Origin of the sequence: Streptomyces sp. NPDC006624 (genome assembly GCF_040611555.1) — a bacterium.
GTDB lineage: Bacteria > Actinomycetota > Actinomycetes > Streptomycetales > Streptomycetaceae > Streptomyces.
Window position 1 is genome coordinate 43818 of the sequence record NZ_JBEXOM010000006.1, and the last position, 226904, is coordinate 270721.

Genomic DNA, 226904 nt, shown 5'->3' on the forward strand with positions numbered 1-226904 from the left:
CATCGCCCCGACGGGCATCAGCCCACTCCCCGCCCGCCGCCGACCATCGCCCCCGGACGGGCGTCCGGCGCGGCCCGCCCCCGCGGGGGCGCGCCGTCAGGCTCCGGCGATCGTCGCCCCCGGGGCCGGGCCCGAGGCCGTGCGCACGGTCCGGCAGGTGCCCGACGCCACCAGGGACTGCGCCACCGCGGCCGCCGACTCCGGGTCGCGTACGAGGAAGGCGGTCGTCGGGCCGGAGCCGGAGACCAGGGCGGCGAGGGCGCCCGCGGCGCGGCCCGTGGCCAGGGTGCCGGCGAGTTCCGGGAAGAGGGACAGGGCGGCGGGCTGCAGGTCGTTGGAGACGGCGTCGGCGAGCGCGTCCGGGTCACCCTTGGCGAGGGCGGCGAGGAGGTCCTGGGAGGCGACGGGCTCGGGGATGTCCGTGCCCTCGCCGAGCCGGTCGAACTCGCGGAACACCGCCGGGGTGGACAGGCCCCGCCCGGCCATCGCGAACACCCAGTGGAAGACGCCGCCGACCTCCAGGGGGGTCAGCCGCTCGCCCCGTCCGACGCCGAGGGCCGCCCCGCCGACCAGGCTGAACGGCACGTCACTGCCCAACTCCGCGCAGATCTCCAGCAGTTCCTCGCGGGAGGCGCCGGTCTGCCACAGCGCGTCGCACGCGACCAGCGCGCCCGCGCCGTCCGCGCTGCCGCCCGCCATGCCGCCGGCGACCGGGATGTCCTTGGCGATGTGGACGTGGACGTCGGGGCTGCGTCCGTACCGCTCGGCCAGCGCGACGGCCGCGCGGGCCGCGAGGTTGGTGCGGTCAAGGGGGACCTGGTCGGCGTCCGGGCCCTCGCAGGTGACGCGGAGGCCGTCGGCCGGGGTGACGGTGATCTCGTCGTAGAGGCCGACCGCGAGGAAGACGTTGGCCAGGTCGTGGAAGCCGTCGGGGCGGGCGGCGCCGACCGCCAGCTGGACGTTGACCTTGGCGGGGACGCGGACCGTGACGCTCACGCGGGCTCCTTCTGCTGGTGCTGCCGCGCCTTGTGCTCGGCGATACGCGCGAACTCCTCCACGGTCAGGGACTCCCCCCGGGCCTGCGGGGAGACACCGGCGGCGACAAGGGCCTCCTCGGCCGCAGCGGCGGATCCGGCCCAGCCGGCGAGGGCGGCCCGGAGGGTCTTGCGGCGCTGGGCGAAGGCGGCGTCGACGACGGCGAACACCTCGCGCTTCGAGGCCGTCGTCCGCAGCGGCTCGCTGCGGCGGACGAGGGAGACCAGTCCGCTGTCGACGTTGGGCGCCGGCCAGAACACGTTCCGGCCGATGGCTCCGGCGCGCTTGACCTCGGCGTACCAGTTGGCCTTGACCGAGGGGACGCCGTACACCTTGGAGCCCGGGTCGGCGGCGAGCCGGTCGGCGACCTCCGCCTGGACCATGACCAGGGTGCGTTCGATGCTCGGGAAGGTGTCGAGCATGTGCAGCAGCACCGGGACGGCCACGTTGTAGGGGAGGTTGGCGACCAGCGCGGTCGGGGCGGGGCCCGGCAGCTCGGTGACGTGCATCGCGTCGGAGTGGACGAGGGCGAACCGGTCGGCGCGCCCGGGCATCCGGGCCGCGACGGTCGCGGGCAGCGCGGCGGCGAGCACGTCGTCGATCTCCACGGCCGTGACCCGGTCGGCGACCTCCAGCAGCGCGAGGGTGAGGGACCCGAGCCCCGGGCCGACCTCGACGACCACGTCGTCGGGGCGGACCTGCGCGGTGCGGACGATACGGCGGACGGTGTTCGCGTCGATGACGAAGTTCTGTCCGCGCTGCTTGGTGGGGCGCACGCCGAGCGCTGCCGCGAGCTCGCGGATGTCGGCGGGGCCCAGGAGGGCGTCGGGGGTGGGGCTGCTGGTCACGGGGACAAGGGTACGGGGCCGGTTCCGCCGTCTATCCGTGCAGCCGCCCTCCGCAGTGCGGCCACGGGCCGGCGCCCCGCCGCACGTACAGCTTCTTCGCCCGGTACGTCTGCTCCGCCGCCGGGGCGTCCTGCGGGCGGCCCCGGCCGCCGAGGGACTGCCAGGTGCGGGTGTCGAACTGGTAGAGGCCGCCGTAGGTGCCGGACGGGTCGACCGCGTCGGGGCGGCCGCCGGACTCGCAGGTCGCGAGCCCCTGCCAGTCGAGGTGGTCGGCGCCCCGGACGGACACGGGGCGCGGCCTGGTGCCGACCTTCACGACCTGCGGGCGCGGTGCGCGCACCACCTCGCTCCGGATCAGGCGCGGCTGCTGGCGGACGCCGTTGACGGTGCGCACGGTGTAGGTGATCCGGCGCAGGCCCGGCTCACCCGCCCGTTCCACGACCTCCGTGCCGCGGAACAGCGCCGGATCCTGCGTCCGCCGCACCGGGAAGGGAATCGGTTCCTCACGGACCTCCCGGCCGCCGGTGATCCGCAGCACGGTGACGGTCTGCCCGTCGCGCGGGAAACTCCCCTGCGGCACCGAGGTGGTGTCCTGTCCGCGCAGCGTGATCCCGGCCTCCTCGACGGCCTCGCGCACGGTCGCCGCGTTGGTGCGGACGGTACGGGCCCGGCCGTCCGCCATGACGGTGACCGTGCGCTCGGTCCGCACGTCCAGCGCGAGGCCCTCGCGCCCGATGCGCCGGGAGCGCGAGGTGGACACGTACGCGCCCTCCTGCCGCACCCCGAGCTGCCGGAGCGCGCCGTCCACCGTGCGGGCCGTCGTCCACACCTCGCGCCGCTGCCCGTCGAGGGTGAGCCGCACGGGACGGGCGTAGTGCACGGCGACCTCGTCGCCGCTGGTGATCTCCGCGCCGGGCCCGGGCGCGACCACGTCGTGGGCGCCGATCTGGACGCCCTCCTGCGCGAGCAGTTCGGTGACGTCGTCGGCGAAGGTGTGCAGGGTGCGCGTCTCGCCATCGACGTTCAGCTCGATCGCCTTGTCGTCGGCGACGAACGCCGTGGTGCCGCCCGCCAGGAAGGCGACGACCAGGGCCTGCGGGAGCAGCCGCCGCAGGGGGCCGTGGTCCAGGCGCTCGGCGTACCGGGCCTTGCGCCGGCGCGCGGATCTGCGGTGCGAGCCGGTGCGCGACGCGGCGGGCGCGCCCGCGCTCCCGCCCGCCCCGGCCTCGGGCCACTCCCGGGGCCATTCACCGGGCCACCCCCCGGGCCACTCCCCGGGGACGCCGACCGTCCCTCCGTCCGCAGCGCCCTGCCGGGGCAGCCCGGCCAGGGTCGGCGCCTCGTGGGCGGCAGGGCTGCAGGTGTTCTCGTAGGCGGGCCGGTACGTGTCCTCGTAAGCGGGCCGGTACGTGTCCTCGTACGAGATCGGATAGGGGTCCGCGGGGGCGGGCGGCGCGTCGAGGGCGCCGTGGACCGGGTCGGTGTACGGCGGGCCGTAGGTCTCGTGGGTCTCGTGGGTCTCGTACGTCTCGTACGTCTCGTACGCCTTGTACTGCGAGTTGCTCACGCCGACACGCTCCAGGGGCCGGAGGGGGTCCAGAGGGGTCCGGATCGGGCCCCCAGAACCTAGCGGAGCGTTCGTCACTCTCCAAAGCGACGCGGCTACGCACAGTCGTGCGGTGAGGTCGGGGAAAAGTCGGGGAAGGTCGGGGAGGGCGGCTCGTCCGGGTCAGTATCCGAAGGCGCGTGCCGTGTTCGCGCCGAGCGCCGCGGCCAGCGTGTCCTCGTCGACGCCGCGCACCTCTGCCATCGCCCGCACCGTGATCGGCACGAGGTAGGGGGCGTTGGGCCGCCCCCGGTAGGGCGCGGGCGTGAGGAACGGGGCGTCCGTCTCGACCAGCAGCAGTTCCAGCGGGGCCACCGCCACCGCGTCCCGCAGGTTGCGGGCGTTCTTGAAGGTGACGTTGCCGGCGAAGGACATGTAGTAGCCCGCGCTCGCGCAGATCTCGGCCATCTCGGCGTCGCCCGAGTAGCAGTGGAAGACGGTTCGCTCGGGGGCGCCCTCCTCCTTCAGCACGCGCAGCACGTCGGCGTGGGCCTCGCGGTCGTGGATGACCAGGGCCTTGCCGTGCCGCTTGGCGATCTCGATGTGGGCGCGGAAGGACCGCTCCTGCGCGTCCTTGCCCTCGGGCCCGGTGCGGAAGTAGTCGAGGCCGGTCTCGCCGACGCCCTTGACCTGCTCCAGCGCGGCCAGCCGGTCGATCTCGGCGAGGGCGTCGTCCAGGGCGGTCTGTCCGCCGGGCGCGCGGGCGCCCTGCCGCGACCAGCCGTCGGGGTCGCCGTGGACGATGCGGGGCGCCTCGTTCGGGTGCAGGGCGACCGTGGCGTGGACGGCGTCATGCGCCGCCGCCGTCTCGGCCGCCCACCGGGAGCCCTTGAGGTCGCAGCCGACCTGCACGACCGTCGTCACCCCGACCGACGCCGCCTTGGCCAGCGCCTCCCCGACCGTGCCGGACTGCATGTCCAGGTGGGTGTGGGAGTCGGCGACCGGCACCCGGAGGGGTTCCGGCAGCGGGGGCGCGGCCTGCTTGTCGGAGTCGTTCGAAGGCATGCCCCGATCCTACGGAAGGGCGGCGCCCCGCCCGCCAGGGGCGGGCCCGCGGGTCAGCTCGCCCTGCGCTGGAAGGGGTGCAAGAGGTCGGACAGATGCCAGTGGTGCCGCTCACGGCTCTCGCCGGTCTCCGCCGGGGCGGTGTTCCCGGTCCCGGCCGGGGCGGTGTTCCCGGTCTCCGCCGGGGCGGTGGGCGCCTCTGCGGGCCCGGCGGGCGGCGGCACGCGGTGGGGCCGGTGGGCGGCGTCTCGCGCCGAGGCGACCCGCCCGGGCCGCATGATCCGTACGACGTGCCCGCCGCAGTTGTGGCATGTGGGCCTGCTCAGAGGGGACGGCACGATCGTGCCGTCGGCGACGTAGAGGACGAACTCGTGGCCCGCGGCGTCCGTGTGGTGCTCTATCTCGAACGACTGCTCCCACCCGTGCCCGCACCGCATGCAGGCGAAGGAGTAGGACTCGTTGACGACGGCGTTCGCACCGGCGCGAAGCCCGGTCCGCCCTGCGATCTCACTCATGCCGGCTCCTCGGTCCGCTGAGGCGTGAGGGCGGTTCGGCCCCCGCTCCTCAGTGGACTCCTCAGCCGGCCCGAAGGCAGCAGACCTGTCGAGTGTTGGCCCGGTCTTGGGCCTGTCTTGCCCCGGACCCCCGGCGCATTTACCCACCCATGGGGCGCGCGCTCAAACGACAAGCGCCCTGCTCAGGGAGCGTGCCGGCTCAGGGAGCGTGCGGCTCAGAGAGCGTGCGGCGCAGGGAGTGTGCGGCTCAGCCGGACTTCTTCGCGGCCACCACGGCGTCGAAAACGACCCGCTTCGGCACCCCGGCCTCCACGGCGACCGCGGCGATCGCCTCCTTGCGCCGCTCCCCCGCCTCCTCGCGCACCCGCACGCGCCGCACCAGTTCCTCGGGCCCGACCTCCTCCGGCCCCTTCTCCGGTGCCCCCTCCACCACGACGGTGATCTCCCCGCGCACGCCCTCGGCGGCCCAGGCCGCCAGTTCGCCGAGCCCGCCCCGCCGGACCTCCTCGTACGTCTTGGTCAGCTCCCGGCACACCGCGGCCCGCCGCCCCTGCCCGAACACCTCGGCCATGGCGGCCAGCGTGTCGTCCAGCCGGTGCGGGGCCTCGAAGTACACGAGCGTGCGCCGCTCCTCCGCCACCTCCCGCAGCCGGCCCAGCCGCTCCCCCGCCTTGCGCGGCAGGAACCCCTCGAAGCAGAACCGGTCCACGGGCAGCCCGGACAGCGCGAGCGCGGTGAGCACCGCCGACGGCCCGGGCACGGCGGTGACCCGTACGTCCCTCTCGACGGCGGCCGCGACCAGCCGGTACCCCGGGTCGGACACGGACGGCATGCCCGCGTCCGTGACGAGCAGCACCCGCGCCCCGCCCACCAGTTCCTCGACCAGCTCCGGAGTCCGCGCGGACTCGTTGCCCTCGAAGTACGACACCACCCGCCCCTTGGGCGTGACGCCGAGCGCCTGGGTCAGCCGGCGCAGCCGCCGCGTGTCCTCGGCGGCGACGACGTCGGCTCCGGCGAGTTCCTCGGCGAGCCGGGGCGGGGCGTCCGCGATGTCGCCGATGGGGGTGCCTGCGAGTACGAGGGTTCCGGTCACGCCCCCATCCTCCCAGGGGCCTGGTGCGCGCACTCCTCCCAGGGGCGGAGGATGCGGACGCATACCGGCCATGCACGGGACTCACACAGCACGGTTCCCTACGATGGCGCGGTGACCAGTACCGCGTCCTCCACGGACACCCGGCAGGGCCAGGCGCCGCACGAGCAGCGGCCGTCCTGGCAGCAGCGGCTGCGCCGCTTCGGCTACCAGGGGCAGCCGAGAAGCGACACCCGCGACGTCCGTGACCGCCTGGTGCCGCCGTACACCGAGCCCTCCCCGCGTCTGTGGGCGGCACTCGGCGTCCCGCACACCCTCGCGGGCCGGCTGGTGCGCTGGTCGGGCTGGATCGGCCCGTTGCTCGTGACGCTGCTGGCGGGGGTGCTGCGGTTCTGGAACCTGGGCAGCCCCAAGGCGGTGATATTCGACGAGACGTACTACGCCAAGGACGCGTGGGCGCTCGTCCACCGCGGTTTCGAGGTCAACTGGGACAAGAACGCCAACGACCTGGTCCTGTCGTCCGGCGGAAACGTCACGCTGCCGACGGACGCGGCGTACGTCGTGCATCCGCCGGTCGGCAAGTACGTCATCGGGCTGGGCGAGCTGATGTTCGGCTTCGACCCGTTCGGCTGGCGCTTCATGACGGCCCTGCTCGGCACGCTGTCGGTGCTGCTGCTGTGCCGGATCGGCCGCCGGCTGTTCCGCTCCACGTTCCTCGGCTGCCTCGCGGGTGCGCTGATGGCGCTGGACGGCCTGCACTTCGTGATGAGCCGTACGGCGCTGCTGGACGGCGTGCTGATGTTCTTCGTGCTGGCCGCGTTCGGCTGTCTGCTGGTCGACCGGGACAAGGCCCGGGAGCGGCTGGCCGCCGCGCTGCCGGTGGACGCCGACGGCCGGGTCCGCCCCGACCGGCACACGGCCGAGTCGGCCCGCCTCGGCCTGCGCCCCTGGCGCTGGGCGGCGGGCCTGATGCTGGGCCTGGCCATCGGCACCAAGTGGAACGGCCTGTACATCCTGGCCGCGTTCTGCCTGATGGCGGTGTTGTGGGACGTCGGTTCGCGCCGGGTCGCCGGTGCCCGTCACCCCTACTCGGCGGTGCTGCGCCGCGACACGGGCCTGGCCTTCGTCGCCACGGTCCCGGTCGCCCTGGTCACCTACCTCGCCTCCTGGACCGGCTGGATCCTGTCCCCGGCGAACGGCTCCGGCGGCTACTTCCGCAACTGGGCCGCGACCAGCGGCAAGGGCGGCAGCTGGACGTTCCTGCCCGACTGGCTGCGCAGCCTGTGGCACTACGAGCACCAGGTGTACGAGTTCCACGTCGGGCTGTCCTCGCCGCACACCTACCAGTCCAACCCGTGGAGCTGGCTCGTCCTCGGCCGCCCGGTGTCGTACTTCTACGAGTCCCCGGCGCCCGGCAAGGACGGCTGCCCGGCCGACGCGGGCGAGAAGTGCGCCCGCGAGGTCCTCGCCCTCGGCACGCCTCTGCTGTGGTGGGTCGCCTGCTTCGCGGTCCTGTACGTGCTGTGGCGCTGGCTGTTCCGCCGCGACTGGCGGGCGGGCGCCATCGCCTGCGGCATCGCGGCCGGCTACCTGCCCTGGTTCATGTACCAGGAGCGCACGATCTTCTTCTTCTACGCCGTCGTCTTCCTCCCCTTCCTCTGCCTGGCGGTGGCGATGCTCCTGGGCGCGATCACCGGACCACCCCGCTCCACCGACACCCGCCGCGTCGCGGGCGCGACGACGGCGGGCGTACTGGTCCTGCTGATCGCCTGGAACTTCATCTATTTCTGGCCGCTGTACACCGGCCAGGCCATCCCCATCGACGACTGGCGTTCACGCATGTGGCTGGACACCTGGGTCTGACCGTCGTTCGGCCAAAGTTGAAAAGCTGTGTTCCTGCCGTGACTCCCTGCGCATAGAGTGCTGCGGACCGAGCTTTCTGAACGCGTTCAATCGGGCGTGTGGGGCTCGAACGGGGAGGGGACGGCCCGATGGGCAAGGGGGTCAAGGCCGCCGTCATAGGCGGCGTGTTCGCGGTGATGGTGGGGGGCGCCGGGTACGGCGCCTACAACATCGTGAACGCGCTGGACGGTGACGGGGGCGGTACGGGCGGCGTCGCCGCGCGGAAGTCGGGGCCGCCCGGCGAGGACGAGGTCAAGGAGACGACCGCGGCGTTCTTCGCGGCGTGGGAGCAGGGCGAGCCCGCGACGGCGGCGTCGTACACCGACAACGACGCGGCCGCCGAGCGGCTGCTGACCGCCTTCGGGGACGACGCGCACATCACCGACGTGAAGATCACGCCGGCCGCGGCGCGGGGCACCACCGTGCCGTACCGGGTGCGGGCCAAGGTGTCCTACGGCGGGAAGTCCGCGCCGCTGGACTACCGCAGCGAGCTGAGGGTCGTGCGGGGCCTGACCACCGGCCGGGCGCTGGTCGACTGGCAGCCGTCCGTGGTGCACCCGGAGCTGGAACGGGACGACACCCTCGTGACCGAGGAGTCGGCCAGCCCGCCGATCCGGGCCGTCGGCCGGGACGGCAGCGAGCTGACGAAGGGCAAGTACCCGTCCCTCGGCCCGATCCTGGACGGTCTGCGCGAGAAGTACGGCGAGAAGGCCGGCGGCACCCCCGGTGTCGAACTGGTCGTGCGGCACGCCGGGGACTCGGCGGCCGACACCCCGCTGCTGACCCTCGCCAAGGGCAAGGCCGGCGAGCTGCGCACCACCATCAGCCCGCGCGCGCAGGCCGCGGCCGAGAAGGCGGTCAAGCGGTTCCCCCAGTCGTCGGTGGTCGCCGTCAAGCCCAGCACCGGCGAGGTCCTGGCCGTCGCCAACCACCGCACGGACGGTTTCAACGCGGCCTTCGAGGGCGAGGTCGCCCCCGGCTCCACGATGAAGATCATCACCGCCGCCATGCTCATCGACAACGGCGTGACCTCCATGAACGGCCCCGCGCCCTGCCCCGACACCGCCGTGTGGCAGAGCCAGACCTTCAAGAACCTGACGGGCATGCGGCCCGACGAGAACGCCACGCTCGCCGACAGCTTCCTGCGGTCCTGCAACACCGCCTTCATCAAGCTCATCGACGAGAAGCCGCTCACGGACGCCTCGCTGTCCCAGGAGGCCGAGCGGCGCTTCGGGCTCGGGCGGGACGACTGGAAGACCGGCGTCAGGTCCTTCGACGGCAGCGTCCCCGCGGCCGGCGGTCCGGACCGGGCGGCCGGCGCCATCGGGCAGGGCCAGGTGCAGATGAGCCCGTTGAACATGGCCTCGGTGACCGCGACCGCGATCACCGGCACCTTCCGCCAGCCCTACCTGGTCCCGCCGGAGCTGGACGGCCGCCGGCTGGCCCGGGCCGAGGGCCTGCGGGCGGGCACCGCCGCCCAGCTCAAGCAGATGATGCGGCTCACCGCCACGCGCGGCACCGCCATGGCGGCCATGCGCGGACTGGGCGGCGACATCGGCGCCAAGACCGGCTCCGCCGAGGTCGACGGCAACGCGAAGTCCGACAGCTGGTTCACGGGCTTCCGCGACGACGTCGCGGCCGCGGCCATGACGGAGCAGGGCGGCCGCGGGGGCGACGCGGCCGGCCCGATTGTCGCAGCCGTGCTACGAACAGGAGGCTGATCCCGGCTGTGCGGGACGGGACTCTAGGGTGGTGGCCGTCGTTGGTGCAGCTGAGGGCAGCGGGGACCCTGGGGATTCGCGGAGGAACGGGACAGCAGTGGGCAACAGAAGGCGCGTCGCCGAGCGACGGAAGACGAACCCCGCCGTGGTCGGCGGGGTGATCGCCGTGGTCGTCGGCGGCGCGGGTCTCGGTGCCTACGCGCTGTACGGGGGTGGCGCCGAGGACTCCGGGCGCTCGGTCACCGACCAGAAGGTCGAGGTGAAGACCGGCCCGCTGTCGGCGGCCGAGGTCACCGGTGCCGCCCGGGCCTTCCTCACCGCCTGGCAGTCCGGGGACGTCGCGCGGGCCGCCGCCGCCACCGACGACCCCTCCGCCGCCCGGACCCTGCTCACCGGCTACGCCAAGGACGCCCGCGTCAAGGACGTCACCCTCACCCCGGGCAGGCGCGCGGGCGACAAGGTGCCGTTCACCGTCAAGGGCACGGTCGCCCACCAGGACACCGAGAAGCCGCTGACGTACGGCAGCGCCCTGACCGTCGTCCGCCGCGCCGACGACGGGAAGCCGCTGGTCGACTGGCACTCCGCGGTCGTCCACCCGGACCTGAGGGACGGCGACACGCTGGTCACCGGCGAGGCGGGCACGCCTCCGGTCAAGGCCCTCGACCGTGACGGCGGCGAGCTGACGAAGGAGAAGTACGCCTCCCTCGGCCCGGTCCTGGACGGGCTGCGCGAGAAGTACGGCAAGACGGCGGGCGGCAAGGCCGGCATCGAGCTGCGGGTCGTGCGCGGGAAGGCCGCCAAGGCCGCGGACCTGTCCGACAAGACCCTGCTGGAGCTGAGCGAGGGCACACCGGGCACGGTGAAGACCACGCTGGACCCGGCGCTGCAGGCCGCCGCCGAGAAGCAGGTCGCCAAGAAGGCCAGGTCGTCGGTGGCCGTGGTGCGGGTGTCGACCGGCGAGATCCTGGCCGCCGCCAACGCCTCCGCAAGCTTCAACACGGCCTTCCAGGGCTCCCTGGCCCCCGGCTCCACGATGAAGGTCGTCACCGCCTCGCTGCTGCTCGACAAGGGCCTGGCCGCGGTGGACAAGAAGCACCCGTGCCCGAAGTACTTCACGTACGGGCACTGGAAGTTCCAGAACCTCGACAAGTTCGAGATCAAGGACGGCACGTTCAAGGCGAGCTTCGCCCGCTCCTGCAACACGGCCTTCATCAGCCAGGCGCCGAAACTGAAGGACGACGACCTGACCAAGCAGGCCCAGCAGGTGTTCGGCCTGGGGCTGAACAACTGGACGGTCGGGGTGCCGTCCTTCGACGGCTCGGTGCCCGTGCAGTCGGCGGCCCAGATGGGCGCCTCGCTGATCGGGCAGGGCGGGGTGCGGATGAACCCGCTGAACATGGCGTCCGTGGCGGCGACCGTGAAGGGCGGTACCTTCCGCCAGCCCTATCTGGTCTCCCCGGACGTGGACGGGCGCAAGCTCGCGACGGCCTCGCGCACCATGTCGGCGAGCACGCTGTCCCAGCTGCGCGAGCTGATGGCGTACACGGCGGCGGCGGGCACGGCGGCCGAGGCGATGGCCGGGGTCGGCGGTGACGCCGGCGCCAAGACCGGTTCCGCCGAGGTCGACGGGCAGAAGAAGCCGAACGGCTGGTTCACGGCCTACCGGGGCGACCTGGCGGCCGCGGGCGTGGTCCAGAAGGGCGGGCACGGCGGCTCCACGGCCGGGCCGATCGTCGCGGCCCTGCTGAAGGCGGGCGGCTGACCGGGGGCTCAGTGACCGAGGGGCGGCTCAGCGAGTGACCGACGGACTCCGGGACCGACGGACGCGGGGACGGACGGACGCCGGGACTGACGGGCTCCGTGACTGACGGGCTCCGTGACTGACGGGCTCCGTGACTGACGGACTCCGTGACTGACGGACTCCCGGACTGACCGGCGGACTGTGACCGACGGACGCCGCGACCGACGGGCTCATCGGCGGACGGACTCGCCGGCGGACGGTCAGTGACTGACCGGTTCCGCGGTGGCCATGTACGTCCGCCGCAGGAACCGCAGCAGCGCCTGCCGCTCGAACTGCACCACCGACACGCCCTGCGCGGAGTGCAACTCCACGATGGCCTGCACCCGTCCGCACGGCCACACCCGCACCTCGCCGCTGCCCGCGGGGGCGCGCAGCCCCTCCTCCAGCAGCCGGCGGTCGAAGGTCCACTCGCGCCCCCCGGTGCCGGGCAGCCCGATGCGCACGCAGTTCGGGTCGCGGCCGGGGTCGTACCGCAGGGTGACGGGGATCGCCTCCAGCTCGTCGACCAGCGGGACGGCCGCGTCCGTGACGATGTGGGCTCGCGCGTACTGCTCGACTACGGACATGGACGGCCCCTTCACCCTGTGCCATCTCACCGGAAGTTGTGCGCCCGCCCCTTCTCCAATGTCGCACATTGTGGCGATTTCGCCCGTTGAGTCCGCCGAGGTGCGCAATGCCGCGGGTGAGATAAAACAAGCAGCACGCTCTTGCATATCGTTCGCATCTAGCCACATCATCGAACCGTGCATGTACCTGACGGATTCATCGACGCCCCCACCTCCGCCGCGACCGGTGTCGTCGCCGCGGGCGCCATCGCCGTGAGCCTGCGTGGCGCGCGGCGCGAGCTGGACGAGCGCACCGCGCCGCTGGCCGGCCTGGTGGCGGCGTTCATCTTCGCGGTGCAGATGCTGAACTTCCCCGTGGCCGCCGGGACCAGCGGCCATCTGCTCGGCGGTGCGCTGGCCGCGATACTCGTCGGCCCTTATACCGGGGTGCTCTGCGTCTCCGTCGTCCTGCTCATGCAGGGCATCCTCTTCGCGGACGGCGGCCTGACCGCGCTCGGCGTGAACATCACCAACATGGCGATCGTCACCGTCGTGGTGGCCTACGCCCTCTTCCGCGGCCTGGTGAAGGTGCTGCCCCGCACCCGCCGCTCGGTCACCGTGTCCTCCTTCGTCGCCGCGCTGGTCTCCGTCCCGGCCGCCGCGCTGGCCTTCACGCTGATGTACTCCGTCGGCGGCACCACCGACGTCTCGATCGGCAAGGTCGCCACCGCCATGGTCGGCGTGCACTTGCTGATCGGCATCGGCGAGGCCGTGATCACCGCGCTCACCGTCGGCGCGGTCATCGCCGTACGCCCCGACCTGGTGTACGGGGCGCGCGGACTGACGCGGAAGCTCAAGCTGCGGGTGAACGGCGAACTGGTCGACGCCCCGGGCGCCGAGCCCGAGCCCGCCCCCGCGGCGGCCCGGACCTCGCCGCGCAAGGTGTGGGCCGCGGGTCTGGTCACCTCGCTCGTCCTGGCCGGGTTCGTCAGCTTCTACGCCTCCGCGAACCCCGACGGCCTGGAGAAGGTCGCCGCCGACCACGGCATCGACAAGACGGCCGAGGAGCACACCGCGGCCGGCTCCCCGCTCGCCGACTACGGCGTCGAGGACGTCGACGACGCCCGCCTGTCCGGGGGGCTGGCGGGCGTCATCGGCGTGGGTGTCACCGTCGCCGCGGGCAGCGCGGTCTTCTGGGCGGTGCGCCGCCGCCGCTCGGCCGGCGCCTCCCCGTCGCACACCGAGGACGTGCCGGACGCGTCACGCACCACGGGCGTCTGACATGGGAGCCGGGCACGCGCACAGGCTGTACCGGCACGGGCACTCGCCCGTGCACGCGCTGCCGCCGCACACCAAGCTCGCCGCCGTGTTCGCCTTCGTGGTCGTCGTGGTGTCGACGCCGCGCGAGGCGATGTGGGCGTTCGGGCTGTACGCGGTGCTGCTGGCGGCGGTGGCGTACGTCGCGCGGGTGCCCGCCGGCTTCCTGCTGAAGCGGCTGCTGATCGAGGTGCCGTTCGTCGCGTTCGCGGTGCTGATGCCGTTCGTCGCGGAGGGCGAGCGGGTGGAGGTCCTCGGTGTGTCCCTGAGCGTCAACGGTCTGTGGGGCGCCTGGAACGTGCTCGCCAAGGGCACCCTGGGCGTCGCCGCCTCGGTGCTGCTCGCCGCCACGACCGAGCTGCGCGAACTTCTGCTCGGCCTGCAGCGCCTGAAGCTCCCGCCGCTGCTGGTGCAGATCGCGTCCTTCATGATCCGCTACGGCGACGTCATCGCCGACGAGATGCGCCGCATGCGGATCGCCCGGGAATCGCGCGGCTTCGAGGCCAGGGGCGTGCGGCACTGGGGCGTGCTGGCCAAGTCCGCCGGCGCGCTGTTCATCCGCTCCTACGAGCGCGGTGAGCGCGTGCACCTGGCCATGGTCAGCCGCGGCTACGCCGGGTCCATGCCGGTCATCGACGAGGTGACCGCGTCCCGGGCGCAGTGGTCGTACGCCCTCGCCCTCCCGGGCGCGGCCCTCGCCGTCTGTCTGCTGGGATGGACCCTGTGACACCTTCTCTCGAAGTGGCCGGACTGGCCTTCGCCTACCCCGACGGGCACCAGGCCCTCTTCGGCGTCGACTTCGGCATCGCGCGCGGCGAGCGGGTCGCGCTGCTCGGGCCGAACGGCGCCGGCAAGACGACCCTGGTCCTGCACCTCAACGGCATCCTGACCGGCGGCACCGGCACCGTGCGGGTGGCCGGGCTGCCCGTCGACCGCCGGCACATGGCGGAGATCCGGCGCCGGGTCGGCATCGTCTTCCAGGACCCCGACGACCAGCTCTTCATGCCGACGGTCCGCGAGGACGTGGCGTTCGGGCCGGCCGCGGCCGGGCTGAAGGGGCCGGAGCTGGAGGAACGCGTCGACCGGGCGCTGGAGCGGGTCGGCATGGCCGAGTTCAAGGACCGGCCGCCGCACCACCTGTCCTTCGGGCAGCGCCGCCGGGTGGCCGTGGCGACCGTGCTGGCGATGGAGCCGGAGATCCTCGTCCTGGACGAGCCCTCCTCCAACCTCGACCCCGCCTCCCGGCGCGAGCTGGCCGACATCCTGCGCTCGCTCGACGTGACCGTGCTGATGGTCACGCACGACCTGCCCTACGCCCTGGAACTGTGCCCGCGCTCTTTGGTGCTCAGCGAGGGCGTGATCGCGGCGGACGGCCCGACGGGCGAGCTGCTGGGCGACGAGGAGCTGATGCGGGCGCACCGGCTGGAGCTGCCGTTCGGCTTCGATCCGCGTTCCGTCCCGGCCGCCGGGGCCCGTCCGTGACAATGGGCGGGTGACGAACGAGGAGAACGGCGGTACGCCGCTGCTGGACGAGCAGCTGTGCTTCGCGCTGTACGCCGCACAGCGCGCGGTCACGGCCGCGTACCGTCCGCTCCTCGACGAACTCGGCCTCACCTATCCCCAGTACCTGGTGCTGCTGGTCCTGTGGGAGCGCGGCGAGACCCCGGTCAAGGACCTGGCCGCCGCCCTGCGCCTCGACTACGGCACGGTCTCGCCACTGCTGAAGCGGCTGGAGTCGGCGGGGCTGGTACGGCGTGAGCGGTCGGCGCGGGACGAGCGGTCGGTGCTCGTGGCGGTGACGGGGCGCGGCGAGGAGCTGCGGGAGCGCGCGGCGCGTGTGCCGGGCGCGCTGCTCGCGGCGACCCGGCTCGGCGAGGCGGAGGTCACGCGGCTGCGCGAGGAGCTGTGGCACCTGGCCGAACGGGCGGAGTCGGCGGCGGACCGCCCCCGCTGATCTTGTTACCCCCGGTTGCACCCCCTGGCGGGGACCGGTCGATTACCGGCCAGTACCTTGTGCGCGATGTGTTTGTGCGCACTTGTTTTTGGGGGAGGACAGCATGACTGACGGCCCGGCCGTCGACACCCGCCCGACGAAGATCATGTACGTCGCCGAGGCCACCGCCCACGGCGGCCGCGAAGGCTATGTGACCAGCCAGGACGGGCACCTCGACCTCAAGGTCGCGATGCCCCCGCAGCTCGGCGGCGACGGCAACGGCACCAACCCCGAGCAGCTCTTCGCCGCCGGCTACAGCTCCTGCTTCCACAACGCCCTGATCCTGGTCGGCAACCGCGAGGGCTACGACCTGACCGGCTCCGCGGTCTCCGCGAAGGTCGGCATCGGCCCCAACCGGCAGCACGGCTACGGTCTCGCGGTCGCCCTCAGCGTCTCCCTCCCGGTCGTCGACCCCGACCTCGCGACCCGGCTGGTGGACGCGGCGCACGAGGTCTGCCCGTACTCGAACGCGACCCGCGGGAACATCGACGTGACCATCCTGCTTGGCTAGAGGGGACCAGCGCGGCGAGACGAGGAGTACGGGCGTGGACGTGCACGGCACAGTGGCCGAGGGCTTCGAGCCGGTGAGGGAAGCGTTCGTACGCAACTTCGAGTCGCTCGGGGAGCGGGGCGCCGCGGTCTGTGTCCACCGGCACGGGCGGCGGGTCGTCGACCTGTGGGCCGGTACGAAGGACGTCGACGGCACCGCCCCCTGGGAGCGCGGCACCGCCCAGGTCGTGCGCTCGGCGACGAAGGGCGTGGCCGCCGCCGTGCTCCTGCTGCTGCACCAGCGCGGGCAGCTGGACCTGGACGCGCCGGTGGGGCACTACTGGCCCGAGTTCAAGGCGCACGGCAAGGAGCGGGTGCTGGTCCGGCACGTGCTGAACCACCGGGCCGGACTGCCGGTCCTGGACCGGCCCCTCACCCCGCGGGAGGCCCTCGACCCGCGGCGGGGCCCGGAGGCGCTCGCCGCGCAGGCCCCCGTCTGGGAGCCGGGCACCGACCACGGCTACCACGCGCTGACCTACGGCTGGCTGGTGGACGAACTGGTGCGGCGCGTGACCGGGCAGGGCACGGGCGCATGGCTCGCCGGCCACATATCCGGCCCGCTGGGCCTGGACCTCTGGCTCGGCCTGCCCGAGTCGGAGGCCGGACGGGTCGGGCGCGTCGGCCGCGTCGAGGGCCCGGAACCGGCCGGAGCGCTGCGTGCCCGCCCCAAGCGCTCGGTCACCGAGGCCTACCGCGACCCCGACTCCCTCACCCGCCGCGCCTTCGCCGCGATCACCCCGTTCCCCGAGCAGAACGACCCCGCCTACCGCGCGGCGGCCCTCCCCGCGACCAACGCCGTCGCGACGGCGGACGGGCTGGCCGGCTTCTACGCGGCGCTGATCGGCGACACCGCCGGGACCGCGCGCCTGTTCACGCCGGAGACGGTGGAGCGGGCCCGGGCCGAGGAGTCGGCGGGCCCCGACCGGGTCCTGATGGTCGGCACCCGCTTCGGCCTCGGCTACATGCTGCACGGCACCGCCTCCCCGCTGCTCGCCCCGGGCTCCTTCGGCCACCCGGGCCGCGGCGGCGCCCTCGGCTTCGCCGACCCGGAGAGCGGCATCGCCTTCGGCTACGTCACCAACGGCTTCCGCAAGACGGTGACGGCGGACCCGCGGGCGCAGGGGCTGGTACGCGCGGTACGTGGAGTACTCGGCCTGTAGACGCCGGACGCTAGACGTGGATCGGGTGGGAGGTCCGCCCGGACGCCTGGTCGATCTCCTCGTGCGCCTTGGTGAGCAGCTGCATGGCGAGTTCGTTGAGCGCCCGGGCGCCGGCGATCTCCTCGCCGACCCGCGGCTGGTTCGCGTCGGACCGGTGCCGGCTCGCGTGCCCGTGCGCCCGTACCTCGCTGCCGTCGGGCAGGCGGACCAGCGCGGCCGCCCGCGTGTGCTGGTCGTCCTCCATGAACTCCAGCTCGACGTGCCAACCCGTTGTGGTGTGCATCATGGATCACCTCCGGAAGACCTAGTTCCAGGGTGCTCCTCGCACGGGCCGGGCGCACCCGCCTCGCACCGGCCTATCCGGCGTGCAGCATCAGCCCGATGCCGACGACGAGCAGCCCGGCCGCCGCGAGACGGGGCGCCCCGAACCGCTCCTTGAAGAACACGGCGCCGATCGCCGCGCCCACCAGGATCGACGACTCGCGCAGGGCGGCGATGGGCGCGAGTTCGGCCCTGGTCTGGGCCCACAGGACGAGGGCGTAGGCGGCGACGGACAGCGCGGCGCCGAGCAGGCCGAGGGCCGCGAAGGGCCGCAGCGTCGCCGCGGTCCGGCCGCGCCGGCGCCACAGCACGTACGCCGGGATGACCGCTCCCTGCACCGCCATCAGCCAGGCGATGTACCCGAGGGAGGAGCCGGAGGCGCGCACGCCGAGGCCGTCGACGACGGTGTACGCGGCGATCGTCAGCCCGGTCGCGAGGGCGGCCGAGACGGCGGCCCACTGCGGCCGGTGCCCCCGCAGGCCCCACAGCGCGACGCCGGTCAGCCCGGCGCAGGACAGGGCGATGCCGGCGGCGGCCGGTCCGTCGGGCACCTCGTGCGCGAAGAGGGCGGCGAACGCGGTCACGACCAGCGGCGCGGTGCCGCGGGCGATCGGGTAGGCCTGCCCGAAGTCGCCCAGCCGGAAGGACCTCATCAGCAGGGCGTAGTAGGCGATGTGGACGGCGGCGGAGCCCAGCAGGTACGGCCAGGCGCCGGCCGCGGGGAAGGGCACGAACGGGGCCATGGCGAGCCCGATGACGAGTCCACCGCCCGAGATCAGCGCGAAGCCCGCGAGCTTGTCGGTGATCCGGTGGGCGATGGCGTTCCAGCTGGCGTGGGTGACGGCGGCGAGCAGGACGGCGGAGGTGACCAGGGGGGTCACGAGGTGTGCTCGCGCACGTCCACGAGCGTGCCGCCGGCGTGGACGACGAGGGCGGCGGGCGCCATCGGGAACACGGTGTACGGCGTCCCGGCGGCGGCCCAGACGACGTCGTGCTCCAGCAGGGACCGGTCGGCGAGGACGCGGGTCCTCGTCCGGTGCCCGAAGGGGGGCACGCCGCCGATGGCGTACCCGGTGGTCTCCCGCACGACGTCCGCCCCGGCCCGGGTGACCTTCCGCGCGCCGAGTTCCTCGCGCACGAGCTCGACGTCGACCCGCGAGGCGCCGTCCATGAGCACCAGCACGGGCACCTGGTCGGCCGCGAAGATCAGCGACTTGCAGATCTGGCTCAGCTCGCAGCCGAGGGCGGCGGCGGCCTCGGCCGCGGTGCGGGTGGCCTCCGGGAACCGGCGGACCCGGCTCACGAGCTCGTCGAGCCCGGCCTCGCGCAGCGCCCGGACGAATCGGGGGTGCGCTCCGGAGTTCTCGGCGTCAGGGCCGGCTGTGGTCGTCATGCGGGCACGCTAGCGGTGCGTGTAGAGCACACGCGAGCCGGTTTCAGAGGGCGCCGTCCTCCACCGGGACGTCCGCGAACTCCCACCACGCCAGGGGCAGCCAGTCACCGTCGACGAAGCCGTCGACGGACCCTCCGGTGCCGCGGATGGCCACGCGGGTCCCCACGGGATAGGTCTGGCCGGACAGGCCGGAGACCGATACGAGCAGTGTGCCGATACGTCGTGACAAGGTCCTAGATCCTTTCTCTTCTGAGTGCAAATCGTCTCATCATGCACCAGCCTGGTATATGAGCTACGGCACAAATGGAGGTGCGTGACGATGAGGGCTGTCGTATACAAGGGCCCCTTCGAGGTAGCGATCGAGCAAGTGGAGGATCCTCGAATCCAGCATCCGAACGATGTGATCGTCCGGGTCACGTCGACCGCCATCTGCGGCTCGGACCTGCACATGTACGAGGGCCGTACCGCCGCGGAGCCGGGGATCGTGTTCGGCCACGAGAACCTCGGTGTCATCGAGGAGACGGGAGAGGGAGTCACCTCGCTCAGCCGCGGCGACCGGGTGGTCATGCCGTTCAACGTGGCCTGCGGCTTCTGCAAGAACTGTACGGCGGGGTTCACGGGCTTCTGCCTGACGGTGAACCCGGGATTCGCCGGCGGCGCCTACGGCTACGTCGCGATGGGGCCCTACACGGGAGGGCAGGCGGAGTACGTACGCGTTCCGTACGCCGACTTCAACTGCCTGAAGCTCCCGGAGGGCACCGAGAAGGAGACCGACTTCGTCCTGCTCGCCGACATCTTCCCCACCGGCTACCACGGCAACGAACTGGCCGATGTGCGCCCGGGCGAGAGCGTCGCGGTGTACGGCGGCGGTCCGGTCGGGCTGATGGCGGCCTACTCCGCGATGCTGCGCGGCGCGAGCAAGGTGTTCGTGGTCGACCGCGTGGCGGAGCGCCTGCAGAAGGCGCAGGAGATCGGCGCCGTGCCGATCGACTTCACCCAGGGCAATCCGGCGGAGCAGATCAAGGAGCACACCGACGGCCAGGGCACCGACAAGGGCGTCGACGCCGTCGGCTACCAGGCCCAGGCGCAGGGCGAGGACCGCGAGGAACCGGCGATCGTGCTGAACTCGCTGGTCGACACGGTCCGGCCGACCGGTGCTCTCGGGGTGCCCGGCCTGTACGTCCCGCGCGATCCGGGCGGGCCGGACGACCAGGCCAAGCAGGGCATGCTGATGGTCTCCATCGGGCGCCTCTTCGAGAAGGGGCTGCGCATGGGCACCGGCCAGTGCAACGTCAAGCGGTACAACCGCCAGCTGCGGGACATGATCATCGAGGACCGCGCGAAGCCGAGCTTCGTCGTCTCGCACGAGCTGCCTCTCGACCAGGCCCCGTCGGCGTACGAGAAGTTCGACAAGCGGGTCGAGGGCTACACCAAGGTCGTTCTCCATCCGCACGGCTGAGGAGGGCAGCCGGAGGAAGGCAGGAGGAGGCCGGTGAGGGCGCCGCGTCGCCGCGGAGCCCTCACCGGCCGGTTCCTCCCCCGGGCGCGGCGCGTCAGGCGCGCACCGGCTCCCGGTCGGTGTCGTCGTCGCCGCTCGCCGCGCGCAGTCCCTCGCCCTCGACGTCGACGTCGGGCAGGGCCCGGTCCAGCCACCCGGGCAGCCACCAGGCCTTGCGGCCGAGGAGCGCCAGGACCGCCGGGACGACGGCCATGCGGACGACGAACGCGTCGAAGAGGACGGCGATCGCCAGGCCGAAGCCGATCATCTTGACCATCGACTCGGAGGAGCCGATGAAGCCGGCGAAGACGGCCATCATGATGACCGCCGCGGCCGTCACCACCCTCGCCCCGTGCCGGAAGCCCGTGACGACCGCCTGGGCGGGCTTCTCGCCGTGGACGTAGGCCTCCCGCATCCGGGTCACGAGGAACACCTCGTAGTCCATGGCCAGGCCGAAGACCACGCCGACCATGAAGATCGGCATCATCGACATGACGGGGCCCGTCTGCTCCACGCCCATGAGGTCCGACAGCCAGCCCCACTGGAAGACCGCGACGACCGCGCCGAGGGCCGCCGTCACCGACAGCAGGAAGCCGAGGGCCGCCTTCAGCGGGACCAGGATCGAGCGGAAGACCACGATCAGCAGCAGGAAGGCCAGGCCGACCACCAGCACCAGGTACGGGACGAGCGCGTCGTTGAGCTTCTCGCTGACGTCGATGTTCATGGCCGTGCTGCCGGTGACCAGGACGCTCGCGCCGGTGTCGGCCTCGATGCCGGTGCCCGCGTCGCGGATGCCGTGCACCAGGTCCTCCGTCGTCACGGAGGACGGCTTGGAGCCGGGGATCACGGTGACGGTGGCGGTGTCACCGGCCTTGTTGGGCTGGGCCGGGGTGACCGTGACGACGTCCGGCAGGCCCTTGATCTCGTCGCCGACCCGGGCGAAGGCCGCCTTCGGGTCGGTGCTGTCCTGCGCGTCGACCACGACCATCAGCGGGCCGTTGAAGCCCGGCCCGAAGCCCTCGGAGAGCAGGTCGTAGGCGCGGCGCTGGGTGGTGGAGGTGGGCTGGGAGCCGTCGTCGGGCAGGCCCAGCTCCAGGCTCGCCGCCGGGACGGCTGCCGCGCCGAGGCCGAGGACGCCGAGCAGCAGGACCGCGACCGGGCGGCGCACGACGAAGCTCGCCCAGCGGGTGCCGAGGTTGGGCTTGGCCGGGGCGTCCTGCCGTGTGCCGGCGCGGCCGGGCCGCTCGCCCTTCTCACCCGCGGGCCTGACGCGGCGTCCGGCGTAGCCGAGCAGCGCGGGGATCATGGTGAGGGCGATCAGCACGGCGACGGCCACCGTGCCGGCCGCCGCGATGCCCATCTTGGTCAGCATCGGGATGTTCACGACGGACAGTCCGACCAGGGCGATCACGACCGTCAGGCCCGCGAAGACCACCGCCGAGCCCGCCGTGCCGGCGGCGCGGCCCGCCGCCTCCTCGCGCTCGCGGCCCTCGGCCAGTTCGGCGCGGTAGCGGGAGACGATGAACAGCGCGTAGTCGATGCCGACCGCGAGGCCGATCATCATCGCCAGGGTGGAGGTGGTCGTGCCGAGGTCGAGGGTGCTCGCCAGGGCAGCGATCGCGGACACGCCGATGCCCACGCCGACGAGCGCGGTCAGCAGCGGCAGCCCCGCCGCGACCAGGGAGCCGAAGGTGATGACGAGGACGACCGCGGCGACCGCGATGCCGATGATCTCGCTGGAGCCGGTGTGCGGCACCGCCTGGAGCGCGTCACCGCCGATCTCCACGGTCAGCCCGGCTTCCCGGGCGTCCTGCGCGGAGTCCTCCAGGGCGTCCTTGGAGGCGTCGTCGAGCTCCATGCCGGAGACCTTGTACGACACCTGCGCGTAGGCGATCGTGCCGTCCCGGCTGACGGCCTTCGCCTGGTACGGGTCGGTGACGCGGACGACCTCGGAGCCGTCGGCCAGTTCCTTGACGGTCTCCTTCACCGTCGCCTTGTTGCCCGGGTCGGTCATCTTCCCGCCGTCCGGCGCCTTGAAGACCACGCGTGCGGTGGCCCCGTCGGCGCTGGTGCCGGGGAAGCGCTCCTCCAGCAGGTCGAAGGCCTTCTGGGCTTCCGTGCCGGGGATCGAGAACGAGCTGTTGCCGGCGGCGGGGGCAGTGGCCGCGCCGACCCCGGCGAGGGTCAGCAGGGCCACCCAGATCAGGGCGACGAGGTGCCGCCGCCGGAATGAGAGCCGGCCGAGTTTGTAGAGGAATGTGGCCACGAGGGCGTACTCCCGGTCAGGTCGTGGGTCTTCGGGGCAGGGGTGATCAGCCCGACGACGTGAGCGGAGACGTCAGGTAGGGGCTAGCCGAGGGGGACTACTCGGTGGTGGGGACGCCGAGGGCGGGGAGGACCACGGCGTCGATGTACGAGGTGAGGAAGGCCGCCGTCGGGGGCTTGTCCTCCAGGACCGCGCAGGTGACGAAGGCGCCGAGCAGCATGTGCACCACGAACTCCAGCGCGGGGCAGTCCGCCGCGATCTCGCCGCGGTCGACGGCGCGCTGCAGGAGGCGGCGCGAGTCCGCGATCTCCGGCTCGATGATCTGGCTCTTGAACTCGCTGTGCAGGTCCGGGTTGGCGTGCATCGCCACGGCCAGGCCGCGCATCAGCGCGCCGTTCTGCTCCATCTGGGCGTCGTCCGCGCGCCCCAGGAGGGCGTGGAAGTCGCCGCGCAGGGTGCCGGTGTCGATCTCGTCGAAGTTCTGCACCGGCTTGTTGTGGCGGAGCGCCTTCACGACCAGCTGGGCCTTGCCGCCCCACTGGCGGTAGAGCGTGGCCTTGCTGGACCGGGTGCGGGCGGCCACGGCGTCCATGGTGAGGGCGTCGTAGCCGACCTCGCGGAGCAGGTCGAGGACGGCGTCGTACAGCTCGGCCTCGCGCTCGGGGGTGATCCGACTGCGACGCGCCGCGGCGACCTCGGCCATCCCTCTCACCTTCCTGCTCCGAACGACACGGTTTCGTACGTCACGAAGGTAGCGCAGGTCTCATAGAAACGAAACGGTTTCGTACGTGTGCTGGGTCACGTTCGCCGGTTTGTCCTGACTTGCTGCGCCCCGTCCCCCGGCAAAGCATGAGGACGTGACCTATCTGCGTCTGCCGCACCTCCATGACGACCTGCTCTGCTTCGTGGCCGAGGACGACCTCTGGCTGGCCCCGCTCGACGGCCCCGGACGCGCCTGGCGGCTCACCGCCGACCGCACCAAGGTGGGTCACCCGCGTTTCTCGCCCGACGGCCGCCACCTCGCCTTCACCAGCTGGCGCAGCCTGGCGCCCGAGGTCCATCTCGCCCCCGTGGACGGCGGCCCGGCCCGGCAGGTGAGCCACTGGGGCAGCGCCGACACCCGGGTCTGCGGCTGGACCCCGGACGGCGAGATCCTGGCCGTGGCCTCGCACGGCGAGCCCTTCTCGTACTTCACCTGGGCCTACAAGGTCTCCCCCGACGGCGACCCGGGCCGCAAACTGCCCTGGGGCCCGGTCTCCGACATCCAGGTCGCCGACCTGGCGGGGGAGCGCAGGTCCCTGCTGCTCACCGGCACCCCGCCGCACGAACCGGCCGCCTGGAAGCGCTACCGGGGCGGCGCCACGGGCCGCCTCTGGCTGCACGGCGAACGGCTCCTCGAGGGCCTCGGCGGCCATCTGCACTCCCCCATGTTCGTGGGCGGCCGGATCGCGTTCCTCTCCGACCACGAGGGCGTCGGCAACCTCTACTCCTGCGCCCACGACGGCTCCGGCCTGCGCCGCCACACCGACCACGACGCCTTCTACGCCCGGCACGCCGCCAGCGACGGCACCCGGGTGGTGTACCAGTGCGCGGGCGACCTGTGGCTGGTGGACGACCTGTCCCCGGACTCCGTGCCGCGCCGGCTGGACGTCCGGCTGAACGGCCCGCGCGCCGGGCGCCGCCCCTACCAGGTGGCGGCCACACAGCACCTCGACGGCGTCTCGGTCGACGAGACCGGCCGGGCCGGAGCGGTCGTCGTGCGCGGCAGCCTGTACTGGCTCACCCACCGGGACGGCCCGGCCCGCGCCCTCGCCGACACCCCGGGCGTCCGGGTGCGGCTGCCGGAGATGCTCGGCGCGAGCGGGCGGGTGGCGTACGTGACGGACGCGGAGGGCGAGGACGCGATCGAGATCGCCTTCCTGCCCCGGGCGAGCGGCGCCCGCGCGCCCCGCCGGCTGGCCGCGGGGGCGCTGGGCCGGGTGCGCGAGCTGGTGTCGGACCCCGAGGGCGAACGCCTGGCGGTCGCCGCGCACGACGGGCGGCTGCTGCTGGTCGACGTGGGCGAGGAGGCCTCAGGGGAGGTCACCGAGCTGATCAGGTCGGCCAACGGCCCGGTCCGGGACCTCGCGTTCTCCCCGGACGGGGCGTGGCTGACCTGGTCGCACCCGGGCATCGGGCGCACGCTGCGGCAGATCAAGATGGCCCGGCTCGCGGCGGCGGACGGCGACCGGCTGGTCGTCGACGTCACCGACGGCCGCTTCGAGGACGAGAACCCCGTCTTCACCCGCGACGGCCGCTACCTCGCCTTCCTGTCCTGGCGCGGCTTCGACCCCGTCTACGACGTGCACACCGGCGACCTGTCCTTCCCGCTGGGCTGCCGCCCGTACCTCGTGCCGCTGTCCTCCGCGACCCCCTCCCCGTTCGCGGTGAACCCCGAGGGCCGTCCGGCCGCCGGGGGCCTGGATCCGGTGGAGGACGAGGAGAACGGGGAGAACGGCGCCGTCACCGTCGAGGTCGAGGGCCTGGGGAGCCGGGTCACGCCCTTCCCGGTGGCCGCCTCCAAGTACTCGGCGCTGCACCCGGTGGCGGGCGGCGGACTGGTATGGCTGCGCTGGCCGATCTCGGGCGCGCTGGGCGAGACGTTCGCCAGCCCGGACGACACCAGCGGCCGCCCGACCCTGGAGCACTTCGCCGTCACCAAGGCGAGGAGGACCGAACTCGCCCAGCACATCGACTGGTTCGCGGTCAGCGGCGACGGCAGCCGCCTGGTGCTCGTCGACGAGGGCGAACTGCGCGCGGTGCCGGCGACCGAGCCGGGCGACGCCGACTCGACGGTGTGGATCGACGCCCGCCGCATCCTGCACACGGTCGACCCGGCGGCCCAGTGGCGGCAGGCCTACGACGAGGCCGGGCGGCTGATCCGGGCCTACTTCTGGGACCCGGGCATGTGCGGCATCGACTGGGACGCGGTGCTGGACCAGTACCGTCCGCTCGTCGAACGGGTGGCGTCCCCGGACGAGTTCGCGGACCTGCTGCGCGAGGTGCTGGGCGAGCTGGGCACGTCCCACGCCTACGTCACCGCCGCCCGGCGCAACGAGGGCCCGCCGCACTACCAGCGCCGGCAGGGGCTGTTGGGCGCCAACTTCACGCGCCGGGACGGCGGCTGGACGGTCCGGCGGATCCTGCCCGGCGACTCCTCCGACTCCAAGGCCCGCTCCCCGCTGGCCGGTACGGGCATCCGGGAGGGCGCGGTCCTCACCCACGTCGACGGCCGCCCGGTCGATCCGGACGCGGGCCCGTACCCGCTGCTGGCCGGTGCGGGCGGGACGACGGTGGAGCTGACCTTCTCCCCCGCCGGCGGTGAGGGGCCGCCCCGGCGGGTCGCGGTCGTCCCGCTGGTCGACGAACGGCCGCTGCGCTACCAGGACTGGGTGGCCAAACGCCGTGCGGTGGTGCGGGAGCTGAGCGGCGGACGCTGCGGCTATCTGCACATCCCGGACATGGGCGGCTCCGGCTGGGCGCAGTTCAACCGCGACCTGCGCATGGAGGTGTCCCGCCCGGCGCTGATCGTGGACGTGCGCGGCAACGCCGGCGGCCACATCAGCGAGCTGGTCATCGAGACACTGAGCCGCACCGTACTGGGCTGGGACCTGACCCGCGACGCCCAGCCGGTGTCGTACACCTCGAACGCGCCGCGGGGCCCGGTGGTGGCCCTGGCCGACGAGGCGACCTCCTCCGACGGCGACATGATCACCGCCGCGTTCAAGCTGCTGAAGCTGGGACCGGTGGTCGGGCAGCGCACCTGGGGCGGGGTGGTCGGCATGACGGGCCGTCACGAACTGGGCGACGGCACGGTGATCACGGTGCCGATGAACGCCGCCTGGTTCGACGCCTACGGCTGGTCCGTGGAGAACCACGGCGTCGCCCCGGACATCGACGTGCTGCGCACCCCGCTGGACTGGGCGGAGGGGCGGCACGCCCAGCTGGCCGACGCGGTGGAACTGGCCCTCGGGCTGCTGGAGACCGACCCGCCGGCGACGCCCCCGGCCCGCGGCGACGTGCCCGACCGCTCCCGCCCGAAGCTCCCGCCGCGGCCCTGACCGGGCGCGGGAGCTCAGGGCGGGAGAACGCGGGGGAAGGGGTGTCCCCGCGCGGGACACCCCTTCCCTTCAGCACGCAACGTCAGGCGTCGAAGTCCTGGTCGAAGCGGTCCTCCTGCTCGCGCTCACGCTCACGCTCGCGCTCGCGGTCCCGCTGCGGCTGCGAGGGGTCCATGTCCTCGTCACGCCGGCGGCTGCGGCCCGGCATCTGGTCGCGAGCCTGGTCCGCCTTCTGACGGGCCTGGTTCTGCCACTGCTCGGACTTCTCCTGGAACTGGTCCTTCATACCCATGTGGGTTCACTCCCGTTGGGGGTGAGGGGATCTGGCTCGTTCAGATTCACACGGGCCGTGACGCTGCGCATGTCGATCACTCACGGAGCGTAGTGCGCTGCTGCTCGTCGGCCGCTCCCCCGGCCCCGACCAGGCCCGTGCGGACGCCCGTCAGCCGGTCCGCGAACCGCCGCATCTCGCGCTGCCCGACCGTCCCGATGACCGCGGGCAGGTAACCCCGCACGCCCTGCATGCCGCGCAGCCACCACTGCCCGTACACATGGCTCGACCGCCGCTCGATCCCGGCCACGAGCCGGTCCACGGCCGGTCCCAGCGGATAGGTCTTGTTGGACGGCCAGGGCAGCCGCTGCCGCAACTCCCGCATGACGTCGTCCTGGTCGGCCCCGCGCACCATGTCGGTGTCGGTCCACGACAGATAGCCGACGCCGACCTTCACGCCCCGGTACCCGACCTCGGCGCGCAGGCTGTGCGCGTACGCCTCCACGCCCGACTTGGACGCGCAGTACGCGGACATCATGGGCGCCGGGGTGATCGCCGCGAGGGAAGCGATCTGCAGCAGGTATCCGCGGCTGTCCAGCAGCATGGGCAGGAAGGCGCGGGCGGTCACCGCCGAGCCGACCAGGTTGACCTCGATCACCCGCCGCCAGGACTCCGGGTCGGACTCGGTGAACGGACCGCCGGTCGCCACACCGGCGTTGGCGACGACGATGTCGACCCGGCCGAAGCGCTCCTTGACCTCCTCGGCGACCCGGGCCATCGCCACGTGGTCGGTGACGTCGGCGTGCCAGTGGTCGCTGTCGCTGTGCAGCCGCGCCGACACCTCCTTGAGGGCGTCCGGCTCCAGCCCGACCAGCGCGACCCTCACGCCGCGTGCGGAGAGCTTGCGGGCGAGCAACTCCCCGACGCCGCGCGCCGCCCCGGTCACCACGGCGACCCTGCCTTCGAGGCTGACCCTGCTCATGCGCTCTCCTCGGTGACGACCCGGATGTGTGCGTGGACGAGTTCCCGTATCTTCCCGGTGACCAGCTCGGGCGCCTCCACCGGTGTCATGTGGCCGATGCCGGGCAGCTCGACGAGCCCGGCGCACTGCGGCAGCGCCGCGGCCAGGGCCCGGGCGTGCACCGGCGGCGTCAGCCGGTCCGCCGTACCGGCGATCACGACCGTGGGCACCCGCAACTCCCGTACGGCGTGGTCGAGATCGAGCAGGTCCAGCACGTTCGACCAGGTGTGGCGGACCGCGCGCGGGCAGGCGTGCACGATGCGGGCGCAGGCCTCGACCATGTGCGGGGCGGAACCGGGGCCCATGGTGGCGTACTTGAGGATCCGGCGGGCCAGCGGCGTCACCGGTCCGAGGGGGGCGCGCGAGCCGAGGACCCGCCGGGTCAGCCAGGTGCGCAGCCGCCCGGGCCGCATCGGCAGGACGGTGGAGGCCGCGACGAGCTGCGAACTGCCCGTGCTGCACAGCAGGACGGCGGCGGCGTGCGCCCGGAAACCGGCCCGGGCGGAGGCCGCCATGACGGTCATGCCGCCCATGGAGTGCCCGGCGATCACGGCCTGTTCGCCGGGGGCGAGGGCGGCGCCGAGGACGGCTTCCAGGTCGTCGGCGAGGGCGTCGGTGCTGCACGCCGGGTGCGCGGGACTGCGCCCGTGGCCGCGCTGGTCGTAGGCGATGACGCGGTGGTCGGTGGCCAGTGCGCGGATCTGGGCCGCCCAGAAGGCCGTGGAGCAGGTCCAGCCGTGGGCGAGCACCACGGCGGGGGCGCCCTCGGGGCCGTGGATCTCGACGTGCAGCCGGGCGCCGTCGGCGGAGACGGCGGTCAGTTCCCGGGCCGGGGCGGGCGGGGCGTAGGGGCCGGAGCCGACGTGCAGGAGGCGGCTCACGCGTCCACCTCCGCCTTCGTCGCGCTCCTTTTCCCGGACGACGGCGCGGCGGGGGGCCGCAGCACGTCGTACTCCGCGAGGTCGACCCGCCGCGTGGCCCGCCGGAACTCGGCCGTCGTGCCGGGCCAGATGGTGGTGTTGCGGCCGCTGGCGTCGAGGTACCAGCTCGTGCAGCCGCCGGTGTTCCACACCGTGCGCTTCATGCGCTCCTGCACCCGGTGGTTCCAGGCCCGCACCGCGCTCGGCAGGGCGTCGAGGGCGACGCGGCCGCCGAGGACGTCGAGCTGGCGGACGTAGTCGGCGAGGTAGTTCAGCTGGGACTCGATCATGAGGATCATCGAGGAGTTCCCGAGGCCGGTGTTCGGCCCGATGATCGTCATCCAGTTGGGGAAGCCGGCCGCGGAGGCGCCGCGCAGGGCCTCCATGCCGCCCTTCCAGGTCTCCGCGAGGGTCCGTCCGTCGGCGCCCACGACCCGGTCGGCGATGGGCATGTCGGTGACGTGGAAGCCGGTGCCGAAGACGATCGCGTCCACCTCGGCCTCGCTGCCGTCGGCGGCGACGAGGGTCGAGCCGCGCACCTCGGCCAGGCCGCTGGCGACGACGTCCACATTGGGCTGCGCGAGCGCCGGGTAGTAGGTGCTGGACAGCAGGATCCGCTTGCAGCCGATGCGGTAGTCCGGGGTGAGCCTGGCCCGCAGCGCCGGGTCCTTGATGGCGCGGGCCATGTTGCGCTTGGCCAGCTGCTCGACGAAGCCGAGCTCGTTCGGCCGCTTGGTGAACGCCTGGACCTGCAACTCCCTGATGCCCCACAGCAGTCCGCGCCGCATCTGCGAGGTGACCGGCAGCTGCCGGTGCAGCCACCGCTCGGCGCCGCTGATGGCCCGGTCGACACGGGGCATGACCCACGGCGGGGTGCGCTGGAAGAGGGTGAGCCGGGAGACGTCCGGCTGGATCGACGGCACGATCTGGATGGCCGAGGCGCCGGTGCCCACCATGGCGACGCGCTTGCCGCGCAGGTCGTAGTCGTGGTCCCAGCGGGCCGAGTGGAAGACCTTCCCGGGGAAGGTGTCCAGGCCGGGGATGTCCGGCACCTTGGGATCGGACAGCGGCCCGGTGGCCGACACGACGAGGTCGGCGGAGAGGTCCCCGCTGCTGGTCTCGATGTCCCAGCACAGCCGCTCGGCGTTCCAGCTCATCCGCTTCACCTCCGAGTCGAAGCGGATGTGCGGGCGCAGCCGGAACGTGTCCGTCACGTGCTCCAGGTAGGCGCGGATGTGCTCCTGCCCGGAGAAGGTGCGCGGCCAGTCGGGGTTGGGCGCGAAGGAGAACGAGTACAGATGCGACGGCACGTCACACGCGCAGCCCGGGTAGCTGTTGTCCCGCCAGGTACCGCCGACGCTGCTCGCCCGCTCCAGGACGACGAAGTCGGTGACCCCCTCCCGGCGGAGCCGCACGGCGGCCCCCAGCCCGCCGAACCCGGACCCGACCACCGCGACCCGTACGTGCTCGCGTTCGCGCTCGCCCATGCCGACACCTCCACACACCACGAGAACCGCGCCAGTGAACACTGGCGCAATGGGAGAGTAGGGCAGAGCCCATACCGATGGGTAGGGGGCGGGACGAGGAAGTTACCCGCGGTACGCCTTAAGGTGCCCAAGTGGCCGAGAAGCGTGAATACCGCATGGAAGAGCTGGCCCGCCTCGCCGGGATCACAGTGCGCACCCTGCGTTTCTACCGGGAGCGCAAACTGATCCCGCCACCCCGCCGCGAGGGCCGCATCGCCTGGTACGACGACGACCACCTGGCCCGGCTGCGCACCATCACGGCCCTGCTGGAGCGCGGCCACACCCTCAGCGGCATCGCGGAACTGGCGGAGGCCTTCGACCACGGCCGCGACGTCGGCGACCTCCTCGGCGTCGGCGCCCCCACCGAGGAGGAGCCGGTCCACCTCACCCCCGAGGAACTCGCCGACCACTTCGCCGGCGAGGCCACCCCCGAGAACCTCGCCGCGGCCATGGACCTCGGCTACCTCGGCACCGACGGCGGCGAGATCGTCCACATCAGCCGCCGCCTCCTGGACGTCTCCTCGGCCCTGGTCCGCGAGGGCATCCCGCTCGCCGAGGTCCTCGGCGCGGCCAAACAGGTCCGCTCCCACGCGGACGCCCTCGCCGACCTCTTCACCGACCTGGTCCTCCGCCACGCCTCCGCCACCGACCTGCCCCGCCTGCGCCCCCTGGCCCGCAGCGTGGTGGAGGCGGAGCTGTCGCTGGCGCTGGACCGCAGGATGCGCAGGCCCTGACGGCCGGCGCCCTAGCGCTCGTAGACGACGGTCACCGGCGCGTGGTCCGACCAGCGCTCGGCATGCGTGGCGGCCCGCTCCACGAACCCCTTCACCGCCCGCCCGGCCAGTCCGGGAGTGGCCATGTGGTAGTCGATGCGCCAGCCTGTGTCGTTGTCGAACGCCCGCCCCCGGTACGACCACCACGAGTACGGTCCCTCGACGTCCGGGTGCAGCGCCCGCATGACGTCGACGTAGCCGCCGTCGGCCGGGGCGAGTACGCGGGTCAGCCACTCCCGCTCCTCGGGCAGGAAGCCGGAGCTCTTGGCGTTGCCGCGCCAGTTCTTCAGGTCCGCCTGCCGGTGGGCGATGTTCCAGTCGCCGCAGACGAGCACCTCGCGCCCCTCGGCGGCGGACCGTTCGCGCAGCTCCTTCAGGTAGGCGAGGAACTCGCCCATGAAGCGCTCCTTCTCGTCCTGCCGCTCGGTGCCGACCTCGCCGGAGGGCAGGTAGAGGGAGGCGACGGTGACGCCCGGGAGGTCCGCCTCCACGTACCGTCCGGCGGTGTCGAACTCGGCGGAGCCGAATCCGATCCGCACCCGCTCGGGCTCACGCCGGCTGTACAGCGAGACCCCGGCCCGCCCCTTGGCGGCGGCGGGGGCGTGCACCACATGCCACCCCTCGGGCGCGCGGACGTGCTCGGGCAGCTGCTCCGGCTCGGCGCGCACCTCCTGCAGGCACAGCACGTCGGCGTCGGTCCCGGCCAGCCACTCCACGAAGCCCTTCTTCGCGGCGGCCCGCAGCCCGTTCACATTCACAGAGGTCACAGTGAGCACCCCGGCACGATACCGGCACACTGGACAAGGTCCCGCTCCCTCACTGAATCGATATACGGTAGCCAGCATGTACATACGCCGGGTCCCCTTCGACCACCCCGACGCCGTGAAGCTCAACGACCAGGTCCAGGCCGAGTACGCCGTCCGCTACGGCGACGACGGCGACGCCACGCCCATGGCCGCCTCGGACTTCCGGCCGCCGAACGGCACCTACCTGATCGCGTACGACGAGCACGGCTCCCCGGTCGCCTCGGGCGGCTGGCGCGCGCAGGACGCCAACGAGGAGGGGAACCTGGACGGCGACGCCGAGGTGAAGCGCATGTACGTGGTGGACCAGATGCGCGGCCGGGGCCTGGCCCGCCGCATCCTGGCCGCCCTGGAGGAGGACGCCCGGCAGGCGGGCCGCGCCCGGATGGTCCTGGAGACCGGCACCAAGCAGCCGGAGGCCATCGCCCTGTACACGTCCAGCGGCTACGAGCCGTGCGCCAAGTTCGGGTACTACCGCTTCTACGAGACCAGCCGCTGCTACGCCAAGCGCCTCTGACGGGCCGAAGGGCCGGGCGGGGGCCCTGCGAACAGAGCAGAGCCCCTGTCGGCTTTCGCCGACAGGGGCTCGAAGCTGCGTGGACCTGAGGGGATTTGAACCCCTGGCCCCCTCGATGCGAACGAGGTGCGCTACCGGACTGCGCCACAGGCCCTTGCAACGAGTGAAACTCTAGCACCCCGATCGGCCTGCTTGGAAATCCGTTCCCGAGGGGCGGTCACCTGCGGCTTCGTGGCTCTACTCGTTCGCGGCCCGGGGCCGGTCCCCGTCCTCGTACTGGTCGAACAGCGGCGTGCGGCCGCGCTCGCGGGCCCGCCGCGCGGAGGCCGCGCGGCGGGCGTCACAGCGCCCGTCGTCGTCGGCCCTCTCCTGCCCGTCGGACCCCGGCTCGGCCGGGTCCGCCGGGCCGGGTTCGGCGTCGGCGTCGGCGTCGGCGTCCGGGGTGACGGTGCTCGACCGGGCCGAGCTCCAGGTGTCGGGGGCGCCGAGGTCGATGTCGCCGGCGGCCCGCGGAGCGACCGGGGCGGTCACGTACGTCGGCAGGGGCACCGGCACCGGGTCCCAGCTGTCGCCCTGGCCGGGCCGGCGCTGCCGCTCGCGCTGCTGGTCGACCCACTCGGCGTGGTCGGTCTGCTCGACGAGCGCGCGCCGGTCCGCCGCGAGGGCCGACAGGCCGGGGTCGGTCACCGGCTCGGTCCCCTCCTCCACCTCGTCGGCCTCCTCCTCGGCCTGCGGACGCCGACGGGGCTGGCGCTGCCGCTCCCGCAGCCGCTGGGCGGCGACCTCGGCCCGGCGGCGGTCCATCTGGTAGGCGAAGCGGCGGCGCTCCTGCGCGCGCAGGTACCCGATGTACACGCTGAGCATCACGGCGGGCACGCCGGGCGCCCACAGGAACGTCAGACCGCCGACCGCGGCGACGATCGCGCCGAGGGTGAAGGCGAGGAAGAGCATGGTGGTGGTGCGCCGGCGGCGCGCGAGCACCTTCGAGCGCCGGGCCCGCGCTGCGGCCGCCTGGGCTTGCGGCGACGTGCGCCGGGCCGCGGGCACACGGCCCGGGCCCTGTTCGGCACGCGCCGGGTCCGGGGCGGGTGCCGGACGGGCCGGCTGCTCGGGCCCGGGCGACGGGACGGGCACCTGGGTCTGCGGACGGGTCTTGGACACGGCGAAGGCCCGGACGTCCACCGATTCGGTGGCGTCCGGGTCGTCGGCGTCCCGCTCCCCCTCTTCGGCGGAGCGCGCCTGCAGGTCCTTGGCGTACCGGCGCTCCATGCCCGCCCTTCCGGACAGCAGCCGGATGGCGGTGCTGAAGCGTTCCGTCGGACGGGCCTCGTTCAGCTCGTCCTGCCTACGGAGCCACATCGGCACCAAGTAGGCGGCCCAGGCCCCGACGATGACTGCGTAGATGAGGCCGCTGCTGCTCACGTCTCACACCGTAGAGGGGTTTGCCGGAGGCCATCCGCCAATTGAGCCGGTGTGTCGCACGATCTGGCTGATATTTCGAACTTTTTTTGTGATGGATGCGATCAGCACACCGTCGAGGCCGGGAATTCATCGCCTCAAGACGGTCACCCGCCGATCAATTTCGAACATATATTCAATTTCCGGGGCGGTTCCGCATTCCCGGATTACTCTGCGACCGCGACCGGTGCCAGCGCCGGAGCAAGCCGTCCGGCACCTCCTCCGCCGTGAGCGCGAACACGAGATGGTCCCGCCAGGCCCCGTCGATGTGGAGATAACGCGGCCGCAGTCCCTCCTCGCGGAATCCGAGTTTCTCCACGACCCGCCGGCTCGGCGCGTTCTCGGGGCGAATGCAGACCTCGACGCGGTGCAGCCCGACCGTGCGGAAACAGTGGTCCACGACCAGCGCCACCGCCGTGGGCATCACCCCCCGCCCGGCCACCTCCTCGTCCACCCAGTAACCGACGTGCCCCGAGCACATCGAGCCCCAGGTGATCCCGGCGACCGTCAACTGGCCGACCAGCCGCCCCTGGTACTCGATGACGAAGGGCAGCATCCGGCCGGCGTTCGCCTCCGACCTCAGATGGCGCACCATCTGGCGGAAGGTCGGGCGGTGGGCGATCGGCCCGCCGGGCGTGGGCGGCGGGATGGTCGCCTCCCAGGGGCGCAGCCAGTCGCGGTTGCGCCGGTTGACCTCGCGCCACGCCCGCTGGTCGCGCAGCTTTATCGGCCTCAGGACGACGTCGCCGTCCACGAGCTCGACGGGCCACGATGGGCTGTTCAGCTCGCACCCCCACTGCCGGGCCGGGGGTGGTCGCCGCCGCGCAGCTGCTCGACGGCGTGCACGAGCAGCGGCTCCAGGACGGCCAGGCCGTCCTTCACGCCCCCGGTGGAGCCGGGCAGGTTGACGATCAGTGTCCGGCCCGCGACGCCGGCCAGGCCCCGGGAGAGCGCCGCCGTCGGCACCTTCTCCCGGCCGAACGCCCGGATGGCCTCGGCGATGCCCGGCACCTCGTGGTCGATCACCCGGCGGGTCGCCTCGGGGGTGCGGTCGGTGGGCGAGATGCCCGTGCCGCCCGTGGTGACGATGACGTCGTAGCCGGCCTCGGCACCGGCGCGCAGGGCAGCCTCCACGGGGTCGCCGTCGGGCACGACCTGCGGGCCGTCGACCTCGAAGCCGAGGCTTGTCAGGCCGTGGGCGATCAGCGGGCCGCCCTTGTCCTCGTAGATCCCGGCGGCGGCCCGGTTGGAGGCGGTGACGACGAGAGCGCGATGGGTCATGCCCGGCTCCAGTCGCCCGACTTGCCGCCCGTCTTCTCCTCGACCCGCACGTCCGTGATGACCGCTCCCTTGTCGACCGCCTTGACCATGTCGATCACGGTGAGCGCGGCGACGGAGACCGCGGTGAGCGCCTCCATCTCGACACCCGTGCGGTCCGTCGTCTTCACGGTGGCCCGGATCTCCACGGCGTCGTCCGCGACCGACAGGTCCAGTTTCACACCGGAGACCGCCAGGGGGTGACAGAGCGGGATCAGGTCGGGAGTGCGTTTGGCGCCCATGATCCCGGCGATGCGCGCGGTCGCGAGGGCGTCGCCCTTGGGGACGCCCTCGCCGCGCAGCAGCTCGATCACGCGGGGTGAGACGAGGACGCGGCCGCTGGCGCGGGCGGTGCGCGCGGTCACGTCCTTGTCCGACACGTCGACCATGCGGGCGGCGCCCGCCTCGTCGAGGTGCGTCAGCCGGTCCTGCGGGGGTGGGTGCTGCGTGCTCATGCTGTGTGGCGCTCCCGGTCCGGGCCCGTCGCGGTGCGGCGCACGGGCCTGCTGTGCGCGACACGGTACCCGCAACCAGCGGCTATCGGCCGAGCAGGACCACCTCTACCTCGGTGCCCGGCGCGACGGACTCGGTGTCCTCGGGGACGACGATCAGCGCGTCGGCGTGGGCGAGGGCCGCGACCAGGTGGGAGCCGGCGCCGCCGACCGGTGTGACCCTGCCGCCGGCGTATCTGCCGCGCAGGAACTGGCGGCGGCCCTTCGGGGAGGTCAGCGCCCGCTCCGCGGCCAGGGTCGCCCGGGTCGTCGGGCGGTGCACGTCCTCCAGGCCCATGAGCCTGCGGATCGCCGGGCGGGCGAACAGCTCGAAGGAGACGTACGACGACACCGGGTTGCCGGGCAGGGCCAGCAGCGGGGTGTGGTCGGGGCCGATGGAGCCGAAGCCCTGGGGCTTGCCGGGCTGCATGGCCAGCTTGCGGAACTCCACGCCGCTGCCGGGCTCGTCCTCGTCGCCGACGTGGGACAGCGCCTCCTTGACCACGTCGTAGGCGCCGACGCTCACGCCGCCGGTGGTGACCATCAGGTCGGCGCGGACCAGCTGGTCCTCGATGGTGGAGCGCAGGGTGTCGGCGTCGTCGGCGACGGCGCCCACGCGGTAGGCGAGGGCGCCGGCGTCGCGGGCGGCGGCGGTCAGGGCGAAGCTGTTGGAGTCGTAGATCTGACCCGTGCCCAGTTCCGTGTCGGGCTGGACGAGTTCGCTGCCGGTGGAGAGCACCACCACGCGCGGGCGCGGGCGCACGCGTACGGTGCCGCGGCCGATCGCGGCGAGCAGGGCGATCTGCGGCGGGCCGAGGACCGTGCCCGCCTCCAGGGCGCGGTCGCCGGCCTTCACGTCGCTGCCCTTGGCGCGGACGTGCGCCCGGGCCTCGGCCGGGCGGTACACGTGCACATGGCCGGTGGCGCCCTCGGGGGCGAGGCTGCGGGCGCGCATGCCGCGCACCGGGCCCTCGCCGAGTCCGCCGTCGGTCCACTCGACGGGCACGACCGTCTCGGCGCCGGGCGGCAGCGGGGCGCCGGTCATGATGCGGGCGGCCTGGCCGGGCCCGACGTGGAGCGGCTCGGCCTGGCCCGCGGCGACGTCCCCGACGACCTCCAGGGCCGCCGGGTACTGCTCGCTCGCGCCCGCCACGTCCGCGACCCGTACCGCGTAGCCGTCCATGGAGCTGTTGTCGAACGGCGGCAGGGACACCGGCACGGTGACGTCGTCGACCAGGACGCAGCCCTGGGCGTCGAGGAGGTGCAGTTCGATCGGTTCCAGGGGGCGGACGGTGGCGAGGATGTCCTCCAGGTGCTCGTCCACCGACCACAGGTGGTCGGGGCCGGAGTGGTCCTGGCCGGTGACGCGGGTCGCGGCGCTGCTCAACGTGCTACATCTCCTCGGCTACGTAACTGCGAAGCCAGGTCCGGAAGTCCGGGCCCAGGTCTTCACGTTCGCACGCGAGTCGGACAATGGCACGCAGGTAGTCGCCGCGGTCGCCGGTGTCATAGCGGCGGCCCTTGAAGACGACGCCGTGCACCGGGCCGCCGATCTTCTCGTCCTCGGCGAGCTGCTGGAGGGCGTCGGTGAGCTGGATCTCGCCGCCGCGGCCCGGCTCGGTCCGGCGCAGTATGTCGAAGATGTGCGGGTCGAGGACGTAGCGGCCGATGACGGCGTAGTGGGACGGGGCGTCGGCCGGGTCGGGCTTCTCGACCAGGCCGCCGACCTTGACGACGTCGCTGTCCTCGGTGTTCTCCACGGCGGCGCAGCCGTAGAGGTGGATCTGTTCCGGGGCGACCTCCATCAGCGCGACGACGCTGCCGCCGTGCTGCTCCTGGACCTCGACCATGCGCCGCAGCAGCGGGTCACGGGGGTCGATCAGGTCGTCGCCGAGGAGGACCGCGAAGGGCTCGTCGCCGACGTGCGGGGCGGCGCACAGGACGGCGTGGCCGAGGCCCTTGGGGTCGCCCTGGCGGACGTAGTGGATGGTCGCGAGGTCGCTGGATTCCTGCACCTTGGCGAGGCGGCTCTCGTCGCCCTTCTTCATCAGGGCGGATTCCAGCTCGTAGTTGCGGTCGAAGTGGTCCTCGAGGGGGCGCTTGTTGCGGCCCGTCACCATGAGGACGTCGTCCAGACCCGCGGCGACGGCCTCCTCGACCACGTACTGGATAGCCGGCTTGTCGACGACCGGCAGCATCTCCTTGGGAGTGGCCTTGGTGGCCGGCAGGAACCGGGTGCCGAGGCCTGCTGCGGGGATGACAGCCTTGCTGATCCGAGGGTGGGACTGTGTCATGGCCGCCACCTTATCCGGTGCCTTTGGATGGAATCTGCGGCTCCGGTTCATAGGGACTCATATGAGCGTATTAGGACGGTACGGGAGCAACCATTGAGGCATATCGCACGTCCGGGCGAGCCTGACAAGCGCACGTTGCGACAGGGACTCCTCGCGGTGAGAAGCAGGTTGACGGCGGATGACCTGCGGGAAACATCCACCGCACTGGCCGCGCGGGCGCTGGAGCTGCCCGAGTTGGGACGGGCCGGCACGGTCGCCGCATATGTCTCGGTGGGGAGTGAACCCGGGACGCTCGCGCTCCTCGACGCGCTGCGCGCCCGGGGCGTGCGCGTGCTGCTTCCGGTGCTGCTGCCCGACAACGACCTGGACTGGGGCCTGTACGAGGGCGAGGGCTCGCTGGCGCGGGTCCGGCACGGCGGCAGGATGGCGCTCCTGGAGCCCGCGGGCGAGCGCCTCGGGCCGGACGCGGTGACGGCGGCGGACGCCGTGCTGCTGCCCGGTCTCGCGGTCGACGCGCGCGGGATGCGGCTGGGGCGCGGCGGCGGCTCCTACGACCGGGTGCTGGCGCGGCTGGAGCGGGCGGGGGCGGATCCGGCGCTGGTGGTGCTGCTGTACGACTCCGAGGTCGTCGGGCACGTCCCGGAGGAGGCGCACGACCGGCCGGTGCACGCCGTGGTGACCCCGTCGGGTGTACGGCGGTTCCGCCAGGACTCCTGACGCGGAAACGGCCCTCCACGCGCGCGTGGAGGGCCGTCTTTCAGGTGCGGGGCTCAGCGGCTCACGGCCTGAGCACCAGCTTGTCGGAGGTGCCGTTCTCGACCGCCCGGTCCGAGAAGGACCACGGCAGCAGTTCGCCGTCGGCCCACTTGTCCGTCTGGTCGACGTAGTGGGCGCTGTAGGCGTGCCCGGAGGCGCCGCTGAGGTTGATCCAGCGGGACTTGTCCAGGTCGCCGAGGTTCACCACCATCCGCATGGACGGCACCCACACCACCCCGAAGCCGCCGGCGGCGTTCCAGCCGGTCGCGTTGACCGTCGCCTCGCCGCCGCTGAGCTCCCAGGGGCCGCGGTTGAGGGCGTACTGCAGGAAGCCGGGGCCCGCGGTGCCGAGGGTCTGGTTCTTCAGGAACAGGCGGTGCAGCCGGCCCCAGCTCCAGGAGTCGATGTCCTTGCCGAGCTTGGCGGTCAGCTCCCAGCGGGCGTCGATCAGGGCGCGCCGGAACAACTGGTCGCGGTCGGCGGCCGCGGGACGGGTGCCCGCCTCGGGTGTCTTCCACCAGTCGCTGTCCGGCTGGTCCATGAGCGCCCGGACCACCTCGAACCAGCGGTCGCCGCCGTCCGGCTGCGCCTGGTCGGGTTCGCGCTGGCCGCACTCGCGCACCTTCTCCGCCTCGTCGGCGGGACCGGTGGTGTTGACCGGCTCGACCATGAGGCACTGGCCCTTGGGCCGCACCTCCTTGGGCAGCTTGTTGCCGAAGGCGAGCTTGAGGACGTTGCGCCAGACGGCGTTGAAGTACGCGGCGGCCGCGGAGTCGGCGTCCTGGGTGTAGTCCCAGCCCTCCAGCAGCTTCTGCGCCTCGCGCACGTCCTGGTCGCCGGTGTCGATCTTCAGCAGCGTGGGCACCAGCAGCCGTGCGACCTCGCTGCTGTTGTCCAGCTGCATCTGGCGCATGTCGTCCGTGGAGATCTTGCCGCCGTCCTTGATCTTCGACTGGATCAGGTCGGTGATCCGCTGGCTGCGCGTGCCGTAGCCCCAGTCCGCGGTGAGCGTGTACGGGTAGCGGTCCGGGTCGATCACGGCCTGGTTGGCGGTGACGATGTAGCCGCGCTCCGGGTTGTACTCGTAGGGCAGCGCCCCCTGCGGGAGGTATCCCGTCCACCGGTAGTCGGAGTCCCAGCCGGGTGCCGGGACGGACCCGTCGTGGGCCTTCGCGCGGGTGGGGATCCTGCCGGGCAGCGAGTAGCCGATGTTGTTCTCGGTGTCGGCGTAGATCAGGTTCTGCGAGGGCACCTCGAACAGGGCGGCGGCCTTGCGGAAGTCGCTCCAGCCCTTCGCGCGGTTCATGGCGAAGACGGCGTCCATGGTGGTGCCCGGGTCGAGGGCGGTCCAGCGCAGGGCGACGCCGTAGCCGTCGCCGCGGTCGGGGGCGGCCGTGTCGACGGTGGCCTTCTTGCCGACCTTCACGAGGTCCTCGGCGCGGTCGGAGAGCAGCGGCCCGTTGTTGGTCGTGCGGACCACGATCTTCTTGGACGGCCCGCCGGCGACCTTGATGGTCTCCTCGCGGGTCTCGAAGGGCCTGACCTTGCCGTCGTAGAGGTAGCCCTCGCCGGTGATCTTCTCCAGGTAGAGGTCCGTGACGTCGACGCCGGAGTTGGTCATGCCCCAGGAGATGTCCTGGTTGTGACCGATTATCACCCCGGGCATGCCGGCGAAGGTGTAGCCCGTGACGTCGTACTGGCAGGCGCTGGAGACGCTGCGGCAGTGCAGGCCCATCTGGTACCAGACGGACGGCAGCGAGGGGCCCAGGTGCGGGTCGTTGGCCAGCAGCGGCTTGCCGGTGATGGTGTGCCGCCCGCCGACGACCCACGAGTTGGAGCCGATGCCGTCGCCGTTCACGCCCACGGCCGGCGGGAGGTCTTCGAGGACCTTGGTGAGGCCGGTGAGCTGGCTGTTCAGACCCGAGGCGCCGGACGTGCCCGCGGCGGTCCCGCCGGCTCCCGCCGTGCCCGGGGTGCCGGTGGACGCACCTGCGGTGCCGTTCGCGCCGGAGGCGCCGGATGCCCCCTCGGTGCCACTGGTACCGCCGGTGCCGTCGGCTCCCGCGGCGCCGGTCGTGCCGCCCTGCTCGTACGCCTCAGCGATCTGGCTGTAGGCGCCCTCCTGCACTATCGCCTTGTTCCGGCCGTACGGGTAGCGCGGGTACAGGTCGGCGATCTGCTTCGGGCCGAGGCGGCTGGTCAGCAGGGCGCGGTCGATCTCGTCCTGCATGTTGCCGCGCAGGTCCCAGGCCATCGCCTTCAGCCAGGAGACCGAGTCGACCGGGGTCCACCGCTGCGGCTTGTAGTCGTTGGTGAAGCCCAGCGCCGCGTACTCCAGGGAGATGTCCTCGCCCTCCTTGCCCTGGAGGTAGGCGTTGACTCCCGCGGAGTAGGCCTGGAGGTGCTTCTTCGCGGCGGCCGACAGCTTGGTGTCGTACTCCTCCTTGGCGACCCGGTCCCAGCCGAGCGTGCGCAGGAACTCGTCGTTGTCGAGCTGGCTCTTGCCGAACATCTCGGACAGGCGCCCGGCGGCCATGTGGCGGCGGACGTCCATCTCGTAGAAGCGGTCCTGGGCCTGGACGAAGCCCTGCGCCATGAACAGGTCGGCGTCCGAGGAGGCGTAGATCTGCGGGATGCCGTAGGCGTCGCGCTTGACCTCGACGGGTCCCGACAGGCCCTTCAGCGTGAGGCTGCCCTTGGTCTGCGGGAAGGACGCCCGGACGGTACTGACGGTCCAGTACCCGGCGAAGGCGACGCCCCCGATGAGGGCCAGCACCAGGACGAGCACGATGAGACGGGCTTTGCGCCCTTTTCTCCTGCCGGACTTGCCGGGCTGCTGACCCGTGGAGGCGGTGGTGTTGGGGGGCATCGCTGTCCTTGCTGTCCTAACGCGAGCGGCAGGTTCGGCTGTGCTTTTAACTGAGCGCTGGAGCAACGATAGGCGCAGGGCCTTGCGCCCCTTGACGCGGAGTCGGGAACCAGCGCGCACGGACGTTCGATCTTGCCCTCGCGAGTGTCAAGAAATCGTCAAGAGTTAGGTAAGGTAACGAAGTAGTTGGCGCGTTGCGCCCCAGTTTCATGTGCGATGTACGTGAGCCCGCGCGCGGGTGCGCGTCGGGCCAGGAAAGGATTCGGCCGCTGACTGTTCACCACCTCAACCAGCTCCTGCTCGTCTGCTCTCTCGTCCTGCTCGTCGCCGTCGCAGCGGTACGGATCTCCTCGCGCAGCGGGCTCCCCAGCCTGCTCGTGTACCTGGGGATCGGCGTCGCCATGGGCCAGGACGGCGTGGGCGACATCCACTTCGACAACGCCGAGCTGACCCAGGTCATCGGCTACGCGGCCCTGGTCGTGATCCTGGCCGAGGGCGGCCTGGGCACGAAGTGGAAGGAGATCAAGCCGGCCCTGCCGGCCGCCAGCGCGCTGGCGCTGGCGGGTGTCGCGGTGAGCGTCGGGATCACGGCCTCGGCCGCGCACTACCTCATCGGGCTGGAGTGGCGGCAGGCACTGATCATCGGGGCGGTCGTCTCCTCGACCGACGCGGCGGCCGTGTTCTCCGTGCTGCGCAAGATCCCGCTGCCCGCGCGCGTGACCGGCACCCTGGAGGCGGAGTCCGGCTTCAACGACGCCCCGGTGGTCATCCTGGTGGTGTCCCTGTCGACGGCGGGCCCGGTCGAGCACTGGTACGTGCTGCTGGGCGTGATCCTGCTGGAGCTGGCCATCGGCGCCGCCATCGGGCTCGCGGTGGGCTGGCTGGGATCCTTGGGGCTGCGGCACGTGGCCCTGCCGGCCTCCGGCCTCTACCCCATCGCCGTGATGGCGATCGCCGTGGTGGCGTACGCGGCCGGCGCGCTGGCCCACGGCAGCGGCTTCCTCGCGGTGTACCTGGCCTCGATGGTGATGGGCAACGCCCGGCTGCCGCACTGGCCGGCCACCCGCGGGTTCGCCGACGGGCTGGGCTGGATGGCGCAGATCGGCATGTTCGTCCTGCTCGGCCTGCTGGTCACACCGCACGAGCTGGGCGACGACTTCGTACCCGCGCTGGTCATCGGGCTGGTGCTGACCATGGTGGCGCGCCCGCTGAGCGTGCTGGTCTGCCTGACGCCGTTCCGGGTGCCGTGGCGGGAGCAGGCCCTGATGTCCTGGGCGGGACTGCGCGGCGCCGTGCCCATCATCCTGGCGACCATCCCCATGGTGGAGGGCGTGGAGGCCAGCCGCCGGATCTTCAACATCGTCTTCATCCTGGTCGTCGTCTACACCCTCGTCCAGGGCCCGACGCTGCCCTGGCTGGGCCGCAAGCTGCACCTCGGCGACAGTTCGGAGGCGGCCGACCTCGGCATCGAGTCGGCCCCGCTGGAACGGCTGCGCGGGCATCTGCTGTCCGTGGCGATCCCGGACGGGTCGAGGATGCACGGCGTGGAGGTGGCCGAGCTGCGGCTGCCGCACGGCGCGGCCGTGACGCTCGTCGTCCGCGGGGGCGAGTCCTTCGTGCCGCTGCCGACGACGATCCTGCAGCGCGGGGACGAACTCCTGGTGATCGCCACGGACCCCGTCCGGGACGCGGCGGAGAAGCGGCTGCGCGCGGTCGGGCACGGCGGCAAGCTGGCCGGGTGGCTGGGGACGGACGGCACGGACCGCTGACGCGCGGCCACCATGCCCCCTCACCCCCCTTGCTCCCTTACCCCCTTCACTATGTCCCCTTTGCGGGGATTTGCATTTGGAAGGCGGTCGGGCCCGTGGTGCTCTCTTTCACAGGTCTGCCACCCCTTGATCCCTGTAGGATGAAGGCGTACCCAGATCGAACCAACTCTGCCTGACGCAGAGCTGGCGCGACCGTATGGCGGTCGGGACACCCCTCCTCACCGGGCCCCGGCATCTACCGCAGTTCCGCGCAAGAGGACAGCTCTCGGCGCCGCCCACGACGGGGCCGCGCTACCAGGCGGCAGAAAGGCACGGGCCGTGGCATCCACGGTCACCTCGAAGACGTCGGAGAACGCGACGGCTTCCGCCCGCCCGGGATACGGCCGGCTGCTGCGCACCCGCGGCGCCTGGACGTTCCTGCTCCCCGGTTTCGCGGCTCGCCAGCCGTTCGCGATGCTGACGATCTCCATCGTCCTGCTGGTGCAGCACACCACCGGCTCCTACGGCGCGGCGGGCGCCGCCGCCGCCGTCACCGGTGTCTCCATGGCCCTGTTCGCGCCCTACAGCGGCCGCCTCGCCGACCGCTACGGGCAGCGGACCGTGCTGATCCCCGGCGTGCTGCTGCACGCGCTGTCCGGGCTCACGCTGACCGCGCTGGCCCTCATGGACGCGCCCCTGTGGGCGGTCTTCGCGGCCGCCGTCCCCACCGGCGCCTCGGTGCCGCAGGTCGGCCCCATGGTGCGGGCCCGCTGGGGCGTCACCCTCAAGGACTCGCCCCTGATGACCACCGCGGCGGCCTTCGAGTCCGTCACGGACGAACTGACCTTCGTCGTCGGACCGCTGCTGGCCACCGCCCTGTGCACCGCCGTCGACCCGGCCGCCGGCCTGGTCACGGAGGCCTCGCTGACCCTGGTCGGCGGTCTGCTGTTCGCCGCACAGAAGAGCACCCAGCCCACGGTCTCCGGCGGCGGGCACGCGCGCGTGCGGCACGCCTCCGCGCTGAGCATCCCCGGCGTGCGGGTGCTGATCGTGACCTTCCTGGGCATCGGCTCCGTCTTCGGCGGCATGCAGGTCTCCCTGGCCGCGTTCACCGAGTCGATCGGCGAACCGGGCCTGAACGGCGTCCTGTACGGCGTCTTCGCCGCGGGCAACATGCTCTCCGGCCTCGCCTGCGGCGCCATCGTCTGGAAGGTCGCCCCGCAGCGGCGCCTGGTCGTCGGCTACACCGCGCTGGCGCTCACCGCGTCCGGCCTGTGGGCCGCGCACTCCGTCCTGGTCCTGGCCGGGCTCGGACTGCTCGTGGGCATGTGCATCGCGCCCGCCCTCATCACCGGCTACACGCTCGTCGAGGACCTGGTCCCGGCCGGCGCCCGCACCGAGGCCTTCACCTGGCTGACCGGCGCGGTGGCCCTGGGCCAGGCGGCCGCCGTCACGGTCGCCGGGCAGCTGGAGGACCGCTTCCGGGACGGCGCCGGTTTCCTGGTCCCGATGGGCGGCACACTGCTGGCCCTGGTGACCCTCCTGGCTCTGCGTTCCCGGCTGGCGGCACGCGCCCACGGCCGGACCGTGGCACGTGGCGTGGGTCACCGCGTGCCGGTGGCAGTGGACTGAGCGGCCGGAATACGTCACTATGGAGCGTCGTTAGCACTCATCGAGTGAGAGTGCCAGGAGGAAGACAGTGCCCACCTATCAGTACCAGTGCACCGAGTGCGGCGAGGGCCTCGAGGCGGTGCAGAAGTTCACCGACGACGCCCTCACCGAGTGCCCCAGCTGCAAGGGTCGCCTGAAGAAGGTGTTCTCGGCGGTCGGCATCGTCTTCAAGGGCTCCGGCTTCTACCGGAACGACAGCCGCGGCTCCTCGTCGAGCAGCTCCCCGGCGTCGAAGTCGTCGAGCTCCTCCTCGTCGAGCTCGTCCTCCGACTCCGGCTCGTCGAGCTCCTCCTCGAGCTCGTCGTCGGCCGGCAGCTCCTCCAGCAGCAGCACCGCCGCGTAAGGCCGGATTCTTACGGGACCCTGTCGCCCTCGGGCGACGGGGTCCTCGGCGTTTCCGCGCGGGGTTAGGGTGCGGATATGGCGGATGCGGCGGAGACGGCGGACATGGCGGAGACGGCGGATACGGGCATGGCGGGCAGGGCGGACGAGGCCGCTGCGGGTGGCGTCGACACGGGTCGCGTCGGCGCGGGTGGCGTCGGCGCGGGTGGCGTCGGCGCGGGTGGCGTCGGCGCGGGTGGCGTCGGCGCGGGTGGCGTCGGTGGGGGCACGGCCGGCGACGGGGGTGGCGCGGTGCGCGCCGGCGGGGGCGGTATCGGGGGCGGTTTCGAGAACGGGGGCGGTGTCGAGGGTGCCGGGATCGGTGTCATCGGTGGTTCGGGGTTCTACTCGTTCCTCGACGACGTGACCGAGGTCCAGGTCGACACCCCTTACGGCGCGCCCAGCGACTCCCTCTTCCTCGGCGAGGTCGCCGGCCGGCGGGTCGCCTTCCTGCCCCGGCACGGACGCGGTCACCACCTGCCGCCGCACCGGATCAACTACCGGGCCAACCTGTGGGCCCTGCGCTCGGTCGGCGTGCGCCAGGTGCTCGCCCCGTGTGCCGTGGGCGGACTGCGCCCCGAGTACGGGCCGGGCACCCTGCTCGTGCCGGACCAGCTGGTCGACCGTACGAAGACCCGCGCGAACTCCTACTTCGACGGACTGCCGCTGCCCGACGGCACGGTCCCGAACGTGGTGCACGTGTCGCTGGCCGACCCCTACTGCCCGACCGGGCGGACCGTCGCGCTGAAGGCGGCGCGCGGCCGGGACTGGGAGCCGGTGGACGGCGGCACGCTGGTCGTGGTCGAGGGGCCGCGCTTCTCGACCCGTGCCGAATCGTTGTGGCACCAGGCCCAGGGCTGGTCCGTGGTGGGCATGACCGGCCATCCCGAGGCGGCTCTCGCCCGCGAGCTGGAGCTCTGCTACACGTCTCTGACCCTGGTCACCGACCTCGACGCGGGTGCCGAGACCGGTGAGGGCGTCTCGCACGACGAGGTGCTGCGGGTGTTCTCCGCGAACGTGGACCGGCTGCGGGGGGTGCTGTTCGACGCGGTGGCGGGGTTGCCCGCCGAGATCGAGCGGGACTGCCTGTGTGTGAGTGCGCTGGGTGGGATGGATCCGGGGTTCGCGCTGCCGTAGTCGGCGTCGGGGAGGCGGCCGTCCAGGCCGGAGGTCCGGCAGGCGTCGAGGGCGGCGGAGGCCGTCCGGCAGGCGTCGAGGGCGGCGGAGGCCCGGGGGCGGAGACCCAGGGCGGAGACCGAGGGCGGGGACCGTCTGGGGCGAGGGCGTTTGCGGAACTCGTCGTTCGGGTGAGGGAGTTGTCCACAGGGTCGGGGTGCGTCCACAGGCCCGAGCGGGCGGCTGCGCGACACCTCATCGTGGGGAGCGCAAGCCGGTCCCTCGACGCAGGTGGTGGTCTCCATGTCCCATGCGCGTTCTTCGTTCGTGTCGTCGTCTCCCTCCCGGCCCGTGCCGTCCTCCCCCTCCTGGTCCGCCGCCGCGTGCCCGCCCGGACCCGAGGTGCCCGCGACCCGTGAGGTGCCGCGCTTCGAGCCCGTGCGGGTGCGCGGTGGTCGGTGCCGGCCGGGCCCCCTAGGGCGCCACAGACGGCGGGCCGTGGCGGTCGGGCTCGCGGTCACCGCGACCGCGCTGCTCGCGGCCGGCCCACGGGACACCGACGGGGCGCGCGGTCACCCCCCGGGCCGCCCTCCCGCACACGCGGCCCCGGCGTCCGGGGAGCAGCCCGGGAAACAGGCCGGGGAGCAGGCCGGGGAGGCGGGGAAACAGGCCGGGGAGGCCGGGAAGCAGGTCATGGGGCCGCGGGTCGGTCCGCGGCCGGTGACCGCCCCGGTCCGGATCGCCGACGCGGAGACCGTACGGCTGCTGCGGCCCGGCGACCGGGTCGACGTCATCGCCGCCGAGGAGACCGCGAGGGGCGGGGACGCCCGGGTCGTCGCGCGCGGCGCCCGGGTGACGAAGGTGCCGGAGCCCCTGGAGGGCGTCTCCGAGGGCGGGGCGCTGGTCGTGCTCTCCGTGCCGCGCGCCACCGCCGCCCGGCTGGCCGGCGCCAGTGCCACGGCGCGTTTGGCGGTGACGTTGTGGTGAGCTCGGTCAGGTGTGCGGAGGTCACGTGCACACTCCGGTCGAGTCGCTCGTTCGAGGGACCCAGTTCCCCGGTTCGGCCCATCGGTGACGTAGGTTGCGGAGCGTTTTGTTCCACAAGCTGCTCGTACGAGGAGAGGCCCCGAGGTGAGTGAGAACAAGGAACCGAGCGTCTGGGAAGGCTTCAAGGCCTTCCTGATGCGCGGGAACGTGGTCGATCTGGCGGTGGCGGTGGTGATCGGCGCCGCCTTCACCAACATCGTCAACGCCGTGGTGAAGGGGATCATCAACCCGGTCGTCGGCGCCATCGGGACCAAGAACCTCGAGCACTACAGCTCGTGCCTGAGCTCCACCTGCGAGGGCGAGCAGGGCATCCAGATCCTGTGGGGCTCCGTCCTCGGCGCGGCCCTGAGCTTCGTGATCACGGCGGCGGTCGTCTACTTCCTGATGGTCCTGCCGATGGCGAAGTACCTGGCCCGGCTGGAGGCCCGCCGCAAGGCGAAGGAGGGCACGCACGAGATCATCCAGGTGACCGAGCTGGAGGTCCTGAAGGAGATCCGCGACGAGCTGGTCGCGCAGCGCGGCTCGGGGCACGACCGCCTGTAGCGCCGCGGACGCCGGACCGGCCGGCCTCGAAGCCGCCGAGGCCGCCGGGGGTGGTCCGCCGGCTGCTTCAGAGGTGGTGGGGAGGCTTCTCGTCGAGGAAGCGCTTGAGGTCGGCCGCCCCGCCGCCGGAGTCGGTGCGCTCGCCCCAGCCGCGGTCCGTGTCGTCGGAGGACTGCTGGTCGAGCGGGTCGTCGAAGATCAGTGCGGGCTTCGGCGCGCGCGGTTCGGGTTCGGGGGCGGTGCTCATGCGTCCAGGGTACGGTCGCGGAGAAAAACCCGGCGCCTTCTGTTGTGCTGGGAATCATGACCTCCAGCGCCTCTCCCCCGCCCGTCCCCTCCGGCGCACACGGCGATCACGGCCTGCTGCGCCCCCTCCGGGCCCGTGGCCGCGACGAGGCGCACCGGACGGCCTCGCCGCTGGAGCTCTTCTTCGACCTGTGCTTCGTCGTGGCCGTCGCCCAGGCCGGCATCCAGCTGGTGCACTCGGTCGCCGAGGGGCACGCGGGCGAGGGGATCATCGACTACGCGATGGTGTTCTTCGCCCTGTGGTGGGCGTGGATGAACTTCACGTGGTTCGCCTCGGCGTACGACAACGACGACGTCCTCTACCGGGTCGTCACGCTGGTGCAGATCGCGGGCGTGCTGGTCCTCGCCGCGGGGGTCGAGCGGGCGTTCGAGGAGCGCGAGTACCTGGTGGTCTGGCTGGGCTACGTCATCATGCGGCTCGCCCTGGTGGCGCAGTGGCTGCGGGTGGCCCGCTCCAGCGAGGGCCCGGAGCGTACGACGGCCCTGCGCTACGCGGGCGGTGTGGCGCTGTGCCAGGTCGGCTGGCTGGGGCTGCTGTTCCTGCCGGAGGCTGCCCGGCCCTGGTGCTTCCTGGTGATGGCGCTGCTGGAGATGTGCGTGCCGCTGTTCGCGGAGAGGGGGTACACCACGGCCTGGCATCCGCGTCACATCGCCGAGCGGTACGGGCTGTTCACCATCATCGTGCTCGGCGAGACGATCGCCGCGGCCACGGTCGGGGTGAAGTCCGGCATCGACGAGTACGACGCGCTGGGCGAGCTCCTCCCCCTCGCGACGGGCGGGCTCCTGATCATCTTCGCCGCGTGGTGGAGCTACTTCGTGGTGCCGATCCACGGCCATCTGCGCTCCAGCCGGCAGGCGTTCCTGTGGGGCTACGGCCACTACCTGGTCTTCGCCTCGGCGGCCGCGATCGGGGCCGGGCTGGAGGTGGCGGTGGAGACGCAGGTCGGCAAGGCGCACATCTCCACGCTGTCCGCGTCGGCCGCCGTGACCCTGCCGACGGCCCTGTACCTGCTGATCCTGTGGGCCCTGCACTCCCGCCACTTCAAGATCGGCATCGCCCAGCAGCTGGTGCTGCCGACGACGGCTCTGCTCGTGATCTGCTGCACGTTCCTGGGCGACTGGGCGGTGTTCGCGGCGGGCATCGTCTGCGCGCTGTCGGTGGCGGCGGGAGAGACACTGGCGACCCGGCGGAGCAGCCGGCCCGGGAGCGCGCCGACCGTGACCGGGTGAGACGGGAGGCGGAAGACGGGAGGCGGAAGACGGGAGGCGGGCGGCCCCGACGTACTCGTCCACCGAACACCCACGCACCACCGCACCACCGCACCACCGCACCACCGCACCACCGCACCACCGCACCACCGCACCACCGCACCACCGCACCACCGCACCACCGCACCCAGCCATACCCCCACGCCTAGACGAAACTGTCCCGCATGACAGTTGACGCTCTGACAGACGTGTCCGGTCTGCGCGTGGGGCACGCGACCCGCGCCGGCGGCGGTTGGCTCACCGGCACCACGGTCGTGCTCGCCCCGGAGGGCGGGGCCGTGGCCGCCGTGGACGTGCGGGGTGGTGGCCCCGGCACCAAGGAGACGGACGCGCTGGACCCGCGCAACGTGGTGCGGAAGGTCGAGGCGGTCGTGCTGACCGGCGGCAGCGCGTACGGGCTGGACGCCGCGTCGGGGGTGATGGCCTGGCTGGAGGAACGGGGGCGCGGCATCCGGGTCGGGCCGGACCCGGCGCACGTGGTGCCGGTGGTGCCCGCCGCCTGTGTCTTCGATCTGGGGCGGGGCGGTGACTTCCGGGCCCGGCCGGACGCGGCCACCGGACGGGCCGCGGTCGAGGCCGCCGCGGCGAGCGAGCCCGGCGCGCCGGTGGCGCAGGGGTGCGTGGGCGCCGGCACGGGGGCCGTCGTCGGGGTCGTGAAGGGCGGGGTCGGCAGTGCCTCCGCCGTGCTCGGTTCGGGGATCACGGTGGCGGCGCTGGTGGTGGCCAACGCGGCGGGAGCGGTCGTGGATCCGGAGACGGGGGTGCTGTACGGGGAGTTGTTCCAGGGGCAGGTGGAGTATCCGCAGGGCGAGGTGCACGAGGCCGCGCGGCGGCGGCTCGCCGAGACGTCCGCGCGCAGTGCGCCTCCGCCGCTCAACACCACGCTCGCGGTGGTCGCCACGGACGCCGACCTGACGAAGGCGCAGGCGCAGAAGCTGGCGGGCACGGCGCACGACGGCATCGCCCGGGCGGTGCGGCCGGTGCATCTGCTGAACGACGGGGACACGGTGTTCGCGCTGGCGACGGGCGACCGCGCCCTGGACGCCGCCGAGCCGCTCGCCCTGAACGAGATCCTCGCGGCCGGCGCGGACGTCGTGACGCGGGCGATCGTGCGGGCCGTGCGGGCCGCCGAGTCGGTGGACGGGCCGGGCGGGGCGTGGCCGTCGTACTCGGAGCTGTACACGGGGCGCTGAACGGGCCTGCCGCGCGCGGCGGATGCACCGGCGGAGCCGGACATTGTCCGGGTTCTGTCACGTGATGGCGTTCAGGGCGCACGGGTGGAACCCGACCGGCCGCCGATCCCCTCTTCCCCCACGTACTGGAGCGGATCACGCACATCACACGAACTGGGAGCAGCCCGTGACAACGCCGGACATTGCAGCGCGGCGCGTACTGGGGGCCTGTGCCGCCCTGGTGGTCGGCGCCCTGACGCTCACCGCCTGCGGAGGCAGCGCCACCGCCAAGGACGACAAGGGCGGCAAGGACGACGCGAAGTCGTCCGCGGCGAAGATCGCCATCTCGGCCGAGGACGGTTCGACCGGCGCGTCCATCAACACGACCGGTGTGAAGGTCAGCGGCGGGAAGCTGACCGAGGTGAAGATGACGGTGGCGGGCGGCGGGCAGGCGGTCGCCGGCGCGGTCTCCGCGGACGGCAAGTCCTGGAAGCCGAAGGAGCAGCTGGAGCGGGGCACGAAGTACCGGATATCGGCGCTCGCGAAGGACGGCGAGGGCCGGACGGCCGCCGCCAACTCCATCTTCACCACGGTGACGTCGGCGAACAGCTTCATCGGGACGTACACGCCGGACAACGGCACCACGGTCGGTGTGGGCATGCCGGTGTCGTTCACGTTCGACAAGGCGATCACCGACCGCAAGGCCGTGCAGTCCCGCATCAAGGTCACCTCCAGCAGCGGGCAGAAGGTCGTCGGGCACTGGTTCAGCGGGCAGCGGCTCGACTTCCGGCCCGAGGAGTACTGGAAGTCCGGCTCCAAGGTCACGATGAAGATCGACCTGGACGGGGTGGAGGGCGCGAACGGCGTCTTCGGCGTGCAGAAGAAGACGGTGACCTTCACCGTCGGGCGCTCGCAGGTCTCCACGGTCGACACGAACACGCAGACGATGACGGTCGTCCGGGACGGCGCGACCCTCAAGAGGATCCCGATCTCGGCGGGCAGCCCGGAGCACACCACGTACAACGGGCAGATGGTGATCTCCGAGAAGTTCACGCAGACGCGGATGAACAGCCGGACGGTCGGGCTGGGCGGCGAGTACGACATCCCGGACGTGCCGCACGCGATGCGCCTGACGACGTCGGGCACGTTCCTGCACGGCAACTACTGGTACAACAAGGGCAACCCGCCGTTCGGCCGGCAGGGCACCAGCCACGGCTGCGTCGGCCTCGCGGACGTCCGGGGCGCCCAGGGCAGCACGCCCGCCCGGTGGTTCTACGACAACTCCCTGATCGGGGACGTCGTGATCGTCAAGAACTCGCCCGACAAGACGGTGGCACCGGACAACGGACTCAACGGCTGGAACATGTCCTGGAGCCAGTGGGTCGCGGGCAGCGCTTCCTGAATCGGTGAAGTACATCCCCAACTGGGGTTTTTGACGGACCGACCGGGCCGCGCGGGAATTTTTCGCGCGGCCCGCGCGTTTTTCCGGACGTACGTTTTCTCGGTTCCCGGACATGATGTCCGACCGAGGGGCTACGGTATGCACCCACAAGGTGACATGCAGCAACGCCGGGAGAAACCTTGAGCGTTCCGTACGAGACGGCAGCGTACGAACCCCATGACTCGCCCGAGTCTCCGGAGGAGCACCTCGCGCGACTCCTCGGCCGTGCCCTGAACTCCTTCGAGTTGCCGGACGAGACGATAGGACGGCTGGACTGCGCGCTGGCGCACGACGGTTCGCTGCACTCCGCGCACCACAGCGCGGGCCTGCACCGGGAGACGTACCGGCACACCTGGCTGCTCGCCGACGGATCCGCGCTCACGCTGTGGGAGCTCGTGCACAACACGGCGCCGGGCAGCGAGCCGCAGCACGAGGTGTACGTCGACGAGGAGGAACTGCGCGCGGCGACCACGCGGCTGCCGCTGCCGCCGGACACACCGGACTTCGAGCTGCCGGTGACGGTCCAGCTGGCCCCGGCCCCCGCGACCCGGCACGCCTACGCCGCGGAGGACTCGGCCGACCACGCGCGGCGCTTACTGCGCCGGGCGGAGAACGCGGACCGGCCGGGCGCGGACACGGCGGCACTGCTGACCACGGCGTCCGGCCACCAGATCACGCAGGCCTTCGGCCGCCCGTGCCGAGCGGGCCGGGCGGGGCTGGGCTTCTCACTGTACGAGCACGCGTTCCTGCTGCGCGACGGGGCGGAGCTGTCGCTCTGGGAGGTCGAGCACACGGCGACGCCGGACGGGCGGCACATGTGCGAGGTGTACGTCAGCGAGGACGCGGCGCGTGAGGCGATGGAGCGGCGCGCGGCGCAGCTCTCCTGAGGCGGGGTTTCAGAGGTCCCTGGCGCCGAGCCCGCGCACCAGCTCGGCGAAGGCGTCTCTCTCCTCGGGCGTCAGCTCCACGGACTCCGACCGGGGGCCGGTCTGCCGCTGCTGCGGGAGGGCGGGGAGCGCGTGGCCCTCGGGCCACCGCGAGACGTGATCGGACATGCGCTCCAGTACACACCACGGCCCGGGACTTCGGTCCCGGGCCGTGACTTTCGTGATCTATCTCGCAGGTGGCGTGAACAGTTCACACACCCCGAATGGGGCGAACCCGTACCGTCTCAGGCCGCGACGGGCTGCTTCTGCTCCGCCGCCGGGACCGTGCCGCCCTCGCCGGAGGCCGCCGTGGCGCCCGGGGCGGGCTTGCGCGTGCCCTTGAGGACGACCACCAGGGCCGTGGTGACGCAGACGCCCGCGGCGATGGCAACCAGGTAGAGCAGCGGGTTGCCGATCAGCGGGACCACGAAGATGCCGCCGTGGGGGGCGCGCAGGGTGGCGCCGAAGGCCATCGACAGGGCGCCGGTGAGCGCGCCGCCCGCCATCGAGGCGGGGATGACGCGCAGCGGGTCGGCCGCGGCGAACGGGATCGCGCCTTCGGAGATGAAGGAGGCGCCCAGCACCCAGGCGGCCTTGCCGTTCTCGCGCTCGGTGTGCGTGAAGAGCTTGCCGCGCACGGTGGTGGCCAGGGCCATCGCCAGCGGGGGCACCATGCCGGCCGCCATGACCGCCGCCATGATCTTCATCGCGGAGTCGCCGGGGCTGGACACCGCGATACCGGCGGTGGCGAAGGTGTAGGCGACCTTGTTGACGGGACCGCCGAGGTCGAAGCACATCATCAGGCCGAGGAGCGCGCCGAGCAGGATCGCGTTGCTGCCGGACAGGCCGTTCAGCCAGTCGGTCATGCCCTTCTGGGCCTCGGCGATGGGCTTGCCGATGACGACGAACATCAGGAACCCGACGATCGCCGAGGAGATCAGCGGGATCACCACCACCGGCATGATGCCGCGCAGGGCCGCCGGGATGCGCACCTTCTGGATCGCCATCACCACGCCGCCGGCGATCAGACCGGCCGCGAGGCCGCCGAGGAAACCGGCGTTGACGGTGAGGGCGATGGAGCCGCCGACGAAGCCGGGCACGAGTCCGGGCCGGTCGGCCATGCCGTAGGCGATGTAGCCGGCCAGGACCGGGACGAGGAAGCCGAAGGCGACGACGCCGATCTGGAAGAGCAGGGCCGCCCAGCTGTCGGCCTGCGTCCAGGCGAAGTGCTCCATCACCGACGGGGCCTTGTCGATCTTGTACCCGCCGATCGCGAAGCCGAGCGCGATGAGCAGACCGCCCGCGGCGACGAACGGCACCATGTAACTGACGCCGGACATCAGCCACTTGCGCAGCTTGGTGCCGTAGCCCTCGCCGGACTCGCCGGTGCGCTCCACCGGGGTGGCCGGGGCGGATCCGGAGCTGACCTCGCCGCGGGCGGCCTTCTCGCGGACCTCGGCGATGAGTTCCGCGGCGCGGTTGATGCCCGCCTTGACGCCGACGTCGACCGTCGGCTTCCCGGCGAAGCGTTCCTTCTCCCGCACGGGCACGTCATGGGCGAAGATCACGGCGTCCGCCGCCGCGATGACCGCCGGGTCGAGCCGGGTGAAGCCGGCCGAGCCCTGGGGCTCGACGGCGACCTCGACGCCCGCCTCGCGGCCGGCGTTCTCCAGCGACTCGGCCGCCATGTAGGTGTGGGCGATGCCGGTGGGGCAGGAGGTGACGGCGACGATGCGGAACGGGCGCTGCCCGCCGTCGGCCGTGCCGTCGCCGGTGACCGTGGCGGCGGCGGGAGAGGCCGCTCCCGCCGACGCCACGGTGTCTTCGGAGCCCGCCCGCCCGGGAGCGGCGGCTGCCGCGGACCCGCCGGACGGCTGCCGCGCCCCTGCCGCCGCCTCCGGGTCGTCGCCGCGGATCAGCGCCGCGGCGGCGGCCGGGTCGCCCACCGCGCGCAGGGCGTCGGTGAACTCGCTGTTCATCAGCTGCCGGGCCAGCGAGGACAGGATCGTCAGATGGGCGTCGTCGGCGCCGGCCGGCGCGGCGATCAGGAAGATCAGGTCGGCGGGGCCGTCCGCGGCGCCGAAGTCGATGCCGTCGGCGCTGCGACCGAAGGCGAGGGTCGGCTCGGTGACGTGTGCGCTGCGGCAGTGCGGGATGCCGATGCCGCCGTCGAGGCCGGTCGGCATCTGGGCCTCGCGGGCGGCGACGTCGGCGAGGAAGCCCTCCAGGTCGGTCACCCGGCCCAGGGAAACCATGCGCTCGGCGAGGGCGCGCGCCGCCGCTTCCTTGGTGTCGGCGGACAGGTCGAGATCGACCAGGTCCACGGTGATCATGTCGCTCATCGCGGGCTCCTTAGCACGCGTATCGCCCGGTCAGTGGGGTGGGCGTGGGAGGGGACGGGGATGCGGTGGGGGGTGACGGGGAGTGGGGGGAGGCCGGGAAAGGGGAGGCCCCGGCCTCCTCGGGCGGCGGGGCGGCTCAGGATGCCCTGCCGTCCGCTGGGGGCGGCGGTTAACGGAGCGGTGTCCCGCCGGGTCCTGGCCGGTCCGCGCGGTGCGGCGTACGTCATGACACCGGCTCCTTCAGCGCACGGTCCGCCGGCACGTCGGCCGTGACCGTGACGGCCGCCGGGTCCAGGTCGCCCGGTGCCGGCATGACGCTGCCGGGCAGCTGGACGGCCGCCGCGCCGTGGGCGACCGCGGAGGCGAGGGCCTCGGGGCCGTGACCGCCGGCGATCAGGAAGCCGGCGAGGGAGGAGTCACCGGCGCCCACATTGCTGCGGACGGCGTCCACCCGGGCGCTGCCGAACCAGGCGCCCTCCTCGCTGACCAGCAGCTGCCCGTCCGCGCCGAGGCTGGCCAGGACGGCCCGGGCACCCTTCTCGCGCAGCTCCTCGGCGGCCTTGACGGCGTCGCCGACGGTGGCGAGGGGGCGTCCGACGGCCTCCGCCAGTTCCTCGGCGTTGGGCTTGACCACGTCGGGCCGCTCCCGCAGGGCCGCGAGGAGCGCGGGTCCGGAGGTGTCCAGGGCGATCCGGGCCCCGGCGGCGTGGGTGCGGGCGACCAGGTCGGCGTAGAAGGAGTGGGCGAGGCCGCGCGGGAGGCTGCCGCAGCAGGCGATCCAGGAGGCGTCGCGGGACTGGAGCCGTACGGTCTCCAGGAGCAGTTCCCGCTCGGCGCCGGTCAGTTCGGGGCCCGGCGCGTTGATCTTGGTCAGGACACCGTCGGCCTCGGCGAGGGCGATGTTGGAGCGGGTGGCCCCGGCGACCGGGACGGGAGCGACCTCGATGCCCTGCGCGTCGAGCAGGTCGGCGACGAGCTTGCCCGGGGCGCCGCCCAGGGGCAGGACCGCCACCGTGCGCTGCCCGGCCGCGGCGACCGCGCGCGAGACGTTCACGCCCTTGCCGCCCGGGTCCATCCGCTCACCGGTGGCGCGGATGACCTCGCCGCGGTCGAGGGACGGCACCTCGTAGGTGCGGTCCAGGGACGGGTTGGGGGTGACGGTGAGGATCATGCGCGCACTACTTCCGTGCCGCCGCGCTCGATCGCGACGGCGTCTTCGGGGCTCAGCCCGCTGTCGGTGATCAGCAGGTCCACGTCGCTCAGGGCGCCGAAGCGGGCGAAGTGCTCCTGGCCGTGCTTGGAGGAGTCGGCGAGCAGCACCACGCGGCGGGCGGCGGCCACGGCCGCGCGCTTGACGGCGGCCTCGGCGAGGTCGGGGGTGGTCAGGCCGTGTTCGGCGGAGAAGCCGTTGGCGGCCACGAACAGCACGTCGGCGCGGATCTCGCCGTAGGCCCGCAGCGCCCAGGCGTCCACGGCGGCGCGGGTGCGGTGCCGTACGCGGCCGCCGACGAGGTGGAGCTGGATGCCGGGGTGGTCGGCGAGACGGGCCGCGATGGGCAGGCTGTGCGTGACGACGGTGAGGACGGACTCCAGCGGGAGGGCGGCGGCCATACGGGCCACCGTCGTACCGGCGTCGAGGATCATCGTGCCCTCGGCCGGCAGCTCGGCCAGGGCCGCCTTGGCGATGCGGTCCTTCTCGTCGGCGGCCGTGGTCTCGCGCTCGGCGAGGTCCGGCTCGAAGTCGAGGCGCCCGACCGGGATGGCCCCGCCGTGCACCCGGCGGACCAGTCCGGCGCGGTCGAGGGCCTTCAGGTCCCGGCGGATCGTCTCCGCCGTCACCTGGAACTCCTCGGCCAGCGACACGACATCCACTCGGCCGCCGTCACGGGCGAGCCGGAGGATCTCCTGCTGCCGCTCCGGTGCGTACATGTCCGTTCGCCTCCGCCTCATGCCCGAACGTGTGGTTTCAGCGGGAGGCTACGCCCAGATGTCCGGGAAGTAAACAGGTTCGGACCCAATCGGGCGTGATCAGAAAGAGAGCGGGCCCGGCACCGCGTGGTGCCGGGCCCGTCCCCCGCTCTCAGACCAGCGCGGGCTCCTTCGGCTCCGCCACCGGCTGCTCCCCCTCCACGTGCTGCGCCGGCCGCTTGGGCAGGGCGAACATCAGCAGGAAGATCACGCCCAGCACCGCGGCCACCCAGCCCAGCGCGTTGCGGAAGGCGTCCGCGAAGGCCGGTCCCACCTCGGCCGGGCTCAGCCGCTCGCCGATCGTGCCGAAGAAGACCACCGACACCAGGCCCAGCCCCAGCGCGTTGCCCATCTGCTGCACGGTGTTGATGAGGCCGGAGGCCGAGCCGGAGTGCTCGCGCGGCACCTCGGAGAGGATCGCGTCGGTGAGCGGCGCCACGATCAGCCCCATGCCGGCGCCCATCACGACCAGCGGCAGGGCCATCTGCCAGGGCGCGATGCCCAGGCCGAAGTAGGCGGACTCCGCGATGTAGAGCAGCACCCCGGCCGCCATCACCAGCGCGCCCGCCTGGAGCACCCGGCGCCCGAAGCGCGGCACCAGCTTCTGCACCGACATCCCGGCGGCCACCGACACGGCGATCGAGAACGGCACCCCGGTCAGCCCGGCCTTCAGCGCGCTCCAGCCCAGCCCGATCTGCATGTACAGCGTCCACACCAGGAAGAACACGCCGAGTGCGACGCCGAAGACGGTCTGCACGGCGATCCCGGCCGCGAAGCTCTTCACCCGGAACAGCGACAGCTCCACCAGCGGGGAGCCGTCCCGCGCCGCCTTGCGCCGCTCGTACGCCACCAGCGCCGCCAGGACGGCGAGCGAACCGGCCATCGAGACGTACCCCCACAGCGGCCAGCCCAGCTCACGCCCGCGGGTGAGCGGGTAGACCAGCATCAGCAGGCCCAGCGTCACCAGCGCGACGCCCACCAGGTCGAGCTTCAGGGCGCGCGGCGCCTTGGACTCGGTGATGAAACGGCCGCCGAGGACCAGGCCCGCCACGCCGACGGGCAGGTTGATCAGGAAGATCGAGCGCCAGCCCCATCCGAACAGGTTCCACTCGGTCAGCAGCGCGCCGAGCAGCGGGCCGGACACCGCCCCGAGTCCGACGATCGCGCCGAACAGCCCGAACACCTTGCCCCGCTCGTGCGCCGGGAAGGTGGCGTGCACGATCGACAGCACCTGCGGCACCATCAGCGCCGCCGTGCCGCCCTGCAGGATCCGGGACGCCACCAGCATCTCCGGGTTCACCGCGAGACCGCACAGCGCGGAGGCGACGGTGAAGCCGCCGATGCCGAACAGGAAGATCCGCTTGCGGCCGTGGATGTCGCCGAGCCGTCCGCCGGTGATCAGGCCGGCGGCGAAGGCGAGGGCGTAACCGGCGGTGATCCACTGGATCTGGCTGAAGGAGGCGCCCGCCTCCCGCTGGATCGACGGGATGGCGATGTTGACGATCGTCACGTCGACGAGGTCCATGAAGGCCGCGGTCATCACGATCGCGAGGGCGAACCAGCGGCGGCGGTCCGCGGTGCCGGGAGTGGTCTCGGTGCGTTTCATACCTCGACGCTAGAGGCCCATTAGGTCAGATCGCGTCCTAGTGCTGCGGCATGCTCGTCGTATGACGACGGACACTCCAGCCCGGCTGCTGACCCTCCTCTCCCTGCTGCAGACGCCCCGCGAATGGCCCGGCGGCGAGCTCGCCGAGCGGCTCGGGGTCTCCCGCCGCACGGTCCGGCGGGACATCGACCGGCTGCGCGAACTCGGCTATCCCGTGCAGGCGACCAAGGGCTCCGACGGCGGCTACCGCCTGGTCGCCGGGAAGGCCATGCCGCCGCTCGTGCTCGACGACGAGGAGGCCGTGGCCATCGCGGTCGGGCTGCGTGCCGGGGCGGGGCACGCGGTGGAGGGGCTGGACGAGGCATCGGTGCGGGCGCTGGCCAAGCTGGAGCAGGTGCTGCCGGGCCGGCTGCGCCACCGCGTGAGCACGCTCCAGGCCGCGACCACACCGCTGACCAGCGGCGACGGACCGAGCATCGCACCCGAGACCCTGACCGTGATGGCCTCGACGGTGGCCGGGCACGAGCGGCTGCGGTTCGCCTACCGGGCAGCGGACGGCACCGATTCGCGGCGCCTGACGGAGCCGCACCGGCTCGTGTCGACAGGCCGCCGCTGGTACCTGGTGGCCTACGACCTCGACCGGGGCGACTGGCGCACCTTCCGCGTCGACCGGGTGAGCGAGCCGTTCGCCACGGGCGCGCGCTTCACGCCGCGCGAGCTGCCGACGGGCAGCGCCGCGGAGTACCTGCGGCAGTCGATGCAACGGCACCAGGAGTCCTACGACTTCGACGTCACGTTCGCCGCCCCGGCCGCTTTCGTCGCCGCCCGGGTGCCCAAGTGGCTGGGCACGCCCGAGCCGTTGAACGACGGCAACTGCCGGCTGCGGGGCTCCACCGGGGACGCGGTGCGGTGGGTGGCGTTCCGGCTGGCGATGCTGGAGTGCGACTTCGTGGTGCACCGGCCGGAGGAACTCGTCGCGGAGGTGCGGGAGCTGGGGGCGCGGCTGAGCAGGGCGGCGGGGGCTTGACCTGGAGCGCGCTCCAGATCCGAGCATGGGCGGCATGACCACCACCGACCCCCACATCGTCCTGGGGACCATGGACTTCGGCACCCGCGTCGACCGCGACCGGGCCTTCGCGATCCTCGACGCCTTCGTCGCCGCCGGCGGTGTCTGGCTCGACACCGCCAACTGCTACTCCTTCTGGACCGACCCCGGCGGCGTCGGCGGTGCCAGCGAGCGCGTCATCGGCGCATGGCTGCGGGCCCGCCCGGGCGCGCGGGACGCCGTGCGGATCGCCACGAAGGTCCGGCACAACCCGCTCGTACCTCACTCCTGGCCGCAGAGCGCCGAAGGACTGTCCGCCGACGCCGTGCACGCGGGCGTGGAGGAGAGCCTCGGCCGGCTGGCCGTCGACCGCATCGACCTGCTCTGGGCCCATGCCGAGGACCGCACCGTGCCGCTGGAGGAAACGGTCGGCGCCTTCGGCGAACTGGTCGCGCGGGGCACCGTCGTGCGGATCGGGGCGGCCAACCACGCCGCCTGGCGCGTCGAACGCGCCCGCGCGCTCGCGCGGCAGCAGGGCGTTCAGCCGTGGACGGCCCTGCAACTGCGCCACTCCCTGGTCCAGCCGCGTCCGCTCGCCCCCGTCGCGGAGGCCGGCCACCGCCTGCTCACGCCCGAGGACCTGGACCTCGCACGCTCGGAAGGGCTCGCCCTGTGGGCGTACAGCTCGCTGCTGTGGGGTTCGTACGTACGCCCCGACAAGCCGCTCCCGCCGATCTACGATCACCCGGGAACCACCCGGGTGCTCACGGTCCTGGACGACATCGCCGGTGAGCTCGCAGCCACCCGGAACCAGGTCGTGCTCGCCTGGCTGATGCGGCAGGGCATCGATCCCATCGTCGGCGCGAGCCGGGTGGAGCAGATCGAGGAGGCGCTCGCCGCCCGCCGGGTGCGGCTCGGCGACGAGCACATGGCGCGCTTCGCCGAGGCGCGCTAACGGCGGCCGGCGAAGGAGCCCTCATGTCCACTCTCACCCCGGCAGCGGCCGCCGAGCGCACCGGCGTCTCCCTCGACACGCTGCGCTACTACGAGCGGGAAGGGCTGATCGGCCCGATCCGGCGCTCCCCGGGCGGGCGCAGGGAGTACACCGAGGACGACGTCTTCTGGATCGGGCTGGTCACCTGCTTCCGCGACGCCGGCCTCGGCATCGCGGACCTGCGGGCGTTCGTCGCCCTCCTGCGCGCCGAGCACCCCGCGCGGGACCGGGTCGCCTTCCTCCGGGAGCGCCGCGCCGATCTGGAGCAGCGGGTGGCGGCGCTGGGCCGGGCCCTCGAGGTCCTCGACGAGAAGATCGCCTACTACAGCTGAGTGCCGTACTCGGCCCACGGGAAGTCCCGCACGGCCCGCAGGTTGCGCAGCGCCAGCTCCCCCGGGCCTCCCGGGCCCGCAGGCGGACCGTCCGCCTCCGCCCAGCTCTCCAGGGCGGTCCGCACGGCGGCGCTCGCGACGGCGGCGGCGAAACGCACCTCCGGCGTGGCGGCAACGTTGTCGGCCCGGTCCGCGGCCGGAGCGCCCGCCGCGCCCCCGACACGTGTCACCCGCTCCGCGAGCACCTCCGCCAGCATGCGTTCCGCGTCCTGGCACACCTCCGCCCAGACCCTGCGCAGGGAGGGGTTCGCGCCGGCCAGGCGCAGCAGTGTGCGGACCCAGTGCCAGGAGGACGCCGAGACGCCGGCACCGGGGGTGAGGGTGTGGCGGACCCCGTCCTCCAGGGCCTGGAGGAGGCCGGTCCCGGCGGGAGCGGCGCGCACCGCCTCCACCCAGCGCTGCGAGCCGGCCGCGTAGAGCGGCGCGACGGCTTCCTCTTTGGTGGCGAAGTACCGGTAGAAGGTGCGCGGGGCGATACCGGCGGCCTGGGCGATGTCCTCCGCGCGGGTGGCGCGCAGGCCGTGCCGCACGAAGAGGCCGGCCGCCGCCCGGGCGATCTCCATGCGCGTCTCGGCCTTGCGCCGCTCGGTCAATGAGGCCTGCGGCGGGGTCGGGGTGGTGCTGCTCACGCCCGGCAGGCTATGCCCATGTGACACAATCTGCCATCTGGCGGGTCACCCCGTGGTTCAGGTACGGGGTGACCCGCTCTCCAGCGCCGCCCTGCGTGGGTCGGCCGGGCGGAGAGAGCCGGGCCCCGGCGCCCGGGGGGAAGGACGCCGAGACCCGGCCTGGGGAGAGTCCCGGCGCCGGGGGGAGTGCGACGGGACGCGTGGTCCGTGGAGGGCCAGGGGCGTGGCCCCGGGCCCGAACCGGTGGGCCCGGAAGTCTTGTTCCCTGAGCCCCGCGGGTTGAAGCGGCGTTACATCGCCATGTTTGCGCGGTCTTTCGCCACCCGGCGTACGCGGCGACCACCGGGCGCACACGGCCCGTCACCCATGAGCCACGGGAACGGCTCGTGCGTCCCGGCGGCCACGCCGCCCACCGGTGTCACGCCGCCGCGTCGAACCCCGTGCTGCGCGCGAGCTTCTTCAGCTCCAGCAGCGCGTGCTTCTCGATCTGGCGGATGCGCTCGCGGGTGAGGCCGTGCTCCTTGCCGACCTCGGTCAGGGTGCGCTCGCGGCCGTCCTCGATGCCGTAGCGCATCTTGATGATGGAGGCCGTGCGCTGGTCGAGGCGGCCGATGAGGTCGTCGAGCTCCTCGCTGCGCAGCAGCGTGAGCACCGACTGCTCCGGCGACACCGCCGACGTGTCCTCCAGGAGGTCGCCGAACTGCGTCTCGCCCTCGTCGTCCACCGACATGTTCAGCGAGACCGGGTCGCGCGCCCAGTCGAGCACGTCGGTGACGCGCTCCGGCGTCGAGCCGAGCTCGGCGGCGATCTCCGCCGGCTCCGGGTCCCGGCCGTGCTCGCGGTTGAACTCGCGCTGCACACGGCGGATCCGGCCGAGCTCCTCCACGAGGTGGACGGGCAGGCGGATCGTGCGGGACTGGTCGGCTATCGAGCGCGTGATCGCCTGGCGGATCCACCACGTGGCGTACGTGGAGAACTTGAAGCCCTTGCGGTAGTCGAACTTCTCGACCGCGCGGACCAGGCCGGCGTTGCCCTCCTGGATCAGGTCCAGCAGCGGCAGACCGCTGCGGGGGTAGCGACGGGCCACGGCGACGACCAGGCGGAGGTTGGAGCGGATGAACACGTCCTTGGCCCGCTCCGCGTCCGCGACCAGAGCCTCCAGCTCCTCGCGGGTCGCGTCCGTCTGGGTCTCCTCGTATCCGTCGAGGACCTGCCTCGCGAACACACCCGCCTCGATGACCTGGGACAGCTCGACTTCCTTGGCGGCGTCGAGCAGCGGTGTGCGCGCGATCTCGTCGAGGTACATGCCGACCAGGTCGCGATCGGCGATCTCGCCGCCATGGGCGCGAACACTGCTTGCCGCGTCGGCCGTCTCGCCGGTGGCGGACTGACGACGGGCGACGGCACGGGTTGCCATGCGTGCTCCCTTGCGATGATGAGGTCAGCGGGTGGTCCTTCGGACGCCGGACTCCGTCTCCGGGACACTCTCCGGACTCTCCTCGGGTGCCCTGCATCCGATGGAAACAACGACTGGAATCAGGACAGAATTCCCAACCCGGCACCCAATTTTTCTGATCATGCAGTACCCTGTCGGGCCGCTGTGCAGCCACAGGAGGGGGAGCGATGCGGTCGGGGCGTACGGAGGTGCAGGTCAGACCGGGAGCCGAGGAGGACCTCGACGCCCTCACGGATCTCTACAACCACTACGTACGTGAGACTCCGATCACATTCGACACCGCGATCTTCACTCCGGCGGAGCGCCGCCCCTGGCTGCTCTCCCACCCTGTAGACGGGCCGTACCGCCTGATGGTTGCCGAGCGGCCGGACTCACAGGAGATCCTGGGGTACGCCACCTCCAGCCCCTTCCGCGCGAAGCCCGCCTACCGCACCTCCGTGGAGACGACGGTCTACGTCGCCCCGGACGCCGGCGGCCGCGGTGTCGGCACCCTGCTCTACGAGGCCCTCTTCGAAGCACTGTCCGGCGAGGACCTGCACCGCGCCTACGCGGGCATCGCCCAGCCCAACGAGGCGTCGGCCCGGCTGCACGAGCGCTTCGGCTTCCGCCGCGTCGGCACGTACCGGGAGGTCGGCCGCAAGTTCGGGCGGTACTGGGACGTGGCCTGGTACGAGAAGCCGCTCTAGGGCGGTCAGCCGAACTGCACCGAACGCTTCGCCAGCCCCATCCAGAACCCGTCGATCACCGACTTCTGCGCGTCCAGCTCACCGGTGGCGTCCGCCGCGCCCATGGTCACGAACAGCGGGGCGAAGTGCTCGGTGCGCGGATGGGCCAGCCGCCCGGCCGGGGACTTGCGGGCGAAGTCGAGCAGGGCGTCCACGTCCCGGGCCTCCAGCGCGCGCCGGCCCCAGTCGTCGAACTCCGCCGACCAGGCGGGGACGCCGGCCTGCCGGAGCGCGGCCAGGTTGTGGGTGAAGAAGCCGGAGCCGACGATCAGCACGCCCTCGTCCCGCAGCGGCGCGAGCCGGCGGCCGATCTCCAGCAGCCGGACCGGGTCGAGCGTGGGCATGGAGACCTGCAGGACCGGGATGTCGGCCTCCGGATACATCTCGACCAGCGGGACGTACGCGCCGTGGTCGAGGCCGCGGTCGGGAACGTCCTGGACGGGCGTGCCCGGGGCGCGCAGCAGCTTGCGCACCGAGTCGGCGAGCTCCGGAGCGCCGGGTGCGCCGTAGGTCACCCGGTAGTAGTGCTCCGGGAAGCCCCAGAAGTCGTGGACGAGCGGGACGGTCTCGGTGGCGCCGAGCGCGAGCGGGGCCTCCTCCCAGTGCGCGGAGACCATCAGGATCGCCTTGGGGCGGGGCAGACCGGCGGACCATGCGGCCAGCTCGCCGGGCCAGACGGGATCGTCGGCCAGGGGCGGGGCGCCGTGGCTGAGGTACAGAGCGGGCATGCGCTCCTGAGTGGCGGCGGACATGCTGCGGCTCCTTCCAGAACATGGTTCCCTACAAAACTGTACGGGCCATTTGTTTAAAGTTCAAGAAGGGTCCCCGTAGAGTGGAACGCATGAAGGCACCCGCATCCGCACCGACCCGGGGCTCCGACCGGGAACCCTCGGAACCGCGCTGGCTCACCGACGAGGAGCAGCGTGTCTGGCGCTCGTTCATGGACGGCGTCACCCTCCTCGACGACCATCTCGACCGTCAGCTGCAGCGTGACGCGGGCATGCCGCACATCTACTACGGCCTCCTGGTCAAGCTGGCAGAGGCCCCGCGGCGGCGGCTGCGGATGACCGAGCTGGCGATGCTGGCGAAGATCACCCGCTCCCGCCTGTCGCACGCGGTGGCCCGCCTGGAGAAGAACGGCTGGGTGCGCCGCGAGGACTGCCCCGACGACAAGCGGGGCCAGTTCGCCGTCCTGACGAACGAGGGCTACGAGGTGCTGCGGCAGACCGCGCCGGGCCATGTGGAGGCGGTGCGCCAGGCGGTCTTCGACCGGCTCTCCCCGGAACAGCAGAAGTCCCTCGGCGACATCATGCGGATCATCGCGGAAGGGCTCCAGCCGGAGGAGGCGGGGGCGGATCTGCCTTGGCTGCGTTGAGGGGTGTAGTTGCCCTGGCTGAGCTGAGGCGAGGGCGGAACGCCACGGCCGCTGAAGCGAGGGCGGACTTGCCATGGCTGCGCTGAGGCGGAGCATGGCGGCGGCTCCGGGCAGGACCTGCACGGGCACGGGCACGGGCACGGGCACGGGCGCGGGCGCGGGCGCGAGCACGGGCACGGGCGCGGGCACGGGCGCGGGCGCGGGCGCGAGCACGGGCACGGGCGCGAGCACGGGCCCCGATCCGGCATCGCCACGCACGGGTCCGGTCCGGGCCCGTGCCCGGACCGGCTCCGAGCGCGGATGCGGACCTGCCCCGGCCCCGGCGATGCGGAGTCGGGGCAGGTCCTGGGATCCGTGGGTGCGGGGCGTCCCCTCCCTCGTACCCACGGGTGGACTCTCGCGTACGAAACGGAAGGTCCCGAAGGGGTGCGGGCGGTGGCCGGCCGTCAGTGGGCGACGACCGGGACCGGCACCTCGTCCACCGCGCCCTCGCGGGACGCGGAGCCCGTCACCGGACTGCCGCCCGGACGACCGGCGTTGACCAGGGTCAGGGCGATCACCGCGGCGGCCACGAGGATGCCGACGGCGAACCAGATGGCGCTGGTGTAGCCCTGCACCATGCCCTCCAGCTGCACGAGCTGCTGCTGCGACCGGCTGGTCGCGCCCGCGAGGTGATCGGCGATGTACGCCGTGGTCGCGGAGGCGGCGATGGTGTTCAGCAGGGCCGTGCCGATCGCGCCGCCCACCTGCTGCGAGGTGTTGACCATCGCGGAGGCGACACCGGAGTCCCGCGGCTCGACACCCTGGGTGGCCAGGGACATGGCCGGCATGAACGCCGTACCCATGCCGAGGCCGAGCAGCAGCATCGCGGGCAGCAGCAGGGCCGCGTACGAGGAGCCGATCTCCAGCTGGGTCAGCAGCAGCATGCCGAGCGCGGCGACCAGGAAGCCGGGGCCCATCAGCAGGCGCGGGGCCACCCGGGTCATCAGGCGGGTTCCGATCTGGGTCGAGCCCGTGATCATGCCCGCGATCATCGGCAGGAAGGCGAACCCGGTCTTGACCGGCGAGTACCCCTTCACGATCTGCAGGTAGTACGTCAGGAAGAGGAACAGACCGAACATCGCGATGATCGCGAGACCGAGGGAGAGGTAGATGCCCCCGCGGTTGCGCTCGGTGACCACGCGCAGCGGCAGCAGCGGGGCCTTGACGCGGGACTCCACGACCACGAAGGCCAGCAGCAGCACCGCCGAGGCGACGAACATGCCCACGGTGACGGAGTCGCTCCAGCCGTCCGACTCGGCGCGGGTGAAACCGTAGACCAGGGCGACCAGGCCGAAGGTGGAGAGGATCACGCCGGGGATGTCGAGCGGGGAGCGGTTGCGGCTGCCGCGGGGCTCGCGGATGACGAAGTAGGCACCGGCAGCGGCGACCACGGCGAACGGGATGTTCACGAAGAACGTCCAGCGCCAGTCCAGGTACTCGGTGAGGAACCCGCCGAGGATCAGGCCGACGGCACCGCCGCCACCGGCGATCGCGCCGTAGATGCCGAACGCCTTCGCGCGCTCCTTGGCGTCGGTGAACATCACCGCCAGCAGCGAGAGCGCGGCGGGCGCGAGCAGTGCGCCGAAGACGCCCTGGAGGGCGCGGGCGCCGAACATCATCGCCTCGTTGGTGGCCGCGCCGCCGAGCGCGGAGGCCGCGGCGAAGCCGCCCAGACCGACGACGAACGCCTTCTTGCGTCCCCACAGGTCGGCTATCCGGCCGCCGAACAGGAGCAGACCGCCGAAGGCGAGCGCGTAGGCCGTGACGACCCACTGCCGGTTGCCGTCGGAGATGCCGAGGTCCTGCTGGGCGGAGGGCAGGGCGATGTTCACGATGGTGGCGTCCAGGACGACCATCAGCTGGGCGAGTGCGATGAAGACGAGCGCTTTCCAGCGCCCCGGATCCGGTTCGGCCGGTTCGACGGGAGCGGCCGGAGCGGAGGAAGGGCCGGGTGCGGCCGGGGTGTTGCGGGCCTGTGACGCTGATTCAGACATGGAGGTACCCACTTCGGGACTTCGTGACGGAGATTCGGGACGTCGTAAGGAGAAAAGGGCGTACCGAAAAAAGGGCGAAGAAAAGGAAGGACGAAGAGGAGACAGAAGGAAGGAGGAAGGAGGAAGGAGGAGGGCAGAACGCGGACTGCGGACTGCGGGAGGCAGACAGCGGACTGCGGACAGCCGACTGCGAACTGCAGACAGGCGGAGCGGGCGGAACTAATCGGTCACCGGTCTACGCGGAACCGATCACTCACACGGAACCGGTGCCGGATGTTCAGGGTGTGCGGAGAGCCTCCATGGTCGCGGCCGTACCCGGCAGCACGGACGGGGCCGGAGCCCGCATGCCGTCCAGGAACAGCTGAAGGTGACGGTGGACGAAACGGTCGACGAGGAGACACTCCGTACCGGCCGGGGGCCGGCTGAGCTGGGCGAGGCCGATCATGACGTCGCCGAGTTCGACGTCGTCACGGAGCTGGCCGGCCGCCTTGGCACGGTCCATGATCTCCGCGGCGAGCCGCTCGACGCGGAGACGCGCGGCCTCGAGGTCGGGGTGGTTCCGGTCGAACGTGCTGGAGACCATGGGGCACAGCGCACTGATCCGCTCGTCGACGGCGGTGTGCGCGAAGTGCTCCAGGGCCCCGAAGGCGTCCCCGGACTCGGCGAGCGCCTGCTCGGCCGCACGGACCAGGCGGTCCATGACGGAGCAGACGACCTCGCGCACGAGCGCGTCGCGGTCCGGGAAGTTGCGGTACACCGTGGCGTTGCCGACGCCAGCCCGGCGGGCGACCTCGTCGAGCGGCACCTCGGCGCCGTGCTCCACGAACATCTCCCGGGCGGCGGCGACGATCCGCTCCCGGTTGCGCAGGGCGTCGGCACGGGGCCGGGGCGCCTTGCGCTGTACGGGGTCTGCGGTCTGCACGGTGCACTCCTGGTCTGAGATGGTGCCGCGATCCGGGGAGAGGATCCCCGCTTCGCTCGGACACCTGACTAAACGGGGACTGGGTCCCCGGTATTTCCCACCCTCGGACTTTTTCTTTGTGACCTGAATCACACCGTCACACCCACGCCCGCGCCCACACCCACCGGGAACCCACGACCTACCGGCGAGAAACCCACGATCGGTCTCCTCCAACGGGCGTCCCCTCCCCCCGCGACGCAGGGTGATCGCAAGGGTGCAGCCGGACACCGGGGCTGCCGTGGCGCGGGAGGTCCCTTGCAGGTTCCTTGCATACAGCCACAGCCCCGGCGGCCCAGGTCCGGCGACTCGGGGCCGCCGGGTCACCGCATATCCGGCCATCGGATACCCGGCCACCGGATATCCGGCCGCAGGCTGGCGGCCCTGGCCTGCGTCACCGCCCTGACGTTCACCGTGAGCACCGCAGCCGGCACGGGCCCTCTCGCCCCCGGCGCCGGCACGGCCGGAGCGGGCCCGGCCGCCCTGTCCCACACCTCCGCGCACGAGCCCTGCCTGATCCGCGGCCCCCGCGAGGTCCAGATGTCCGAGGGCATCCCCACCAACGCCGGTTACGCCCGATCCACCGGGACCGTCCGCGCCCTCAACCTGATGATCGACTTCTCGGACGCGCCCGGCGAGGGCCAGGCCCTGGACCGCTACCGGGAGTTCTTCCCGCAGACCCGGGAGTGGTTCCGCACCAGTTCCTACGGCCGCCTCGACTACCGCCCCGAGACCCCCATCCCGGAGTGGCTGCGGATGCCGAGGTCCTTCCGCCAGTACGGCATAGAACGCGGGGCCCCCTTCGACCCCGGCTACCGCACCCTGGTCCAGGACATCGTGACCGTGGCCGACCCCGAGGTGGACTTCCGGGCGTACGACCTGCTGAACGTGCTGGTCACGCCCAACGCCGGCCCTTCCGCCCTGGAGACGGTCCTGTCCGTCACCTTCGCCGGCAACCCCGAGGCCCCGATCGCCGACGGCACCCCGGTCGCCAACGCCTCCTTCGTCTACTCCCGCCAGGACGACGGCTCCGGCTCCTACGACCGCACCGGCTACCGCGTCCTCCCCCACGAGAACGGCCACGTCTTCGGCCTGCCCGACCTGTACACCGCGGAGGGCGGGGGCGCGGTCGGGCACTGGGACATCATGAGCGAGGACTGGGGCGCCAACAACGACTTCCTCGGCTGGCACAAGTGGAAACTGGGCTGGCTGGACGCCTCCCAGGTGCACTGCGCGGCGTCGCGCGGCACGACGGAACACACCCTGACCCCGCTGGCCGAGGCCGGCGGCTCCAAACTCGTCTTCGTCCCCCTGGACACCCGGACCGGCTACGCCGTCGAAGTGCGCACCCGCGGCGGCAACGACGAGGCCGTGTGCCGCCCGGGCGTCCTGGTCTACAAGGTCGACGCCGGAGTGGACACGGGCATGGGCCCGATCAAGGTCCACGACTCCCGCCGCGACAGCGGCGGCTGCACGCGCACGCCGAACGTCCACGCGGAACTGTCGGACGCCCCGTTCACGCCCGGGGAGAGGTTCCGCGATCCCCGCAACGGCGTGGAGATCGAGGTGACGGGGACGGAGGCGGCGGGGGCGCACCGGGTGCGGGTGACGAGGGAGTAGCGGGAGCACCCGCGGAAGCGGGGCGATCCTCCGGATTACGGTAGGCGTGCCGCGACCGCCGTACCGGAGAGCCGATGCCAGCGAAGCCGACGAACGACGTCCCCGACGGGGCTGCCACGCCATCCGAGGGCAGTCCCGCTGCGGCTGGGGGAGGGCCGGCCAAGGCCGGATGGAGGACAGCCGAACGGAGCACAGCCGGACCGACCACAGCCGGACCGAGCACGGCCGAACGGGGCACAGCCGGAGGGAGCACAGCCGGACCGAGCACGGCCGAACGGGGCACAGCCGGAGGGAGCACAGCCGGAGGGAGCACAGCCGGAGGGAGCACAGCCGGAGGAAGGCCCGCAGGAACAGGAGCCCCGGCCCCCGCCGAGGCGGTCACTCCCCTCATCCGAGGAATCGCGGTGCTGCGCGAGCTGACGGAGGCGGGCGGCACGCTGAGCCTGAGCGGCCTGGAACGCTCCACGGGCCTCGCCCGCTCCACGGTCGACCGCATCACGGCCACGCTCGCACGCATGGGCTACGTCCGCGTCGACGGCCGCGACGTCCACCTGGCGCCCCGCCTGATGGAACTGGGCAACGCCTACCTGGCCGCCCTGCGGCTGCCCGCCCTGCTCTCCGCCCGGGCGGACGCCCTGGCCGACGAACTCGACGAGTCGGTCTCCCTGGCGGTGGCCGACCGCGACGGCATCCGCTTCATCCACCAGGCGACTCGCCGCCGCGCGATGTCCCTGAGCTTCCGCATCGGCGACCTGCTGCCCGCCGAACGCACCGCGCCCGGCCCGCTGTTCGCGACGGAGTGGACGGACACCGACTGGCAACGCTGGCGGACCCGCAGAGCGGCGGACCCGCGGGACCTGTCCTTCACGGCCGTACCGCCGCGCACGCACGGAGCGGACGCGCGGTACGACGAGGACTTCGTGCGCCGCGCCCGGGAGGCGTCGGAGAACGGCTGGGCCCTGGACGACCAGCTGATCGAACCGGGCCTGGTGGCGGTGGCGGTACCGGTCCGAGCCCCGTACCCGGCCGCCGGAACAGGCCGGGACCGGGACCGGATCGCGTGCGTGGCGAGCGTGGTCAGCCACACGAGCCGCCACACGGCCCACAGCCTGCGGACCACGCTCCTGCCCCGACTGCGGGCGGCGGTGGCGGAGATGGAGCAGGACCTGCGCCGCACCCCGCCCCCCGAGCCCGGCCCGCGCCCCGCCGACCTGGCGCTCTGGACGGGCGCGTCCAAACTACAGCTCGGCCGGGACTTCATCGAGTCGCTGGCGCGCGGCCTGACGGTCCTCACGGCGTTCGGCGAGAGCAGGCCGGAGCTGACGCTCACGGAGGTGGCCCAGGCAACGGGCCTGGCGAGGGCGACGGCCCGCCGGGCCCTGATCACCTACGCGCACCTGGACCTGGTGACCAGCCCCACCCCGCGCACCTTCACGCTCACGCCCCGGGTCCTCTCCCTGGGCTTCCCGCCCCTGTCCCGCACGTCCCTGCCCGAGATCGCCCAGCCCCACCTGGCGGACCTGACGTCCCGCATCCACGAGTCGACGTCCCTGGCGGTCCTCTCGGACTCGCGCGAGGAGATCCAGTACACGGCGAGGATGGCGACGGGCCGTGTGATGAGCGTGAACATCACAGTGGGCACACGTCTGCCGGCACACGCGACGGCACCGGGCAGAGTCCTCCTCGCGGACGCCCCGCCTCGAACCCCCACGCCGGGTGACCCGCACGCCCTCCTCAAGGACCTCTCCACGATCCGCTCCCAGGGCTACGCACTGCTGGACGAGGAACTGGAAGAAGGCCTCCGCTCCCTGGCGGTCCCCATCCGCGACCGCTCGGGCAGGGTGGTGGCTGCCCTGAACACAGCGATGCACGCCAGCCGCCACACGCTCGACGAGTGCGTGACGGACCTGCTCCCCGCCCTCACCGCGACGGCCACCAAGATCGAACAGGACCTCCACACCGCGGGCCGCTTCACCCACGTCCCCCTGACCTGACCCCACCCCCGCCCGACCCGCATCCGGTACGCTGACGCCTGTGGTCCTCCCAGACCACAGGCACGACGCCCTGCGCGTCCACTGCCGCTGCCTTCGTAGCTCAGGGGATAGAGCACCGCTCTCCTAAAGCGGGTGTCGCAGGTTCGAATCCTGCCGGGGGCACAGCCAGAAGGGCCAGCTCAGGAGGGGTTTCCTCCCAGGCTGGCCCTTAGCCGTTTCAGGCGCCGTGCCACACGCGTGCCACTACGTCCGTTCGGCGTCCTCTCCGGGGGTACCTGAAGCCACTCCCCCGCCGCCCCGGATCATGGCCCCGAGGCGGTCCGCGATGGCTCTGTCCCGGTCGCTGGTCATGTGCTGATAGATCAGCGCGGCTCGGGAGCTACTGTGCCCCATCCGCGTCATCAGCTCCCGTGTGCTGGCCCCGGCCGTCGAGGCCAGCGTGTTGCCCGTGTGCCGCAGGTCGTGAAAGTGCAGCTCGGCCGTGACTCCTGCGGCCTTCCGAGCCTTGACCCAGTCATCCCGGAAATTGCTGCGCCGCAGTTGCCCACCCTGCGGCCCGACGAAGACGTGCCCGTCGCGGCCGGAAGCGGCGAAGTGCTCCAGGTGGCGCGTGACCGCGTCGAGGAGTTCGGCCGGGAAGGAGACGGAGCGCACCCCTGCGGCGGACTTCGGTGCCTTGTCGAAGAGTCGGCCGTCCTGGAGCTCGGCCTGAGCACGGCGCACGGTGACAGTCAGTCCTTCCAGGTCGATGTCCCGGCGCCGCAGGGCCGCCAGCTCCCCGAACCGGAGCGTGGTGAAGGCCGCCAGGAGCACGAGCAGCCGGTAACGCGGCGCGATGGAGTCGGCGATGGCGAAGACCTCCGCCACCGTGAGGACGGGCCGCTCGGGCACGTCGTAGCGGTCCGCACCCTTGATCCGGCACGGGTTGCGCCGAATCAGCTCGTCGTCCAGCTGTGTTCATCAGGGCACGCAGCAGCTGATACGCCTTGACCACCGTCGGCTCACCGACGCCGGCCGCAAGAAGCTTGCCGCGCCAGCCGCGTACCCGGGCCGTCGTCACGTCGGCAACACTCCCAGCCCCGAAGGTCGGCAGGATGTGCAGCCGCATGACCGACTCGTTCCGCTCACGGGTCCGATCGGCCAGATTCCGGTCCCGCAGCCACGCGGTGGCGTACTCCTGGAAGTTCACCGCCCCGGCGTCCGGGTCTGACCACTGCCCACGCGCTACGTCCGACTCGATGTGTGTCAGAGCGACTTGGACCTCAGTCTTGGACGCGTAGGTCTTCTCGGCCGGGCGCAGTTGACCGGTCTCCGGGTCGCGGTATCGGACCTGCCAGCGACCGGACGGAAGCTGCCTGACCGAACCGAAGCTCCGGCGCCTTCCTCTCTTGTTGGCCATCAGGCAGCCCTCCGCAGGGAACCGCGCCGCTCACCGATCGGCTGCACTGTGTTGGCGTCGATGAAGTCTTTGAGCGCGCCTTCGGGGATGCGGACGTGCCGACCAACCTTGACGAACGCGATGCGTCGCTCGGCAACCAGGCGGCGCGGGAAGCGCTCGGTAGTGCCGAGAAGTTCGGCTACCTGCGCGACAGTGAGGTAGCGGTCAGCCACGGGTGGGCTCTCCTTCCGTTCCGGGTGCGGGTTCGAGGGATGCGGCAAGCCAGGCTTCGGCGTCCGAGAGGCCGGTACCGGCGAAGACCCAGTGGGCGAGGACGTACGTGGTGTCGGGCTCGGTGCCGTTGGCTGCTGTGGCTTGGGCGCGGCGCCATTCGGCGCGGGCGTCGCGGAGGGCGCCGAGGGTGGTGGAGTAGCGGCGGGACTTGGTGGAGAAGTGGCCGCGGAAGCCGAGCATGTGGGCCCAGGCGCGCAGGCGGAGGTGTTCGAGGTCCTTGCGGGCGCCGAGGGTCCAGGCGGTGCGGATGAGCCGGCGGGCGTGGTCGCTGATGTCGAGCTGGGCGACTTCGGCGGCGAACTTGAGCGGCCGGTCCAGAGCTCCCGTCGCGGTCTCCGCACCCTTGGTGGCGTACTTGGCGATGTAGGCGGCAACGGCCCGTTCGGTGAGTTCCTGGCCGCCGTTGAAGTCGGCCGAGCGGATGGTGCGTACGTCGAGTTGGCGACCGAAGGTGAAGGTGTGGCTGCGGCCCTCGATGACCGGGCCGTCCACGCGAACCCTGGCAGCGGCAGCGCGGATGGCGTCCGTAAGCAGTTCGGCCGTGGCCCAGGTGGGGGGTGGGGTGTCGCCGCCGCTGGGGCCGTCGATGCGGATGACGGCGTGGAAGTGGACCGCGCCGCGCTTCTGGTACTCGGCGACCTTGGCGAAGGACACGCGGGCGTGCTCGCGGAAGCGCCGCTGGGACAGGCCGGCGCGCTTGGCGACCTCTCGGCGCAGGTAGGTGGAGAAGCGCCGCCAGAGTGGACCGGCGTGGGCGTTCCAGAGCACGGCGGCTTCGTAGTCGTAGGTGTCCGGGTCGATCGGGGAGCCGAGTACGTCGTCGTCCTGGTCGTGATGGGTGCCGCAGCGGCAGGGACGCCCGCTGGAGGGGCGGTTGTGGACCGGGCCGAAGCTCGGCGCGGTGAAGGTGGCGAACACGCGCGGGTGCGCGGCGACGTGTTCGGGGATGCCCTTGCCGCCACGCAGGCCGGAGGTGATCAGGTGGGAGGTGTTGCGGCGGTAGACCTCGGCGCAGGCGGCGCAGCGGGTCGTGCGGCGGTTGTTGCAGCGGACGAGGAGCTGCCCGGCCGGGAGGCTGGACGAATCGAGGTGGTGGAGGACGTTGCCGATCTCCCCGTTGCCGGTGTCGACGTCGTACTCGGTGCGGTGGCCGTCGAGGCGGATCGGGTTGGTGCAGCCGCCGAGTCCGGAGAGCTAGCGGAGGATACCCGGCAGCGTGCCCTGGGCGGCCAGATTCGCGAGTTCCGGAAGTGGGGCCGGAGTAGTGCGGGTGAAGATGGCGATTCCCCTTCTGACTGGCTCGGTCGGGAGGAGCAGGCGCCGGGGCGGCGAGATGCTTGGTCGTGTGCCGCCGCCCCGGAGGCCAGCGCGGTTCAGCGGCGGTGGTGGTCGCGGAGCATGGAGCGCAGGACGACGGCGGCAACGGCTACGGAAATGGCCGTGACGGCGACGGCCGCCAGGAGCGCGGTGAGGACGACCCCGCCGACGACCAGGGCCACGACGGTCTTCTGATCGATGGAGACCGACGGGAGCGAGCGCCGTACGGGTGCCGGCTCGGTCGGGGTGTGAGTGTGCGCGGGCGGCGGGGTCGGGCTGTCGGGGTACTTCGGGAGGAACACGGGCCAGCTCTCCTTATCTACTCGTCTAGGCGTGTGAGCCGTTGATGACGGTCACGCCGGAACGTGTGCCGGACTCGATGGCGGGTGCGAGGAAGGTGCGGGAGAGCCAGAAGCCGAAGAGGGCGATCAGGACGACGATCCAGACACGGACGCCGAGGAACCTGACTGCTCCCCAGGCGAAGAAGCCGAGGACGACGACAAGCGGAAGGCTGACGGTCACGGGTCGGGAATCCCTTCAGCGCACGGGGCAGCGGTGGGTGCGGGCGGCCAGCTCGGCGGCGGCGCGGCTGTCGTAGTCGGCGGAGAAGCTTCTCTACTGGTTCAAGGCGGCTCGCTCCGCTCACCGCGCGCGGCCCGACCCCCGGCCGGGCCTGCGCTCTTGCCTACGTCCCGCTCCAGCCCGGCCGGCGCCCGTGCCGCGCGCACAGCGATCAGCCGCCGGATGCCCGGAGAAGAGGTAAGCCGTGGCCGAGGCGATCGAATCACACAAATTCCGACAAGATCCAACTCTCGCCTCTTGGTCGATCTGCAGTAGGTAGATGTTGCACCTGACGCGTCATCAGACATGATCGACAGGAGGCTCATAATGTCCATTACACCCCGAGGGATGTCGATCCAAGAAGCCTACAGCCTGTATCGAAGCGAAAAGCTTATTGTGAATCGCAACTATCAAAGGAAACTCGTTTGGGGGGTAGACGAAAAAGTCCATTTGATTGACAGCATCCTAAAAGGGTTCCCAATCCCACTGTTCCTCTTTGCCGAAACAGTGGACGGCGACTTTGAAATCATTGATGGAATGCAGAGACTGGATGCCATCTTTGGATACATTGAACACAAATACGCCATTCCAGTCGACGATGCAAAGCAATTCTTCGACCTCAAGGAATTCTCGCGAGCGCGCCAATTCGCAGAGGCTGGAGCATTTAAAGCCGAACCTGGAAAGCCTGATCTTCTTCCAGCAAGCAAGTGTGCAGACTTGCTTGACTATCAGCTAGCCGTGACCATCTTCGATTCGAAAGAGGAAACGCAAGTCACCGAAGTCTTCCGGCGCATCAACTCAGGAGGCCGCCAACTCAGTGCGCAGGAGAAACGCCAGGCAGGTGTCGTCAGCGATTTCGTTCGGATGGTCAGGAGGCTTGCTTCCGACTTTAGATACGACGGCTCACCCGACGTACTCCCGCTCACCAAGATGCCGGTTGTCTCAATTGATTCCGCACGCGAAAGACTGGGATATGGGATCGCAGCAGAAGAGACTTTTTGGTGCAGTCTGGGAGTTCTGAACCCGCGCCAGCTGCAGCAAAGTGAAGATGAGCAGCTTCTAGCGGATATTTGCATTTCAGTCGTCAGGGGCAATACGTTTAGCGTTAGCTCCGATGTGCTCGATAAATACTTCGACCCAACTACCCCTGAAAGCTACTCGCTTGCCATTGACCTGAACGCTTATGGAACTGATACTCTAGCTAGCGCTGTAAAGGATGTGCTTGGTGCCATGAAAACCATGGTGGAGTCCGAGCGGCCGGGCGTTAGCGGCGCTTTCAGATCGCACGTCAGCACTAGCAGCTTCACTTCCGCCAAAACGCCCTTCTATGCAATATTTATGGCGTTCTATGATCTCATGATCAGGCAACAGAAGCAGCTCGCAGACCCTAAAGCGGCATTCGCTGCTATTCGCAAGGTGTCTGCTAAGTTGACCCCCAGCAGAAATACAACGACCGAGCAGCAGCGCCAGGAGAACATTGATATTGTTCGCGGCCTCCTAGAGAAGCACTTCGCCAGTGCACCGCAACCAGCACTCACTCACGGTCCCGCCATGGAGATCGAGTTTCCTAACATCATTAGGCGGGCACCAATAGAGAGTGCACGCTACGAATTCAAACAGGGGCTAGTTTCGCTAAACGACAAGCGAGAAATCAATCAGAGGTTTCTCGAGAAGCTGCCAAAAATAATCTCAGCCATCGCGAATGTAGGACCCGAAGCGGATGGATACATCGTATTCGGTGTAGCGGATACCGACAAGGACGCAGAACGAGTTGAACAGCTCGATTCCGTCGTGGCTCTCCGTATGGGACGACAACTTCTCGTCGGCGTGGACCGGGAATGCCGAGTTCTAGGAATCCAGCTTAGCGATTACACGCGGAAAATCTTGGGAGCCATTCAGGGTTCTCCTATAAGTGAGCCGCTAAAGAGTGCTGTCCTGGCGAACGTGGACACCGTCACTTACTCTGGGCGATCATACGTGATCATCAGAATTCCCACCCAGTCAGAGCTATCCAGCTTCGATGAGGAGTACTACGTGCGCGATGGCGAGGATCTTCGCAAAATGAAAACCAATGAGGCGCTTGCCGCGTCGAAGCGCTTCAAGTAGTCAGACGGACAAGGGTTGCCTTGAGAGCGTGTCTGAACTGTGCCGGTATAGCGAGAAGCCACGGAGGTTAACGGGGCCAATTCAACTGCGCACCGAGGCTCCGTGGCCGACAGCCGTGCGATACGAACCGCTGTGCACTCAAGCCGAGGACCAAAGCGCAATCATCACGGGCCGGCCGTCAGGCTTGCTGTGTTGGATGGCACCAGCAGCGTGGCTGTGGGCCGGTGGGGGGTGCAGCGAGGCACACGCGCGCCTGACCGGTCGGCGCACCCGCCATTGTGGCTGACTGTCGTCGGCTGAGGCTCAGACACCCGGGGCCCAGCTCCCCAAGGGGCCGTTCGATGCACAGAGCCCGTGCCATTCGCTTGCCAGATCCTGCGGGGGCACCACGGGGAACAGCAGGACCTCGACCCGGATGCGACCAAGACCCCAACGTCGCTCCGTCGGAGGTCAGCCCATCAACCGCCGTTATAGGACTCAAGCTTCCAGAGGTGATGTCCTGCTCCGTGCCTGCCGTCGGCTCGATGGCGACCACATCATCAGGGGCCACTGTTCGTCCTGCGAACCGTAGGACACAGCGTCAGATCCTCCCGAAAGGCCGAGAGTCAGTGCGTGCTTCATTCATGGGGTGAAGTCGCGCCCACGGGCAGCACGAGAGGCTTCCACTCGTCACACAATGCCGTATCTTCCGGGCATGTCTTGCGCTGCCGGGATTCTCTACGGTGTATCAGCGGTCCTCGAAGCGGGTGGCATCGGACTGACAGTTTTCGATGTCAGGCGGGCCCAACTACGCCTCAACAGGTATCTCTCCCAGCCGCTCAGGGTCTACAGTTCGGATATTGGCGCCGCGAGTGAGGCTTTCCATGCCCACCCCATGACGAGCGAAGCAAGAACGCTTGAGCAGCGCGTGCAAGAGTTGGATGCGTGGAGGCGCACTCTGCTCACAGACCTCGACCAGCGGGACGAGAGGCTCCGCACTCGCATCGAGACGTCATTTCAGGGTGACCTCACAGCCACGCGGCAATCGCTACGAGATCAACTTGATGGCCTGCGCGAGTATGTCGCCGGGGCCAAGCAATCATTCTGGGGGATGTACCGCGGCCCCATCGCGCTGTTCGTCGGTGTCCTTGTCGGCACCGTAGCGAACTTCGTCGCTCTGGGGTAGCGCCTACTGCGCTGCGCGGCCACGTGGGAGCCGTCTCAGTTTCCGTCTCATCAGCCGCGTTCACGGTCGTTCAGGCGAGACCCTTAACCGCCCGAGCACCGACAGCCAGCTGCCCATGAACGCAGGTGAACACCCCTGTACACCGCCCAGCACCCCACCACCACAGTTGGAAAGCGTGCGCCCCCGAGCAACCTCCCTGGCCCGCCGTGCACCGCTGCGCGGAGCAGTGCGCCTCCCAAAGAGCACATGTGCCCGGCAATCCTGCACTGGTCCGCACAACGGTCGAGACCGGGGGTGGGAGACGTGGCTCGTACGCAGTCCAGGTGTGGCGCGCTCACGGAGAAGGGCACTCGGTGCCGGCGCCTGGCGATGGTCGGTGCGTCGCGATGCAACTTGCACCGTGGCGAGTGGTCGTCGTACACCATCGAGAAGCGCAAGGAAGCCGAACGCAAGGCGAAGGCGCGCAAGCGTCGTAAGTGACCCCAGCCTGTGTGAGGTGACATCCATGGCTGACATCAACGACAGCGGACAGCAGCGGCGCGGCGCGGTCTGACACGGCCACGGCCGCCCCGCGCAGCACGGGGGAACAGCCGGTCAGGCCGAACTCCTAAAGCGGGTGTCGCAGGTTCGAATCCTGCCGGGGGCACAGACTTAAGGGCCAGCTCAGGAGGGGTTTCCTCCCAGGCTGGCCCTTCGTCGTGTTCGAGGCCGTGCCACACGCGTGCCACCAGAGTCCACATCCCCTAGCCGGAGGCCCCTCCCCGCCGTCGCGGATCATGGCCCCGAGCCGATCGGCGATGGCCCGGTCCCGGTCGCTGGTCATGTGCTGGTAGATCAGCGCGGCCCGGGAACTGCTGTGCCCCGTCCTCGTCATCAGCTCCCGCGTGCTGGCGCCGGCCGTCGAGGCCAGCGTATTGCCCGTGTGCCGCAGATTGTGGAAATGAAGCTCAGCAATGACGCCCGCAGCTTTCCGGGTCTTGACCCAGTCGTCCCGGAAGTTGCTCCGCCGCAGTTGCCCACCCGGCGGCCCGACAAAGACGTGCCCGCACCGCACGCAGACCGAGGAGTTGGGCCGTCCGTAGGCCGTCCGAGGCCGCTCGGCAGTGGCCGATGACGACCGACGACGACCACCAGGCGCACGAGCTCACCGCTCCTGAGCAGCGAAAACCCAGGTCGCCAAGATACCCGGCAAGACCCAGGGCAAGAAGACAGGTCTCGAGTCCCCTATTGAGACGGTGAGCGCAGCAGGCAGCGTCAGTGGTGCCGCTTAGGGTGCGTGGCATCAGAACTGGACCGAATACCCAGGGGTGGGACATGAAGGAGACCAGCGGTTCGCACTGATGCGAATCACCGGTAAGTACGGCGGCAGTGTCGTGGTCGAGTTGAACGACTCCTATGCCCCGGGCATCCCGGACGTGACGGGGCAGCTCCTGGTCCACAACGATTTCGTGGCCGGTGTCCTCGACACCTATGTGGATCCAGGAGACTTGGCCGGCTGGGCACATGTATTGGACGAGGTCGCCGCGGGACACGACGCCGTCTGGCGTGAGGCTGCGCGAGTCGCCGAGATCGGTATCCGCCTGAACTGGCGGGAGGACGACCACGATGGGATCACGGTCACCATCGCAGACCAGCAGACCACCAGGCTGGCCCTCTCCCTCGAAGTGGACCGCGGCTGGATCGACGAGCAGTGTGCCCTGCTCAAGAGGCTCGGCACCATCTGGGCGCATCTGATCCCGGCGGACTGAGGAGCTTCAGGGGCAGCCCCTCGAAAAGCACCTACCAGTGGCCCGCTCCGGCTCCAAACGGGCAGCCCACCGCGGTCTCATCCCTGTGCTGACGTCTTCTCCTGCGCTGCCCAGGCATCGGCCCAGCATCGACAGGTTTCCTCCTCACAGCCAGGCCATCACCTGCACCCGAGACCGACCGGGGCCACGCCGAAACCGCAGATGCGTGTTGTCCGAGCGCCGTTGCCGCCGCGGGGTACGCCCACGCTTCAGCCGCGGTGTGCATGCCCCTGCGGAGCGACAAGCTCTGGTCTTGCTCAAGATCCTTCACCGCGGCTTCACCGAGGTCATATGTTCATTTCGACCACAGAGGCGGACCAACGCCTCATATAAGTGAACATGAAACACGGGGAATCTCGTATGACCACCAGTACCAGGCCGCGCAGCGTGTGCCGCCGTACCAGCGCCATGATCGTCGCTGCCCTGACCGCCGGTGCGCTCTTCGCCACTGCCACAGGTGCCCATGCCTCGGAGCCGATATCGCGGACCAGTGTCAGCGGCACTCCGGTCGTGGACGACTCGGGTCTCACGCCCGCGGAGCAGGAGCAGGGCGCCGTACTCGCGCAGGGTGTGGCCGAACTCGGGGTGACCGAAGAGCAGTTCGCTGCCGCGCTGGACATAGCCCTGACCCGACCCGCCCCGGAGGCGGACGTCTTGCGGGCACGCCTGGCCGCACTGCCCGCCGCACCGAGCGCGCAGCAGTTGGTTCAGGCCGCCTATCCCGGCGATGCGGAGGCTCAGGCCGCGCTGCTGCCCGTTTTCGCCTACGCGGAGGTGCGTGCCTCCGCCCTCGCCCAGCTCACCGGTGGCGGCACGGGAAGCCGTACGGTCACCGCCTTCGGGTTGTGGGACAAGACGAAGTTCGTCGTCAAGTGCGGTGCCGCCGTCGCGGCCGTCCTGATCAGCTTCGCGCCGGCCGGATCCAGCATCAAGGTCGCCCGCGCGGTCGCGCTGTTCAAGAGGTACGGCGCGAAGAAGACCGCCAACATCATCTGGCGCTTCGTGAACGGCAAGCATGTCGGTTCCAAGGAGCGCGAGGCCGTCAAGGCGTTCATCGGCATTTCCGCCATCTCCCAGGCCTGCAGCAAGTGAGGTGATGTCATGACGATCGAGCACGTTGCGGTGATCGCCCTCGTCGTCGAGGTGGCGATCATGATCCTGGCGCGGTTCGGCACCGAGCGCCGTCACTGGCGCCACCACAAAGGGCGCGGTCCCGCTCCGCTGAAGAGGGACGACATCACGCTCGTGTCGGGGGTCCTGTACGCGCTCGCCGCTGCCGCGGTGGTGGTCGGTGCACTGACAGCACAGGTCGAGTGGACTCTGTCCGCGATCGGTACGTTCGCGCTGTTCGGCATCCTGCTGCCCGCGTTCGCCGCCAACTCCGTCATGGTGCTGGCGACGCGGGGCCGTCCCGAGACGGTCACCTGGTGGCAGCGCGGACTCGCCTGCGCGGTCGCCGCGGGTGGTGGCCTGGTGTCGGTCGGCCTCATCGGCTGAAGGGGTACGGCGACGTCCGCCGCGAGACCGGGAGCCGTCTGTGTGACGGCGGTCTGACCGGGATGACGGCGCGCAGAAAGCGTTGGTCATGCATCACGGCGTTCAGTTCCGCGGAGGGCGGACCACCGGCGGGCACCCTGCCCCGTGACGCGAAGCAGGCGGTCAGGGGCCCCGGAGCATTCCGGGGCCCCTGTGCTGATGGCCCGCCGCTCACACCCCCGCCGCCCCCGCCGCCCCCGCCGCCCTCGTCGCCCCCGGCACGGACCGGCCCGGGCGAGCCGGGTGAGTGCGGCGGTCGGGTCGCCAGGTGGCGATCAGGGCCGCCGCCAGGAGGAGTTCGGCGATGTCGCCGCCGTAGTACATGATCTCCGCGCCGCCTTGGACCTCCGGTACGGGGGCGTGGACGTGCACCCAGAAGCCGCCGTACATCAGCTGGGAGATCACCGCGTGCCCGGCGATGGCCGCGCCCAGCCAGACCAGCCGGGCGCGGACGCCGGGGCGGGCCGGGGCGGGGTCCGGGCCGGCGATGGCGTGGGCGAACAGGCAGCCCGACAGGAGGAAGTGCAGGTGCAGGAGCCAGTGACCTGCCGGGTGGGCCGTCGCGGTGTCGTGGAGCGGGGTGAAGTAGAGGACCGCGAGGCTGCCCGTGGACAGCAGCAGGGCGACGGCGGGGTGCGTCAGCATGCGGGCCGGGCGGCTGTGCAGGACCGCGGTGAGACGGCGGGCGTGAGGGGCGGGCAGCACGCGGAGCAGGAGCGTGACGGGCGCGCCGAGGACCAGGGCCAGCGGGGCGTACATGCCGATCAGCAGGTGCTGGACCATGTGCCCGCGGAAGTCGGCGTGCGCGAAGGGAGCGACCGGGGGCAGGAGCGCCACGGCCAGCAGGGCCAGCCCGGTGAGGAAGCCCGCCGTGCGCCAAGGGCTCCAGCCACGGGCCGGGTTGCGGCGCCGCGCTCGGTGGGCCAGGGCGAGGTACGTGGTGGCGGACAGCAGTACTCCCAGCACCGCCAGTGCCGCCGGTACGTCGTCAGGTGAGGGGCCGCCGGGGGCGGGGTGCTCGTGGTGCATCAGGCGATCCGGGGGGCACGGCCCGCCGGGGTCTCGGGTGCGGTGGGCCCGCCGCCGCGCTGGAGCAGCCAGCCGCCGGTCACCAGCAGGGCGCCCAGCAGCAGGAAGCCCAGATCCCACCAGATCTGGTGGTCACCGGCGTAGACGTGGTGGATGCCCAGGATGTGGTGGTCCAGGATGCCTTCGACGAGGTTGAACAGACCCCAGCCGACCAGGATCCAGCCCCACAGCACCCGGGAGGTCCAGACGCGGCGACGGTGGTGGGTGACCCGGGAGTAGAGGATCGCGAGTCCCGTGAGGACGGCGAGCCAGCACACGGTGTGGAACACGCCGTCCCAGACGGTGTTCATCTCCAGCCCCGACACGGTGTCCGGGTCGTAGTACTTCACGCCGATGCGGTCGGCGTTGGTGCTGGTGAGCATGTGGTGCCACTGCAGGAGCTGGTGCAGGAGGATGCCGTCGAGGAATCCGCCGAGTCCCACTCCCAGCACGATCCCCGGCAACTGGAGTCCGGCGGGGGCCGTACCCGCCCCGGCCTCGCTCGCGGTGGTGTCCATGGCCCTGTCTCCGTCCCGTCAGCACCGGTCGGTGGTCGTGTCCTTCGGCTCTGGGAGTTCCCGCCGAGGAGACCGTAATCAGGTGGGGCACAGTCCGTTTCCTGTCACGGTCTATCAGCTCGCGGGGGCCACCGCAGCCGCACCTTCGGCCGTTTCGCGGCGCCGGCTCCGGTGCCGCCGGCTCCGGTGCCGCCGGCCCGGTACTGCCCGCTCACCGGCGCCGACGCCAAGGTTCGACCCGTCGGGCCCAGGGGCGACCGTCGACCCCTCGCCGCCTCCCGCCGACGAACGACGCACGACGCACGACGCACGACGCACGAGCGGCCTCCCCCGATCCCGTGCCGAGCCGCCGGTCAGGCCAGACCGAACCTCTCGGCGTGCACCTGCCGTGCGGGGACCTGGAGGTCCTTCAGGCCGGAGAGGACGGCCGTCGTCATGGCGGGCGGGCCGCAGACGTACACGTCGCGTTCGACGATGTCCGGAACCAGCTGCCGCAGGCTGCTCGGGCCGAACGGCGGGGCGCCCTCGCCGGTCCTGCCGGTGAGCAGGTGCAGTCGTCCGCCCCGCAGCACGACCAGGTCGCGCACCTCGTCCAGCAGCACGGCGTCGGCCTCGCTGCGCACCCGGTACAGCACGACGACGTCACCGACCGCCCGCTCCTCCAGCATGGCCCGCACGGGCGTGATCCCCACGCCGCCGGCGATCAGGAGGGCGCCCGGCCGGGTCCGGTGCAGCGAGGTGAACGCCCCGTACGGACCCTCGACGAAGGCACGGCTGCCGACCGGGACGTTCCGCAGGCCGGCGCTGGTGCTGCCCGCCGCCCTCGCGGTGAGGCGCAGCCCTCGCCCGTCCGGCGCCGCCGACAGGGAGAAGGGGTTGGCCGTCCACCAGTGGTGGTGTCCGGGGAAGCGCCAGATGCAGAACTGGCCGGCGCGGGCGGGGAAGCTGCCGAGGTGGCGGCCCGTGATGTACACGGAGACCACGTCGTCCGACTCCGGCACCACGGCCGCGACACGGAATCGGTGGTAGGCGTTCCGCCACAGCGGCAGGACCACGCGCCCCGTCAGCAGGGCGCCGAAGGCGAACAGCCAGAGGATCCACCAGTAGGCCGTGGCGAACGCGGAGGACGTGAACGTCGTGGTCTCCTGCAGCTGATGGACGAACGACAGTCCCAGGGCCACGTAGAGCAGCAGGTGCGCACCGTGCCAGACCTCGTAGCGGAGCCGTCGGCGCAGGGGGCGGGTGGAGAGCACGGCGACCACGAGGATGACGGCGGCGGCCAGGATGCCCAGCAGGGACGCCGGGACTCCGCTCAGGGCGAGGAACGTCCTGCCCATGGGCGCGTCGTCGAGGGTCGCGTAGCCGAGGACCACGAGCGTGGCGTGGGTGAGGACGGTCCACAGCAGGGCGAAGCCGACCCAGCGGTGCCACGCCGTGAGCCGGTCCATCCCGATGCGTCGGTCCAGCCACGGCAGCCGGGCCACCAGGAGCAGTTGGAAGAGCATCACCAGGGCGGCGTGCAGTCCGAAGAACTTGGCGACCGTGAGCACCTCGTTCTTGCCCGAACCGGCGCTGAGGAACAGCGCCTCGACGATCACCAGGTTGACGGCGACGCAGGTCCACATCGCCCAGCGCGCCGCATCCACCGGACGTACGCCCCCACCGCGCACCGTTTCGTTCGCCGCCACCATCGTCGCCTCACATCCCCCCGCGGCCCCGTTCCCCAGTCCTCGCGACCCGTGTGAACGGGCCCCGCGAGGGCGAGGAAAGGCGGCCGGACGCGCTCCTCGATCGGGTAAGGGTACGGGCCGCGTGCCCGATCCGTTCATGCCCGGATCCGCACGATCTGACCGAAGCCGGGTGCGCCGGGCGTACGACAGGGCGGGGGTGGTGCCGAGGGGGTGTGCAGCGTCCGGCGCCACGCCCCGAGGAGAGTCGAAACATTCGGGTAGCGGATTGCCCTATTCCGGCCGCAAGACGCCGAGATCGATTCAGGGGACGCTCGCCGAGGGCCATGACCACCGAATAAATCGGGCTTACGCCTCACAATCCGGCGCCGCCTCCTGCGAATATTTCGAAACCCGGACCGAAACTGTTGACAGTTGACAGGGGCAGGCCAACACTCCGGTTGACCCACGAGGCGAAGGAGGAAGCACCCCGTGAACAAGCTGTCAGACCGTTTACGCCTGCTCGTCAGCAGCGCCTGCACCATGCTCCTGGTCGCGTTCGCCGCGCTGGCCATGCCGGGCACCGCCCACGCGGACACGGTCGTCACCACCAACCAGACCGGCACCCACAACGGCTACTTCTACTCGTTCTGGACCGACGCGCCGGGCACGGTCTCCATGAACCTGTCCTCCGGCGGCAGTTACAGCACCTCCTGGCGCAACACCGGGAACTTCGTCGCGGGCAAGGGCTGGAGCACCGGCGCGCGCCGCACCGTGAGCTACTCGGGCTCGTTCAACCCCTCCGGCAACGCGTACCTGACCCTCTACGGCTGGACCGCGAACCCGCTCGTCGAGTACTACATCGTCGACAACTGGGGCACGTACCGGCCGACCGGCACCTACAAGGGCACCGTCACCAGCGACGGCGGCACGTACGACATCTACAGGACCACGCGGTACAACGCCCCGTCCGTCGAGGGCACCCGGACCTTCGACCAGTACTGGAGCGTGCGGCAGTCGAAGAGGACGGGCGGCACCATCACCGCCGGCAACCACTTCGACGCGTGGGCCCGCGCCGGGATGCCGATGGGCAACTTCAAGTACTACATGATCATGGCGACGGAGGGATACCAGAGCAGCGGCAGCTCGAACATCACCGTGCACACGGGGCCGTGACGATGGGGACCGCGGCACGGCTCCGCACCGGAGCCACGAAGCTGACCGTTCTCGCGACGCTGGTGGCGGCCACCCTCACCACCACCGCCACCGCGTCCGCCGCCGCCCCGGAACCCACCGCCGCCGCCTGCAACGGCTACGTCGGACTCACCTTCGACGACGGCCCGTCCGGCAGCACGACCAGGCTGCTCGACACCCTGCGGGCGAACGGGCTGCGGGCGACGATGTTCAACCAGGGCCAGTACGCGGCCGCCAACCCGGCCCTGGTGAGGGCCCAGGTGGCCGCGGGCATGTGGGTCGGCAACCACAGCTACACCCACCCGCACCTGACCCGGCTGAGCCAGTCCCAGATCGACTCCGAGATCTCCCGGACCCAGCAGGCCATCGCCGGCGCGGGCGGCGGCACCCCGAAGCTCTTCCGCCCGCCGTACGGCGAGACCAACGCCACCGTGAGATCCGCGGCCGCCCGCCACGGCCTGACCGAGATCATCTGGCACGTGGACTCCCAGGACTGGAACGGCGCGAGCACCGACGCGATCGTCCAGGCCGCCGCCCGGCTGACCGACGGCCAGATCATCCTGATGCACGACTGGTCCGCCAACACCCTCGCGGCGCTCCCCCGCATCGCCCAGGGTCTGGCGTCCCGTGGTCTGTGCGCGGGGATGATCTCCCCCCAGACGGGCAGGGCGGTTCCCCCCGCCTGAACCCGCGGCGCGACGGCGGCGCCGACGCCGTCGCGCCACCAGGCCTCTCCCAGAGGGCCGCTGCCCGCACGGACCGCGGAACGCGGAACGCCGAACGCCGAACGCCGAACGCCGAACGCGGAACGTGGAACGCCGAACGCGGAACGCCGAACGCGGAACGCCGAACGCGGAACGCCGAACGCGGAACGCGGAACGCGGAACGCGGAACGCGGACCACCGATCGCGGACCGCGGACCCGGGTGGGCCGGGCATCTGAGTACGCGTGCTCATGACGCGCCCGGCCCGCCCCCGCCACGATGGCCGTATGAAGAAGCAACGGGGAATGCTGCTGTCCGGAGTCGCGCTCGTTCTCGGCGTGCCCGTCGCCGCGTGGGGCCTGATGGGACAGCAGAACTACGACGGACTGCCCGCCAGTGAGCTGGACTACGCGTTCCAGCCCTGGGACATCGGGGACGGCACGGCCGCGGTCATCGGCGGTCTCGCCCTGGCGCTGGTGAGCGCCGGTGCCGCGGTCCTGGTGCGCGGCGCGCTGCGCGGGGCGATGGACCAGCGCTGGTGGGGGGTGCTCGGGCCGCTGGTGGTCGTCGGGCTCATGGCCGGTGTGGGGTGGCGGATCCTCACCGCGGGGAGCATCGGCGCCAACATCGGCGCCGGGTTCATGATCATGATCGGCGCACCGTTCGCCGCCGGGCTGCTGCTGTGGTCCCTCGCGTGGGGTGTGTGGCTGGCCTGGCAGGGACGGCACCCCGACGGTGAACTGGGCGGGCACGGTCCGGGCGGTCTCGCCTCCCGCGGGGTGTAGCATCGCGCCACCGCGCGGCGGATCTGGCCGGAATTTCACCCCCGTGAACCGCTGGATCTGATCAATCTCCTTTTCTTTCCGCCCAGTTCGCCTAGGTTGGTGCACCGGTTCCCCTTCCCCGCTCAGAGGAGGCCCCGACGTGGCCGACGACACCCTGCGTGCCCGTATCGACACCTCCAAGCCGCACTCGGCCCGCTTCTGGAACTACTTCGTCGGCGGCAAGGACAACTACGAGGTCGACCGCGAGATCGGCGACCAGATCAAGTCGATCTTCCCGGGTCTGGTCGACGTGGCGGTCAGCAGCCGCCGGTTCCTGGGGCGCGCCGTCGGGTACCTCGCCGGAGAGCAGGGTGTACGGCAGTTCCTGGACGTGGGCACGGGTCTGCCGACCGCCGACAACACCCACGAGGTCGCCCAGCGCGTGGCCCCGGACTCCCGGATCGTGTACGTCGACAACGACCCCATCGTCCTGGCCCACGCCCACGCCCTGCTCACCAGCACCCCCGAGGGCCGGACCGCGTACCTGGACGCCGACCTCTACGACCCCGAGGCCGTGCTGGAGGCCGCCGCGGGCACACTCGACCTGTCCCGGCCCGTCGGGCTGATGATCCTCAACACGCTGGGGCACGTCGCCGATTACGCGCAGGCGCAGGACCTGGTGCGGCGGCTCATGGCCGGGCTGCCGTCCGGGAGCCATCTGGTGATCAGCGACAGCACCGCGACGAGCCCGGGCATGATCGCCGCGTCCGAGGCGTACAACGCGAGCGGGGCCGTGCCGTACCACGTCCGTGAGGTCGCGGAGATCGCCGGGTTCTTCGAGGGGCTGGAGCTGGTGGAGCCGGGGGTGGTGCGGGTGCCGGAGTGGCGGCCGGGGCCGTCGGACGGTGCCGACGCCGGCGTCGGCGCGGTGGACGCGTACTGCGGCGTCGGGCGCAAGCCGTAGGCGGCCCGGCGCGCGAGCCGTCACCCGTCCGGGCCGATCACGTCGGCCCCGCAGACCTCCCCGGCGATAATCAGGGCATGGCCGCCCCCTCCCCCGTCCCCGAGCCCTGGCCGAGGCTGCTCGGGGATCTCCTCGCGGTGGGCGAGCCCTACTCCCTCGTCCTCGCCGGCGGCTGCGCGGTCCTGGCGCACGGGCTGGTGGAGCGGTCCGGGCGGGACGTGGACGTCGCCACCGAGCACCCCGCCGGGATGGACGCCATCGCCGGTGCCGTCCGGTCGGGGCTGGTGACGCGGGGCTGGCTGGTGCAGACCCGGCAGACCGAGCCGCTGTCCGCCCAGTTCCTCGTCACGGACGCGGCGACGGGCGAGGAGTGCGCGGTCGGGGTCCGCAAGGAGGTGCTGTGGCGGCCGCCCGTGCCGACGGGGCTCGGTCCGGCGCTGGCCCTGGACGACCTGGCCGGTACCCGTGTGCGGGACCTGGCCGACCGCGGGCTCGCCCGCGACCTGGTCGACGTGCACGCCGTCTCGGCCCGCTGGAGCCACCCCGAACTGGAGGAGCTGGGCCGCCGCCACGCGCCGGAGACCTTCGACCTCACCGACCTCCAGGCCCGGCTGACCGGGACCGACTGGCTCGACGACCGGGCGTTCACCTCGCAGGGCCTGGACGCCGATGCCGTCGCGGGACTGCGCCGCTGGGCCCAGGAGTGGGCCGACGACATCGCCGAGCGCCTCATCGAGGGCGGGGCCCCGGAGGAGGACGACATAGAGGTCGACGACATGGAGGTGGACGACATGCAGGAGGGCGACATGGAGAAGGGCGACGGGGAGGGCGGCCCGGGGGGTACCTGACGGGTCCGGTCCACCAGGGCCTGCCCGGCGGACGGACGCGGCGGGACGCGGTACCGAGCACAGGCGCAGCGGGAGGGCAGGGTCTCGTGCACGGACGCGGCGGGAAGGCAGCGTGCCGAGCACACGGGTGCGGCGGGGCGGGCCGTGGGCACGGGTGCGGCGGGGCGGCCCGTGGGCACGGGTGCGGCGGGGCGGGCCGTATACACGGGTGCGACGGGGCTGGGCGTGCACACGGGTGCGACGGGGCTGGGCGTGCCACGGTGGTCAGCGGCCCGCCGTCACCGGCTCCTGCCGCTTCTCACCGGCCATCAGGGTCAGCGTCACCGCCACCGACGCCGCTGCCATCACCGTCATCGCCGTGGCCGGGGAGGTCAGTTGGGCCACCGATCCCGCCAGGGCCGCCGCCACCCCCTGCAGGGTGAGCATCCCCGCCGAGTGCAGTCCCAGCGCGTGCCCGGTCAGCGCGTCCGGCGTCAGGGCCACGAGGCGCTCCTGCTGCACGAGGCTCGCGCCGAAGCCGACCGAGGCCAGCGTGACGGCGGCCACCGCGAGCGGCAGCGGCGGGCGCAGCAGGAACGGCAGGTACGGGACGGCCAGGAGCAGCAGCAGCGGGTGGCCCAGGCGGGAGCGCAGGCGCGGCGGCAGCAGACGGCCCACCAGGACGTCCCCGGCCAGCATGCCGAGCGCGGCGCACGCGAACAGGGTGCCCGCCGAGCCGGGCGCGTAGGACACGTAGAGCGACTCGCAGCCGACGATCAGGCCGTTGGGGATCCAGAGCGCCAGCAGGATCCGGCGCCGGGGCGGGGACGACCACAGCAGTGCGTTGGCGCGCCAGGTCGCCCGTACGGAGGGGCGGCCCGTCGTACGGGGTGGGCGGCGGGTCAGTCCGAGGCGGACGACCGCGGCCGCCAGGGCGTGGAGGGCGGCGGCGACCAGCAGCGAGACGCGCGGGGACAGCAGGGCGACCAGCGCGCCGCCGGTCGCGTAGCCGGCGATCTGCATGAGGCCGTTCATCATGTTGAAGACCGAGCGGCCCAGCAGGTAGCCGTCCTTGCTGAGGATCTCGTTGAGCAGGCCCCAGCGCACTCCCCCGCCGACGGACTCCGCCAGCCCTTTGGCCAGGACGATCGCGAAGAGGACCGCGACCGGCAGGCCGGGCAGGGCCAGGGCGGCCGTGGCCGTCGCGAAGAGCAGGGGCAGGGCCGTCAGGGCGGCGCGCGGGGGCAGCCGGTCGGCCGCCGACAGCAGCAGCGTCGCGCCCAGCACCTGCACCAGCGACGAGCCGAACATGCTCACGGCGGACAGCAGCGGTGACCCGGTCGCCCGGTACACCAGGGTGCCCAGGGCCAGGCCGCCCATGGTCCGGGCGACGGTCTGCGCCGACGCGGCCAGGAAGAGGGGGGTGAACTCGGGCGTGCGTAACAGATCGCGGTAGCTGCGCATGCGCCGGAGTCTCCGGCCGTCGCGCGCACCGGAGTTACTCTTTCGCGCACACGCGAAACGACCCGAGGGGGGCGGGGCATGGGCTGGTGGCAGGTCAACGCCGACACCCTCGCCGGGAGCCGGTTCGTGATCTCGCAGTTCGCCGAGGCCTTCGCGAGCCTCAGGCTGCTGCACCGGGGTGCGGCCTCGCATCCCGGTGAGCGCGGCTGGCTCGACGCCCACCTGCCCGCCTACCGGCGGCGGTTGGCCCGTGATCCCGTGACGGCGCTGCTCGTGCGCGCCGGGATCGGGAAGGAGTGGACGGCCGACTTCCTCTCCCCCGCGCCCCACGACGGGGAGAGCTTCGACGAGGGGGTCGCGCGCGTCCGGGCCGCGCCCGCGGACCGGGCCCGGGCCGACCTCACCGTCTCCCTGCGCGGCCCGGTCCCGGCCCGGCTGGAGCGGGACGACCTGCCGGAACGGGCCGCCGACCTGCTGACGTTCGTCTGGACGACGGCCGTGCGGCCGTACTGGTCCCACCGGCGGCGCGTGCTGGAGGCGGACGTGGTCGCCCGTACCGCGCAGGTCAGCCGGGGCGGCTGGGCGAGCGCGCTGGACACGCTGCGGCCGGGGACGCAGTGGCTCGGGGAGAACCGGCTCCAGGTCAACGCGCGCGAGTACCCGCCGCGTGACCTGTCCGGCGCCGAGCTGGTGTTCGTGCCCGTCACCCCGCAGCGCATCGGCTGGGTGGCGTGGGAGGGCACGGACCGGTACGCGCTCGTCTACCCGTGTGCCGGAGCGCTCGCCGACCCGGGCGGCAGGCCCGTGCCGGCGAGCCTCGGGGCGCTGCTCGGCACCGCCCGCGCCGGTGTCCTCGTGCGGCTCGGCTCTCCGCTGAGCACCAGTCAGCTCGTCGCGCTGACCGGGCAGGGACTCGGCTCCGTCGGGCGGCATCTGCGGGTGCTGCTGGACGCCGGGCTGGTGGACCGGCGGAGGGCGGGCAGGTCGGTGCTCTACTCGTGGACGGCGGCCGGGCGGATGCTGGTGGAGGCCGGCACCGGCTCGCCACCCGCCGGGACTAGCATCCGCTGCATGACCACTACAGAGAACTCCGGTTCCTCTCCCCTCGACGTCGAGATCGGCTCCCTCCAGGGCGGTTCCGCCGACCTGTCGCAGTACGCGGGCCGGGTGGTGCTCGTGGTGAACGTCGCCTCCAAGTGCGGCCTCACCCCGCAGTACACCGGTCTGGAGAAGCTCCACGGGCAGTACGCCGAGCGCGGCTTCACGGTCCTCGGCGTGCCCTGCAACCAGTTCCTCGGCCAGGAGCCGGGCAGCGCCGGTGAGATCGCCGAGTTCTGCTCGGCGACGTACGGCGTGACCTTCCCGATGACCGAGAAGATCGAGGTCAACGGTGCGGGGCGGCACCCGCTGTACCAGCGGCTGACCGGCTTCGCCGACGACGAGGGGCACAGCGGTGACGTCCGCTGGAACTTCGAGAAGTTCCTCATCGGCCGGGACGGCGCGGTCGTCGCCCGCTTCTCCCCGCAGACCGAGCCGGAGTCCCCGGAGATCCTGACGGCGATCGAGGCCCACCTGGGCTGAGACCGCGCGGCTTGACCTTGCCCCTGGGGCAGGGCCGAGCGTCCTCGTCGTCGGGCGGAGGAGCCGCCCGATGACGGAGGATGCCGTGGTGGACGTACCGGAGACGGACCTGCTCACCATCGGGGCGTTCGCCGCGCGCGCCCGGCTGTCGCCCAAGGCCCTGCGGCTGTACGACCGGCTGGGGCTGCTGGCCCCGGCGCACGTCGACGAGGCCACCGGGTACCGCTACTACCGCGCCGGTCAGGTCGAACGGGCCCGGCTCGTGGCCATGCTGCGGCAGCTGGACATGCCGCTCACCCGGATCGCCGAGGTGGTCGAGGCGGGCGACGGGCCCCGGGCTGCCGCTCTGCTCGGCGCCTACTGGGCGGACGTCGAGGCGCGGGTCGCGGGACAGCGGACGCTCGCCGCATACCTCCGTGGACGGCTGTCAGGGAGGAGTTCAGAGATGCACAGGACGTTCGCGATCGAGACGGTGGAGGTGCCCGCGCAGGTGGTCCTCACCGAGAAGCGGCACACGCTGGCGGACGAGCTGCCCGCCTGGATCGGGGCGGCGCTGGGCCGGCTGACGGAGGCGGCCCGGGAGTGCGGGGGCGTGGCCGGGGTGCCGTACGTGGCGTATCACGCCGAGGTGTCGATGGAGAGCGACGGCCCGGCCGAGGCGTGTGTGCCCGTCGCCGACGAGGCGGCGGCGCGGGCCTATGCCCTGCGGCGGGGGCGGGCGTGGGAGACGGCGGTGCGGGTGGAGCCCGCCCGGCGGCTGGCCTTCACCAGGATCACCAAGGCGCAGGTGGCGCACCCGCAGATCCTGGCCGCGTTCGAGGCGGTGGAGGAGTGGATGGCGGCGGAGGGATTGACGGCGACCGGTCCCTGCCGGGAGCTGTACTTCGCGGACTGGGCGGCGGCGGGGCCCGAGGACCCGGTGTGTGACGTGGCGTTCCCGGTGGGCTGAGGCCCGCGGGTCCGCCCCGGCACCGGCGGAGCCCCCTCGGCAAGGACGGCGATACTGGTCGAGAGGGCTCTGCGGTGCTGCCGGTGCGGGTGTCGGCGGCGGCTCAGGCCTTGACCGAGGCCACGAAGGCGTTCCACGCGTCCACGGGGAACGCCAGCTTGGGACCCTCGGGGATCTTGGTGTCCCCGAGCTCCAGGGCCTCCTCGAGGGTCGACCTGACCATCACGCAGGCGCCGTTGTTGTTGGTGTAGGAGGACGTCGTCCACGATTCCGTGGCGCCCAGACGAATTGCCATGTTCGCTCCGTAGCAAGTTGCGTTTACGCCAACCCGTGCTGGTGGTTGGCGTGATCGACGCTACTCGCCAACATCCTCGTTCGGAGCAGTCATTCACTCGACCGGATGGCATATTCCAGGGGAGACTTCCAGTCGGGCGTGGCAGGGGTGTACCATCCCGCGCTTCGCCCGGTGGACGATCGTCCTCCGACGGTGGGTCAGCGGGCGTAGTCCTTCGCGAGGCGCTCGACGAGCTGCCGCGACTGGTCCACGTTCAGCGACTGGGCGCGCAGGTGCTCGTACATCACCGTGTACTTCTGCACGTCGGCCGGCTTCTCCAGGTACAGGTCGCTGGTGACGCCCTCGATGTACACCACGCTGGAGTCGGCGGCGTCGGCGAACTCCAGGATGGAGTACTGGCCGTTGATGCCGGCGTGCGCCCCGACCTCGAACGGCAGGACCTGCACGGTGATGTGGGGCAGCTGCGACATCTCGATGAGGTGCTCCAGCTGCTCGCGCATCACCTGCCGGCTGCCCACCACCCGGTGCAGGGACGCCTCGTCCAGCACCACCCACAGCCGCAGCGGGTCCGTCTCGGCGGTGATCCGGCCCTGCCGGCGCAGCCGGACCTCGACGCGCTTGTCGTTGTCCGCCTCCGACGCCTCCGGCGAACCGCCCCGGATGATGGCCTCGGCGTACGCCCGCGTCTGCAGCAGCCCGGTGATGATCTGGGGTTCGTAGACGCGGAGCGACTCGGCGTCCGTCTCCAGGCCGATGTAGACGCTGTACGGGATGTCCCCGAAGGCGTGCCACCAGCCCTGCTGCCGGGAGTCCTTGGCCATCTGCATCAGCGAGTCGACGATGCGCTGGTCCTCGACCTCGTAGACCCCGCACAGGTCGCGGACGTCGCGCTGGCTGATGCTGCGCCGCCCGTTCTCCAGGCGGCTGATCTTCGACTGCGACACCAGCAGCCGCTCGGCCACCTCTTCGGCCGTCATGCCCTTGAGCTCGCGGAGCCTGCGGAGCTCCTGGCCGAGCCGGCGCCGCCTGACGGTGGGATTGACATTGGACGCCACGGGACGTGCACCTCCGGCTGCGTGCCTCTACTTTGCGTATCTGCTGCTGAGCAGACTGCCACCAAGGTGCTTCCTACCGCTGGGAAACGGTGGATATGCGACGGGTACACGCCAGTTCGGCGGACGGCACGCCGAACGGGGCGGGGAGCGTGTGTACTCCCCGCCCCGCTCGGACAGCGGCTCCCGTGACCGGGTTCGTGGGTCCCGTGGTGTGTGCCGGTCGCAGGTCGTGCGTCGTGCCGGGTGGTGCGGCGCGGCTCAGTGGGCCACGGCGCGCGCCATGGATCCGCGGTGCGGCTGCATCGGAACACCGCGGGCGGGTTCCGGTGCGGGCCTGGCTCCGCCGGCGGCCGGACGGCCGGACGGGGCCGGGCTGCGGCGCGGCTGCGCCGCCACGCCGTTCTGGACGTCCATCACGGCGTGCGCGACGAGTCCGCCCATGGGGTCGTGCCTGATCAGGTCCCTGAGCCGGGAGCGAGAGGAGCGGCCCTCGTTGCCCGGGTACAGGTGCTTGCCGAGGCCGACCGCGTGGGCCAGGGCGGCGAGCGCCGCGGTCCGCGGGTCCGGCGGTACGCCGGTGCGGATCGCGGAGTCCAGCCGGGCCCTGATCTCCCGGCTGATCTCGGTGTCCGTCGCCTGGTAGCGAGTCGTCGGCAGCACTCCGCACATCTGGCCCGCCACGGCATGCACCATGCCGCACCGCTCCAGATGCGAGAGGTAGGTCTGGCGGAGCCCCAATCGCGGCCCGCCGATCCAGTGGACGGCACGCACGGGAGCGCCACGCCTTCGCAGCAACTCCAACGCGCAGTCCAGTGTCGGATCTCCAGTCGGCCGTGGTACCACCACGGCGATACGATCCCCGTCTGGGGCTATCCGTCCGGCCAGCGCCAGCTCTACTAGCTGTGCTCCGGCCAGGCCGAGGTCGAGCGACTGCGGCTGTGCAGTGGTACCCGTGGCCGGGTCCAATGCCAGCAGCAGAAGCTCCTCCGGAAGTGTTCTGCGGCTCCTGCCCATCCATGCCTCCCCGCGTGGATGAATGACAGGGTGACCCCTCTCACATTGGTCTGTCGAGGGTGCGTGACCGGTTCGTAGTGGAACCAGTAGGTATGTCGTTCTCGTCTACCGGATGGGTCCAGTCCGCACACAGGACACTGGTACATGGTTCGGACAGCGCCGGGGAGCGGTGTCAGGGCGGCGGTTCACGGTTCGGTACGCGCACGCGGGTGGTGCGGCGCGAGGAGGAGGCATCGGTGGCGGGCGAGTCCCCCGACAGGTCGAAGCAGCGCGAGTCGTCGGCAGAACCGACGTCGGGGAGCGCGGGTCCGGTTCCCGGAGCCAGGAGCGAGTCCGCCGATCCGCGGCTCGCGATGGCCCGGGAGACGAAGAGGTCCTCGGCACGCGGAGGGTCCGCCGACACGGCGACCCGCGTGCTGTCCGTGCGGACGGACGAGGAACCGGAGAGCACGCGCCGGGACGCGGAGGCGGACGCGGACGCGAGCGCCGACGCGGGCACTGACACGGGCACTGACGCGGACGCGGACGCGGCACGGGACACCGGCTCCGGTGACCGGGGCGACGGACGCCTGCGGGACGCGGTGGCCGCGTGGGTCGCGACGGCGGACGACGACCGGAACCGGTCCGGGGGCGGGGACCGGGGCGAGGACGACGCCCCTGAGGACGCCGCCGGGGGCACGAAGGGCGCCGACAGGGCGTCTGAGGACGCGGAGGACACCGAAGGCCCTGACGCGGGTTCGGAGGACGCCAGGGGCGTTGAAGGCTCCGATGCGGGTTCGGAGGACGCCGAGGCCGCCGATGAGCCCCTGGAGGGCGGCGCGGAGGCCCGGGACGGCCAGGAGGCCCGGTCGACGAGCAGCGAGGGCGGCCAGAAGGCCGCTGACGCGGCGTCGAAGGGTGCACGGAGCGATGCCGAGGGCGAGGGACCGGAGGCGGACGGCGTGACGGCCGACGCGTCCGAGACGTCCGAGGCGTCCAAGGCGTCCAAGGAGTCCGCCGACGAGGACGAAGCCGACTCCGACGCCGACGCCGACGCCGACGACAACGCTGCCGAGCCCGATACGCAGACCAAGGACGAGGTTCCCGAGTCCGCCGACGAGGCCGCCACCGGCAAGGCCACCGACAGCAAGCCCGCGGACGCCGGGACCACCGGCAAGGCCGCCCCCACCAAGTCGGACACCGCCAAGACGGACACCGGCAAGGCCGACGCGAAGACCGCCCCGGCCCCCGCCGCCGGCACCGACGGCGACGGCAAGGCCGACCGCAAGGCCGACACCGGCCCGGCGCCCGACGCCGATGGCGACGGCGAAGGCGACGGCGAAGGTGACGGCGACGGCGATGGCGACGGCACCCCCGCCGCTCCCCCCGTCGACCAGCCCACCGCCGTCTTCAAGACGGTGCGGCCGCCGGTCGATCAGCCCACCACCATGCTGAAGCTCGGTGGCGGCACCAAGGACGCTCCCAAGGACCATCCGACGGACGTCGCGAAGGACGCTCCGAAGGACGCCCCCAAGGGCGGGGCCGAGAAGGAGGCCGAGCGGACCAGCAAGTTCGTCGCGCTCAAGCCGCTGGACGACCCGGCCACGCGCAAGCCCGCGTCCGGCGAGGGGGCCGCGCAGGCCGCTCCGCCCGCCGACGCCACCGCGCCCGTCCCCACCGTCGGTCCGGAGCGCACCACCCAGCAGCCGCTTCCGCCGAAGCCCCCGCTGGACCTGCTGGCCGAGCTGACGAACACCCCGCCGCCGCCGGAGACCCCGCTGCGGACGGCCGTGCGGCGGGTGAAGATCTGGACGCCGCTGGTGCTGCTCCTGGTGATCGTCTTCGCGGTCGTGCAGAGCGTGCGCCCGCTGCCGACGCCCACCCTGGAGCTGACCGCGAAGGACAGCTACACCTTCGAGGGCGGCAAGGTCGACATCCCCTGGCCGACCGAGGGCCAGGCCGCGCTGGACGTGCAGGGCATCGGCACGTTCGGCTCGTCCGGCGAGCAGAAGCCCGTGCCGATCGCCAGTGTCGCCAAGGTCATGACGGCCTACGTGATCCTGCGCGGGCACCCGCTCAAGAGCGGTGAGAAGGGCCCGGAGATCCTCATCGACCAGGCCGCCGAGGACCAGTCCGACGCCGGGCAGGAGTCCACCGTCGACGTCACCGAGGGCGACAAGATCACCGAGCGGGAGGCGCTGGAGAGCATCCTGATCGCGTCCGCGAACAACGTGGCCCGGCTGCTGGCCCGCTGGGACGCGGGGTCGGAGAAGGCGTTCGTGCAGAAGATGAACGACGCCGCCAAGGACCTCGGCATGAAGAACACGACGTACACCGACCCCTCGGGCCTGAACAACACGACCGTCTCCACGGCCGTGGACCAGGTGAAGCTCGCCAAGGCCGCCATGCAGCAGCCGGCGTTCCGCGAGGTCGCGGCGATGATGTCGTACGTCGACTACAAGCAGAAGAAGCACGACAACTGGAACCGCCTGGTCGGCTCCAACAACGTCGTCGGCATCAAGACCGGCACGACCACCTCCGCGCTCGGCAACCTCGTCTTCGCCGCGAAGAAGGACGTCGACGGCGAGACCCGCCGGATCGTCGGCGCGGTCGTGCGGCAGCCCGCCGGCGGCCCCGACAACACCATCCTCGGCGCCGCGCTGTACGAGGGCGACAAGCTGATCCGGGCCGCGCAGGACGCGCTGGAGACGGCGACGATCCTGAAGAAGGGCGAGGTCGTCGGCTACGCGGACGACGGTCTGGGCGGACGCACGCCGGTCGCGGTCACCGAGGACGTCACGGCCGTCGGCTGGGCGGGCCTGTCCGTGAAGCTGACGTTCGCGCCGGACGAGCTGCCGCACGAGGCGAAGGCGGGCACGAAGGTGGGCACGCTCACCGTCGGCGACGGCAGCACCAGCGCCGTGAAGGTCCCGGTCGCGCTCCAGGAGGACCTGGTGGAACCGGGCCTCGGGGCCAAGCTCACGCGGATCGGCTGAGCCGGGGCACCGCACGACCGCGTCCCGCCGGTGGCGGCCCGTACGGGCTCCCACCGGCGGGGTGCGTGCTAGCGTCCCGAACCGGGACAGGCCGCCCTCCGCGGCGGCCCGGCCGCGCACCCGGGGCGGACAGGACGCGGCCGGGGTGCGAACCCGGAGCCGGCCCAGAGAAGATGCGAAAAGAAGACGGGACACGGGGAGTGCCTTCGAGTGGCCACTGCGGAGCCGACACGCGCAGACGACGCCGATCCGGGCCCGGTAGCCGGCCCGCGAATACGCGTGCCCGCAGAGCCGGCGGACACCCCGCGGGAGGACACCGGCGCACCCGGCCGTGACGGCGGGTCCCGTCTGCCGCCCGCCCTGCTGACCCTGCGTGCGCGCATGCTGTGCCACCCGGTGCTGTCCATGACGGGTCTGGCGGGCATCCTCCACGTCGTCTGGTTCTTCACGTTCGCGAACAGCGGCGGCGATCTGGCCGCGCAGGACGCGTGGGCCGAGTTCGTCGGCCGGCACCCGGACTCGGCGTACAACCTCGCCTGGTACGGCGGCATGCACCCGGTGTCGTACAGCGTGGTGTCGCCGTACCTGATGTCGGTGCTCGGTGTCCGGACCACGATGATGATCGCCGGGACGGTCTCGGCCGGGCTGCTGACGCTGCTCCTGCTGCGCAGCCGGTCGGTCCGCAATCCGCTCTGGGCGTCGCTGGCGGGCGTGTTCGGGCTGTTCTGCAACGCGGTGTCGGGCCGGGTGACGTTCGGTCTGGGCACGATGTTCGCGCTCGGCGCGGTCGCCGTCGTGTTCTGCTGGCCGTACAAGTGGCGGTACAAGCGGTGGGCGAAGGCCCTGTGCGCGGCGCCGCTGGCCGCGCTGGCCACGATGGCGTCGCCGGTGGCGGGCCTGTTCGTGGGGCTGGTGGCCGCCGCGCTGTTCCTGCAGAAGCGCCGCCCGGGAGCCTGGGCGCTGGGTCTGGCGCCGACCGCGGTGGTGGCGGTCTCGGCGTGGCTGTTCCCGTTCTCGGGGACGCAGCCGATGGGGTTCGGCTCGGTCGTGCTGCCGCTCGCGTTCTCCGTGCTCGTGTTCCTGCTGGTGCCGCGGGACTGGAAGACGGTCCGGCTCACGGCGGCGGTGTACGGGCTCGGGGTCGTGCTGGTCTGGCTGATCAGCTCGCAGATCGGTTCGAACATCACGCGTCTGGCGATGCTGTTCGCGGGGGTCGCGCTGGTCGCCGCGCTGCCGTTCACGGTGCCGCGCAGCCGCAGGTGGTACGCGATCGTGGTCGCCTTCGTGGGATTCACGGTGTGGATCGGCTTCAAGACGGTCGACGACATCGTCCACACGGCCCCGGCGGCGTCCTGGTCCCGCGAGCTGGCGCCGCTGGTCAACGAGCTGCAGCAGGTCGGCGCGGAGAAGGGCCGGGTCGAGGTGGTCCCCGCCCGCTCCCACCGCGAGGCGTCCGCCCTCGCCCCGTACGTGAACCTGGCCCGCGGCTGGAACCGCCAGGCCGACATGGAGCGCAACCCGCTCTTCTACGACGACACCCTCAACTCCGCGAACTACCGCGAGTGGCTCAAGCGCTGGGCGGTCCACTACGTGGTCCTGCCGAAGGACGAGCCGGACGGCGACGGCGGCGAGCGCGAACGGGAGCTGGTGCAGCGCGGCCTGCCGTATCTGAACCAGGTCTGGGGCGACGCCAACTGGCAGCTGTTCGAGGTCACCGACCCGACCCCGCTGGCCGAGCCGAACGCCGTCGTCGAGCGGGCCGAGCAGGGCGAGGTGATCCTGCAGGTGAAGAAGGCGGGCCGGATCCTGGTCCGCATCCCCTACTCGCCCTGGCTGAGCATCGTCGACGCGGAGGGCAAGAGCCTGGAGGCGCCCCGCGAGACGGAGGCCTCCCGCAGCCGCCCGGAGGGCGAGCCGAAGACGTACGTCAACGTCAACGGCTGCCTGACGGAGACGGAGGAGGACCTCCAGGGCGACAAGTGGACGGAGCTGCTCGCCCCGAAGCCGGGCACCTACCGCCTGGCGGCCCCGTACCAGCTGCCCCGCGGCACGCCCTGCCCGGAGGAACTGCGCTGACCGGCTGACGCCCGGCCGGTCGGCGGATTGGCGGGTCGGCGGCCGGCAGGGCGGAGGACCGTCTCATCCCCCCGGCCGGCCGCCGCGTCGCGAGAGTCCGGGGCGCTGACGCGCACGGTCTCCTCGCTTCACCGCGCACACGGAGGGCGTGTCCGAGCCGATGCCGCCGACGCGGTGGCGTTCCTGGCGTCGGACCTGGCCCGGTCGGGCACCGAACAGTCGTTGCTGGTCAACGCAGAGAACTCGGCGCGATGAGTTCACATAGATGAACCAAGGCCATCACGCCGAACATTTTTACCTCCCTTTGACTCTACGGTCACTTGTCGTGCTCACGCGAAAGCACCCACGATGAGCGCCGGGCTGATCCCTGGGAGGGCGCACATGAACGGTCTCGACTGGGCCGTGCTCATCGGCTACTTCGCCGTGATGGTCGCGATCGGCGTCTGGTCGCACAAACGGGTGGACAACGTCAGCGACTTCTTCACCGCGGGCGGCAAGATGCCGTGGTGGCTCTCCGGCATCTCGCACCACATGTCGGGCTACAGCGCGGTGATGTTCACCGGGTACGCGGGCATCGCCTACACCTACGGCGTCACGTCCTTCGTCACCTGGTCCTTCCCCATCGCCCTCGGCATCGCCATCGGGTCGAAGCTGTTCGCGCCGCGCATCAACCGGCTGCGTTCCCGGCTCCACGTGGCCTCCCCGCTGGAGTACCTGAAGAACCGCTACGACCTGAAGACCCAGCAGGCGCTGGCCTGGTCAGGCATGCTGCTGAAGATCGTGGACGTGGGCGCGAAGTGGGCGGCGATCGCCACCCTGCTGTCCGTCTTCACCGGGATCTCCCTCAACCAGGGCATCCTCATCACCGGCGGCATCACGGCCATCTACTGCACGATCGGCGGCCTCTGGGCGGACGCGCTGACCGAACTCGGCCAGTTCGTCATCCAGTTGCTGGCCGGCATCGCGATGTTCGTGGCGGTGTTCGTCCGGCTCGACGAGCACGGCGGCTTCTTCGGCGTCTGGGACTCCCCCGAACTCCAGGGTCACGAGAAACCGCTGGTCGGCCCGTACGGCACGGTCTTCCTGCTGGCGTTCCTGTTCATCAAGCTCTTCGAGTACAACGGCGGCATGCTCAACCAGGCCCAGCGCTACATGGCCACCCCCAACGCCAAGGAGGCCGAGCGGTCGGCCCGGCTGTCGGCGATCCTCTGGCTGGTCTGGCCGCTGGTGCTGTTCTTCCCCATGTGGATGTCGCCGCTGCTGGTGGAGTCGCAGAAGCCGGACGGCTCCGACTCGTACGCCCTGATGACCGAACAGCTCCTGCCGCACGGCCTGCTGGGCCTGGTCATCGTCGGCTTCTTCTCCCACACGATGGCCATGTGCTCCTCGGACGCCAACGCCATCGCGGCCGTGTTCACGCGGGACTGCGCGCCGGTGATCTGGGCACGGGCCCGGGCCTGGAACGAGAGCCAGGGCCTGCGGGTCGCCCGGATCGCGACGGTCGTCTTCCTCGGTCTGTCCATGGCGGCGGCGACCCAGGTCAACTCCCCGACGTTCAAGGACATCATCACGGTCGTCATCAAGTGGGTGGCCGGGCTGATGGGCCCGATGGCGATCCCGATGATGCTGGGCCTGCTGCGGGCGTTCCGCCGCTCCGGCCCGACGGCGGCCCTCGTCAGCTGGTCGATGGGCCTGCTCGCCTTCTGGCTGGTGAACTACCCGGTCAACTGGAACATCGAGGGCGGCGTGCCGCTCCAGTACCAGGTGTCCATCCCGCTGGCGGTCTCGCTGGTGCTGTACATCCTCATCGGCTACCTCAAGCCGGAGGACACCCCGGAGCGGCTGGAGCTGATCGAGAAGATCAACACCGACGGGGACAGCGCCGCGGCGGCCGTGCCGGCGCCGGCGGCGAGTGCGGGGGACGCGGTGGGCACACGCGTGCCCGACTGACCCGGCAGGGCACCCGGCCGGCCGCACGCCCCGCACCCGGTGCGGGGCGTGCGGCCGTGTGACACCGGTGGCCGCGTGACACCGGGCGGCCGCGTGACACCGGCGGCCGTGTGACACCGGCGGCCGGTCGCCCGACTCGTTCGGACGCAGCCCGGCACGTCCGCTCGAACTCGCCGGTCTCCTTCGCTGTAGTGATCTCGCCATCCCGGCCCTTCCCCAGTCGCCTCCCGGTCCTCGGGCGGCCCGGGTCCGGGATGCGTCCACAGAGGAGGTTCAGTGAGATCACCGAGACGTCGTGCCGGCCTCGCGGCCGCGTTCGGCCTGGCCGGTTCCCTGGTGATGGGCGCGTCCGTCCCGTCCGCGGCCACCGAGGCCGGCGACGGCGGCCGGCCGGGTGCCCCCGAGCACGTCCGGACCGGCACGCCCGCGCTCCCGTCCGCGGAGCCGCCCGCCGCAACGGGGGACGACCACGGCAGGCCGCGCGCCTGCAAGGGCCTGGTGCCGTACCCGATCCCCGAGGCCTACCGCTCGTACTACTTCTGCGGTGACTGGCGGCTCGGCCCCCGCCACCTGCCGTCCCACGGGCTGCTCGGGGACATCCTCCGGGGCTACGACCGGCTCGGGGGGCTCAGCGCGGTGCGGTTCCTGGACAAGTGGTGGAACCCCGCCCTCGACTCGGGCCAGGGCGACTGGAAGTACCCGCCGGACGACGGCTTCGCGCACAACGCCCAGGGCGGCGTGATCGCGGCGCCGCTGCGGCTGCGGGCGGGGCAGAACGTGATGCTCGACCGCTTCGGCAACGAGGCGGGGCGGTTCCTCGCCGCGGCCGGCACGAAGTACGGGAAGCGGTCGATCCCGCCGTCCAGCCTCAACCCCAGCGACCCCCGCTACCCGTACAACTACCACCTGTACCGGCTGGCCAAGGACGTCACCGTGTGCGCCGGTCCGGCCGCCCCGGCGTTCGAGCAGCCGGGCGGGGCGCCCCAGTACGTCACGTCGAGCAGCTTCTGCCCGAGCATCCCCCGCACCACGGTCGGCGACCTGGTGAACAACGGGACGCTGGTGCGCGTGCGGGTCCCCGCCCAGCACGAGAAGCACGACGCGCACGGCAAGCACCACACGCCCGCCGCGGAGGGCCTGAGGGCGCTCACCAGGTGAGGCCGCGACGCGGGACCGGGCCCGTGCCGCCCCCGGTGGGAGACTGACCCCATGGACCGGTTCCAGCTGTGCCGGGCCCTGCGGGAGGCCGGGGTGCCGGAGGCGTACTACGAGATCCCCGGTTGTCCCGGCGGCCACCGCACGGCCGAGCGCTACTTCCTCGAGGAGCGCGACGGCCGGTGGTGCGTGGGGGTCCACGAGCGCGGCACGCGAGAGGTGTTCGAGCGGTTCACGGACGAGGACCGGGCCTGCCGGTGGCTCCTGGACCGCCTGACCGACCGGGGACCGGACCCCGTCCCGGCGACCCCGGAGGAGACGGAGCTGCTCCTGCACGACAGCGACGGCATCCAGCGCCGGGCCCGGGAGGAACTCGACCGGGCCCTCGCGGAGGCCGGCCGCCGAACCGGAAAGCGGCCTCCCGGTCAGGCCCGGGGATAGCGGGCGAGCCACCCCGGTGACGATCCGCCGGGCCCGTGCAGCGCGGGCCCCTGGGTCATCTCCATGGCGAAGTCGTCGGCCAGCTCCAGCATCGTGGGACGGCCCTCCAGCTCGGCCAGCCAGGCCGGCGGGAGGGCCGTCTCGCCGTGCAGGGCGCCGAGGAGGCCGCCCGTCAGCGCGCCGGTGGCGGCGGACGGCCCGTCGTGGTTGACCGCGAGACACAGCCCGTGCCGGACGTCGGCGGCGACCAGCGCGCAGTACACGGCGGCGCCGACGACGCCCTCGGCGGTGCCGTTCCCGCACAGCTCGGCGACCCGCTCGGGTCCGGGCAGGCCCTGGCGCACGGCACCCAGCGCCTGCTGGAGCGCCTCCGACACCGGCTGGTGCCCGGGCCGGGCGGCGAGCAGCGCGAAGGCCCGCTGCACGGCCCCGTCGAGACTCTCGCCCAGCGCCAGCGCGTGCACGAGCACGGCGTACGCGGCGGCCGCGAGGTACCCGGTGGGGTGACCGTGGGTCTGCGCCGCGCACTCCACCGCGAGCTGCGCGACCAGCTGCGGCTCCCACCCCACGAGCAGCCCGAAGGGGGCCGACCGCGCAGCGGCCTCCGGCCCCAGCTCACCGGGGTTCTTCGGGGCGTCCAGGGTCCCCATGGTCTGGTCGCCGAGCCCGAGGAGCAGCGCCCGGCCGGGGTCCCGCCGCGCGTACAGCCACTCCTCCCGCGCGAGCCACCCGTCCTCCTTGCGGCGCTCGTCCGGTCCCCAGTCCCGCTGGGTGGCGGCCCAGCGCAGGTACGCCCGGTGCAGATCGGTCGGCGGGTGCCAGGCGCCGGTGTCCCGCCGCACCTGGGCCCTGATCAGCCCGTCCACGGAGAACAGGGTCAGCTGGGTCAGGTGGGTCACTGCGCCGCGCCTGCCGTAGGCGGGGGCGAGGTCCAGCAGGCCCTCGGCCCCGTGGGCCTCCCGGATGCGGTCGATGCCCACCCCGTCGACGGGCGCCCCGAGCGCGTCCCCCACGGCGACGCCGAGCAGGGTCCCGCGCACCCGGCTGCGGAAGTCCTGCTGCTCCGCACGCCCCCAGACGGCACCGGCAGTCGCACCCACCTTGACCTCCCAGGGGCCGTCCATACGTACGACGCCCAGCACTGTAATCGAACGGGGAGGGGCGGCTCAGGGGGGCGGATCTGCGATCAGCCGTACCAGGTCACGTTGCAGACATAGAGACACTCATGGCGAGGGACCGCGAGAAAACTGATGAAACCACGCCCGCCGAGCAGATCGAACTCACGCAGCCCGGCTTCCCTGTCGAAGGGTCTGCCGACCCTCACTGAGTCGTGACCCCTCGATCGCGACGAAAACGGCCCAGGAGTGCACGAAGGCACGCAGGGGCGCCAGGCTCTGGGTCTGCTGGGCATTGGTCGTGGCCTCGAAGAGGTGCTGTGTGAGCACCGGAAGCCGACTGGGAGCGATCCGGGCCACGGCATCGCGAAGCGCGTCCGGAGTCAGCTGAGGCTTGGGGATCAGCGGTCCGTACGGGCCGTCGCTCTGAGCACTCACGGTGACCTCCGGTACCGGCGAACGCAGCGGGGAGCCGTAGGGACTGACAAGGCCGGGTGACTCCTTCCCGGCACCGCCAGGCCGCCCGGCGTTCGGCGGTGCGGCAGTCCCGGCAGGAGCCCGGGTGGTTGGTGATGTTCACCCCTGCGGGTGAGCCGTGGGGGCGGTGGGGGCGGGTGGGTTCTTTCCCCGGTTCTTCGGTTCTTGGCGTCGGGACCGGCCGGGTCATGAACGGCCGCGATCCGGCGGGCCCTCGGCTGCGCCGAGCGCCACCTCGGCCCACACCGTCTTGGCACCGGCCGGTGCCGCCGTCACGCCCCAGTGGTCCGCGTACGCCGCGACGATGCGCAGGCCCCGGCCGCCCTCCGCGTCCTCCGCCACCGGGTCCGGGACACGGGGGACCCGGTCACCGCGGGCGTCGGTGACCTCCACCCGGAGCGTGCGGCCGGCGCGCAGCGTCAGCCGCAGCCGGAAGTCCCGGCCCGGGACCCGGCCGTGCCGTACGGCGTTGGACGCCAGCTCCGCCACGACCTGCGCGGCCTCGTCGTACGGCTCCCCCCACGCGTCGAGCTGGCGCTCGGTCAGCAGGCGGGCCAGCCGGGCACCCCTTCGGGTGGCGGACAGCTGCACCGCGAAGTGCCGGGCGAGGGGCGGGGCTTGCGTGGGGGATTTCTGGCTCATGTCACCCAGCGTGGCCGTTCGTCCCTACCCTGAACAGTGATGACCTCGGTACGCAGCGTGACTGTCCGGTCGCGTGACGGGGTCGTCCGGCTCGTACGTCAGGGAGGGACAGCGTGGAGGACGAGGAAGCGGCGGCCGTACTCAGGACCGTCGGACGGCAGATCAAGATGTGGCGCGAGGCCGCGGGGCTGAAACAGGCGGAGTTGGGGGCGGCCATCGGGTACGGCGAGGAAATGGTCTCCTCCGTGGAGCGCGCCCGGCGCGTCCCGAAGCCGGACTTCCTCGACAAGGCCGACGAGGTCCTCGGCGCGGGCGGCAAACTCGCCGTGATGAAGGAGGACGTGGAGAAGGCGCGGTATCCGAAGACCGTTCGGGATCTGGCCAGGCTGGAGGACCAGGCCGTTGAGCTGGGGGCCTACTCCGCCCTTCACATCCACGGGTTGCTCCAGACCCCGGAGTACGCCCAGGCGCTGTACGGGATGCGGCGCCCCGCGTACAGCGAGGACGAGATCGAGCGCCATGTGGCCGCGCGCATGGCCCGCAAAGCCGTCTTCGATCGGGTGCCCCGACCGCTGGTCACCTTTGTCCAGGAAGAGATGACGTTGCGGCGGCCGCTCGGAGGCAAGATGGTGATGCGCCGCCAGCTCGAACACCTACTGCGGGTGGCCGAGTTGCGGCACGTCGAGATCCAGGTCATGCCCATGGACAGGGAGGACCACGCGGCGGTGATGGGTTCGTTCCGGCTGCTGAAGCTTCAGGGTGGCAGGGCACTCGGCCACACCGAAAGCCAGCTGTACGACCGGGTGATCAGCGACCCGAAGGACGTGCAGGTCCTCGACATGCGCTATGGCATGATCCGGGCCCAAGCCCTCTCGCCCCATGACTCGTTGGCCTTCGTTGAAAAAGTGCTGGGAGAAGAGACGTGACCACTGACCTCACCTGGTTCAAGAGCAGCTACAGCGGCAACGACGGCCCCGACTGCCTCGAAGCCGCCATATCCCCGACTCCCGCCCCCGCCCTCCACATCCGCGACTCCAAGAACAGGGACGGCGCCCGCCTCGCGTTCACCCCCCGTGCCTGGGGCGAGTTCCTGGAGTTCGCCACGTCGCGCTGATCCGTCGGCAGAATGATCGACATGGCCACCTCAACCCCCCAACGCGGCGCCCTGTCCCTCGCCGCCATGCTGCTCACCGCCACCGTCGCCCTCTACATGGCGCTCGTCGCCTTCGGGAACATCACCGACTTCGGGACCAATCAGCAGTTCGTCCGGCACGTGCTGGCGATGGACACCACGTTCAAGGACGAGGACCTGATGTGGCGGGCGGTCACCAGTCAGGGACTTCAGGACGCCGCCTACGTCGCGATCATCGTCTGGGAGACGGCCGCCGCGCTGCTGCTCATATACGGGAGCTGGCTGTGGGCCCGGCACGACGCCGTGGGCGCCCGGCGGATGTCGACGTACGGGCTGCTGATGGTGATGCTGCTGTTCGGGGCCGGGTTCATCGCGATCGGCGGTGAGTGGTTCTCGATGTGGCAGTCGAAGGACTGGAACGGGCTGGACGCCGCGACCCGGGTGTTCGTGCTCAGCGGGGTCGTGCTGATCGTCAACCAGCTCGCGGGGACGCGTACGGAGACGTCCGCTACCTGACCACCGTCACGGTCGTGCCGACCGTGCCGAACGCCCACAGTGCCGTGCCGTCCGCCTTCTTCATCCGGACCCCGCCGGTCTTCCCGCCGGAGGCGGCGGGCGGCGGGGACGACCCGTCGACCGCGTTGGAGAAGGCGACGGAGACGCCGTCCCGCGCGGCGAAGTACAGGATGTGCTCGATCTGGACGCCGTCGGATCCGGTCGTGGCCGCGTTGCGGGACGAGATCGTGTAGGTGCCGGGGTCGGGGCTGACCGTGCCCGGCCAGACGGTGAACGTCCGGCGGGCCGCGTCGCTCGCGTCGACCAGCCACACCCGCTTCTCGCCGAGCGAGTACACGATGCGGCGGCCGGTGCCGGAGCCGTCCGGCACCCTCTCCGGCGCGGAGGCCGTGGGCGTGGACGTGGGCCGCACGGGCGCCGACGCCGAGCTGCTCGGCTTGTCCGAGGCCGCGGTGGGGTGCGGGCCCTGATCCGCCTGCACGGCCAGGACCGTCACCGCGGCTATCGCTCCCACGGTCAGCCCGCTCACCCAGGCCCACGAAGGAAGTCGGGCAGGCACCGGCACGCATCTCCTCAGTCACGGGACCCCGCACAGCATCGGGGTTCCGATCATCGTACTGCGCGCACGGGGCTCCTCCGGCGGGCGGTCTCAGGCGCCGTCGGCGGTCTTGCGGACCGGCACCGGGCCCGTGCCGGCGCCCCGTCCGGCGTAGCGGGGCGGGCGGACGGGGGCCGGGTAGGCCAGGTGCACCAGCCGGGTCTGCTCCTGCCGCATGTGCGTGAGGGACTCCAGGATGTAGCCCACCAGCAGCACCAGCGCGGCGATCGTCATGATCGCGGCGGCGAGGATCGCCGTGGGGACGCGCGGCACGGTGCCCGTCTCGACGAAGTCCGCGATGACGGGGATGCCGAGGATCAGCGAGACCAGGGCCAGGACTCCGGCGATCACGGTGTGGACGAGCGAGGGGCGCTCGCGGCGTGCCAGGTCGAGGATGACCCGCAGGATGCGCCAGCCGTCCCGGTAGGTGCGCAGCTTGCTCTCGCCTCCGGCGGGGCGCACGCGGTAGTCCGTGACGACCTCCGCGGTGGGCAGCCGCAGGTGCAGCGCGTGGATCGTCATCTCGGTCTCGGTCTCGAACTCGCGGGCCAGCGCCGGGAAGGACTTCACGAAGCGCCGCGAGAAGACCCGGTAGCCGCTGAGCATGTCGGTCACGTCGTTGCCGAAGAGCGAGCGCACCGCCCCGGTGAGCAGTTTGTTGCCGACCGCGTGCCCGGTCCGGTAGGCCCCGTCGTCCGCCACCCGGCGGGCGCCCACGACCTGGTCGTACGGTCCCTCGAAGAGCAGGTCCACGAGATCGCGGGCGCGGGAGGCGTCGTAGGTGTCGTCCCCGTCGACGAGGAGCAGCGCGTCCGCGTCGACGTCCGCGAAGGCACGGCGGATGACGTTCCCCTTGCCCTTGCGGTGCTCCTGCCGGACGATCGCGCCCGCCTGGCGGGCGACCTCCGCCGTGCGGTCGGTGGAGGCGTTGTCGTAGACGTACACGACCGCCTCGGGCAGGGCCGCGCGCAGGTCGCGGACCACCTTGCCGACGGCGGCCTCCTCGTTGTGACACGGCACGACACAGGCGATCGTCGGTTCCACTGCCTCGCCCCCCTTCATACGGGTGTCGGATGGTACGAAATGATGCGATATGCGCGAGCCCGCGCGGCGGGGGCGCGCCGGGTGGCTACCCTCCCCTTTGTGCCGGTTCTCGCCTCTCTGACCCGTTCCGTACGCGACGCCGTACAGGGCATCTGGCGCGAGGCCGCCACGTTCGGGGTCGTCGGCGCGCTGGCCTTCGTCGTCGACAACGGCGGCTACAACCTGCTGGTCTTCGGCCTGCCCGGGGAGGGCGGCGACGGGGTGATGCGGACGGCGCCCGTGCAGGCGTCCGTGCTCGCGACGGCCGCGGCCGCGCTGTTCAGCTGGGTCGGCAACCGCTACTGGACCTACCGCCACCGGCACCGCGAGAACGTGGCCCGCGAACTCGCGCTGTTCCTGGTGGCGAACGGGGTCGGGCTCGCCATCACGGCGGGGACGGTCTTCGCCTCGCGGCAGCTGCTCGGGCTCGACTCGGCGCTCAGCGACAACACCGCCCGCGTCTTCGGCTGGGTGCTCGCGACCCTGTTCCGCTTCTACACCTACCGGCGCTACGTCTTCGTCGCCCCCTGACCGGCCGGTTTCCCGACGAGCCGTTAGCATCCGGCACATGGGACAAAAGGTATGGATGTGGCGGCGGGGGCGGCGCTGGCCGTGGGTCCTGGCCGCCGTCGCCGCACTCTGCTGCCTGGGCACGGTCCTGGTCTTCGCCCCCGGCTTCCTGAGTCCCGACAGCCTCGACCAGCTCCGGCAGGCCCGGGGCGAAAGGCCGCTGACGGACTGGCATCCGCCCGTGCTGAGCCTGGTGTGGCGGGCGCTGATCGCCGTCACCGGCTCGATCGCGTCCCTGCTCGTGGTGCAGTCGCTCGTCCTGTGGGGCGCGCTGTGGGTGCTGGCCTGGTGCGTGTGGGAGGTGACCGGGCGCCGGGGCGGTTCGCTCGCCGTGCTCGGGGTCGGTCTCGCCCCCTTCGTGCTGACCTTCGCCGGGGTGGTGTGGAAGGACGTGCACGCCGCGTTCGCGCTGCTCGCCGCCTGCGCGGTCGCGGTCACCGGGCTGCGTCTCAGGGGCCGGCCCGTCCGCCCGGTCGTGCGGTGGGCACTGCTGTGGCTGGGCGTGCTGTTCCTCGCCTACGCCATGCTGGTGCGCAAGAACGCCTTCGTCGCCGCGGTCCCCGTCTTCGCGCTGCTCGTCCTCGCGCTGTGGCCCGCCCCCGGGCGCCGCACCTGGACGCTGTGCACGGCGGCCCTGGTGGCCGGGCTCGTGGTGCCGGCCGCCGCCATCTCCCTGTTCGCGAAGCCGCTGCGGACCGAGCAGAGTGCGCAGATCATGCTCGACGACCTGGTGCACGTGCTGAGCGTGGACGAGCTGCGCGCGGCGGACGTCCGGCCCGACCTGCGCGACCGGCTCGTGGCCTCGGCGCGGGAGTGCGCCCGCACCGGCGTCCTCTCCGACGCCTACTGGGCCTGCTACGAGCGCCCCGCCGACGGGCTGCGCGGCGACTCGGGCGCGCTGACGTCCCTGTGGCTGCGGGAGATGAGCGGGCACGTGCCGGAGTATCTGCAGTACCGGCTGCGGCTGTTCGCGACCCTGCTGTTCGAGACCGACTACACGTACAAGGCGGGGATCAGCCGCAACGACCTCGGCGTCGAGGTGGCCCACCCCCGGCTGGAGGACATGCTCGGCACGTACGTCGACGGCATGACGGCGGACCTGCGGTGGCTGTTCCGCGGCTGGTTCTGGCTGGCCGTGGCGCTCGCCCTCGCGATCCGGCCCGGCCGGGGCGCCTTCGCCCTGCCGGTCCGGGTCCTGGGCGTCAGCTCGGCGGCCTACGTCCTCGGCTATCTGCCGATCATGCCCGCGACGGACTTCCGCTACGTGTACTGGCCGGCGCTGGCGGGCGCCCTCGGGCTGGTGCTGCTGTGGGCCGGACGGGGCGTGCCGCCCCCGCGGCCGGAGCGGCCCGGCGCCGCCGCCGGCCGCGCCCTGACGGCGCACCAGCCGGCGGACACCGGGGGCCGGTAGCGGGTCAGTCCAGCACCGGCAGCAGCTCCGGCAGGTGCCCGTCCGACGCCCGGGCCGCCCGCTGCCGCTCCTCGGGCACCTCGCCGTAGAGGGTGGTGCGGGGCCTGGCGGGACGCCCGGCCGCCTCCGCCACGGCGATCAGGTCCCCGACCGACTTGTACGAGCCGTACGACGAGCCCGCCATCCGGGAGATGGTCTCCTCCATGAGCGTCCCGCCGAGGTCGTTCGCGCCGGAGCGGAGCATCTCGGCCGCGCCGTCCGCGCCCAGCTTCACCCAGCTGGTCTGGATGTTGCGGATGTGCGGGTGCAGCAGCAGCCGGGCCATGGCCGTGACCGCGCGGTTGTCCCGCACGGTCGGGCCGGGGCGGGCGATCCCGGCCAGGTACACCGGCGCGTTGGTGTGCACGAACGGCAGCGTCACGAACTCGGTGAAGCCGCCGGTGCGCTGCTGGATGCCGGCCAGGGTGCGCAGGTGCCCGAGCCAGTGCCGGGGCTGGTCGACATGGCCGTACATCATCGTCGAGGACGAGCGGATGCCCAGCTCGTGGGCGGTCGTCACGACCTCGATCCAGTCGGCGGCGGGCAGCTTGCCCTTGGTGAGGATCCAGCGGACCTCGTCGTCGAGGATCTCGGCGGCCGTGCCCGGGATGGTGTCCAGGCCCGCCTCCTTGGCGGCCGTCAGCCACTCCCTGATCGACAGGCCGGTGCGGGTCGCGCCGTTAACGACCTCCATCGGCGAGAAGGCGTGCACGTGCATGCCGGGGACGCGTTCCTTCACCGCCCGCGCGATGTCGAAGTACGCGGTGCCGGGCAGGTCCGGGTGGATGCCGCCCTGCATGCAGACCTCCACCGCGCCCACGTCCCAGGCCTGCTGGGCCCGGTCGGCGACCTGCTCCAGGGAGAGGGTGTAGGCGTCGGCGTCGGTGCGTCGCTGGGCGAAGGCGCAGAAGCGGCAGCCGGTGTAGCAGACGTTGGTGAAGTTGATGTTGCGGGTGACGATGTAGGTGACGTCGTCGCCCACGGCCGACTTGCGGACGTCGTCGGCGACCCGGGCGAGGGCGTCCAGCGCCGGGCCGTCCGCGTGCAGCAGGGCGAGGGCCTCGTCGTCGGTGAGCCTGGTCGGGTCGTCGGCGGCCGTGCGCAGGGCCTGCCGTACGTCGGTGTCGATGCGCTCCGGTGCCATGCCGGGGGCGGCGGCCTCGCGCAGGGCGTCCCAGTCGCCGTACACCTCGTCGAAGTCGTCCCGGCGGTCCGAGGTGCGGCCCTCGGTGTCGATCGAGGTGTGCAGGTCGGTGCGGCCGGACGCGGCGAACACCTCCTCCGGCTCCTGCCAGGGCAGGCCCCGTGGCAGGGCGTCCGGGCGGGCGAGGCCGGTCTCCGGGTCGGCCAGCGCGGCCACGTGCGGGCGCAGCCGCGGGTCCAGCCACGGCTCGCCGCGCCGCACGAACTCCGGGTAGACGCACAGGCGTTCGCGCAGCTCGAAACCGGCCGCGCGGGACGTCGCGGCGAGCTGCTCGATCTGCGGCCAGGGGCGCTCGGGGTTGACGTGGTCGATGGTGAGCGGGGAGACCCCGCCCCAGTCGTCGATGCCGGCGCCGATCAGCCGCTCGTACTCGTCGTCGACGAGGTTGGGCGGCGCCTGGATGTTGCCGCCCGGGCCCATGAGGAGGCGGGCGACGGCGACCGTGGCGACCAGGTCGTCCAGTTCCGCGTCGGGCATGCCGCGCATCGCGGTGTCCGGCTTGGCGCGGAAGTTCTGGATGATCAGCTCCTGGATGCCGTGGTAGGAGCGCGCGACCTTCCGCAGCGCGAACAGGGACTCGGCGCGCTCCTCGTAGGTCTCCCCGATCCCTATGAGCAGCCCGGAGGTGAAGGGCACGGAGGACCGTCCGGCGTCCTCCAGGACCCGCAGGCGCACCGCGGGCTCCTTGTCGGGCGAGCCGTGGTGGGGACCGCCCGGCTCCGACCAGAGGCGGGTCGCGGTGGTCTCCAGCATCATGCCCATGCTGGGGGCGACCGGCTTCAGGCGCTGGAAGTCCGTCCAGCTCATGACGCCCGGGTTCAGGTGCGGAAGCAGGCCCGTCTCCTCCAGGATCCGGATGGAGATGGCCCGGACGTAGGCGAGGGTGTCGTCGTAGCCGTGCGCGTCGAGCCACTCGCGCGCCTCGGGCCAGCGGTCCTCGGGCTTGTCGCCGAGGGTGATGAGGGCTTCCTTGCAGCCGAGTGCGGCGCCCTTGCGGGCGATGTCCAGCACCTCGTCCGGGGACATGAACATCCCGTGGCCCTCCCGGCGCAGCCTGCCGGGGACGGTGACGAACGTGCAGTAGTGGCACTTGTCCCGGCACAGCCGCGTCAGCGGGATGAAGACGCTCTTGGAGTACGTGATGACGCCGGGCCGGCCGGCCGCCTCCAGGCCCGCGTCCCGCACCCGGGCCGCCGAGGCCGACAGGTCCTCCAGGTGCCCACCCCGCGCCTGGAGCAGGACCGCCGCCTCGGCGACGTCGAGGGAGACGCCGTCCCTGGCCCGTTTCAGGGCGCGACGCAGGGAGTTCTCGGTGGGGCCGGTTCCGGAGGTCGCGGGAGTCGTCATCCTTCGAGCATACGATCGCCCTGATCAGCCGGGGCGTGAGCGGTCGGGCCCGCCCCCGGCCACTCCCGCAGCGCCGCCCTGGCCGCGTGGTAGCCGCACATACCGTGCACCGACGGGCCCGGCGGGGTCGCCGAGGAGCACAGGAACGTGCCCGGCAGGGGCGTGCGGTAGGGGTTCCAGCGCGGCACCGGACGGGCCAGCGTCTGCCACAGGCTCATGGCGCCGGAGGCGATGTCACCGCCCACGTAGTTCGCGTTGTACGCACCCAGCCGCGCCGCCGTGACGCCGCGTTCGGCGAGCACCGTGTCGGTGAAACCGGGGGCGTGGGTCTCCAGGGCGGCGCGGATCACCGGCAGCGGGTCCCGCGTGTCGCCGTGGGGTACGTGCGCGTAGGCCCAGACCGGTCTCCTGCCGCGCACGGCCCGGGCCGGGTCCGCGGCGGCCGGGTCGACCACGATGACGTACGGGTGCCCGGTCCGCAGCCCCCGGGCCGTCGCCGTCTCGGCGCGGGCCAGCTGCGGTGCCGTGCCGTGCGTGCCGCCCAGGTGGATCGTGGCGGCCCGGGACAGACGGGGGTCGCTCCAGGGGATCGGGCCCTCGACGAGGAAGTCGGCCTTGGCGGCGCCGGGGCCGTAGCGGTAGCGGGACAGCGCGCGGAGGTAGCCGCCCGGCAGGGGGGCGATCCGGGCCAGTTCGCGGGGCGAGACGTCCAGCAGGGTGAGTCGGCGGGCGGGCAGGTCGTGCAGGCTGTCCACCCGGACCCCGGTGTGGATGCGGCCGCCGAGCCGCTCGATGTGCGCGGCCATGACGGCGGCGACGGCGTGCGAGCCGCCCCGGGGGACGGGCCAGCCGGTGGTGTGGGCGAGGTGCCCGAGCAGCAGCGCGACGGCGGCGGACGCCGGAGAGGGCAGCCGGCCGATGCCGTGGGCGGCCACGCCCGTCAGCAGCGCCCGGGCCGCCTCGGTGCGCAGCCCGCCGCCCACGCGCAGGGCCTGCGCCGGCAGCCGGGGGGCCAGCACGGCCAGGGCCCGCGGGTTCGGGGGCGTGCGCTGGGTGGAGAGCATCAGCTCCACCACGTCCGCCGAGCGCTCCATCAGCGGCAGCATCAGCCGCCGCCAGCGCCGCCCGTCCGCGCCCAGTTCCGCGCAGGTGGTGTCGAGGTCGCGCCAGGCCAGCACGGCCGGGCGGCCCTTGAGGGGATGGGCGTAGGCGGCGGGAGAGTGCAGCAGCGGAACGCCGTGCCCCGCCAGGTCCAGGGACCGCATGAACGGGGAGACCGGCGCCATGGGGTGGACCGCGGCGCAGATGTCGTGCAGCACCTCCGAGTCGAACAGGGCCTCCGAGCGCAGCCCTCCGCCGATCCGCTCGTGCGCCTCGAACACCTCGACGCGCAGGCCCGCGCGGGCGAGGGTGAGCGCGGCCGCGAGCCCGTTGGGCCCGGAGCCGACGACGACGGCGTCCGTCATGCGGGTCCCCCTTGGTGGAAAGGCCGACCGTGGACGGGCCGGTCAGCGGACAGGCCGGCCATGGACAGACCGGTCAGCGGACAGGCCGGTCAGTGGAAGGCCAGCCACCCGATGCCCACGGCACAGGTGAGACCGGCGGCGGCCACGGCGGCCGGGCGGTGGCGGTGCAGCGCGAACCACACCAGCGCGGCGGTCACCAGCACCGCGGCCGTGCCTATCGCGGCGCGCAACGGCCCGTCGCTGTAGCCGTACTCGCCGAAGTGCTGCGCCAGCCAGCCGAACCAGGCGATCCTCATGATGTTCCCCGTGCTTCTCTCGGTGTCGTGCGGGTGCTCGTGATCAGTTCTCGCCGCGCGGGGCGGGAGCCCCGAGGAGGGTCTTCCTGGCGAGGCTGTCGGTGCGGGCCGGGTCGCCCAGGCGGTGCAGGACGAGCCAGCGGCCGTCATCGTGCGCCGCCGCCACGACGGACGAACCGCGGGTGGAGCCGTTGTGCCAGGTGATCGACGGACCCCGCTGCCAGCTGGGCGCGGGCGGGCCCAGCCGTTGTTCGACGAGCAGGCCGACGACGACCCGGGACAGGGTCCGGCAGGTGGACCACAGGCCGCCCGAAGGCAGGATCGGTCCGGTCAGCGTCCACAGGGGCCGGGGCCGGCCGAACAGGCCGCGCGGGACCAGACGCCGTTCCTGCGGCGGCAGCGCGGTGACCGAGCCCGGCTCCAGCCCGAGGGGCGACAGCACCTGCTCGTCGACGAGTTGCTGGTAGGAGCGGCCCGTGACGGACGTGAGCGCGTACCCGAGCACCGCGTACCCGAGGTTGGAGTACTCCTCCTCGCCCAGCCGGCCCGTGGCCACGCGGTCCAGCTCGCGCAGCGAGGCGCGCAGGGCCTCCTCGGTGAAGGCCGCGTACGGGTCGTCGGGCGGACCGGAGGGGCCGACGGGCAGGCGCGGCAGGCCCGAGGTGTGCTCGGCCAGGTGTCTCAGCGTGATGCCCGTCCCCGCGGGCACCTCCGGAAGGCACTCCTCCAGCGGGGTGTCCAGGCCGAGGACGCCGTCCTCGGCCAGCCGGGTCAGGACGGTTCCGGTGAACACCTTGCTGAGGGACCCGATCTCGACGAACCGGTCCTGGTCATGGCCGTGGGCGGCCCGGTCGTCGATACCGGGGCCGCCCAGCAGGCAGGTCGGGGTGGGCACGTGGGGTGTCGCTCCTGTCGTCAGACGAGTTCGGCCTCGGGTGCGGCCGACTTGGTTCCGTTCTCCCCGCTCGCGGGGGCCGCCGGCGCGGATGCCGCGGGCCCCGCATGGGGCTCCGTCTCGGGCCCCGCATCGGGTTCCGTCTCGGGCTCCGCCTCGGGGTTGCGGGCCCCGGGCAGCAGGCCCTTGATCCGGAGCACCGCCCGGTCGAGGGCGCCGGAGAGGAAGACGAGATCACAGGCGATCATGGTCAGCGCGAAGCCGGTCAGCCCCATGAAGAACGCGATCGACAGGTGGAAGCAGATGGACGCGGCGGCCGCCCAGGGGCGCAGCGCCGGGACGAGCACACCCAGGGGGAAGTACACGAGGAAGGCGACCGTTCCGTAGGTGCCGAGCACTACCAGGAAGTCGCTCTCGTACACCAGGTTCGACCAGCCGGGCAGTTCGAACTCCGCGACGCGCATGATGTAGAAGAGCGCGGTGCCGTCCTGCCACTCCTCGCCCATCACCTTGTACAGGCCGGAGACGACGTAGACGAGGCAGATCTGCGCGGCCACCATGAGGACGCCCAGGTTGTGGAACGGCACGGACACCGCCCGCAGATGCCCCGGGACCCGCTCGGCGAGACGGCTCGCGAGGCCGGTCGGCAGGGCGAAGCGGTCGTAGCAGCGCGTCAGCAGCAGGAACGGGATGACGACGTAGGCGAGGTTGTCGCCGCCGTCGAGGAGACCGGGCTGCCGCTGGTAGACGGACCACAACAGGGCCCAGTGCAGGGCCAGTCCGGGCCGGCCGCCGACACCGAGCGTCACGGCCAGCGCCACCGCGATCCCCAGGTGGAAGACGACCTGGAAGAACACCGGCGACGCGGACAGCGCGTAGACGCTGAAGCCGGTCAGCTGGGCCGTGAACTCGTCGTGCGGCAGCACCCCGTCGGGCCCGAACAGGTAGTTCCGCTCCCGGTACTGACCGACGTAGTACATGAGCCCGACGAAGCCGAGGAGCGCGCGCGTTCCCGAGACGCCGGTGACGGCGACCGGGTTCAGCGACCAGGAGTCCAGCCGGCCGGTGACGTTCTTCAGGGCGTTCCTCATCGCAGGTCCCGGGTCTTGTGCCAGGAGAAGTCCTTCACCAGGACCTTCCCTTCGGCGGACGGGTCGTGACGCTTGGACCACGGCGGCAACTCGTGGACGTACATACGGACCTGTACCTTCTCGGCCTTTCCGTCGCACGCGTCGGGCATCTGGTCGTAGGCGTACCGGGACAGCCCTTTCACGGCCTCCGCCTCGGTGGCCTTCTCGTAGGGCAACGGGGGCAGTGCGGGTTTCTTGTCGTTGGTCTGCTGCTGCCGCAGTCTGCGCAGGAGTTCCTCGCTGCTGGTGATGTTCTGCAGGTGCGCGGAGACGATACGGACCTCACGCGACGGGAAGAACCGGGAACTCTGCGCCTTTTCCACTCCCCGGGCCGAGACGTCGTAGTACGGCGACACCGATCCGTCCGCGCAGGCGGCCCGGGCCAGGACGCCGCGGTCGTCGGAGACGGGCGTCGGGGCGAAGAGCTGCCAGTTCTGCGAGAAGTACGGGTCGAGGTATTCCGCCACGGTGTCGCCGTAGACGAGTTTCGCGGGGCTGAGGGGCGCCTGGGACAGGGCGGCCATGGTCATGTGAGCGCCCAGGAGGGCGCCGCCGACAACGAGCGCCGCCCTCCTGGTCGTGCGATACGTGGTCGTCACGTGGTGCTTACCGGTCGAAGACCGAGTCGGCCGTGACTCCCTGCGGCAGGTCGGCCGGAGGGGCGAAGATGGCGCCGTGCGACAGCATGTTGTCGGCGTTGCTCTTCGCGACGACGGCCATGCCCTTGCCGACGGCCGTGGCCTTGTTGGCCGCCTTGGTGGCGGCCTTGCCCACGGACTTGGCGGCCTTGCCGACGAGGGAACCGATGGCCTGCGGGGCCTTGTCCTGCGACGGCTGGGCGGCGGCCACGGGCGCGGCCGGCTGGGCCGGAGCGGCCTGGGCGCTGCCCTGGGTGGCGACGAAGAGGGCGACACCGGCGGTGGCGACACCGGCGGCGGTGGCGATCTTCTTGATGTTCATCGGGTTCTTCTCCCCCATGATGGTGATCCAGGTACGGACGAGCCATGCGCCCGGTGTGGTGTTCCGGAATGGTGCACACGCATGGCGAACAACGCCGTTGAGCCTGCCATTTGCGGGGCGGGCCCTCCATTGCCTCTTGCGGCATTGCCGGGTGGGGCATCGCCGCTTCAGGCATGGCCGCTTTCGGCAATGCCACTTTCGGCAATGCCGCTTCAGGTATTGCCGGGTGCGGCATCGCCCGATGCGGCATTGCCCAATGCGGCTATGCCTCAGGAGGCGATGGCCTCCTTCGTGAGGGTCTCGTAATGATGGAACGCCACCAGGCCGGCCTCGAATCTGGATCCCAGTTCCAGTTTGCGCACGATACTGGTGACATGTGCGCGGACGGTGCGTTCGGCGATGCCGAGGCTCCTGGCGAGCACGCGATTCGACTCGCCTTTGGCCAGGTGGCGCAGTACTTCGCGCTCCCGGCCGGTCAGACGCGCCAGCGTCTCCCCGTCCACGGAGACGTCGAACGGCCGGGTCTCTGCGACCGTGGTCAAGTGAAATCTCCCCCTGTTTGCTTTCCTGCCGGTCCGGAAAACGACACGACAGGACGAGCCGGTCACACCTACGGGCGGGCGGTGGTCAGTCGCCACGCCGGTGTTCACCCGGCTCGGTTGTTTACTCGCAGTTTAGTAGGGGGAGACGGACCCGAACCAGCCAGCGTGGGCTGAATCACAGTCAGAAACCCTCACTGGCCTGAGATATAGGGCTCGTACGCCTCCAGGGCCTTCAGCACCTCGCTCTCCCTCCCCGGCGGCAGCTGCGCCACGACCTCCTCGATGCCGAGGTCGGCGAAGTGGTCGAGCTTGCCCGGAGTGGGGTGGACGGCGTACGGGACGACCTGGAGTGCCTCGGGGTCGCGGCCCGCCTCGGCCCAGGCGGCCCGCAGGACGGGCAGCGCCTCGCCGAGCCCTCGCCCGCCGATGGGCAGCCAGCCGTCGGCGTACTCGCTGATGTGGGCGAACAGCTTGGGTCCGGCGGCCCCGCCGACGAGCGTGCGCGGGCCGGCGACCGGACCGCGCGGCGCCCGCACGGGCTTGGGGTACGCGTGGCTGGCCCGGACGCCGCCGAACTCCCCCTCGTACGCGACCGGTTCCGGCGACCACAGCGCCCGCATCAGCGCCATCCGGTCCCGGACCAGCGCGCGCCGGGTGCTCCAGTGGACGCCGTGGTCGGCGGCCTCCTCGACGTTCCAGCCGAAGCCGAGGCCGAGGGTGAACCGGCCGCCGGAGAGGTGGTCCAGCGTCGCGACCTGCTTGGCCAGGGCGATCGGGTCGTGCTGGGCGACGAGCGTGATGCCCGTGCCCAGCCCGAGCCGCTCGGTGACGGCGGCGGCCTGGCCGAGCGCCACGAACGGGTCGAGGGTGCGGCCGTACTCGCGCGGCAGCTCCCCGCCCGCCGGGTACGGGGTGGTCCGCTCGACGGGGATGTGCGTGTGCTCGGGCAGGTACAGCCCGGCGAATCCGCGCTCCTCCAGCTCCCGGGCCAGCCGGGTGGGGGTGATCGTCTCGTCGGTGAGGAAGATCGTTACGGCGATACGCATGGACCATCTCTACCCGAGGGCGAGCCGGGTGTCGATACCGACTGGTCGGCATCGCCCGGCGGGCGTGTGGCCCGTTTCCTTGCTCCCCGCCCCCGGATCGCCTTCCCTTGCACGCCGGTTCACGCCTCGATACCAGGGTTGAACGCACCACCCCGCACCACCCATGCCCGGTCAACCGACGACACCTTGGGAGCGGCAGCATGTGCGAGGACCACCACGGCGGACCCGGCCGGCGGACCCTGTTCGTGACGGGAGCGGCCGCCGCGCTTACGTTGGGGAGCGTGAGCTTCGCTTCGGCGGCCGACGGCGGCCAGGAGAGCAGAACGCTGCGCGGCACCCTGCCGCCCGGCTCGCCCGACTTCGTGTACGTGCCCGTCGAGGTCCCGGCCGGCGTCCGGGAGCTCAAGGTCGCCTACGCCTACGACCGGCCGTCCGTGCCGGCCGGCACCACGGGCAACGCCCTGGACATCGGCGTCTTCGACGAGCGCGGCACCGAACTGGGGGGCAAGGGCTTCCGGGGCTGGTCGGGCGGGGCGCGCACGGAGTTCTTCATCCGCGCCGACGACGCCACGCCCGGCTACCTCCCGGGCCCGGTGCGCGCGGGCACCTGGCACATCGCGCTCGGCCCGTACACGGTCGCCCCGCAGGGTATGGCGTACGAGATCACCGTCACCCTGACCTACGGGGAGCCGGGCGAGGCAGCGCGGCCGGTGTATCCGCCGGAGCGGGCCAAAGGGCGGGGCCGGGCCTGGTACCGGGGCGACTGCCATCTGCACTCCTGGTACTCCGACGGCCGCCGCACCCCCGCCGAGATCGGGGAGCTGGCCCGGGCGGCCGGGCTGGACTTCATCAACTCCTCGGAGCACAACACGCACGCGGCGCACGCCCATTGGGCGGACGTGGCCGGGGACGACCTGCTCGTCCTGCTGGGCGAGGAGGTCACCACCCGCAACGGGCACGTCGTGGCGCTCGGCACCGACCCGGGCACCTTCGTCGACTGGCGCTACCGGGCCCGGGACAACCGCTTCGGCCGGTTCGCCCGGCAGATCCGGCGCGCCGGGGGCCTGGTCGTGCCGGCGCATCCGCACGCCACCTGCGTCGGCTGCAACTGGAAGTTCGGCTTCGGCGAGGCCGACGCGGTGGAGGTGTGGAACGGCCCCTACACGCCCGACGACGAGGTGGCCCTGGCCGACTGGGACGGCATGCTGGTGGCGTCCGTGCGGGACGGGCGCGACTGGCTGCCCGCGATGGGCAGCAGCGACGCGCACCGCTCCCCCGACGCCGTGGGCAGCCCCCAGACGGTCGTGCTGGCCGACGACCTGACCCGCGAGGCCATCCAGGAGGGCATCCGCTCGGGACGCTCGTACGTCGCCGAGTCCGCCCGGCTCTCGCTGTTCTTCGGGGTGTCCGGCGGGCGGGGCGGGCACGCGGGCATCGGCGAGCGGCTCGAGGTGGACCGCGACACCCCGGTCACCGTCCGCCTGGAGGTCACGGGCGCCCCGCGCTGCACGGTCCGCTTCGTCACCGACCAGGGCGTGCTGCACACCAGCGCCCCGCTGCCGGTGTCGGGCGAGGGCACCGTGGAGTGGCGGACGACGCCGTCGTACGCGGCGTACGTACGCGCCGAGTTGCGGCACGAGGCGGCGGCGGGGCCGGTGCCGGGGGCGCTGGCGGCGTTCACGAACCCGGTGTTCCTGGGACGGCGGGAGCGCTGAGGACGCCGCCTGTCCGCCGCGCGCCCTGCTGGGGGCGAGCCGGTGACGGTAGCGTCGTCGTGCCCACCGGCCACACGGAGGAGACCCGACCATGTCCCGCTTCGCCGACCTGCGGTACCGCGGCGCCACGGCCTTCCAGCGCCGCGTCAATCCCCTGCTGCGCCGCCTTCCCTTCCAGACGGTCCTGGAGACCCGGGGGCGCGTCTTTGGGCTGCCCCGGCCGACTCCCGTGGGCGGGCGGCGGGTCGGGGACTGCTTCTGGCTGGTGTCGGAGTTCGGCGAGCGCGCGCAGTACGTGCGCAACATCAAGGCGGATCCGCGGGTGCGGGTGCGGATCCGGGGGCGCTGGCACGAGGGCACCGCGCACCTGCTGCCGGACGACGACGCCGTGGCGCGGCTGCGGCGGCTGCCCCGGTTCAACGGCCTCGCGGTGCGGGCGCTGGGGACGGATCTGCTGACGGTGCGGGTCGATCTGGCCGGCTGAGGCTCACCCCGGCCGGACGATCGCCCGCACCTCGCCGCGGGCGTGCGGCGCGCGGGAGCCGGCGTCCCCGCCGGCGCCGCTGTGCCTGGAGCCGCCCGGACGGCGCGGACCGGGCCGGCCGGTGAGACGTGGTCGATCAGGTGCCCGGACACCCGGACACACTTCGGCCGCGACGGCTTCCCCTCCGCGCCGCCGCGGCCGAACCCCGTGTGATGAAGGCTTACTTCACCGGCTTGAAGGGCTCCGACGTGGCGTGCAGGTCCTTGGTCTCCAGCGGCTCGTCCGTGGCGTGCAGGTCCTGCGTCTTCAGCGGCTCGTCGGTGGCGTGCAGGTCCTCGGTCTTCAGCGGCTCGTCGGTGGCGTGCAGGTCCTGCGGCTTGAGCTGGTCGCCCATGATCGTCAACTCTCCTTGGCGTGGATCAAGCAGTGAGATGGCGGGCCCGCCCGGTCACTCCCCCGAGTCCGACCGGACGGGCCCACTCGGGCCCCTCACCCTGGTTCCCGGTGGGGGCCCGTTGCGGCGACCCGTCTGCCCCCCGACGCGACGGATCGACTGCGTCCATCATGGCGAGGAGCGATAAACGAATGATGAACGCGGCGCCCCGGCCTCTCAGGCGGCGCGCGCCGGGGACAGCAGCGCGCGCACCTCGGCCGCCTCGGGCGACCCCAGCTCCTCGTAGATCACCGCGGCCTCCTGCCAGCAGACCTGGGCGCGGCCGGTCTGGCCTATGCCGCTGAGCGCCCGGCCCAGGGCGGTCAGCACGTTGCCGCGCCGCCACGCGCCGCCGATGCCGCGGAGCACCGTGAGCGCCATCTCGGCGTTCGCGGCGGCCTGCGCCGGACGCCGGGCGGCGAGATCCACCTCGGCCAGCCGGAACAGGCTCATGCCCTCCCACAGGCGCTGCCTGCTGTCGCGGAACACCTCCAGCGCCTCGTGGAGCCGGGCGGCCGCGTCGCCCAGCTCGCCGCTCTGGGTGAGGGCGAGTCCGAGGGCGTAGCGGGCGTTGGCCCCGCGCATGGTGTTGCCCATGGCGTCGTAGATGCCGATGCCCTCGCGGGCCAGGGCGACCGCGCTCTGGGTGCGCCCGGTGGCGAGGTGGATCCGGGACAGGTTGCACAGCGCGGCCGCCTCGCCGGGCCGGTCGCCCAGGGCCCGGAAGTGCTCGATGGCCCGGGAGAGGTGCTCCTCGCCGTCCTCGTGCCGGTTCTGGTAGAGCGCGATGATGCCGCGCGCGTTGCGGGCCCAGCACACCGGCAGCAGGTCGTCGGCGGCCTGGGCGAGCCGGATGGCCCGTTCCGCCTCCTGGTCCGCCCGCTCGAAACGGCCGCTCACGTGGTGCACGTTGACGAGCGTGGTCAGCGCCCGGGCCTCGGCCCGCCCGAAGTCCCCCGCGCGGGCCGCGTCCAGCAGCGCCTCCGCCGTCGCCTCGTACTCGCGGGCGTTGGCCCCCGACTCGGAGAGGTCGTGGGCGGCCCACAGCAGATCGATCGCCCGGGTGAGCGTGTCCGGCCGCCCCGCGGACTGCCGTACGCACGCCAGCAGGCAGATGGCCTCCGCGTACAGCCAGTCCTGGGCCGCGTGCCGGTCGCCGAACCGCAGCCCGGGATGGTCCGTCGGCGCCAGGTGGTCCACCAGCCGGTCCCCCGGCCGCTCGATCGCGTACACCCCCGCCGCCGACGCCAGGTAGAAGTCCAGCAGGCGGGACAGGGCCGCCGCCCGCTCGCTGGGGGGCTGTTCGTCGCGCTCCGCGCACGCACGCGCGTAGAGCCGGACCAGGTCGTGGAAGCGGTAGCGGCCGGGGGCGGCGGACTCCAGGAGGGACGTGTCGACGAGGGACTCCAGGAGGTCCTCGGTGTCCTCCACGGGGAGGTCCAGGACCGCTGCCGCCGCCGCGAGGGAGATGTCGGGGCCGTCGGCCAGTCCGAGGAGGCGGAAGGCGCGGGCCTGGGCGGGCTCCAGCTGGCCGTAGCCGAGCTCGAAGGTGGCCTTGACGGCGAGGTCGCCGGCCTGCAGTTCGTCCAGGCGGCGGCGCTCGTCGGCGAGCTTCGCCGCGAGGACCGAGACGGTCCAGGTGCGCCGGGCCGCCAGGCGGGAGGCCGCGATACGGATCGCCAGCGGCAGGAAACCGCAGGCCGCGACCACGTCCAGGGCGGCCTTCCGCTCGGACGCGACCCGTTCCTCGCCGACGATCCTCGTGAACAGCGCCAGCGCCTCGTCCGGGGACATCACGTCCAGGTCGACCAGGTGGGCGCCCGCCAGGTCGACCATCCGCACCCGGGAGGTGACCAGGGCGGCGCAGCCGTCCGTGCCGGGCAGCAGGGGGCGGATCTGGGCGGCGTCGCGGGCGTTGTCCAGCAGGACCAGGACACGGCGGCCGGCGAGCACCGAGCGGTACAGCGCCGCGCGTTCCTCCAGGGAGTCGGGAATCGCGGAGTCGGCCGTGCCGAGGGCGCGCAGGAACGAGCCCAGGACCGTCTCCGGCTCGGCGGCCCGGGCGCCCGCGCCCTGCAGGTCGACGTACAGCTGCCCGTCGGGGAAGGACGCGCGTGCCTGGTGCGCCACGTGCACGGCGAGGGTCGTCTTGCCGACGCCCCCGATGCCGGCGAGGGCCGAGACCGCCATGACGCGGCCCTCGGCGGAGGCCAGGATGCCGCCGAGTTCCCGGACGAAGGCGGCCCGGCCGGTGAAGTCGGGCACGGTCGCGGGCAGTTGGGCCGGGCGGACCGGGACGGAGGCGGGTTCGGGGGCCGGGGAGGAGGGCTCCGCGAGACCCGGGTCCGCCTGGAGGATCCGCTGCTGCAGCTCGCTGAGGCCGGGGCGCGGATCGACGCCGAGTTCGTCGGCGAGCAGGCGCCGGGTGTCGGCGTACACGGCGAGGGCCTCGGCCTGGCGGCCGCTGCGGTACAGCGCGAGCATCAGCAGCTCGCGCAGCCGTTCGCGCAGCGGGTGGGCGGCGGTGAGGGCGGTGAGCTCCGAGACGGCCTCGGCGTGGCAGCCCTGCTCCAGGTCCATGTCCAGCCGGGACTCCAGCAGTTGGAGCCGCCACTCCTCCAGGCGGACGCGCTGCGCCTCCGCGTACGGGCCCGGCACACCGGCCAGGGTCTCCCCGTCCCACAGGGCGAGGGCCCGCCGCAGCGTGGCGCGGGCGTGGCAGAGGTCACCGGCCGAGCGGGCCTTCTCCGCCTCGGTCGCGAGGTCCTGGGCGACGGACAGGTCCAGGGCGCCGTCGGCGAGGTCGCGGACGGCGTACCCGCCCGACTCGCTGGCCAGGACGCCCGGGTCCAGGATCTTGCGCAGGCGGGAGGCGTACGTGCGCAGCGCCGCCAGGGCCTGCGAGGGCGGTTCCTCGCCCCAGAGGGCGTCGATCAGCTCGGCGGCCGTGGCCGTACGGCCCTCGCGCAGCAACAGGGCGGCGAGCAGGGCGCGTTGCTGGGGAGAGCCGGTGCTGATCGGCTCCTCGCCGCGCCAGGCCCGTACGGGCCCGAGCACGCTGAAGCGCAGCGGCACCGGCGCCGCCGGTTCCGGTGAACTCGGCACCGGGGCCGAGGAGTCGGGACGCCGCTGCTCCGGTACGCGCGGTACACCCTGCGGTACACCGTCCATGCAGTCCCCCTAGACATCCTGAGCAACCCCGCCAGTTTGCCTTGTGTACGGCGGATACGTCAGCCGCGGGAGACACCGATCACAGGCCGGCGCACGGGAGTCCACAAGGTCCGCACACTCTCTCCGCACGTGGGTGAGGGCCCACCGCTTGGCACGCCGGGGCGAGGACTCCCCCTTCCCTCGAAGGGGGACTCCCCACGAAGGGGGACTCCCCACGAAGGGGGACTTCCCGCGAAGGGAGACCCCCCGCACCGCCGTGTCACCGCCTTCAAGCAGAACACCCGATCCCCGCACCGGGGCGTGGTGTCGCCCCGGCACCCGCCTGCGCGGGACGCGATAGTGGATCACACGGATCGACGCCCCAGCCCCGCCCCGACCCGAAGGTGGCCCCCATGCCCGGAGAGCAGCCGCACCTCTACGAGACCCTCGACGAGCGGTTCCGGTCGGGCCGGTGTGACGCGGGGGACTCGCGGCTGGAGACGTTGTTCGACGGGTGCCGGTGGGCCGAGGGGCCCGTGTACGTGCCGGCCGGGCGGTATCTGCTGTGGAGCGACATCCCCAACGACCGGCTGCTGCGCTGGGACGAGACCACCGGGTCCGTCGGGGTCTTCCGCTCCCCGGCCGGGTTCCCCAACGGCAACACCCTCGACGGCCGGGGCCGGCTCGTCACCTGTGAGCAGGGGGCCCGGCGGGTGACGCGGACCGAGCACGACGGCTCGGTGACGGTGATCGCCGACCGCTTCCGGGGCAAGCGGCTCAACAGCCCGAACGACGCCGTCGTGCGCTCCGACGGGTCCGTGTGGTTCTCCGACCCGGAGTTCGGGATCGCCTCCGACTACGAGGGGCACCGCGGCGAGAGCGAGATCGGCGCCCGGAGCGTCTACCGCGCCGACCCCGCGAGCGGCGAGGTGCGGCTGGTCGCGGACGGCTTCGAAGGGCCCAACGGCCTGGTGTTCTCCCCGGACGAGCGGCGGCTGTTCGTGTCCGACAGCCTCGCCAACCACATCCGCGTCTTCGACGTCCGCGAGGACGGCACCCTGGGCGGCGGCGACGTCTTCGCCGCCTGCGCGAACGGCACCTTCGACAACATCCGCTTCGACGACCGGGGGCGTTTGTGGGCGGCCGCCCTGCACGGGGGCGTGCACTGCTACGACCCCGACGGCACCCTGCTCGGCCGCGTGCTGGTCCCCGGCACGGTGGCCAACATCCGGTTCGGGGGCGCCCGGCGCAACCGGATGTTCATCGCGGCGGACACCGTCCTGTACTCCCTGATGATGTCGGTCACGGGCACCGCGGCCCTGCCGGGCGCAGACCGCCGGCCGTAGTGACGCCCCGGAGCAGGGCACCGGGCGTCGACGAGAACCTCGCCCGCGATGCCCGGGGGCAGGGGGCAGTCCTCGTGTCCGCCACCCACATCCGCGTGCCCGGGATCGCCCGGCCCGACGTGGACGCGATCACCACCGGGTCGTCGCCCCGCCGGCACGCGTGGCCACGCCGCCCGCCCCGGACGGGCCGTACGCCGTCAGGACGGTGGCGACGCCGGGTTCGCCGCGCAGCCGTTCCACGAGCCGGAACGGCACCACCGCGGCTCCCGGGCTCGGCCCCTCATCGCGCTCGGCAACGCCGAAGCACCGCGTCAAGCACGGCCGTTCGCGGGGCGGCGGGGGTACCGGTCGCGGTGAGGGAGCGTCCGACCGCCCGCCCGTATGCTCGGGCGCGTGGTGGAGCATCGGGTGATCGACGTGAACGGCGTACGGCTGCACATCGCGGAGCGGGGTGAGGGCCCGCTGGTGGTGCTGCTGCACGGTTTCCCGGAGTCCTGGCACTCCTGGCGGCACCAGTTCGGGCCGCTCGCCGAGGCCGGGTTCCGGGTCGTCGCACCGGACCAGCGCGGCTACGGCGGCAGCGACCACCCCGAGGACGTGGCCGCGTACAGCATCCTCCACCTGGTGGGGGACGTGGTCGGGCTGATCCACGCGCTGGGCGAGGAGCGGGCGTTCGTCGTCGGGCACGACTGGGGCGCGCCGGTGGCCTGGCACACCGCGCTGCTGCGGCCGGACGTGGTGCGCGGGGTGGCGGGGCTGAGCGTGCCGCCGCCGTTCCGCGGCCCGCGGCCGCCGCTGGAGAGCGTGCGCGAGCGGTTCGGCGGGCGGTTCTACTGGAACTACTTCGAGCGGCCGGGCGCCGCCGAAGCCGAGTTCGAGGCCGACACCCGCACCGCGCTGCGCAAGCTGCTGTACTCCGCCTCCGGTGACGCCCCCGACGCCGGGCGCCCCGAGCAGGCCCTGGCCGACCCGGAGCGCGGCTGGCTCGCGGACGCCCCGGACCCCGAGGTGCTGCCGCCGTGGCTCACCGAGGAGGACCTCGACCTGCTCACGGAGAGCTTCGCGCCGGGCTTCACCGGCGCGCTCAACTGGTACCGCAACCTGGACCGCAACTGGGAGCTGACCGCGCCCTGGCAGGGGGCCGTGGTGTCCCCGCCCGCGCTGTACGTGTACGGCGACCGCGACCTGGTGCCGGCCTTCCCGGGCACGCCGGAGCTGATCGCGAAGCTGCCCGGGCTGATGCCCAACCTGCACCGCGATCCGGTGGTGCTGCCGGGCTGCGGCCACTGGACGCAGCAGGAGCGGCCCGACGAGGTGAACGCGGCGCTGCTCGACTTCCTGACCGCCCTGCGGGACTGAGGCCCGCCGCCCCCGTCAGTCGTCGACGAGGGCCCGCCGGCCGACCTCGCAGCGGTCGACCGAGTCCACCGGGCCCGAGCCCGCCCACCTCGGCCTCGACGGTCGCCCTGCCGTCGGCGGTCGCCCTGCCGTTGCCGTCGGCGGGGACCGTGTACCGGTCGACGACGGTGACGCCCCGGGCGTCCTGGAAGGCGACCGAGACGGAGAAGGTGGCCTTACGGCCGTTCGGGTTACTGACCCCGACGGTCGCGTGGGGGGAGGGGACCGCCGGACCCGGAGGAGATGTCGGCGTGGAGCCGTGGTGCGGTCTGCGGGACGGGGTGCCGCGAACGCTGCCCGAGGAGTTCGGCCGGGGTCGGGGCCGGGGCGGCGGCGGTCGCGGCGGGTGCAGCGGCTGCGGCCGGGACCGGTGCGTACCCGGCGCGGTGCGACGGCCGCCGCGGGCACGTCACGCGGTGCGTGCCGTGCCCGTGCCCTTCTCCGCGTCCAGGGCGTACACGCAGCGGTCCTTGCTGCACGCGTACACCACGCCGTCCCGGACGACCGGGGAGCCGGTGATCTCGCCGCCGGTGGCGAGCTTCCAGCGCAGCCGGCCGTCGTCGGCCTTCAGGGTGTAGAGCAGGTGGTCGGTGGAGCCGAAGTGGATACGGCCCTCGGCCACCGAGGGGGCGCCCACGATGTCGCCGCCCGCCTGGAAGCGCCACTTGGGCGTGCCGGTGACCGCGTCGAGGGTGTAGAGGCCCTTGCCGCTGCCCACGTGGACGTGCCCGGCGGCGACCAGGACCGGTTCGACGGAGGCGCGGGACTCGGTGGCGATGCGCCAGCGGTCGCGGCCGTCGGTGGCGTCCAGGGCGTAGACCGTGCCGAGGTAGTCGGCCAGGTAGATGCCGCCTCCGGTGACGGCCGGGCCCGGCACGAAGGCGGGCGGCGAGAGGAACACCGCCGGCGCCTCGAAGTGCCACTTCACGTGCCCGGCGGCCACGTCGAGGGCGAGGACGCGGGTGCCGGCGCAGACGTAGACGTAGCCGTCGTCCGCCTGGGTGAGGCGGATCGGGACGCCGCCGCAGGAGGCCGCGTCGCCGATCGGGTACGACCAGCGCTCGTCGCCGGTGCGGGCGTCCAGGGCGCGCAGCCGGGCGTCCTGCCAGACGTAGACGGTGCCGTCGTGCAGGACCGGTCCTGCCTCGGGGGACTCGAAGTCGCTCTGGCAGCCGGTGATCTCCCAGAGCTTCTGGCCGCTGGACGCCTCCCAGCCCTGGACGCCGCCGCCCCGGGTGCCGGTGACGACGGTGCCGCGGCCGGCCTTGAGGGAGTAGACCCAGGCGTCGGTCTGCAGGCGCCACAGGTCACCGCCCTCCCGGGCGTCCAGCGCGAACAGGGTGGGCCCGTCGGAGGCGTGGATCCGGCCCTCGGCGACCGCCATCGACCAGGCGACGTCGCGGGTCTTGAAGCGGCGGCGGCCGGTGGCGACGTCCAGGGCGTGCACCTCGAAGGAGGTCACGTAGACGAGGTCGCCGTCGACGGAGGGAGTGCCCCAGACGTCGTTGGACATGCGGAAGCGCCAGGGCCGCCAGCCGCCCGCCTGCTCGGGCGGCGCGGCGGGGGCGGGGGGCGCGGCGACGGCGGGGTCCGCGCCGTTGACACCGGGGCGGGGCTTGGACCAGGAGGCGCTGAGGGCGGCCTCCGGCGGGGGCGCCTTGACGGCGGCGGCACGGACGTCGGCGACGCGCGGGCCCGGGCCGATGGGCACCTTGGCGCCGGCCAGCCGGACGGGGCCGGTGTCGGGGCCGCCCGCGCGGGCCGGCACGGGCGCCGGGACGACCGGGTCGTGCGGGGGCGGGGGCGGAATGGGCGCGGGGCCCGGGCCGGGACGGGCGCCGCCGCCGCTGCGGGCGGCGGGGGCGGGCTTGCCCGCGGGGCGGCCGTTGCGGCGGGACTCGATCAGGTGCACCGCCCGCTCGGGCAGCCAGGCGGAGGCCGTGCCGCTGTCGTCGGAGCCGGAGCCGAAGAGGTGGGGGGCCAGCTGCGCCTGGAGGTCGGCCGGGTTGGGGCGGGCCGTGGGGTCCATCTGCATGCAGGACTCGATCAGCGGGCGCAGCTCGTCCGGGAGCCCTTCGAGGTCCGGGCCCTCGCGCAGCAGCATGAACACGGTCTCGACCGGGTTGGCGCCGTGGAAGGGCGGGTGCCCGGTGGCGGCGAACACCAGCATCGAGCCGAGGGAGAAGACGTCGCTGGCGCCGGTGACGCTGCGGGAGTCCTTGGCCTGCTCGGGCGACATGTAGGCGGGCGTGCCGACGGCGACGTTCGTCATCGTCAAACGTGTGTTCGATACGCCGGACGCGATGCCGAAGTCGATCACCCGGGGGCCGTCCTCGACGACGAGGACGTTCGACGGCTTCAGGTCCCGGTGCACCAGACCGGCCCCGTGGATCGACTGCAGCGCCTCGGCCACGCCCGCGGCGAGCCAGCGCACGGCCTGGGCCGGGAGCGGCCCGCAGTCGTTCACTATCTCCTCGAGGGAGGGCGCGGGAACGTAGGCGGTGGCCAGCCACGGCACGGCGGCGCGCGGGTCGGCGTCCACGACCGCGGCCGTGTAGAAGCCGGAGACGGCCCGGGCCGCCTCCACCTCACGCGTGAAGCGGACCCGGAACAGCTGGTCCTCGGCCAGCTCGGTCCGGACGGTCTTGATCGCCACGCGCCGGCCGGACGCCGAGCGCGCGAGATAGACCAGCCCCATGCCGCCCGCACCCAGCCGTCCCAGCACCTCGAACGGCCCGATCCGCCGCGGATCGTGCTGCGTCAGCTGATCCACCACTCTGCCTGCCACCTCCCCGTACGAGCCGCGCCAAGCCACATGTTCCACGCGACCCCGTGCAGCGTCTCACCACCGCACCGCCATGGCGGCACGCACCCCGATTCTTCCTGGCCGGAGCCGTGGTTGCGAACCCGGGAATCTTTGGGGTGTTGCCCTTCATACAGGGGCAAAAGCTGACCATAGGGGTGTCCGCTCAGCGGCGCAGCAGCGCGAAGGAGGCCCCCTGGTCGTCGGTGACGACGGCGACCGTGCCGTACGAGGTCTCGAAGGGCGGGGCCTGGACCCGCCCGCCGAGCCGGGTCACGTCCTCCAGCGCGGCCGGTACGTCCTCGACGGCGAAGTGGACGAGGAAGTGCGGCGGCATCTGAGCCGGGAAGACGTCGGAGACGGGGGCGCGGCCGAAGTCGGGCTCGGCGTCCGGCCCGAACAGGGCCTCCTGGAACAGCCCGCCGTAGAAGTCGTTGGCGGTGTCGGTGTCCCGGGCGTACAGCTGGGCCCAGGCGAAGGTGCCCGGCTCGTGCCGTACGCCGAAACCGGGGTGCTCGCCGGGCTGCCACAGGGCGAAGACGGCGCCCTCGGGGTCGGTGAGGAGCGCGGTGACGCCCAGCTCGCCGGCCGGCACCGGCGCCGAGACCACCTGCCCGCCGGCCTCCCGCACCCGGCGGGCCAGGGCCAAGGCGTCGGGCGTGGCGAAGTACACCGTCCAGACGCTGGGCAGCCGGCCGTCCACCTTGCGGACCAGGGCGGCCACGGGTTCGCCGTCCTTGCGGGCCTGGACGAAGGAGCCGAACCAGTCCTCGAAGGTCCACCCGAAAAGTCCACCGTAGAACCGCTTGCCCGCCTCCACGTCGGGAAGCTGCGCGTCCACCCAGCAGGGGACGCCCTCCGCGTACACCGATGCCCTGTTTTCGGCCATGTCGCCAACGTAACCGCGACGGCCGCAGCCCGCAGACCAGGCACAGCGGCCTCCGCACTCCCCCGCACCCCATTTGCAGTCGGCCGAATCGCGCCCCGATCACGCCTCGGTAAGCTGACGGCATGACAGGACAAGTGCGTACCGTCGACGGCCGGGTGGCCGGCCGACGTGGGCAGGCGACCCGGCAGAAGCTGCTCGACTGCCTCAGCGAGATGCTCAGCTCCTCCCCGTACCGCGACGTCAAAGTCATCGATGTCGCCCGGAAGGCGGGCACTTCGCCCGCGACCTTCTATCAGTACTTCCCGGACGTCGAGGGCGCCGTCCTGGAGATCGCCGATCAAATGGCCGCCGAGGGCGCCGTGTTGACCGAGCTCCTGGAGGGCCGCTCCTGGGCCGGCAAGGCCGGCTGGCAGACGGCGCAGGAACTCGTCGACGGCTTCATGGAGTTCTGGCGGAAGAACGACGCGATCCTCCGGGTCGTCGATCTCGGCGCCGCCGAGGGCGACAAGCGCTTCTACAAGCTCCGCATGAAGATCCTCAACTCGGTCAACAACTCCCTGGCGGACGCCGTCGCCGAGTTGCAGGCCAAGGGCCGCGTCGACAAGGACGTGAACCCGGCGGCGATCGCCGGTTCGCTGGTGACGATGCTCGCGGCCGTCGCCTCGCACCAGAAGGGCTTCTCCTCCTGGGGCGTGAAGCAGGCCGAACTGAAGCCGAACCTCGCGCTGTTGATCCACCTGGGCGTCACCGGCAGAAAGCCGACGAAGTAGGCGGTCGCCGAGTCTGCTCCCTTGATCCAAGTCCTGTCTGCCAGGCGGTGGTTCACTCCCGTGGACTGCCGCCTGTCGCCTTTTCCCGGGCCCCCTCGCGCCGCACGAGCCGGAACAGCCGGACCTCACGGCTCACCCGCGCCTGGGTACGCCGCGTACGGGGCCAAACTCCGGCACCGCCTTCCAGGGGAACACTCGGCGGTGACGGGAGCGTTGTGATGGTCCGGAAGGTGACGCCCGTCCAGTCGAAGGAGACCGGAATGGCCCTGACCCGAGAAGAGCGCGCACAGTTCCTCGCCGAGCCGCACGTCGCGGCCCTCGCGGTCGACGCGGGCCCGGGCCGCGCACCGCTGACGGTGCCGATCTGGTACCAGTACGAGCCCGGCGGCGACATCTGGATCATGACCGGCCTGGACTCGCGCAAGAACGAGCTGATCAGCGCGGCGGGCCGGTTCTCGCTGATGGTGGACCGGCTGGAGCCCACGATCCGGTACGTCTCGGTGGAGGGCCCGGTCGTCGGCACCGCCCCGGCCACGATCGAACAGCTCCGCGAGCTCGCCGCCCGCTATCTGCCGGCCGAGAAGGTCGACGGCTATGTGGACTTCGCCTGGAAGGACCACGGCGAGCAGGTGGTGGTGCGGATGCGGCCGGAGCGGTGGGTGTCGTCGGATCTGGGACGGGTGTGACGGGCGAGATCCCGCGCGGCCTGCCGGCACCCGTGACAATCGGGGGATGGCAACCGATCTCCACACGCTGCTGAGGTCCCTGCGGGTCTGGGCCCCGGACACCACGGACCTGCGGCCCTTCGACCCGGCCGTCGCCCCCGCGGCCCCCCTCCCCCTGTTCACCGAGTGGTTCGCGGAGGCGGTGGCGGCCGGGCAGCCCGAGCCGCACACCATGTCCCTGGCGACCGCGGACGCCTCGGGCCTGCCCGACGCGCGGATCGTGGTGCTGCACGGCGCGGACGCCGACTGCTGGTCCTTCGGGTCCCACGCCGGCAGCCGCAAGGGCCGCCAGCTCGCCGCCCGCCCGTATGCCGCGCTGACCTTCTACTGGTCCGTCCTGGGCCGCCAGGTCCGCGTCCGCGGCCCGGTGTCGTCGGCGCCGTCCGAGGAGTCCCAGGGCGATCTCCACGCCCGCTCCACCGGGGCGCTGGCGGCGGCGCTGACCGGGCGCCAGAGCGAGCCCCTCGGATCGCTGGAGGAACTGGCCCGGGGGTCGGAGGCGGCGTGGGAACGGGCGGCCCGTGAGCCGGAGACGCCCGTGCCCTCCTGGACCCTGTACCGGCTGCGGGCCGACGAGGTCGAGTTCTTCCAGGGCGACGAGCGGCGGCGGCACGTCCGGCTGCGCTACCGGCGCGCGGAGGAGGGCTGGACGCGGGAGCTGCTGTGGCCGTGACGAGCCTGATCGTCCGCTACGCGAAGTCGTACACCGCGAAGTCCGCCACCGGCCGGTACCCGATGCGCCGGTACAGGCCGTTGCCGGCCGGGTTCGCCGGGTCCGTGAAGAGCAGCACCTCGCTCGCCCCGGCGGCGAGGGCGGCGCGGCCGACCTCGGCCGTCACGGCGCCCGCGTAGCCACGGCCGCGGTGGCCGGGCGGGGTGCGGACCCCGGCGACGCGCACCTGCCCGGCGACCCGCGGGCCGGTGCCGGCCATCGCGACGGGGGTGACGCCGGGGGTCACCCAGAGGGTGACGCCGCCGCTCTCGATCCGGGCGTCGGTCCCGGCCCGGGTCAGGAAGGCATCGTGGTCGTGGAGGAGATGCCAGGTGCCGGTGCCGGTTCCGGTGCCGGTGTGGGTGCCGGTGCCCCATGGTGCCGCCGGCCCGCCTCCCGGCTCTCCTCGATTTTCCGCACCCCCCGGCTCAGGTGCGGCTGTCCTCGGCGAGGGTGTGGGCGACGAGCGCGTTGGCGTGGCCGTGACCCAGGCCGTGCTCGGTCTTGAGCCATGTGACGAGCTCCATGTGCCGGGTCAGCGGGGAGGAGCGGATGAGGTCCTGCCAATGGGCGATCGGCCGGCCGTACTTCTTCTCGATGGAGGGGAAGTAGCTCGCGGGGCCCTTCACGGGTGCGGTCATCTCGGGTGGTCCCTTCTCTGCGGTCACCGGGTAGGACCCGGGGGGCGGGACGGACTCATCACCCGGCCGGGGTGATCCGGGTCACACCGGTCGCTCAAGGGCCCGCCGGCTCCGGGTCCGTCGCCAGGCGCGCGTGCAGGTGGGCGTCCCGGAACGCGTCGTGCCGGCCCTCCTGGAAGGTCGCCCCGCGCAGCGTGCCCTCGTACCGGAGGCCGCAGCGCTCCGCTATCCGGCAGGACGCCTCGTGGCCGACCGCGTGGTCCAGCTCCAGCCGGTGCAGGCCGAGCCCGGTCAGCGCCCAGCGGGCGGTCAGGAGCAGCGCCCGGGTGGCCACGCCCTGGCCCCGGGCCTCGGGCAGCACCCAGTAGCCGACGCGGGCGGCCTTCAGGTGGTACCTGATCTCGTTGACGCCGATGTGCCCCAGCACGGTGCCGCTGCCGGCGTCCGCGATCCGGAACGACACCGAGGTGCCCTCCGTCGCGCTCTGCGCCCGGGCGCGCAGGGACTCGCGGGCGTCGGCCCGGTCCGTGACCGGTCGCAGCGGGGTGTTCCAGCGGCGGAACTCCGGGTCGCTCATCCCGCGCAGCCAGCTGTCCACGTCGTCGGCCGAGCTTGCGTCCCAGGGGCGCAGGCTGAGGCCGTGGCCGTGCAGTTCCGGGTGGGAGCCGGTGCGGGAGCGGTCACGTGTGGGGGCCATGGGGTCATTCAAGCGTGCGGGGCCGTGCCGTTTCACCCGTCTGCCGGGTCCCGCCCCGCGGTGCGCGCCGGGCTCCGTGATCTGACGGCGTGCCGGTCAGCGGGCCCCGGCAGGACCTGGGAACGGACTGTGCGCGGCCCGTGAAGCTGTGTGTCGGCAATGAATGCGACAGAATTGTTGGCAATCTCGGCGGAGCCTGGCTACGTTCGCTGGTGCAAGCCCAGGACAGGAAGAGTGTGGAGAGGTGGCACCGTGAGGCACAGGGCAGTCAGGCGCAGGAGCGTCGTGTGGGGGATCGGGGCGACCGCCGGTGCGGCCGCCGTCGGCGGGGTCGCCCTGAGCGCACAGGCGTCGAGCGGCACGGGCGGTTCGGCCTCCGCCTCCGGCGGCCTGGTCTTCGACCGGGAGGGCCACACCACCCTGACCACGACCGTCACGGACGCGAACGGCGACGACCACGAGGTGACCTACCGCTTCTGGAAGGCCGTCCCCTACGTCGCGAAGCCGGTGGACGAGAAGTACCAGAGCCTGAACGTCAGCGTGCCGGTGACGATAGACGGCAAGAGCGTCGACGCGGGGAACGCGCCCATCCTCCTCGCCAACGCCGTCGGCGGCTACCTGCCGTCCTCGGTCGCGGACGCGACGGGCGTGGGCGGGGGCGGTATGACCGGCGTGCCCGGGGGCGGCGGCAGCCCGTCGCCGGGCGCCTCCGCCGGCTCCGGCTCCGGGTCCGGCTCCGGCGAGGTGCAGTCCGGCGGGAACGGCATGGTCGACGCCCGGGGCGGCATGGTGAGCCTGCCGAAGCTCGCGCTGGCCGCCGGGTACGTCGTCGTCGAGCCGGGCGCCCGCGGCCGGACCCTGACGAACGACGACGGCGAGTACTACGGGACCGCCCCGGCCGCCATCGTCGACCTGAAGGCCGCCGTCCGTTACGTCCGCGCCAACCGGGGCCGCATCCCCGGCGACACCGACCGGATCGTCTCCTCCGGCACCAGCGCGGGCGGCGCGCTCTCCTCGCTGCTCGGCGCGTCCGGTGACAGCCCGCTCTACGAGCGGTACCTGAGGGAACTCGGGGCGGCCGACGCCTCCGACGCCGTCTTCGCCGTCGGCGCCTGGTGCCCGATCACCGACCTGGAGCACGCCGACGGCGCCTACGAGTGGAACTGGGGCACCAACGCCGCCCAGGGCACCGGCAAGGTCGTCGACCGGACGGTGTCGAGGGAACTGGTCGCCCAGTTCGCCGAGTACCAGGCGTCGCTGAAGCTGCGCGGTCTGAACGGCTTCGGCACGCTCACCGCCCGCTCCTACGACACGTACCTGCTGAAGCAGTACATGGAGCCCTCGGCCACCTCCTACCTCACGGCGCTGACGGAGTCCGACCGCGCCTCCTACCTGGCCGACCACCCCTTCATCACCTGGAAGAACGGCAGGGCGTCCTTCGGCTGGGCCGACTTCCTCACCCATGTCGGCGCCCGGAAGAAGGGCGCCCCGGCCTTCGACGCCTTCGACCTGTCCACCGGCGAGAACAACCTCTTCGGCACCGGCACCACCGGCAAGCGCCACTTCACGCCGTACGGCCTGCGGCACGACACCGCCGGCGACACCGGCACCCGGCTGGACGCCGACCTGCCCGCCAAGCTGCGGCTGATGAACCCGATGTCCTTCCTCACCGGCGGCACGCCCAACGCCCACCGCAGCAGGCACTGGTGGATCCGCCTCGGCACCAAGGACACCGACACCTCGCACACGGTCTCCGCCAACCTGGCCGCCGCCGCTGCCGCCCTCGGCGACGACGTCAGCCACCTCTACTACTGGGACGAGGGCCACGGCGCGAACAGCGACCCCGGCGACTTCATCCGGTGGATCGCCACGGTGACCGGCCACCGGCGCCGCGCGTAACCCGCCCGCCCCGCGCCCGGCACGGCCCCCGGCCCGCCCCACCCCTCCCGCCCCCGCCGGAGGCCGTGCCCGCACCGCACCCGCACCGACACCTCGCCCCCGCACCGAGACCCGCAATGGCACCGGCACCCGACACCCGGCACCGGCACCGGCACCGGCACCCGGAATGGCGCCGGAAGCGATCACCGGCCCGCCACAATCAGGCCCGTTGCGCCACCGGCCGCACCCCGTCCCCTCACAGTCGTGATCAATCCGCAACCAATTCCGGTCTTGACCGAGACCCATCAAGCAGGGTCGTGATTACGCTCGCGCTCATGGCCGACTCCACACCCCCCACCCAGCTCACCGCGCAGCCCCCGCCCGACCGCCCCGTCTACGTCATCGGCGGCGGCCCCGGCGGGCTCTCCGCCGCGTACGCGCTGCGCGCCCGGGGCATACGGGCCGTCGTCCTGGAGAGGTCCGACCGGGTCGGGGCGTCCTGGCGCCGCCACTACGACCGGCTGCACCTGCACACCACACGCCGACTGTCCGCCCTGCCCGGGCTGCCGATGCCCCGCCGCTTCGGACGGTGGGTGTCCCGGGACAACGTGGTCCGGTACCTGGAGAAGTACGCCGAGCACCACCGCCTGGAGATCGTCACCGGTGTCGAGGTGTCCCGGATCGACCCCGCCCCCGACGGCACCGGCTGGCTGCTGCACGCCACCGGCGGCCGGGAGCTGACCGGCGCCGCGGTCGTCGTCGCCACCGGCTGCAACCACACCCCGCACCTGCCGGACTGGCCCGGCCGCGCCGCCTTCACCGGCGAGTTCCTGCACGCGGGCGAGTACCGCAGCGGCACGCCCTACGCCGGCCGGGACGTCCTCGTCGTCGGCGTCGGCAACACCGGCGCCGAGATCGCCGTCGACCTGGTGGAGAGCGGCGCCTCCCGGGTCCGGCTGGCCGTGCGGACCGTCCCGCACCTGGTGCGCCGCTCGACCGCCGGCTGGGCCGCCCAGTACAGCGGCATCCTCGTCCGCCGGCTGCCGGTGGGCCTGGTCGACCGGATCAGCCGGGTGCAGGCCAAGGTGGCCGTGCCGGATCTGTCGGCGCACGGACTGCCGCGCCCGGACACCGGGTTGTACAGCCGGGTGAAGCAGGGGGCGATCCCGGTGCAGGACGTCGGGCTGATCGACGCCGTGCGCACCGGCAAGGTCGGGATCGTGGCCGCCGTGGAGGGCTTCGAGGACGGCAAGGTCCTGCTGGCCGACGGCACCCGGATCTCCCCGGACACCGTGATCGCCGCGACCGGGTACGTGCGCGCCCTGGAAGGCCTCGTCGGCCACCTCGGCGTGCTCGATTCGCGCGGCAGACCCGTCGCGCACGGCGCCCGCACCCCGAAGGCCGCCCCCGGCCTGTACTTCACCGGCTTCACCAACCCGATCAGCGGCAACCTGCGCGAGATGGCGCTCGACGCGGTCAGGATCGCGAAGGCCGTGGCACGGGACAGGTCGGGGAAGGTCTCACGGCTTCCGGGCTAGCTCCAACTGCCCGGGCCGTGACCGGGCGGCGTCAGGTGGGCGGCCACGCCCCGCAGTGGCCGTCCTGGCGGCGGCGCTGGGCGAGTTGGGCCGCGCCTCGCGGTGGGGCCGCGCCATCGCAGTGGGGTGGCGCCGACACGTTCGCGGGGGCGGCGTACGACGCCGCACCCGTGCCGGGCACGCCGCGGCCGGCTGGGGCCGTCGGCTGTTCCACAGGTGGCGTTTGGCGCGGCCGGCGGACCGCGATTCCCACCGCGACCGCGACCACCGTCCGGCCCGCCGGAAGACCGCTCACGCGCAGAACGCGGTGTCCACGGACTCCATGACCGCGACGGCGCCCTTCTCCTGATCGCCGAAGGTCCCCGGGAGCGCGCTCACCGCGAGCCCGACGGAGCGGCCGTCGTCGGTGGCGCCGCCGCGGGTCTCGTACCCGTCGATGTCGCCGCCGTGTCCCCAGTAGACGCCCCCGCAGCTCAGCGGGACGCTGAACAGGCCGAGCCCGTAGCGCCAGCCCGGGAGCAGCGGGGCGTCCACCGTCCGGCGCATCTCGGCCAGTTCCCCGGCGGGCAGCAGCCCGCCGCCGATCAGGACCCGGGCGAACTTCGCCAGGTCCCTGGGCGTCGAGATCAGCTGCCCGGCGGCACCGCCCCAGGACGGGTCCATCTCGGTGACGTCGATGACCTTGCGGGACCGCGGGTTGTCCAGGGCGTACCCGCGGGCGTGGGGCCTGCGCAGGGTCTGGTCGCCCGGCTGCGGCCAGTAGGTGTGGCGCAGGCCCGCCTTCTCGATGACGCGCTCGGTTATCTGCTCCTGCACGGGCCGCTCGGTGACGCGCTCGATCAGGAGTCCCGCCAGCAGGTAGTTGGTGTTGCTGTACTTCCAGCGGGCGCCGGGTTCGAACTCCGCCGGGTGGGCCAGGGCCGCCGCGAGCAGGTCGTGCGGCTGGAAGAACCTGTGCTGGACCTGGTCGAAGTCCTCCAGCCCGAGGTGGTCGGTGTAGTTCGGCAGGCCGCTGGTGTGCTGCAGGAGGTGGCGGACGGTGATGCGGTCGGCGTGGATGCCCTTGCCGCGCACCAGGCCGGGCAGGTACGTCTCGACGGGCTCGTCCAGACGGACCTTGCCCTCGGCGACCAGTTGCAGCACCACGACCGCGGTGAAGGTCTTGGTGTTGCTGCCCGCCCGGACGTAACCGTCGCGCGGCACCGGCACCTTCCGGTCCAGCCGGGCCGACCCGGCCACCAGGGACCTGGTACGGCCGTCCTCGGTCACCGTGGCCATCACGGCCGGGAACCCCTCCTCGGCGACCAGCGCGTCGATGCTCCGCTGGACGGGCGACGGCGGCGGGCCCGCCACCGCGGCGTCGGTCACCGCGGTGGCCACCAGCCCCGCCGCCGCCAGCACCAGCAGCCCCTTGCGCGTCCTCGACGTGGTCGTCGCAGGCATCCTCGTACGCATCCTCGTACGCATCCGCGTCTCTCCTTCGTCCGGTTCGGCACCGCAGACGATTCCAGGACCGGACGCGAAGATCAGTGGGGCTGAGCGGCGGAAACGGGGTGCACCCAGCACCACCGGCAGCCGGGGGCGGGCGGCCCGTTCAGGCCGCGGCGACCACGTCCACCGGCCGCCGCCGGATCACCAGCGCCATCAGCGCCGCCGCCGCGCACAGCGCCCCCGAGGCGTACCAGACGACGTCGTACGACCCGAAGGCGTCGCGTGCCACGCCCCCGAGGAAGGCGACCAGGGCCGCGCCGACCTGGTGGGAGGCGAGCACCCAGCCGAAGACGATCGCGCTGTCCTCGCCGTACTGCTCGCGGCACAGGGCCAGGGTCGGCGGGACCGTGGCGACCCAGTCGAGGCCGTAGAAGACGATGAAGAAGATCATCGGGGGCCGGACCTCGGGGGCCAGCAGGATCGGGAGGAACATCAGGGAGACGCCGCGCAGCGCGTAGTAGACGGCCAGCAGACGGCGCGGCTCGAAGCGGTCGGTGAACCAGCCGGAGGCGATCGTGCCGACGACGTCGAACACGCCGATGACCGCGAGCAGGGAGGCGGCGGCGGTGACGGGCATGTGGTGGTCGTGGGCCGCGGGGATGAAGTGGGTCTGGATCAGGCCGTTGGTGGAGGCGCCGCAGATCGCGAAGGTGCCGGCGAGCAGCCAGAACGGACCGGTGCGCATCGCCGAGAACAGGACCGTCACCGCCCGGCGCGCGGCCCCGGGCACCGGCGCGGGCTTGGGCACGAACTCGGCCGCCCCGTAGGGCTTCTGGCCCACGTCCGCGGGGTGGTCGTGCAGGAGGAGCCAGACGAACGGGACCACCGCCAGCGCCGCGAGCGCGACCGTGACGGCGGCCGGCCGCCAGTCGTACGTCGACACGATCCACGACAGCAGCGGCAGGAAGATCAGCTGCCCCGACGCCGAGGCGGCGGTGAGGATGCCGCTGACCAGGCCGCGCCGCTCGGTGAACCAGCGGTTGGTGACGGTCGCCGCGAACGCCAGCGCCATGGAGCCGGAGCCGAGGCCGACCAGCAGGCCCCAGCACAGCATCAGCTGCCAGGCCGCCGTCATCCAGACCGTCAGGCCCGAACCGAGGGCGATCACGGTCAGCGCGACCGCGACCACCCGGCGGATGCCGAACCGGTCCATCAGGGCCGCCGCGAACGGCGCCGTCAGCCCGTACAGCGCGAGATTGACGGAGACGGCCGCGCCGATCGTGCCGCGCGACCAGCCGAAGTCGTCGTGCAGCGGGTCGATGAGCAGTCCCGGTACGGAGCGGAAGGCGGCCGCGCCGATGATCGTCACGAAGGTGACGGCGGCGACGAACCAGGCGCGGTGCACACGACGGCGACGGCGGGGCTTCGGCGGCTGCTCGACGGCCGCTGCTTCGGTTGTCTGGGTCACGTCCTAGAGCTTCCGGTGGCGCGCCCCTCCGCAGCGAGTGGCCCGAGGGACAGCGTTCGCTAGGATCGGGCCATGCCCTCGGCCCCCGGATCCGGTCCCCGCGCGGACACCGGCCCTCGCCCGCACCGCGTCGTCGTCCTCGCCCTCGACGGGCTGCTGCCCTTCGAACTGGGCATCCCGCACCGCATCTTCGGCCGCCCCCGGGACGACCGGGGCCGGCCGCTGTACGAGGTCGTGACCTGCTCGGTCCGGCCGCCCGGCCCGGTGGAGACGGACGCCGACTTCGCCGTCCACGTGCCGCACGGCCCGGAGGCCCTGGCCACCGCCGACACGGTGATCGTCCCGGCGTCGTACGCGCTCGGTCCCGTCTACGACGAGGGCGTGCTGACCGAGGAGCTCGCCGCCGCCCTCGCCCGCATCAGGCCCGGCACCCGGCTGGCCTCCATCTGCAACGGCGTGCACGTCCTGGCCGCCGCCGGCTACCTCGACGGCCGCCCCGCCACCACGCACTGGGCGGACGCCGACCATCTGCAGCGGCTGTTCCCGCGGGTGAAGGTCGACCCGGACGTGCTGTTCATCGACGACGGCGACGTGCTGACCTCGGCGGGCGTGGCGGCCGGGATCGACCTGTGCCTGCACATGGTGCGCCGCGACCACGGCGCCGCCGTCGCCAACGACGTGGCCCGGCGCACGGTCGTGCCGCCCCACCGCGACGGCGGCCAGGCGCAGTACATCGCGCGGCCGGTGCCCGATCCGCAGCAGTCGTCCACCACCACGGCCCGCGCCTGGGCCCTGGGCCGTCTGCACGAGCCGATCCAGCTGCGCGACATGGCCGCCCAGGAGGCCATGTCGGTACGCACGTTCACGCGCCGCTTCCGTGAGGAGACCGGCGTCAGCCCCGGCCAGTGGCTCACCCGGCAGCGCGTCGAACGGGCCCGGCACCTGCTGGAGTCCACCGACCGCTCCGTCGACCAGGTGGCCCGGGACGCGGGCTTCGGCACGGCCCAGTCGATGCGCCAGCACCTCCAGGCGGCGCTCGGTGTCACACCGAGCGCCTACCGGCGCACCTTCCGGGCGGAGTCGGGCCCGGCGGAACCGGCGGAACCGGCTGAACCGGCTGAACCGGCTGAACCGGCGGGACCGGCTGCACCGGCTGCACCGGCTGACCCGGCTGACCCGGCTGACCCGGCTGACCCGGCTGACCCGGCTGAAGGGGAACGCCGCCCGGCCGCGCCCGCCGGGGCGTGATCCCGGGCCCGGGCGACACCCCTCCTCCGAAGGCACGTCGCGGGGACGGAACCGGAATCTCGAAAAGTTGTCCACAGCCTGTGGATGGATCGGCCGCTGCACGTGCGGTGGCCCCGCACTCGCCCTACCGGGCCGGCGAGCTGGATGGCGGCGCCGCGCTGCTCGCCCCGAGCACGGCAGCGCGCGCCGCCACCCGACTCCGGCGCTCCCGCCCCGGCTTCCCCGCCCTGAGGGAAGCCGACGCCGAATCACGACTCGCACTCGCCGAGGGCCGCCGGCTCCGGGGCCCTCGCCGTCCCCTCGCGGCGAATCGCTGCCTCCAGCGTGAACACACGGTCACGAGGCGTCAACGCCCGTTCGGTGACTTGTGACTTATGCGGCTTTTGCCGCAGGCGCGCACGGAAGCACGTCCCGGCGCACCGCCACACGCCCTGACGGGCGCGGCAGGCCCGCCGTGCATCCGTGCCCCGCGCCGCCGCACCTCCGTGCGGCATGTGCCACCGCAGCCGGTGCCCTACACCGCCTCGTACGCCGCCAGGCCGTCGAACGCGGCTCCGCCGGCCCCGCCGTACGCCACCGCGCCGCCCCCGCACGACGCCGTACGGTCACGGGAGTTGGCGCACCGGTCCAGTTCGCACCAGATGCGCTTGCCGGTGGCCTCCACGCTCCAGCCCCAGCGGTCGGCGAGGCCGTCCACGAGGGCGAGCCCCCGGCCGCCGGTCGCCTCGTCGCCGGCGCACCGGGGCACAGGGGCCCGGCCGCTGTGGTCGGCGACCTCGAGACGGACGGTGACCTCCTCCGTCACCGCGGGCGGCAGGGACAGCCGCAGCACGGCGGGACGGCCGGTGTGGACGACGGCGTTGGTGACGAGCTCCGACACGAGCAGGACCAGCGTCTCGGCGAGCGGCTCATCGGCCTGTATACCCGAACCGGCCAGGCGGGAGCGGGCCCACCGCCGGGCACGCCCCACCTCTGCGGGGTCGGGCCGGATCTCCAGCTGCACTTGAAGCACCTGCACCGCTCACACCATCCGAACCGGCGGACACTTAGGCTCGCGCCTCACGAGGGCCACGATCGTAGCCATTTTCTGCATGGCCAGAACAACGGCCGGGACAAGGATCACGGAACGTGAATCCCTTGTGGGACAGCATGGTTGACGTACAGTCACCCCAACAAGCGCTTCGGGCATATTCCAGCGCGAAGGAGTACCCGTGCGGCATACTGTGCGACGCTCACCACAGGCAGTCGAACAGGCGGCGCCACTGGGTCGCACTGCGCTCAGAGCCACTCGCATCTGACACAAGGTACCGGAGCGGACCCTCGACTCCAGGCCGTAACGAGTCACACAGTGGACACAAGCCGATCTCAACGCTCCGTGATCACGCCGTGCCACGATCCGCGACATCTTTCCGGCTCCACCGGGCGACACCCCAGCCAGGCGGCGGTTCGGGCCACGCGGGGCAGCAGGGCGACCGCGAGCAACTCCTCACTCTCCGTCACATAGCCCGCACGGTGGGTTCGAACCCGTGCGCGCTTCGGAGGGAGACGGACCTCGGAGTCCCAGGTGAAGCCCATGCTCCCGGGCACCGCGCACGGCGGCCTCGTCGGCGAGCAGCCGCGCGGCGGCGGCGTCGGCCGGGTCGGTGGTGACGTCGGCCGGGTCGGCGGTGACCGCGGTGACGGCGGCCGCGTACGCCGCCGCGCGGGCCGTCTCGGTGCGCACCGGCACGCCCGCACACAGGTGCGCGACGGCCTGGAACGCCACGACGGGCCGGCCGAACTGTTCGCGCACCCGGGCGTGTTGCACGGTCGGCTTCACGACGCGGGCGGCCGGGCCGGGTCATTCGGCGGTGGTGAGCAGAGGGCGACGGGGTGGCGTACGGGCCACGGCCCCGGCAGCAGCGCCCGCCCTGCCTCTCGCACATCAACACGGCTGCGGGCAACTCCAGTCCGGCGCCGCCGTCCGCCTCCGGCAGCCGCAGGGAGAAACCGTGTCCGGACGCCGGACGCCGCGGGGGGGGAGGGACCACCCGGTGGGCTTCAACTCGCCTGCGAGGAGCCGGGGGTGGGCCGGGCGCAGTCGGGTCCGGTCGGCAGGCCTGCCCGGGCTCGGCAGAGAGGCAGGCCCGGCCCTCCGGGCCGGCCCGCGGCGGGGTCCATGCCCGCCCGGCGGGGCGTGTGCCCGCGCACGCCGAGCACACGCACACCTGCCAGAGCCTGCCCGAGCGCGGTCCGCTCGGGCCCGGCGCAGCCGTCTACTCGGGCACCGTGAAGTAGCGCGCGAAGGCCGGTACGGCCTCCGCTTCGCCCACTTTGCCGTCGCCGTCCGCGTCGAGTGCGGCGGCGGCCTCGCCCGCGATCTCCTCGGGGACGCCGAGGCACTTCAGTACGCGGGCGGCCTCCTCGACCGTCGCGGTGCCGTCCCCGCCGGAGCCGGCGACGCCCAGCGCCGCGTGCAGGAAGGGGCGGGCGATCTCGGCGAAGCGGTCGGGGTTGTCCCGCAGGCGCTTGACCGCTCCGTTGACGAACTCCTCGCGCGTGATGCGCTGGTCGCCGTCGCGGTCGGCGATCCCCGCCATGCCCTGCCAGAACGCCTCGGCGCCGATGTACAGCGCCTGTCCCTTGTCCGACCGGGCCGTCACGGCGAACTCCCCGAGCAGCGCCTTGGCCGCTCCGTAGAAGTCCTCGCGGTCGATGTAGCCGTTGCCGTCCTGGTCGAAGGTGGCGAACCGGTCGGCGATCTTGCGCTCGTACTCGCTGCTGACCATGTCTGTTTCGGGCCGCCTTACGTCGGGTGGGGTGCGTCTCGGTCGGAGCGTACGACGGACGGAACGGTTCGGGCGCGGGAAAACGTCACTTGTGCCAAGACCGGGGGAATTCCGGGACAACGACGTGGCGGAACGGCGACAGCGGTCCCACGGTGCGTCACCGTGACGTCACGCGGACAGGGGTTCACCCTCGTCGCCCAGGGCCGCGTCCACATCCGCGTACACGTCGAACAGCCTGCGCACGCCCAGCGCGCCGAGGACCCGGTTGACGTGGGACCCGTCGGCCGCGCCCCTCGCGGGCAGCACCAGCCGGAGCCGCCCCTGGCAGGAGCGGATCAGACGGCGGGCGGCGATCAGCACGCCGACGCCGCTGGAGTCGCAGAAGAACACCTCGGACAGGTCGAGGACGAGACAGTGGTGCCCTTCGGCCACCACGTCGTGCACACGCTGACGCAGCACCGGCGACGTCACCAGGTCCAGTTCGCCCGACACCCGGAGCACGGCCCACTCGCCCTGCTCCCCGCCGGTCACTTTGAAGGTCACCACCACGCCCCTCGCTCGCCAGAACGGAAGCAGTCCCTACGCTTCCTTGCAGCGCGGCTGCCCAGCGGGCGTTTCCCCGAAACGCGACCCCAAAAACGAATCCCCCGCAGAACAGGCTGGTTTTAGTCGACTTCGATCCTGTTCGATCCCGTTCAGTCAGGTCTGATCGAAGGGCCGAGGGGTAGGCGCGTCACCGGAGGTATCCGCCGGGGAGACCGGCCGGCCCCTACCACCTGCGGCCGGTCAGGGGGCGCACATTGCCATAAAGGGGCGTGCGCCACCGGACGTGCCGACTACATTCGAGGAGACGTGAGGCACAGGCTGGACAGGACGCGGGCGCGGGACACGAGCAGGGGGTGAGGGAGCCGCATGGCGAAAAGAGACGTACCGCCGCGCTGGGACCGCAAGATGCAGCAGCGCCTGGCCCGCGGGGAGGCCGCCGCCCTCGGTGAGCTCTACGACCGGTTCGCCTCCCTCGTGCACGGCCTCGCCCACCGCGTCCTCGGCGAAGAACACGCCGCCGACGCCATCACCCGCGAGGTCTTCGTCCACGCCTGGGAGCACCCCGACGCCTACGACCCCAGGCAGGGCCCGCTGCGCTCCTGGCTGGCCACGCTGACCCACCGGCTCGCGGTGCAGCGGCTGCGCGTCACGGAGACCGCCGCGCTCGCCCGCGAGGGCTCCGGCACCGCCGAGGACCTGGAGCGGCGGGTGCGCGGCGCCGCCGTCGCCGCCCGCGCCGACTACATCGTCCAGTCCATGCCGGCCCCGCTGCGCTCGGCCCTGGAGCGGGCCTACTTCCAGCGCCGCGACTACCGCCAGACCGCCCTCGACCTCGGCATCACGGAGGACGAGGCCCGCCGCCGCCTGCGCCTGGGCCTGCAGTTGCTCTCCACCGCCCACGACACCCGGGCCCCGGGCGCACCGCCCGGATACGGGGGTGCGGCGTGACCGGGCCGGACCGCTCCGAGGCGTACGACGATCACGAGGGGGAGGGCGGCGACCGCGGGGAGCGGGACGGCGCCGACACCCCCTCGAACGCGGCTGATCCAGGCACGGAAGGTGTTCCTGAAGAACCGGGCAGACCACCGCGGATCCCCCTGCCCCGGGCCTCCGTCGAGGACGGCGGACTGCCGCTGCCCGCACCGGCGGACCTCGGCGGCACACCCCCGGCACCGGCACCGCCCGTCTTCGGGCACGCCGTGCTGAAGTCCCTCATCGGCGCCTGGGCGCTGGCCGCCTGCTCGGCCGAGGAGGCCACCGCCGTCGAGGAGCACCTCGGCGAGTGCGGGGCGTGCGCCGACGAGGCGCGGCGGCTGCGCGAGGCGGTCGGGCTGCTGCAGCGCCCCGAGAGCCTCGACCTGGACCCGGGACTGCGCACGCGCGTGCTGGAGAGCTGCCTTGAGCGGCGCCCGCCGCGCATCCCGGTGCCGGACTGGGCCGCCGCGTACGACGCCGAGACCGCGCGCCTGGACGCCCTGCTGCAGGACTTCGGCGACGCCGAGTGGCACGCACCGGTCCGGCTGCGCTGGTTCCGGGACGAGGAGCCGACGACCCGCCGGACCACCGTCGCCGGGGTCATCGCCCATCTGCTCAGCGTGGACGGGCTGGTGGCGGTCGCGCTCGGCCTGGACGACCCGCTGGGCGAGGTCCCGCCGCGGCGCCCGACCCCGGCGGCCCGCACCGAGGCGTACTGGCGCGCCTCCCACGTCCCGCCCACCCGCGCCGTATGGGCGCCCTGGCGGGAACAGAGCCACAACCTGGTGCGCACGGTGTCCTTCACCGGCGGCGCGGGCACGCTGCCGATCCCGTACGGGGACTTCGAACTGCCCCTGCACGACGCGATGCTCGACCGGGCCTTCGAGTGCTGGGTGCACGCCGAGGACATCGCGGACGCGGTCGACTACCCCTACGACCCGCCCTCGCCGCGCCACCTGCACCGCATGATCGACCTGGCGGCCCGCATGCTCCCGATGGCCCTGGCGCACCGCCGCCGGTCCGGCCTCGCGGCCCCCGCCCACCACCGCCATCTGGTGGCGGCGGGCGAACCGGGCCGCAGCCTCCGTCTGGAGATCGAGGGCTCGGGCGGCGGCGAGTGGCTGATCCCCCTGGACTCCCCCGCGGCCAAGGGCTCCGTCGAGCACGAGGTGGCGCACGTGGCCCTGGACGGCGTCGAGTTCTGCCGCCTGGCCGCCGGCCACGTCCCTCCCCAGGAGGCGGCGGCGGGCCAGGTCGGCGACAGAGAGGCGATCAGGGACGTCCTCTTCGCGGCGGCGTCACTGAGCAGAATGTAGGAGCCGGCCGCGGGGAAACGCCCCCAGGGGCGCCGCGCACCGGAACGCCCCGGCTCCTACGCGAACACCACGGTCCGCCGCCCGTTGAGCAGGATCCTCCGCTCGGCGTGCCACTTCACGGCCCGCGCCAGCGCCTGGCACTCCACGTCCCGCCCGATCGCCACCAGCTGGTCCGGCGTGACGTCGTGCCCGACGCGCTCGACCTCCTGCTCGATGATCGGTCCCTCGTCGAGGTCGGCGGTCACGTAGTGCGCGGTCGCCCCGATCAGCTTCACGCCCCGCGCGTGCGCCTGGTGGTACGGCTTCGCGCCCTTGAAGCTCGGCAGGAACGAGTGGTGGATGTTGATGATCCGTCCGCTCAGCTGCTTGCACAGGTCGTCCGAGAGGACCTGCATGTAGCGGGCCAGCACGACCAGCTCCACGCCCTCCTCGCGCACGATCTCCAGCAGCCGCGCCTCGGCCTCGGGCTTGGTGTCCCTCGTCACCGGGATGTGGTGGAAGGGGATGTTGTAGGACGCCACGAGCTCGGCGAAGTCCGTGTGGTTGGAGACCACGCCCGCGATCTCCACCGGCAGCGCGCCGATCCGCGCCCGGAACAGCAGGTCGTTCAGGCAGTGCCCGAACCTGCTGACCATCAGCAGGATGCGCATCTTCTCGTCGCCGCGGTTGATCTGCCAGTCCATCTGGAAGGAGTCACCGATCGCCGCGAAGCTCGCGCGCAGCTTCTCCACCGTCACCGGCGCGTCCGCCGAGAAGTGGACCCGCATGAAGAACAGTCCCGTGTCGTGGTCGCCGAACTGCTGGCTGTCCTCGATGTTGCAGCCGGTCATGAACAGGTAGCTCGACACGGCGTGCACGATGCCCTTCCTGTCCGGGCAGGAGAGGGTGAGGACGTACTGGTCCGGCGGGGCCGCGGCGCTGGTGGACTGCTCGTTCATGCAGGACAGGTTCCCACAAGCGGCCGCGGCCCCGGCAACCGTCCCGCTAGGCGGACCTCGTCAGGATCCGCAGCACCTCCAGGCTGCGCGGCGGGGCGTCCGGCTCCTCGCCGTCGCTCGTGGCGAGGAGCACATGCGCCTCCCGGGCCGCCCGGACCGCCTCCGGCCACGCCTCGTGCTCGAGGTAGGCGGCGACCGGCGCGTCCGGCCCGACCTGGTGCATGATCCGCAGCACCCGCAGCACGGCGGTGTCGACGAGGGCCGCCTCCTGCGCGTCACGGAAGATCGTGCCGACGTACTTCTCGGCGGACCAGTGGTCCAGCCAGGTGTCCTCCACCAGCCGGTAGACCGCGTCGGTCACATCCCCGTAGCCGTCCACGCCGGCCAGCCAGACGTCCCGCTGGAAGACGGGATCGGAGAGCATGTGCAGCGCCGAGCGCACGTTGCTGCGCCAGCGCCACCACGGCATGTCGTTGACAGGCATGCCGCCCATGGTGGATGAGCGACGGCCACGTCGGGAAGAGTTCTCCGAAGCTTGCACGGTCATCGATCGTACGTTCCCCTCCAGATCGGTCACACCGGCCCCCGCAATTCACCTGTGCGTCACCCATCGTTGACCGGAGGTCACTCACCGGTTAGCCGTGTGACGGAATCGTGCGGAACCATGACCGGCAGGCGACACACTCGCAGCACATTCCTCCCCGGCCTCCTCACCCGTCACGCCAGAAAAGGCGCCCTGACGGCGGGAGCGGCGATCGCGAGCGTCTCGCTGCTCGCCGGCTGCGGGGTCGTCCCCGGTGCCACGGGGGGCGCCGGGGACGCCCCGATCACCGTGATGACGTGGGCGCCGGAGAAGACCAAGGCCACCAACAAGCCCGGCATGCCCGCCTTCGCCCGCGCCTACGCCCGCTGGGTCAACGCCCGCGGGGGCATCAACGGCCGCAAGCTGAACGTGCTCACCTGCAACGACCACAACGACAGCGTGGCCGCCGCGAAGTGCGCACGCCGGGCAGCCAAGGAGAACGTGGTCGCGGTCGTCGGATCCTACAGCCAGTACGCCGACTCCTTCTTCCCGTCCCTGGAGAGCGCGGGCATCCCCTACATCGGCGGCTACGGCATCACCAACGCCGAGTTCACCAGCCCCCTGTCCTACCCGGTCAACGGCGGCCAGCCCGCGCTGCTCGCCGGGCTGGGCAGCGCGCTGGCCGACTGCGGGCCGGTCGCGCTGGTCCGGCCCGACACCATCGCGGGCGACCAGCTGCCGCCGCTGCTCGACTCGGGCCTGAAGGCCGGCGGGCACGAGGCGTCGCGGGACGAGCGGGCCGCGGAGGACGCCTCCGAGTACGACGGCCAGGCCGAGCGCGCGCTGCGGGCCACGACCGGCGGCGCCGGGGACGAGGGGTGTGTGGTGCCCGCGCTCGGCGACCGCACCGGCACCTTCATGGACTCCTTCCGGCGGGCCCGGCAGGACTACCCGGACGTCCGCACGGCCACGGTGCTCGGCAGCGTCGACCAGACGGTGATCGACGCGACCGGCGGGGCGTCGGGGCCGTACGAGGGCTCGTACATCACCGGCTGGTACCCGGTGGCGAGCGACCCGCGCTGGGACGCGATGAAGCGGGTGATCCGCGAGGAGGCCTTCGGCGACAACCGCATCGACCCCGCGGACGCCGGCGTGCAGACGACGTGGATCGCCTACACGGTGTTCCACCAGGCCGTCGAGTCCCTCGGCGACGCGGAGGTGACCGCCGACTCGCTGACGCAGGTCCTCGACGACGGCCTGCGCATCGGCACGGGCGGGCTCACGCCGACGCTGCGGTGGCAGTTCCAGGACAAGCTCGCCTCGGTCGGCTTCCCGCGGCTGGTCAACGCGAACGTCACCCTCCAGGTGGTGCGGGACGGGCGCCTGGTGTCGGCGCGCAAGGGCTTCGTCGACACGACGAGGACCCTGCAGGACGCAGACGTGACCTACTGAGCGCCCGGCGCGGAACTCCGCGTCCGGGCCGCCCCGGTCACAGCTGCGTCGGCTGGCGCTCGGTCAGGCCGTAGGTCCGCGCGATGCCGTTCCACAGCTTCGCCGCCTTGGCCTTCTCGGTGGTCGCGACGCCGCTGGCGCGGTTGCCCGCCTGGGTCTGGCCGGTGACGCGGGCCTGGCCCTTCCTGCAGCCCTTCTTGCCGGCGGTCTGGTCGGCCCAGGCGGCGTAGTGGTCGTCGGCCGAGGCCGAGGCCTGCCAGGCCTTGGTGAGGGCGGTGGTCAGCGCGGCGTGGTCCGGCAGCTCGTCGACCTCGATCCCGCCGAGCCGGGTGACCAGCTGGTTGCGCTGCTTGGCCGCTTCCCGCAGGTCCTTGGCGGCCTGGGCGAGGTTGTCGCATCGCTTGACGTCGGCCACCGCGTTGATCACGGTGCTGCGGCTGTCGCCGCTGTCGGCGAGCAGCTTGTCCAGCTCGACCGCCTGGGCGCGGGCCGGGTCGGCGGAGGGGGAGGCGGAGTCCTGCGTGGCGGGTGCGGAGGCGGCCACCGTCTTCTTGTCGCCGCTGTCGTCGTCGCCCCCGCCGCCCGCGAGCAGCGCGCCGGCGCCGACGCCGAGGACCGCGATCCCGACGCCGACGGCCGCGATGAGGGGCACACGCGAGCCGGTACGGCCGCCGCGCCCGCGTCCCCCGGCGGGCGGGGCGTGGGAGGTCCGGGGAGCGGCGTACGCGGGCTGGGGCTCCTCGACGCGGGGCAACTGCTGCGTGGCCCCGGCGGGGCCGCCGGGGCCCTGCTCGCTGCGGAAGAGGTGGCCGAAGTCGTCGGGCGGCTGCTGGTCCGCGCCCGGCACCGGCGCCATGAACTGCGTCGCCTCGGCGTCCGGGTTCCCGGCGGCGTGGTGCGAGGCGGGCGGCAGCGGCCCGGCCTGCCCGGCCCGCGGACCGGTGCCCAGGAACCGGGTGGCCTCGGGGTCCTCGCCGGCGGACGACTCGGGCGGCAGCGCACCGGGGTTCACGGGGGGTATGTACTGCGTCGCGCCCTCGTCGGCGGCGGGGGCGACGGGCGGCAGGTACTGGGTGGCCGCGGCGGCGGTGTCCGGCGCGACCGGGGGTATGTACTGCGTCGCCCCCTCGTCGGCGGCGGGCGGGGGTGCGTACGGTCCGGCGGGGTGGCCGTACGCGTCGGAGGCCTGCGGCAGCGGGCCCGCCCCGGCCGGGGCGCCGTAGGTCCCCGCTCCTTCCGGGGGCAGCGGGGAGCCGCCGCCCTGAGCGCCGTACCCGCCGTGACCGGCGGACGGCTGCGCGTCGTACCCGCCGTGACCGGTGGACGGCTGCGCGCCGTACCCGCCGGAGGTTCCCGCGGGTGGGGCGCCGTACGGGTCCGGGTGCCCGGCGCCCTCCGGGGGGAGCGCTCCCGGTGCCTGCCGGCGGGCGTCCCACTGCTGCTGCTCCGGCGTGCCCCACTGCTGCTGCTGCGGCGGGGACTGCCAGCTCTGGCCCGGCTGGGGCGGAGCCTGCTGGTCCGGGCCCCAGGGCCGGTCCCAGGTCTGGCCCTCGGCGGGGGCCGAGGGCTGGGCGGGGCGGCGGGCCTCGGGGGCGTCGCCGGGTCCGCCCGCCATGCCCGGCAGCAGGGGTTCGCCACCGTCGGAGGGCAGCACGATGCCTTCGCGCGCGGGGCGCGCCGAGGGCTCCTCGCCCTGTCCACTCTGCGTCACCGGGACTCCTACTAATGGGGGACCTTGTGAATCGTCGGGTCACGCTACCGGGTCCCCGGAGCCCGGTGCCACGCAGCACAGGACCTGACGTCCGGCCCTGTGAGCGCGGTAACACCCCCGGGTCACGGCACGCCGCCTTCCTCACCTCCTGTGCGCCGGGCGGCCGTTTCCCTCGTGTTCACGCAAGGGCGGAGCGTCTGTTCACGCGGCGGCCTGCAGGTCCAGCCGCGCCCCGAACTCCCTCACCACCGCCTCGTCCTGATACGGCTCCAGCCGCTGCTGGAAGTCCTCCAGGTACTCGGCGCCCCGGTTGGAGCGCAGACCCTCCAGCAGTTCGACGGCCTTCATGCCCGTGTGGCACGCCTCTTCGACCTCGCGCTGCTGCACCTGCGCCGTGGCGAGCAGCACATAGCCGATGGCCCGGCGCCGCGCCCGTGTCGCGGGATGCCCGGCGAGGGACTCCTGCGCGCACCGCGCCGCCGCGTCGGCCTGCCCCAGGTCCCGGTGGCAGTGCGCCAACTCGTCGGCGAGATAGGCCTCGTCGAAGTGCGCGATCCACACCGGGTCGTCCCCGGCGGCGGGGTCGGCCGCCTCCAGGGCGCTCACCGCGCGTCCCGCCGCGCACTGGGCGGCGCGCACGTCGCCCATGAGGGCGTGCCCGCGCGCCTCCGCCGCCAGGAACATGGACTCCGCACGCGGGGTCACGCGCCCTCGCGCCCCCTCCTGCGCCGCCCGCGCCAACTGCGCGATCTCCCGCGGGTTTCCGAGCTGCGCGGCGAGGTGGCTCATGGAGGCGGCCAGCACATAGCCGCCGTAGCCGCGGTCCCCGGCCGCCTGCGCGAGCCGCAGCGCCTGGATGTAGTAGCGCTGCGCCAGCCCCGGCTGCCCGGTGTCGACGGCCATGTACCCGGCGAGTTCCGTCAGCCGCGCCACCGCCGCGAACAGGTCCCGGCCCACCGCCTCCCGGTACGACCCGGCCAGCAGCCCGGAGACCACGCTGTTGAGGTAGTGCACGACGACGGGACGCACGTGCCCGCTGCCGTACTGGTGGTCCAGGTCCACGAGCGCCTGCGTCATGGCCCGCACCGCCTGCACGTCGGACTGCCCCACCCGGGGACCCGCCGAGCGCGACACCTGCGGGTCCGGCGCGGAGATCAGCCAGTCGCGGCTGGGCTCGACCAGCGCGGACGCGGCGACCGAGGAGCCGGACAGGAAGTCCCGCCGTCCCACGTCGCTGCGCCACAGCTCGCAGACCTGCTCGATGGCCCCCAGGACCGTCGGCGAGAACTGCAGGCCCACGCCGGAGGCGAGGTTCTTGCCGTTGGCCATGCCGATCTCGTCGATCGTGACCGTACGGCCGAGTTTGCGGCCCAGCGCCTCGGCGATGATCGCCGGGGCCCGGCCCCGCGGCTGCTGCCCGCGCAGCCAGCGCGCCACCGACGTCTTGTCGTAGCGCAGGTCGAGGCCGTGTTCGGCCCCGCACATGTTGACGCGACGGGCGAGGCCGGCGTTGGAACATCCGGCTTCCTGGATGAGCGCCTGGAGCCGTTCGTTCGGCTGCCGGGCGACGAGCGGCCTTGCGGCCATGGCGTACCCCCTGTGGCTGCGGTGCCTGCCCACACACCGAGTTGACGTGTCTTCCGCGGCCGGACCCCCTCGCGTCCCGGCGACGGGATCCGGCCGTGAAGATCAATGCCCCGCCGACCAGGCGAAAATGCGAGGCATGTGAGGATTGCCGGGGTTACGGCTGCTGCCGGCCCCCCTCCTGGCTACCCAGCCCCGGCCCCGGATCCTCCTGCGCGCCCCCGCACATGCACCCATGCGCCCCGGCCACCTGGCCGGTGCTCCTCCCCGCGCACGTCGGAGGGCGTAACCCCTGGTGACAACCGGAGTTGTGTTCATCGTGGAAGAGACGATCGCCGGCCCCGAAGCCGCTCAGATCCCGAAGCAGCGCGGGGAAACGCTGCTGGACACCGCCGTCCGCTACGCCGAGGAGCGCCACTGGGACGTCTTCCCCGGCACCTGGCTCGAAGCGGTCGCCGGAAGGCAGCGCTGCTCCTGCGGTGACGCGGCGTGTCCGGCACCCGGGGCGCACCCGGCGCGTCCGGACTGGGCGACGCAGGCGACGGGCAGCGCGACGGTCGCACGGCGGATGTGGCAGAAGCATCCGGTGGCGTCGATCCTGCTGCCCACGGGACGGACCTTCGACGCGATCTCCGTGCCCGAGACGGCGGGGTTCCTGGCGCTCGCGCGCATGGAGCGGATGGAGCTGACGCTGGGGCCGGTGACGCTCACGCCGGACCGGCGGATGGAGTTCTTCGTGCTGCCGGGGGCCTCGGTGAAGGTGCCGGAGATGGTGCGCAAGCTCGGGTGGTCGGTGGCGTCGCTGGATCTGACGGTGCTGGGCGAGGGTGCGTATGTGGCTGCGCCGCCCACGCGGTTCGGGTCGCGGGGGGCCGTGCAGTGGGCCTGCCGGCCGACTCCGGCGAATCGGTGGCTGCCGGACGCGGAGGAGTTGATCTCGCCGTTGGCCTATGCGTGTGGGCGGGACCGGTAACGCCGTCTCGTCTGCCTGGTCGCCGATTCGCGGCGGCTGCGGGTCCGTCGTGGCCGAGCGCGCCGTTCCCCGCGCCCCTTCGGGGCACACCTGCGCGTGCGGGTGGGATCGACAGCGCCCATCCGTCTGCCCGGTCGCCGATGCGCGGCGGCTGCGGGTCCGTCGTGGCCGAGCGCGCCGTTCCCCGCGCCCCTTCGGGGCACACCTATGCGTGCGGGTGGGATCGACAGCGCCCTTCCGTCTGCCTGGTCGCCGATGCGCGGCGGCTGCGGGCCCGTCGTGGCCGAGCGCGCCGTTCCCCGCGCCCTCGGATGCGAGGCGACGGAGATGGTTGAGCCGGTCTCGCCGTTGGCCTGTGCGTGCGGGTGGGATCGGTGAGCGCCCTCTCGTCTGCCCGGTTGCGGTTCCGTGGCGGCCGCGGGCTGCGTTCGGTTGCTCGCGCCGTTCCCCGCGCCCCTTGAGGTCCGCTTCTCCACCGTAGGGTTCGGGGTGACGGAGGGAGTCGCGGTGGGACACAGTGCTGTGCGGGTGCGGGGGCTCTGGAAGCGGTTCGGGGAGCAGGTCGCCGTCGCCGGGGTCGATCTCGATCTGCCCGCGGGCCGGTTCATCGGGCTCGTCGGGCCGAACGGGGCCGGGAAGACCACCACGTTGTCCATGGTGACCGGGCTGCTCAGACCCGACCAGGGGACCGTCGAGGTGGTCGGGCACGACGTGTGGCGCGACCCCGTCGAGGTGAAGGCCCGCATCGGCGTGCTGCCCGAGGGGCTGCGGCTGTTCGAGCGGCTGTCCGGGCGGGAACTGCTCGCCTACACCGGGCGGTTGCGCGGACTGCCCGGCGCCGAGGTCGACAGACGGGCCACGCAACTCCTCGACGTCCTCGACCTGGCCGGCGCCCAGCACAAGCTCGTCGTCGACTACTCGACCGGCATGCGCAAGAAGATCGGCTTGGCCACCGCTCTCCTCCACAATCCCGAAGTGCTCTTCCTGGACGAGCCGTTCGAGGGCGTCGACCCCGTCTCCGCCCAGACCATCCGGGGCGTGCTGGAGCGGTACACCGCCTCCGGCGCCACCGTGGTGTTCTCCTCGCACGTCATGGAGCTGGTCGAGTCGCTGTGCGACTGGGTCGCGGTGCTGGCCGCCGGGCGGATCCGGGCCACCGGCACCCTCGCCGAGGTGCGCGGGGACGCGCCCTCGCTGCAGCAGGCGTTCCTCGAACTCGTCGGCGCGCGGGGCCGGGACGCCGGGTCCGACCTGGACTGGCTGGGCGGCGGATCGCGGTGAGCGCCCCCGCGATCACCCCCGTCTTCGTACGGCTGAAGCTGTCGCTGCTGCGCAACGGGCTGCGGCGGTCCGGCGGCCGGAAGGCCGCCTACGTCGCGTCGGCCGTCGGCGCCCTGCTGCTGGCCGTGCTCCAGACGCTCGGCCTGGTCGCGCTGCGCGGGCACGCGCACGTCGAGTCGCTGGCCGTGCTGGCGGTGGCGGTGCTGGGCCTCGGCTGGGCCGTGATGCCGCTGTTCTTCCCCGGCGGGGACGAGACGCTCGACGCCACCCGGCTGGTGATGCTGCCGCTGCGGCCCCGGCCGCTGGTCCGGGCCCTGCTCGCTGCCTCGCTGGTCGGCATCGGGCCGCTGTTCACGCTGTGCCTGCTGGCCGGTTCGGTGCTCGCGGTGGCCCGGGGCGCGGCGGCGTTCGCGGTGGGTGTCCTCGCGGTCGCCCTGGCGCTGCTGGTGTGCGTGGCCGTGGCACGGGCCGTCGCCGCGGCCAACGTACGGCTGCTGACCAGCCGCAAGGGGCGGGACCTCGCGGTGCTGAGCGGGCTGGTCGTCGCGATCGGCGCGCAGATCGTCAACTTCGGTGTCCAGCGGCTCGGTTCCTCGGGGCTGGGCGAGCTGGCCCCGCTCGGGGACGTGCTGATGTGGGTGCCGCCCGCCTCGGCCGTCGGCGCCGTGCACGCCGTCGGCGAGGGGGCGTACGGCGTCGCCGCCGCGCAACTGGCGCTGACCGCCGCGGCGCTGGCGGTGGCGCTCGCGGTGTGGTCGCGGCACCTGACCCGGCTGATGACCGCGCCCGACGGATCCACCCTGGCCGGCACCGAGTCGGCCGCCCGTGAGCGCAGGGCCTCCGGGCTCGCCCGGCTGCTGCCCCCGGGCCGCACGGGCACGGTCATGGAGCGCGGCCTGCGCTATGTGTGGCGCGACCCGAAGCTCAAGGCGGCCTGGGTGACCTCGCTGGCCATCGGTCTGATCGTGCCGGTGTTCAACGCCTGGCAGGGCACCGGGTCGGTGTACTTCGCGTGCTTCGCCGCCGGGATGCTCGGCATCCAGATGTACAACCAGTTCGGGCAGGACGGCTCCGCGTTCTGGATGGTCGCGATGACGATCTCCTCGACCCGGGACGCCTGCGCCGAGCTGCGCGCGCGGGCGTACGCCCTGCTGCTGATCACGCTGCCGTACGCCGCGCTCGTGACGGTCGTGACGACCGCGATGCTCGGCGACTGGCGGCGGCTGCCCGAGGCGCTCGGGCTGTCCTTCGCGCTGCTCGGCGCGATGCTCGCCACCGGGGCGTGGACGTCGGCCCGGTTCCCGTACTCCATCCCGCAGGAGGGCTACAAGAACGTCGCCCCCGGGCAGACCGGGCTCGCCTGGATCTCGGTCTTCGGCGGGATGATGGCCGCCGCCCTGCTGTGCGCGCCCGTCATCGCGCTCACGATCTGGCTGAACCTGAGCGCCGGCGGCGCCCGCCTCGCGTGGCTGCTGCTGCCCGTGGGGACCGGCTACGGGGCGGTGCTGACGGTGGCGGGGCTGCGGCTGGCCGCCCCGCGCACCGCCCGGCGGCTGCCGGAGATCCTCGGGGCGGTCAGCAAGGGGTGAGGCGGGCGGCGCCTCAGCCGTGGTCGAGCGAGTCCAGGAACGGTTCGATGGCCGCGCGCCAGGCCTCCGGCTGGTCGTAGTGCACGAGGTGGCCGGCGTCGGCGACCTCGGCGTACTGGCCGCGGGGCAGGACGCGGACCATCTCCTGGGCCTCGGCGCGGCCCAGTTCGCCGTCCAGACCGCGCACGACCAGGGCGGGGCACCGGACCTGCGCCAGTTCCTCCCAGTGCGCGTCGTACACCCAGGTCTCGCGGGAGCGCAGCATCTGCTCCGGGTCGAAGACCGGGCGCCAGCCGTCCGGGGACTCGGCCATCACCTCGGCGTAGAACTCGCCGCGGGACGGATTGGGCCGCTCCACCCAGGGGTCGTCCTCGCCGAACCACTTGCGGACGTCGGCGAGCGTGGCGAAGGGCAGCGGCCAGGACTTGAACCACTGGTCCCACTCGCGCTGCGAGGCGGCGCCGAGCGCGGAGGCCCGCATGTCGCAGATGATCAGCCCGCGGACCAGGTCGGGGCGCCGGGCGGCGAGCTGCCAGGACGTCAGGGCGCCCATGGCGTGGCCGATGAGCACGACCGGGGCGAGACCGAGCTGTTCGAGGGCGGACTCGGCGTCGTCGACGTAGGCGTCGCGCGTGAAGGCGCCCTGCGGGGGCTTGTCGCTGCGGCCGTGGCCGCGCTGGTCGAGGGCGACCGCGCGGTACCGGCCGGAGAGCCACCGGGCGGTGGGCGCCCAGTGCGAGGCGCGGCCCATGAGCCCGTGCAGTAACAGCACGCCGGGGGATCCGTCCGGTGCGGCGGGAGCGCCGGGCGCGTCCTCGGCCTGCCGCGCCGGTGCGTCGTGCGCCGCGTGCGCCGGATCGGGCTTGGGCGGGTCGCCGAACTCCCAGGCCGCGAGGCGTACGCCGCCCGTCCCGGTCACGTCGATGCGTCGCGCCATGTCCTGGCACCCCCCAAGCTTCGCGCGGACCGCGGCCGCTGCGGCCGGTCGGTCCTGTGATCCGTGTGCTGCCGGCTGTGCCTGTCGTGCTGTGTCCGCAGACTATCGAATGCGCTTTCGAAGATGCCGTTCTCGCCCGCAACACCCCTCGTTCGAGTGACCGCTCTCGGGGATTGATCGCCGTCGCCGCGGGGAGATCTTCAGCGGGGGGCGGACCGCTCGGGGAAACCGGTCCGCGGGGAATGACCCTGAGAGCTCGGGGCTCCGGGTCAGCACAGGGGAGGACAGGCCCCGGCGCCGCACGGCGCCGGGGCCCTCGACATCCGAACGGCACATCCTCCCGCCCCCTCCCCGGCCGGGCGGCATCGCTGCCGAGCCACGGCCCAGAGCCCCTCAGGTCATATGCCTCACGCGACAGCGTCGCACGGGAAGCCCTTGAGCGCTGCCATTCGACGGACTGGACCCCGCACGCGGTACGGATCACGCCAATGCCGCAAGCGCCCCTTCCGGAGCGGCAGTTGCCACCGGCGCGCGGTGACCGGCCCGGCCGGTCCGGCCGCGGCTCAGGGCTTGGCCACGAACACGTGCGAGGCGACGTCCGACTCCAGCTCGGCCGCCTCGCCGCCGCTGCCCACCAGCACACCGCCCGCCGACTCCGTCACGCTCACCACCGAGCCGGGCTGCACGCCCGCCCGCCGCAGCGTGTACATCAGCTGCGCGTCCGTCTGGATCGGCTCACCGATGCGGCGCACCACGACCGTCTTGCCCTCGGCGCCCGGGTCGAGGCTGGCCAGCGACACCATGCCCTCGTCCAGGAACGGGTCGGCCCCGTCCTTCTCGCCGAGCTCCTCCAGACCCGGGATCGGGTTCCCGTACGGCGACTCCGTCGGGTGGCGCAGCAGCTCCAGCACGCGGCGCTCCACGGCCTCGCTCATCACGTGCTCCCAGCGGCACGCCTCGGCGTGGACCTGCTCCCACTCCAGACCGATCACGTCGACCAGCAGGCACTCGGCGAGGCGGTGCTTGCGCATCACGCGCGTGGCCAGCCGGCGCCCCTCGTCCGTGAGCTCCAGATGCCGGTCGCTGGCCACGGACACCAGGCCGTCCCGCTCCATCCGGGCCACGGTCTGGCTGACCGTCGGCCCGCTCTGGTCGAGCCGCTCGGCGATACGGGCGCGCATGGGGACCACACCCTCTTCCTCCAGCTCGAGGATGGTGCGGAGATACATCTCCGTGGTGTCGATCAGTCCGGACATACGTGCCCCTCGATGAGATCTGCCGGAGGCTGGACGGCTCACCGGCGCGTGCGCTGGCCCTGCACTCAATTCTGCCGGATACCACCGACAACCGTGCCGTCGGCGGAAGGGCGCGGGATCGCACGCCTCCGGAGAAGAGTACGGACCTTTCCCTCACCCCCTTTCCGGCGCTCGGGGCGCGACGCGCACGGCCGTATTGACACCGCACTGGTCCAGACCGCACCGTGATGCGCGGCACACGCCGCCGAGAGAAGCCCGAGGGGACCCCGTATGAGCGACCGCACGCCGGCCGGCCAGTTCCTCGACGCCGCGATCGAGCTGCTGCGGCGGGTGCGCGACGAGGAGGCCGACAGCATCGCGGCGGCCGGCGCGCTCCTCGCCGACACCGTCGCCGACGGCGGCCGTCTCTTCGCCTTCGGGGCCGGGCACTCCTCCCTCGCCGCGCAGGACCTCGTCTACCGGGCCGGCGGTCTGGCCCTGATGAACCTGCTCGCCGTGCCGGGCGTGGTCGGCGTCGACGTCATGCCCGCGCCCCTCGGCTCCGCCCTGGAACGCGTCGACGGCCTGGCGAGCGCCGTCCTCGACAGCTCCCCGCTGCGCGCGGGAGACGCGCTGCTGATCATCTCCCTGTCGGGGCGCAACGCCCTCCCCGTGGAGATGGCCCTGAGCGCCCGCGCGCTCGGCGTCAAGGTCATCGGCGTGACCTCGGTGGCGTACGCCTCGGAGACGACGTCCCGGCACAGCTCGGGCACGTACCTCAAGGACCACTGCGACCTCGTGCTGGACTCCAAGATCGCCGTCGGGGACGCGGAACTCACCCACGACAAGGTCCCCGCCCCCTTCGCCCCGGCGTCCACGGTCGTCACCTCGGCGCTCCTCCAGGCCGTGATGGCCACGACCGCAGCGACCCTCGCCGACCGGGGCGTCGAACCGCCGCTGCTGCGCTCCGGGAACGTCGACGGCGGGCACGACTGGAACGCCCGCGTGATGGAGCGGTACGGCGACCGGATCTTCTACCGGTACTGAGCCGGAGCCCGGCCGGGGCTCCTCACCCTCCGTCCCACCGGCGCTGACGGGCCCCCGCCGCAGTCACTGCCCGTCCGGCAGCCCCGCCAGGTCCAGCGCCGCGGCGATGCGCACCGCCACGTCCTCCGCGTACACCGCGTCGGACCGCTCGAACGCGCTGCGGCCGGCCCCCCGCAGGAACGTCACCACGCCCAGCGTCCGGCCCCGGCTGCGCAGCACCGCGCACAGCGCGTGCACCGCGTCCGGCGGCCACTGCCGGGCCAGCGCCCACACGCGCGCCTCCTCCGGCCGCACCTGCCCCGCGCTCGCCCGCAGCGCCCCGACCCGCTCCACGCACTGCAGGGCCGGATGCCCCTCCGGATAGCGCACGGGCAGACCCGACCCGCCGGCCGGACCGCTGGGCCCCGGCGCACCGGCGGGCGTCGCCGCCACCCGCACCAGCCGCACCGCCTGCCCGGCCTCCCCGTCCACCGGCGCACCGCCGGTCACCCGGTCGATCAGCGCGTGGTCCGCGAACCCGGCCAGGGCGAAGTCCAGGTGCACCGTCGCCGCCTCCGCCGGGTCCTCGCACTCCGCGGCCGCCCGCGACGCCCGGTGCAACTGCTGCATCCGGAACCGCAGCAGCGACGCCTCCTGCTCGGCCTGCTTCGCCTCGGTCACGTCCTGGAACAGCCAGCCCACGCCCAGCGGCACCGGCTCCTCCGCCAGCGGCGACGCCAGCCGCAGGAAGCCGCTGCGCCAGCACCGGCGCCGCTCCCCCTCCGGCGTGCGCACGCTCACCCACACCTCGGCCGGCGCGGGCGGCGCGCCCTCCGCCAGCACGTGCTGCAGCGCGGACTCCAGCTCCTCCACACCCTGCGACAGCAGCTCCCCGAGCGGCCGTCCCAGCACCGACGTACGCCCCAGGCCCAGCGCCCGTGCCGCGTGCGCGTTGACCACGGCCGGGCGCAGGTCCACGTCCACCAGCACGACACCCCAGCCGGCGTCCTCGAACAGCGCCTCGCTGAGCGCGATCGACCGCTCCAGGTCGATCTGCGCGTGCACCTCGCTGAACGCGCAGTAGACACCGGCCGGCTTGCCGTCGGGTCCCCGCACGGCCGCCGACTGCGTCCGCACCAGCACCCGCCCGCCGTCCTTCGTCAGCAGCGCGAACTCGTGCACCTGCCGGCCCGGGGCCCGCATCGCCGACAGCAGCCGTCCCTCGACCTCCTCGGCGTCCGCGCTGCGCACGGCCCACCCGGCCAGTCCCCGGCGGCCCACCGCCTCCTCGGGGCTCCAGCCCAGGATCCGCTCGGCCTCGCGGTTCCAGTGCGTGACGACCCCGTCGGCGTCGAAGGCGCAGAGCGCCGCGTCCATGCCGTCGAGCAGCGCGGCCAGCAGATCCGAACCGTCCGAACCGTCCCGGCCGGGTTCGTCCGGCCCCAGCTCGTCGGTGGTCCCACTACGCCGGGAAGCACTCACCTGGACCCCCTGCAGGCTGTGTCCGCACGCACGGCACATCGGTTCGCCGCGTGCGTTCATTCAACTGGAACGTGACTCAGCGCACACCGAGTTCCCACACCATGGACAGAATCGTTGTACGCGGGCAATCCCCACGTCAACGCCCCGGGGCCGCGCCGCTCCCCCGGCGGGCCTCCACCTCCATCTCGATCCGCATCCGCGGGTCCGCCAGCCCGCACACCATCATGGTCGCGGCCGGCAGCACCTCGCCGAAGCACTCCCGCAGCACCGGCCAGCACGGCTCGAAGTCCTCCCGCTCCGGCAGCAGGTAGCGCACCCGCACCACGTCCGCGAACGACGCCCCCGCCTCCGCCAGCGCCGCCCCCACGTTCCGCAGGCACTGCCGGGCCTGCTCCACCACGTCCTCGGAGATCGTCATGTCGGTGTAGTCGAACCCCGTCGTCCCCGACACGTGGACCCGGTCGCCGTCCACCACGGCCCGGGCGTACCCGATCCGCTCCTCGAACACCGAACCGCTGAGAATCGCCCGCCGCTGCTCCGTCATGGGCCGAACGCTAGACCGGCACCGCCGGTTTCCGGAGGAAAAACAGTTGAGCGACCGGCGGGGGGCTCCCTAGGCTGGCAAGCACTTCAGAAGGGAGGTGGTTCGGCAGATGTATGCATACCGGACGGAAGAGGTGGCTGCGGGCTAGCGGCCCGTCACCACGCTCAGTGCGGTGCCGGACCAGCGCGTGATCGAAGCGCGCAGCCGGCCCAATCCCAGGCAGTCACCCGACCCGCGAGTCGCCGGTACGTCCGGCCGGCTCCTCCCCAGGAGGAACCAGACTCGCGGGTCGTCTGCGTCTCCGGGGGGATTTCGGTGGGTGGATGGCGTGACGACCGGGTCGGCAGCGCCCTGCGGGGTGAGAACCCGACGGTGCTGCGCCGGCTGGACGCCGGGTTCGCGGTGATCGGCGACGTCCAGTTCCTGCCCGGCTACGCGGTGCTCCTGACCGACGACCCCGCGGTGCGGCGGCTGTCGGAGCTGCCGCGGAGCCGCCGTCTGGCGTTCCTGGCCGACATGGACCGCCTCGGGGAGGCCGTCGAGCGGGCGTGCCGCCGGGTGGAGTCCGGGTTCCGGCGGGTCAACCTGGAGATCCTGGGCAACACCGACGGGTTCCTGCACGCGCACGTGTGGCCGCGCTACGGCTGGGAGCCGGAGGATCTCGTACGGCGGCCCGTGTGGGTCTACCCGCGGGCGATGTGGAGCGAGGCGCGGTACGCCCTCGGGCCGCGGCACGAGCCGTTGCGGGAGGCCCTCGGCGAGGAGCTGGACCGGCTCGGGGGTGAGACGCGGGCGGCCCCACCCGGGGGCGGGTGAGGCCGTGGCGTGGTGAGGCGAAAGGGGTCAGTGGGCGATGTCCTCGTAGCCCTCGATCTCGCGCGGGTCGCGGCTGCCCGGGCCCGTGTAGCGGGCCGAGGGGCGGACCAGGCGGCCCGTGCGCTTCTGCTCCAGGATGTGGGCCGACCACCCGGCCGTCCGGGCGCAGGTGAACATGGACGTGAACATGTGCGCGGGCACCTCGGCGAAGTCCAGGACGATCGCCGCCCAGAACTCGACGTTGGTGGCGAGGACGCGGTCGGGGCGGCGGGCGTGCAGCTCCGCCAGGGCCGCCTTCTCCAGGGCCTCGGCGACCTCGAAGCGGGGCGCTCCCAGCTCGCGGGCGGTGCGGCGCAGGACCCGGGCGCGGGGGTCCTCGGCGCGGTAGACGCGGTGGCCGAAGCCCATCAGGCGCTCGCCCTTGTCGAGGGTCCTCTTGACGTACGCCTCGGCGTCGCCGGTGCGCTCGATCTCCTCGATCATGTGCAGCACCCGGGAGGGGGCGCCGCCGTGGAGGGGGCCCGACATGGCGCCCACCGCTCCCGACAGGGCCGCCGCCACGTCCGCGCCGGTCGAGGCGATGACCCGGGCGGTGAACGTGGAGGCGTTCATGCCGTGCTCGGCGGCGCTCGTCCAGTAAGCGTCCACCGCCGCCACGTGCTTGGGGTCCGGCTCGCCCCGCCAGCGGATCATGAAGCGTTCGACGACGGAGTGGGCCTTGTCGATCTCACGCTGCGGCACCATGGGCAGGCCCTGGCCGCGGGCCGACTGGGCGACGTAGGACAGGGCCATGACGGCCGCCCGGGCCAGGTCGTCGCGGGCCTCCTCGGCATCGATGTCCAGGAGCGGTTTCATGCCCCACACCGGCGCCAGCATCGCCAGGGCGGACTGCACGTCGACGCGGATGTCGCCGGAGTGGACGGGGATGGGGAACGGCTCGGCGGGCGGCAGGCCGGGGTTGAAGGCGCCGTCGACGAGCAGGCCCCAGACGTTGCCGAACGAGACGTGGCCGACGAGGTCCTCGATGTCGACGCCCCGGTACCGGAGTGCGCCGCCCTCCTTGTCCGGTTCGGCGATCTCCGTCTCGAACGCGATGACTCCCTCGAGCCCGGGTACGAAGTCGGACATCAGGCGGCTCCTCGTGAGGTAAGTGACAGATGGTGTTGTGGGGTGGGACGTACGAACCATGTGTCGGTCGGCTTGCGCGGCGGGCGGCCGTCCACTGCGATCCACGGTCGTGTGCGGCGACTCGCGGTCCCGGACGGCTGCCCCTGTGATGCCCCGTACGGCTGGCGGTCACCCAACCGGAACGGCACGGAAACGATATCCCCGAGTGCCACCCTTGGGGAGAGTTCACGGCACTCAGTGCCACTCAGTGACGAAGGACACCGTCCGTACGGCAAGATGACCGGGTGACCGACCGCGACGCCGCCCCCTTCGACCTGGCCTCCATGCGCAAGCACTACCGGGCCGAGGGTCTCTCCGACAACGAGCTGGCCGCCACGCCCGTCGAGCAGTTCGCGCGCTGGTTCAAGCAGGCCGCGACCGACGGCGGGCTGTTCGAGCCGAACGCCATGATCGTGTCGACGGCCGACGCCGAGGGACGGCCCAGCTCCCGCACGGTGCTGCTGAAGCACTTCGACGAGCACGGCTTCGTCTTCTACACGAACTACGACTCCCGCAAGGCGCGCGACCTCGCGGAGAACCCGTACATCTCGCTGCTCTTCCCGTGGCATGGGATGGCCCGGCAGGTCATCGTGACCGGGGTCGCGCGGCGGACCGGCCGGGACGAGACGGCGGCGTACTTCCGCACCCGGCCGCACGGCTCCCAGCTGGGGGCGTGGGCCAGCGCCCAGTCGTCCGTGATCTCCACGCGCGCCGACCTCGACGTGGCGTACGCCGAGCTGGCCGAGCGCTACCCCGAGGGCGAGCAGGTGCCGGTGCCGCCGCACTGGGGCGGCTTCCGCGTGGCGCCGCAGGCGGTGGAGTTCTGGCAGGGCCGCGAGAACCGCCTGCACGACCGGCTGCGCTACGTGGAGCAGCACGACGGCAGCTGGCGGGTGGAGCGGCTCAGTCCGTGACGGGACCGGGCCTCAGACCTTCCCCCACACGTACGCCGTCCGATGACCGCCGAGCAGGGCGGTCAGGCGAGCGCGGAAGCCGTCGGTGAGCTCGGGCCGGTTCCAGAGCCCGCTCTCGCCGTCCAGGGGCGTCGACGACCGTCTGGAAGTGATCACCCATGGCGGAACCGTAGCCGCCGGCCCGGACGGGGGGCTCAGCCCAGCGCTTCCTCCAGGAGCCCCGCCCACTGGGCCACCACCCGTTCCCGCCGGGCCGCGTCGTCCGTGAGGAGGTTGGCCAGGCCCAGGCCGCGGGCCATGTCGAGCAGGCCCTGGACCGTTTCGCGGACCCCGGGGACGGACTCGTCGGCGGCGAGGAGCTCTACGGCGATGCGGTGGGTCTCGCGGCCGACGCGGGATTCGAGCTCGGTGACGCGGGGGCGGAGCTGCTCCTCGTTGGAGGCGGCGACCCAGAGGTGGAGGGCGGAGCGGAACAGCGGGCCGGTGTAGAGGTCGACCAGGGCGGCGACGACGGCGTGGCGGTCACCGGCGGCGCCCTCGGGGAACAGGGCGCGCAGGGCGGTGGAGCGTTCCTCGGCGACGTACTCGACGGCGGCGGTGAAGAGGTCCTCGCGGGTCGGGAAGTGGTGCTGGGCGGCGCCGCGGGAGACGCCGGCGCGCTCGGCGACGACCGCCACGGTGGATCCCGCCCAGCCGTGTTCGGCCAGGCAGGACACGGCGGCTTCCAGGAGCCGCTGCCGGGTGGCCCGGCTGCGGTCCTGCTTGGGGACTCTCTCCGCACGGTCGATCGTGCTCACACCACCCATGCCGGATCCCGTCGTTCGAGGAAGGCCGTCATCCCCTCGCGTGCCTGCGGGGAGGAGAACAGCCGGGCCGAGAGCGCGGTCAGGTGGGCCGCGTCCCGGTCGAAGGCTTCCAGCACCCTAGCCGTGAGCAGCCGTTTCGTCTCGGCCAGGGCCTCGGGAGCACAGGCGCGCAGGCCGTCGAGGATGGGCGCGAGGGCCGTGTCGACATCGTCGGCGTACGCGCTGAGCAGGCCTGTCGCGGTCGCCGCCACGGCGTCGAAGCGTTCGCCGGTGAGGTACCAGCGCGACAGGGCGCGCGGATCGGCGCGGGGCAGCAGCGGCAGGGAGATGACCGCGGGGGCCACGCCGATGCGGACCTCGGTGAAGGCGAAGGTGGCCTGCGTGGAGGCGGCCGCGATGTCGCAGGCGGCGAGCAGGCCGAGACCGCCCGCGCGGACGTGGCCCGTGACGCGGCCCACGACCGGCTTGGGCAGGTCGACGATCTGCCGGAGCAGGGCGACCAGCGCCTCGGGCCGCGGCGGGTCCTTCAGGTCCGCGCCCGCGCTGAAGGTGTTCCCGGTGTGCGTGAGGACGACCGCGCGGACCTCGCCGTCCTCGCCGGCGTCGGCGAGGGCGCCGGACAGTTCGGCGACGAGGGCCGCCGACAGGGCGTTGCGGCTGGCCGGTGAGTCGAGGGTCAGCGTTTCGACGGCACGCGCGCGTGTGCGGGTCACGAGGGTCATGCGCTCTCCCTGAGCCGGCGGCGGAGGATCTTGCCGGAGGCCGCGCGGGGGACGCCGTCGATGAAGGTGACGCGGCGTACGCGCTTGTAGGGGGCCACGCGTTCGGCGACGTACAGCATGATCTCCGTCGCGGTGAGGCCGGTGGCGGACGGCTGGCGGACCACGTGGGCGTGCGGGACCTCGTTGCCGTCGTCGTCGCGGGTGCCGATGACGGCGGCGTCGGCGATGCCGGGGTGCGTGAGCAGCAGCGCCTCCAGTTCGGCCGGGGCGACCTGGAAGCCCTTGTACTTGATGAGCTCCTTGACCCGGTCCACGACGAACAGCCAGCCGTCCTCGTCCACGTGGCCGACGTCCCCGGTGTGCAGCCAGCCGTCGCCGTCGATCATCGCGGCGGTGGCGTCGGGGCGGCCCAGGTAGCCCTTCATGATCTGCGGGCCGCGGATGAGGATCTCGCCGGACGTGCCGGCGGGGAGGTCGTGGGAGGGGTCGTCGAGGGAGACGACGCGCATCTCGGTGCCGGCGACGAGCTTGCCGACGGTGCCGGGCGGGGCGTCGCGCATGGCGTCCAGGGGCACCACGTGCGTGCCGGGCGAGAGTTCCGTCATGCCGTAGGCCTGGCCCACGGGCGGCAGGCCCAGGCGCGCGGAGCAGGCGGCGGCCAGCCGGGCGTCCAGGGGCGCGGCGGCGCTGATCATGTACGTCAGGGACGACAGGTCGTACCGCGCGACGGCCGGGTGCTTGGCGAGGGCGAGCACGATCGGCGGGGCGACGTACAGCGCGGTGATGCGGTGGTTCTGGATGGCCGCGAGGAACTGCTCGAGGTCGAAGCGGGGCAGCACGACGACCGTGGCGCCCTGCCGCAGGGGCGCGTTCATCAGGGCGGTGAGGCCGTAGATGTGGAAGAACGGCAGGACCGCCAGGACGCGTTCTCCGGGGCCCGCGGGGACCGCCGGGTGGAGCTGGGCGAGGTTGGTGGCGATCTGCCGGTGGGTGAGCATCACGCCCTTGGGGGTGCCGGTCGTCCCGGAGGAGTACGGCAGGGCGGCGACGTCCTCGGCGGGGTCGATCGCGACGTGCGGCTCGGGGGCGGTGGTGGCGAGCATGTCGATCAGGGAGCGGTGTCCGGCCGCGCTGTCGCAGACGAAGATCTCCCGGACGCCGCCGGCGAGTTCGGCGGCCCGGCGGGCGGTGCCGAGCAGGGGCGAGACGGTGACGATCCAGCGGGCCGCGCAGTCCTTCAGCTGCTTGGCGAACTCCTCGGCGGTGGCGAGCGGGTGCACGGTGGTGACGGTGGCACCCGCGCGCGTGGCGGCGTAGAACGCGGTCGGGAAGGCGATGGTGTTGGGGCTGTGCAGGGCGAGGACGTCGCCCTTGCGGACACCGGCCTCGGCGAGGGCGGCGGCGACGCGCCGGTGGAACCGGTCCACCTGCTCGTACGAGAGGGTGGTGCCGTCGGTGCCGTCGATGAGCGCCGGGGTGCCGCCGAACTCGGCGGCCCGGGCCAGGACGGCGTCGTGGATGGGCAGGTCGACGGGCGGGACGTCTGCGTACTCGCTGCGGAACATGGCGGGTTCCTCCTCGCGGCGCGGGCCGTCTCAGTACGACTTGGGCAGGCCCAGGGTCTGGTGGGAGACGTAGTTGAGGATCATCTCCCGGCTCACCGGGGCGATACGGGACACGCGTGCGGCCGTGATCAGCCGGGCCAGGCCGTACTCGCGGGTGAGGCCGTTGCCGCCGAGGGTGTGCACGGCCTGGTCGACGGCCTTCACGCAGGCCTCGGCGGCGGCGTACTTGGCCATGTTGGCGGCCTCTCCGGCGCCGGCGTCGTCGCCCGCGTCGTAGAGGGCGGCGGCCTTCTGCATCATCAGGCGGGCCAGTTCCAGGTCGATGTGGGCCTGGGCGAGGGGGTGGGCGATGGCCTGGTGGGCGCCGATGGGGGCGTTCCAGACGGTGCGTTCGCGGGCGTACTCGACGGCTTTGGCCACGGCGTGGCGGCCCATGCCGATCGCGAAGGCGGCGGTCATGATGCGCTCGGGGTTGAGACCGGCGAACAGCTGCAGCAGTCCGGCGTCCTCGTCGCCGACGAGCGCGTCGGCGGGCAGGCGCACCTCGTCCAGGACCAGCTCGAACTGCTTTTCCGCGGCGCTCAGTTCCATGTCGATGGGGCTGCGGGCGAAGCCGGGGGTGTCGCGCGGGACGATGAACAGGCAGGGCTTGAGGCGGCCGGTGCGGGCGTCCTCGGTGCGGCCGACGATGAGGGTGGCGTCCGCGATGTCGACGCCGGAGACGAAGACCTTGCGGCCGGTGAGGATCCAGTCGCCGGTGTCCTGGTCGCGGCGGGCGGTGGTGGTGATGCGGTGGCTGTTGGAGCCGGCGTCGGGTTCGGTGATGCCGAAGGCCATCCGGCGGGTGCCGTCGGACAGGCCGGGGAGCCAGGTCTCCTTCTGGGCGTCGGTGCCGAAGCGGGCTATCACCGTGCCGCAGATGGCCGGTGAGACCACCAGCATCAGGAGGGGGCAGCCGGCGGCGCCGAGTTCCTCCAGGACGATGGAGAGTTCGCCGATGCCGCCGCCTCCGCCGCCGTGCTCCTCGGGCAGGTTGACGCCGAGGTAGCCGAGTTTTCCGGCCTCGGACCAGAGGTGGTCGGTGTCCTCCGCGCCGCCGTGGCGTCTGCCCAGCGCGGCGACGGCTGCACGCAGTGCCTTGTGCTCTTCGGTGTCCATCGGTGTCCTTTCGGGTGCGGGCCGTAGGTGGTTGCTCGCGCGGTTCCCCGCGCCCCTTCACCCCTCCTGCACGACCGCCAGCAACATCCCCGGCTCCACTTGCTGACCGGGCGTGACCGGCAGCGAGGTCAGTGTTCCGGTCACCGGTGCGGTGATCTTGTGCTGCATCTTCATCGCCTCCAGCCAGAGCAGGGGCTCGCCGGCCTTGACCGGTGCTCCCGCCGTGAGGCCGTCGGCGACGCGGACGACGGTGCCCGGCATGGGTGCCAGGAGGGAGCCGGGGGCGTGCTGCGCGGTGGGGTCGGGGAAGCGGGGCAGGGCCGTCAGGGCGGTGGTGTTGACGTACACCCGGTCGCCGTGGCGGGAGACCTCGAACCGGCGCTGCACGCCGTCCGCTTCGAGGATCACCAGCCGCGCGTCGGCGTGCACCACCCGCACCCCGTCCGCCTCCAGGCCGTGGCGGGTGTGCCGGTAGCGGGCCTCGATCTCCTCGCCCGCCATCAGGTAGCGCTTGGTCTGCGGCTGGGAGGGGACGTTGCGCCAGCCGCCGAAGCCGGGGCGCGAGCGGGCGTGGGCGTCGGCCAGGGCGGCGGCCAGCGGCGCCAGCGGGTCGGGGTCCGGCTCGGTCAGCTCCGCGAGGTGGCGGTCGTAGAAGCCGGTGTCCATGCGGGCGGCGGTGAACTCCGGGTGGCGCAGGGAACGCACGAGGAGGTCGCGGTTGGTGACGGGGCCGTGGATCCGGGCCCGTTCCAGGGCGGAGGCGAGCTTGCGCAGGGCCTCCGGGCGGGTCGGGGCGTGGGCCACGACCTTGGCGATCATCGGGTCGTAGTGGACGCCGATGGTGTCGCCGTCCGCGTAGCCCGTGTCCAGGCGCACCCCCTCCGGGAACGCGAGGCGGTGCAGGCGACCGGTCTGCGGTGCCCAGCCGCGGGAGGGGTCCTCGGCGTAGAGGCGGGCCTCCACGGCGTGGCCCCGCGCGCGGGGCGGCTCGGGGTCGAGGGCGTGGCCCTCGGCGACGCGGATCTGCTCCGCCACCAGGTCCACGCCGAACACCGCCTCGGTCACCGGGTGCTCGACCTGGAGGCGGGTGTTCATCTCCAGGAAGTGGGCCCTGCCGTCGGCGACGAGGAACTCGACCGTGCCGGCCCCGACGTAGTCGACGGCCCGGGCGGCCCGTACGGCCAGGGCGCACACCTCGGCGTCCAGCGCGCCGGACAGCCCGGGGGCCGGGGCCTCCTCGACCACCTTCTGGTGACGGCGCTGCAGGGAGCAGTCGCGGGTGCCGAGGGTCCGGACCGTGCCGTGGGTGTCGGCGAGGATCTGCACCTCGACGTGGCGGCCGTTCTCCACGTACGGCTCGACGAAGACCTCCCCGTCGCCGAAGGCGCTCGCGGCCTCGGCGCGGGCGGCGGCCAGTTCGGCCTCCAGGTCCGCGAGGTGCCGTACGACCCGCATGCCGCGTCCGCCGCCGCCCGCCGCCGCCTTCACCAGCACGGGCAGGTCCGCCTCGGTGACCTCGGTGAGCGGCTCGATGCCCATGAGCTGCTTGGCGCGGGTCTTGGACGCCATGGCCTCGATGGCCTCCGGCGGCGGGCCGATCCAGATCAGGCCGGCGTCCCGCACGGCCCGGGCGAAGTCCGCGTTCTCGGAGAGGAAGCCGTAGCCGGGGTGCACGGCGTCCGCCCCGGCAGCGACGGCGGCCTTCACGATCAGGTCGCCGCGCAGGTAGGTGTCGGCGGGCGCCTGTCCGGGGAGACGTACGCTCGCGTCGGACACGCGCGTGTGCAGGGCGCCCGCGTCCGCGTCCGAGTGCACGGCGACCGTACGGATGCCCAGGTCACGGCAGGTGCGGAAGACACGGCAGGCGATCTCGCCCCGGTTGGCGACGAGCAGGGTGGAAATCATCTGTTGCCTCACATCCGGAAGACGCCGAAGCCGCCGCGCGCGCCCTCGAAGGGGGCGGTGTGGATCGCGGAGAGGCACAGGCCGAGGACGGTGCGGGTGTCGCGCGGGTCGATGACGCCGTCGTCGTAGAGCCGCCCGGACAGGAACATCGGCAGCGACTCGGACTCGATCTGCTGCTCCACCATGGCGCGCAGCGCCGCGTCCGCCTCCTCGTCGTACGGCTGTCCCTTGGCGGCGGCGGACTGGCGGGCGACGATCGACAGCACACCGGCGAGCTGCTGCGGGCCCATGACCGCCGACTTGGCGCTGGGCCAGGCGAACAGGAAGCGGGGGTCGTAGGCGCGGCCGCACATGCCGTAGTGGCCGGCGCCGTAGGAGGCGCCCATGAGGACGGACAGGTGCGGGACGCGGCTGTTGCTCACCGCGTTGATCATCATGGCGCCGTGCTTGATGATGCCGCCCTGCTCGTACTCCCTGCCGACCATGTAGCCGGTGGTGTTGTGCAGGAACAGCAGCGGGATGTCGCGCTGGTTGGCGAGCTGGATGAACTGGGCGGCCTTCTGCGACTCCTCGCTGAACAGCACCCCCTGGGCGTTGGCGAGGATGCCGACGGGATAGCCGTGCAGGGCGGCCCAGCCGGTGACCAGGCTGGTGCCGTACAGCGCCTTGAACTCGTCGAAGTCGGAGGCGTCGACGATCCGGGCGATGACCTCACGCGGGTCGAAGGGGCTCTTGAGGTCGCCGGGGACGATACCGAGGAGGTCCTCGGCGTCGTACTTCGGCGGCTCGGTCGGGCCCGGATCGCCGTACGCCTTGCGGTGGTTGAGACGGGCGACCACGCGCCGGGCCTGCCGCAGCGCGTCGTGCTCGTCGACGGCGAAGTGATCGGCGAGGCCCGAGGTGCGCGCGTGCATCTCGGCGCCGCCGAGGGACTCGTCGTCGCTCTCCTCGCCGGTGGCCATCTTCACCAGCGGCGGCCCGCCGAGGAACACCTTCGCCCGCTCCTTGACCATGATCACGTGGTCGGACATGCCGGGGACGTAGGCGCCGCCCGCGGTGGAGTTGCCGAAGACGACGGCGAGGGTCGGGATGCCGGCTGCGGACAGCCGGGTGAGGTCCCGGAAGATCGCGCCGCCGGGGATGAAGATCTCCTTCTGGGAGGGCAGGTCGGCGCCGCCGGACTCCACCAGGCTGATGCAGGGCAGCCGGTTGGCGAGCGCGATGTCGTTGGCGCGCAGGGCCTTCTTCAGCGACCAGGGGTTGCTCGCTCCCCCGCGCACGGTCGGGTCGTTGGCGGTGATCAGGCACTCCACGCCCTCGACGACGCCGATGCCGGTGACCAGGGAGGCGCCGACGGTGTAGTCGCTGCCCCAGGCGGCCAGCGGGGACAGTTCCAGGAAGGGCGTGTCGGGGTCGATGAGCAGCTCGATGCGCTCGCGGGCGAGGAGCTTGCCGCGCCCCCGGTGCCGCTGGACGTACTTCCCGCCGCCGCCCGCGAGGGCCTTGGCGTGCTCGGCGTCCAGGGCGGAGAGCCTGGCGAGCATGGCCTCGCGGTTGGCCCGGTGCTCGGGGCCGCTCGGGTCGAGCGCGGAGGTCAGGACGGTCACAGGAGGGCCTCCGGTATCTCCAGGTGACGGGAGCGCAGCCATTCGCCGAGGGCCTTGGCCTGCGGGTCGAAGCGGTGCTGGGCGGCGACGCCCTGGCCGAGGATCCCCTCGACGGCGAAGTTCAGGGCGCGCAGGTTCGGCAGCGGGTGCCGGGTGACCTTCAGCGGGCCGGTCTCGGGGAGGAGTTCGCGGAACCGGTCGGCGGTCAGCTCGTGCGCGAGCCAGCGCCAGGCGTCGTGGGTGCGCGCCCAGACGCCGACGTTGGCGTCGCCGCCCTTGTCGCCGCTGCGGGCGCCGGCGACGAGGCCGAGCGGGACCCGCCGGGTGGGCCCGGGCGGCAACGGCTCCGGCAGGGGCGTCTCGTGCTCCGGGACGGCGTCGAGCGCGCGGGTGCCCTGGGGTGGCGGCACCGTCACCCTGCGCCCGTCATGGAGGACGGCCACATGGTCGACCTGCACCTGGGGGACGTACACATCCTCGAACACCCCATAGGGCGCGCCCTTTCCCGGTGGCGCGAGCACATGGAAGCCCGGGTAGCTCGCCAGCGCCAGCTCCACGGCCGCCCCGCTCAGGGCCCGCCCGACGGCCCGCTGGTCCGGGTCCCGTACGACGAGCCGCAGCAGGGCGCTCGCGGTCTCCTCGGTGCCGGCGTCGGGACGGTCGGTGCGGGCCAGCTCCCAGCGGACGTCGGCGACCTTGCCGAGGGCCGGTTCCATCTGCTCCCGCACCAGGGCGGCCTTGGTTTCGACGTCCAGGCCGGTGAGCACGAAGACGACCTCGTTGCGGAAGCCGCCGAGCTTGTTGAGCCCGACCTTGAGGGTGGGCGGCGGCGCCTCGCCTTGCACGCCCTCGACACGGACCCGGTCGGGCCCGTCCTGGCTCAGCCGCACGGTGTCCAGCCGGGCGGTGACGTCCGGTCCGGCGTACCGGGCGCCCGCCGTCTCGTACAGCAGCTGCGCGGTGACCGTGCCGACGTCGACGAAGCCGCCGGTGCCGGGGTGCTTGGTGATGACGCAGCCGCCGTCCTCGTCGAGTTCGGCGAGCGGGAAGCCGGGGCGGCGCACGTCACCGTCCTGGAAGAAGGCGTAGTTGCCGCCGGTCGCCTGCGCCCCGCACTCCAGCACGTGCCCGGCGACGACGGCACCCGCGAGCCGGTCGTGGTCGCCGGGCTGCCAGCCGAAGTGGGCGGCGGCGGGCCCGGTGACCAGCGCGGCGTCCGTGACGCGCCCGGTGACGACGACGTCCGCGCCCTCGCGCAGACAGGCCGCGATGCCGAAGCCGCCGAGGTAGGCGTGGGCGGCGAGGGCGCCCGGGTGGGCGTGCGTGAGGTCGTCGCCCTCCACATGTGCGACCCGCACGGGGACGCCGAGCCGGCCGGCCAGTTCCCGTACGGCGCCGGCGAGTCCGGCCGGGTTGAGGCCGCCCGCGTTGGCGACGATCCGCACGCCCCGCTCGTGGGCGAGCCCGAGGCACTCCTCCAGCTGCCGCAGGAAGGTGCGGGCGTATCCGGCGGAGGGGTCCTTCAGGCGGTCCCGGCCGAGGATGAGCATGGTCAGCTCGGCGAGGTAGTCGCCGGTGAGGACGTCGAGGTCGCCGCCGGTGAGCATCTCGCGCATGGCGTCGAAGCGGTCGCCGTAGAAGCCGGAGGCGTTGCCGATGCGGAGGGTCACGCCTGCTCCCCCTTCGGCCGGCGCCCCTGGCCCGGGAGTCCGGCGAACGCCTGGGCGATGTCCAGCCAGCGGTCGGCGTCGGGGCCCTCGGCGCGCAGGGCCAGGTCGGCGCGGTGGGCGCGCTGGGTGACCAGCAGGCAGAAGTCGAGGGCGGGGCCGGTGACGCGCTGCGGGGCGTCCTCGGGGCCGTAGACCCACAGGTCGCCGGAAGGGGCGCGGAGTTCGACGCGGAAGGGGTCGGCGGGCGGGGTCAGTCCGTGCACGCCGTAGGCGAAGTCCCGGGTCCGCACCCCGAGCCAGGCCACATGCCGCAGCCGTTCGGTGGGGGCGCGCACCACACCCAGGGCGTCGGCGACGTCCTGCCCGTGGGCCCAGGTCTCCATGAGACGGGCCGTCGCCATGGAGGCGGCCGACATGGGCGGCCCGTACCAGGGGAACCGCGCCCCGGGCGGTGCGGCCCGCAGGGCCTTCTCCAGCGCCGCGCGGCCCTCGCGCCACCGGGCGAGCAGGTCGGCGGGCGGGAGCCCGGCGTCCTTCTCGGCGCCCCGGTCGACGAAGGAGTCCGGCGCGGCGAGGGCCTGCTCGACCAGCTCGCGGAAGCCGTCTTCGTCGGTGACGGCGAGCAGGGCCGAGCGGTCGGTCCAGGCGAGGTGGGCGATCTGGTGGGCCACGCTCCAGCCGGGCGCGGGGGTGGCGAGCGCCCAGCGCCGGGCGTCCGCCCCGGCCACGAGCCGGTCGAGTTCCTCGCTCTCCTCGTGCAGATCGTCGATCACCGACGTCGGATCGGACACGGGCGCTCCCCTCGGGGCACGGCGGTGCGCGCGGCGGGCTGCCGCGGTGCGGCGTGCTGAGGAGCATGGCAGCGGGGCCAGAAACAATCAAGCATGCTTGCATGGATTTCCGGGGATGACCGGAAGACCGCTGCGGCACGGCTGGCCACGGGGGGGCCGACGGCGCCGGGGCGGCGGGCGCGGCCGCGGGGGGGCGGGCGCAGGCGTCGGGCGCCGAGCGGCTGACCACCGGGGGCGGGCGCCGACGGCGCCGGGGCGGCAGGCACGGCCGCATGAGGTCGGGCCCGCGCGGCCACCGGGGCGCATGCGCCGACGACTTGGGGGCGTCAGGCACGGCCGCCGGGGCACGCCGACGGCGCCGAGGACTCCGGGGCGGCGGGCACGGCCGCCGGGGGGCGGGCGCAGGCGTCAGGCGCAACCGCAAGGCGCCGGACACGGCCGGTCACCGGGGGCATGCGCCGACGACTTGAGGGCGCCGGGCGCAACAGCAAGGCGCCGGGCACGCCCGGCCACCAGGGGCGGGCGCAGGCGACTTGAGGGCGCCAGGCACGGCCGCCGGGGGCGAACGCCGACGGCGCCGGGGCGCCAGGCACGACCACCGGGGGCGAACGCCGACGGCGCCGGGGCGGCAGGCACGGCCACGAGAGGCCGGGCGCAGGCGTCAGACGCACCGCAAGGCGTCGGCACGGCCGGTCACCGGGGGCGGGCGCCGACGACTTGGGGCCGCCAGGCACGACCGCGGGGCGCCGGGCACCGCCGGGCCACCGGGGGCATGCGCCGACGGCCCGGAGGCGCCAGGCGCGGCCGCAAGGCGCCCGGCCCAACCACAGGGCGTCGGCGCGCAACTGCGAGGCGCGCCGGCGGTCTAGCCCTCCAGGGCCGTGCTCTCCAGTGCCGCCCGCTTCTTCCGGCCCGGTCCCACCTGGGTGCGCACCGCGCCCATGCTCGCCGCGATGACCAGCGCGATGGCCGCGGCCTCCATGGCGGTGAGGACCTGGCCGAGGATGAGGAAGCCGGCCGTCGCGGCGATGGCCGGTTCCAGGCTCATGAGGATCGCGAAGGTGGAGGCGGGCAGCCGGCGCAGGGCGAGGAGTTCGAGGGTGTAGGGCAGGACCGAGGAGAGCAGCGCCACCGCCGCGCCCAGGCCCAGCGTCACCGGGTCGATCAGCTTCGCGCCCGACTCGGCGATGCCCAGCGGCAGGAACAGCACCGCGCCCACCGCCATCGCCAGGGCCAGGCCGTCCGCCTGCGGGAAGCGGCGGCCCGTGCGGGCGCTGAAGACGATGTAGGCCGCCCACATGGCTCCGGCACCCAGTGCGAAGGCCGCCCCGGCGGGGTCGAGACCGCTGAAGCCCCCGCCGCCGAGGAGGAAGACACCGGCCAGGGCGAGGGCAGCCCAGACGAGGTTGATCGCGCGCCGGGAGGCGAGGACCGACAGGGCGAGCGGGCCGAGGACCTCCAGGGTGACCGCGGGGCCCAGCGGGATGCGGGCGACGGCCTGGTAGAAGAGGCCGTTCATCGCGGCCATGGTGACGCCGAAGGCGACCACCGTGCCCCAGTCGGTGCGCGAGTGGCCGCGCAGCCGCGGCCGGCACACCAGCAGCAGGACGACCGCCGCGACCAGCAGCCGCAGCGCCACCACCCCGAGGGCACCGGCCCTCGGCATGAGCGTCACCGCCAGGGCGCCGCCGAACTGCACCGAGATCCCGCCCGCGAGCACCAGGCCCACCGGTCCGAGGGAGCCCAGGCGGCCCGGGCCGGCCGCGGGAGCCGGGGCGGCGGGTGTCGCGGAGGCGGGCGTGGTCATGCTGTCGGGGGTGGTCACGGGCGGTCCTGTGCTGGTCGGCGCTGACGGGGCGGTGCGTACAGTGGGATGCACTACACGTACATCCTAATGCACTGCACAGTCCAGGGTAATGGACTCAGTCAGGTGCGTGAACCCCTTTTGCCGCTGTCTCGTTCCGTGAGACCTCCCTCAGCGGCGGGAGAGGTAGAAGTCGAACGCCCGGTACAGCAGCCGGTTGAGCGGGTAGTCCCACTCGCCGAGGTACTCGACGGCCTCGCCGCCGGTGCCGACCTTGAAGCGGAGCAGCCCCAGCAGGTGGCTGGACTCGTCGAGGGTGTCGGTGATGCCGCGCAGGTCGTAGACGGCGGCGCCCAGTTCGTGCGCGTCGGTCATCATGCGCCACTGCACGGCGCTGCTCGGCTGGACCTCGCGGCGGCGGGCGGTGGAGGCGCCGTAGGAGTACCAGGCGTGGTCGCCGACGGTCAGCATCGTCGCCGCGGCCAGCACCTCGCCGTCGTGATGGGCGAGGTAGAGCCGCATGCGGTCCGGGTGCTCGGCGGTGAGCGCTCGCCACATGCCCTGGAAGTAGGACAGCGGGCGCGGGAGGAAACGGTCCCGCTCGGCCGTCTCGCAGTACAGCTCGTGGAACGCGGGCAGGTCCGCCAGGTCGCCGCGCACCACCTTCACCCCGGCGTTCTCCGCCTTCTTGATGTTGCGCCGCCACTGCTGGTTGAGGCCGCCGTGGATGTCCTCCAGCGAGCGCCCGGCGAACGGCACCTGGAAGACGTAGCGGGGCTGGCCCGCGGCGAAGCCGTCCTCGCCGCCGGGTGCGGTCCGCCGCCAGCCCGTCCGGCGCAGGCTGTCCGCGACCTGCCCGGCGCGCGGTTCGTACGACGTCGCCCGGACGTCGCGCAGCCGCCGGGCGGCCGGGTCCGCGATCGCCGCCTTCACCGCCTCGGCGCTCCAGCGGCGCACCACGACCGGCGGGCCCATCCGCACCGCGAAGGCACCGCGCCTGGCGAGGTGGGCGAGCATCGGCTCCAGCAGTCCGTCCAGTCCGGGCTCGTGCCAGTCGAGGAGCGGCCCCTCGGGCAGGTACGCGAGGTACCGCGGCAGCCCGGGCAGCCGCGGCCCCGGCAGGGGACGCAGCAGGACCAGTCCCGCGCCGACCAGCTGCCCGCCCCGGTCGAACCAGCCGAGGCTCTCCGCCTCCCAGTCGGGCTTGACCTCGCCCCAGGCGGGGGTCTGGGTGTGGCTGGCGGAGGGGCGGGCCGAGACGAACGCCAGGTGCTCGTCACGGGTGATCGGCTCAACGCGGACGCTCATGCGCGGGCTCCTTCGGGCGGCGGCCCTGCGACGGGCCGTGACTGGTCCCGCGAGCCTAGGAGCGGCCCGGTCGCTCCCCCGGCTCAGACACTCGGGACCGCCCACCGCGTGGCCCGAACGCCTCACGCCCGCCCACGCCTCACGCCCGCCCGCCACGTGGCCCGAACGCCTCACGCCCACCCACGCCTCACGCCCACCCACCACGTGGCCCGAACGCCTCAAGCCCACCCACGCCTCACGCCCGCCCGCCACGTGGCCCGAACGCCTCAAGCCCACCCACGCCGCACGCCCACCCACCACGTGGCCCGAACGCCTCAAGCCCACCCACGCCTCACCCGCCAGGCCTCACGCCCGCCCACGCGGCAGGCGCGCACTCGGTCACCGCCCGACGCACGCAGGCGGCACGCACGGGGCACGCGGCGAGCAGGCGCTCCGCCACCGTCGGCACGCCCCAGCCGCCACCGTCGGCACGCCCCAGCCGCCCCCGTCGGCACACCCCAGCCGCCACCGTCGGCACACCCGAGCCGTCACCACCCCGCCCCCGGGCACCCACCACCCGCACCCACTCATCCCGCGCGGCACGTCATCCGTCCTCCGCCCGCTCCCGCCCCGGCTCCTCCAGCGCCGCCGCCAGCACCTCGGCCAGGTGCCTGCCCGGTGCGCCCGCGAGCTGCTCCAGCTGGGTGCGGCAGGAGAAGCCGTCCGCCAGGACCACCGTGCCGTCGGGGGCGTCCCGGACCGACGGCAGGAGCTGCTCCTCCGCGCAGGCGGCGGACACCTCGTAGTGGCCCTTCTCGAAGCCGAAGTTGCCCGCCAGACCGCAGCAGCCGCCGCTCAGTTCGCCGGAGAGCAGGGCCGCCGCACGCAGCCTGCGGTCGGCGTCGTCGCCCAGCACCGCGTGCTGGTGGCAGTGGGTCTGGCCGGCCACCGGGCGGTCCACGCGCGGCGGTGTCCAGCCGGGGGCGTGGCGCTCCAGGGTCTGCGCGAAGGTGAGGACCTTCGCGGCGAGCCGGGCCGCGCGCGGGTCGTCGTGCAGCAGCTCGGGGAGGTCCGTGCGCAGGGCGGCGGCGCAGCTCGGTTCCAGGACGACGACCGGGGCGCCGGTCTCCAGCACCGGTTCCATCAGGTCGAGCGTGCGGCGCATGACGGTGCGGGCGCGGTCGAGCTGGCCGGTCGAGACGTACGTCAGGCCGCAGCAGACGCGGCCCCGGCCCCGCAGCAGGGACAGCGGGTCCAGGGCGACCGTCCTGCCGTCGCCCACCGGCGGCTTCTCCAGGTGCACGGTCGGCGGCAGCGCCACCCGCAGCCCGGCCGCCTCCAGCACCTTCACGGCGGCCCGCCCCACCGACGGCGAGAGATGCTCGGTGAAGGTGTCGGGCCACAGCACGACCAGGTCGCCGGTGCCCGTCCCGCTGTGCGCGCGCCGCCGCTCCCACCAGCGGCTGAAGGGCACGGTGGCCACCCGCGGGATGCTCCGCTCCGGCGCGATCCCGCCCAGCCGCTTGGCGACGGCGGCGAAGGGCCGTGTCCGGGCGAGGGCGTTGACCAGCGCGGCCGTGCGCGTCCGGGACACCGCGCGGAGCCACACCGGGAGCCGGCCCATCGTGTAGTGCGCGGCGGGCCGCAGCCGCCCGGCGTAGTGGTGGTGCAGGAACTCCGCCTTGTACGTGGCCATGTCGACCCCGACCGGGCAGTCCGAGCGGCAGCCCTTGCAGGACAGGCACAGGTCCAGCGCGTCCCGCACCTCGGGCGAGCGCCAGCCGTCCGTGACCACCTCCCCGGCGAGCATCTCGTGCAGCAGCCGGGCCCGGCCCCGCGTGGAGTGCTCCTCGGCGCCGGTCGCCCGGAAGGACGGGCACATCACGGCGGAGCCGGACACCGACGCCGTACGGCACTTGGCGACGCCGACGCAGCGCCGGACCGCCGCGCCGAAGTCACCGCCGTCGGACGGGTAGCCGAAGGCGACGTCGACCGGCTCGCGGGGCAGGACGGAGAAGCGCAGGCCGGTGTCGAGCGGCGCGGGGCGCACCAGCATCCCGGGGTTGAGCAGGTCGTCGGGGTCCCACACGCCCTTCACCCGCTCGAACAGGGCCACCGTCTCCGGGCCGTACATCGTGGGCAGCAGCTCCGCGCGCGCCTGCCCGTCCCCGTGCTCCCCGGACAGGGACCCGCCGTGCGCCACCACCAGCTCCGCCAGTTCCTGCGAGAAGCGGCGGAAGCGGGCGACGCCGGCCTCGGTGAGCAGGTCGAAGTCGATGCGGACGTGGATGCAGCCGTCCCCGAAGTGCCCGTAGGGCGTGCCGCGCAGCCCGTGCGCCGACAGCAGTGCGCGGAAGTCCCGCAGGTACGCGCCCAGCCGCTCGGGCGGCACCGCGCAGTCCTCCCAGCCGGGCCAGGCCTCCCGCCCGTCCGGCATGCGGGTCGCCGTGCCGCTCGCGTCCTCCCGGATCCGCCACAGGGCCCGCTGCCCGGCCGGGTCGGTGACCACGCGCGCGTCCACGACGTCGGCCGCCCGCACGACCGCCTCCGCACGCGCGCGTGCCTCCCCGGCGGTCTCCCCGCCGGTCTCCACGAACAGCCAGGCGCCGCCCCGGGGCAGCGCCGCCGCCGACGGCACCAGGTCCGCCGCCATGCCCTCCACCGTCAGCGGACCGAACGGCAGCAGCCCGGCGGCGGCCTGTGCCGCCGCGCTCTCGTCGGCGTACGCCAGCACGGCCAGGGCCCGCGCGCGGGGCGCCTCGACCAGGCGGACGACCGCCTGCGTGAGCACGCCCAGCGTGCCCTCCGAGCCGCAGAAGGAACGGGCCACGTCGGCGCCCCGCTCGGGCAGCAGGGCGTCCAGCGCGTAGCCGGAGATACGGCGGGGCAGCTCCGGGAAGCCGGTGCGCAGCCGGGCCCGTTCGCCCTCCGCCAGCGCCCGCAGCCCGTCGGGCGCCCCGGCCCAGTCGCGCCCGGGCCGCAGCCGCTGACCGCGCGCGGTGAGGACGTCCAGCTCGCGCACGTTGTCCGCGGTCGTGCCCCAGGCCACCGAGTGCGAGCCGCACGAGTTGTTGCCGATCATGCCGCCGAGGGTGCAGCGGCTGTGTGTGGAGGGGTCGGGGCCGAAGCGCAGTCCGTGCGGGGCGGCGGCCTCCTGGAGGCGGTCCAGGACGAGGCCGGGCTGGACGACGGCGGTGCGCTCCCCGGGGTCGAGGGACACCAGCCGGTTCATGTGCCGGGTGAAGTCCAGCACCACGCCGGTGCCCGTGGCCTGCCCGGCGATCGACGTGCCGCCGCCTCTCGGCACGACCGGGACCCCCCGCTCCCGGCACACCTCCAGCACGGCCGCCACGTCGTCGGCGTCATGTGGGGCGACCACACCCAGCGGCACCCGCCGGTAGTTGGAGGCGTCCATGGTGACCAGCGCCCGGGAGGTGGTGTCGAAACCCACCTCTCCCCGGACGGCCCGGCGCAGCTCCGCCTCCAGGGCGGGGAGATCCCCGAAATCCGTCATGCGTCCAGCATGCCCCGGGGCTCAGCCCTTGACGGCGGAGCTGGCCACGCCCTCGACGAACCAGCGCTGGAAGAACGCGAAGACGAGCAGCACCGGCAGCACCAGCAGCACGCCGAAGGCGAGGATCTGCCCCCAGTCCGGCGGCTGCTGCCCCTGGAAGACGCTCATCTCCAGGGGGAGGGGGCGCACCGACGGGTCGGACACCATCAGCACCGGCCACAGGAAGGAGCCCCACTGGATGAGGAAGGTGAGGATGGCGACCGAGGCGAACACGGGCCGGGACATCGGCACGATGATCGCGAAGAAGGTCCGCCAGGGCCCGGCGCCGTCCAGCCGGGCGGCCTCCTCGATGCTCGGCGGGATCTTCCGGAAGAACGTGTGGAACTGGTAGATCGCGAAGGCGTTGGCGATGAAGGGCAGCGCCTGGACGTAGAGCGTGTTGCGCTGGCCGTTGAACATGTAGAACAGCGGCACCGCCACCGACTCGAACGGGATCAGCATCAGCAGCAGGACGAGGGTGAACACCGCGTTCTGCCCGCGCCACTTCAGCCGGGTGAGCCCGTACGCGGCCATCGAGTTGACGATCAGCCCGCCCGTCACGACGACGAAGGACAGCAGCACGGACACGCCCATGAACTGCCAGAAGTAGCCGGTGCTGTCGGAGCTGAGGCTGTCGAGGACGGCGGCGTAGTTGTCGAAGGAGAGATGGGTCGGCAGGAAGCCGGACAGACCGTTCAGGACCTCGTCGGACGGCTTGAGGCTGCCGAGGAAGAGGTAGAGCGCGGGCAGGGCGAAGACGAACGCCAGGACGCTCAGGACGGTGTAGTCGAGGACGCGGCGTACGGGCGTACGGGTCAGGGACATGGGTTGGTCAGTCCTCGTGGTCGGGCCGGACGACGCGGCGCTGGACGATCGTCAGGGCGACGACGATCAGGAAGAACACGACCGTGACGGCCGAGGCCTGGCCGATGTCGTTCTGGTCGAAGGCCGTGGTGACGGCCTGGTACATCACCGTGCGGGTGGCGTCCTCGTCCAGGCCGCCGCCGCGGATGAGGATGTACACCTGGTCGAAGACCCGGAAGGACAGCACCGAGGTGAGCATCGCGACGAACACCAGGGTGCCGCGGATGCCGGGCAGCGTGACGTGCCGGAACTGCTGCCAGCGCGAGGCCCGGTCCAGCTGGGAGGCCTCGTAGAGCTCGCCCGGGATCTGCTGGAGGCCGGCCAGCAGGATGACCATCTGGAAGCCGACGCCCTGCCACACCGACAGCACGATGATCGAGCCCATCGCGGTGAGGCCGTCGCCGAGCCAGTCGAAGGCGCCCCAGTTGCCGAACGTCACCGCGTCCAGCGCGGAGTTGAGCATGCCCTCCTCGCTGCGGGCGAGGATCAGCCGCCAGATCACGGCCACCAGCGCCATCGGGAAGACGACCGGCATGAAGAAGAACGACCGGAACAGGCCGATGGCCTTCAGCTTGCGGTTGAGCAGGATCGCCAGCGCCAGCGCCAGTCCGGTCTGCAGCGGTACGACGACCGCGGCGAAGGTCAGGTTGTTCAGCAGCGCCCGCAGGAACGGGCCGGACAGGTCGGGGTCGGTGAACAGCCGCCGGTAGTGCTCCACGCCGAAGAAGGCCGGTTCCAGCGGGGAGCCGAGGCGGACGTTGTAGAAGGAGAGCACCACGGCGTAGCCGAACGGGACGCCGACGAAGGCGATCAGCCCGCCGACGGCCGGGGCGGACATCAGCAGCCCGTGCAGCAGGTCACGGTTGCCGCGACGGCGGCGCGGGGGTTTCGCGGGCGGCGCGGACGAGGCGGCCTGCGCCCGGCCCGGTGCCGCGGCGTGTGCGGGTTCCACGGTTTTCACGGGAGGGTCCTCTTCCCGGCGGGGCGGGCCCGGTCGGGACGCGGCCGCGTCGTCGCGCCGCCACGTCGCCGCCGGCCCGCCCGGGCCGATGGGTGCTGCGGGTTACGGGATCTCGTAGCCGGCGTTGTCGGTGAAGTCCCGGTCGATGGCGCGGGCGGCCTTGCGCAGGGCCTCCTGCGGGTCGGCGCCGCCGTAGACCGCGTTCAGGGCCGTGTTGAACTTGGCCGTGATCGTGGGGTATCCGGCGGTGACCGGGCGGGTCACGGCGACGCAGGAGGCGTTGATCTCGCTGTCGCCGCAGGGCCGGGCGAGCTGGTCGGCGAAGAGCTGGAGCGGCCCGCCCTCCTTGTACAGCTCGCTCTTGGCGAGCGCGGTCCTGGTGGCGGGCACCGCGCCGTTGGCCTTCGTCATCGCGCCGACGTTGGTGTCGTTGAGCAGGTAGTCCAGGAAGGCGCCGGCGGCCTTGCCGTTCTTGCTGTCGGCGCCGATGCCCCAGGCCCACGAACCCTGGCCGGTCTTGGGGCCGTTGCCGAAGTCCGGCAGCGGCAGGACGGCGAGGTCGTCACCGAGGGCCTCGCTGTAGGCGGGGTACATCCAGTGGCCGACCCAGCTCAGCGCCACCTTGCGCTTGGCGAAGGCGTTGCCGTCGGTGTTGGGGTCGACGTACGTCTTCCAGGACTGGAAGGTCTTCATCGCGGCGACGGTCTTCGGGCTGTCGAGGGCGCCCTCCGCCTTGCCGTCCTTCAGCAGGCCGCCGCCGGCCGACCAGACGATCGGGGAGAAGCCGTAGGTGCCCCACTCGGTGGCCAGTCCGTACTGCTCGGATATGTCGAGGACCTTGCCGTCGGAGTCCTCGGCCTTCAGCGCCTCGAGCGCCTTGCCGAACTCCTCGGCCGTCCAGGCGTCGTCCACCCGCTCGGGGTACTTCACGCCGGCGGCGTCCAGCTTCTTCGTGTCGGCGTACAGACCGAGCCCGGAGTCGAACATGCCCAGGCCGTAGTGCTTGCCGTCGATCTCGCCCTGCGCCTTGACGGCGTCGGTGGCGTTGCCGAGGGTCCTGGAGGAGACGTGGTCGTCGAGCGGCGCGAGCTTGCCGTTGTAGACGAAGCTGGCCATCGTCGGGCCGTCGAACTCCAGCACGTCCGGCAGTTCGGAGGGGTCGGTGGCGGTGATGGTCTTCGTGTAGTCGTTCTCGGGGATCAGCTTCAGCTCGGCCTTGACGTCGCTCTGCGAGGAGTTGAACGACTTCACCGCGTTCTGCAGCGCGGCCGTCTCGCTCGCCTGGCCCTGGTGGGCCCAGACGCTGATGGTGCCCTTGCCGCTGCCCTCCTCGGCGGCGGTGTCACCGGCGCCGCCCCCGCCACCGCAGGCGGCCAGCGCGGCCAGCGGCAGCAGGGCGAGAGCCGTCAGGCCCGTACGGCGGTGTCTTCTGGGTCCGTTGGTCATGGTGGTGCCTCCGAGCGGTGTGCGGTGGGTGCGCGGGTGGTGGGTGCGCGGACGGTGGGGCCGGGGGCGGGAACGGCCCTCCGGGGGCGGGCGGGTGACGAGGGGGCGGGCGGTTGACGAGGGGGCGGGGGGGACGAAAGGGCTGAGGGTTGACGAGGGGCGGGGAGCTACCGCTGCCCGCGGCTGTGGGGCGGGGCGGTGGTCTCGCGGAGGATGAGGCGGATGGGCATCTCGACGGGGCGGGCCGGCCCGGCGTCCGGGTCGTCCAGCTGCGCCAGCAGCAGCCGGGCCGCCTCCCGGCCCTGGGCCGCGACCGGCTGGGCCACGGTGGTCAGCCCGACGACCTCGGACAGCTCGTGATCGTCGAAGCCGACGACGGACACGTCGTCCGGCACCCTCAGCCGGTGGCGGCGCAGGGCGCGCAGGGCGCCCATCGCCATCTCGTCGGACTGGGCGAACACGGCGGTCGGCGGGTGGCGCAGCGCCAGCAGCTCGGTCATGGCCCGCTCGCCGCCCTCGACGGTGTAGCCGCCGTCCGCCTCCAGGGCCGGGTCGGGCTCGATCCCGGCGTCGGCCAGCACGTCCAGGTAGCCCTGGCGGCGGTCCAGGGGCGTGGTCCAGTGCAGCGGCTCGCTGGCCCCGGAGATCATGCCGACCCGGCGGTGGCCGAGGTTCACCAGGTGCCGTACGGCGCTCTCCGCGCCGCCCCGGTCGTCGATGCCGACCACGGTGAAGCCGGGCCGGGCGCCGCCGACCGTGGTGGCCAGCGGCACGTCCAGGGAGCGCAGGGCGGCGGCCTCCTCCGGGTCCGGGATCAGCAGGGACAGCACGGCGTCGACCCGCTTGCGGATCGGCAGCTTGGTGAAGAAGCGCTTGCGTGCCTCCGGTGAGCCGAGGTTGTACAGCAGCACGTCGTAGCCGGCGGCGCTGAAGACCTTCTCGGCCGCGTCCAGCACGGTGCCGAAGAACCAGCGGCCGACGTACGGGACGACGACGCCGATGGTGTGGGTGCGGCCGCTGGCCAGGCTGGACGCCGAGCGGGAGGCGGTGTAGCCGAGTTCGGCGGCGGCCGTGACGATCCGGGCGCGCATCTCCTCCGACACTCCGGGACGGCCGCGCAGGGCGCGGGACACGGTGGACGCCGAGACCCCGGTGGCCTCGGCGACATCGGTGATGCTGACCGTCACGGGACGCTCCTTGATCGGGTGCACGCCGCGTGACCGGTGTCCGCGAGCACGTCGGCGTGTGGGGGAGTGACGAGACCGTAAACCCGCCCATGCGGTTGCGCAAGCGTTTGCGTTCAGATTTACTTCGGCTGACTCTCAGAGGAACTCTCACCAGCAACAGCACAGCGCACACGTTTGAGTGCCGCTGTCGGCAGACAGGACCTGTCCATGCGATACGCGCCGCCCGGCCTCTGCGTGAACGACTTCGACCTCCTGCGCCACGCGGACGGCACCTACACCGTCCTGCACCTGCAGGGCCCGTGGACGGCCGAGTTCGACCACCTGCGCATGGAGACCTCCTACGGCCGGGCCACCTCCGCCGACCTGGTCCACTGGGAGCCGCAGGGCAGCGCCTTCGGCAACGGCCTGCCGGGCCGCTTCGACCAGCAGGCGGTGTGGACCATGCACGCCTTCCCGCACGGCCCCGGCACGGCGATGCTCTACACCGCCGTCTCGGGACTCACCCCCGGCGGCTGGCCCCTGCAGTCGGTGGGCCTGGCGTACTCCGACCGCACCGACGGCACCGGCTGGCGCCGCCACGGCACGGGCCCGGTCGCCGAGGCCGACCCGCGCTGGTACCGCACGGGCGAACGCATGGGCTGGCGGGACCCCTTCGTCGTCCGCGACGACGAGTCCGACGGCTGGGTCATGGTGGTCTGCGCCGCCGACGCCTCCCTGCCGGTCGAGGTCAGCGGCTGCGTCGCCTGGGCCACCTCCGACGACCTGGAGCACTGGACGGTCCACCCGCCGCTGATCTCCCCCGGCGACGTCGACGAGCTGGAGTGCCCGGTCCTCGAACGCCTCGACGACGGCAGCTGGCTGCTGCTCGGCTCCATCGGCGCCACCCGGGGCTTCGAGGCGTGGACCGCGCCCCGCCTGCGCGGCCCGTGGACCCGCCGCGGCCCCCTCGGCCCGACGGGCGCCTACGCCCCGCGGGTCGTCGCCGCCCCCGACGGCTCCCGCGTCGTGCTGCACACCACCCCGCGCCGCGTCGGCCTCACCGACACCGGCGACCGCTGCCGCGGCATGCTCGCCCAGCCCAAGTCCCTGGTCGTGCCCGCCGATGCGGCGCCCCGCCTGGAATGGTGGCCGGGCCTGGACGCCTGGCTCGGCGAGGAGACGTACGACGCCCCCCTGCACGCGGTCGGCGACATCGCCCTGTCCGGCCGCACCGAGATCACCCTGCGCACGCAGGACTCCGACCCGGCCCGGCCCGCCCTCACGGTCGGCTGCGACGGCAAGGACCTCCGGGTCACCGGCCCGGACGGCGCCCCGCTCGGCGAGACGCTCCTGCCGGAACCGGCCGCGTCCCTGCGCGTCCTCACCGTCGGCGAGTACGTCGAGGTCTACGCCGACGGCGTCTTCGTCCTCACCACCCTGTGCTACTCCGGCCACCCCGCCCCCTGGACGGCCACGACCGACGGCGGCACCCACCCGGTCCCCGTCCGCCCGGTCCTCCTGCCGGATCCGCACCGCGACGACGCCTCGGCGGTCTGGCCCGGCCCGTCGCCGCGCTGACGACGCCGAGGACGGCTGTTTGCTCAGCGCCGGTCCGATGCCGGCTCAGCGGCGGTCTGTGGCCCGCGGATGCCCTGTGCCTGCGAAGGTGACCCAGGCGCGGTACGTGTTCTCCCGTGCCTGCTGGGCGAGACTTTCCCAGCCTTCAGCCGAGGCCGCGTCCGCGAACCGGACTTCCCAGTGGCCACCCGGCGCCGGCGGTGCGACGCGATCACCGCGACCCGCGCTCACGCCACCTCCCGCGGGTCCGGCGCCGGACCGTAGTCTTCGCCATGGTCCGTGGACAGCGCGGCCAGCAGTTCAGGGTCGGAGTAGACCTCCGCGGTGTGCTGCCACGCAGTCAGCATCTGGGCGACGGACGCGTTGTTGCCGACCGAGTCGGCGGCCCGCATGGTGTCGACGAGTTCGACGGCGAAGGCGTGAACATCGGCCTCGGGAAGGAACCGCACCCACGGGAAGGCGTCCGGCAGTATGTCCAGCAGCAGTTCCATGCTGCCGGGCTCCCGGCGCGCCAACGCGGCCAGCATCCTGGTGGCGGCCGACACCACGGTCTGGTCCTGCTCGGCCCGGGCCGCTGTGGTGAGGACGAGGTCTTCCCCGTCTCTGCGGCGCAGCAGCAGCCGCGACGATTCCTTGAGCCGGGCAAGCGTCTGCTTGTTCCTGTTCACCAGCTCGGAGAAGTTCACCGCTGCGTTGTCGGTTGGCATGACTTTGAAATTACTTCGAAACTCCAGCCTGCGCTATCACCCGGACGGGGGTGTGGACACAGGGCCGGTGCGGCGCCACAGCGGCGGGGAATGACGTTCGGCGAGGGATCGATGGAGGAATGACCATGACGGCCCCAGGGGCGGCCACGGAAACGCCGTCTCACCCGACGGACGACGTTTCGCCCAGGTTTCTGGAAACGGCTACGCTCCCCTCCGTGGCTGAGATCCAGATTCCCGCTGACATCAAGCCCGCCGACGGACGTTTCGGCGCGGGTCCCTCCAAGGTGCGGACGGAGGCGCTGGACGCCCTCGCCGCGACCGGCACCTCCCTCATGGGCACCTCCCACCGCCAGGCCCCCGTCAAGAACCTGGTCGGCAAGGTGCGCGAGGGCATCCGTGAGCTGTTCCAGCTCCCCGACGGCTACGAGGTGATTCTCGGCAACGGCGGCTCCACCGCGTTCTGGGACATCGCGACGCACGGCCTGATCGAGAACAAGTCGCAGCACCTCAGCTTCGGCGAGTTCTCCTCCAAGTTCGCCAAGGCCGCCAAGCTCGCCCCCTGGCTGGCCGAGCCGGACGTCGTCTCCGCCGACCCGGGCACGCACCCCGAGCCGGTCGCCCAGGCGGGCGTGGACGTCTACGCGTTCACCCACAACGAGACCTCCACCGGTGTCGCCATGCCGATCCAGCGCGTGGCCGGCGCCGACGAGGGCGCGCTCGTCCTGGTCGACGCCACCTCCGGCGCCGGCGGCCTGCCGGTCGACATCGCCGAGACGGACGTCTACTACTTCGCCCCGCAGAAGTCCTTCGCCTCCGACGGCGGTCTGTGGATCGGCGTCTTCTCCCCGGCCGCGATCGAGCGCGCCGAGCGGATCCACGCCTCCGGCCGTCACATCCCGGAGTTCTTCTCGCTGCCCACGGCGATCGACAACTCCCGCAAGAACCAGACCTACAACACCCCGGCCCTCGCCACGCTCTTCCTGCTCAACGAGCAGCTGGAGTGGATCAACGGCCGGGGCGGCCTGGACTGGTCGGTCCGCCGCACGGCCACCTCCGCGCGGACGCTGTACGGCTGGGCCGAGGACGTCAAGTTCGCGAACCCGTTCGTCACCGACCCGGCCAAGCGCTCGCAGGTCATCGGCACGATCGACTTCACCGACGAGGTCGACGCAGCCGCCGTCGCCAAGGTCCTGCGCGCCAACGGCATCGTCGACACCGAGCCCTACCGCAAGCTCGGCCGCAACCAGCTCCGGGTCGCGATGTTCCCGGCGATCGACCCGGCGGACGTCGAGGCGCTGACGAAGTGCGTCGACTACGTGATCGAGAAGCTCTGACGATCCCTTGTGCGTGACCGAGGGCGCCCCTGCCCGTGCGGGGGCGCCCTCGGCGTGCTCAGGACGGCCGTGCTCAGGACGGCCGCGCGCCCGGGGCGCCGGGTGCCGGGCGCGCGACGCGGAAGCCCACGTCGTCGATCCGGAACGTCGGATGGCTGCGACGCCGCACCGAGGCCCGGCAGCTCCAGTGCTCGTCGGACCAGCCGCCGCCCCGCAGCACCCGGTACGTGCCGTACACCTCGGGGTCGTAGAGGTCCCAGCACCAGTCCCAGACGTTGCCCAGCATGTCGTACAGGCCCCAGGCGTTGGGCCGTCGGCCGCCCACGGGCCGGACGCCGCCCTCGGCGTTGCCTCGGTACCAGGCGATCTCGTCGAGCGGCCCGTACCGGGGGCCGGTGGTGCCGGCGCGGCAGGCGTGTTCCCACTCGGCCTCGGTCGGCAGCCGGTAGCCGTCCGCGGCGGTGTCCCAGTCGGCGGTCCCGGCGCCGGGCCGGAGGCGGTACGCGGGGGTCAGGCCCTCCCGCAGGGACAGCGCGTTGCAGAAGCGGACCGCGTCCCACCAGGACACGCCCTCGACCGGGAGCAGGTCGCCGTGGACCGCGCCCGGGCGTTCACCGGTGACCTCGGCGTACCACGCCTGGGTGACCGGGAACGCCGACAGCCGGAACGCGGCGACCCCGACGGTCCACCTGCGCTCGGTCCGCCGGTCCGACAGGGTCACCTGCCCGGACGGGACGGTCGTCATCCTGCGTGCCGAAGCCTGTGTGCCCACGGGACGCGACCCTACTGGCGGGCTCTGCGCGCCACGAGCACGTCCAGCCCGTCCAGGAGCCGCTGCAGCCCGAACTCGAAGTGGTCGAAGTCGGGTCCGAAGGTGTCCTCGGAGAGCGACGCCATGACCGGGTAGCGGCCCGACGCCATGGCCTTCTCCAGGGCCGGTATCTGCGCCTGCCAGAACTCGGCGTCCGTCAGGCCGGTCCGGCGCTCCGCCTCCTGCTGGTACAGCTGCGACCGCGCGGCCCCGACGACGTACCCGTCGAGCATGATGATCGCGGAGAGCAGTTCGGGGTCGCTCAGCCCCATCGGGCGGATCCGGGCGAGGACCTGCTCCAGGCTGTCCAGGGTGCTCGGGCCGAGGACCTGGCGGGACTGGTTGACCTGGAGCAGCCAGGGGTGGCGGCGGTAGAGGGCGAGGGTCTCGCGGCCCCTGGCCTCCAGGGCCGAGCGCCAGTCGCCCTCCTCGAAACCGGGCGGGTCGTCGCGGGGGCGCTGCACCCGGTCCAGCATCAGGTCGAGCAGCTCGGCCTTGCCGGGGACGTAACGGTAGAGCGACATGGCGCCGGTGCCGAGTTCGGCGGCCACCCGGCGCATCGAGAGCCCCTCCAGCCCTTCGGCGTCCGCCACCCCGACGGCGGCTTCCACGATCCGGTCCAGGGTGAGGGTCGGCTTGGGGCCCCGGCTGGGACGCCGTCCGGTGTCCCACAGCAGTTCGAGGGTGCGGGCGATGTCGCCGCTGCCGCTGGTCTCCGTGCCGCCCGTGCCGCTCGCACCACTCGTCATGCCGTCCAGCTTAGGCCCCCGCCCATAAATTGAGTACGACGTACGCACAATCGGGTACGCTGTACTCAGTTGACCGCCGGCAGGCACGGCACACGGGAGGACGGCATGGACGGATACGCGGTGCGAGCCGAGGCGCTGGAGAAGCGGTACGGCGAGAAACGCGCCCTCGACGGCTTCGACCTGTCGGTGCGCGAGGGCACGGTGCACGGCCTGCTGGGGCCGAACGGGGCGGGCAAGACCACCGCCGTCCGCATCCTGTCCACGCTGATCCGGCTGGACGGGGGCAGGGCCGCGGTCGCCGGTCTCGACGTGGCCCGCCAGCCGCGCGAGGTACGGGCCCGGATCGGCCTGACCGGCCAGTACGCGGCCGTCGACGAGGTGCTCACCGGACGGCAGAACCTGGAGATGTTCGGCCGGCTGTTCCACCTCGGCGGCCGGCGGGCGCGGCTGCGGGCCGCCGAGCTGCTGGAGCAGTTCGACCTGACCGACGCCGCCGACCGGGGCGTCGGCAAGTACAGCGGCGGCATGCGGCGCCGCCTCGACCTCGCGGCCTCGATGATCCTCGCCCCGGCGGTCCTCTTCCTCGACGAGCCGACGACCGGGCTCGACCCCCGCAGCCGGGGCGAGGTCTGGGACGCGGTCCGGGCGCTGGTGGCGGGCGGCACGACCGTGCTGCTGACCACCCAGTACCTGGAGGAGGCCGACCGGCTCGCCTCCCGCATCACCGTCATCGACCAGGGGCGGTCCATCGCCGACGACACCCCGGACGGGCTGAAGAACCTGGTCGGCGGCGACCGCATCGAGGTGGTGGTGGCCGAGCGGTCCGAGATCCCACGGGTGGTGAAGGCCGTCGCCCGGGTCGCCGACGGCGAACCCGAGGCGGACGAGACCGAGTCGCGGGTGCACGCCCCGGTCACCGACCGGGTCGCCGCCCTCACCGAGGTCGCGCGGAGCCTGCAGGACGAGGGCGTCCGCGTCGAGGACATCGGGCTGCGCAGGCCGAGCCTCGACGACGTGTTCCTGCGCCTGACCGGACACCGCACCGAGAAGGAGGCCGCAGCGTGAGCGCCGTCGACCTGAGCAGCCCCGGCGCGCGGGGCGGCACGTACTGGGCGCTGGCCGACTGCTGGAACGTCGTCCGCCGCGGCCTGACCCACTACCAGCGCCAGCCGGTCAACATCGCCTGGCAGCTGGGCTTCCCGATCCTGTCCGTGCTGATGTACGGCTATGTCTTCGGCAGCGCGATGAAGGTGCCGGGCGGCGGGGACTACAAGGACTTCCTCATGCCGGGCATGTTCGTGATGACCATGGCGTTCGGCTTCATCAACACCGCGACCGTGGTGGTCCACGACTCCACCAAGGGCGTCATCGACCGCTTCCGCTCCATGCCGATGGCGTCCTCCGCCGTGGTGGCCGGGCGCGGCGTCACGGATCTGATCGTCGCCTGCGCCGAGTTGGCCATCATGATGCTCACCGCGCTGGCCATGGGCTGGCGGCCGGACGGCGGCCTCCGCTTCCTCGCCGCCTTCGGACTGCTGCTCTGGCTGCGGTTCGCGCTGATCTGGATCGGCGTGTGGCTCGGCCTCCTGGTGCCCAACCCGGAGGCGGCGGGCGGGCTGTTCGCGGTCGCCTTCCCGCTCACGATGATCTCCAGCATCTTCGTCGCGCCGCAGCTGATGCCCGACTGGCTGGGCTGGGTGGCGGTGTGGAACCCCATCTCGTCCACCGCGGCGGCCACCCGGGAGCTGTTCGGGGTGCCGTCCGGCAGCGGGGACTCCTGGGTGGAGCAGCACGCACTGCTGATGGCCGGGGTGTGGCCGGTGATCCTGACGGTGGTCTTCCTGCCGCTGGCGGTACGGCGGTTCAGGCAGCTCAGCCGGTAACCGGCGGGACGCGCGCGGGTGACGGGGGCGCTCGGCGGTGGCCGGGCGCCCTCCGCACGCCGGGGGGCGGACGGTGGCCGGGCGCCCTCCCACGCCGGGGAGTGCGGGCGGCGAGGGCTAGGTGCGCCGCCTCAGCCCCCGAAGGGCGACCAGCACGACCAGGGCCGCCGCCGCGACGATCGCGCCGGTCCGCAGATCGCCGCCCAGTCCTTCGCCCCCGCCGCCGGAGGAGGCCGAAGTCCCGTTCCCCGAGGGGGAGCCGGAGCCCTCCGCACCCGGCGCGTCCTGCGGCTCCACGGGACTGTCGGCACCCTCGGCGCCGTACATGAGCTTGTTCCCGTCGGCGGTGTACGTGACGGACTCCCCCTGGCCGAGGAACGGCACACCGAGCCGCTCCTTGCGCTTGATCTTCCCGCCGTTCCAGTCGTACGCGAGGGAGCCGAAGTAGCTGCGCACGACGAGGTGCCGGCCGTCCGGGGAGAGCGTGGCGTCGGTGGCCTCCAGGTCGGGGACGCCGGCGATCGGCCGGAAGACGTTCGTCCCGGACGGGGAGAGCTCGGCCGGGCCCTCGTAGAGGTGCCCGCCCTTCTCGTTCTTGTCGACGATGTAGACGCGGCCGGTCTTCGGGTGCACCACCAGGGACTCGGCGTCCCGCGCGCCGTCGGAGTACGTGACGACGTACTGCGTGGCCCTGATCGTCCGGTCGCGCAGCTCCTTCGGCTCGGGCAGCCGGTAGATCCAGACGTGCGGCCAGGTGCCGCCGAGGTTGTCGCCGATGTCGCCCACGTAGATCTGGTTGCCGGGTCCGATGGAGATCGCCTCGACGTCGCGCGGGGTGCCCACGCCGGTCAGGGTGACCGTCGCGACCGTCTCGCCCGTCCGGCCGTCGACGGCGTACAGGTACGCGCCGTCGTCACTGTCGTTGTGCGTCCAGTAGACGCCGGGATGCTGCCGCGAGGCCGCGAGGCCGCTGGACTCCGTGATGCGCGGGTCCTTGATCGTGAACTTCCCGTCACCGTCGGCGGCGGAGGCGGGCACGGCGAGGGCGCCCACGTAAAGGGCCGCGGCGAGGAGGGCGATCGGTCTGCGCATGCCCCAAGCCTGCCATCCCGCCCGGCGGTTCACCGGCCGGTCCACCGGGCTCGGACCCGGCCCGGACGGGCACGGCCGGGCCGCCGGAAGGGGGGCGTGGCCCGACTCACACCCCGCCGGGCGGCGTGATCGTCCATGATGAGCGGATGCTCAGGTTCATGCCGGTCGGTGACTCGATGACGATCGGAAGCGCGGGCGAACACACATGGCGCTACCGGATGTGGCAGCACCTGTGCCGCAGCTACGGCGGCCCCTTCACGCTCGTCGGCCCCCGCGAGACGCTCCACGACAAGCTCACCGGGGCCCCGACCTCGTACGCCTACGCCGAACCGGACTTCCCCCGCGCCCACCTGGCCGGCTGGGGCGAGGGCTGGCAGCACATGGCGCCGCTGATCGGCGAGGCCGTGCGGTCGTGCCGGGCCGACGTCCTGCTGGTCTCCCTGGGCCTGATCGACCTGGGCTTCTACACCAACGCCGCGCAGACCGCCGACAACGTCCGGGCCTTCGTCTCCGAGGCACGGGCGGTCAACCGGCGGGTGCGGATGGTGTGGCTGCCCGTGACCCCCAACATCCGGGCGCAGACGGACGAGCCCTTCGCCACCGAGGTCGCCCGCTTCAACGAACTCCTGGCCAAGACGGCCGCGGACCTCGACGAGCCCGCCTCCCCCATCCTCCTGGCCTCGCCCCCGCCGTCGTACGACGTCTCCGCCGACACCTACGACGGCACCCACCCCAACGCCCACGGCGAGCACAAGATCGCGGCGGCCTTCGCGGAGGCCATGCACCAGGGCTGGGACCTGGGCGAGCCCTACGAGGGGTGACCCCGCCCGTCGCCGTCAGGCGGCGTGCCTCGGCGGCGGACGCGGCCGTCCTCATGACCGCCGCGGCGGAGACACGCGGCGGCGACCCGACCCGCTGAGGCCCCGCCGCAGCCGACACCCGCTCCCGGTCCGGTCCGGTCGCGGCTTGCCTGGAGCGCACTCCAGCACGTTGGCTTGGGGACCATGGAGTACACACAGCTCGGACGCACGGGACTCAAGGTCAGCCGGCTCGTCCTCGGCACCATGAACTTCGGCCCGCAGACCGACGAGGCCGACAGCCACGCCATCATGGACGCGGCGCTGGACGCGGGCATCAACTTCTTCGACACGGCCAACGTCTATGGGTGGGGCGAGAACAAGGGCCGCACGGAATCGATCATCGGCAGCTGGTTCGCGAAGGGCGGCGACCGGCGCGACAAGGTCGTCCTGGCCACGAAGGTGTACGGCAACATGGGCGCCGACGGCCCGGCCTGGCCGAACCACGACAAGCTCTCCGCCGTCAACATCCGCCGGGCCGTCGACGCCAGCCTCAAGCGGCTGCAGACCGACCACATCGACGTCTACCAGTTCCACCACATCGACCGGAACACCCCGTTCGAGGAGATCTGGCAGGCGATCGACGTCCTGGTCCAGCAGGGCAAGGTCCTCTACGCCGGGTCGTCGAACTTCCCCGGCTACAAGATCGCGCAGGCCAACGAGATCGCCGCCCGGCGCGGCGGGACCATCGGGCTGGTCAGCGAGCAGTGCCTGTACAACCTCGCCGAGCGCCGCGCCGAGATGGAGGTCATCCCGGCCGCGCGGGACTACGGGCTCGGCGTGATCCCGTGGTCGCCGCTGCACGGCGGGCTGCTCGGCGGTGTCCTCAAGAAGGAGGTCGAGGGCGGACGCCGCGCCTCCGGCCGGGCGGCCGACGCGCTCGCCGACCCCGCGAAGCGGGCGCAGATCCAGTCCTACGAGGACCTGCTCGACAAGCACGGCGTCGAGCCCGGCGAGGCCGCCCTGGCCTGGCTGCTCACCCGTCCCGGTGTGACCGGCCCGATCGTCGGCCCGCGCACCGGTGAACAGCTCGCCTCCGCCGTCCGCGCGGCCGAGCTGGAGCTGTCCGAGGAGCTGCTGACCGGCCTGGACGGAATCTTCCCGGGTCCGGGGCCGAGCCCGGAGGCCTTCGCCTGGTGAACGCCCGGTGAGGGGTGCGGGGAACCGCGCGACGGGCTCTCACCGGCCCTCAGCCGGGAGACGGCGGACCGCGGTTCCCCGCCGCCCTACCTCCCGAGCACGGAGGCCAGGGCGACGACGAGGAACATCAGCACGAGCACACCGGCCATGATCCGGTTGCGGGTTTTCGGGTCCACGGCACCGAGCCTAACCGGCGCCGCCGAGCGCCCAGCGGCCGACCGCCTCGTACCGGGGCTGCTCCCCCGGCACCCCGGAGGCGGGCAGGCTGCTGCGCACCAGCGCCAGCTCGTCCACCGTCCAGGTGCTGCCCGTGAAGTCCGCCAGGGCGTCCACGTACGCCTTCACGTGCCGGGTCTCCCGGCTGCGCGCCACGGTGAGGTGCGCCGTGTAGCGGCGGTGCTCCTCCATCGGCACCCCGGCCCTGCGCGCCGCCGCGTGGGCCCGTTCGGCCAGCAGCCGCAGGGTCGCCAGGTCCCCCTCGGCGCCGGCCCACAGCGCCTTGCCGCGCCCGAACTGGCCGCCGCCCCGCAGCGCCAGCGGGAACGGTTCGGTGCGGTGCGCGGCGCGCTCCAGCCGGGCCGACAGCCCGGAGACGAGATCGTCGGCGACCTCGCCGTAGAAGGCGAGCGTGAAGTGCCAGCCGGGAGGCTGGGTCCAGCGCAGCCCCTCCGCCCCGGGGAGCGCGCGCAGCCCGTCGAGCACGGAGCCGAGTTCACCGCGCACCTCGTCGGGGGGCAGTACGGCGGCGAAGAGTCTCATGCGTCCAGCTTGGCACCCTGCGCGGCCCTTTGCGGCCGGCTCGGGCATGTCCCCGTCGCCGAGGTGATCCCCAGGAAGGCTGCGGCGAACGACCTCGGTCCGAAGAAGGACGCCGAAGGACGCCTGTGCCGCGGCCGGCCGCCGGCATCTGCGCACCACGCCGAAGGACGGCGCGTACCGGAGCGAGCCGAGCCTGGACTTCGGGGGCGGGATCGACCCGGCGGGCACCGCGGCCGGGCTCGTCCCCGAGACCGGCGGGTCCCCGCGGGAGTGACGGCTCGCTACGCCGCCGGAGCCAGCTCCTCCTCCCGCTGCTCCCGCGGCACGAACCGCACCCTCGGGTGGCCGCGGTGCCAGCCCACGGACAGGCGGAGGTTGCCGACGCGGGCCAGGACCAGGCCGATGACCACCGCGGCGAGGACCGCCACCGCGCCGCCGGCCGCGAGGCCGATCCGCGCGCCGTAGGTGTCGGTGATCCAGCCGACGATCGGGGCGCCGACCGGGGAGCCGCCGAGGAAGATCATCATGTAGAGGGCCATGACGCGGCCGCGCATGGCCGGGTCCGTGGACATCTGCAGGCTGGTGTTCGTGGTGACGTTGACGGTCATGCCGAACAGTCCCAGCGGCACCATGAGCAGGGCGAACATCCACAGGGCCGGCGTCGTCGCGGCCAGGATCTCCAGTGCGCCGAAGGCCATGGCGGCCACGATGAGCAGCCGCAGCCGGGCGGTGCCGCGGCGGGCCGCGAGCAGTGCGCCCGCGACGGATCCGACCGCCATCAGCGTGTTGAACATGCTGTACGCGCCGGCGCCCCCGTGGAACACGTCGTCCGCGAAGGCCGAGAGGTAGACGGGGAAGTTGAAGGCGAACGTCCCGACGAAGCCGACCAGCACGATCGGCCAGATCAGCTCCGGGCGGCCGGTGACGTAGCGGACGCCTTCGCGCAGTTGCCCCTTGCCGCGCGGGGCGCGCTCGACGACGTGCAGGTCGCGGGCGCGCATCAGCAGCAGTCCGGTGAGCGGCGCGATGAAGGACAGGCCGTTGAAGAGGAAGGCGTAGCCGGTGCCGACGCCGGTGATCAGCAGGCCCGCGACGGCGGGGCCGACCAGGCGGGCGGACTGGAAGTTGGCGGAGTTCAGGCTGACCGCGTTCTGCAGCTGCCGCGGGCCGACCAGCTCGGAGACGAAGGACTGCCGGGCCGGGTTGTCGACGACCGTGGCGAGACCGACGGCGAAGGCGGCGACGTACACGTGCCACACCTGGACCTGCCCGGTGAGGGTGAGGGCGGCCAGGGCGATCGCGGTGAGGCCCATCGCCGACTGCGTCACCAGCAGGGTGGGCCGCTTGCGCAGCCGGTCGACGAGGACGCCGCCGTAGAGGCCGAACAGCAGCATCGGCAGGAACTGCAGCGCCGTGGTGATGCCGACGGCGGCGGAGGAGCCGGTGAGGCTGAGCACCAGCCAGTCCTGGGCGATGCGCTGCATCCAGGTGCCGATGTTGGAGACGACCTGGCCCATGAAGAACAGGCGGTAGTTCCGCACCTTCAGGGAGGAGAACATCGAGGACGTGCGGGCGCGGTCGCCGGAGGCGGGTGACGCGGGGGCGGGCGGGGAGTCGTGGGGATCAGGTGCGGGGGCGGAAGCTGCTCCGGGTCCCGTACTCAAAAGGGTTCGCCTCCTCGGTGGTCGCTTACAGGTGCGCGAGCTTCTCCAGTACGGGGGCGGCGGCGCGCAGTTTCGCCCACTCGTCCTCGTCGAGGTTCTCCACCAGCGTGGCCAGGAAGGCGTTGCGCTTGGCGCGGCTCTCCTCGAGCATCGCCTCGGCCTGCTCGGTGCGCGTGACGACCTTCTGGCGCCGGTCCTCGGGGTGCGGCTCCAGCCGGACCAGGCCCTTGGCCTCCAGCAGCGCCACGATGCGGGTCATCGACGGCGGCTGGACGTGCTCCTTGCGGGCGAGCTCGCCCGGGGTGGCCCGGCCGCACAGGGACAGGGTGCCGAGCACCGACATCTCGGTGGGGCTGAGCGACTCGTCGACCCGCTGGTGCTTGAGCCGACGGGAGAGCCGCATCACGGCGGAGCGGAGGGAGTTCACGGCGGCTACGTCGTCGCCATGGCTGAGGTCCGGCATGTTCTTTAGCGTAACTCATTACTCTCGCTAAAGACCAGCCGGTTCGCCCAGGAGGGGTCGTGACGCCCGCCACTGCCCCGCGACATCACTCATATGGGTGATCCGGCGCCGGAACGTGACACACCGCGCCGAACAGTGCCGCGACCCTCATGGTCATGCCCACCAGCGTGCTCAGCCTGCGCATGGACCACGACCTGCTCGACCGGCTCCGCCACCATGCCGCGAAAAGGGGAATGAGCGTCCAGGACTATGTCGTCCGGACGCTCATTCGCGATGACTTCGACGAGCGGTTCCAGGCCGCCGTCGAGGAGACGGAGAGGTTCTACGGGGTCCCGTGAGCCGGCTGCCCCGCAGGCCCCGGGCGCATCAGGTCAGGCCCAGCGCCGGCATCAGGTAGTAGAACGCGAACACCGCCGCCACCGCGTACATCGCCGCCGGCACCTCCCGGCCCCGGCCGGCCGCCAGGCGCAGCACGGCGAACGTGATGAAGCCCATGCCGATGCCGTTGGTGATCGAGTAGGTGAAGGGCATCATCACCATCGTCACGAAGGCCGGGACGGCGATGGTGTGGTCGGCCCAGTCGATCTCCTTGATCGAGCCGGACAGGATCAGGAAGCCGACCGCGAACAGCGCCGGGGTGGCCGCCTGGGACGGGACCATCGTGGCGACGGGTGTCAGGAAGAGCGCGACGGCGAAGAGGCCGCCGGTGACGACGTTCGCGAGGCCGGTCCGGGCGCCCTCGCCGACCCCCGCCGTGGACTCGACGAACGCGGTGGTCGCCGAGGAGGAGCTGGCGCCGCCGGCGGCGACCGCGAGGCCGTCGACGAACAGCACCTTGTTGATGCCGGGCATCTGCCCCTCGCCGTCGGTCAGCTTCGCCTCGTCGGAGACGCCCATGATCGTGCCCATCGCGTCGAAGAAGCACGACAGCAGCACGGTGAAGACGAACAGCACCCCGGTCAGCACGCCGACCTTCTCGAAGCCGCCGAACAGGCTGACCTGCCCGATCAGCCCGAAGTCGGGGCTGGCGACCGGGTTGCCGGGCCACTTCGGGGTGGTCAGGCCCCAGCTCGGCACCTGGGCGACCGCCTCGATGACCACCGCCACGGCGGTCATGGCGACGATCGAGATCAGGATCGCGCCGGAGACCTTGCGGACGATCAGGGCGAGCGTCAGCAGCACGCCCAGCACGAAGACGAGGACCGGCCAGCCGTTGAGGTGACCGTCGCCGCCCAGCTGGAGCGGGACGGTGGTCTGGGCCGCGTCCGGGATCCGGGAGACGAAACCGGCGTCGACCAGACCGATCAGCATGATGAACAGGCCGATACCGATGGAGATCGCCTTGCGCAGCCCGAAGGGCACGGCGTTCATCACCCGCTCGCGCAGACCCGTGGCGACCAGCAGCATCACCACGAAGCCGGCGAGCACCACCATGCCCATCGCGTCCGGCCAGGACATCCGCGGGGCGAGCTGGAGGGCCACGACGGAGTTCACGCCGAGGCCGGCGGCGAGGGCGATCGGGACGTTGCCGATGACGCCCATGAGGAGCGTGGTGAGCGCGGCGGTCAGGGCCGTCGCGGTGACCAGCTGCCCGTTGTCGAGCTGGTGACCGTACATGTCCTTCGCGCTGCCGAGGATGATCGGGTTCAGCACGATGATGTAGGCCATCGCGAAGAAGGTGGCGAGACCGCCCCGGACCTCGCGGGGCAGCGTGCTGCCCCGTTCGGAGATGCGGAAGAAGCGGTCGAGTGCGCCGTGGGTGGGTCCGGTTCCCGGCTGATCAGGGGCGGGGACCTTGGCGGGAGCCGAGGACGACATGTGTTTGGTGTTTCCTACGAAGAGAAGTGGTCAGACACAAACCGTTTCAGTATGAACATATAAGGCCCCGCTCGGCCATCTCCGCGCGTAGACCTGATCGCCTCGTAAGCTGTCCCCATGGCGAAGTGGACCCCCCGACACGAGGCGCCGGAGCCCCTGGAGGGCCCCGTGGTCGCCACCATCACCGGCGGCACGATCCTGTGGTTCGTCCTCTTCCTGGTGCAGCTCCCCCTCTACGGCTGGTTCGACGACCACGGCCACACGTGGTGGCTGTGGACCTGCCTGGCCGGTGGCGGCCTCGGCCTGATCGGGGTCTGGTACGTGCGCAGGCGGGACGCCGCGCTCCGGCGGGCGGCCGACGCGCGGGACCTGACGGCCACCCCCTCGACGCCCTCGGCCGACTAGCCCGCCCCCGCCCGCTCCCCCGCGAGACACCCACCGGCCTCCTCCCTACGCTCGAAGAAGGCGGCGAAACGCTCGAAGACCGTCGGCGCGCGTCGCCGCCCGACCGGTGAGGAGCGCAGCCATGACGACGCAGAACAGCGCGGCCGACGTCGACCGCGCACTGAAGGCCAAGCACCGCGCGATGTGGGCCCAGGGCGACTACCCGTCCCTGGCGGCGGAGGTCATCCCCCATCTGGGCGCGGTCCTGGTCGAGGCGTGCGGGGTGCGGCCCGGTCAGCGGGTGCTGGACGTGGCCGCCGGCTCCGGCAACGCCGCGGTCCCGGCGGCCCTGGCCGGCGCCGACGTCGTCGCCTCCGACCTGACCCCGGAACTGTTCGAGGCCGGCCGGCGCGTGGCCGAAAACCAGGGCGTGCGGATCGCCTGGGAGGAGGCCGACGCCGAGGCCCTGCCCTTCGGGGACGCGGAGTTCGACACCGTGCTGTCCTGCGTCGGCGTCATGTTCGCCCCGCACCACCGGCGGGCCGCCGACGAACTCGTCCGGGTGTGCCGGCCCGGCGGCACCGTCGGGCTGCTGAACTGGACGCCGCAGGGCTTCATCGGCCGGATGTTCGCCACGATGAAGCCCTACGCTCCCCCGCCCCCGCCCGGTGCCCAGCCGCCCCCGCTGTGGGGCGACGAGGAGCACGTCCGCGCCCTCCTCGGCGACCGCGTCACGGACGTGCGCGCCGAGCGCCGCACGGTCCGCGTCGACCGCTTCGAGTCGCCGGAGGCGTTCCGCGACTACTTCAAGGAGCGCTACGGCCCCACCATCACCGTCTACAACAACCTCGCCGGCGAGCCCGCGCGCGCCGCCGCCCTGGACCGCGACCTGGCGGCCCTCGCCCGCGAGGCCGACCTGGGGACGGGGTCCGACGGGACCGTCATGGAGTGGGAGTACCTGCTGCTGACCGCCCGCCGGGCCGGCTGAGGGCGGACGCGGCACCACGGTCGGACGCCGGACAACTCCCGTACAACTCCCGTACGACCACGGCACGAAGTCCGTCGTCCGCTGGTCGGATCTTCCGCGCATCCGGCAGGTGAAGCGGCACATCCGCACGTACCGTCGAAGGCATGACGCATCTCGACGCGGGTGCCCGGACCGACACCGCCCGGCCGGCGACGGTCACCTCACGCGAGACCGGCCTGACCGGCGCTCAGGTCGCCGAGCGGGTGGAGCGCGGCCAGGTCAACGACGTGCCGGTGCGCAGCAGCCGGTCCCTCACCGAGATCGTCCGCGCGAACGTCTTCACCCGCTTCAACGCGATCATCGGCGTGCTGTGGCTGATCATGCTGGTCGTGGCGCCGATCCAGGACAGCCTGTTCGGGTTCGTGATCCTCGCCAACACCGGTATCGGCATCGTGCAGGAGTGGCGGGCGAAGAAGACGCTGGACTCGCTCGCGCTGATCGGCGAGGTGCGGCCCACCGTCCGCCGGGACGGCACCTCCGCGCAGGTCGGCACCTCCGAGATCGTCCTGGACGACCTGATCGAGGTCGGCCCGGGTGACAAGGTCGTGGTGGACGGGGTGTGCGTCGAGGCCGACGGTCTGGAGATCGACGAGTCGCTGCTCACCGGCGAGGCCGACCCGGTCGTCAAGCACCCCGGTGACCAGCTGATGTCCGGCAGCTTCGTGGTCGCGGGCGGCGGGGCGTTCCAGGCCGTGAAGGTCGGGCGTGAGGCGTACGCGGCGCAGCTCGCCGAGGAGGCCTCCCGGTTCACCCTCGTCCAGTCCGAGCTGCGCTCCGGGATCTCCACGATCCTGAAGTACGTCACCTGGATGATGGTCCCGACCGCGATCGGATTGATCATCAGCCAGCTGCTGGTGAAGGAGAACGCCCTCGACGACTCCGTCGCCCGCACGGTCGGCGGCATCGTCCCGATGGTCCCCGAGGGGCTGGTGCTGCTCACCTCGGTCGCCTTCGCCATCGGCGTGATCCGGCTGGGCCGCAAGCAGTGCCTGGTGCAGGAGCTGCCCGCGATCGAGGGGCTGGCCCGCGTCGACACCGTCTGCCTGGACAAGACCGGCACCCTCACCGAGGGCGGCATGGACGTCACCGAGCTGCGGCCCCTGCAGGGCGCCGACGAGACGTACGTGCGCAAGGTGCTCGGCGCCCTCGGCGAGTCGGACCCGCGGCCGAACGCCTCGCTCAAGGCGATCATCGACACCTACCCGGCCGTCGAGGACTGGCGCTGCACCCGGGCCCTGCCGTTCTCCTCGGCCCGCAAGTACAGCGGCGCCGCGTTCAGCGAGGGCGACGGGCAGTCCAGCACCTGGCTGCTGGGCGCGCCGGACGTGCTGCTGCCCGACGACGACCCGGCCCTCGCCGAGACCGTGCGGCTCAACGAGCAGGGCCTGCGGGTGCTGCTGCTCGCCCGGGTCCGGCGGGACCTGGAGGATCCCGCCGTGGCCGAGGGCGCGGTGCCGACCGCCCTGGTGGTGCTGGAGCAGCGGCTGCGGCCGGACGCCGCCGACACGCTGCGCTACTTCGCCGACCAGAGCGTCGGGGCCAAGGTCATCTCCGGTGACAACGCGGTGTCGGTCGGCGCGGTCGCCGCCAAGCTCGGGCTGTCCGGGACGACCGTGGACGCGCGGCGGATGCCGGCCGACCGGGACGGGATGGCGGCCGCCCTGGACGAGGGCACGGTGTTCGGGCGGGTCACGCCGCAGCAGAAGCGGACCATGGTGGGCGCGCTGCAGTCCCGGGGGCACACGGTCGCGATGACCGGCGACGGGGTGAACGACGTCCTCGCCCTGAAGGACGCCGACATCGGTGTCGCGATGGGCTCCGGCTCGGAGGCGACCCGGGCGGTGGCGCAGATCGTGCTGCTGAACAACAGCTTCGCGACGCTGCCGTCGGTGGTGGCGGAGGGCCGCCGGGTCATCGGCAACATCACGCGGGTCGCGACGCTGTTCCTCGTCAAGACGGTCTACTCGGTGCTGCTGGCGGTCCTGGTGGTCTGCTCGCAGGTCGAGTACCCGTTCCTGCCGCGCCATCTGACCCTGCTGTCGACGCTGACGATCGGCGTCCCGGCGTTCTTCCTGGCGCTCGCGCCCAACAAGGAGCGCGCGAAGCCGAACTTCGTACGGCGGGTCATGCGGTACGCGATCCCGGGCGGTGTGGTGGCCGCGGTGGCGACCTTCGCGACGTATCTGATCGCCCGGACGTACTACACGGGCCCGGGGGAGCTGGACGCGGAGACGAGCGTCGCGACGCTCACGCTGTTCCTGATCTCGATGTGGGTGCTGGCGATCATCGCCCGCCCCTACACCTGGTGGCGGATCGCCCTGGTCGCCTCGATGGGCGGGGCGTTCCTGGTGGTGCTGGTGGTGCCGTGGCTGCAGCACTTCTTCGCGCTGAAGCTGGTGGGGATGACCATGCCGTGGGCGGCCGTCGGCATCTCCGCGGTGGCGGCGGCCACCCTGGAACTCGTGTGGAGGTGGGTGGACCGCCGCTTCCCGGCGTAGCCGCCGTCCCGCGTCCTACCGCACGTCGACGAAGTCGCCCGTGGCGTTGACCGCCGGGGTGGTCGTGGTGCCCGCGAAGGACCAGCGGAAGTAGCCGTCGGTGGAGGCGGTGACGGTGGTGCTCAGGTTGCCCGTCGAGTTCGACTTGATCGTCTTGAGCGTGCTGTAGGTGCTGCTGTCCTTCTTGCGGAACTGCAGCTTCACGTACTGGTTCGTGTAACCCGCGTACTTGAGGGTCTCCCAGTTGGCGCGGGACAGCTTGCCCGTGACGGTGATGGTGCGGCCCTTCGTCACCGGCTCGGGCGAGGCGTTGACGGTGAGCTTGGAGGCGCGCTGGAACTTGAAGGAACCGGCCTTGTCCTTCCAGATGAAGTCGTCGTCCTTGGCGTCGATCCAGGCGCTGACGTACCAGGTGCCGGCGTTGGCGTTGCTGAGGTAGTCGACCTTGGGGTCGACCAGCACCGAAGCGGTGCAGGTCGAGGTGGTGGAGCTGACCGCCGTGCAGGTGGGCTTGCCGGTGGAGAAGTACCCGTAGTCGGGGCCCTCGAGCTGGAACTCGTCAGCGCCCGCGATGCCGGAGTCGTCGGTGGCGGTCACGCTGACCTTGATCGTCTTCGGCTCGGAGATGCCCACCGACACCTTGTTGTCGCCGTCGACGACGACCTTGGTGATCTGGGTGTCGCCGAATCCGCCGTCGGCCTGCGCGGCAGGAACGGCGAGGGCGGAGAGGGCCAGGGCGCCGGAGACGGCGGCCACGGTGGCTCGGATACGCATGCGTTCTCCAGGTGGAGAGGGGCCCCGGTGCTCGTCGTCGGCTCTCGGGGCCCAAGTGATCGTGGAGTCTGTTGACTCAGGTGATCAGATTCGCCGGCCCGGTGTTTGGTTGTACGGCAGGTGAAATATTCGTGCGGAAATTTTCACCGGCCCCTGGGCGTCCTCCGCGCCTCAGTCGAACCAGCGGTCCCGTGCCAACTCCGCCGTCCGCGACGGGTCCTCCAGCAGGGCCGCCACCTCGAAGCGCCGGGGCCACTGCCCGGCCGCCCAGGCCAGTCCCGCCGCGACGCCCTCCAGGGTGGCGGCGTGCAGGACGCCGTCGTCGGTGAGGCGCCAGTCGATCTCCACGCCGTCGACGACGAGTTCCTCGTGCTCGACGTAGGAGCCCGGGGCCGTGCGGCCGAGCAGGACCCGCACCGCGTCCGGTACGTCGTGCTCGGTGCCCTCGGAGGTGACCTGGCCGGTGACGGACTCGCTCAGCCGGCGCACCTGGAACAGCTCGGCCAGGTCGGCGGCGCGCGAGGGACGCACGGGCAGCAGCGGCACGCCCGCGGTGAAGGGCAGCAGGTCCGGCGAGTCGCACACCACGGCGTCGCCCGCGTCCACGACCTCCACCCGGCCGTCGGTGACCGCGCGCAGTTCGTCCGGCAGGGTCACCTGTTCGGGGTCCAGCTCGGCCAGCGCGCCGTACAGGGCGTGCAGTTGGGCGCCCGTCACCTCGCGCTCGGGGTCGGCGAGCCGGTCGAGCAGCTCGGCGGCGCCGCCGGGCTCGTCCAGCAGCGCGGCGACCGAGGTGCGCACGCCCAGGGCGCGCAGCACCTGCTCGTCCTCGAAGCCGGTGGCGTCGGCCTCCTCGTACAGGCCGCGCAGCAGGGGGTCGCCGCCCGCGGCCCGCAGTCCGGCCGGGCGGCGGCCGTCGAGCACCGGGTTCCCGCGCAGCCACCACGCGGTGTACGGCCGGACCACCTCGTGCGTGCCGTCGGGCAGCAGGATCCGCACGGGCTGCACGATCGCGTCCCTGAGCGGCGGCTGCGACAGCAGCGACAGCGCCCGCGCCCACTTGTCCTCGTCGACCAGGTCCAGATCGCGTACGGCGACGATCTCGGTGGCGACCGGCGGCACGGGGCTGTCGGGGAAGCGGTCGAGGACGTCCTCCGCCCACACGTCGACGGCGTCGAGCAGTCCGGCGTCGTCGGGCTCGGCGAAGTCGCCCTCGCGGGGCTCCAGTTCGTCCGGGTCGAGGACGACGTCGGTGGCCCGGACCAGCGCGAAGTTCACCAGCACCCCGCAGGCGGCCAGCGGCTGCTCGCCCCACCGGGCGGCCAGCTCGGCGTCCACGGCGGCGAGTTCACCCTCGCGCATGACCTCGGCGAACGGGCCGCCGGGGAAGACGAGTTCGCAGGCCGGGGCGGGTTCGCCGTCCTCGTCGGGCAGGGCGAGCGCGCCGAGCCAGGGCTCGTCACCGGGCTCAAGGCCGGCGTCGCGCACCAGGGCGAGCACGGTGTCGGCCAGCTCCTCGGCGTCGAGGGTGTCCTCCTCCCAGTTCATCCCGCCCTCGTCGTCCAGCGACGCGGCGACGGCGGCCCGCACCTGCGGGGTGGTGAGGACGGCGCGCGGGGTGGCGGGCAGGGCGCCGAGCTTCTCCAGGATCGGGTGGGCGGCGTCGGGGTGGGCGACCTTCAGCCCCAGCCGGGCCAGCACCTCGGGGTCGATCCCGGCGCCGTCCGCGCCGGGCAGCAGCACCTGCCGGGGCCCGATGGTCGTGCGCCCGTCGGCGAGCGGCACGGGCAGTCCGGACAGCCGGTCGGGGTCGACCCCGGCCAGGCTGTCGTAGAGCCGCCGCCACCAGCCGGGGTCCTTCTCCAGCCCGGCCAGCCGGTCGATCGCGTCGGTCAGCGGGACCCGGGCGACCCCCAGGGTGCGCAGCTCGGCGCGGCGCTCCAGCCCGGCGGGCAGCAGCGTGGGCAGCACCTCGGAGAGCACGGACACCGTCTCCGCTCCGGCCCCCTCGACGACCTCGGCGTCCCGGGGCCGCAGGGACTCGGGCAGGTCCTCGCCCTCGACGGGAGAGTGGGCGGGCGGCAGGAAGGAGGTCTGCGGCAGCCGCTCCAGGATCGCCCGGCGCAGGGCGCCGTCCAGCTCGCCCTTGCCGAGCGGGCCGGGTACGAGGTCGATGATCCCGGCGGTCACCGGCCGCCAGTGGCCGAGCAGGTCGGCGTAGGCGTCGGCGGCGCGCTGGACCAGGAAGTCGGTCAGCGGGCCGGGGGCGGCGTGCCGCCGGGTGGAGTCCAGCGGGAACGAGGCGATGAGCAGGGCCGGGACGCCGAGCGGTTCGTCGCTCGGCGTGGGGGCGTGCACCACCGGGGTGGTGCGGGGCCGGACCGGGCTGCCGTCGCTGTCGACGGGCACGGCCCAGGTGACCGCCCAGTACGGCCGCAGCCGCTCCTCGACGGGCCGGTCGGCGAGCAGGTCGGGCGTGAGGGTGCCGTGGGCCGCGGTGGTGCGCCAGTGGGTGACGCCCGCGGCGGTGTCGTCGACGACGGTGAAGGGACCGTCGGTGCGGCGGGTGAGGGTCCGGGGCGCCTCCCCGTTGATCTCGACGACGAGTTCGTCGAGCCCGGCGAGGGTGAGCAGGACGGCGTCGTCGACGGCGCGCAGGAGCCGTTCGGCGAGGTCGGCGGCGGCCGCGTCGCGCAGCGGCAGGATGACGGCGGTGTCGTAGGGGGCGGGGGCGGTGCCCTCGGCGGCGAACGGCAGCCGCAGCAGCGGCACGTGCCCGTCGCGGCGCCGCACCTCGTCCCCGAGGCCGGGGCTGTGCCGGGCGGTGTCGGCCGCGAGCTCCCGCGCCTCGGCCAGCGACCAGCGGACCCCGCCGTGCCGGCCGACGACGGCGGGCTCGTCGGTGACGGACAGCACGGCGGCGAAGCCGACGCCGAACCGGCCGACGGAAGGCGTGTCGCGCTTGGCCGACGCACGCAGGGTCGCCAGCGACTCCACACCGGCCGCGTCCAGCGGCGCACCGGTGTTGGCGGCGACCAGCACCCCCTCGCGCAGAGTGAGCCGCAACCGCCCCGGCACCCCGGCCCGGGCGGCCGCGTCGGCGGCGTTCTGGGCGAGCTCGACGACGAGCCGGTCCCGGTACCCGCCGAGGACGAGGTCCTCCTCGGCGTTGGCGTCCTCCCGGAACCGGGCGGGGCTGGTGGCCCAGGCGTCGAGGACCCCGCGCCGCAGTCGTGCCGTACCGAACGGGTCGGCACCCTCGGCGGCCGGACGCACGAACTTGCTGCTCACGTTGACTCTCCTCATCGGCCCTGATCGGCGTGAGGTCGAAGGTACCGCTCCGGGGCGGGGCGGTGAGACGGGCGTGAGCCGTAGCGGGTCAGGCCGCGTGATCGTCGAAGCGGAACTCGGGGCTGGTGCGGGGGTCGATGGGGGCGGGCTCCGGCCTCCAGGGCCGTGGCCGGTCGTTCGATCAGAGGACCGGACGCCGAAACGGGGTGGCCGCCGGCGGGACCGTGGTAAGCGATCGACGCGATCGCCTGTCCCAGCCTCAGGGACTCGGCGCGGTCAGGTACCGCTGGATCGTCGGTGCCAGCCATTCCACGATCTCCGCCCGCGCCAGCCCCACCGCCGGCGGCATCCGCAGCACGTACCGCGTGAGCGCGAGCCCCAGCAACTGCGACGCCATGAGTACGGCCCGTGCCGGGACCTGCTCGGGGTCGGGGCACACCTGCCGGGCGACCGGCAGCAGCTGGTCCCGCAGGATGCCCTGCATGCGCTCCGACCCGGCCTGGTTGGTCACGCCGACCCGCAGCAGGGCGGTGAGGACCTCGTCGTTCTCCCACATGTCGAGGAAGTGCTCGACGAGGATCCGCCCCGCGTCCTGCCGGCGGTCCGCCCCGCTCACGTCCGGCAGCCGCAGATCGATGGCGACGGCCGCCGCGAAGAGGCCCTCCTTGTTGCGGTAGTACCGCATCACCATCGACGGATCGATGTTCGCGTCCTTGGCGATGGCGCGGATGGTGGCTCGCTCGTAGCCGTCGGTCGCGAAGCGCTCGCGGGCCGCAGCGAGGATCGCGCCGCGAGTCGCGTCGGAGCGGCGGGGGGTGCCGGTGCCGGTGCCGGGAACCGTGGAGGTGCTGTCGCTGCCGTTCATGCCCACAAACGTAGGCCAACCGGTGCGGGCCAACAAGTGTATGCCCACCACCGTTGGCCAACAAGTGTTGACGCCTCTCACGCCTGCTCGCTATCGTCGCCAACGAGCGTTGGCCAACAGCTGTTGGCAGTAGGCGAGGGCAAGCGAGCACCGACACCAGGAGGCCACCATGAACGGCACCGCCACCCACCGCACCGTGATCGTCGTCGGCTCCGGCCCCACCGGCCTCCTCCTCGCCGGTGACCTCGCCGCAGCCGGCGTCACCGTGACCCTGGTCGAGAAGCGGCCGCGCACCATCAGCAACCTCTCCCGCGCCTTCGGGGTGCACGCCCGCACCCTGGAGCAGCTCGATGCCCGCGGCCTCGCCGACGAACTGCTCACCACCGGCGCCACCATCACCGGCCTGCGGCTCTTCCGCCGCCTCTCCCTCGATCTGAGCACGCTGCCCTCACGTTTTCCGTTCCTGCTCATCACCCCGCAGTACGAGGTCGAGCGGCTCCTGGAGCGGCGGGCCCGGGAGGCCGGGGTCGAGTTCGCGTACGAGAGCGAGGTCGTGGGGCTGCGGCAGGACGACGAGGGGGTCGACCTCGACGTGCGCGGTGCGGACGGGACGGTCGTCACCCGCCGGGCGGCCTATGTCGTCGGCGCCGACGGTCACCGGAGCGCCGTGCGGGAGGCGATCGGCCTCGGCTTCCCCGGTACCTCCGTCATCAAGTCGCTGATCCTGGCCGACGTCCGGCTCGCCGCGAAACCCGAGGGCGCCCTCACCGTCAACGGCCGCCGCGACGCGTTCGCGATGATCGCCTCCTTCGGCGACGGCTGGTACCGGGTCATGGGCTGGAACCGCCGCAACGAGGTCCCCGACGACACCCCGCTCGACCTCGACGAGGTCAAGGAGATCACCCGCCGCGCCCTGGGCACCGACTACGGCATGCACGACGCCCGCTGGCTCTCCCGTTTCCACAGCGACGAGCGCCAGGCACCCCGCTATCGGGTCGGCCGGGTCTTCCTCGCCGGGGACGCCGCGCACATCCACTCCCCGGCCGGCGGGCAGGGCATGAACACCGGCCTCCAGGACGCCGCCAACCTGAGCTGGAAGCTCGCCGCGGCCGTCCGGGGCCGGGCGCCCGAAGGTCTCCTCGACAGCTACGAGGTCGAGCGCCACCCGGTCGGCAGGGCGGTGCTGCGCAGCAGTGGCGGACTGGTCCGGCTGGCCCGCGCGCGCAGTCCGCTGCTGCGTGCCGCCCGCGCCCTCGTCTCCGCGTTCGTCGACATGACCCCGCCCGTCCGGCGCAAGGCGTTGGGTCAGATCACCGGGATCGGCTACGCCTACCCCGCCCCCCGCGGCGCCCACCGCCTCACCGGTACCCGCGCCCCCGACGTCGCCCTGAAGGACGGCCGACTCTACGAGGCGCTGCGCGACGGCCGCTTCGTCCTGATCACGCACGGAACCTACGAAGGCCCCGGTGTCCGTGAGGGGTGGCTGACCGTGGGGCGCCGGGCGGACGACCGGCGGACGACCGTCCTGGTACGGCCCGACGGGTACGTGGCCTGGGCGGCGGAGGACGCGGACGCCACGAGGATCGACGAGGCGGTGGCCCGGTATCTGGGCTAGGGGCGGGCACGGGCCGGGCCCCCGGAGACCCACACCACATCCACCCGGCGCCCGGACCGGCCGCCCAGTGACAAGCGGCACAGGCGGAACGTGCGGTACTACCCGGAATAGTCGCGAAGCGAGCGGCCCCGAAACGGGCATTCAGCGTGCAGCTCTGATCGATCAGCCTGAAATGGGGGGTTTCACCCCGAACGGCCGCCCCTGTCAAGAGACGTGCATCGCACGCCCGAAGTACGGCCTTTCGTCGTAGGTCACACCTTTGCGGCTTTCGGGAGGGGCGGGCTACCAAGGAACGGCCACCACGGCACCGACCCGTTCCGCCGGTGGCTTCCCCCGCCCCCTCCCCCACGAGGTTTCGATGTTCCAGCGCGTCACGTCCCGCCTCCCCCGTACGTCCCTGACCCGCACCCGCGTGGCCGTGCTGGCCGCCGGTCTGGGCTCCACGGCCGTCCTGGGAGCCGGGGTCGCGGTCGCCGCCCCGGAGACCACGGCCGTGTCCGGCACCGCCACCGCGGTCCAGGCGCAGGCCGCCAAGGCCACGCAGGCCGCAGCGAAGAAGCAGGCGTCCTGGGTATCGCCGGTGAAGAGTTACAAGCTGTCCGCGAGCTTCGCCCAGAGCGGCGGCATGTGGGCCTCCAAGCACTCCGGCCAGGACTACGCCGTCCCCACCGGCACCCCGGTCGTCGCCGCCCACGGCGGAACCGTCGTCAAGGCCGGCGGCAACGGCGCCGGCGACGGCCCCGCCTACGGCAACGCCGTCGTGATCAAGCACGGCAACAAGACGTACTCCCAGTACGCCCACCTGTCCTCGGTCAACGTGAAGGCCGGCCAGGTCGTCAAGACCGGCCAGAAGATCGCCCTGTCCGGCAACACCGGCAACTCCAGCGGACCCCACCTGCACTTCGAGATCCGCACCAGCCCGAACTACGGCACCGCCGTCGACCCGGCGAAGTTCCTGCGCGCCAACGGCGTCAACCTCTGACGCACGCCGGCACACGCACCCGGCCCCGAGGACGGCCCCGCGCCCGCCTTCGGGGTCGTGTCGTCGTGCAGCGGAGAGGACGCCCCGTCGGGGCGGTGGCGCATCAGGCCGCGTATCCCTCGAAGCGGTACTCGGGGCTTGCGGGGGCCGATGCGCGCTCCGGCTTCCAGAGCCGAGGCCAGTCGCTCGATCAGCTCCAGCGTGGGGGCGACGCCGCTCTCCTCGATGGCCCCGATGTCTTCTTCGGTCAGCGCGGCACGACGCGCGAGTTCCGCGGCGGTCCAGCCGAGAGCCGAGCGCCGAGCGTAGACCGCCTGCGCGAAGTCCATACGCCGACCCGCAGCACGGTACGCCGCATCCTCACGGCGCTCCGCCACAACCTTCCAACTCGTGTGGTATCCGCTGCTCATCGGGCCTCCTCGTCTCTACGTCAGACGGCGTGCGCACCGATCCTGAGGAGGCCCGCGCCGACCTGGTCCTGGCCAGCCTGGCGGCGATCACACACGCCGCCGAACCCGACGTCGATGCGCTGCTGAAGGCCCTGTCCACAGCGTTGCGGGGAGCGCCCGAGGACATCGCGGGTCCCCTGATCGAATTCACCGCACAGGGCCTGGGCAAGAACCCGGCCAGGCAACTCTGGAGGAACCTGGTGGCCGTGGACCTCTCCTTCTGCAAGTCCTACCTCGCCGAAGAAGTCCGCGCGGAAGTCCGCGCAGAGCTCCAGGACGAAGTCCGGGGGAGCCGCTGGCTCCGCCGCGCCGTCACCGCACCGGCAGTCGAGAAGATCTTCGTCGACGACTGACGGGCGAGCCCCGGGGGGCGGCACCCGTCCGAGCCGCGCCGCCCCCGGACCGCCCTAGGAGTGCCCCAGCTCCGCCGCCGACTCGTCCTCCGTGACGGGGACCGAGCCCGAGTCCGGGGCCGGGCGCAGGGGGAAGGGGTCCACGCGGGTCTCGTCGATCACCGGGGCTGCGGGCTGCGGCGGGCGCGGCATGACCGCGGCCTCGGAGTGGCCGCCGCAGCCGTAGGCGAGGGAGACCACGCGGCCGTCGGCCGGGGCGAACTCGTTGGCGCAGACGCCGAAGGCCTGCCCCAGGGAGCCGCCGATGGGGACGAGGAAGCCGCAGCTGACGCAGGCGGCGGGGGCCGACTGGGCCATCGGGGTCTTGGGGCCGAACGCCTCCTCCCAGCGGTCGGCCGCGGTGTGCAGGCCGTAGCGGGACAGGACGCGGGCGCGGCGCATGCCCAGTTCCTCGGCGACCGCCGCGATGGATCCGCGGGAGGGGGTGACCGGCAGCCGGGACGGAGGGCCCTCGGTGACGTCGGCGTCCTCCGCCTCGACCAGGTCCGCCATCTCGTGCGACACCGCGGAGTTCGGCGGGGGCTCGTCCTCGCCCGAGTAGCCGGGCTCCAGGCGCAGGTCGTCGGCGTCCGTGGGCAGCAGGTCGCCCGGGCCCATGTCGCCGGGGCGCAGCCGCTCGCTCCATGGCACCCACTCGGGCGCGAGCACCGCGTCGGGGCCGGGCAGCAGCACGGCCTCGTCGACCGTGACGACCTTGGCGCGGGAGGCGCGGGCCACCGTCACGGCCCAGCGCCAGCCCCGGTACCCGAGCTCGCGGCACTCGAAGAAGTGCGTGACGACGCGGTCCCCCTCGGAGACCACCCCCGCGTGCTCACCGACGATCCCGGGCGCGGCGGCCTCCTCGGCTGCGGCACGCGCGAGGTCGACGGCCTCGGCGCACAGACGGTCGGGGGTGCGGCTTCGCGTTGTCGCTGCGCTCACAGGTATCGCTTCTCTCCTACGCCGTCTCACGTGTGCGCCACTCCCGGCGCCAAGACGGGACGGAGCGGACCAGGGGACCGCGTCGACGTCCTTCATCCATTCTGCGGGATGGCTGAGATACGCACGCTACCCTTCCGCCCCACGTCGCGTACACCGACCGGTTCCATGACCGACAACCCGGACAGTCACCCCACAGGCCCTATACAAGCGGTAATGGCACTAGCCACAGGCTTCTCGGGGCACTATGACGACGTGGCAGCCGCGAAGACACCCCCGGGCGCCACCGGGACCGGTGGGTCGAAAGGGGTCAGGGGAAGCAGCCGGGGCGGGCCGGGCCGTCTGGGCGGTTCCCTGCGCGCGGTCGGCCGGGCCCTGCACTTCCCGGTGACGGGCACGGCCCGCGGCATCCGCAAGGCGACCCACGCGCACGGAGCGGGCGAGTCCGGTCTCGGCAAGCTGATCGAGCTGCACGGTGTGAACGGCGCCGGCGACGTCATGATCACCGTCGCGCTCGCCTCGACCGTCTTCTTCTCGGTCCCGACCGACGAGGCCCGCGGGCGCGTCGCGCTGTACCTGGCCGTCACCATGCTGCCCTTCACGCTCCTCGCCCCGGTGGTCGGCCCTCTCCTGGACCGCGTCCCGCACGGCCGGCGCGCCGCGATGGCCGGGGCGATGCTGGTCCGGGCGCTGCTCGCGCTGGTCCTGTCCGGCGCGGTGATCGGCGGCGGCCTGGAGCTGTACCCGGCCGCGCTCGGCGTGCTCGTCGCGTCGAAGGCGTACGGCGTGGTCAGAAGCGCCGTGGTGCCCCGGCTGCTGCCGCCCGGCTTCTCCCTGGTCAAGGCCAACTCGCGCGTCACGCTCGGCGGCCTGCTCGCCACCGGCCTCGCCGCGCCCGTCGGCGTCGGCCTGCAGCAGATCGGCCCGCGCTGGCCGCTCTACGGCGCCTTCGTGCTCTTCGTGGCGGGCACGGTGCTGTCGTTCACGCTGCCGCCCAAGGTCGACTCCGCCAAGGGCGAGGACCGGGCCCTGCTGGCCGCGGACGCGCAGCACCTGCACGGCCCGCACCTGCGGCCGGTCAAGCGGCCCGGGCTGCGCACGGTCGGCCCGGCCGTCACCCACGCCCTGGCCGCCAACGCCTCCATCCGCTGCCTCACCGGGTTCCTGATCTTCTTCCTGGCCTTCCTGCTGCGCGAGCACCCCATGTCCGGTCAGAGCGCCGCAGTGTCCCTGGGGATCGTGGGCGTCTCGGCGGGCGCGGGCAACGCGCTGGGCACGGCCGTCGGGGCGTGGCTGCGCTCCCGGGCGCCGGAGATCATCATCGTGACGGTGGTGGCGTGCGTGGCGGGCGCGGCGATCACGGCCGCGGTGTTCTTCGGGTCGGTGGTGGTCGCGGGCCTGGCCGCGATGGCCGGCTTCGCCCAGGCCCTGGCCAAGCTGTCCCTGGACGCGCTCATCCAGCGGGACGTGCCCGAGCTCGTCCGGACCTCGGCCTTCGCCCGTTCGGAGACGCTGCTGCAGATGTCCTGGGTGGTGGGCGGCGCGGTCGGCATCGTGATGCCGCTGAACGGCACGGCCGGTCTCGCGGTGGGCTCCGCGATCGTCGCGACCGGGTGGCTGACGACCGTCCGGGGGCTGATCGGGTCGGCGCGGCGCGGCGGGCCGTCCCGGCAGCGGGTGGCGTAGGGGCACATCCGTGCGGGCACGCCGTACCCCGCGTGGGCGGTGGGAGCGGCGGGCCAGATAGCCTTCGCCCATGAACACGTTGCAATCCGCTGTGCGACGCCGCCGCGCCGTCGCCCTCGCCGGCGTCGTATCCGCCGGACTGCTCGTCCTCTCGGCCTGTGAGAAGCCGACGCCGATGGCCACGGTCACCGTGGGCCGCGACACGGTGAACTCCGAGGCCACCTGTGGCGGCGAGGGCAAGGCCCTGAAGTCGTCCGACCTGGCCGGGTGCCTCAAGGACAAGGGCATCCAGAGCATCTCCGTCGACCCCGACGAGACGGTGCGCTTCGGTGTCGACCCGGAGATCGCCGACAACGGCTGGACGATCCTGATGAACGGTCAGCCGCTGACCGACTCCAGCAAGAAGACCTACCGCACGATCCCGGGCAGCGTGTTCTTCAACGCCCAGTACGGCGCGCAGGGCAACTCGACGCTGGTCTCCATCAAGGAGGGCGACAAGGACGCGTCCGGCCTCTGGAACTTCAAGCTCAAGAAGGACGCCTGATCGCTGCCGCAGGGCCCGGCCGGGTGCTGATCGCCACCGCGGTTCCCGTGGAGCGGGACGCGGTGGCCTCGGGCCTGGGGGTGCTGTCCCCGGCGTCCGGTTCCGGGGTGCTCGGCGCTGTCGGCCGTGCCCACCCGTTCCGCCCCGGCGCACCGGATGCGGAGGGCGGAAGCGCTGCGGCCGCCGGCAGCGGGGGCCGGGTGGACGTGGTCGCCGTGGGAGTCGGGCCGGCGCTGGCCGCCGCCTCCACCGGGGCCGTCCTCACCGCCGCCGCCCTGCAGGGCAGCCCGTACGACCTGGTCGTCTCCGCCGGGATCGGGGGCGGGTTCCCGCCCGAGGCGCGCGTGGGGACGCTCGTCGTCGCCGACGAGATCGTCGCCGCCGACCTGGGGGCGGAGACCGGGGAGGGGTTCCTGCCGGTCACCGAGCTGGGGTTCGGGACCGTCCGGCACCGGCCGCCCGGCGCGCTCGTACGGCGGGTCGCCGAGGCCACCGGGGCGCGGACCGGAGCCGTGCTCACCGTGTCCACCGTGACCGGGACCGCCGCCCGGGCCGCCGCACTGCGCGAGCGGCATCCCACCGCCCTCGCCGAGGCCATGGAGGGGTTCGGGGTGGCCGAGGCCGCCGGGGCGCAGGGAGTGCCGGTGCTGGAGGTGCGGGCGATCTCCAACCCCGTGGGGCCGCGGGACCGGGCCGCCTGGCGCATCCCCGACGCCCTGACCGCCCTGACCGAGGGGTTCGGGAAGCTCGTGCCCGTACTGGAGAGTTGGAACCGGCATGACCGCTGAGCAGCTGCAGATCGCCTACTCCCCCTGCCCGAACGACACGTTCGTCTTCGACGCCCTGGCCCACGGCCGGGTCCCCGGCGCCCCCGCGCCGGCCGTGACGTTCGCGGACATCGACATCACCAACGGCATGGCCGAGCGCGGCGAGTTCGACGTGCTGAAGGTGTCCTACGCCGTGCTGCCGTACGTGCTCGACACGTACGCCCTGCTGCCGTGCGGCGGCGCGCTGGGGCGGGGCTGCGGGCCGCTGGTGCTGACGCGGGAGGCCGGTGTCGACCTCACCGGGCGGACCGTCGCCGTGCCGAGCGAGAAGTCGACCGCGTACCTGCTGTTCCGGCTGTGGGCCGCGGACACGCTGGACGCGGGGGTCGGCGAGATCGTCGTGATGCCGTTCCACGAGATCATGCCGGCCGTGCGGGACGGGAAGGTCGACGCGGGACTCGTGATCCACGAGGCGCGCTTCACCTACCGGAACTACGGGCTGCACAAGCTCGCCGACATGGGCGAGCACTGGGAGGACACCACCGGGCTGCCCATCCCGCTCGGCGCGATCATCGCCAAGCGGTCGCTGGGCGAGGAGCGGCTGCGCCGGCTCGCGGAGGCCGTCCGGGCGTCCGTGCGCGCCGCGTGGGACGACCCCGAGGCGTCCCGGCCGTACGTCATGGAGCACGCCCAGGAGATGGACCCGGCCGTCGCCGACCAGCACATCGGGCTGTACGTCAACGAGTTCACCGCCGACCTCGGCGAGGACGGCTACGCCGCCGTGCGCGGGCTGCTCACCCGCGCGGCGGCCGAGGGGCTCGTCCCGCCCCTCGGCCCGGACGCGCTCGCGTTCCCCTGATCCCGGGTCACACGTCCAGCTGGTCGGCGACCGCGCGCAGCAGGCCCGCGATCTTCTTGCCCGCGGTCTTCTCGGGGTAGCGGCCCCGCTCCAGCATCGGCGTGATGTTCTCCAGGAGCGTCGTCAGGTCCTGGACGATGGAGGCCAGCTCGTCGGGCTTCTTGCGGGTCGCGGCGGCGACGGACGGGGTCGGGTCCAGGATCGTCAGGGACAGCGCCTGGTCGCCCCGCTGCCCGGCCACCACCCCGAACTCCACTCGCTGGCCCGGCTTGAGGGTCTCGACTCCGGCGGGGAGGACCGAGGAATGGACGAAGACGTCACCGCCGTCGTCGCGGGAGAGAAAGCCGAAGCCCTTCTCGCTGTTGAACCACTTGACCTTGCCGGTGGGCACGTCTGTCCTCGTCCTCGTACTCGTCGGAAAACTGCTTCTGAAACGGCTCTGGATAGCACTCGGGCGGGCCGTACGGACCCGCCGGTACCAAGGCTAATGCTCTTGCAGCCGGTGACAAGACGTCACCCGGTTGTTCCTTCGCGCTGGGAACTACCCTGGTCGGGTGCGTGACAAAACCCAAACGAATTCCGCCGCTCCCGGTGACCGCCTCGTGCGTGCCGGAGCCGTCGTCTTCTTCCTCGGCGCCGTGGCCACACTGGTCACGGTCGCCCCGCTGTTCCTGGGGACGACCCCCTTTCCGACGTACATGTTCGGATTGAGCATGCTCATGGCCGTCGGATTCCTGATGGCCGGGGCCGGAGTACTGCGTTCCGTCGCGGCCGGCCGGCGTCAGGCGCGGGCGGGACGATAGTCCGAAAGCCACCCGGGAAATTCCGTCAGATCGGTGAGGACGACGTCCGCGCCCGCCGCGCGCAGCTCCTCCGCGGGGCAGGGGCCGGTGGCCACCGCGACCGACAGCGCGCCGGCCGCGCGGGCGCCGCGGACGTCCCCGACGTGGTCGCCGACGTAGACCGCCGCGTCGTGCTCGCGCAGCGCCTGCGCCTTCTGCTCGGCCCACAGGTCCCCGACGACCGCGTCCGGCTCGATGCCGAGGTGGGCCAGGTGCAGCTTGGCGTTCGGCTCGAACTTGGCGGTGACGACGATCGCGCGCCCGCCGGCGTCCCGTACGGCCGCGACGGCCTCCCGGGCGCCGGTCAGCGCCGGGGTCGCGGCGACGGCGATCGCCGGGTACATCTCCCGGTACACGTCCGCCACGGCCGCGACCTGCTCGGCCGGGAACCAGTTGATCAGCTCCTCGGCGAGCGGCGGGCCGAGCCGGGTGACCGCCAGGTCGGCGTCGATGTACGTCCCCGTCCGCTCGGACAGCGCCCGGTAGCAGGCGCGGATCCCGGGCCGGGAGTCGATGAGGGTCATGTCCAGGTCGAAGCCGACGGTGAGTGCCATATGGACCATTGTGCCCGGGGCGGGTGAACGGCAGGCGCCGCCCGGGGCGGTGGGCCGGCGCGCGTGCGCCGAGGCCGTCATCGGCGCGGCCGTGAAGGGCCGGGCACCCGGCAGGCACCGCGACGGCACGGTGGGGCGCTGCCCGTGACACGGTCCCGCGGGTGCGGACGGGCGAGCGCGGTCCCCACGCGCGTTCTGACCCGCGCCCGGGAGGCACTCGGTCGCGTCCGCCGCGTCCGCCGCGTCCGCCCGCGTCCCGGTGAGGGCCGGCGGCTCAGCGCGGGCGCTGCGAGCGCCACACCAGGAACAGCGCCGACGCCACCGCCGCCGCGCGCACCACCCAGGGCCAGGTCTCCGCGACCGCGTCGTTCAGCCGGCCCTCGGCGACGGGGTCGCCCCAGCGGCCGTTCATCCGGCCCCACAGCCACACCAGGCCGCCCGTCACCGCGAGGCCGGGCAGGACCATCACCGCCCACTTCGTCTCCGCCTGGGTGAGGCGGCGGGAGGCGTAGGCGATGAGCCAGCCGAGGATCAGCACGAACCAGTTGCCGAGCACGGCCCCCGCGACGAGCAGGCCCGCGGCGAGCAGCAGCAGGGGGTTGCTCCAGCCGCCCGCGGGCAGGCCGGGGAGGCGGCGGCGGGTGCCGGTCTCCTCCGCCTGCTCGGTCGCCGCGGCCACCGCCACGGGTTCCTCCGCCGCCGGCTCCTTCTGCTGCGCGGTGCGCTGCCCCGGCGGCTTCAGCAGGTCGGGCAGTTCCACCCCGCCGACGAAGCCCGGCACCTCGTCGCCCACGCCGAAGGGGCTGCCGTCCACCCGCCACCAGTCGGGCTGGAGCGCGCTGTCGCCGAGTTCGTGCCCGGCGGCCAGGTGCGGCGGGGCGGGGCCGTCGTGGGGCGCGGGGTGCGCCTGCTCCGCGGGGCGCGCCGGGCGGGGGCGCGGCACGACACGCCGCACGGCCCCCTTCGGCCGCTCGCCCCGGCCCCGCGGCTCGCGGTCGGGCTGCACGGGCACGGCGACGGGGGCGTCGCCCTGCGGCCTGCGCCCGTCCGCCGCGGCCGCCACGACCTCGTCCGGGCTGCCCAGACGGGTCAGGATGCGGCGGACGGCGGCGGGCGAGTCGACGGTGGCCTTCGCGCGGCGCCGGTCGATCTCGTTGCGCAGGTCCGCGACCAGACGCATCCGGGTGGCCGACGACAGCTGCTGTTGCTGGGCCACGTCGCCGACGCGGCTCAGATACTCGTAAACGACCTGGTCGCTCTCAATCCCCACGAAGTCCCCTCCGGGGCGGGTGCGTTGCGTGACGCCGTCGGACGACGGTACCGCGAGTCGCGGCGGCGCTTCCAAAGCCCGCAGGGGTGTTCGGGCGCGAGGCCGCGCACAGCCGGGTCACCCGCCGGAGACGACCCGCTACCGTGGACCGGATGAGCACCGAGGACACGCCGTCGGCCCCCCGCTCCCTCGCGGAAGCGCTCCGCGCGCGGGGTGACGCCTCGCTGGGCGCGCTGCTGCGCAGCCGGCCGGACCTCATCACGCCCGTGCCCACGGACCTCACCCAGCTCGCCACCCGTGCCGGCACCCGCGCCTCGGTCGCGCGGGCGCTGGAGCGGCTGGACCGGTTCGCGCTGCAGACGGCGGAGGCGCTGGCCGTGGCGGCGGACCCGGCGACGTACGACGAGCTGCTCGGGCTCATGGCGGGCGACGAGGCCGACCCGGCCGTCGTGGCCGCGCTGCCGCACGCCGTGGAGGTGCTGCGCGAGCAGGCCCTGGTCTGGGGCGGCGACGACCGGCTGCGGCTGGTGCGCACCGCCCGTGAGCTGCTGGCGCCCTCGCCGCAGCACCCCTCGCCCACAGGGCTCGGGCCCACCGTGCAGGAGGCCACCGCCGGGATGTCGCCGGGGCGGATCCAGGAGATCGTCACGACCGCCGGGCTGCCCTCGACGCACGACTCGGTCTCCGCCGTCGACTCCCTGACCGCGCTGTTCACCGACCGCGAGCGCATGGCCGCGCTGCTCGCCGAGGCCCCGTCCGAGTCCCTCGACGTCCTGGAGCGGCTGGTGTGGGGGCCGCCGTACGGGCAGGTCACGCCCGATCCGGCGCCCCGGCTGCGCTGGCTGCTGGACCGCGGGCTGCTGCTCCCGACGGCGCCGGGGACGGTCGTGCTGCCGCGCGAGGTGGCGCTGCATCTGCGGCGAGGGCTCGCCCACCGGACGCCGGAGCCGGTGCCGCCGGCGGTGGAGGCGACCTCGGCGCACCGTCCACAGGTTGTGGACAGTACGGCGGCCGGGCAGGCGTACACCGCGCTCGCGACCGTCGAGGAACTGCTGAAGGACTGGGACGAGGGCGGTCCGGCGGTGCTGCGGGCCGGTGGGCTGAGCGTGCGGGACCTGAAGCGGACCGCCGTCGCCCTGGACGTGCCGGAGCCGGTCGCCGCGTTCTGGGTGGAGCTGGCGTACGCGGCGGGTCTGATCGCCTCGGACGGCGAGGCCGACGAGCGGTACGCGGCCACCCCCGCCTACGACGAGTGGCGCGAGCAGCCGCCCGCCGAGCGCTGGTCGCGGCTGGCCACGGCGTGGCTCGTGGCGACCCGGACGTCCGGGCTGGTGGGCGGGCGGGACGCGAAGGACCGGACCCTGTCGGCGCTCGGGCCGGGCCTTGACCGCTCGGCGGCGCCCGAGATGCGGCACCGGGTGCTGGCACTGCTGGCCGGGCTGCCGGAGGGCGCCGCCCCGGACCCCGCGTCGGTGCTGGCCCGGCTGCGCTGGGAACGCCCCCTGCGCGGCGACCGGGGCGGGGACGACCTGCGCGGCAGGCTCGCCCAGTGGGCCCTGTCCGAGGCGGAGCTGCTGGGCGTCACCGGGCGGGGCGCGCTGTCGGCGCACGGGCGTGCGCTGCTGGGCGCGCCCCCGGCTCCCCCGAAGGGCCCGGAGGCCCCGAAGGCTCCGGAGGTCCCGGCGGCGGAACCCTCCGGTCCGGGGGACAAGCTCCCCGTCCACCACCACGACCATCACCGCCATCACCGCCCCGCCCCACCCACGCCCCTCTCCCCCGCCGAACAGGCCGTCGCCTCCGCCGCCGCGGCCCGGCTGCTCGCTCCCCTGCTGCCCGAGCCGCTGGACCACGTGCTGCTCCAGGCCGACCTCACGGCCGTCGCGCCGGGCCCCCTGGAGCGGCCGCTCGCGGATGTGCTGGGCGTGCTCGCGGACGTCGAGTCCAAGGGCGGCGCCACCGTCTACCGGTTCACGCCGGGCTCGGTGCGCCGCGCGCTGGACGCCGGGCAGAGCGCCTCCGACCTGCACGCCTTCCTCGCCGCCCACTCCCGTACGCCGGTGCCGCAGCCGCTGACGTACCTGATCGACGACGTGGCCCGCCGGCACGGCCATCTGCGGGTCGGCGCCGCCTCGGCGTACGTCCGCTGCGACGACGACGCGGTGCTCAACGAGATCCTCGCCGACAAGCGG

The 226904-nt window shown here is 72.8% G+C and carries 201 protein-coding genes, 2 tRNA genes and 10 pseudogenes (1 of these 213 only partly in view); 93 read left to right on the top strand and 120 right to left on the bottom strand.

Annotated features, from left to right (window positions below):
- Positions 1-96: 96 nt before the first annotated feature.
- The 6 genes from ABZY20_RS13110 to rsmI form a co-directional block, all read right to left on the bottom strand.
- Positions 97-996 (bottom strand): 4-(cytidine 5'-diphospho)-2-C-methyl-D-erythritol kinase, encoded by a 900-nt coding sequence (locus ABZY20_RS13110; RefSeq protein ID WP_356440851.1) that lies wholly within the window; start codon positions 994-996, stop codon positions 97-99.
- Positions 993-1883 (bottom strand): 16S rRNA (adenine(1518)-N(6)/adenine(1519)-N(6))-dimethyltransferase RsmA, encoded by an 891-nt coding sequence (rsmA, locus tag ABZY20_RS13115; protein WP_356440853.1) that lies wholly within the window; start codon positions 1881-1883, stop codon positions 993-995. Before rsmA ends, ABZY20_RS13110 begins: the two co-directional genes overlap by 4 nt.
- 31 nt (positions 1884-1914) lie before the next feature.
- Positions 1915-3450: a ubiquitin-like domain-containing protein gene (locus ABZY20_RS13120; RefSeq protein ID WP_356440856.1), complete on the bottom strand. Its 1536-nt coding sequence runs from the start codon at positions 3448-3450 to the stop codon at positions 1915-1917.
- 162 nt (positions 3451-3612) lie between these two features.
- Positions 3613-4494: a TatD family hydrolase gene (locus tag ABZY20_RS13125; protein WP_356440858.1), complete on the bottom strand. Its 882-nt coding sequence runs from the start codon at positions 4492-4494 to the stop codon at positions 3613-3615.
- 53 nt (positions 4495-4547) lie between these two features.
- A complete protein-coding gene (locus ABZY20_RS13130) occupies positions 4548-5009 on the bottom strand; it encodes a hypothetical protein (RefSeq protein WP_356440861.1) in 462 nt (153 codons plus the stop codon).
- Between the two features lie 247 nt (positions 5010-5256).
- Positions 5257-6102 carry a 16S rRNA (cytidine(1402)-2'-O)-methyltransferase gene (rsmI, locus tag ABZY20_RS13135; RefSeq protein ID WP_356440864.1) on the bottom strand — a complete coding sequence of 282 codons (846 nt, stop codon included), beginning with the start codon at positions 6100-6102 and terminating at the stop codon, positions 5257-5259.
- A 111-nt stretch (positions 6103-6213) separates the two neighbouring features.
- Here rsmI and ABZY20_RS13140 point away from each other — a divergent pair, with 111 nt between their 5' ends.
- The 3 genes from ABZY20_RS13140 (at position 6214) to ABZY20_RS13150 (ending at position 11484) form a co-directional block, all read left to right on the top strand.
- Entirely contained in the window at positions 6214-7962 is a 1749-nt protein-coding gene (locus tag ABZY20_RS13140; protein ID WP_356440866.1) for a phospholipid carrier-dependent glycosyltransferase, read from the top strand.
- A gap of 128 nt (positions 7963-8090) precedes the next feature.
- On the top strand, positions 8091-9722 hold the full coding sequence (locus tag ABZY20_RS13145) for a penicillin-binding transpeptidase domain-containing protein (RefSeq protein WP_356441697.1): 1632 nt from the start codon (positions 8091-8093) through the stop codon (positions 9720-9722).
- A gap of 97 nt (positions 9723-9819) precedes the next feature.
- Complete coding sequence (locus tag ABZY20_RS13150) at positions 9820-11484, top strand: penicillin-binding transpeptidase domain-containing protein (protein ID WP_356440869.1); 1665 nt, start codon at positions 9820-9822, stop codon at positions 11482-11484.
- Between the two features lie 239 nt (positions 11485-11723).
- Here ABZY20_RS13150 and ABZY20_RS13155 read toward each other — a convergent pair whose 3' ends face one another.
- Positions 11724-12089: an SsgA family sporulation/cell division regulator gene (locus tag ABZY20_RS13155; protein ID WP_356440872.1), complete on the bottom strand. Its 366-nt coding sequence runs from the start codon at positions 12087-12089 to the stop codon at positions 11724-11726.
- 177 nt (positions 12090-12266) lie between these two features.
- Here ABZY20_RS13155 and ABZY20_RS13160 point away from each other — a divergent pair, with 177 nt between their 5' ends.
- From ABZY20_RS13160 to ABZY20_RS13185, 6 genes are all read left to right on the top strand, one after another.
- Positions 12267-13349: an energy-coupling factor ABC transporter permease gene (locus ABZY20_RS13160; RefSeq protein ID WP_356440874.1), complete on the top strand. Its 1083-nt coding sequence runs from the start codon at positions 12267-12269 to the stop codon at positions 13347-13349.
- A gap of 1 nt (position 13350) precedes the next feature.
- Complete coding sequence (gene cbiQ, locus ABZY20_RS13165) at positions 13351-14112, top strand: cobalt ECF transporter T component CbiQ (protein ID WP_356440877.1); 762 nt, start codon at positions 13351-13353, stop codon at positions 14110-14112.
- Positions 14100-14867 carry an ABC transporter ATP-binding protein gene (locus ABZY20_RS13170; RefSeq protein ID WP_356440880.1) on the top strand — a complete coding sequence of 256 codons (768 nt, stop codon included), beginning with the start codon at positions 14100-14102 and terminating at the stop codon, positions 14865-14867. The genes cbiQ and ABZY20_RS13170 overlap by 13 nt, the downstream gene beginning before the upstream one ends.
- A 10-nt stretch (positions 14868-14877) precedes the next feature.
- Positions 14878-15339: a MarR family transcriptional regulator gene (locus ABZY20_RS13175; protein WP_356440882.1), complete on the top strand. Its 462-nt coding sequence runs from the start codon at positions 14878-14880 to the stop codon at positions 15337-15339.
- Between the two features lie 103 nt (positions 15340-15442).
- Entirely contained in the window at positions 15443-15889 is a 447-nt protein-coding gene (locus ABZY20_RS13180) for an organic hydroperoxide resistance protein (protein ID WP_356440885.1), read from the top strand.
- Between the two features lie 34 nt (positions 15890-15923).
- Positions 15924-17087, top strand: coding sequence for a serine hydrolase domain-containing protein (locus ABZY20_RS13185; RefSeq protein ID WP_356440888.1), 1164 nt, complete (start codon positions 15924-15926; stop codon positions 17085-17087).
- Between the two features lie 10 nt (positions 17088-17097).
- Here ABZY20_RS13185 and ABZY20_RS13190 read toward each other — a convergent pair whose 3' ends face one another.
- From ABZY20_RS13190 to ABZY20_RS13205, 4 genes are all read right to left on the bottom strand, one after another.
- Positions 17098-17373 carry a DUF1876 domain-containing protein gene (locus ABZY20_RS13190; protein ID WP_356440890.1) on the bottom strand — a complete coding sequence of 92 codons (276 nt, stop codon included), beginning with the start codon at positions 17371-17373 and terminating at the stop codon, positions 17098-17100.
- Between the two features lie 70 nt (positions 17374-17443).
- The gene (locus ABZY20_RS13195) at positions 17444-18289 is read right to left on the bottom strand and encodes a DMT family transporter (RefSeq protein ID WP_356440893.1); all 846 of its coding nucleotides are present in this window, start codon (positions 18287-18289) and stop codon (positions 17444-17446) included.
- A complete protein-coding gene (locus ABZY20_RS13200) occupies positions 18286-18801 on the bottom strand; it encodes a YbaK/EbsC family protein (RefSeq protein WP_356440896.1) in 516 nt (171 codons plus the stop codon). The genes ABZY20_RS13195 and ABZY20_RS13200 overlap by 4 nt, the downstream gene beginning before the upstream one ends.
- Before the next feature lie 43 nt (positions 18802-18844).
- Complete coding sequence (locus ABZY20_RS13205; protein ID WP_356440899.1) at positions 18845-19030, bottom strand: hypothetical protein; 186 nt, start codon at positions 19028-19030, stop codon at positions 18845-18847.
- Between the two features lie 90 nt (positions 19031-19120).
- On the opposite strand from ABZY20_RS13205, the gene ABZY20_RS13210 reads away from it, so the two are divergent.
- On the top strand, positions 19121-20260 hold the full coding sequence (locus ABZY20_RS13210) for a glutathione-independent formaldehyde dehydrogenase (RefSeq protein WP_356440902.1): 1140 nt from the start codon (positions 19121-19123) through the stop codon (positions 20258-20260).
- A gap of 94 nt (positions 20261-20354) precedes the next feature.
- Here the strand turns inward: ABZY20_RS13210 and ABZY20_RS13215 are convergent, their stop codons facing one another.
- Both ABZY20_RS13215 and ABZY20_RS13220 read right to left on the bottom strand, forming a co-directional pair.
- A complete protein-coding gene (locus tag ABZY20_RS13215; RefSeq protein ID WP_356440904.1) occupies positions 20355-22565 on the bottom strand; it encodes an MMPL family transporter in 2211 nt (736 codons plus the stop codon).
- 97 nt (positions 22566-22662) lie between these two features.
- Entirely contained in the window at positions 22663-23268 is a 606-nt protein-coding gene (locus tag ABZY20_RS13220; RefSeq protein ID WP_356440907.1) for a TetR/AcrR family transcriptional regulator, read from the bottom strand.
- Positions 23269-23422: 154 nt separating this feature from the next.
- On the opposite strand from ABZY20_RS13220, the gene ABZY20_RS13225 reads away from it, so the two are divergent.
- Entirely contained in the window at positions 23423-26665 is a 3243-nt protein-coding gene (locus ABZY20_RS13225; protein WP_356440910.1) for a S41 family peptidase, read from the top strand.
- An 82-nt stretch (positions 26666-26747) separates the two neighbouring features.
- On the opposite strand, the gene ABZY20_RS13230 is transcribed toward ABZY20_RS13225, so the two are convergent.
- From ABZY20_RS13230 to ABZY20_RS13245, 4 genes are all read right to left on the bottom strand, one after another.
- The gene (locus tag ABZY20_RS13230) at positions 26748-26957 is read right to left on the bottom strand and encodes a hypothetical protein (protein ID WP_356440913.1); all 210 of its coding nucleotides are present in this window, start codon (positions 26955-26957) and stop codon (positions 26748-26750) included.
- A gap of 76 nt (positions 26958-27033) precedes the next feature.
- On the bottom strand, positions 27034-27918 hold the full coding sequence (locus ABZY20_RS13235) for an SDR family oxidoreductase (protein WP_356440916.1): 885 nt from the start codon (positions 27916-27918) through the stop codon (positions 27034-27036).
- A complete protein-coding gene (locus ABZY20_RS13240) occupies positions 27915-28838 on the bottom strand; it encodes an alpha/beta hydrolase (RefSeq protein ID WP_356440919.1) in 924 nt (307 codons plus the stop codon). The genes ABZY20_RS13235 and ABZY20_RS13240 overlap by 4 nt, the downstream gene beginning before the upstream one ends.
- On the bottom strand, positions 28835-30364 hold the full coding sequence (locus ABZY20_RS13245) for an NAD(P)/FAD-dependent oxidoreductase (protein ID WP_356440923.1): 1530 nt from the start codon (positions 30362-30364) through the stop codon (positions 28835-28837). The genes ABZY20_RS13240 and ABZY20_RS13245 overlap by 4 nt, the downstream gene beginning before the upstream one ends.
- Positions 30365-30495: 131 nt before the next feature.
- On the opposite strand from ABZY20_RS13245, the gene ABZY20_RS13250 reads away from it, so the two are divergent.
- Positions 30496-31137 (top strand): MerR family transcriptional regulator, encoded by a 642-nt coding sequence (locus tag ABZY20_RS13250; RefSeq protein WP_356440926.1) that lies wholly within the window; start codon positions 30496-30498, stop codon positions 31135-31137.
- 11 nt (positions 31138-31148) lie between these two features.
- Here the strand turns inward: ABZY20_RS13250 and xth are convergent, their stop codons facing one another.
- Entirely contained in the window at positions 31149-31952 is an 804-nt protein-coding gene (xth, locus tag ABZY20_RS13255; RefSeq protein ID WP_356440928.1) for an exodeoxyribonuclease III, read from the bottom strand.
- Between the two features lie 67 nt (positions 31953-32019).
- On the opposite strand from xth, the gene ABZY20_RS13260 reads away from it, so the two are divergent.
- On the top strand, positions 32020-32496 hold the full coding sequence (locus ABZY20_RS13260; RefSeq protein ID WP_356440931.1) for a GNAT family N-acetyltransferase: 477 nt from the start codon (positions 32020-32022) through the stop codon (positions 32494-32496).
- A gap of 80 nt (positions 32497-32576) precedes the next feature.
- Here the strand turns inward: ABZY20_RS13260 and ABZY20_RS13265 are convergent.
- From ABZY20_RS13265 to galU, 7 genes are all read right to left on the bottom strand, one after another.
- Positions 32577-32650 (bottom strand) — tRNA-Ala (locus ABZY20_RS13265).
- Between the two features lie 83 nt (positions 32651-32733).
- A complete protein-coding gene (gene glpR / locus ABZY20_RS13270; protein WP_356440934.1) occupies positions 32734-33918 on the bottom strand; it encodes a gephyrin-like molybdotransferase receptor GlpR in 1185 nt (394 codons plus the stop codon).
- 172 nt (positions 33919-34090) lie between these two features.
- Complete coding sequence (locus ABZY20_RS13275) at positions 34091-34708, bottom strand: GNAT family protein (RefSeq protein ID WP_356440937.1); 618 nt, start codon at positions 34706-34708, stop codon at positions 34091-34093.
- 26 nt (positions 34709-34734) lie between these two features.
- Positions 34735-35235, bottom strand: a complete 501-nt coding sequence (locus ABZY20_RS13280; protein ID WP_356440940.1) for a MogA/MoaB family molybdenum cofactor biosynthesis protein — start codon at positions 35233-35235, stop codon at positions 34735-34737.
- Positions 35232-35726: a cyclic pyranopterin monophosphate synthase MoaC gene (gene moaC, locus ABZY20_RS13285; RefSeq protein WP_356440942.1), complete on the bottom strand. Its 495-nt coding sequence runs from the start codon at positions 35724-35726 to the stop codon at positions 35232-35234. Before moaC ends, ABZY20_RS13280 begins: the two co-directional genes overlap by 4 nt.
- A gap of 82 nt (positions 35727-35808) precedes the next feature.
- On the bottom strand, positions 35809-37149 hold the full coding sequence (glp, locus tag ABZY20_RS13290) for a gephyrin-like molybdotransferase Glp (RefSeq protein WP_356440945.1): 1341 nt from the start codon (positions 37147-37149) through the stop codon (positions 35809-35811).
- A 4-nt stretch (positions 37150-37153) separates the two neighbouring features.
- Positions 37154-38056 (bottom strand): UTP--glucose-1-phosphate uridylyltransferase GalU, encoded by a 903-nt coding sequence (gene galU, locus ABZY20_RS13295; RefSeq protein WP_356440948.1) that lies wholly within the window; start codon positions 38054-38056, stop codon positions 37154-37156.
- A gap of 93 nt (positions 38057-38149) precedes the next feature.
- Between galU and ABZY20_RS13300 the strand changes: the two genes are divergently transcribed.
- The gene (locus ABZY20_RS13300; protein ID WP_356440951.1) at positions 38150-38773 is read left to right on the top strand and encodes a 5-formyltetrahydrofolate cyclo-ligase; all 624 of its coding nucleotides are present in this window, start codon (positions 38150-38152) and stop codon (positions 38771-38773) included.
- 61 nt (positions 38774-38834) lie between these two features.
- Here ABZY20_RS13300 and ABZY20_RS13305 read toward each other — a convergent pair whose 3' ends face one another.
- Positions 38835-41681: a penicillin acylase family protein gene (locus tag ABZY20_RS13305; protein WP_356440954.1), complete on the bottom strand. Its 2847-nt coding sequence runs from the start codon at positions 41679-41681 to the stop codon at positions 38835-38837.
- 209 nt (positions 41682-41890) lie between these two features.
- Between ABZY20_RS13305 and ABZY20_RS13310 the strand changes: the two genes are divergently transcribed.
- The 6 genes from ABZY20_RS13310 to mscL all read left to right on the top strand — a co-directional run bounded on the left by ABZY20_RS13310 (position 41891) and on the right by mscL (position 48187).
- Positions 41891-43450, top strand: a complete 1560-nt coding sequence (locus tag ABZY20_RS13310) for a potassium/proton antiporter (RefSeq protein ID WP_356440957.1) — start codon at positions 41891-41893, stop codon at positions 43448-43450.
- A gap of 318 nt (positions 43451-43768) precedes the next feature.
- Complete coding sequence (locus ABZY20_RS13315) at positions 43769-45061, top strand: MFS transporter (protein ID WP_356440960.1); 1293 nt, start codon at positions 43769-43771, stop codon at positions 45059-45061.
- Positions 45062-45128: 67 nt separating this feature from the next.
- Positions 45129-45443: an FmdB family zinc ribbon protein gene (locus ABZY20_RS13320; protein ID WP_356440963.1), complete on the top strand. Its 315-nt coding sequence runs from the start codon at positions 45129-45131 to the stop codon at positions 45441-45443.
- 311 nt (positions 45444-45754) lie between these two features.
- The gene (locus ABZY20_RS13325; RefSeq protein WP_356441699.1) at positions 45755-46618 is read left to right on the top strand and encodes an S-methyl-5'-thioadenosine phosphorylase; all 864 of its coding nucleotides are present in this window, start codon (positions 45755-45757) and stop codon (positions 46616-46618) included.
- Between the two features lie 282 nt (positions 46619-46900).
- A complete protein-coding gene (locus tag ABZY20_RS13330; protein ID WP_356440966.1) occupies positions 46901-47584 on the top strand; it encodes a hypothetical protein in 684 nt (227 codons plus the stop codon).
- 144 nt (positions 47585-47728) lie between these two features.
- A complete protein-coding gene (gene mscL, locus ABZY20_RS13335) occupies positions 47729-48187 on the top strand; it encodes a large conductance mechanosensitive channel protein MscL (protein WP_356440969.1) in 459 nt (152 codons plus the stop codon).
- Positions 48188-48254: 67 nt separating this feature from the next.
- Here mscL and ABZY20_RS13340 read toward each other — a convergent pair whose 3' ends face one another.
- On the bottom strand, positions 48255-48434 hold the full coding sequence (locus ABZY20_RS13340) for a hypothetical protein (protein WP_356440971.1): 180 nt from the start codon (positions 48432-48434) through the stop codon (positions 48255-48257).
- Between the two features lie 56 nt (positions 48435-48490).
- Between ABZY20_RS13340 and ABZY20_RS13345 the strand changes: the two genes are divergently transcribed.
- The 4 genes from ABZY20_RS13345 (at position 48491) to ABZY20_RS13360 (ending at position 53262) form a co-directional block, all read left to right on the top strand.
- The gene (locus tag ABZY20_RS13345; protein ID WP_356440974.1) at positions 48491-49723 is read left to right on the top strand and encodes a low temperature requirement protein A; all 1233 of its coding nucleotides are present in this window, start codon (positions 48491-48493) and stop codon (positions 49721-49723) included.
- A 203-nt stretch (positions 49724-49926) separates the two neighbouring features.
- Complete coding sequence (locus tag ABZY20_RS13350; protein ID WP_356440976.1) at positions 49927-50955, top strand: P1 family peptidase; 1029 nt, start codon at positions 49927-49929, stop codon at positions 50953-50955.
- 166 nt (positions 50956-51121) lie between these two features.
- Entirely contained in the window at positions 51122-52336 is a 1215-nt protein-coding gene (locus tag ABZY20_RS13355) for an Ig-like domain-containing protein (RefSeq protein WP_356440979.1), read from the top strand.
- 179 nt (positions 52337-52515) lie between these two features.
- Positions 52516-53262, top strand: coding sequence for a DUF6227 family protein (locus tag ABZY20_RS13360; protein WP_356440982.1), 747 nt, complete (start codon positions 52516-52518; stop codon positions 53260-53262).
- 9 nt (positions 53263-53271) lie between these two features.
- Here the strand turns inward: ABZY20_RS13360 and ABZY20_RS13365 are convergent, their stop codons facing one another.
- The 5 genes from ABZY20_RS13365 to ABZY20_RS13385 all read right to left on the bottom strand — a co-directional run bounded on the left by ABZY20_RS13365 (position 53272) and on the right by ABZY20_RS13385 (position 59217).
- Entirely contained in the window at positions 53272-53430 is a 159-nt protein-coding gene (locus ABZY20_RS13365) for a hypothetical protein (RefSeq protein ID WP_356441737.1), read from the bottom strand.
- Between the two features lie 116 nt (positions 53431-53546).
- Complete coding sequence (locus ABZY20_RS13370; protein ID WP_356440985.1) at positions 53547-55643, bottom strand: fructose-specific PTS transporter subunit EIIC; 2097 nt, start codon at positions 55641-55643, stop codon at positions 53547-53549.
- 223 nt (positions 55644-55866) lie between these two features.
- Complete coding sequence (pfkB, locus tag ABZY20_RS13375) at positions 55867-56814, bottom strand: 1-phosphofructokinase (RefSeq protein ID WP_356440988.1); 948 nt, start codon at positions 56812-56814, stop codon at positions 55867-55869.
- A complete protein-coding gene (locus ABZY20_RS13380; protein ID WP_356440991.1) occupies positions 56811-57572 on the bottom strand; it encodes a DeoR/GlpR family DNA-binding transcription regulator in 762 nt (253 codons plus the stop codon). The genes pfkB and ABZY20_RS13380 overlap by 4 nt, the downstream gene beginning before the upstream one ends.
- A gap of 151 nt (positions 57573-57723) precedes the next feature.
- Positions 57724-59217 carry an MFS transporter gene (locus ABZY20_RS13385; protein WP_356440994.1) on the bottom strand — a complete coding sequence of 498 codons (1494 nt, stop codon included), beginning with the start codon at positions 59215-59217 and terminating at the stop codon, positions 57724-57726.
- A gap of 61 nt (positions 59218-59278) precedes the next feature.
- Here ABZY20_RS13385 and ABZY20_RS13390 point away from each other — a divergent pair, with 61 nt between their 5' ends.
- Genes ABZY20_RS13390 through ABZY20_RS13400 form a run of 3 tightly spaced genes read left to right on the top strand, consistent with a single transcriptional unit; the run spans position 59279 to position 61588 of the window.
- Positions 59279-60244, top strand: a complete 966-nt coding sequence (locus tag ABZY20_RS13390) for a YafY family protein (protein ID WP_356440997.1) — start codon at positions 59279-59281, stop codon at positions 60242-60244.
- Positions 60245-60278: 34 nt separating this feature from the next.
- Positions 60279-61217 (top strand): aldo/keto reductase, encoded by a 939-nt coding sequence (locus ABZY20_RS13395; protein WP_356441000.1) that lies wholly within the window; start codon positions 60279-60281, stop codon positions 61215-61217.
- 23 nt (positions 61218-61240) lie between these two features.
- Positions 61241-61588 carry a MerR family transcriptional regulator gene (locus ABZY20_RS13400; protein WP_356441003.1) on the top strand — a complete coding sequence of 116 codons (348 nt, stop codon included), beginning with the start codon at positions 61241-61243 and terminating at the stop codon, positions 61586-61588.
- Here the strand turns inward: ABZY20_RS13400 and ABZY20_RS13405 are convergent.
- Entirely contained in the window at positions 61579-62277 is a 699-nt protein-coding gene (locus tag ABZY20_RS13405) for a TetR family transcriptional regulator (protein WP_356441006.1), read from the bottom strand. The genes ABZY20_RS13400 and ABZY20_RS13405 overlap by 10 nt on opposite strands.
- Positions 62278-62695: 418 nt before the next feature.
- Entirely contained in the window at positions 62696-63694 is a 999-nt protein-coding gene (locus ABZY20_RS13410; protein WP_356441009.1) for a sigma-70 family RNA polymerase sigma factor, read from the bottom strand.
- A 206-nt stretch (positions 63695-63900) separates the two neighbouring features.
- Here ABZY20_RS13410 and ABZY20_RS13415 point away from each other — a divergent pair, with 206 nt between their 5' ends.
- A complete protein-coding gene (locus ABZY20_RS13415; protein ID WP_356441012.1) occupies positions 63901-64419 on the top strand; it encodes an N-acetyltransferase family protein in 519 nt (172 codons plus the stop codon).
- Positions 64420-64424: 5 nt separating this feature from the next.
- Here the strand turns inward: ABZY20_RS13415 and ABZY20_RS13420 are convergent, their stop codons facing one another.
- The gene (locus ABZY20_RS13420) at positions 64425-65210 is read right to left on the bottom strand and encodes a class III extradiol ring-cleavage dioxygenase (RefSeq protein WP_356441015.1); all 786 of its coding nucleotides are present in this window, start codon (positions 65208-65210) and stop codon (positions 64425-64427) included.
- Between the two features lie 89 nt (positions 65211-65299).
- On the opposite strand from ABZY20_RS13420, the gene ABZY20_RS13425 reads away from it, so the two are divergent.
- Positions 65300-65833: a MarR family transcriptional regulator gene (locus ABZY20_RS13425; protein ID WP_356441018.1), complete on the top strand. Its 534-nt coding sequence runs from the start codon at positions 65300-65302 to the stop codon at positions 65831-65833.
- Positions 65834-66279: 446 nt separating this feature from the next.
- On the opposite strand, the gene ABZY20_RS13430 is transcribed toward ABZY20_RS13425, so the two are convergent.
- Positions 66280-67869: a DHA2 family efflux MFS transporter permease subunit gene (locus ABZY20_RS13430; RefSeq protein WP_356441020.1), complete on the bottom strand. Its 1590-nt coding sequence runs from the start codon at positions 67867-67869 to the stop codon at positions 66280-66282.
- A 277-nt stretch (positions 67870-68146) separates the two neighbouring features.
- The gene (locus tag ABZY20_RS13435) at positions 68147-68791 is read right to left on the bottom strand and encodes a helix-turn-helix domain-containing protein (RefSeq protein ID WP_356441023.1); all 645 of its coding nucleotides are present in this window, start codon (positions 68789-68791) and stop codon (positions 68147-68149) included.
- A 411-nt stretch (positions 68792-69202) separates the two neighbouring features.
- On the opposite strand from ABZY20_RS13435, the gene ABZY20_RS13440 reads away from it, so the two are divergent.
- From ABZY20_RS13440 to ABZY20_RS13450, 3 genes are all read left to right on the top strand, one after another.
- Positions 69203-70447: a M6 family metalloprotease domain-containing protein gene (locus tag ABZY20_RS13440; protein ID WP_356441700.1), complete on the top strand. Its 1245-nt coding sequence runs from the start codon at positions 69203-69205 to the stop codon at positions 70445-70447.
- Positions 70448-70836: 389 nt separating this feature from the next.
- Positions 70837-72441, top strand: coding sequence for an IclR family transcriptional regulator C-terminal domain-containing protein (locus tag ABZY20_RS13445; RefSeq protein ID WP_356441702.1), 1605 nt, complete (start codon positions 70837-70839; stop codon positions 72439-72441).
- 89 nt (positions 72442-72530) lie between these two features.
- Positions 72531-72603 (top strand) — tRNA-Arg (locus ABZY20_RS13450).
- Between the two features lie 81 nt (positions 72604-72684).
- Here the strand turns inward: ABZY20_RS13450 and ABZY20_RS13455 are convergent.
- From ABZY20_RS13455 to ABZY20_RS13485, 7 genes and pseudogenes are all read right to left on the bottom strand, one after another.
- Positions 72685-73332: a site-specific integrase gene (locus ABZY20_RS13455; protein ID WP_356441025.1), complete on the bottom strand. Its 648-nt coding sequence runs from the start codon at positions 73330-73332 to the stop codon at positions 72685-72687.
- A 190-nt stretch (positions 73333-73522) separates the two neighbouring features.
- Positions 73523-73840, bottom strand: a pseudogene (locus ABZY20_RS13460) (site-specific integrase); the annotation flags it as partial.
- Entirely contained in the window at positions 73840-74052 is a 213-nt protein-coding gene (locus ABZY20_RS13465; protein WP_356441028.1) for an excisionase family DNA-binding protein, read from the bottom strand. The pseudogene ABZY20_RS13460 and the gene ABZY20_RS13465, both read right to left, overlap by 1 nt.
- Positions 74045-75328, bottom strand: a pseudogene (locus ABZY20_RS13470) (replication initiator). The gene ABZY20_RS13465 and the pseudogene ABZY20_RS13470 overlap by 8 nt, the downstream one beginning before the upstream one ends.
- A 158-nt stretch (positions 75329-75486) precedes the next feature.
- A complete protein-coding gene (locus tag ABZY20_RS13475; RefSeq protein ID WP_053670607.1) occupies positions 75487-75732 on the bottom strand; it encodes a hypothetical protein in 246 nt (81 codons plus the stop codon).
- A gap of 25 nt (positions 75733-75757) precedes the next feature.
- Complete coding sequence (locus ABZY20_RS13480) at positions 75758-75952, bottom strand: hypothetical protein (protein WP_102910781.1); 195 nt, start codon at positions 75950-75952, stop codon at positions 75758-75760.
- Positions 75953-75967: 15 nt separating this feature from the next.
- Positions 75968-76039 (bottom strand): annotated as a pseudogene (locus ABZY20_RS13485) (mobile element transfer protein); the annotation flags it as partial.
- Between the two features lie 300 nt (positions 76040-76339).
- On the opposite strand from ABZY20_RS13485, the gene ABZY20_RS13490 reads away from it, so the two are divergent.
- Both ABZY20_RS13490 and ABZY20_RS13495 read left to right on the top strand, forming a co-directional pair.
- Entirely contained in the window at positions 76340-78097 is a 1758-nt protein-coding gene (locus ABZY20_RS13490; RefSeq protein ID WP_356441031.1) for a DUF262 domain-containing protein, read from the top strand.
- Between the two features lie 874 nt (positions 78098-78971).
- A complete protein-coding gene (locus ABZY20_RS13495) occupies positions 78972-79262 on the top strand; it encodes a hypothetical protein (protein WP_356441034.1) in 291 nt (96 codons plus the stop codon).
- A 760-nt stretch (positions 79263-80022) separates the two neighbouring features.
- Here ABZY20_RS13495 and ABZY20_RS13500 read toward each other — a convergent pair.
- Positions 80023-80307, bottom strand: a pseudogene (locus tag ABZY20_RS13500) (tyrosine-type recombinase/integrase); the annotation flags it as partial.
- A 295-nt stretch (positions 80308-80602) separates the two neighbouring features.
- On the opposite strand from ABZY20_RS13500, the gene ABZY20_RS13505 reads away from it, so the two are divergent.
- The 3 genes from ABZY20_RS13505 (at position 80603) to ABZY20_RS13515 (ending at position 82546) form a co-directional block, all read left to right on the top strand.
- Complete coding sequence (locus ABZY20_RS13505) at positions 80603-81010, top strand: DUF5959 family protein (RefSeq protein ID WP_356441037.1); 408 nt, start codon at positions 80603-80605, stop codon at positions 81008-81010.
- A gap of 399 nt (positions 81011-81409) precedes the next feature.
- Positions 81410-82141: a hypothetical protein gene (locus ABZY20_RS13510; protein ID WP_356441040.1), complete on the top strand. Its 732-nt coding sequence runs from the start codon at positions 81410-81412 to the stop codon at positions 82139-82141.
- Positions 82142-82150: 9 nt separating this feature from the next.
- The gene (locus tag ABZY20_RS13515) at positions 82151-82546 is read left to right on the top strand and encodes a hypothetical protein (protein WP_356441043.1); all 396 of its coding nucleotides are present in this window, start codon (positions 82151-82153) and stop codon (positions 82544-82546) included.
- A 210-nt stretch (positions 82547-82756) separates the two neighbouring features.
- Here ABZY20_RS13515 and ABZY20_RS13520 read toward each other — a convergent pair whose 3' ends face one another.
- The 3 genes from ABZY20_RS13520 to ABZY20_RS13530 all read right to left on the bottom strand — a co-directional run bounded on the left by ABZY20_RS13520 (position 82757) and on the right by ABZY20_RS13530 (position 85796).
- The gene (locus ABZY20_RS13520; RefSeq protein ID WP_356441046.1) at positions 82757-83614 is read right to left on the bottom strand and encodes a cytochrome c oxidase assembly protein; all 858 of its coding nucleotides are present in this window, start codon (positions 83612-83614) and stop codon (positions 82757-82759) included.
- Positions 83614-84171 carry a DUF2243 domain-containing protein gene (locus tag ABZY20_RS13525; protein ID WP_356441048.1) on the bottom strand — a complete coding sequence of 186 codons (558 nt, stop codon included), beginning with the start codon at positions 84169-84171 and terminating at the stop codon, positions 83614-83616. Before ABZY20_RS13525 ends, ABZY20_RS13520 begins: the two co-directional genes overlap by 1 nt.
- A gap of 353 nt (positions 84172-84524) precedes the next feature.
- The gene (locus tag ABZY20_RS13530; protein WP_356441704.1) at positions 84525-85796 is read right to left on the bottom strand and encodes a ferredoxin reductase family protein; all 1272 of its coding nucleotides are present in this window, start codon (positions 85794-85796) and stop codon (positions 84525-84527) included.
- Between the two features lie 534 nt (positions 85797-86330).
- Here ABZY20_RS13530 and ABZY20_RS13535 point away from each other — a divergent pair.
- From ABZY20_RS13535 to ABZY20_RS13555, 5 genes and pseudogenes are all read left to right on the top strand, one after another.
- The gene (locus ABZY20_RS13535) at positions 86331-87014 is read left to right on the top strand and encodes a glycoside hydrolase family 11 protein (RefSeq protein ID WP_356441051.1); all 684 of its coding nucleotides are present in this window, start codon (positions 86331-86333) and stop codon (positions 87012-87014) included.
- A gap of 2 nt (positions 87015-87016) precedes the next feature.
- Positions 87017-87718, top strand: a complete 702-nt coding sequence (locus ABZY20_RS13540; protein ID WP_356441706.1) for a polysaccharide deacetylase family protein — start codon at positions 87017-87019, stop codon at positions 87716-87718.
- A gap of 304 nt (positions 87719-88022) precedes the next feature.
- Entirely contained in the window at positions 88023-88520 is a 498-nt protein-coding gene (locus ABZY20_RS13545) for a hypothetical protein (protein ID WP_356441054.1), read from the top strand.
- A gap of 139 nt (positions 88521-88659) precedes the next feature.
- A complete protein-coding gene (locus ABZY20_RS13550) occupies positions 88660-89463 on the top strand; it encodes an SAM-dependent methyltransferase (protein ID WP_356441056.1) in 804 nt (267 codons plus the stop codon).
- Positions 89464-89540: 77 nt separating this feature from the next.
- Positions 89541-90218, top strand: a pseudogene (locus tag ABZY20_RS13555) (hypothetical protein); the annotation flags it as partial.
- Between the two features lie 357 nt (positions 90219-90575).
- On the opposite strand, the gene ABZY20_RS13560 reads toward ABZY20_RS13555, so the two are convergent.
- Positions 90576-91754, bottom strand: a complete 1179-nt coding sequence (locus ABZY20_RS13560) for an MFS transporter (RefSeq protein ID WP_356441059.1) — start codon at positions 91752-91754, stop codon at positions 90576-90578.
- 78 nt (positions 91755-91832) lie between these two features.
- Between ABZY20_RS13560 and ABZY20_RS13565 the strand changes: the two are divergent.
- From ABZY20_RS13565 to ABZY20_RS13575, 3 genes and pseudogenes are all read left to right on the top strand, one after another.
- Positions 91833-92795, top strand: a pseudogene (locus ABZY20_RS13565) (helix-turn-helix domain-containing protein); the annotation flags it as partial.
- Complete coding sequence (locus ABZY20_RS13570; RefSeq protein WP_356441708.1) at positions 92772-93335, top strand: glutathione peroxidase; 564 nt, start codon at positions 92772-92774, stop codon at positions 93333-93335. The pseudogene ABZY20_RS13565 and the gene ABZY20_RS13570, both read left to right, overlap by 24 nt.
- Positions 93336-93405: 70 nt before the next feature.
- A complete protein-coding gene (locus ABZY20_RS13575; protein ID WP_356441062.1) occupies positions 93406-94284 on the top strand; it encodes a MerR family transcriptional regulator in 879 nt (292 codons plus the stop codon).
- Between the two features lie 103 nt (positions 94285-94387).
- Here ABZY20_RS13575 and ABZY20_RS13580 read toward each other — a convergent pair whose 3' ends face one another.
- From ABZY20_RS13580 to ABZY20_RS13590, 3 genes are all read right to left on the bottom strand, one after another.
- The gene (locus ABZY20_RS13580; protein WP_356441064.1) at positions 94388-94579 is read right to left on the bottom strand and encodes a DUF397 domain-containing protein; all 192 of its coding nucleotides are present in this window, start codon (positions 94577-94579) and stop codon (positions 94388-94390) included.
- 197 nt (positions 94580-94776) lie between these two features.
- Entirely contained in the window at positions 94777-95634 is an 858-nt protein-coding gene (locus ABZY20_RS13585; protein ID WP_356441067.1) for a helix-turn-helix transcriptional regulator, read from the bottom strand.
- 258 nt (positions 95635-95892) lie between these two features.
- A complete protein-coding gene (locus ABZY20_RS13590; RefSeq protein ID WP_356441070.1) occupies positions 95893-96648 on the bottom strand; it encodes a GPP34 family phosphoprotein in 756 nt (251 codons plus the stop codon).
- Between the two features lie 236 nt (positions 96649-96884).
- On the opposite strand from ABZY20_RS13590, the gene ABZY20_RS13595 reads away from it, so the two are divergent.
- The 5 genes from ABZY20_RS13595 to ABZY20_RS13615 all read left to right on the top strand — a co-directional run bounded on the left by ABZY20_RS13595 (position 96885) and on the right by ABZY20_RS13615 (position 105245).
- Positions 96885-99623 carry a D-alanyl-D-alanine carboxypeptidase gene (locus ABZY20_RS13595; protein ID WP_356441072.1) on the top strand — a complete coding sequence of 913 codons (2739 nt, stop codon included), beginning with the start codon at positions 96885-96887 and terminating at the stop codon, positions 99621-99623.
- A 210-nt stretch (positions 99624-99833) separates the two neighbouring features.
- Complete coding sequence (locus ABZY20_RS13600) at positions 99834-101699, top strand: MFS transporter (protein ID WP_356441075.1); 1866 nt, start codon at positions 99834-99836, stop codon at positions 101697-101699.
- A gap of 381 nt (positions 101700-102080) precedes the next feature.
- Complete coding sequence (locus tag ABZY20_RS13605) at positions 102081-103649, top strand: sodium:solute symporter family protein (RefSeq protein ID WP_356441077.1); 1569 nt, start codon at positions 102081-102083, stop codon at positions 103647-103649.
- A 276-nt stretch (positions 103650-103925) separates the two neighbouring features.
- Positions 103926-104807: a TNT domain-containing protein gene (locus tag ABZY20_RS13610; protein WP_356441080.1), complete on the top strand. Its 882-nt coding sequence runs from the start codon at positions 103926-103928 to the stop codon at positions 104805-104807.
- Positions 104808-104858: 51 nt separating this feature from the next.
- Positions 104859-105245, top strand: a complete 387-nt coding sequence (locus ABZY20_RS13615) for a hypothetical protein (RefSeq protein ID WP_356441083.1) — start codon at positions 104859-104861, stop codon at positions 105243-105245.
- Here the strand turns inward: ABZY20_RS13615 and ABZY20_RS13620 are convergent.
- Together ABZY20_RS13620 and ABZY20_RS13625 are read right to left on the bottom strand one after the other, a co-directional pair.
- Positions 105230-106345, bottom strand: a complete 1116-nt coding sequence (locus tag ABZY20_RS13620) for an ADP-ribosylglycohydrolase family protein (protein WP_356441086.1) — start codon at positions 106343-106345, stop codon at positions 105230-105232. The genes ABZY20_RS13615 and ABZY20_RS13620 overlap by 16 nt on opposite strands.
- Positions 106346-107023: 678 nt before the next feature.
- Entirely contained in the window at positions 107024-107479 is a 456-nt protein-coding gene (locus tag ABZY20_RS13625; protein ID WP_356441089.1) for an ATP-binding protein, read from the bottom strand.
- 113 nt (positions 107480-107592) lie between these two features.
- Here ABZY20_RS13625 and ABZY20_RS13630 point away from each other — a divergent pair, with 113 nt between their 5' ends.
- The 3 genes from ABZY20_RS13630 to ABZY20_RS13640 are packed head-to-tail and all read left to right on the top strand — an operon-like array spanning position 107593 to position 109127.
- Positions 107593-108405, top strand: a complete 813-nt coding sequence (locus ABZY20_RS13630) for a helix-turn-helix transcriptional regulator (protein ID WP_356441092.1) — start codon at positions 107593-107595, stop codon at positions 108403-108405.
- A complete protein-coding gene (locus ABZY20_RS13635; protein WP_356441094.1) occupies positions 108402-108593 on the top strand; it encodes a DUF397 domain-containing protein in 192 nt (63 codons plus the stop codon). The genes ABZY20_RS13630 and ABZY20_RS13635 overlap by 4 nt, the downstream gene beginning before the upstream one ends.
- 21 nt (positions 108594-108614) lie before the next feature.
- Positions 108615-109127 (top strand): DUF2165 domain-containing protein, encoded by a 513-nt coding sequence (locus ABZY20_RS13640; protein WP_356441096.1) that lies wholly within the window; start codon positions 108615-108617, stop codon positions 109125-109127.
- Here ABZY20_RS13640 and ABZY20_RS13645 read toward each other — a convergent pair.
- Both ABZY20_RS13645 and ABZY20_RS13650 read right to left on the bottom strand, forming a co-directional pair.
- The gene (locus ABZY20_RS13645; RefSeq protein ID WP_356441099.1) at positions 109120-109686 is read right to left on the bottom strand and encodes a hypothetical protein; all 567 of its coding nucleotides are present in this window, start codon (positions 109684-109686) and stop codon (positions 109120-109122) included. The two genes, ABZY20_RS13640 and ABZY20_RS13645, sit on opposite strands and share 8 nt — an antisense overlap.
- 90 nt (positions 109687-109776) lie before the next feature.
- Positions 109777-110769, bottom strand: a complete 993-nt coding sequence (locus ABZY20_RS13650; protein WP_356441102.1) for a glycosyltransferase family 2 protein — start codon at positions 110767-110769, stop codon at positions 109777-109779.
- Positions 110770-110868: 99 nt separating this feature from the next.
- Here ABZY20_RS13650 and ABZY20_RS13655 point away from each other — a divergent pair, with 99 nt between their 5' ends.
- Entirely contained in the window at positions 110869-111339 is a 471-nt protein-coding gene (locus ABZY20_RS13655) for a GtrA family protein (protein WP_356441105.1), read from the top strand.
- 37 nt (positions 111340-111376) lie between these two features.
- Positions 111377-112789 carry a hypothetical protein gene (locus ABZY20_RS13660; protein WP_356441108.1) on the top strand — a complete coding sequence of 471 codons (1413 nt, stop codon included), beginning with the start codon at positions 111377-111379 and terminating at the stop codon, positions 112787-112789.
- Positions 112790-112793: 4 nt separating this feature from the next.
- Here the strand turns inward: ABZY20_RS13660 and ABZY20_RS13665 are convergent, their stop codons facing one another.
- The 9 genes from ABZY20_RS13665 to ABZY20_RS13705 form a co-directional block, all read right to left on the bottom strand.
- Positions 112794-115379 (bottom strand): bifunctional FO biosynthesis protein CofGH, encoded by a 2586-nt coding sequence (locus ABZY20_RS13665; RefSeq protein WP_356441110.1) that lies wholly within the window; start codon positions 115377-115379, stop codon positions 112794-112796.
- The gene (locus tag ABZY20_RS13670) at positions 115376-116845 is read right to left on the bottom strand and encodes an NAD(P)/FAD-dependent oxidoreductase (RefSeq protein WP_356441113.1); all 1470 of its coding nucleotides are present in this window, start codon (positions 116843-116845) and stop codon (positions 115376-115378) included. Before ABZY20_RS13670 ends, ABZY20_RS13665 begins: the two co-directional genes overlap by 4 nt.
- 89 nt (positions 116846-116934) lie before the next feature.
- Positions 116935-117141: a hypothetical protein gene (locus ABZY20_RS13675; RefSeq protein ID WP_356441116.1), complete on the bottom strand. Its 207-nt coding sequence runs from the start codon at positions 117139-117141 to the stop codon at positions 116935-116937.
- Between the two features lie 43 nt (positions 117142-117184).
- Positions 117185-118036 carry a serine hydrolase domain-containing protein gene (locus ABZY20_RS13680; protein ID WP_356441118.1) on the bottom strand — a complete coding sequence of 284 codons (852 nt, stop codon included), beginning with the start codon at positions 118034-118036 and terminating at the stop codon, positions 117185-117187.
- A 20-nt stretch (positions 118037-118056) separates the two neighbouring features.
- Positions 118057-119127: an HTTM domain-containing protein gene (locus ABZY20_RS13685; protein ID WP_356441121.1), complete on the bottom strand. Its 1071-nt coding sequence runs from the start codon at positions 119125-119127 to the stop codon at positions 118057-118059.
- A complete protein-coding gene (locus ABZY20_RS13690) occupies positions 119124-119765 on the bottom strand; it encodes a DUF5819 family protein (RefSeq protein ID WP_356441124.1) in 642 nt (213 codons plus the stop codon). Before ABZY20_RS13690 ends, ABZY20_RS13685 begins: the two co-directional genes overlap by 4 nt.
- Before the next feature lie 7 nt (positions 119766-119772).
- Complete coding sequence (locus tag ABZY20_RS13695) at positions 119773-120144, bottom strand: hypothetical protein (protein WP_356441126.1); 372 nt, start codon at positions 120142-120144, stop codon at positions 119773-119775.
- Positions 120145-120395: 251 nt separating this feature from the next.
- Entirely contained in the window at positions 120396-120668 is a 273-nt protein-coding gene (locus ABZY20_RS13700) for a LuxR C-terminal-related transcriptional regulator (protein ID WP_356441128.1), read from the bottom strand.
- A gap of 191 nt (positions 120669-120859) precedes the next feature.
- Positions 120860-121714, bottom strand: coding sequence for an LLM class F420-dependent oxidoreductase (locus ABZY20_RS13705; protein ID WP_356441129.1), 855 nt, complete (start codon positions 121712-121714; stop codon positions 120860-120862).
- A gap of 200 nt (positions 121715-121914) precedes the next feature.
- Between ABZY20_RS13705 and ABZY20_RS13710 the strand changes: the two genes are divergently transcribed.
- Entirely contained in the window at positions 121915-123429 is a 1515-nt protein-coding gene (locus ABZY20_RS13710; protein ID WP_356441132.1) for a CehA/McbA family metallohydrolase, read from the top strand.
- Positions 123430-123520: 91 nt separating this feature from the next.
- Complete coding sequence (locus tag ABZY20_RS13715) at positions 123521-123913, top strand: nitroreductase/quinone reductase family protein (RefSeq protein ID WP_356441134.1); 393 nt, start codon at positions 123521-123523, stop codon at positions 123911-123913.
- A 220-nt stretch (positions 123914-124133) separates the two neighbouring features.
- Here ABZY20_RS13715 and ABZY20_RS13720 read toward each other — a convergent pair whose 3' ends face one another.
- Both ABZY20_RS13720 and ABZY20_RS13725 read right to left on the bottom strand, forming a co-directional pair.
- Positions 124134-124307, bottom strand: coding sequence for a hypothetical protein (locus ABZY20_RS13720; RefSeq protein WP_356441137.1), 174 nt, complete (start codon positions 124305-124307; stop codon positions 124134-124136).
- A gap of 216 nt (positions 124308-124523) precedes the next feature.
- Complete coding sequence (locus tag ABZY20_RS13725; protein ID WP_356441140.1) at positions 124524-127517, bottom strand: BTAD domain-containing putative transcriptional regulator; 2994 nt, start codon at positions 127515-127517, stop codon at positions 124524-124526.
- A gap of 392 nt (positions 127518-127909) precedes the next feature.
- Here ABZY20_RS13725 and ABZY20_RS13730 point away from each other — a divergent pair, with 392 nt between their 5' ends.
- On the top strand, positions 127910-128842 hold the full coding sequence (locus ABZY20_RS13730) for an SMP-30/gluconolactonase/LRE family protein (RefSeq protein WP_356441142.1): 933 nt from the start codon (positions 127910-127912) through the stop codon (positions 128840-128842).
- Positions 128843-128924: 82 nt separating this feature from the next.
- Here ABZY20_RS13730 and ABZY20_RS13735 read toward each other — a convergent pair.
- A pseudogene (locus tag ABZY20_RS13735) lies at positions 128925-129109 on the bottom strand (fatty acid--CoA ligase family protein); the annotation flags it as partial.
- Between the two features lie 126 nt (positions 129110-129235).
- Between ABZY20_RS13735 and ABZY20_RS13740 the strand changes: the two are divergent.
- Complete coding sequence (locus ABZY20_RS13740; RefSeq protein ID WP_356441144.1) at positions 129236-130201, top strand: alpha/beta hydrolase; 966 nt, start codon at positions 129236-129238, stop codon at positions 130199-130201.
- A gap of 448 nt (positions 130202-130649) precedes the next feature.
- Here ABZY20_RS13740 and ABZY20_RS13745 read toward each other — a convergent pair whose 3' ends face one another.
- Complete coding sequence (locus ABZY20_RS13745; protein WP_356441146.1) at positions 130650-133016, bottom strand: serine/threonine-protein kinase; 2367 nt, start codon at positions 133014-133016, stop codon at positions 130650-130652.
- 193 nt (positions 133017-133209) lie between these two features.
- The gene (locus tag ABZY20_RS13750) at positions 133210-133932 is read right to left on the bottom strand and encodes a VOC family protein (protein ID WP_356441149.1); all 723 of its coding nucleotides are present in this window, start codon (positions 133930-133932) and stop codon (positions 133210-133212) included.
- Between the two features lie 134 nt (positions 133933-134066).
- On the opposite strand from ABZY20_RS13750, the gene ABZY20_RS13755 reads away from it, so the two are divergent.
- The 3 genes from ABZY20_RS13755 to ABZY20_RS13765 all read left to right on the top strand — a co-directional run bounded on the left by ABZY20_RS13755 (position 134067) and on the right by ABZY20_RS13765 (position 136100).
- Positions 134067-134702 (top strand): TetR family transcriptional regulator, encoded by a 636-nt coding sequence (locus ABZY20_RS13755; protein ID WP_356441709.1) that lies wholly within the window; start codon positions 134067-134069, stop codon positions 134700-134702.
- A 260-nt stretch (positions 134703-134962) separates the two neighbouring features.
- Positions 134963-135388, top strand: a complete 426-nt coding sequence (locus tag ABZY20_RS13760; RefSeq protein ID WP_356441152.1) for a pyridoxamine 5'-phosphate oxidase family protein — start codon at positions 134963-134965, stop codon at positions 135386-135388.
- Positions 135389-135434: 46 nt separating this feature from the next.
- Positions 135435-136100, top strand: a complete 666-nt coding sequence (locus ABZY20_RS13765; protein ID WP_356441154.1) for a pyridoxal 5'-phosphate synthase — start codon at positions 135435-135437, stop codon at positions 136098-136100.
- Positions 136101-136116: 16 nt separating this feature from the next.
- Here ABZY20_RS13765 and ABZY20_RS13770 read toward each other — a convergent pair.
- From ABZY20_RS13770 to ABZY20_RS13780, 3 genes and pseudogenes are all read right to left on the bottom strand, one after another.
- Positions 136117-136422: pseudogene (locus ABZY20_RS13770) on the bottom strand (GNAT family N-acetyltransferase); the annotation flags it as partial.
- A gap of 145 nt (positions 136423-136567) precedes the next feature.
- A complete protein-coding gene (locus tag ABZY20_RS13775) occupies positions 136568-136780 on the bottom strand; it encodes a DUF4287 domain-containing protein (RefSeq protein WP_356441155.1) in 213 nt (70 codons plus the stop codon).
- Between the two features lie 94 nt (positions 136781-136874).
- Positions 136875-137477: a GNAT family protein gene (locus ABZY20_RS13780; protein WP_356441157.1), complete on the bottom strand. Its 603-nt coding sequence runs from the start codon at positions 137475-137477 to the stop codon at positions 136875-136877.
- Between the two features lie 252 nt (positions 137478-137729).
- Between ABZY20_RS13780 and ABZY20_RS13785 the strand changes: the two genes are divergently transcribed.
- Both ABZY20_RS13785 and ABZY20_RS13790 read left to right on the top strand, forming a co-directional pair.
- Complete coding sequence (locus ABZY20_RS13785; RefSeq protein WP_356441159.1) at positions 137730-139376, top strand: subtype B tannase; 1647 nt, start codon at positions 137730-137732, stop codon at positions 139374-139376.
- A 314-nt stretch (positions 139377-139690) separates the two neighbouring features.
- Positions 139691-140893 (top strand): NAD(P)/FAD-dependent oxidoreductase, encoded by a 1203-nt coding sequence (locus ABZY20_RS13790; RefSeq protein ID WP_356441161.1) that lies wholly within the window; start codon positions 139691-139693, stop codon positions 140891-140893.
- Between the two features lie 291 nt (positions 140894-141184).
- Here the strand turns inward: ABZY20_RS13790 and ABZY20_RS13795 are convergent, their stop codons facing one another.
- Both ABZY20_RS13795 and ABZY20_RS13800 read right to left on the bottom strand, forming a co-directional pair.
- Positions 141185-142336, bottom strand: a complete 1152-nt coding sequence (locus ABZY20_RS13795; RefSeq protein ID WP_356441163.1) for a serine hydrolase domain-containing protein — start codon at positions 142334-142336, stop codon at positions 141185-141187.
- 151 nt (positions 142337-142487) lie between these two features.
- Positions 142488-143792: an MFS transporter gene (locus tag ABZY20_RS13800; protein WP_356441166.1), complete on the bottom strand. Its 1305-nt coding sequence runs from the start codon at positions 143790-143792 to the stop codon at positions 142488-142490.
- 72 nt (positions 143793-143864) lie between these two features.
- Here ABZY20_RS13800 and ABZY20_RS13805 point away from each other — a divergent pair, with 72 nt between their 5' ends.
- The gene (locus ABZY20_RS13805) at positions 143865-145040 is read left to right on the top strand and encodes a helix-turn-helix domain-containing protein (protein WP_356441168.1); all 1176 of its coding nucleotides are present in this window, start codon (positions 143865-143867) and stop codon (positions 145038-145040) included.
- Positions 145041-145554: 514 nt separating this feature from the next.
- Here the strand turns inward: ABZY20_RS13805 and ABZY20_RS13810 are convergent.
- The 4 genes and pseudogenes from ABZY20_RS13810 to ABZY20_RS13825 form a co-directional block, all read right to left on the bottom strand.
- On the bottom strand, positions 145555-146043 hold the full coding sequence (locus ABZY20_RS13810) for an ATP-binding protein (RefSeq protein ID WP_356441711.1): 489 nt from the start codon (positions 146041-146043) through the stop codon (positions 145555-145557).
- Between the two features lie 458 nt (positions 146044-146501).
- Positions 146502-147028 (bottom strand): annotated as a pseudogene (locus ABZY20_RS13815) (acyl-CoA dehydrogenase family protein); the annotation flags it as partial.
- Positions 147029-147295: 267 nt separating this feature from the next.
- Positions 147296-147808 carry an EF-hand domain-containing protein gene (locus ABZY20_RS13820; RefSeq protein ID WP_356441171.1) on the bottom strand — a complete coding sequence of 171 codons (513 nt, stop codon included), beginning with the start codon at positions 147806-147808 and terminating at the stop codon, positions 147296-147298.
- A gap of 168 nt (positions 147809-147976) precedes the next feature.
- Positions 147977-148357: an STAS domain-containing protein gene (locus ABZY20_RS13825; protein ID WP_356441173.1), complete on the bottom strand. Its 381-nt coding sequence runs from the start codon at positions 148355-148357 to the stop codon at positions 147977-147979.
- Between the two features lie 363 nt (positions 148358-148720).
- Between ABZY20_RS13825 and ABZY20_RS13830 the strand changes: the two genes are divergently transcribed.
- Complete coding sequence (locus ABZY20_RS13830) at positions 148721-149302, top strand: sigma-70 family RNA polymerase sigma factor (protein ID WP_356441176.1); 582 nt, start codon at positions 148721-148723, stop codon at positions 149300-149302.
- The gene (locus tag ABZY20_RS13835) at positions 149299-150645 is read left to right on the top strand and encodes a zf-HC2 domain-containing protein (protein WP_356441179.1); all 1347 of its coding nucleotides are present in this window, start codon (positions 149299-149301) and stop codon (positions 150643-150645) included. Before ABZY20_RS13830 ends, ABZY20_RS13835 begins: the two co-directional genes overlap by 4 nt.
- Positions 150646-150701: 56 nt before the next feature.
- On the opposite strand, the gene purU is transcribed toward ABZY20_RS13835, so the two are convergent.
- Both purU and ABZY20_RS13845 read right to left on the bottom strand, forming a co-directional pair.
- Entirely contained in the window at positions 150702-151583 is an 882-nt protein-coding gene (gene purU, locus ABZY20_RS13840) for a formyltetrahydrofolate deformylase (protein ID WP_356441182.1), read from the bottom strand.
- Between the two features lie 46 nt (positions 151584-151629).
- The gene (locus tag ABZY20_RS13845) at positions 151630-152130 is read right to left on the bottom strand and encodes a hypothetical protein (protein ID WP_356441185.1); all 501 of its coding nucleotides are present in this window, start codon (positions 152128-152130) and stop codon (positions 151630-151632) included.
- 117 nt (positions 152131-152247) lie between these two features.
- Between ABZY20_RS13845 and ABZY20_RS13850 the strand changes: the two genes are divergently transcribed.
- A complete protein-coding gene (locus tag ABZY20_RS13850; protein WP_356441188.1) occupies positions 152248-153558 on the top strand; it encodes an ABC transporter substrate-binding protein in 1311 nt (436 codons plus the stop codon).
- A 37-nt stretch (positions 153559-153595) separates the two neighbouring features.
- Here ABZY20_RS13850 and ABZY20_RS13855 read toward each other — a convergent pair whose 3' ends face one another.
- Both ABZY20_RS13855 and ABZY20_RS13860 read right to left on the bottom strand, forming a co-directional pair.
- Complete coding sequence (locus tag ABZY20_RS13855; RefSeq protein WP_356441191.1) at positions 153596-155269, bottom strand: hypothetical protein; 1674 nt, start codon at positions 155267-155269, stop codon at positions 153596-153598.
- A 201-nt stretch (positions 155270-155470) separates the two neighbouring features.
- Entirely contained in the window at positions 155471-156856 is a 1386-nt protein-coding gene (locus ABZY20_RS13860) for a transcriptional regulator (RefSeq protein ID WP_356441194.1), read from the bottom strand.
- 307 nt (positions 156857-157163) lie between these two features.
- Here ABZY20_RS13860 and ABZY20_RS13865 point away from each other — a divergent pair, with 307 nt between their 5' ends.
- The 3 genes from ABZY20_RS13865 (at position 157164) to ABZY20_RS13875 (ending at position 160696) form a co-directional block, all read left to right on the top strand.
- A complete protein-coding gene (locus tag ABZY20_RS13865; RefSeq protein ID WP_356441197.1) occupies positions 157164-157826 on the top strand; it encodes a bifunctional DNA primase/polymerase in 663 nt (220 codons plus the stop codon).
- A 489-nt stretch (positions 157827-158315) separates the two neighbouring features.
- A complete protein-coding gene (locus ABZY20_RS13870; protein ID WP_356441200.1) occupies positions 158316-159107 on the top strand; it encodes an ABC transporter ATP-binding protein in 792 nt (263 codons plus the stop codon).
- Positions 159104-160696, top strand: coding sequence for a transporter (locus ABZY20_RS13875; RefSeq protein WP_356441203.1), 1593 nt, complete (start codon positions 159104-159106; stop codon positions 160694-160696). Before ABZY20_RS13870 ends, ABZY20_RS13875 begins: the two co-directional genes overlap by 4 nt.
- A 13-nt stretch (positions 160697-160709) precedes the next feature.
- Here ABZY20_RS13875 and ABZY20_RS13880 read toward each other — a convergent pair whose 3' ends face one another.
- Together ABZY20_RS13880 and ABZY20_RS13885 are read right to left on the bottom strand one after the other, a co-directional pair.
- Positions 160710-161633 carry an alpha/beta hydrolase gene (locus ABZY20_RS13880; RefSeq protein WP_356441206.1) on the bottom strand — a complete coding sequence of 308 codons (924 nt, stop codon included), beginning with the start codon at positions 161631-161633 and terminating at the stop codon, positions 160710-160712.
- Positions 161634-162196: 563 nt separating this feature from the next.
- Positions 162197-162889, bottom strand: a complete 693-nt coding sequence (locus ABZY20_RS13885; protein ID WP_010035781.1) for a metal-dependent transcriptional regulator — start codon at positions 162887-162889, stop codon at positions 162197-162199.
- Positions 162890-163159: 270 nt separating this feature from the next.
- Between ABZY20_RS13885 and ABZY20_RS13890 the strand changes: the two genes are divergently transcribed.
- Entirely contained in the window at positions 163160-163915 is a 756-nt protein-coding gene (locus tag ABZY20_RS13890; RefSeq protein ID WP_356441209.1) for an SIS domain-containing protein, read from the top strand.
- A 63-nt stretch (positions 163916-163978) separates the two neighbouring features.
- Here the strand turns inward: ABZY20_RS13890 and ABZY20_RS13895 are convergent, their stop codons facing one another.
- Complete coding sequence (locus ABZY20_RS13895) at positions 163979-165415, bottom strand: PAS domain-containing protein (RefSeq protein WP_356441713.1); 1437 nt, start codon at positions 165413-165415, stop codon at positions 163979-163981.
- A gap of 97 nt (positions 165416-165512) precedes the next feature.
- Positions 165513-165920, bottom strand: coding sequence for a RidA family protein (locus ABZY20_RS13900; RefSeq protein ID WP_356441212.1), 408 nt, complete (start codon positions 165918-165920; stop codon positions 165513-165515).
- A gap of 315 nt (positions 165921-166235) precedes the next feature.
- Here ABZY20_RS13900 and ABZY20_RS13905 point away from each other — a divergent pair, with 315 nt between their 5' ends.
- Complete coding sequence (locus tag ABZY20_RS13905; protein ID WP_356441215.1) at positions 166236-166736, top strand: diadenosine tetraphosphate hydrolase; 501 nt, start codon at positions 166236-166238, stop codon at positions 166734-166736.
- A gap of 27 nt (positions 166737-166763) precedes the next feature.
- Here the strand turns inward: ABZY20_RS13905 and ABZY20_RS13910 are convergent, their stop codons facing one another.
- Positions 166764-167864: a citrate synthase 2 gene (locus ABZY20_RS13910; protein WP_356441218.1), complete on the bottom strand. Its 1101-nt coding sequence runs from the start codon at positions 167862-167864 to the stop codon at positions 166764-166766.
- A 284-nt stretch (positions 167865-168148) separates the two neighbouring features.
- Between ABZY20_RS13910 and pdxH the strand changes: the two genes are divergently transcribed.
- A complete protein-coding gene (gene pdxH, locus ABZY20_RS13915) occupies positions 168149-168817 on the top strand; it encodes a pyridoxamine 5'-phosphate oxidase (RefSeq protein WP_356441221.1) in 669 nt (222 codons plus the stop codon).
- Positions 168818-168829: 12 nt separating this feature from the next.
- Here pdxH and ABZY20_RS13920 read toward each other — a convergent pair whose 3' ends face one another.
- The 16 genes from ABZY20_RS13920 to ABZY20_RS13995 form a co-directional block, all read right to left on the bottom strand.
- Positions 168830-168973, bottom strand: a complete 144-nt coding sequence (locus tag ABZY20_RS13920; RefSeq protein ID WP_356441224.1) for a hypothetical protein — start codon at positions 168971-168973, stop codon at positions 168830-168832.
- A 38-nt stretch (positions 168974-169011) separates the two neighbouring features.
- Positions 169012-169623 (bottom strand): TetR/AcrR family transcriptional regulator, encoded by a 612-nt coding sequence (locus ABZY20_RS13925; RefSeq protein ID WP_356441227.1) that lies wholly within the window; start codon positions 169621-169623, stop codon positions 169012-169014.
- Positions 169611-170345 (bottom strand): enoyl-CoA hydratase family protein, encoded by a 735-nt coding sequence (locus tag ABZY20_RS13930; RefSeq protein ID WP_356441230.1) that lies wholly within the window; start codon positions 170343-170345, stop codon positions 169611-169613. The genes ABZY20_RS13925 and ABZY20_RS13930 overlap by 13 nt, the downstream gene beginning before the upstream one ends.
- Positions 170342-171910, bottom strand: coding sequence for a 4-coumarate--CoA ligase family protein (locus ABZY20_RS13935; protein WP_356441233.1), 1569 nt, complete (start codon positions 171908-171910; stop codon positions 170342-170344). Before ABZY20_RS13935 ends, ABZY20_RS13930 begins: the two co-directional genes overlap by 4 nt.
- A 30-nt stretch (positions 171911-171940) precedes the next feature.
- Positions 171941-173068 carry an acyl-CoA dehydrogenase family protein gene (locus ABZY20_RS13940; RefSeq protein WP_356441236.1) on the bottom strand — a complete coding sequence of 376 codons (1128 nt, stop codon included), beginning with the start codon at positions 173066-173068 and terminating at the stop codon, positions 171941-171943.
- Between the two features lie 57 nt (positions 173069-173125).
- Positions 173126-174973 (bottom strand): biotin carboxylase N-terminal domain-containing protein, encoded by a 1848-nt coding sequence (locus ABZY20_RS13945; protein ID WP_356441239.1) that lies wholly within the window; start codon positions 174971-174973, stop codon positions 173126-173128.
- Positions 174974-174981: 8 nt separating this feature from the next.
- Positions 174982-176580: a carboxyl transferase domain-containing protein gene (locus ABZY20_RS13950; protein ID WP_356441242.1), complete on the bottom strand. Its 1599-nt coding sequence runs from the start codon at positions 176578-176580 to the stop codon at positions 174982-174984.
- Positions 176577-178250: an acyclic terpene utilization AtuA family protein gene (locus ABZY20_RS13955; protein WP_356441245.1), complete on the bottom strand. Its 1674-nt coding sequence runs from the start codon at positions 178248-178250 to the stop codon at positions 176577-176579. Before ABZY20_RS13955 ends, ABZY20_RS13950 begins: the two co-directional genes overlap by 4 nt.
- Positions 178247-179041 carry a TIGR03084 family metal-binding protein gene (locus tag ABZY20_RS13960; RefSeq protein ID WP_356441248.1) on the bottom strand — a complete coding sequence of 265 codons (795 nt, stop codon included), beginning with the start codon at positions 179039-179041 and terminating at the stop codon, positions 178247-178249. The genes ABZY20_RS13955 and ABZY20_RS13960 overlap by 4 nt, the downstream gene beginning before the upstream one ends.
- A gap of 865 nt (positions 179042-179906) precedes the next feature.
- Positions 179907-180848, bottom strand: coding sequence for an EamA family transporter (locus ABZY20_RS13965; protein ID WP_356441715.1), 942 nt, complete (start codon positions 180846-180848; stop codon positions 179907-179909).
- A 168-nt stretch (positions 180849-181016) separates the two neighbouring features.
- Positions 181017-182153, bottom strand: a complete 1137-nt coding sequence (locus ABZY20_RS13970; protein ID WP_356441251.1) for a peptidoglycan bridge formation glycyltransferase FemA/FemB family protein — start codon at positions 182151-182153, stop codon at positions 181017-181019.
- A 583-nt stretch (positions 182154-182736) separates the two neighbouring features.
- Positions 182737-185646 carry an FAD-binding and (Fe-S)-binding domain-containing protein gene (locus ABZY20_RS13975; protein ID WP_356441252.1) on the bottom strand — a complete coding sequence of 970 codons (2910 nt, stop codon included), beginning with the start codon at positions 185644-185646 and terminating at the stop codon, positions 182737-182739.
- Between the two features lie 21 nt (positions 185647-185667).
- On the bottom strand, positions 185668-186510 hold the full coding sequence (locus ABZY20_RS13980; RefSeq protein WP_356441254.1) for a carbohydrate ABC transporter permease: 843 nt from the start codon (positions 186508-186510) through the stop codon (positions 185668-185670).
- Between the two features lie 7 nt (positions 186511-186517).
- A complete protein-coding gene (locus tag ABZY20_RS13985; RefSeq protein ID WP_356441257.1) occupies positions 186518-187510 on the bottom strand; it encodes a sugar ABC transporter permease in 993 nt (330 codons plus the stop codon).
- Between the two features lie 102 nt (positions 187511-187612).
- Positions 187613-188956, bottom strand: a complete 1344-nt coding sequence (locus ABZY20_RS13990) for a sugar ABC transporter substrate-binding protein (protein WP_356441259.1) — start codon at positions 188954-188956, stop codon at positions 187613-187615.
- Positions 188957-189123: 167 nt separating this feature from the next.
- Positions 189124-190143, bottom strand: coding sequence for a LacI family DNA-binding transcriptional regulator (locus ABZY20_RS13995; RefSeq protein WP_356441261.1), 1020 nt, complete (start codon positions 190141-190143; stop codon positions 189124-189126).
- A 207-nt stretch (positions 190144-190350) separates the two neighbouring features.
- Between ABZY20_RS13995 and ABZY20_RS14000 the strand changes: the two genes are divergently transcribed.
- On the top strand, positions 190351-191700 hold the full coding sequence (locus ABZY20_RS14000) for a mucin-1 (RefSeq protein WP_356441264.1): 1350 nt from the start codon (positions 190351-190353) through the stop codon (positions 191698-191700).
- A 227-nt stretch (positions 191701-191927) separates the two neighbouring features.
- Here ABZY20_RS14000 and ABZY20_RS14005 read toward each other — a convergent pair whose 3' ends face one another.
- On the bottom strand, positions 191928-192407 hold the full coding sequence (locus ABZY20_RS14005) for a hypothetical protein (protein ID WP_356441267.1): 480 nt from the start codon (positions 192405-192407) through the stop codon (positions 191928-191930).
- A 215-nt stretch (positions 192408-192622) separates the two neighbouring features.
- On the opposite strand from ABZY20_RS14005, the gene serC reads away from it, so the two are divergent.
- Complete coding sequence (gene serC, locus ABZY20_RS14010; protein ID WP_356441270.1) at positions 192623-193741, top strand: phosphoserine transaminase; 1119 nt, start codon at positions 192623-192625, stop codon at positions 193739-193741.
- 73 nt (positions 193742-193814) lie between these two features.
- Here the strand turns inward: serC and ABZY20_RS14015 are convergent, their stop codons facing one another.
- Entirely contained in the window at positions 193815-194486 is a 672-nt protein-coding gene (locus ABZY20_RS14015) for an SUMF1/EgtB/PvdO family nonheme iron enzyme (RefSeq protein WP_356441717.1), read from the bottom strand.
- Positions 194487-194524: 38 nt separating this feature from the next.
- Positions 194525-195301 (bottom strand): TetR/AcrR family transcriptional regulator, encoded by a 777-nt coding sequence (locus ABZY20_RS14020; protein WP_356441273.1) that lies wholly within the window; start codon positions 195299-195301, stop codon positions 194525-194527.
- A 105-nt stretch (positions 195302-195406) separates the two neighbouring features.
- Between ABZY20_RS14020 and ABZY20_RS14025 the strand changes: the two genes are divergently transcribed.
- Entirely contained in the window at positions 195407-196366 is a 960-nt protein-coding gene (locus ABZY20_RS14025) for an ATP-binding cassette domain-containing protein (RefSeq protein ID WP_356441718.1), read from the top strand.
- On the top strand, positions 196363-197184 hold the full coding sequence (locus ABZY20_RS14030; RefSeq protein WP_356441276.1) for an ABC transporter permease: 822 nt from the start codon (positions 196363-196365) through the stop codon (positions 197182-197184). Before ABZY20_RS14025 ends, ABZY20_RS14030 begins: the two co-directional genes overlap by 4 nt.
- Positions 197185-197301: 117 nt before the next feature.
- On the opposite strand, the gene ABZY20_RS14035 is transcribed toward ABZY20_RS14030, so the two are convergent.
- The gene (locus ABZY20_RS14035) at positions 197302-198276 is read right to left on the bottom strand and encodes a WD40 repeat domain-containing protein (RefSeq protein WP_356441279.1); all 975 of its coding nucleotides are present in this window, start codon (positions 198274-198276) and stop codon (positions 197302-197304) included.
- Between the two features lie 146 nt (positions 198277-198422).
- Between ABZY20_RS14035 and ABZY20_RS14040 the strand changes: the two genes are divergently transcribed.
- Together ABZY20_RS14040 and ABZY20_RS14045 are read left to right on the top strand one after the other, a co-directional pair.
- Positions 198423-199097, top strand: coding sequence for an SGNH/GDSL hydrolase family protein (locus tag ABZY20_RS14040; protein WP_356441282.1), 675 nt, complete (start codon positions 198423-198425; stop codon positions 199095-199097).
- A 183-nt stretch (positions 199098-199280) separates the two neighbouring features.
- Positions 199281-200273 carry an aldo/keto reductase gene (locus ABZY20_RS14045; RefSeq protein WP_356441285.1) on the top strand — a complete coding sequence of 331 codons (993 nt, stop codon included), beginning with the start codon at positions 199281-199283 and terminating at the stop codon, positions 200271-200273.
- Positions 200274-200459: 186 nt separating this feature from the next.
- On the opposite strand, the gene thpR is transcribed toward ABZY20_RS14045, so the two are convergent.
- The 3 genes from thpR to ABZY20_RS14060 all read right to left on the bottom strand — a co-directional run bounded on the left by thpR (position 200460) and on the right by ABZY20_RS14060 (position 203159).
- On the bottom strand, positions 200460-201032 hold the full coding sequence (gene thpR / locus ABZY20_RS14050) for an RNA 2',3'-cyclic phosphodiesterase (RefSeq protein ID WP_356441288.1): 573 nt from the start codon (positions 201030-201032) through the stop codon (positions 200460-200462).
- Between the two features lie 281 nt (positions 201033-201313).
- On the bottom strand, positions 201314-202696 hold the full coding sequence (locus ABZY20_RS14055) for an MFS transporter (RefSeq protein ID WP_356441291.1): 1383 nt from the start codon (positions 202694-202696) through the stop codon (positions 201314-201316).
- A gap of 25 nt (positions 202697-202721) precedes the next feature.
- Positions 202722-203159 (bottom strand): MarR family transcriptional regulator, encoded by a 438-nt coding sequence (locus tag ABZY20_RS14060; protein WP_030849396.1) that lies wholly within the window; start codon positions 203157-203159, stop codon positions 202722-202724.
- A 149-nt stretch (positions 203160-203308) separates the two neighbouring features.
- On the opposite strand from ABZY20_RS14060, the gene ABZY20_RS14065 reads away from it, so the two are divergent.
- Positions 203309-203497 carry a ribbon-helix-helix protein, CopG family gene (locus ABZY20_RS14065; protein ID WP_356441294.1) on the top strand — a complete coding sequence of 63 codons (189 nt, stop codon included), beginning with the start codon at positions 203309-203311 and terminating at the stop codon, positions 203495-203497.
- Between the two features lie 28 nt (positions 203498-203525).
- On the opposite strand, the gene ABZY20_RS14070 is transcribed toward ABZY20_RS14065, so the two are convergent.
- Positions 203526-204977 carry an NCS2 family permease gene (locus ABZY20_RS14070; RefSeq protein WP_356441297.1) on the bottom strand — a complete coding sequence of 484 codons (1452 nt, stop codon included), beginning with the start codon at positions 204975-204977 and terminating at the stop codon, positions 203526-203528.
- Positions 204978-205094: 117 nt separating this feature from the next.
- On the opposite strand from ABZY20_RS14070, the gene ABZY20_RS14075 reads away from it, so the two are divergent.
- The 3 genes from ABZY20_RS14075 to ABZY20_RS14085 all read left to right on the top strand — a co-directional run bounded on the left by ABZY20_RS14075 (position 205095) and on the right by ABZY20_RS14085 (position 208886).
- Positions 205095-205382, top strand: a complete 288-nt coding sequence (locus ABZY20_RS14075; protein ID WP_356441299.1) for a DUF2530 domain-containing protein — start codon at positions 205095-205097, stop codon at positions 205380-205382.
- Positions 205383-205503: 121 nt separating this feature from the next.
- Positions 205504-206349 carry a methyltransferase domain-containing protein gene (locus ABZY20_RS14080; RefSeq protein ID WP_356441302.1) on the top strand — a complete coding sequence of 282 codons (846 nt, stop codon included), beginning with the start codon at positions 205504-205506 and terminating at the stop codon, positions 206347-206349.
- 143 nt (positions 206350-206492) lie between these two features.
- Positions 206493-208886, top strand: a complete 2394-nt coding sequence (locus ABZY20_RS14085; protein WP_356441305.1) for a cation-translocating P-type ATPase — start codon at positions 206493-206495, stop codon at positions 208884-208886.
- A gap of 15 nt (positions 208887-208901) precedes the next feature.
- On the opposite strand, the gene ABZY20_RS14090 is transcribed toward ABZY20_RS14085, so the two are convergent.
- From ABZY20_RS14090 to ABZY20_RS14100, 3 genes are all read right to left on the bottom strand, one after another.
- Entirely contained in the window at positions 208902-209660 is a 759-nt protein-coding gene (locus ABZY20_RS14090) for a calcium-binding protein (RefSeq protein ID WP_356441308.1), read from the bottom strand.
- A gap of 171 nt (positions 209661-209831) precedes the next feature.
- The gene (locus ABZY20_RS14095) at positions 209832-212966 is read right to left on the bottom strand and encodes a molecular chaperone Hsp90 (RefSeq protein ID WP_356441310.1); all 3135 of its coding nucleotides are present in this window, start codon (positions 212964-212966) and stop codon (positions 209832-209834) included.
- A gap of 244 nt (positions 212967-213210) precedes the next feature.
- Complete coding sequence (locus ABZY20_RS14100) at positions 213211-213816, bottom strand: TetR family transcriptional regulator (protein ID WP_356441312.1); 606 nt, start codon at positions 213814-213816, stop codon at positions 213211-213213.
- 169 nt (positions 213817-213985) lie between these two features.
- Here ABZY20_RS14100 and ABZY20_RS14105 point away from each other — a divergent pair, with 169 nt between their 5' ends.
- A complete protein-coding gene (locus ABZY20_RS14105; RefSeq protein ID WP_356441315.1) occupies positions 213986-215431 on the top strand; it encodes an FAD-dependent monooxygenase in 1446 nt (481 codons plus the stop codon).
- A gap of 358 nt (positions 215432-215789) precedes the next feature.
- On the top strand, positions 215790-216413 hold the full coding sequence (locus ABZY20_RS14110; RefSeq protein WP_356441318.1) for a M23 family metallopeptidase: 624 nt from the start codon (positions 215790-215792) through the stop codon (positions 216411-216413).
- Here the strand turns inward: ABZY20_RS14110 and ABZY20_RS14115 are convergent.
- Positions 216356-216823 carry a hypothetical protein gene (locus ABZY20_RS14115; protein WP_356441321.1) on the bottom strand — a complete coding sequence of 156 codons (468 nt, stop codon included), beginning with the start codon at positions 216821-216823 and terminating at the stop codon, positions 216356-216358. The genes ABZY20_RS14110 and ABZY20_RS14115 overlap by 58 nt on opposite strands.
- Before the next feature lie 35 nt (positions 216824-216858).
- Between ABZY20_RS14115 and ABZY20_RS14120 the strand changes: the two are divergent.
- Positions 216859-217215 (top strand): annotated as a pseudogene (locus ABZY20_RS14120) (hypothetical protein); the annotation flags it as partial.
- 54 nt (positions 217216-217269) lie between these two features.
- Here the strand turns inward: ABZY20_RS14120 and ABZY20_RS14125 are convergent.
- On the bottom strand, positions 217270-218196 hold the full coding sequence (locus ABZY20_RS14125) for a DUF3027 domain-containing protein (RefSeq protein ID WP_356441324.1): 927 nt from the start codon (positions 218194-218196) through the stop codon (positions 217270-217272).
- A gap of 252 nt (positions 218197-218448) precedes the next feature.
- Between ABZY20_RS14125 and ABZY20_RS14130 the strand changes: the two genes are divergently transcribed.
- The 4 genes from ABZY20_RS14130 to ABZY20_RS14145 all read left to right on the top strand — a co-directional run bounded on the left by ABZY20_RS14130 (position 218449) and on the right by ABZY20_RS14145 (position 222049).
- A complete protein-coding gene (locus ABZY20_RS14130; protein ID WP_356441720.1) occupies positions 218449-219879 on the top strand; it encodes an MFS transporter in 1431 nt (476 codons plus the stop codon).
- 70 nt (positions 219880-219949) lie between these two features.
- On the top strand, positions 219950-220423 hold the full coding sequence (locus tag ABZY20_RS14135; RefSeq protein WP_356441327.1) for a DUF2771 domain-containing protein: 474 nt from the start codon (positions 219950-219952) through the stop codon (positions 220421-220423).
- 23 nt (positions 220424-220446) lie between these two features.
- Positions 220447-221211: a futalosine hydrolase gene (locus ABZY20_RS14140; protein ID WP_356441330.1), complete on the top strand. Its 765-nt coding sequence runs from the start codon at positions 220447-220449 to the stop codon at positions 221209-221211.
- Positions 221201-222049 carry a 1,4-dihydroxy-6-naphthoate synthase gene (locus ABZY20_RS14145; protein WP_356441333.1) on the top strand — a complete coding sequence of 283 codons (849 nt, stop codon included), beginning with the start codon at positions 221201-221203 and terminating at the stop codon, positions 222047-222049. Before ABZY20_RS14140 ends, ABZY20_RS14145 begins: the two co-directional genes overlap by 11 nt.
- A 7-nt stretch (positions 222050-222056) precedes the next feature.
- Here the strand turns inward: ABZY20_RS14145 and ABZY20_RS14150 are convergent, their stop codons facing one another.
- A complete protein-coding gene (locus ABZY20_RS14150; protein ID WP_010035896.1) occupies positions 222057-222440 on the bottom strand; it encodes a cold-shock protein in 384 nt (127 codons plus the stop codon).
- 163 nt (positions 222441-222603) lie between these two features.
- Here ABZY20_RS14150 and ABZY20_RS14155 point away from each other — a divergent pair, with 163 nt between their 5' ends.
- Entirely contained in the window at positions 222604-222852 is a 249-nt protein-coding gene (locus ABZY20_RS14155) for a hypothetical protein (RefSeq protein WP_356441336.1), read from the top strand.
- Here the strand turns inward: ABZY20_RS14155 and ABZY20_RS14160 are convergent.
- A complete protein-coding gene (locus ABZY20_RS14160; RefSeq protein WP_356441338.1) occupies positions 222831-223454 on the bottom strand; it encodes a haloacid dehalogenase-like hydrolase in 624 nt (207 codons plus the stop codon). The two genes, ABZY20_RS14155 and ABZY20_RS14160, sit on opposite strands and share 22 nt — an antisense overlap.
- Before the next feature lie 265 nt (positions 223455-223719).
- Entirely contained in the window at positions 223720-224715 is a 996-nt protein-coding gene (locus ABZY20_RS14165; protein ID WP_356441341.1) for a hypothetical protein, read from the bottom strand.
- Between the two features lie 152 nt (positions 224716-224867).
- Between ABZY20_RS14165 and ABZY20_RS14170 the strand changes: the two genes are divergently transcribed.
- Positions 224868-226904, top strand: partial view of a helicase C-terminal domain-containing protein gene (locus ABZY20_RS14170; RefSeq protein WP_356441344.1) — the 5' portion only. The gene runs 546 nt beyond the window's last position; 2037 of the gene's 2583 nt are visible here — the first part of the coding sequence; it begins with the start codon at positions 224868-224870; the stop codon falls past the right edge of the window.

What these genes read in the sequence shown, in the direction of transcription:
- ABZY20_RS13125 (WP_356440858.1), bottom strand. Translation starts at nt 4,494, where the DNA reads ATGCCTTCGAACGACTCCGACAAGCAGGCCGCGCCCCCGCTGCCGGAA.
- ABZY20_RS13130 (WP_356440861.1), bottom strand. Translation starts at nt 5,009, where the DNA reads ATGAGTGAGATCGCAGGGCGGACCGGGCTTCGCGCCGGTGCGAACGCC.
- ABZY20_RS13145 (WP_356441697.1), top strand. Translation starts at nt 8,091, where the DNA reads ATGGGCAAGGGGGTCAAGGCCGCCGTCATAGGCGGCGTGTTCGCGGTG.
- ABZY20_RS13155 (WP_356440872.1), bottom strand. Translation starts at nt 12,089, where the DNA reads ATGTCCGTAGTCGAGCAGTACGCGCGAGCCCACATCGTCACGGACGCG.
- cbiQ (WP_356440877.1), top strand. Translation starts at nt 13,351, where the DNA reads ATGGGAGCCGGGCACGCGCACAGGCTGTACCGGCACGGGCACTCGCCC.
- ABZY20_RS13170 (WP_356440880.1), top strand. Translation starts at nt 14,100, where the DNA reads ATGGACCCTGTGACACCTTCTCTCGAAGTGGCCGGACTGGCCTTCGCC.
- ABZY20_RS13180 (WP_356440885.1), top strand. Translation starts at nt 15,443, where the DNA reads ATGACTGACGGCCCGGCCGTCGACACCCGCCCGACGAAGATCATGTAC.
- ABZY20_RS13190 (WP_356440890.1), bottom strand. Translation starts at nt 17,373, where the DNA reads ATGATGCACACCACAACGGGTTGGCACGTCGAGCTGGAGTTCATGGAG.
- ABZY20_RS13200 (WP_356440896.1), bottom strand. Translation starts at nt 18,801, where the DNA reads ATGACGACCACAGCCGGCCCTGACGCCGAGAACTCCGGAGCGCACCCC.
- ABZY20_RS13210 (WP_356440902.1), top strand. Translation starts at nt 19,121, where the DNA reads ATGAGGGCTGTCGTATACAAGGGCCCCTTCGAGGTAGCGATCGAGCAA.
- ABZY20_RS13220 (WP_356440907.1), bottom strand. Translation starts at nt 23,268, where the DNA reads ATGGCCGAGGTCGCCGCGGCGCGTCGCAGTCGGATCACCCCCGAGCGC.
- ABZY20_RS13230 (WP_356440913.1), bottom strand. Translation starts at nt 26,957, where the DNA reads ATGGGTATGAAGGACCAGTTCCAGGAGAAGTCCGAGCAGTGGCAGAAC.
- ABZY20_RS13235 (WP_356440916.1), bottom strand. Translation starts at nt 27,918, where the DNA reads ATGAGCAGGGTCAGCCTCGAAGGCAGGGTCGCCGTGGTGACCGGGGCG.
- ABZY20_RS13245 (WP_356440923.1), bottom strand. Translation starts at nt 30,364, where the DNA reads ATGGGCGAGCGCGAACGCGAGCACGTACGGGTCGCGGTGGTCGGGTCC.
- ABZY20_RS13260 (WP_356440931.1), top strand. Translation starts at nt 32,020, where the DNA reads ATGTACATACGCCGGGTCCCCTTCGACCACCCCGACGCCGTGAAGCTC.
- ABZY20_RS13280 (WP_356440940.1), bottom strand. Translation starts at nt 35,235, where the DNA reads ATGACCCATCGCGCTCTCGTCGTCACCGCCTCCAACCGGGCCGCCGCC.
- moaC (WP_356440942.1), bottom strand. Translation starts at nt 35,726, where the DNA reads ATGAGCACGCAGCACCCACCCCCGCAGGACCGGCTGACGCACCTCGAC.
- galU (WP_356440948.1), bottom strand. Translation starts at nt 38,056, where the DNA reads ATGACACAGTCCCACCCTCGGATCAGCAAGGCTGTCATCCCCGCAGCA.
- ABZY20_RS13305 (WP_356440954.1), bottom strand. Translation starts at nt 41,681, where the DNA reads ATGCCCCCCAACACCACCGCCTCCACGGGTCAGCAGCCCGGCAAGTCC.
- ABZY20_RS13310 (WP_356440957.1), top strand. Translation starts at nt 41,891, where the DNA reads ATGTGCGATGTACGTGAGCCCGCGCGCGGGTGCGCGTCGGGCCAGGAA.
- ABZY20_RS13330 (WP_356440966.1), top strand. Translation starts at nt 46,901, where the DNA reads ATGTCCCATGCGCGTTCTTCGTTCGTGTCGTCGTCTCCCTCCCGGCCC.
- ABZY20_RS13340 (WP_356440971.1), bottom strand. Translation starts at nt 48,434, where the DNA reads ATGAGCACCGCCCCCGAACCCGAACCGCGCGCGCCGAAGCCCGCACTG.
- ABZY20_RS13345 (WP_356440974.1), top strand. Translation starts at nt 48,491, where the DNA reads ATGACCTCCAGCGCCTCTCCCCCGCCCGTCCCCTCCGGCGCACACGGC.
- ABZY20_RS13350 (WP_356440976.1), top strand. Translation starts at nt 49,927, where the DNA reads ATGACAGTTGACGCTCTGACAGACGTGTCCGGTCTGCGCGTGGGGCAC.
- ABZY20_RS13365 (WP_356441737.1), bottom strand. Translation starts at nt 53,430, where the DNA reads ATGTCCGATCACGTCTCGCGGTGGCCCGAGGGCCACGCGCTCCCCGCC.
- ABZY20_RS13370 (WP_356440985.1), bottom strand. Translation starts at nt 55,643, where the DNA reads ATGAGCGACATGATCACCGTGGACCTGGTCGATCTCGACCTGTCCGCC.
- pfkB (WP_356440988.1), bottom strand. Translation starts at nt 56,814, where the DNA reads ATGATCCTCACCGTCACCCCCAACCCGTCCCTGGACCGCACCTACGAG.
- ABZY20_RS13380 (WP_356440991.1), bottom strand. Translation starts at nt 57,572, where the DNA reads ATGTACGCACCGGAGCGGCAGCAGGAGATCCTCCGGCTCGCCCGTGAC.
- ABZY20_RS13385 (WP_356440994.1), bottom strand. Translation starts at nt 59,217, where the DNA reads ATGAAACGCACCGAGACCACTCCCGGCACCGCGGACCGCCGCCGCTGG.
- ABZY20_RS13390 (WP_356440997.1), top strand. Translation starts at nt 59,279, where the DNA reads ATGACGACGGACACTCCAGCCCGGCTGCTGACCCTCCTCTCCCTGCTG.
- ABZY20_RS13395 (WP_356441000.1), top strand. Translation starts at nt 60,279, where the DNA reads ATGACCACCACCGACCCCCACATCGTCCTGGGGACCATGGACTTCGGC.
- ABZY20_RS13400 (WP_356441003.1), top strand. Translation starts at nt 61,241, where the DNA reads ATGTCCACTCTCACCCCGGCAGCGGCCGCCGAGCGCACCGGCGTCTCC.
- ABZY20_RS13410 (WP_356441009.1), bottom strand. Translation starts at nt 63,694, where the DNA reads ATGGCAACCCGTGCCGTCGCCCGTCGTCAGTCCGCCACCGGCGAGACG.
- ABZY20_RS13415 (WP_356441012.1), top strand. Translation starts at nt 63,901, where the DNA reads ATGCGGTCGGGGCGTACGGAGGTGCAGGTCAGACCGGGAGCCGAGGAG.
- ABZY20_RS13420 (WP_356441015.1), bottom strand. Translation starts at nt 65,210, where the DNA reads ATGTCCGCCGCCACTCAGGAGCGCATGCCCGCTCTGTACCTCAGCCAC.
- ABZY20_RS13425 (WP_356441018.1), top strand. Translation starts at nt 65,300, where the DNA reads ATGAAGGCACCCGCATCCGCACCGACCCGGGGCTCCGACCGGGAACCC.
- ABZY20_RS13430 (WP_356441020.1), bottom strand. Translation starts at nt 67,869, where the DNA reads ATGTCTGAATCAGCGTCACAGGCCCGCAACACCCCGGCCGCACCCGGC.
- ABZY20_RS13490 (WP_356441031.1), top strand. Translation starts at nt 76,340, where the DNA reads ATGTCGATCCAAGAAGCCTACAGCCTGTATCGAAGCGAAAAGCTTATT.
- ABZY20_RS13495 (WP_356441034.1), top strand. Translation starts at nt 78,972, where the DNA reads ATGACGAGCGAAGCAAGAACGCTTGAGCAGCGCGTGCAAGAGTTGGAT.
- ABZY20_RS13505 (WP_356441037.1), top strand. Translation starts at nt 80,603, where the DNA reads ATGCGAATCACCGGTAAGTACGGCGGCAGTGTCGTGGTCGAGTTGAAC.
- ABZY20_RS13510 (WP_356441040.1), top strand. Translation starts at nt 81,410, where the DNA reads ATGACCACCAGTACCAGGCCGCGCAGCGTGTGCCGCCGTACCAGCGCC.
- ABZY20_RS13515 (WP_356441043.1), top strand. Translation starts at nt 82,151, where the DNA reads ATGACGATCGAGCACGTTGCGGTGATCGCCCTCGTCGTCGAGGTGGCG.
- ABZY20_RS13520 (WP_356441046.1), bottom strand. Translation starts at nt 83,614, where the DNA reads ATGCACCACGAGCACCCCGCCCCCGGCGGCCCCTCACCTGACGACGTA.
- ABZY20_RS13525 (WP_356441048.1), bottom strand. Translation starts at nt 84,171, where the DNA reads ATGGACACCACCGCGAGCGAGGCCGGGGCGGGTACGGCCCCCGCCGGA.
- ABZY20_RS13530 (WP_356441704.1), bottom strand. Translation starts at nt 85,796, where the DNA reads ATGTGGACCTGCGTCGCCGTCAACCTGGTGATCGTCGAGGCGCTGTTC.
- ABZY20_RS13540 (WP_356441706.1), top strand. Translation starts at nt 87,017, where the DNA reads ATGGGGACCGCGGCACGGCTCCGCACCGGAGCCACGAAGCTGACCGTT.
- ABZY20_RS13545 (WP_356441054.1), top strand. Translation starts at nt 88,023, where the DNA reads ATGAAGAAGCAACGGGGAATGCTGCTGTCCGGAGTCGCGCTCGTTCTC.
- ABZY20_RS13560 (WP_356441059.1), bottom strand. Translation starts at nt 91,754, where the DNA reads ATGCGCAGCTACCGCGATCTGTTACGCACGCCCGAGTTCACCCCCCTC.
- ABZY20_RS13570 (WP_356441708.1), top strand. Translation starts at nt 92,772, where the DNA reads ATGCTGGTGGAGGCCGGCACCGGCTCGCCACCCGCCGGGACTAGCATC.
- ABZY20_RS13575 (WP_356441062.1), top strand. Translation starts at nt 93,406, where the DNA reads ATGACGGAGGATGCCGTGGTGGACGTACCGGAGACGGACCTGCTCACC.
- ABZY20_RS13580 (WP_356441064.1), bottom strand. Translation starts at nt 94,579, where the DNA reads ATGGCAATTCGTCTGGGCGCCACGGAATCGTGGACGACGTCCTCCTAC.
- ABZY20_RS13590 (WP_356441070.1), bottom strand. Translation starts at nt 96,648, where the DNA reads ATGGGCAGGAGCCGCAGAACACTTCCGGAGGAGCTTCTGCTGCTGGCA.
- ABZY20_RS13605 (WP_356441077.1), top strand. Translation starts at nt 102,081, where the DNA reads ATGAACGGTCTCGACTGGGCCGTGCTCATCGGCTACTTCGCCGTGATG.
- ABZY20_RS13615 (WP_356441083.1), top strand. Translation starts at nt 104,859, where the DNA reads ATGGACCGGTTCCAGCTGTGCCGGGCCCTGCGGGAGGCCGGGGTGCCG.
- ABZY20_RS13625 (WP_356441089.1), bottom strand. Translation starts at nt 107,479, where the DNA reads ATGAGCCAGAAATCCCCCACGCAAGCCCCGCCCCTCGCCCGGCACTTC.
- ABZY20_RS13640 (WP_356441096.1), top strand. Translation starts at nt 108,615, where the DNA reads ATGGCCACCTCAACCCCCCAACGCGGCGCCCTGTCCCTCGCCGCCATG.
- ABZY20_RS13660 (WP_356441108.1), top strand. Translation starts at nt 111,377, where the DNA reads ATGGGACAAAAGGTATGGATGTGGCGGCGGGGGCGGCGCTGGCCGTGG.
- ABZY20_RS13665 (WP_356441110.1), bottom strand. Translation starts at nt 115,379, where the DNA reads ATGACGACTCCCGCGACCTCCGGAACCGGCCCCACCGAGAACTCCCTG.
- ABZY20_RS13670 (WP_356441113.1), bottom strand. Translation starts at nt 116,845, where the DNA reads ATGACGGACGCCGTCGTCGTCGGCTCCGGGCCCAACGGGCTCGCGGCC.
- ABZY20_RS13675 (WP_356441116.1), bottom strand. Translation starts at nt 117,141, where the DNA reads ATGAGGATCGCCTGGTTCGGCTGGCTGGCGCAGCACTTCGGCGAGTAC.
- ABZY20_RS13685 (WP_356441121.1), bottom strand. Translation starts at nt 119,127, where the DNA reads ATGAGGAACGCCCTGAAGAACGTCACCGGCCGGCTGGACTCCTGGTCG.
- ABZY20_RS13695 (WP_356441126.1), bottom strand. Translation starts at nt 120,144, where the DNA reads ATGGGGGAGAAGAACCCGATGAACATCAAGAAGATCGCCACCGCCGCC.
- ABZY20_RS13705 (WP_356441129.1), bottom strand. Translation starts at nt 121,714, where the DNA reads ATGCGTATCGCCGTAACGATCTTCCTCACCGACGAGACGATCACCCCC.
- ABZY20_RS13710 (WP_356441132.1), top strand. Translation starts at nt 121,915, where the DNA reads ATGTGCGAGGACCACCACGGCGGACCCGGCCGGCGGACCCTGTTCGTG.
- ABZY20_RS13715 (WP_356441134.1), top strand. Translation starts at nt 123,521, where the DNA reads ATGTCCCGCTTCGCCGACCTGCGGTACCGCGGCGCCACGGCCTTCCAG.
- ABZY20_RS13720 (WP_356441137.1), bottom strand. Translation starts at nt 124,307, where the DNA reads ATGGGCGACCAGCTCAAGCCGCAGGACCTGCACGCCACCGACGAGCCG.
- ABZY20_RS13725 (WP_356441140.1), bottom strand. Translation starts at nt 127,517, where the DNA reads ATGGACGGTGTACCGCAGGGTGTACCGCGCGTACCGGAGCAGCGGCGT.
- ABZY20_RS13730 (WP_356441142.1), top strand. Translation starts at nt 127,910, where the DNA reads ATGCCCGGAGAGCAGCCGCACCTCTACGAGACCCTCGACGAGCGGTTC.
- ABZY20_RS13750 (WP_356441149.1), bottom strand. Translation starts at nt 133,932, where the DNA reads ATGGCCGAAAACAGGGCATCGGTGTACGCGGAGGGCGTCCCCTGCTGG.
- ABZY20_RS13760 (WP_356441152.1), top strand. Translation starts at nt 134,963, where the DNA reads ATGGCCCTGACCCGAGAAGAGCGCGCACAGTTCCTCGCCGAGCCGCAC.
- ABZY20_RS13765 (WP_356441154.1), top strand. Translation starts at nt 135,435, where the DNA reads ATGGCAACCGATCTCCACACGCTGCTGAGGTCCCTGCGGGTCTGGGCC.
- ABZY20_RS13775 (WP_356441155.1), bottom strand. Translation starts at nt 136,780, where the DNA reads ATGACCGCACCCGTGAAGGGCCCCGCGAGCTACTTCCCCTCCATCGAG.
- ABZY20_RS13780 (WP_356441157.1), bottom strand. Translation starts at nt 137,477, where the DNA reads ATGGCCCCCACACGTGACCGCTCCCGCACCGGCTCCCACCCGGAACTG.
- ABZY20_RS13790 (WP_356441161.1), top strand. Translation starts at nt 139,691, where the DNA reads ATGGCCGACTCCACACCCCCCACCCAGCTCACCGCGCAGCCCCCGCCC.
- ABZY20_RS13795 (WP_356441163.1), bottom strand. Translation starts at nt 142,336, where the DNA reads ATGCCTGCGACGACCACGTCGAGGACGCGCAAGGGGCTGCTGGTGCTG.
- ABZY20_RS13805 (WP_356441168.1), top strand. Translation starts at nt 143,865, where the DNA reads ATGCCCTCGGCCCCCGGATCCGGTCCCCGCGCGGACACCGGCCCTCGC.
- ABZY20_RS13820 (WP_356441171.1), bottom strand. Translation starts at nt 147,808, where the DNA reads ATGGTCAGCAGCGAGTACGAGCGCAAGATCGCCGACCGGTTCGCCACC.
- ABZY20_RS13830 (WP_356441176.1), top strand. Translation starts at nt 148,721, where the DNA reads ATGGCGAAAAGAGACGTACCGCCGCGCTGGGACCGCAAGATGCAGCAG.
- purU (WP_356441182.1), bottom strand. Translation starts at nt 151,583, where the DNA reads ATGAACGAGCAGTCCACCAGCGCCGCGGCCCCGCCGGACCAGTACGTC.
- ABZY20_RS13845 (WP_356441185.1), bottom strand. Translation starts at nt 152,130, where the DNA reads ATGACCGTGCAAGCTTCGGAGAACTCTTCCCGACGTGGCCGTCGCTCA.
- ABZY20_RS13850 (WP_356441188.1), top strand. Translation starts at nt 152,248, where the DNA reads ATGACCGGCAGGCGACACACTCGCAGCACATTCCTCCCCGGCCTCCTC.
- ABZY20_RS13860 (WP_356441194.1), bottom strand. Translation starts at nt 156,856, where the DNA reads ATGGCCGCAAGGCCGCTCGTCGCCCGGCAGCCGAACGAACGGCTCCAG.
- ABZY20_RS13880 (WP_356441206.1), bottom strand. Translation starts at nt 161,633, where the DNA reads ATGGCGCGACGCATCGACGTGACCGGGACGGGCGGCGTACGCCTCGCG.
- ABZY20_RS13885 (WP_010035781.1), bottom strand. Translation starts at nt 162,889, where the DNA reads ATGTCCGGACTGATCGACACCACGGAGATGTATCTCCGCACCATCCTC.
- ABZY20_RS13890 (WP_356441209.1), top strand. Translation starts at nt 163,160, where the DNA reads ATGAGCGACCGCACGCCGGCCGGCCAGTTCCTCGACGCCGCGATCGAG.
- ABZY20_RS13895 (WP_356441713.1), bottom strand. Translation starts at nt 165,415, where the DNA reads ATGTGCCGTGCGTGCGGACACAGCCTGCAGGGGGTCCAGGTGAGTGCT.
- ABZY20_RS13900 (WP_356441212.1), bottom strand. Translation starts at nt 165,920, where the DNA reads ATGACGGAGCAGCGGCGGGCGATTCTCAGCGGTTCGGTGTTCGAGGAG.
- ABZY20_RS13910 (WP_356441218.1), bottom strand. Translation starts at nt 167,864, where the DNA reads ATGTCCGACTTCGTACCCGGGCTCGAGGGAGTCATCGCGTTCGAGACG.
- ABZY20_RS13925 (WP_356441227.1), bottom strand. Translation starts at nt 169,623, where the DNA reads ATGGGTGGTGTGAGCACGATCGACCGTGCGGAGAGAGTCCCCAAGCAG.
- ABZY20_RS13930 (WP_356441230.1), bottom strand. Translation starts at nt 170,345, where the DNA reads ATGACCCTCGTGACCCGCACACGCGCGCGTGCCGTCGAAACGCTGACC.
- ABZY20_RS13935 (WP_356441233.1), bottom strand. Translation starts at nt 171,910, where the DNA reads ATGTTCCGCAGCGAGTACGCAGACGTCCCGCCCGTCGACCTGCCCATC.
- ABZY20_RS13940 (WP_356441236.1), bottom strand. Translation starts at nt 173,068, where the DNA reads ATGGACACCGAAGAGCACAAGGCACTGCGTGCAGCCGTCGCCGCGCTG.
- ABZY20_RS13945 (WP_356441239.1), bottom strand. Translation starts at nt 174,973, where the DNA reads ATGATTTCCACCCTGCTCGTCGCCAACCGGGGCGAGATCGCCTGCCGT.
- ABZY20_RS13965 (WP_356441715.1), bottom strand. Translation starts at nt 180,848, where the DNA reads ATGACCACGCCCGCCTCCGCGACACCCGCCGCCCCGGCTCCCGCGGCC.
- ABZY20_RS13970 (WP_356441251.1), bottom strand. Translation starts at nt 182,153, where the DNA reads ATGAGCGTCCGCGTTGAGCCGATCACCCGTGACGAGCACCTGGCGTTC.
- ABZY20_RS13975 (WP_356441252.1), bottom strand. Translation starts at nt 185,646, where the DNA reads ATGACGGATTTCGGGGATCTCCCCGCCCTGGAGGCGGAGCTGCGCCGG.
- ABZY20_RS13980 (WP_356441254.1), bottom strand. Translation starts at nt 186,510, where the DNA reads ATGTCCCTGACCCGTACGCCCGTACGCCGCGTCCTCGACTACACCGTC.
- ABZY20_RS13990 (WP_356441259.1), bottom strand. Translation starts at nt 188,956, where the DNA reads ATGACCAACGGACCCAGAAGACACCGCCGTACGGGCCTGACGGCTCTC.
- ABZY20_RS14000 (WP_356441264.1), top strand. Translation starts at nt 190,351, where the DNA reads ATGCGATACGCGCCGCCCGGCCTCTGCGTGAACGACTTCGACCTCCTG.
- ABZY20_RS14005 (WP_356441267.1), bottom strand. Translation starts at nt 192,407, where the DNA reads ATGCCAACCGACAACGCAGCGGTGAACTTCTCCGAGCTGGTGAACAGG.
- ABZY20_RS14015 (WP_356441717.1), bottom strand. Translation starts at nt 194,486, where the DNA reads ATGACGACCGTCCCGTCCGGGCAGGTGACCCTGTCGGACCGGCGGACC.
- ABZY20_RS14020 (WP_356441273.1), bottom strand. Translation starts at nt 195,301, where the DNA reads ATGACGAGTGGTGCGAGCGGCACGGGCGGCACGGAGACCAGCGGCAGC.
- ABZY20_RS14025 (WP_356441718.1), top strand. Translation starts at nt 195,407, where the DNA reads ATGGACGGATACGCGGTGCGAGCCGAGGCGCTGGAGAAGCGGTACGGC.
- ABZY20_RS14035 (WP_356441279.1), bottom strand. Translation starts at nt 198,276, where the DNA reads ATGCGCAGACCGATCGCCCTCCTCGCCGCGGCCCTTTACGTGGGCGCC.
- ABZY20_RS14040 (WP_356441282.1), top strand. Translation starts at nt 198,423, where the DNA reads ATGCTCAGGTTCATGCCGGTCGGTGACTCGATGACGATCGGAAGCGCG.
- ABZY20_RS14045 (WP_356441285.1), top strand. Translation starts at nt 199,281, where the DNA reads ATGGAGTACACACAGCTCGGACGCACGGGACTCAAGGTCAGCCGGCTC.
- thpR (WP_356441288.1), bottom strand. Translation starts at nt 201,032, where the DNA reads ATGAGACTCTTCGCCGCCGTACTGCCCCCCGACGAGGTGCGCGGTGAA.
- ABZY20_RS14060 (WP_030849396.1), bottom strand. Translation starts at nt 203,159, where the DNA reads ATGCCGGACCTCAGCCATGGCGACGACGTAGCCGCCGTGAACTCCCTC.
- ABZY20_RS14065 (WP_356441294.1), top strand. Translation starts at nt 203,309, where the DNA reads ATGGTCATGCCCACCAGCGTGCTCAGCCTGCGCATGGACCACGACCTG.
- ABZY20_RS14070 (WP_356441297.1), bottom strand. Translation starts at nt 204,977, where the DNA reads ATGTCGTCCTCGGCTCCCGCCAAGGTCCCCGCCCCTGATCAGCCGGGA.
- ABZY20_RS14075 (WP_356441299.1), top strand. Translation starts at nt 205,095, where the DNA reads ATGGCGAAGTGGACCCCCCGACACGAGGCGCCGGAGCCCCTGGAGGGC.
- ABZY20_RS14080 (WP_356441302.1), top strand. Translation starts at nt 205,504, where the DNA reads ATGACGACGCAGAACAGCGCGGCCGACGTCGACCGCGCACTGAAGGCC.
- ABZY20_RS14085 (WP_356441305.1), top strand. Translation starts at nt 206,493, where the DNA reads ATGACGCATCTCGACGCGGGTGCCCGGACCGACACCGCCCGGCCGGCG.
- ABZY20_RS14090 (WP_356441308.1), bottom strand. Translation starts at nt 209,660, where the DNA reads ATGCGTATCCGAGCCACCGTGGCCGCCGTCTCCGGCGCCCTGGCCCTC.
- ABZY20_RS14095 (WP_356441310.1), bottom strand. Translation starts at nt 212,966, where the DNA reads ATGAGGAGAGTCAACGTGAGCAGCAAGTTCGTGCGTCCGGCCGCCGAG.
- ABZY20_RS14100 (WP_356441312.1), bottom strand. Translation starts at nt 213,816, where the DNA reads ATGAACGGCAGCGACAGCACCTCCACGGTTCCCGGCACCGGCACCGGC.
- ABZY20_RS14105 (WP_356441315.1), top strand. Translation starts at nt 213,986, where the DNA reads ATGAACGGCACCGCCACCCACCGCACCGTGATCGTCGTCGGCTCCGGC.
- ABZY20_RS14110 (WP_356441318.1), top strand. Translation starts at nt 215,790, where the DNA reads ATGTTCCAGCGCGTCACGTCCCGCCTCCCCCGTACGTCCCTGACCCGC.
- ABZY20_RS14115 (WP_356441321.1), bottom strand. Translation starts at nt 216,823, where the DNA reads ATGAGCAGCGGATACCACACGAGTTGGAAGGTTGTGGCGGAGCGCCGT.
- ABZY20_RS14135 (WP_356441327.1), top strand. Translation starts at nt 219,950, where the DNA reads ATGAACACGTTGCAATCCGCTGTGCGACGCCGCCGCGCCGTCGCCCTC.
- ABZY20_RS14145 (WP_356441333.1), top strand. Translation starts at nt 221,201, where the DNA reads ATGACCGCTGAGCAGCTGCAGATCGCCTACTCCCCCTGCCCGAACGAC.
- ABZY20_RS14160 (WP_356441338.1), bottom strand. Translation starts at nt 223,454, where the DNA reads ATGGTCCATATGGCACTCACCGTCGGCTTCGACCTGGACATGACCCTC.